The following is a 230686-nucleotide window of genomic DNA, read 5'->3' as shown; positions in this document are numbered from 1 at the left end:
GGCTAAACCCGCGATGATGCGCTGGCATGATGCCTAAACTACGGGAAAGCTGCCTTGCGTCTTGTGAGTGGCAAACTCCTCTTGTAGCCAGATTTGATCTTAACATATCTTATGAAAGGTTTAACGCTAATTTCCATCTTGAGAAGGAGGCAACAAACCATTCATAATCAAACAAATTGACTAGTCTAGATAAAAGTCAAGAGTTTGCTCAAATATGGAGTATGAAGGCGGAAACTGTCTCAATTACCAGAGGATATAGTCAAAAGCACGCCAATACTCAATTTACCACCTATAAGGGACAGGTCAGATGCAAAATTATTTTTGTCTTTTCATCCTTGATCCTTAAACAAAAAATTCTCAACCCTGGACTTTGCCAAGCAAAATAAAGACGTGGACTTATATCAGCTATTCAAAACTCGAACACCGATTATTGGCGTAGTTCATCTGCTACCCCTACCTACCTCACCCCGTTGGGGTGGTAGTCTGAAAGCGGTAATTGACCGTGCTGAACAAGAAGCAACAGCCCTGGCCAGTGGTGGGGTAGACGGCTTAATTGTAGAAAATTTTTTCGACGCACCCTTTCCTAAAAACCAAGTTGATCCAGCAGTTGTCAGTGCGATGACTGTAGTGGTACAGCGAATACAGAATTTAGTAACTTTGCCTGTAGGGTTAAATGTTTTACGGAATGATGGCAAAAGTGCAATGGCGATCGCCACTTGTGTACGGGCGCAGTTTATCCGGGTTAACGTGCTGACAGGAGTAATGGCCACTGACCAGGGATTAATTGAAGGAGAGGCACATCAATTACTCCGCTATCGTCGAGAACTAGGCTCTGATGTGAAAATTTTGGCTGATGTGTTGGTTAAACACGCTCGTCCTTTAAGTTCACCCAATCTCACAGTTGCTGTCAAAGACACAATAGAAAGAGGTTTAGCTGATGGGGTGATTTTATCAGGTTGGGCTACTGGCAGTCCTCCTAACTTAGAAGACTTGGAACTGGCTTGCGGTGCTGCTGCTGGTACACCAGTTTTTATTGGTAGTGGAGCGAATTGGGAAAATATTGGTACGCTGATGCAAGCAGCAGATGGTGTGATTGTTTCCAGTTCTCTCAAACGCCACGGTCAAATTTCTCAGCCTATTGACCCGATTCGTGTCAGTCAATTTGTGGAAGCTGCTCACCGGAATTGGAATTCTAAAGGTGAAAGTAAATCAAGTTCCTCTATAAAGTTACATTCGTAAATGGGTAATAGGGAGATGGGCAGAAGATTCTTTACCTGTTCCCTGTTCCCTGTTCCCTTCTTTCCCAATTACCAATCACCAATTATGATTCGCCGTCGTTCTACTCCTTGGATTCATAAGTGGTCGCGTCCATTGATTGGGGCGATCGCTGGGCTTGGTATCCTCAATACAGGTTATCTCACGTTTGAAAAGTTAACAGGAGGTAATCCTGTTTGCACTACTCCAGAAGGTGTTAAGGGTTGTACTGATGTACTTTCTAGCCCCTGGGGTACAGTTTTTGGTCAGCCTTTAGCTTTGTTTGGTTTGCTGACATACATTAGTATGTTTATATTGGCTGTAGCTCCCTTGGCTTTGAATTCAGTAGAAGGGAACAAAAATCGCAAACAAATAGAAAATCTGACTTGGTGGTTGCTGCTGGTGGGTGCGATCGCTATGTCAGTATTTAGTGGATATTTAATGTATGTCCTAGCATTTCAACTCAAAGCTGTGTGTTTCTATTGCATAGCCTCAGCTTTGTTTGCTTTGAGTATGTTAACTCTCACCATCCTGGGTCGTGACTGGGAAGATATTGGACAAATCTTCTTTACTGCTCTGATTGTCGGTATGGTGACATTAATTACTACATTGGGTGTTTACTCTGGTGTCAATACATCAAATAATATTGCCGAACCCACTGATGGTAAAGCCGTACAGATTTTCTTCGACCCGAAAAAAGCAGAACCAAAACCACAAGTGGGCTGGGAAATTACTACTACTTCTGGAGAATCAGAAATCCAGTTAGCAAAACACTTAACCGCAATCGGTGCAAAAGAATATGTTGCTTGGTGGTGTCCTCACTGTCATGAACAAAAGCTACTCTTTGGCAAAGAAGCTTACAAAGAAATTAACCACATTGAATGTGCTTCTGTCGATAACCCTGGCACACCAACACAAGAGTGTATAGCTGCAAAAATTGAAAGTTACCCTTCTTGGGTTATCAATGGTAAAACATACAGTGGTGTGCAGAATTTAAACGAACTGGCCAAGATAAGTGGTTATACAGGGCCTCAAAACTTCAAGTATTTTAAGTAAAGTGCCTCATTCCACTGCAAACACACCTTAAACTGTCCTCTTTTGACCCTGATTATCAACCCGTCACACCTAACTTACGCTGCAATATGGCTCGGTTAATTACCTTATACTTTTAATTTGGCTTGGGACAAGGGAAAGGGAAAAAGGAGAAAACCCTTTTCCCCTAAACCCAGTCAGCTTTCCCCAAAGCAATTTACTAATTCCTGATGATTAACCGAGCAGTATTAAGAAGCGTGTTTTAGCCAAATAATATAAGGACTCCGACGAGGTTTTTATGCATCAGCAGTTCAGCAATTTTCTTCCTAGACTTGTATTTACAATCCGAAAAATGCTGAGTCAAGGACGTAGAGAATTAATGACTGCTTCGTGGGTTGCGATCTTTGTGTTGCTATTTCGATACATGGGATTATTACAATCTTTGGAGTTAGCAACTTTAGACCAATTTTTTCATTTGCGTCCCTATGAAACACTAGAGGAACGTATTACTATCATCGCCATTGATGAAACTTCTTTGCATGAAGCAGGTTCTTGGCCGATTTCTGATGAAAAAATAGCTCAAGTGTTATCCAAATTAAACAGCTATAAACCCCGTGCAGTTGGCTTAGATATCTACAGAGATTTGGCTGTAGAGCCTGGTCATGACAAACTAATGGCGGCTTTTAAGGCAATGCCAAACTTGATTGGTATCGAACTACTGGCGCATAAAATAGATACTAAAGTTTCACCTGCACCAGAGTTAAAACAGCGCGGACAAGTGGGTTTTAATAATGTGTTATATGACCTTGATGGCAAGGTTCGCCGCAGTTTACTATACTGGCACGAAGATGATGAAGTTTATGAAAGTTTTGCTTTGAAGTTAGCTTTATTATATCTCAATGCTGAGGGAATCACACCCAAAAAATCTGCCAGAAATCCTGAATATTTACAGTTAGGTAAGGCTGTCTTTACTCGGTTTGAGAGTAATAATGGTGCTTATATTGGGGCGGATGCGAGAGGTTATCAAATTTTATCTAATTTTCCCAAACCCCGTGGTCAAAATTCATCTACAAAATCTTATATTTATCATCAGGTGTCTTTGGGAGATATATTAGCTGACAAAGTTCCCGATCATTTAATTCGCGATCGCGTTGTACTTATCGGTTCTACAGCACCTAGCCTCCAGGATTTTCTATTTATTTCCTACTCCAATCCTGTGATGGGCATTAGTGAAGCCAAACCTATCGCTGGAGTTCAACTACAAGCTTATTTTATTAATGAATTAATTTCTGCTGCTCTACAAGGACGACCATTACTGAAAGTATGGTCTGATTTACTAGAAAATTTGTGGATTGTTATTTGGTCTTTTATAGGAGCAGTGATTATATGGCGAATCCAACAACCAATAAAAAGTATCTTCATCTTTTTACTGTTGGGTTTGGCTTTAAACATAAGTGTTTACATTGCTTTTTTAGCAGGATGGTGGATACCGATTATTCCTCCCTGGCTGACTTTTGGTGGTTCAGCTATTACCATGACTTTTTACATCAATTATATACAAAAAGAATTAAAACGTTCTAAAGAATTTTTGCATCAAGTTATCAATGCTATTCCTGATCCTATTTTTGTAAAAAACCAACAACATCAATGGATTGTTTTAAACGAGGCTTATTGTCAATTTAGTGGTTATTCCTATAATTTATTAATGGAAAAATCAGATTATGATCTTTTTCCTCAGCATGAAGCCGATATATTTCTTCAACAAGATAATCTTGTTTTTCAAACTCAGCAACCCCAGGAACATGAAGAAGAATTTACTGACATTCATGGAAAAACTCATCTGATAGCTACTAAGCGATCGCTCCACAAAGATGCTGCGGGTAATTTATTTTTGGTTGGTGTGATTAGAGATATCACTCAACGCAAACAAATCGAGGCAGAACTAAAACAAATTGCTGATGATTTATTTCGTTCTAATTATGAATTGAAAATCCAAGAAAACTATTTGCGGCAATTAGCATATCATGACCCTCTGACCGGTTTATCTAATCGCAAGTTTTTCACAGAACAACTATATGAATGTTTGAAATGGTCACAATCTAATAACGTTATGTTGGCATTATTATTTATAGATTTAGATGGCTTTAAATCAGTAAATGATTCATTAGGGCATGAAATGGGCGATCATCTGCTGGTAATTATTGCTCAACGGCTAAGTAATGCTTTGCGTGTTAGTGATATAATTTCTCGTTTAGGTGGTGATGAATTTACGGTGATTTTACAGAGTATTGCTAATGTACAGATACCTGCAACGGTAGCCGAAAAACTTTTAAGTGTAATAACTGAGCCGATTATTTTGGATGGCCATGTCATTAGGGTTTCTGCAAGCATCGGTATTAGTATTTACCCTATCAATGCCGACAACAGTGAAACCTTGATCAAACAAGCGGATACAGCAATGTACCAGGCCAAACACCTGGGGAAAAATCGCTATGAGTTTTCCTCATAAGCACTTCAGCAAAATAAATTATACATTTTTCCAAACAATAGAAATACCTGCCACGAAGAGGAAAAGGGACAGGCGGGAACAAGCCCCATTCCAGTCATCTTGTTCTGTTACCTTTTATCCATTTTTGCCGTTATGTATATGAAGTTTTATTAATTTTTGCTACAGCTAAGTGGTGCAATTAATCGTTGATAAATAATTTAAATTACAAATCGTGTTGTTTTTTTAAATTTTATCCTTTTTTATAGAAAAGCTTAGTATTTACACCCAAAGAAATTAAGCTTTGGTTAAATATTAAACAATTTCCTAATTTCTTGATCATAACTAATGAATATCCATCTGAAGATTGATGCTGGAAAGGTCATATTAGTAATATTTCTTAATAGGGATAGTTTTTCAATAAGAGACTACTTTTGCTGAGAAAAAAACTAAAATTAGCTGCTTTTTGTTGGGTTAGTAGCTATTTGCTAACACCATGAATGTCACCAGGCTTGGAATTTTAATGAATAACTTCATCAATCTAGAGTTGACAACGAAACAAAACAGGATTTCTATATATGCTAGACAATTTATTGAGGAATATCGAAACTAATGTGAGAATCACAAGTATTGTGATATTATGTATAGTCGCTTCATTTATTTTCATTCCCAAAATGACAGAACTAACAATCACCTTTAATAGTTTAATGGTGAATGGTTTTAGTGATCCTGAAAGCTCCAATTTAACTAAAAATCAGGTAAATAGGGCTGATCAAAATATATATATTCCCCCAAACTATGGTGCGCCTGACAGCCAACATGGTAGCGGGACGCGGTGATGATAAAGTTTCGGATTGTCTGTGTTAGCTTGTAATATTTAGTGAGATTGCCACCAACGATGATGTTGGATAGTTGTGTGGACTTGCCACTCAGGAGCTAGTTGGGGATAATCTAAACGGTAGTGTCCGCCCCGGCTTTCAGTTCTAAAAGCAGCACTTTTGAGAATTAAATAAGCTACATCTAATAGATTGTGGGTTTCTGCCCAAAGTCGCAACAGCTGATCAATATTCGGTAAGTTGAAACTTGCTGATTCTTGAGGACGTAAATGTTGTAAAAATTTACTTAAAGGTAAATTAGCAAAATCCTGTTGCCAAGATTCTACAGTGGCGATCGCATTTTCCAAACTTGATTGTTCTCGACAAATACCAGCACTTTGCCAGACTAAACGGGGTAACTTTTCCCTGATGGCTTCTAGTTGTAATTGTTGATTTTCCCAATCACCAAGGGATAACTCAAAAAAGAAAGGATTTGGGAAAGATGCGGATTCTGTAGTTTGAGCCTTCCTCAGTATTTCATCCTCTAAATTAGCCATCTGCGCCCCAAAGACGATACATTCCAATAGAGAATTACTGGCGAGGCGATTAGCACCATGAACTCCCGTACTGGCAGTTTCTCCCACAGCATATAAACCAGGGATATTGGTACGATTCTGCAAATCTGTAAAAATACCACCCATCCAATAATGAGCAGCAGGGGCGACAGGAATCGGTTCATTGAAGACATCAATACCCCAATGCTGACAAACTTTAATAATGTTAGGAAACCGATGGCGAATTTTATCAGCAGGGATAGGACGCATATCTAACCAGACATGGGCAGTGGCAAGATCAACGGCTGTACGTTGTAAATGACTAAAAATAGCTCTACTGACCACATCTCGCGGTGCAAGTTCCCCATCTGGATGATAGTCAAAAGCAAAGCGCCGTCCTTGGTTATCAACAAGGTGCGCCCCTTCACCACGAACAGCTTCGCTGATCAGAAAGCGTCCTGGTTTTGTCAGGGCTGTAGGATGAAATTGGACAAATTCTAAATCGCGGAGGATAGCCCCAGCCCGCCAAGCTATAGCTACGCCATCACCTGTACTGACAGCCGGATTAGTAGTTTGGGCAAATACTTGACCTCCACCACCTGTGGCTAAAACTACAGCGTCAGCTTTTACCCATGTCACCTTACCTTGATAAAACAGGCTGATTCCTTGACAACGATTGGTTGCTGGTTCTATCCACAAGGATAAAGCCAAAGCTTGCTGAATAACTTGGATATTGGGACGACGCAATACTTGAGCCGCGAGAGTTGTGGTTACTTCTCTACCTGTGGTATCGGCGGCGTGCAGAACACGATGACGGGAATGGGCTGCTTCTAAGGTTAAAGCTAAGGTGTTACCATGACGGTCAAAGGCTACCCCTAAGTTAACTAAGGACTGAATACAATTAGGGGCTTTTTGGGCTAAAAATTCTACTGCTTTGACATCACACAAACCTGCCCCGGCTTTTAATGTATCTTCAATATGCAGCTTGGGTGAATCCTCTGGAGAGACAGCAGCAGCAATACCACCTTGCGCCCAATCACTGGCAGATAAAGTAATAGTTTCTTTAGTAATTAAGCCTACTCGTAAGGATTCTGGTAGACACAGGGCTGTGTATAGTCCAGCAGCGCCAGCGCCGACTATTAAAACATCAAATTGGCTGGGAATATCTAATAAATTCAAAATGATAAAAGGAGTTCAGGAGTCGAGGAGTTCAGGAGTTTAGGAGTCAGGAGTCAGGAGTTTAGGAGTCAGGAGTCAGGAGTTCAGTAGTTCAGTAGTTCAGTAGTTCAGTAGTTCAGTAGTTCAGTAGTTCAGTAGTTCAGTAGTTCAGTAGTTCAGGAAGAATTAATTTTCTCCTCTGCCCCCCTGCTCCCCTGCCCCCCTGCTCCCCTGCCCCCCTGCTCCCCTGCTCCCCTGCTCCCCTGCTCCTCTGCTCCCCTGCTCCCCTGCTCCCCTGCCTCCAATTACCAACTAGGGTTATCTATAGATACCGTTATTAATACGATCATCTCCTTCGTTGAAGTTCGGCTCGTATTCTGTGACGGCGAAGTTACCTAAGTTGGCTTGTAAGGTTTGTTTTTGGCGATCGCTCAATCCTGGTAAATTCAATACATCTTCCACACTCTTGTAAGGAGCATTTTTGATGATCTTTTTAGCTAATGTGGGATAAAGACCTGGATACTGCTGAAAAGCAGCAATGTTGGTATTATTCAAATCAATTTTTTTACCAAATTCAGTTCCTAACTTGGCATCTGCCTTATTTTGGCGTGCAATTGCCAAAACTGGAACTTGACGCAAAGCAATGTTGCTAAAACTTACGGCTTGGGCTGTTTGGGTTGTTCCCAGCCATCCCCAGCAGCCTAGCAACACACTAAACACTGTTAATAAACGTACTAATCCTTTCACGATTTTTCTACCTCTTTCCATCAAACAAAAATCAAAGCTTTCAACTAAACGCTGTCAACTGTGGGCTGAAGTGAGAAGTATGGAGTATTGATTCAACCCCGGTGATAACTTTGGGGGGTGATGGGGTACTTTTTCCTCTGACTTCATGCTTGGGCTGATAGCTGATAGCTGAATCAACACACAGCAGTCATCAGAAACTAATATACAGCTTAGTGAACTACCGAAACTAAGCTGCATTTGAAGTTGCAACTTCTAGTATGATTCGCTATTACCACGTTCGGGATTTTTTGGAAATTTTACTTTGTAAAAATTTATGTCCAATATATAGTATTGAGCTTTTTTTGCAGTTGATGATTAGCAGCTGAGAACTTTAAGCAAGAATGGCAGCTACTAAGAATAAACTGTCTACTAAAATTGTACTCAAAACGGCTCCACCAAAGGCGTACCAATGTTTTTGCTTTTTACCCAACGATACCAGCCCGACGGTCAAGAGTGCTAAGGCTAGAATGATTGCCCAAACTTCTCCCCATGGTGTTTGCACTTGTGCTAAAGCATTTTTTAAGATTTGTGAAGCTCCATCGGCATCTGTTCTCATAATTTGCCGCCAATAGGGCATTAAATCTACTACATAAAAATATATATCTGTTAAAACTGTGCCGAATAAAGAACCCAGATAAAACCAGTTACCGACTTTGCCCCAATTTCGCCACAGACACCAGATAGCAAAGGGTAGTCCCAGAGATTCTATGGGTAAGTGCCATAAGGGTTCCCAACGTAACCAACCCCAATAAATTGCTCCTGTTAACCAACTCCAGCTAAATCCTAAGAGTAAATCTCCCCAGAGATAGGTTTGCGGACGTGACATTAATGTCAAACTCAGCCAAATCCAGAGTCCTGTGATTACTAAACTGAGGGTAGGTAGCGATCGCACTAATGGCGCTTCTATAAATACTGGTACGGTTACTAAAAAAACTGCCGCTACAAATACTAACCAGCTTTGCCTCCAAGTTATTCCACTGGGAAGCGAGGGTGATAACGAAAGGGTAGACTCCAATTCTTTGATACCTCTGTGTTTATTCTCAGTAGTATGTAAATCAGCATCAATAGGCGAGTTGGCAACAGTGTAAGCAGACAATGTATTATTAATCAATGTTTTTAATATTTGTTACTAAACTTTACTTATCTACGATATCACACACCAAAATCCCCCTGGGGGGCATTGTAATTATACTGCAAATTTCGGAAATAAATTCTTCAAATTCTTATCAACTCCTGAATTAATGCTGAAACTCAGACTAAAAAATGGTATTACCTGTGAATCCTGAACTCCTGACTCCTGACTCCTGCCTCCTGCCTTCTGCCTTCTGCCTCCTGCCTCCTAACTCCTGCTATAAAATCTTGCCCGGAAAATCTGATGATCAGAACGGATCAGGTTGGATAATTTGCTAAAATTACGCATCCATTTTGGGAGTCTCGTTGATGGCGACAATCATAGAAATAAGTAGTATAGGTTTACTATCTTGGCCACTTTTGGCTGTGGCAGAAAACACCGAAAAAATTACCCCTGAATGGTTACAGGCGCTGATTTTAGGTATTGTTCAAGGTATTACAGAGTTTTTGCCCATCAGCAGTACAGCACATCTGTTAATTGTCACCAAGATATTTGCTTGGAAAGAATTAGGTTCTAAAGACTTTGTTGATGCCATTCAATTTGGCAGTGTAATTGCTATTTTGTTGTATTTTTGGTCCCTGATTTCTAGTATTCTTAAAGGTGGAATTGCGGCATTAAAGGATAGAGATTGGGAACGTGAAGAATGGAAAATTATTGTAGGTATTACTGTAGGTACAATGCCAGCATTAATTTTTGGCTTTTTATTAAAAGACATTTTACCTGAAAGCGCATTAATTATTGCTATTATGTCAGTAGTAATGGCGTTGTTACTAGGGTTAGCAGAAAAAATTGGCACTCGTAAGCGAGGTTTCAATTCTTTACAAATTCGAGATGGTATATTAGTAGGATTGGGACAAACTCTAGCTTTGATTCCTGGGGTTTCTCGTTCTGGGTCAACTTTGACAACTGCCTTATTTTTAGGATTAGAACGTGACACAGCCGCTAAGTTTTCATTTTTGTTAGGCTTTCCCACTCTGACGATAGCTACCTTGTATAAAAGCCTGAAAATATTCAAACTATTTCAGGAACAACAGTTACCAGATAATATTGTTTTTCTGTTAATTGTTGGTATTATTTCAACTTTTATTTTTTCCTACCTATCAATCGCTTTTTTGATTCGGTACTTACAAACAAAAAATACCTTTGTGTTTGTCTGGTATAGATTGGCCTTTGGCAGTGCCATTTTATTAGCGATCGCAGCTGGTTGGCAAGGATAATTTTAAAGAAGTCAGGAGTCAGGAGTCAGGAGGCAGGAGGCAGGAGGCAGGAGGCAGGAGTTCAGTAGTTCAGTAGTTCAGGAGTTCAGTAGTTCAGGAGTCAGAAGAAAAGAAGAAAAGAAGAACGAAGAACGAATTAATTTTTACCCTGCTCCCCTGCTCCTCCGCTCCCCTGCTCCCTTTCTTCTTCCCTGTCACCTGTCACCTGTCACCTGTCACCTATTCCCTATTCCCTATTTCCTATTTTGAATTCTCCATGATTACTATTAGTCCTGCAAAAATTACCAAGGTGCTACCTGAATCCATCGCTGCTGAAATTGGCTTTGATGTGGGTGATGCAATTGTTGCTATTAATGGGATAAAACCCCGTGATTTAATTGATTACCAGTTTTTATGTGCAGATGAAGTTTTAGAATTAGAAGTTTTAGATGCTGGAGGTAAAACTCATCATATTGAAATTGAAAAAGATTATGATGAGGATTTGGGGCTAGAATTTGAAACAGCTTTATTTGATGGCTTAATTCAGTGTAATAACCGTTGTCCCTTTTGCTTTATTGATCAACAACCACCAGGTAAGCGTTCTAGTTTGTATTTTAAAGACGATGATTACCGTTTGAGTTTTTTATATGGTTCTTATTTAACTCTGACTAATTTATCAGATAAAGAATGGCAACGGATTGAACAAATGCGTTTATCTCCTTTGTATGTTTCTGTTCATGCAACAGAACCAGAAGTGAGAACTAGGCTCTTAAAAAATAACCGGGCTGGAAAAATTTTAGAACAACTCAAATGGTTTCAAAAAAGACGCTTACAAATTCATGCTCAAGTGGTGGTTTGTCCAGGGATAAATGATGGTGAACATTTGGAGCGAACATTACGAGATTTAACATCTTTTCATACGGGAGAAATACCTGCGGTAGCATCAGTGGCAGTTGTTCCAGTTGGTTTAACGCGATTTCGTCCCCAAGAAGATGAACTCATACCTGTAACCCCAGAAAAAGCCAGAGAAGTAATTACTCAGGTGAAATCACTATCTCAAGAATTCCGTCAAAAATACGGTTCTAGTGTGGCTTGGTTAGCTGATGAGTGGTTTTTAATTGCTGGTGAAGAATTACCCAGTGAAGCTGAATATGAGGACTATCCACAAATTGATAATGGTGTTGGTTCTATTCAGTTGTTTATTAAGCAATTTACCTATGCTGCTCAGGAATTATTACCGCCTAAAATTGCTGAACCGAGAAAATTAACTTGGGTGGTAGGTAATGCTGTTGAACAAGCATTTCAACCAATTCTGCAACAGTTAAATGCTGTGGAAGGATTAGAGGTGAATATGCGGGCTTTATGTAGCGATTATTGGGGACAAAATATCAGTGTTACGGGATTATTGACCGGACATGATTTAATATTTCACTTAAAAGGGCAAGATTTAGGTGAGGGGATTTTGTTGCCTAGTGTCATGCTTAAACATGGGGAGTTAATATTTTTAGATGATATGACTGTTGAGGAAGTAGCTCTTCAATTGAATACTAAATTATTACCCGTTGGAGGAGTTGAGGATTTAATCAATAGTTGTAGTCAGTAGTCATCATCTAAGAGAATTTTGGATTCTGGATTGACCCACGGTTAAATATCGAGGCTTGTCCTATCAAGTAATTATCTGCATTAAGTTACCAATTACCAATGACTAAAAATATTAAATTCCCCTTAAAAAAAGTGGGATTATTTTGTTTAAAGTTAAATTTTTTATTTTTTAATTTTTGGGTCATATTACCTGTAAGTGCTGCAACACACACAGGGGAATTAAACATGATCACCAGCCAGGAAGATACCAAGGAATTGATAGATATTAATAATACTAATTCTATCCCACCAGAAAAATTAATTCGACGGGTTAATGGTGGTAAAAAACCCAATCCTGCTAAACCAAAAACCCAAATTCGACGGGTTAATGGTGGTAAAAAACCCAATCCTGCTAAACCAAAAACCCAAATTCGGCGGGTTAGTGGTGGTAAAAAACCCAATCCTGCTAAACCAAAAACCCAAATTCGACGGGTAACTGTTCCGAAAACAACACCTCCTCAAGTAAAACCTGTTACTAAAGTTACGCCTGTAAATTTCCAAGAGGATATTGATCAACTAGAAGCCGGAGTGCGTTTAGATGTTATACCTAATTCTAATCAACCTATTAGTAGTAAAGATGCGATCGCACTGCAACGAGAGTTGGAAAATTTGATTGGGAGAGTAGAAAGCGCCAATTTAGCTGCATCTGTACACAATGGTGGTGTGAACGTCAATAAACCTCAATCATTAAAAGCAGAAACTCCCAAGTTAGGATCTACCACCACCACAAACTTAAGTTTAGAGGAAACTTTAGCCCAAGCCAGGGAAGTTGCCAAAAATATCCCTGTTTTGATTTCCCAAAAAAACTATGCCTTGGTACGTCAACAGTGGTTAAAGTCAAAAACAACCTTATGGCAACAATTTCCTGTAAATCAACGCATAGCTCAACCAGAAATTCGCGCTGTTTGGTTAGATCGGGGGACAATTGTTAAAGCTGGGAATGAAGCGGAACTAGCAAAGATTTTTGATCGCTTGACGCTAGCGGGAATTAATACTGTATTTTTTGAAACTGTCAATGCTAGTTATACTATTTATCCCAGTCAGGTTGCACCCCAACAAAACCCCTTGATTAAAGACTGGGATCCACTAGCATCAGCAGTGAAATTAGCCCATGAACGAGGAATGGAGTTACACGCTTGGGTGTGGACTTTTGCGGCTGGTAATCGCCGTCACAATGAACTTATTGGTATTAGTGCTGATTATCCAGGGCCTGTGCTGGCAGCTAATCCCGATTGGGCAAATTATGATCAGCGTGGGCAAATGATTCCTGTTGGTCAAACTAAGCCTTTTTTAGACCCAGCTAATCCTGAAGTACGTGAATATTTATTAAAGCTATACGCGGAAATTGTGACTCGCTATCGAGTGGATGGTCTGCACTTAGACTATATTCGCTATCCCTTCCAAGACCCTTTTTCTGGTCGAACTTATGGTTATGGTAAAGCTGCCAGGGAAAAGTTTCAGCAACAAACTGGTGTAGATCCAGTAAAAATTTCTCCGACTCAGCGGCAGTTGTGGCAAAAGTGGACAGCATTCCGCACTGAACAAGTTGATAGTTTTGTGGGTGAAGTTGCACAGATGTTGCGAAAAAAGCGGTCTTATTTAATTTTATCGGTGGCTGTGTTTCCGTTAGGGGAATATGAGCGAGTACAAAAAATTCAACAGCATTGGGAAGTTTGGGCTAGACGAGGAGATATAGATTTGGTTGTGCCGATGACTTATGCTTTGGATACTCCCCGTTTCCAACGATTGGCAGAACCTTGGATTCATTCTACTAAGTTAGGTTCTACTTTATTGGTTCCTGGAATTCGTCTGCTTTCTTTACCAAGTCTGGGAGCATTTGATCAGTTACAGCTGCTGAGGGATTTACCTGTTAGTGGTTATGCTTTGTTTGCGGCCGAGAATTTTAATGAGAAGTTAGACGAAATATTGATTAGCACTCAAGGGAAGGTGCAGAATACAAAGCATGATCCTATACCTCAACGTCAGCCTTTTCGGACTGCGGCTTTTCGCTATGCTGCTTTACAAAAAGAATGGCAATTTGTGTGGGAAAAGAGTGTGCGATCGCCTAACTTTGTAACTACAAGTGCTAATTTTAAGAACCAATCCCAAGAATTACAAAATGCTTTAAATCAATTGGCGATTTTACCTTCTGCTAGTAATTTGATTAGTGCTAGAGGAGCTTTGACTCGTTTTCAGTCTCAATTTAAAAGTTGGATGAGCGTAGCAGTACCAGAAAATCCTTATCAAGTTAAAGTGTGGGAAAATCGTTTGATTACCATAGAAAGGTTATTGCGTTATGGTGAGAGAAGAGTGATTAATAAAGCAGCGTTCAATTAGAAAACAGCTTGATTTTAAGGTGATAATGATAGATTTTTTCAGAAAGTCTAATATTTTTGGATTACCTTAGTTTTTAATGTTTGAAAATAGGGTATAATTTGTAGCTTAAATACTTTTGTAAGTCTACCCAATATAAGATTGTTTATTTCAAACAACAGTATGAGAAGCAGTAGGTTTTAATAAATATTTTTTGGTAGTGAATTTTAAATAAATTATGCAAGCATCACCTCACTATCTCGTACTACAAAATTTAGATGCAATTATTGACTGTTCACCGCTGACGGTTGCACCAGAAACGCTAGTATTAGATGCGATCGCTCTGATGGCAGAACGATGTCAGGATGTGTTGGTAAAGTCTGGCTTCCAGGTCATAGGATGCTTGACATCACAAGATATCCTACGACTTGTCGCTTCAGGAATAGAGTTGAGAACCACTAAGATTGCTGAAGTGATGCAAACCTCAGTGATAAAACTGAAGGCAGCAGCAGTTACCGCTTTAAAACCCATAGTATCTTTGTTATCTCAGAATCAGACGCAATTACTAGCTGTTGTAGATGAGCAAGATCAAATGATGGGAGTGATTACCCCTGAAAGCATCTGTCTGGCTTTAGGAGTAGTAGAAATGGTGGAAAATCAACTTCTGCAATCTCAGCAAATGTTGCAATTAATTATGGATACCATTCCCCAGAGTATTTTCTGGAAAAATAGTAATTCTGTCTTTTTGGGTTGTAATCGCAACTTTGCAACAATGGTGGGTTTTGAAAATCCAGAAGATATTGTGGGCAAGACTGATTTTGATTTAGTTGCTGATCAAGAACAAGCAGAATTTTACCGTGCCTATGATGCTGCCGTGATGCAGACTAATCAGCCTGAATATTATCACATTACACCCAAACAGCAAGCAGATGGCAGTCAGATTTGGCTAGAAACTAATAAAGTCCCCTTGCATAGTACAGGAGGGCAAGTGGTTGGTATGTTAGGGACAGTACAAGATGTTACTCAGAGGCAGCAAGCACAAGAGGCTTTAGAAAAAAGCGAGGAATGGTTTCGCTTTCTTGCTGAATCTATTCCCCAGCAAGTATGGATTGCTGATGCGGATGGTAATCTTGAGTATATCAATCAACGCACTATAGATGATTTTAACTCGATAAAAGAGCGCATTTTGGGTGAACAATGGACACAATGGGTACATCCTGATGATTTGCCCAATACGGTTGATACTTGGCATCAATCTTTAGCTACAGGTACAAATTACGAAGTAGAATTTCGCTTGTTGCAACAAGCTTCAGGAACCTATCGTTGGCATTTGGGGCGAGCTTTACCGTTGCGCGATCGCCAAGGTAAAATTGTCAACTGGTTTGGAACTAATACTGACATTCATGATCGCGTAACCGCAGAAATTGCTCTCCGAGAAAGTGAAGAATGTTTCCGTTTATTAGTAGAAGGAGTGAAAGACTACGCTATTTATATGCTAGACCCTGAAGGCAGGGTAATGAGTTGGAATTCTGGTGCAGAATGTATTACTGGATATCAAGCAGCGGAAATTATAGGACATGATTTCGCGTGCTTTTTTCCACCTGAAGATATTGCTAATGCCATACCCAAACAACAACTAGAAGCAGCAACCCTGAATTCTAGGTGTGAATGTGAAAGCATTTTTGTTCGCAAAGATGGCTCCTTGTTTTGGGCTAATTGTATTTTAACGGCATTGCATAATGATACTGGTGAACTGAGAGGTTTTTGTAAAATCACTCGTGATATTACCGAAAAGAAGTTAGCAGAAAAGTCTTTGTTAAGACTGCAAAAAGCCATAGAAAGTACCAGCGATGGTATTAGTATTGCCGATATTTATGGACAGGTAATTTATGTTAATCCCGCTTTTGTAGAAGTATTTAGATATACTGAGATTCAATTAAATACTTATGGTGGTTTGGTGACTACTTTTAGGAATCCCAAAGTATTTGAGACAGTATTGGCTACAGTCCACAGAGGAGAATCTTGGCATGGTGAAGTCACTATGCAAGCTCAGAGTGGGGACTATGTGCAGGTTGATTTGCGGACTGATGCGATTAAAGATACAACTGGTAAGATTGTTTATCTGGTAAGTATCTATACTGATATTACTCAAAGAAGGTTGATTGAAGAAGGTTTAAGGTTGCGCGATCGCGCGATCGCCGCTAGCAGTAATGGCATTATCATTGCTGATATTACCATCCCCGATGGCTCAATTACTTATGTCAATCCTGCCTTTGAGCGCATGACTGGTTATACAGCAACGGAAGTGATGAGACAAAATTTTCGTTTATTCTTGGGTGCTGATATCAATCAACCAGCTTTAGAACAAATGAGAACTGCTATGCAAACCGGACAAGACTGCACAGTTATTTTACGGAACCATCGTAAAGACGGCAGTCTTTTTTGGCATGAGTTAAATATTTCTCCCGTATATGACACAGACGCTTATCTTACCCACTACATTGGCATTCAAACAGATATCACTCAACGTAAGCAGGCAGAAACAGAATTACTTCTCACTCAACAACGGCTACACTACTTACTTGGTGCTAGTCCAGCCGTAATCTATACCAGAGAAGCTACGAGGGATTATGGCACTGTTTTTATCAGTAATAATATCAAAGGTATGGTAGGCTATGAAGCACAGGAATTTGTCAAAGATTCTGGCTTTTGGTTTAGTCACATTCACCCAGAAGATGCACCAGATGTACTAGCAGAACTCTCACAAGTATTTGAAAAAAAACATTACTGTTTAGAATATCGGTTTTTACACGCAGACGGCACTTATCGTTGGGTATCCGATCAAGGTAAGGTAGTGTGGGATGAAGTTGGCAGCCCATTAGAACTTGTTGGTTACTGGGCAGATATTACCAGCCGCAAACAATTAGAGCAAGAACTCAGAACAGCACTAGAGAAAGAAAAAGAACTCAACGAACTTAAATCTCGCTTTATTTCGATGACTTCCCACGAATTTCGTACCCCTTTAAGTACCATTTTGTCTTCTGCTGAGTTGCTAGAACACTACCATCAGCGATGGACAGAAGAAAAATTATTGATACATCTAAGACGAATTCAAACTGCTGTCCATAGGATGACAGAAATGCTAGATGATATCTTAGTAATTGGCAAGGCAGAAGCGGGAAAACTAGAATATAAACCCTTATTTTTTGATTTGGTCGACTACTGCCGTCAATTAGTAGAAGAAGTACGGTTGAATTTAAAAAGTCAACACTTGATCTTCTTTAGCAGTCAATGTAAATCTATATCCTGCTATATGGATGATAAATTACTGGGATATATTCTCAGTAATTTGCTATCAAATGCACTCAAATATTCTCCTGATGGCAGTTTAGTTAGATTTACACTCGCTTGTAAAAATGAACAAGCAGTATTGGAAATTCAAGATCAGGGAATTGGTATTCCTGAAGAAAACCAATCCCACTTATTTGAATCTTTTCATCGTGCTAACAATGTCGGTAATATCTTAGGAACTGGATTAGGATTGGCAATTGTTAAAAAGTGTGTAGATATTCACAAAGGTGAAATTTATTTCACTAGCAAACTAGGAATAGGTACAAAATTCACTGTTAAACTACCAGTAAAGACATATACAACATGAGGTTAATTATGCCCAAAATTTTAGTAATAGAAGATGAAGAATCAGTTCGGGAAAACCTGTTAGATTTGTTGCAAGCAGAAGATTTTGAAACAATCTCCGCAGATAATGGTCAAATTGGATTCGATTTAGCTATTTCCCAATTGCCAGATTTAATTCTCTGTGACATGATGATGCCGCAATTAGACGGATATGGGGTATTAACTGCATTAAGAAAAGAGCCATTAACTGCAACTATTCCCTTTATTTTTCTAACTGCTAAATCTGCAAAATCCGATTTTCGACAAGGTATGGATTTGGGTGCAGATGATTATCTTACCAAGCCATTTACTCGTTCTGAATTATTAAGTGCAATCAAAAACAAATTAGAAAAATTTGCAAATTTAAAAAAATATTTATTAGTCCAGACGACTGTTCATAGATTAACTCCGAGAATGCAATTATTAGAAAAAAGTCTATACCAAGTCATAAAAGAAGATAATTTTAAGGGATTTGAAATTCATTATCAACCGATAATTGACATTAATACTGGTAAAATAACTTCTGCTGAGAGTTTATTGCGTTGGTATAGTGATGAATTAGGTCAAATTGCACCAAGTGAATTTATTCCCTTGGCAGAGTCAAATGGTTTAATTATTCCTATTGATAACTGGGTTTTAAAAAATGTTTGTAAAAGAATTAAAAATTGGTACGACGCAGGAATTAGTGGTTTGACTATTGCTATGAATTTATCAGCAGTCGAATTTAATCAACCTGATTTAATATCTAAAATCCTTGACTTAATAGAGACTAATCAGTTAGACCCAAGTTGTATAGAAATTGAATTAACTGAAAGTAAGATTATGGAAGATGTGCAAAGTGCAATCCATACTATGAATGAATTACGCTTACTGGGAATCAAAATAGCAATTGATGATTTTGGTACTGGGCAATCTTCTTTAAACTATCTCCAAAATTTTCCAGTTAACACCATTAAAATAGATCGTGATTTTATTCACGATGTCGCTAATAATTATGCCAAATCAATTATTACTAAATCCATGATCAAAATGGCTCAAGAACTCAATCTAAGAATTATTGCTGAAGGTGTAGAAACAGAAGCAGAACTGTTATTTTTAAAGCAGAATAAATGTGATGCTATTCAAGGTTATTTATTTAGTCCAGCATTACCAGCAGTCGAATTTGAAAAACTTTTATTTACTAAGAAAACATTATTCATGTAAATGTTATATTAAAAAATAATACCCAGACAATAATTATTTTGAACTCTTGAAGCTTCAAAATCTAAATTCAAAATCTAATATTCTGTAAGGTGAAAAAGTAATTATGACCCAAAAAGAAAATGAGCTTAATACCCAGACAGAAGGATGTTCTTCCCATTCAGGTGAACGTTATTGGGGTTATGTAGAAGTAATAGAAGAAGGAGAAACTTATAGAATTAGTCGTATAGAAATTAAGCCCCGACATGGGATTAAACCGCAAATTCATTATCATCGTCATGAACATTGGGTAGTAGTTTCTGGTGTAGCTAAGGTAATTTGTGGTGAGCAGGAGATATTGCTAAATCGTAATCAGTCAACCTATGTACCAGCTGCAACCTTGCATAAAGTAGAAAATCCAGGTTCTATTCCTCTAGTGATTCTAGAAATTCAAAATGGTGAGTATTTGGGTGAAGATGATATAGAACGTCCTTTGGAATTTAAGTCTGTGCCATGAAAAATCTCCAAATTCCTGATTCTTGGCAACCAGTTCTAGCTGAAGAATTGGCAAAACCATACTTTGCTAAACTCCAAGATTTTTTGATCAAGGAACAACTATCTCATACTATTTATCCAGCTGAGAAAGATGTTTTTTCTGCTTTTGAATTGACACCTTATGAACAAGTTAACGTTTTGTTGCTGGGACAAGATCCCTACCACAATGAAAACCAAGCACATGGATTATGCTTTTCTGTCAAACCAGGGATTAAACCACCACCATCACTGGTAAATATTTTCAAAGAACTAAGAGCAGATTTAGGTTGTGATATTCCCAAGCATGGCTATTTGGTGCAGTGGGCTAAACAGGGTATGTTGATGCTGAATGCGGTTTTGACTGTAAGAGCGCACACACCAAATTCTCATAAAAATCAAGGTTGGGAAACTTTCACGGATGCAGTTATTAATAGGGTTAATGAAAAAAGTGATCCGGTGGTGTTTGTGCTGTGGGGTGGATATGCACAAAAGAAACTGAAATTGATTGATACAACTCGACATCTGGTTATACAATCTGCCCATCCTTCACCTCTTTCTGCACGAAATGGCTTTTTTGCTAGTAAGCCTTTTTCCGCTATTAATTCAGCCTTAACTGCTTGTGGTAAGCCGGAGATTGATTGGCAACTCTAAAGAGGCAGGGGAGCAGAGGAGCAGGGGAGCAGGGGGAGATAGGGGAGCAGGGGAGAAAATTAATTCTTCCTGAACTACTGAACTACTGAACTACTGAACTACTGAACTACTGAACTCCTGAACTCCTGAATTCTTTCTTGTTAAAACCAGCCTTCTTGTTCTAGGGTTTCAATTAATTGCAATCCACGGGGATCTCCTACTCCCAGGAGTGATGCTTTGGCATCTTCTCTCACTCCTAAGTCTTTGTCTTCAGCAAAGGCTTGAATTAAGGCATCTATGGCTGTGGCATAAACTACGTTGGAGGGTAGTTCTTTACACAGTTGACCAATAGACCAGGCGGAATTGCTGCGAACTGCGGCAATGGGGTCTTGAACTAGAGATTCAATTAATGGAGGGATTGCTCCGACTACGGCTTCATAACCTACTCCTGCCATCTGTGCCAGTCCGCTGGCTGCCCAAAGACGAACGGCGGAAATATCGGTTCTGAGGGCATCTGCTAGGGGAATTAAGGAACGGCGATCGCGACAGTTTCCTAAAGCCCAAACTATGCCTTTTCGCACATAGCCGTTAAAGTCAATGTTGAGTTGATTGATCAATGGCTCTACTGCTTCTGGACTAGGATTGCGTCCGATCGCATAGGCTGCACTGACTCGGACTAAAGGACAATCATCAGTTAGTAGACTAATCAGATGGGGAATTGCCTGTTTATATTCGATATCACAGAAAGCACGCGCTGCTAACATCCGTTGCTGGGGCTGAGGATTTTCCAGCAGTTCCAGCATTAATTCAGGATCAGGTTTTACCACTTCTGATTCAGCAGTAAGTGGTTGTATATGGTCTAGGGGGCTGTCTAGCTCCGCTTCGGTATCAAGTAAGCTTAGGTCTTCTTCGTCGTACATAATTATCTATTTACATCCCTGCTAGGGATCAATTCATAACCCCCTATCCAACAAGCAAAACCCTGATAGACATTAATTAAATTATTGTACAGGTTATTGGAGTGATTTTATCATCCACAGAGATTGTGTTTGATAATTAAGTTGATGATAAAGATTTAATGCGGGTGTGTTGGACTCAAATACCTGTAATCCAATTTGGCGATCGCCTCTTTGTTTTGCCCAGTTTTCAATATAGCGCATTAAGGCTGTACCAATTCCCCTACGGCGATATGTTGGGATAACGTAGAGGAGGAAAATGTGAGCATGACGGCTACCAGTGACTTGATCTATGGCGTTACCCACCCATAAACAGGCTATGGGTGTTTGGGACTGGGAAAAAGATATTTCTCCCATGCTCCCATGCTCCCCTGCTCCCCTGCTCCCCTGCTCCCTTGCCTCTTCATATACCCACCATAAAGGGGTATCAAGGGATAAATATTGCTCAACTGTACGAGCTAGGTGGGAAAAATCTTGATGAGGAAATATTTCCTGGTAAGTCCACTGCATGAACTTGACCAGGATTGCTCTATCTATGGTAGAGCCTCTACGAATGTGGTAGCCAGGAAGAGGGAAGTTCAAAATTGGGCTGGGGGGCTGGGGGGCTGGGGGGCTGGGGAGCAGGGGAGCAGAGGGGCTGGGGAGCAGGGGAGAATTTCAGTAATTACGAATTACGAATTACAAATTATGAATTATCAGCCCAATGGGTGCTGGTGCAGCCATGTCGGAGGGTAAAAAGATGCGGGCGCTAACTGCTACTAAGGCAACTATAAATACTAGGACGACGAGTAAGGGGGCGATGTATTGACGAAAAATAGCCATATTTGGATTTTAATTAGCCAAGGAATTTTGGGAAAATCTAGCTAAAAATTTGTGAAGTTTGCTTAATGCATTTTAGCGATTTTGGGGACAGGGAGAACACAAGGTTAACGCTGATCACGATCTAAATCATCCAGGACTCTCTCACAATACCAATTTTCTGGCATTCCGGGATAATTCTGCTTGGCTTGTTCTATTAATCTTTCGGCTGCGGCAACGTCACCGGATAATCTAGCAATCAGCCGATTTTTCAGGTAGTTACCTGTGATTTCTTCGTCTGCTTGGTTAGGTATGTTGCCTTTAAATGGCTGTGATGGTTCTCGTCGTAACTGCCAAAATAAAACGTAGTAGAGTGTGCCGAAAATTAAGACTAGGCTAATTGTTCCCAGGAGGGTGAGGAGGTTAAAGGTAAGATATCCTAGAACTAACTGGGAGAGTACGTAACCCAGTAATAGACCTGTGACAACGAGGACGAATGTACCGACAATAATTACTACTTGGTTCCCCATATATCCTCTTCTTCTTCAAGTCCTGGTCTTGTTGCTGTCATTGGCTTGGTATTCCAAGGGGCAAATAATGGTAATAGGAGTAGTCCGGGTATAGCAGCAACGATACTAATGACAAAAAATAAAGGCCAACCTGTGCTTTTTGCTAAGGAACCTGCTGGCGCAACTAGAATATCACGACTTACGGCCATAAAACTAGAAAGTAAAGCATATTGAGTTGCGGAATAACGCTGATTACACATATTCATTAAAAAGGCAACAAAGGCTGCTGTTCCTAAGCCAGCACAAAAGTTTTCTATGTTAATTGTCAGTAGGAGAACCTGATAGTTTTTACCAACTTGTGCAAGTAAAAGGTAAGCTAAGTTGCTGACTGCTTGCAAGGCACCAAATAACCAAAGCGAGCGATTCAGTCCAATTTTACTCAAAAATGCGCCACCTGCCAGTGTGCCGACGATGGTGGCTATCAATCCCATGCCGCCTTGAATTGCGCCAATGTCGGTTTGGGTGAAGCCTGTTTGTAGTAAAAATGGGGTGGACATATTGTTGACAAAGGAATCGCCGAGTTTATAGAGGACTATAAACAACAGAGTTAGTATGGCTTGAATTACTCCTTGACGTTGAATAAATTCCTGAAAGGGGAGTATGACGGCTGCGCTTAAGGATTCTGGTGGGCTGATTTCTTTGGGTTCTGGTGCAAAGAGGGTGGCAATTATGCCTAGTGCCATGCCGACTGCCATTAATAAGTATACGGAAGACCAGGGGATGATATCGGCGAGAATTAAGGCTAAGGAGCCTGTAAGTAGTAGGGCGATACGATATCCTAAGACGAATACTGCTGCACCTGCGCCCATTTCTAGTTGTTCAAGAATGTCGGTGCGGTAAGCATCAGCGGCGATGTCTTGGGTGGCGCTGAGGAATGCGATCGCCACGGCGTTGATGGCTAACAGTTGTAGGGCTTGTTTGGGCTGTTGCAGTGCCATGCAAGCGATCGCTATTAGTAACCCAATTTGAATTGCGATTAACCAACCCCGTCGTCTTCCCAAAAATGGCAATGTAAACCAGTCTAACAAAGGCGACCAGAGAAATTTTAAGGAGTATGGTACACCTACAAGGCTAAATAAGCCGATGGCTGTTAAATCGACGTTTTCAACTGTCATCCAAGCTTGTAAGGTCTTGCTGGTCAAAAACAAGGGCAACCCAGATGAAAAACCGAGTAGTATCAAGGCTGCCATCTTCCGGCTACCGAAAACTTGCAGTAGAGATTTGATTGGATTCATTTAGTTTAAATTTCCTTCTCACTGAAGAGAGTTGCAGTTATCTTGCCATATTGGCTATGTATTTTCCTGCCTACACGCCAATTAACCTTGCAAAATCAGGATTGTACTTTGTTTGTAGCGATCGCTATTAAATCTTCAATTTTCTTGATATTCTGATCTCCTGCTAGATAGCCAATACCACGATGTAAATGTAAGCGAAATTGCGTAATTAAGGTTTCTCTATCTGTATCTAAGCCGTCGTTGTAGCAGCGTTGTTTCAGGGCTAAAAGCAAGATATCGGACATTTCACCACCAAAGACGCGCCATGTCATTTCAACGTTGCTATCTTGGGGAATAGGTACAGGTGAAGGCGGGGCTATTTCTGCTAGGGAACGACAAAACGCCCACCGACATAATATATTCCATTGGTCAATTTTGGTGCTGCGTTTGAGTTTAAGAAGTTGTTCTTTGGCTGTTTGAGAAAGTTTTATTCTTTCTATTGGTGATTCCATAAATAATTTTTTGATTTAACGTTCGCGTAGCGTGCGTGCAGCGCATACCGCAGAGGCGCAGAGGACACAGAGAGTAAGAGTTTTTGAGGTTGAGATACCCAATTTCTTTAAGAAGTTGGGTATCTGGAATATCTATTTTTCAATTGCATCTTCTGAAGGTGGATGACGATTAATAGCTTTATCAGCAGCACGAATATTGATAATTCTTTCTCTATTTAAATCTAGTGTTGCTATGGTTGCTTTTCCGGTAGGTGTCACACCAATAATTATTAATCCATCTATTGACCAGATAAAATGTTCATTCCACAAACTTTTTCTAGGGTTAAATAATGCAACTTGATTACCAGAATCAGGATCTATTCCTGTTATATGATTGGATTTTCTGCGGTTACAATGAAAACAGGCTAAAGCTAAGTTATCTATAGTATCTTGACCGTTCTTGCTTAACGGAATAATATGATCTACTGTGAATAGTACATACTGCCATTTTTCTGATGCGTGGCAATATTCACATAATTCTAATGCTCGCTGGCGTACTTGTTGCTGAATTGAATTGTTAATTTTTCTACTGACCACTTTTATTTTATTGTAGTATTTTGATTTTGGTCAATGTTTCGGACTATACGATTAAGGAAACTTAGATAATCGTCTATTTCTTCATAGCTATCTAATTCTTGTTCTTCTTCAGTTGTAAGTTGAGAATCTTGTTGTTTTAAGAGTAATATTTCAATACGATTTTGTACGCTACTAGAAGCGCGAAAGATAGGTGTTCCTTCTTGTAGTTCAATTCTGATGGCACCTTCTAGGGGTAGGGTAGCAGGTAAGGTGTGCAGTGTTGGTAACAGTGGTATTGTCATAGTCAAGGTTATAAGGTGCTATTGATGATTTTATATTGACATGAAACAAATTACCAAAAATAACCGGGTTTGATGGTGGTTTCGCGTTTGCTGGAGTCGTATTTGAGCAGATATTCGCGGGCTATGGCTTCGGTTTCTTGGAGGTTTTGATATTCTTTTTTACCGATTTCGGTGTCAGTAGAAAGGAGGATAACTTGATGACTGGCTGAGGGGAAGTATCTTTCTACTAGGTTGTTACGGTGGGAGGAGTCGAGTCTTCCCAGTGGTGTGTCAATGGCCACTGGTAAGCGTTTTCCTGATACTTTGGCTAATCCCCACAAAAATGCGATCGCTAATAGTTGCTTTTCTCCCGCTGAAAGACGATGTTTAGGAACTTGTTTACCATTTAAATCATATAAAGATAAGCCGAAGGTTTTAGCATCAATAGCAATACGATGTACTAAATCTGACTTATGCAATAAATACAGAAAACAGTTTTTTACTTCCTCTTCTAATTTATTCAGTTTTCTCAACGTTAATCTTTCTCTAAACACCTTTAATGTTGCTTGTACTCTTGCAGCAGAATCAATAATATGTTCACTATTTTGATATTTAAGATTTTCTACAGTGTATTCATTTAATTCTTGCTTCAATTTCTTTATTTCCGTATCTAATTCTATCAATTTCTGATTCATTATTTCAGACTGAGATTTAATTTTATTAAACTCGTTTTGTGCCTCTTTGACCGCTTTTTGCAACTTTGTATATTCTTCCGGTGCAGCCGCAGTTTGTACTTGTCTTTCTAAAGTTAGAACTTCTTCTTCATAACTATTTAATTCATCTAATTGTTTTTGGGCTGTCTTTTGGGCAGATTGCAAACGATAAGTTATATTGTCAAGCAAACTTAAACTTTCTTCATCTCCATTTAACCAAGTATTTTCTGTTGAGACATTATTTGTATATAAATTATTGATATCCTCAGCTAAAAAAGATTGAATATTATTAACTTTATTAGTCTCCAAATTTAATTGTTGCAACCAATTAATTAATCTTTCATCTCTAGCAATTAAAACATCTTTAGCTAATTGGATTTGTTGGCTTTTAAGTTCTTTTTCTCCCTGTCGTTGAACTTGAGATAATAAAGGACTAATTAACGCCAAAGGTAAAACATCAGATGCTAACTCACATAAAGATTCACGGATATTATTACCAGCTTTGATTTTATCTTCCTTTTCTCGTTCTAATTGGCTACGTTCAGCAGCAATTTTACCACCTTCATTAACAAATTTATCTAAAGCCTCTTCCTGAATTTCTTCTAGAATATCAACTTCAAGATGGAGATTTTCTAGTGTTTTCTGCTTACTTTCATATTCTTGCTGTTTTTCCTGTAATTTAGTTTCAATTTCTTCTAATTTAGCTAAATCTTTACTATCTGCTAATTCTCGTTTTTTACGATTTACTAGAATTTCTAAATCAACTGCTAATTTATCTGCTAATTCTAAACCCAAAAGTCCATTAATAGCATCAACAACTATCGGTGGTGGTATTTCTTGTTCTGCAAGTTCTTTAACTTGTTCACCATCAAAAAGAAATAAATTAGAAATACCTAAAGGTAAAATATTTTCTATATATTCATCCCATATATTCACCAACGAATCAATCGGCCAAGTTTCATCATCACCTAAAATTCCCAAATGGTCTTTACCATCTTTAGGATTTTTTTCCCAAGTTCTCACAACACGATATCTAATCGGTTTATCATCTTCAATATGTTCAAAAACTAATTCAATTCTGGTTTTTTCTGTAGGGTTAGCCTTACTATTTACACATTGATTTAAAAAATCAGGATAACTGAGATTTCCGCGAGTTGAACATTGGGCGCGTTGTCCGTATAAAGCCAGACGAATAGCATCCATTAGAGTAGTTTTTCCACCACCATTCATTCCTCCAAAAAGGATAATTGGGCGGATGTTATCTTCATCAATTTTCGGGTCAAGATTGATGACCTGTTTTCCAGCATAAGGACCAAAGTTTTGCAGGACTAATTCGAGGAATATCATAATACAATTTTGGATTTTCGATTAATAATCTCGTTCCCTGGCTCTGACAGGGAATGCTTTCAAGAGGCTCTGCCTCTGTTATAATTAGATAAGGTAGAACCTCAAGATTTAAATTCCCAACCAGAGGGTAGGGACGAGGATTCTTTATTCCTTTCTTGCATATTTAAAATTAGCCCAAGTTTGTGGTTTACTCTCTTCCTTTTCAGGTGCATCTCCTAAACTTAATTGCTTGAATTTTTCCCGAATTGTGGCAACATCACCTTCTAATGCTGCTTGTCGTAAATCCCGTTTTAAATGGGCGTTGCTAATAGCTGCTTCTGGAGAACGGGAACTTGTATCAAAGCATTTTTCTAGGCTTTCGTAGATACCGACACGGCGGGTTTTTTTCTTAAATTGCCTTTCTGTATCTAATAGTCTGGCCATCAATTCTAGGTGCATTCCGTCACCGTCACAGATTTCTTCTAATACTCCCCATTCATCACTTCCCAGGATGCTTTGGTCAGCACCAGGACGGGGATCTTTAAATACTTCTCCTGTGACTTCTTCGTATATGCGGGGTAAGCTATCATCAAATTCGTGTTTTTCTTCTAACCATATCCGGCGAATTTCACTCAATTCTGCTTGAGAAATTAGGGTAATATCGCGCATATTTTCTGGCGCATTTTGACGCATTTCTGTTTGCGCTGTTAATAATTTTCTTAGCCAATATTCTCGCCAATATTTTGTATATGGACCCGGTATGGGTTCAACAGATGTTCCACCGTCTACATTACGTTCAAATAATTGCACTTCCCCCCGTAAACGACGAAAATCTCTTTTTTCTCGGTCACGCTCAACATCTAATTCACCACGAAAATCTACTAATGGTTGTAACCATTCTTTCTCTTCATCGTTTTGAATCATCGCTTGCATAGATTTATCACTATTAACCAATGTGCAAACCCAGCAACCAAAACGAGAACTACCACAGCTAGGAGTAGAAGTATCAACAACTAAAGGACATTCATTATCTGCTGTTGCACCTCTATACATAGAAAATAAATCTTTATTGCTATATCCCCAAGGGTTTGAAAATTGCATTAAATATAGCCAAACTTCATCAGTACGCCAATCTTCAATAGGTGTGTAAAGAAGAGAATTTATTAAATTAGGATGAGGACAAAGGCGTTCTCTTACTCGACCTACTTCACGTTTTGTCATAATCAAACCGCGAGTTATGCTTTCAGTTTTGCGAGTTCCTAAGATAACTATTGTTTCACCATTAGCTCTCACAACTTCACGAATAAAAAGATTAGAAGGATCAATTTTTAGTCGTCCGGTACACCAGCGGAATTTATTGCGCGGTGCTGGGTAGCCTTTACCAATTAAACCCGCCCAATATGTTTGTTTAGTTTCAGGTTGCAGTAAATGAGGTTGTATCGGCATTTTTTGATCTTGAGCAGCTAATTCCATTTGTTTTAAGGAATTTTTTACCCAAGCAGAGACATAGGGATTTTCTACCCCTGTATCTGTTGTAATTACATGAATTGGCTTAGTTCTTTTTTCTGGTGGGAGTTCAGAAATCGCATTCCAAATAAGCTGTAACGTAGCGGTGCTGTCTTTCCCACCCGAATAGCCTACTACCCAGGGTATTTGGTCTAAACAATACAATTCTTGAATTTCTGTAGAGAGAACTTGGATATACTCCACTAACTCTGCTACAGTACGATTCGGCTGATTTTTACTTTCTGGTTGTTGTGCTGTAGTCATTTTTTCCTACTTTGTGGATACATGGACATAAAGTTAATGCTTCCCTGCGGGGGAAATGGAATTATCTGGTATATAAATAAACCTAACTATAAGTGCAAATTATTTTTAAAAATTGCCTTACTAGTATCTATTTTTTTGGATAATAAAGCAAGATTCAGTTACTAAGTTTTTAAAAATTAACATGAATGATAGTACAAAAGCACTAAATAATCAACTCGCTAACGAGTATTTAGAACGGGAAAATAACGATAAACAGGTATTAGCTTTACTGCTAGAGAGGTTTTTAGAGAAAAAAGACCAAATTCTTGTTCAAAAGACCGAAATGGGTGGTACTGAAGCTTATATAGGTTCTGTGACATTGGAATGGTTTGCGGGACGGGTACATTTTGCGTCTGGTTTACCCCTGCTGCAAAAAAAGTACAACCCAGAGACAGAGAATATTGAAATTGATGCTGATAGTATTGATGAGATTCAACAACGTCCTATTGATTGGTCGCGTCAAGCACCGTTAGTACAGTATTTAGCAGCGAGAAAAAACCATAAATTTCCCGCTGTGTTGGTGGTAATTAATCAACCTTGGGTAGATAACCCCAAAGCAGCGGAGTGGGATAGTCAAGGACGGGCTAAAAAAGCTACTACTGATTTTCTACCTTTAGATAAAGATGGTAAAGTCGGTTTACTGAATATTTCTGAAGAAAATGTGACAATTTATGCTTTAGATGGTCAGCATAGATTAATGGGTGTACAGGGTTTAATGGAGTTAATTAAATCTGGTAAACTCCAACGTTATAAAAAAGATAAAACTGCTGATGATAGTTTTATTACTCTATCTGATTTGATTGATAAATATCAAGTAGAACCTGCTTATTTACAAAATTTACGACAAGAAAAGATTGGAATTGAATTTATTTGTGCGGTGAATACTGGGGAAACTCATACAGAAGCAAAACGACGGGTAAGGTCAATTTTTGTTCATGTCAATTTAATGGCTGCACCTTTAACTAAAGGTCAGTTAGCACAATTAAATGAAGATGATGGTTTTGCTATTGTAGCGCGAAAAATTGCCGTTACACATCCACTTTTAGAACAAAAACCAAATCGAAATCCTCGTGTTAATTGGAATAGTGCCACAGTAGCTGCTAATTCTACAGTGTTGACGACGCTGCAAGCTTTACAAGATATGTCGGAAAGATATTTGGGGCAAAAGTTCCCCCACTGGAAGCCTTTAGAAAAAGGTTTAATTCCTATGCGTCCAGAAAATGAAGAAATTCAGGAAGGAATTGCAGATTTTAAACTACTTTTTGATAATTTAGCTAATCTTCCCAGTTATAAAGTATTGGAACACGAGGATACAACTGTTTTGCGTCGTTTTAATTTTGAGAAAGACGGAGGTGAGGGAAATATGTTATTTCGTCCGGTTTCTCAAGTTGCTTTAGCGCAAGCTTTGGGAACTTTGGTGTTTAAAAAAGGTTTTGCTTTGACGGATATTTTTAAGAAGTTGGAGAAATTTGACCGTCAAGGTGGTTTTAGCGGTATGGAATATCCTCAATCTTTATGGTATGGGGTTCTCTATGACCCAAATAAGAAGCGGGTACAGGTAGCAGGAAAAGATTTAGCGGTGAAGTTATTAATTTATATGTTGGGAGGAATGACGGAAAAAATGGAAGTTACTGCTTTACGTAAAGCTTTAGCTAATGCGAGGACTATTGAAGAACAAACTATAGGTTTTGATGGTAAGTTGGTAAAACCGCAAGATGTAGGACTGCCAGTTATTTTATAATTATGGCTGGAATATATGGTGACGATGCCATTGCAAAGCTTCAATATCTGGAAAATATTTCTCTACTTTAGGTAATATGAGTATTTCTCCATGAAATTCTGTCATTGTTCTAGCATGGGGAGATACTTCTTCTAATTCTTTACTAACAATTATTTTGTATTTATCATCAACCGCAAACCAACCTCTATCAAAAGCCCAATGATGATTTTTACAAAGTGCTATTCCGTTATGTATTCTGCTGTCATAAAATGCGGCAAATGGCTTGATATGTGCGCCATCAACAATATTTTGAGTAATATTTTTAGTAACTACTAATCCACAAAAAGCGCATTTATAATCATATACAGAAACAACCGCTTTCCTAAAAAAAGCATTTCTAATCAGTGTTTTTTTTAAACTCCATTGAGGGCTATTAACTAAATCATCAGTATCATCTAGCTTTTCTACGTCTGGATACTCTTGAAAAGTTTGATTAATTTGTAAAAATTCCTCAAGTTGATTTTCATTATCAGAGAAAAAAGCCGCTACAAGGGAATCTATTAATTCCTTGCGAGAAGATTCTTCTTGTAAATAGTTAAATAATTCACTGTCTAGATAAGCATATTCAACAGCCTCTTTTAATTTGTTAGTTGTTTTTGGCTGTAAATTATTAAAACCTGTTTTAATTTGCAAATGCCAAAAGCCTTCATTTTGCAAATGAAAAAATGGATAGTGTAAACCGCCTTGATACGATTGCGAGCCAATTACATTCCAATATTTATTAAAAGTTTGAATCAATTCATCTGAAACTAGAATTTGATTATTAGTAATAATTGCTCTCATAATCAAATCAATTACAGTTAAAAGCAATATCGGTTTATATTGAGCATTACCGCGTTTCCGACTATTACTTACTTTTAGCTTAGAAAATTTTTCGCAATAAAAATGAAGATTGTTCATGATCAAATACCTTATAAAAAAATGAATTTTTAATAAAATTTATTTAAATAAATCTCTTCTTCTATTTTGTTATCTTGATAATCTTTCGCATTCATTAAAATTAATAGAAGTTGTAGAGAATAATCAACAATTCCACGCAATTCATTTTGCAATATTTCTAGTCCTCCATTAGCATATTCTTCAAATATTTGAGTACGTTTATCTTCATATTCATCTTCTCTAGAAGCAAGTATTTGTATATCACTTGTTTCAACAATTCCTAATAATTTTATGATTTTTTCATAACCCAATGAAGAAAAATTTTCCTGTGGAATTGGAGAAGGATCTCTTTTTGTGGTGTCTCCTAAAGGAACACTTTTTTTATACTTTACTCCTAATGCCGCCGCAAATATCATTACCTCCACATAAGTCTGGAAAGGTCCGGGTGTGTCTTTAGAAGCTAATAAAGATTTCACCAACTCAGCCTTATCTTGAGCAATTTTGATTCTATTTGCAGCCATAATACCAAGTATTTACACCCTAAAAATTTTAAACCAAAGCTAATTTATTAATACCACAATTTTGCGCTCTTCTCTGCGAGATAAAAAATCAAAAAACATCTTCATAAACCAGAGAAAGAGGAAATCTAAAATCCACACTTGTTAAATGTACTTTATCACCCTCAACAAAAGGATGTAACTCCCATAAACCCTTCTCATTTAAGCGAAAACAATCCAAACCGATTTTATCCGCACTAATCAAAACATATTCTTGCAAAGATTTAATCCGTCTATATTGCTGAAACTTACCCCCCCTGTCATAAGCTTCCGTACTCGGAGAAAGCACTTCAACAATTAAACAAGGATATTGAATAAACTTAATTGCTTGTTTATCCCGTTCATCACAACTTACCATGACATCAGGATAATGAAACATACTATTTTCAGATATACCCACTTTAGCATCTGCCATAAAAGGACGGCATTTACTTCCACGCAAATGATTTTTGAACGCAGAAGCTAAATTTAAAGCAATAGTAGTATGGGGAATAGTTCCCGCAGTCATAGCAAAAACTTCTGATATATTCATATTTAATATCTTGCTGTTCCTCCCACTCTAAATACTCCAGAGGACTCATATAACTTCTATCTGAACTAGCAACCATAACTTTTTAACTCCTGATTTCGCGTTAAAAAAATTAATAATGTTGGGTTTCCTTGCGTCAACCCAACCTATTGAACTTATCCTTCCGTTTTCACTGTCAAAACTTGGGGAGGAGTAGAATCAGGAGGATACAAAAAATCTACTTGAACTTGTCTTTTTTCACCCGGTGCTAAATTCAACCTGACTAAAGCTTCCCCTGGTTGTCCCCGACGCTGTACTAAATGGATATAGCGGGTCTTTTCTCCTCTATTATCATCGGTATAACGCACCCGCACAGTTCCCCGGAAAAATATTTGTTCTACCTGTGGTTTCAAAAATAATAGTCTATCTGTTCCACCTTCATCTTTAACAGGTGTTTGAATTGATACGGATATGGTGCGATTTTGATTGCTAGAATTATATAAAGGTAAGGTCAGATTATATTCTACACCGTAGTTACTATGGGCAAAATAAGCCGTATCATTATAGCGTTTTAACATTTCAGCACTTTGTATTTGTCCTGTGCTGAGTGTAATTAAATGAACCGTTCCTAAAGCATAGGAAAAAGCCTTTCCTGGCTGGGGTAAACTCAAATGAGGTGCGTTTGGATTGTCTGTAATTCTCGCTTCCCATTTTGTCCCTTGGGAGACACCAGCAACGCGACTAAATACTGTTGGTTCTCTGGGAGGGTCTAGAGGAGTGGGGATAGGGTCACGCTTTCCTGCTAAATTGCCTGTATCTAAAAGTTGTAGCCATTGTGTTAGAGTTGGGGGAGTTTGGCTTCTCATAGCTAAGTTTGCCATAAAGATGGGGCGATCGCTATTCAACCGCATCATTACCGTGCGACCATTGGAAAAAGGTGCTTGAACCCCAATTGGTAAATTAGCTAAAATTTGACTTTCCCCTGGTTTTATCACCAATTTATCAGGAAATATCTTTTGCTTAACCCCTCGTAACACATCATTCATAGTCCGACTACCGGGACCAGCATAAACCGTACTTTGGGCATTATCCACCATATCCGGCAGATTAATAAACGGTGCTTCCTGTGAAAGGTAACTAGCAGCTTGTAAAACTTGCAATGTTACCGCTTCTTTTCCTGGATTATAAACAATTATACCTTGATAAACAGTACGATTTTGGGATGTAGTTTCTGCTCTGACAATATGATGAGAAAATACATCAAATCTCCCTTGAAAGGGATAATTTAAATGCGCTTCTTGGCTTTTTTTCCCTACTGGTGAAAAAGTTGAAAGTAAAATTCCATCAGTATCAACAAGTTCAGGACTATTACTATTAAAAGTAGGAATAGAATCAAGTTTTCCTGGTAAAGCGCGTACCTCTTGCGGTTGAACTTCCACACCAGCAATATATTGAGGAGGGACAGCGTAAATATTTAACGCTCGACACATTAAAGCAGCAACTTCACCTCTAGTAGCAGTATCTTGAGGTTTTAACTTTTTGACATCAGGATAATTAACAACAATACTATTAATAGTTCCCGCAGCTATAGAATTTTGAGCATAATTAGGAATTAAATTAGCATCTTCAAAATAACGTTGTAATATCTGCGCTGAATTAGATACAGAACTATAATTTTTCCCACCAGCAACAACACCAATAATTTGCGCTCTCGGAATGGCTAGATTAGGCTGAAAAAGATTACCGGGATAACCAGAAAAAAACCCTTTTTGATAAGCAGTATTAATTGCTTTATATCCCCAATAATTGTTAGGTACATCCTTAAATATTACAGAATCGCGTTTTATGGCTGCATTCGGAAAAGCATTTAACATTAAAACCGCTGCTTCTGCGCGAGTAACAGTTGAATTAGGACGAAAACTACCATCAGGATAACCAGTTAGTAACTTCCTTTCTCCTAATTGTTGAATACAATCTTTACCCCAATAGCTTTGAGTATCAGAAAAAGCCAAAACTGGAGAAGGTAAAAAACATAAACTAACAACCAATAAAGAGTTTCTAAATAACATTATTTTTTTGCGTCCTTTGTGACTTTGCGTAAGATATATCAACTAAAAATTCCCAACAACCAACGATTAACTTCCCCATCATCTTGAGTTAGACTACGTTGAATAGCTTCCTTGACAGTAGCTATATTTAAACCAGGTAAAACGTTTGATTCCTCAATTTTTCTACTTCCACCATCAGATATTTCAAAAGCAATAATATCATTATTATTAGCATCCATCACCCAATATTCCTTTACACCCAATCTTTCATAAAGTAACCGCTTAAACCCTAAATCATCATTTACAGAAGAAGCCGCAATTTCTACAACCAAAGTTGGTGCTGCTAACTCATTAATATTGACAGGAGAATTATTCAAAGGTGGAAAATTCACCTTATCACCAATATAAAAAGCCAAATCAGGTTGACATTCCCCTAGACTTGTTCTCCGAAAACTGGTATTTACCCAGGGGAAACGCATCTAATTTATTTTGACAAAATGTAACTTATGTGAATACAAAAAAAGGGTAACACTAGTAAGTTGGTATCAAGTCAATAAACACATATGAAAAAATTTGATGGTAAATTTCGTTTATAGAAGAATCAATAAAATGGGGTGAAGTGGTATTCTCTTTTTAATTCAAAGAGAAAAAACCCGAAAATGAAGCTATCACCAAAAATCACAATAGTAGATCACTTTAAAGATTTAGAAGATAAAAGAGTTGAACGGACAAAAAAGCATAAATTAATTGATATAGTCACCATTGCGATTTGTGCAGTAATATGTGGAGCAGATAGTTGGGTATTGATGGAGACTTATGGAAAAAAGAAAGAAAAATGGCTAAAACAATTTTTAGAACTACCAAATGGAATTCCCTCCCATGATACATTTGCCAGAGTATTTGCGAGAATAGACCCACAACAATTACAGAATAGTTTTTTGAGTTGGATAAAATCAATAAATAAAATTACCCAGGGAGAAGTAATAGCAATAGACGGTAAAACGTTAAGGCATTCATATGATAAAGGAAAGGATAAAGGTGCTATTCACATGGTGAGTGCATGGGCAACCACTAATCGTCTAGTATTAGGACAATGTAAGGTAGATGAAAAATCAAATGAAATAACAGCAATACCAGAATTAATCAAAGTATTAGATATAGCCGGATGTATAGTAACAATTGATGCAATGGGGTGTCAAAAAGAGATAGTAAAATCAATTGTAGATAAATCAGGTGAATATGTTATTGCACTAAAAAAGAATCAAGGTAATTTATATAAAAACGTAGAAGAAATTTTCAAAGAGGCTATAACCAAAGGGTTTGAGGGATTCAAATGTAGTGATTTTCATACAAAGCAAGACGAACATGGAAGAGAAGAAATACGTCATTATCTGATGTTATCAGACATTCAAGAAAGAATAGATACAGGCAAAAAATGGATAAACCTTCAAAGTGTAGGAATGGTAGAATATATACGAAAAGTCAATGGAAAAACAAAAGTTGAAACCCGTTATTATATTAGTAGTTTGACAGATAATGCGAAATTATTAGGAGAATCAGTGAGAAGCCATTGGGGTATAGAAAACTCATTACATTGGGTCTTGGATGTAGCGTTGAGAGAAGATGATTGTAGAATAAGAAAGGATAATGCACCACAAAATTTTGCCGTTCTACGTCATATAGCAGTAAATGCAGTAAGAAAAGAAAAAAGCCAAAAACTAGGAATTAAAAATAAGCAGATTTGTGCAGGATGGGATAATGAATATTTAGAGAAGATTTTAGAATGTATCTGATAAAAATCAGAATATTTAGATAAACATAAATAATTTATTCTCACCAGATTCTCAAAAGAATCTAGATTTGTGATGTCAAAAATCTAGATATTCAGACAATTAATATATAGAAATGAACAAAATTAACTCATTATTGAAAATAACTAATTACTCTAAATTTATTAAAATCTTAGGATATTAATAAAGGACTTAATCAGCATTTCAATTCCATTATTATGTTTTTCTCTGTCTAGATACACTAATATGACATTTTGTCAATATAATTTAGATGCGTTTCCCCTGGGTATTTACCCAGCCTTTAATTTTAATGTTTTTCAATGTCGCATAAAAATTTACAACATTTGCAACAACATTATTAGTATTTCCATGAATTGAAGCAACTGGTGACATTTCAATCTTCATGTAATTCTGATAGTAATAAAATCTTCCTTGCTGATAATCAGGATGTTCAGCAATTTCCATAAATTCATCCCAATTTACGTTGAACCAGGTATCTGTGACGATATTCGGTAAATTAGCAATAACCATGAAACCTACCTCTCTCTTTCCACTTCAACAATTTCAGTATATTCAAAACCATTTAAACTCTGTCTTACCAAAGAATATCTTTCTCTACCCAACTGAATATCATCTTGCTGACAATTAGGTTTAGAAGAATAATAAACCAACACATATTCTTTACCAATTTTCTCAGCAATTTCCTCCTCAACTTCTACCCTCCATTGGGTTTGAGTCACCAAGACAATTAACTGATTTGCTAATTTAGGAATAGTTTTAGCAATATGACGACGGGAATTAGCATCTAAACTTCCAAAAGGAGAATCCATAACAATGGGAAAAGTGCTACTATCAGGAAGCATCATCATTTTCCGCTTTTCACTCCAGTCTCGCACCTTGTCTATAATACTAGCGATAAAAGATAAGCTGAGAATTTGATTTTCTCCTGTGGAAGCTGCGACTGGTGCTTCTATTCCCGTAGTGTTTTCAACTAAACTCAATTCATACTTTTCGCTAATTTTGGGAATGTAGGGAGTAAAAGACATATCCGAGAAAATTTCCTGTACTCGCTGTTCTAATTGCAGACGAAACTGGTTTTCTTGACGGTTTTTAACTTCCGATAAACGGTCAATTGCATCTTGAGTAGCGTTAATACGTCGCTGTGCTAAAGATTGCTTTTCTTCATTTTGTTTTTGCTTAGATATTTGTTTGATTAAAGCATCAATATCTGTTTTGAGGTGAGAAATTTCCTGTTGATTTGCACCTTGTTCTCGATTTAATTCATCAACCGTGGCTTCAATTACATCTAAACGTTTTTGTAAACTACTAATTTCTTCATGGGGATTTTTTCGCAGTTGTTCTTGAATACTATCTAATTCCAGTTCGACTTGATTTAAATTTTCCCTTAATTGTTGAATTCGTGCTTGTTCTCTATCTGCTTCTTCCCAAAAAGCACGTGCTTGTTTGTCAATTTCGTCAACTTGTGCGCTCATTCTAATTGCGGTTTCTTCCACTGTCGAAGAACCTGCTTTTTTCATTAAGTTTTTGACATGAAAATGGGTATGTGTTCCTTCTTTTAAATCTGCACCACAAATACATCTTCCAGTATTGAGTAAGTCATTGACAAATTCCCGTGAAATTCCTGCTGTTAATTCACCGCGTTGTTTTAAATCTGTGAATATTTCCCGAAATTTAGTGGTTGTTTCTGACAAAAGAACAGTATAACCCCGTGCGGAAATAACTTTTTTCAAAGTTTCCCGCGCTTTTTTCAATTCCTCCCGTAAACTGTCTCTTTGAGATTCTAAGTTTTGCTTTCTTTCCTGTAATTCCTTAACAACACTCAATTCTCGTAATTTATTAGTGACTTCTTTTTTGAATGTCTGTTGACATTCCAAATCTTGATTGATTTCGCTTTGACGCTTATCAATGGTGGCAATTTCCAGTTCTAGCTTTTCTTTCTGAGTCAATAACTGTTTAGTTTCTGCGTCACCAATGTGTTTTAACTCAGTTTCTAAAGATTTTTTAGCATCTTTGAGATGTCTAACAGAAAGTTCAATGACTTCCACACCTAAAAATGTTCTAATTGCTTCTGCAATTTCCGCTTTGTTATCAGAACGAACAATTTCTTCAATGCGTTCACCGTCAAAGAAAAAATATTGATGTAAACTTGCTGGTAAAATCTGAGTAATAATTTCTTCTGGTAATTGATTGGGAATTTTCCATTGACCATCATCTCCAGCTAACCACATGGTTAACTGAGTTTTACCAGCTTCAATAAAATCACTTTGATTTTTATAAACCCGACAACCACGTTTAGCACGGTAGCGGATATTTTCATGTTCCCAACCAACTTCTACTGAACATTCTACAGGATCTCCTGGTTGAGATTCTGCGATCGCTCTTTTATTGACTAACTGTTCTGTGGAAGCAAACGCAGCACTGAATTTTTCGTATAATACCCAGGTAAAAGCATTCAAGAAACTAGTTTTACCTGCTCCGTTACTCCCATAAATCATGGTAGTATTGCGAACGTCTCCACCAGCTAAAGCGATTTCTGGTGTTTTTCCATAAAATGAGCGAAAATTACATAGTTTAATGGAAGTTAGCTTCATTGCACTGCTTCCTTGACAATTATTAAAATATCATCATTAATATGTCCTTTGCTTTTTCTATCTAATCTGCTTTTCTCTAATCTCCATACTTTTTCAATTATTTGTTTTACTTCTGGTGGTGCGCTGTTAATTGGTTCTTGTACATCTTCAATATTTGATTCTGGTATCATCTCAATACGGCAATAGATTTTTATCCTATTTTAACCAGTTCTGATACTATGAATACAACTGTAAATTTACGTCGAATTTTGAAAAAAAATCTTTTTTTTTGGGGTTAAAAGGAGTTGACTTGCGGTGTTAGGTATGATATTTTTATAATGGGAATGCGTGCCTAAGTAAAAAATTTATTTATACTCTATTGTATTTAATATATACCATTTGACAGCTTTTAGCAATACTTTTTCAGAATTTTTTGCCCCGCCAATAAAACATCTACAGTTATCTGTGGTTCAAATATCCAACAACCCATACCTTTTTTGCAAAGCCAATAACTTCATCCTGGCTTCCCCAGAATTATCAGCTAAATCAGCAAATTCCACAAAACGCCGTAATTCCCTTTTTAACAAATTCCTTTCCACCTCAATAGTTTCCCTATCCAAATCTGGAGGTAAAACAATCATATCAAAAATCGTCGCTCTTTCCTTACCAGGATGAGGACGTAAAACTCTGCCACGACGTTGGATAAATTGACGAGGATTGCCCGAACTTGATAAAATTACCGCAGTTTGAATAGCAGGAATATCCACACCTTCATCTAAACAACGAATCGCAACTAAACCTTGTAATTCTCCACTTTCAAATTGACAACGTAACTTTTCTCTTTCTTGTAAAGAAGTGTGTGTAGTATAGGTGCTAATTTTGTAACCCAAATCTACACCCAAAATTTTCGCCACAGCTTTGAGTTGACGCAGAGATGAATGATGTCCAGTTTCTGGAGAACCATCACTACAATAAAATAGAGTATGGGTAGTATCCCTGCGAGTTGCCATTAATTCTCGCAAAGCTGTTAATTTATTTTCTGCTGTACCGATTAGCCTAGCACGTTGCATTAATAGAGATTTAATATCTTCGTTGTCTTCAAAATCTCCAACATCGCCATTTTCCCGTTCTCGATACTGAAGAGAACGCCCAATTTTTTTGGTTAACTTTAAATAAGCAAGACTTTCTGCCTCGGTCAACTCCACGAGAATTGGATAATAGAGATAGTGTACCAAAGCTCCTTGTGCGATCGCATCCTGCAAATTAAACTCAGGTTGTAAAACAACTCCGAAATAATCAAATAAAGATTGTGTACCACCATCATCAAAGTATCTTTCCGGTGTCGCAGATAAAGCCAGTCGCAACCCCACATTTCTGGGTAAACTTTCCTCTAATTTAGGTGCGCCTAAATTATGTGCCTCATCCCCAATAATTAGGGTTTTTGGCGGAAAATATTTCAGTTGCGACTGAAATCCATCACTAATTAAAGTCGAGTTGGTGGTAATTACCGTCACAAAACTTTGAGAATTAGAACGCAGATTATAAATTTGCGTTGAAAGTTGACTCTGCCAATTACGTAAATTCTCAAAAGCTAAAATCGGTTGTAAATTAAATTTCTCACATTCCCTTGCCCATTGGCTGACAAGATGACGGTAAGGACACACCACCAACAAGACCTGTAAACTGATCTGATGATACAACTCGCAAGCGATCGCCAGTGAAGTAATCGTCTTACCACTACCAGTAGCCATTTTTAGCGTTCCCCTACCATTATTAGCAAACCAGCTAGTAATAGCTTGACGTTGATATCCCCGCAATTGCAGAGATACAGGCATTTTTGGACATCCTGGTGATGCTGGCTTAACGTGGTAACTGCCGCTATTCTCCCTCACAAACGGCAACTTGAGAGAGAACAACGGCGATTTCTGCACTGGTTTTCGCGTTATATACATAAGGTGACAGGTGATAGGTGACAGTGAAGAAAATGGTAGTTAACAAGTAACAGTCAAGAATGTGGTAGTTGAGAAGTGACAGTAAAGAGGAATTTTGTATGATCTTTTTCCTCTTATCTCTTCCATCTGTCACCTGTCACCTGTTCACTGTCACCTTAATTATACCCCCCGCCAAACACCCACCAAAGAACCTTGCACCTCTACCTGCATAGCAGGTACTTCTATCGGTTGATACTTAGGATTAGCAGGTTTGAGAGTTACCATATCTTCCTGACGATAAAAACGTTTTAACGTTGTGCCATGTCCCTCCACCCTAGCAGCAACAATAGTGCCATTTTTTAAATGATTGGGTTCAGCTACTGGACGCAAAAACACCACATCACCATCAGCAATTAAATCCTCAATCATGCTATCCCCAGCCACCCGTAAAGCATAGCTATGGGCAGGTAATGATAAATTAGAAAAGTCTAAATGTTCCACCGCATCTGTAAAGGGTTCAATCAAACCACCCGCTGCAATAGTGCCTAAAATCGGCACACCTTGCTTTGTTTGACGTAAAACCCGAATCGTTCGCGCCTTACCTTCATTCCAGTCAATATATCCCTTGTTGCGTAAATGTTCCAAGCGGCTTTGAATTGGTGCCGGCGATTTCAGATTCATCGCTTGCATCATTTGGCGAATTGAGGGAGAATACTGATTAACTCGGATATATTCTGCCAACCATTCGTACAATTCCTGTTGAGCTTCAGTTAGTTTTTCCATAACTTTATTGGGAAGTAATTATAAATGTCCCTAGAGCATTTGTACTACAAAAATCCTTTATTAACAAGATTCAATTAAAGATTAATGGTAATTAGTGATGGGTGATAGGTAATTGGTGATTGGGAAAAATAAAATTGATTACCCATTACCCATTACCCACTACCAATACTATTATTCTGCCCCTAAAATACTAGCCAGTAAAGCCTTTTGAGCGTGTAATCTATTTTCTGCCTGATCCCAAACCTTTGATTGAGAACCTTCGATTACTTCCTCTGTAATTTCTTCACCGCGATGGGCTGGTAGACAGTGTAAAACGATCGCCTGTGGATCGGCAAGACCTAATAATTGTTGAGAAATTTGATAAGGTTGGAAAATTGGTAAACGGTTATCAGCTTCTGCTTCTTGCCCCATACTTGCCCAAACATCAGTATAGAGAATGTGTGCGCCTTCTGCGGCTGCTTTGGGGTCATGGGTGAGAACAACTTCTGTTTTATTATTAGCAATCGCCCTAGCTTTTTCCACAATTTCCGCATCAGGTGCATATCCCGAAGGAAAAGCAACCCGCACATTCATTCCTGCCAAAGCACAACCCAGCATCAGGGAATTAGCTACATTATTGCCATCACCCACATAAGTTAAAGTTAAACCAGCCAAAGTCCCAAAACATTCTTGAATCGTCTGTAAATCAGCCAACACCTGACAGGGATGTTCTAAATCGGTCAAAGCATTAATTACAGGAATTTTGGCATAATTGGCAAAAATTTCTAACTCTTGCTGGGCAAAAGTGCGAATTGCGAGAATATCCAAATAACGATCCAATACCCTAGCCGTATCTTGTACAGGTTCTCCCCTACTTACTTGCGTCACATTAGGATTGAGATCAATAACCTGTCCACCAAGCTGATACATTGCTACCGTAAAACTTACTCGTGTCCGAGTAGATGCCTTGGAGAACAATAAACCCAAAACCTTATTACAATGCAACTTTAACTGTTGTGACTTCAGTTGAGTCGCCATTTCTAGAAGTTCTTGCAGTTCTGTGGAACTAAGATCCGCCAGACCTAATAAATCTCGTCCGATCAATGCTGCCATGCTGATGATTTGTAAATAATAATGTTTTTCTGTATTTTTACTCAGCCGCGTCAACAGGAATACAGACTTAAAACTGTACCAAATATTTTTACCGTGATCTACAGGACTATAGTCACCTTGGGAATGATATTTGATGAGAACTTACGCATGGGGTCTTGGGCATTGGGAAATTTTTTTCTTTAACCCCTAGACAAATTATTTATTTATGCTATGATTATTAATCGTTGAGTGTTTTAAGGCATTCAGCAATACGCCAGCATAGCACAGTGGTAGTGCATCCGACTTGTAATCGGAAGGTCGCGAGTTCAAATCCCGCTGCTGGCTTTGTTTGTGATTCCTGCGTCATCCGAATTTTGGACTGATTCCACGGATAAATCCGGGGTCTTGTACCATTAAGGTTTGCGAATATATCCCCATTTACCAGCCACATTAACCAATGCCAAGCCTTCCGAAAAAGGTTTTGCAAAATCGAAGTTAGGTGGAATTATAAACTCACCAAATAGATTAATATATCCCCATTTACCTGTGATTTTAGCTGGTGCTAATTCTTCTGCAAAAATATCGACTTCCTCAAATTGTGGTTTAATTAAAAAATTGCCGTATTTATCAATATATCCCCATTGATTAGCAACTTTAACTGATGCAAACCCTTGGGCAAACTTTCCAGCATCATCGAATTGAAATGGAATTATAGCTTGACCTAATTTATCAATATATCCCCATTTATTCGATATTTTGATGGCTGCTAATTCCTCAGAAAAGGATTTAGCATCATCAAAGATAAATGTAGGAGAAATAATACTAGGAATAATGAATTTACCTGTTGGTTCAATATATCCCCATTGATTACCCGTTTTCACGGCTGCCATACCTTGGGAAAAGGATAAAGCATCATCAAATTTTAAGTCAGTTATGCGTTTGCCAGTTTTATCAATATAGCCATATTTGTTATTAATGTTGACTATAGCTAATCCTTCTGTAAAAGGTGCAGCACTATCATATTCAACACGACTAATGAGTTTACCTGTTTTATCAATGTAACCCCATTTATAACCAATTTTAACGGCTGCTATATCTTCGGAAAATGGCTCAATCCAATCAAATAAATGCAATGGAATTTGGGGGTTAGTTTCTTGAGTTTGAGATATATTTAAATAGGTATAATTATTGATTCTTCGCTGGGTAAAAGTATTCTTTTTAATTTCTTTAGGGTCAAATTTACCAGGATATTCTGAATAAACACTTGATTGGAGAATATCAGCTAGAGTAATGTTATTATTATTTGGATCTTTTTCTCGCAAACCTTCATAGAAAAACAGGGCTTCTCCTTGAATACCAGCATCACGATTATATTTAACGACTTCGATTAAATCTTGTGGTTTAATCAAATATGTTCCTTTTTTATTCAGCAGTACACCAGGAATCAGTTGAGATGATTGTTGTTGATTAAATTGAGTTGTTTTGATTCTATTGATCTCATTTTTATAATCTTCAATTTTTTCTCTGTATACTTGGGGATGAATTAAATCGACTAACCCCAAATCAACCCAAGTTTGGGAATCTTGCAGATAGTTTTCATAACCCCAAGGATAAATACTGGGAGATAAAGAAATAATTAATTCTGGATTGACTTTAATTATTTTTCGGTAGAAGCTGTTTAAAAAATGGGAAAGAATATCAGCCCGCCACCGCACCCATTGTTTCCATTGCGGATTTTGCCATTGTGGATCTCGCGGTTCTTGAGGACTTCTTCTTTCTGGTGGTTTTGGTGGTAGTTCATTAAACACATCTTGATAGCGTTTAATAGTTTTGTCATCATAACCTCCTTCCATTGGTAAAGCGAGAAAGTTATCGTCTCCTTGAATACCGACAATTCCGTCACCATATTTGTTGATGATTTCTAAGAATAGACTTAATAGAAAGTCTTGCACTTCGCTATCAAGAGAATTTAACCAATAAAAACCATTTATAACCAGGAATTGACGATCAAAACCCAGGGCTGCCCATTCTGGTTTCTTTTCCAGAATTTTCCCCCCTTTTTGTCCATAGGAACTCTTAAAGCCATATTCAAGCCAAGGGATAACGGCAATATCAACTTTTTTGGCTTCTTCTATTACTTCTCTTAAAGGATCTCTGTCTTTAAATTCTTTTAGGTCTTTTATTTCTATGCCAAATTTTTCTTTCATTACTTGGCTAGGATAGTTAGTTGTGCCGTTATTCCAAACAACAGGAAATACAACATTAAATCCAGTTTTGGCGAGTAATTTCATCGCCTCGGCAATATTTTTTCTTTCGTTTAAGACTGTACTATTGGTTGTGGTGATCCAAACGCCGCGAATTTCCATAATTTTAGATTCTATACTTGATTAATTTATCAAGAAAGGCAGAAGGGAATTTTGATTCCTGCCTTCTGCCTTCTTCATGCTGTATTTTCTCTGACTATTGCTAATCCGGCTGAGAAAGAATGTGCTTCATCAAATTTTGGCGGAATGATAAATTTTCCGGTTTTGTCGATATAACCCCATTTGTTATCTTTTTGTACTCGTGCTAATTCTGAGCCAAAAGGATCGGCTGCGTCAAATTGTGGAGGAATTACAAATAATTCTATACCAGGAATATATTGAGAAGAGATGGTAGGAATTTTCAGAACTCGACAAATAAGTGCTGCAATTTCGCCTCTAGTGGCGTTTGTATTGGGTTGTAAGCGTCTGATATCAGGGTAGTTAACAACTATACCTTGTTGCGTTGCGGCTGCGATCGCATTCATAGCATAACTGGGAATTTGCCCAAAGTCAGTATAATATTTTTTTAAAGTAGCGATCGCATCTCCTTTTATCCCATAACCTAACCCTGAAGCTAAAGCCGTTAAAGCTTGGACGCGGGGAATTGATTGACTGGGTTTGAAAGCACGATTGGGATAGCCAGACAGATAATTTGTTTGATATGCTGAAGCGATCGCCTTAGCTGCCCAATGATTAGCCGGTACATCTATGAAATTAATCCCAGGACGAGATGATGATTGTTTTGGTAAAGCTGTGTAAATAATCGCCGCAAATTCCGCACGAGTCACAGATGCATCAGGACGAAAAGTACCATCAGGATAGCCTTTGAGTATATTACGCTCCCCAGCCGCAAGAATAGATGTTTTTGCCCAATGGTTCTGAATATCTGAAAAAATGGACTCGTTTAACATATCAAACTTGATGCTACCTAAACTTGATATTTATAGTTAATAGCAGAAAACTTGAGCTTTTATTGGGAAAAGACGTATATTTCAAACATCAAATCCTAATTATTATGATAGATAACAACAACATTTTATTACGTAATCTTTGGTATTATGCACTACCTAGCCATCTCCTCAAACCAGGTACGATGGTGGCGAAAATTTTCTTAGGAGAACCCATACTGCTGATTAGAAGCAAAGATGGTCAGGTTTCAGCCGTGCGAGATATCTGTCCTCATCGTGCCGTACCCTTAAGTTGTGGCCGATTCGATGGACAAGAAGTAGAATGCTGTTATCATGGTTGGCGCTTTGACCCCAAGGGACGTTGTGTAGAGATTCCATCCTTATTACCAGAGCAAAACACCGATTTAAGTCGCTTTGATGTGCAATCATATCCAATACACGAGACTCAAGGCAACATTTGGATATATATGTCAGATGGGGATAAATCTCAACCCAGTCCTGCGGAAAATGAAGTTCCTGTAGTTTCAGGTTTTATGGAACAACAACCCCATCTAGTAGAAGTGATGCGGTTTCCCTGTTTTATAGATCATGCAGTCACAGGTTTAATGGATCCTGCCCATTCTCCCTATGTGCATCGTGTATGGTGGTGGAGAAGCGGAGAACTCCATGAAGAAGTTAAACAATTTGATCCTTCACCTTACGGGTTTACAGTCCGACGACATCAATTGTCAGATAATATGGAGAATATGAGCCGATTATATTGGTTAGTCGGTGGTGGTATTCCCGAAGTAGAAATTTCTTTTCGTTTACCTGGTGTGAGAATAGAAGAAATTACTTTTGGCAAACATCGAGTTTCTAACTTGACCGCAGTGACACCAATTTCTGACACAGAAACAGAAGTAAATTTTGTGCTTTATGGCATACCTGCTTGGTTAAGAATCTTCAAACCTTTGATTCATATCTTGGCAAGGAAATTTCTGGGACAAGACCGAACAGTAGTAGAAAAACAGCAAATCGGGCTTAAATACAATCCTGTATTGCGATTAATTAAAGATTCAGATATGCAAGCACAATGGTATTATCAATTAAAACGGGAATTTGCCCGCGCCACATCTGAAAAACGAGAATTTATCAATCCTGTTAAGAGTATATTATTGCGATGGCGTGCTTAAAGAGTGCTGGAAAGAATTAAAAAAAATGGAGTTCTTACCGCATACGCACAGCTAATACCCACAAGCAGCAAGAGAACAAAAAACAAAAAGCTGAAGTCTAGCGGCCAAGCTGCGAGAATTGAATATTCACCCAGACAGTTTATTACATCTCTAAATTATGGCTGAACTACCCAAAACCTTAGAAGAAGCGATCGCACAATCTCGTGAAGCGGTAAAATCTGCCTTAGCAGATGGCGTAACTCGGATTCAAGTTGATTTTCTGTTCCCAGAACTCAAATTCATGCCAATAGCAGAACAATTTCTACCCCTGTTTGCTGAATACGAATCCCGTCTCAAAGTCTTTTTTGCTGATGCTGGTGCGGCTGCTTTAGCCCGTCGTGACTGGCAAGATGTACCATTCAAAGTGGAAGATATTGGTACAGGGAGGGCTACTTCTTTACAAACGAAAATTCAACCAGAAGATGAAATATTTCTATTTATCGCCCCCACTTCCGTAGAAGTACCTCAATTAGAAAAACTGTGTGAAATAATAGATACTCGCCCCATCGTGTTGTTAAATCCCCGTTTAGAAGATTCTGGAGTCGTGGGTATTGGTTACGCAGCTAGAGAAACCCGCAGACGTTTCATCAGTACCATAGAATCTTGTTATTATCTGCGTCCCGTCGATGATGAATCTGCCCTTTTTCGCTGCTACCCTGGACAATGGGAAGTATGGCTAGAAAGCAACAACGAATATCAAAAAATTGCTGAATTACCCAAACGACCCTCCGGTGATGAAATCGACCTAATCCTCATCAAAGGACAACCAACAACAACCAGCGAAGGAACACCAGCCAAAAAACCCAGTGTGTTTAAGAGTTTGCAACGATTTATCAAGGCATTGAGTAATTAGGGCTTGATGAATAAAGCTGAAACCTTTTATTAATAAGGGTTTCGCTGATTTTTCAACCAAGAAAGCCCAAGGTTTTGACTTATGGTATCTCAACATTGGTGCATTTTTCTTGGTCGGATTTGCAAAATTTAGCATAACCAGATGGCTGAAACTGTTAAGAGTTCCCTGCCCTCATGGACAACTTTTATGGCTTACGCTTGGCGTTAGCTATCAGCAAACCCAGTTTTTTGGTAAAACTTCACAAATATTAATAAATGTGATTCCTATATAGCAAATCTATCAAAAAAAGACGAGCTTGTTCCAGAGAAATATGTCTAGGTTTTCCTTGGTAGACAATTTGATATTCATTGATATCTGCTCCATCACCATATCCTGAAATTAGCTTGCGATGAAATGCTACTTCTGCAAGTTCTCGAACTTCGTTTCTCAAAGCAGCTTGTGTTTGATTCATAACTTGCTGCCTCCTTATACCATTTGGGATTTTAGAGTAGGAATCGTCTTCTGTGTCCGGCTTGGAGTAGAACTAGAACCATACACTTATATCAAATTTGCTAAATTCGTATATCTTTCCCAGGTATTATATTTATCATGACCAAAACAATGGGATACAAGCCTCGTCCTAGAAGGACGGCTTTTCTTGATTCCTAGTGTACTCCTTCAATATATCTAAAGGCGCACCGCCAACGGATAGAGCAAAATAACTGGGACTCTATAAAGATTCTTTGTGGGGTTTTTTGTATACAGCTTGCCCATAAGGACGACTAGAAACACCTTTTAAAGCGCCTATTATGTCATGTATAATACATCTACAAAGATTAGCTGGTTAGAGTATACAGAGTAAATTATTCTGTTAAAATCTTACTTTTATAAACACAGGACTTACGCAACTGGCATATTAGTAGGGTGCGTCAGATATCAAATATCTGTTTATTTGCAGGATTTATGAAGTCTGACGCACCATAAAATAGATGTTTGGTGTGACACTTGCGTAAGTCCTAAAACAATATTAATACTTAGTTAGAAAATCAAATACTGACATATTAGCTAGCATATAGTATGATGACCTTATCTAAATAACACTGATAACATAACCAATTTATTTTAGTAAAATTCCCAACGAACATAACATGATGGAAATACTCAACGGTATTGTGTACCCATTTAAAATACCATTTTTGGCATCGTCTCAAATTTATTGGTTATATCTGCTTTCAACTATTTTACTGGCGACAATACTATATATACTTGGTCTCGCCAATCGTGACAAAGAGAAAGGTTTTCTAGAATACCTTTTACCTAAAGAAATTTATTTACATCCCTCATCTATTACTCAATACAAATATTTTTTTCTGATTTCCTTATTCGAGATATTTTTCGTAGTGCCAACAACACTATCTTTAGCGAAAGTTGTCGATATAACTTGCCAAAGTTTGATACAAATTACAGGCATTATCACACCTTTTATGATCACTAATCCCCAATTATGGCAGCAGATAGTATTCAGCATTTTTGTGGCATTATTAGCGGATTTTGCTAATTTTTTCTACCATTCTCTAGCTCACAAAATTCCTATTTTGTGGGAATTTCATAAAGTACATCATTCAGCCGAAGCCATTACACCATTTACCGTATATCGCATTCATCCATTTGAGATGTTTTTAGCCACAATAACGATTGTGACAATCACTAATTTCGGAGCAGGCATCTGGATTTATTTGTTTGGAAACGGGATGAAAGAACTCTTAATTTATGGAGTCAGCTTTGAGATTTTTATCTTTTATTTAGCAGGATATAACTTACGTCATTCTCATATTTGGTTAGCTTATCCTCAGTGGATCAGCCATATTTTCATCAGTCCAGCACAACACCAAATTCATCATAGTGTAGACCCCAAACATTATGATAAAAACTTTGGTTATATTTTCGCATTTTGGGACTGGATGTTTGGCTGTTTATACGTGCCAAGCAAATATGAAAAACTGAGCTTTGGTTTATCAGATGGAGAATCAAATTTGTTTAATAGTGTCATCAATATGTTTTTACAGCCGTTGAGAGCAATTGGGCAGCGACTCCGCAAAAAATCAGTTTGATTTATAATTCATATTTAAATCACTATTGATATTTTCCTGTCCGGCTATTCACTCAATCGAGAACAACTATAGAGTATTGAGAGAAATTAAGTAATATTGCGAATGATATAGGACTCCTATTTGATTTTTGATAGCTTGCGTGGCGTAGCCATACAAAACTCGGTACACCTTTATATTCTCAAATCCTCTTGCCTTTTGCCTCTTGCCTTCCCTTCCTTGGTTACGTACTCATATTAAGCAAGGTGCTAAGATGATAGGAATTTGTGCTAAAGCCTTTACAATTACTGCCATCATCATATATGACAGAACAAATTGAATATTCTCAAAACAACTGCATTCATCAGGTGTTTGCAGCGCAGGTAGAAAGAACACCTGACGCGGTAGCAGTAGTATTTGAAAACCAGCAATTGACCTACAGAGAGTTGAATGCAAAAGCTAATCAACTGGCACATCACTTGCAAGGGATGGGGGTAGGTCCAGAGGTATTGGTGGGTCTATGTGTAGAGCGATCTATCGAATTAATTATAGGAATTATTGGTATTCTCAAAGCGGGTGGAGCTTATGTTCCCTTAGACCCTGCTTATCCCCAAGAACGTCTGGCATTTATGTTAGAGGATACTAACTTAAAAGTGCTTTTAACTAAAACAGAGTGGATAGAGATACTACCTGTTATTACCGCTTCAGTGATTCTTCTTGATGCAGACTGGCAGAAAATTGAGCAACAAAGCCAACAAAATCCTGTGTGTGATGCGACACCAGAAAACCTCGCTTACTTAATATATACTTCTGGCTCTACTGGCAAGCCAAAAGGAGTACAAATGCCTCATACCAGTGTTTGTAGTTATATTGAGGCGATCGCTAAAATATTACCAGTTAATAACCACGATATTTATCTCCACACAGCATCTTTCTCATTTACAGCCTCAGTCAGACAATTATTCTTGCCTTTATCCCAAGGTGCTACAAGTATCATTGCCACCCGCGAACAAACTAGAACTCCCCTCAGCCTATTTGAATTAATCCAAACGCAGGGTGTCACTATCTCTGATGGTGTACCTTCTGTGTGGCGTTATGGACTGATGGCTTTAGAAAGTTTAGAGCAAAAATATACAAAAGCAATTAGCGAATCAAAATTAAGATTAATAGTATTTGGTGGCGAATTACTACCCTATCAATTAATTAAAAAGTTACGCAACCTGTTTCAAACACCACCCCGGTTTTTTAATATCTTAGGCCAAACAGAAAGTATTGGAAATGGTTTTTATTCCATTCCAGAAGATTGCAACCTTGAAGAAGGATATGTTCCAGTTGGTAATCCTCTGGCCAAGATTCAGCAAGTTTATGTACTCAACTCCCAACTTGAGCCAGTAAAAATTGATGAGTCTGGTGAACTACATATTGCAGGTTCTACCTTAGCTCGTGGCTATCTAAATCGGACTCAAGCGAATGCTGAAAAATTTATTGATAATCCTTTTGAGCCACAAAAACGACTTTTTAAAACTGGCGATATAGCTCGCTACTCCAGCAACGGTACTTTAGAAATTCTTGGTCGCATCGACTTTCAGGTAAATATCCGAGGGATGCGAGTTGAACTAGAAGAAATCGAATCTGTCTTGAAACTTCATCCCCATGTCCAGGAAGGTATAGTCACCGTTAGAGAAGATATCCCAGGAGACCAGCGCCTAATAGCCTATATTGTAGCCAACAATCAAGCCTTTAATTGGGGAGAAATTCGCAATTTTTTAGAGCAGAAACTACCAGATTATATGATTCCTAATGCCTTTGTGCTGATGGAAAAAATGCCCGTATTACCCAATGGTAAATTAGATCGCAACAGTTTACCTGCACCAAATATATCTACTAATATTCGTAACTTTGTTGCACCTCGTACCCCAAAAGAACAAGTTATAGCTAACATTTGGGCGGAAGTTTTAGGATTAGAAAAAGTAGGCATTTATGATAACTTTTTAGAATTGGGAGGACATTCCCTGCTGGCCAGTTTAATTATATCTAGATTATGCGAAGCCTTATCTGTGGAATTATCGGTCAGCCTTTTATTTGAATCGCTTACTGTAGCCAGTTTAAGCGAAAAGATTGCAACTTTCCAGCATCAAAATCAGCAAACTAACTCCCTACCAGCTTTACAGCCAGTTTCCCGTTCTCTGGAATTACAATTATCTTTAATTCAGCAGCGATTTTGGTTTCTCAACCAAATAGAAGGGGCAAATGCTGCCTACAATATTGCCAGAGCGTTGCGTTTAGTTGGTCGGCTGAATTTAACAGCACTTCAACAAGCTATAGAGTCAATTATTCAACGTCACGAAACCCTGCGTACTTCCTTTCGTATGGTAGATGAAAAACCAGTGCAATCTATTGCTGTAACTCTACCATTTACTTTACCCTTAGTGGACTTACAAGAATTACCAGAAGTTGATCAACTTACTCAATTACAAAGATTAATTACCGCAGAATATACACAACTTTTTGATTTAAGTATAGCACCTTTATTAAGAGTTAAAATCATTCGTCTAGAGTCAGATTCCCACATCCTGCTGTTGACAATGCACCACATTATCTCTGATGCTTGGTCAGTAGGAATTTTCTTGAAAGAATTATCTAGTTTCTATACTGCTTCTCCCTTACCAGATTTGCAAATTCAGTATGTAGATTATGCTTACTGGCAACGTCAGTGGCTACAAAATAATATTATTGCTACTCAGTTAAACTATTGGAAACAACAGTTAGCAGATGCTCCACCTGTAATAGAATTACCAACAGATTACCCACGTTCTGCTATCCAAACATTTCGAGGTAGTATCGAAAGGTTAAAGTTCGGTCATGATCTGACTAACAAACTGAAAACTCTCAGTCAAAAATCAGGTACTTCCCTATTTATGACTCTCCAAGCGGCTTTTGCGACGTTGCTTTATCGCTACACTGGTCAGGAAGATATTGTTATCGGCTCTCCCATTACTAACCGCAACCGTCCAGCCCTTGAGTCATTAATCGGTTTTTTTGTCAACACTCTGGTTTTACGCACCCGCTTAGAGAACAACCCCACATTTAAAGAACTTCTAGCTCAGGTGCGACAGGTTGCTCTTGATGCTTACACTCACCAAGATGTACCTTTTGACCAATTAGTTGAAGTTCTCCAACCCCAACGTCATCTCAGCCATAGTCCACTATTCCAGGTGATGTTTGTATTGCAAAATTCCCCAGTGGAAAAACTGGAATTACCAGATTTGAATGTAACGCAGATCGAATTAGACAGACCAACAGCAGGTGCAACTTTTGATTTAACCCTGTCGATGCAAGAAATAGACTCAGAACTCAGGGGAGCATTTGAATATAATGCTAACTTATTTAATGCTGAAACTATTGCCCGGATGGTAGAGCATTTTCAAACTTTGTTAGAGGCTATTGTTACTAATCCAGAACAACAAATTACTAACTTACCACTCCTAACAGCAGCAGAACAAAATCAGTTACTGGTGGAATGGAATAATACACAAACAGATTACCCACAAAATAAATGTGTTCATGAATTAGTAACAGAACAAGCAGAAAAAACACCTGATGCTGTGGCATTAGTGTTCGAGAATCAGCAATTAACTTACCAGAAATTGAATCTACAAGCTAACCAAATAGCCCATTATTTACAGTCTCTGGGTGTAGAAAAAGAAATGTTAGTGGGTGTTTATTTAGAGCGTTCTTTGGAAATGATAGTGGGATTTTTGGGAATTTTAAAAGCTGGTGGTGCTTATGTTCCCCTGGATCCCAATTATCCGCCAGAACGCCTCAATTATATGGTGGCAGATTCGCAAATGTCAGTTATCTTGACTCATTCTTCATTACTGCCACATTTATTATCAACGCTAGAGCAAGCGCAAACCAAAATTATTTGTTGGGATCAAGATTTAGAAATTATTGCGGCTCAGAGTTTGCATGATCCTATTAATAATGTACAACCTGGAAATTTAGCTTATGTAATCTATACTTCTGGTTCTACAGGGCAACCAAAAGCTGTGCTGATTCAACATTCAGCACTGTTAAATTTAGTGTTTTGGCATTTAAACAATTTTGAAATTAAATCATCAGATCGAACGACACAGTTAGCAGGAACAGCGTTTGATGCTGCTGTCTGGGAATTATGGCCTTATTTAGTAGCCGGAGCAAGTATATATTTAATTAAATCAGAATTTCTGCTTTCACCAAAAACCCTCCAAGAGCAGTTGATATCACAAAATATTACTATTAGTTTTATTCCTACACCCTTAGCAGAAAAATTATGTCTTTTAGCATGGTCTGAAAATACAGCTTTGCGAATTATATTAACTGGTGGCGATAGACTTAATTATTATCCAGCAGATACATTACCATTTAAACTTGTTAATAACTACGGTCCGACAGAAAATACTGTAGTTACAACTTCTGTCCAAATTTTACCTGGAATATTAGCAAGTAAATTCCCGCCTATTGGTCGTCCCATTGCCAACACTCAAGTGTACATTCTTGATCGCTATTTGCAACCTGTTCCTATTGGTATATCTGGAGAACTTTACCTTGGTGGTGCAGGTTTAGCTAGAGGGTATTTGAATCGAAAAGATTTAACATCTGAGCGATTTATTGCTAATCCTTTTGTGGAAGATGGTCGATTGTATAAAACTGGAGATTTAGCACGCTATTTACCAGATGGAAATATTGAATTTCTGGGACGCATTGATCACCAAGTCAAAATTCGTGGTTTTCGGATTGAACTAGGAGAGATTGAAACGTTACTGAGCCAACATTCCCAAGTTCAGCAAGCAGTGGTAATTGTCCGAGAAGATGATCCAGGGAATAAATATTTAACAGCTTATGTTGTTGGCGAAACAGAAACATTGACCAGTAGTAAATTGCGTCAGTTTCTGAAAGAACACCTGCCTGAATATATGATACCAACGGCTTTTGTGATCCTCAAAACCTTACCCCTGACTCCTAATGGTAAAGTTGATCGTCGGGTTTTGCCAAAGCCAGACACAACAAATTCAGAACTAGAAGCCGCTTTTGTTGCACCTCGTACTTGGCTGGAAGAACAATTAGCCGAAATCTGGTGTACAGTGTTACATCGTCAGCAGGTAGGCATCCATGATAACTTCTTTGAATTGGGTGGACACTCTCTGTTGGTAACATCTGTCATTTCTCGCATTCGAGAAAGTTTGGACATAGCAATTCCTCTCCGTTCTCTATTTACAGCACCAACCATAGCTGAACTTGCTCAATTAATAATTCAGAAACCCAGAGGTTTTGATACAACATTAGACACTTTACCACCTCTAATTCCTCAAGTCAGAGACAGATATATACCACTATCTTTTGCACAAGAGTCTATATGGTATTTACAGCAATTAACTCCTGAAAGTTGCGCCTACAACAGCTTTTTTATTTTACGTTTCACTGGCACTCTTTCTGTAAGTGTGTTGGAGTCTGGCTTCAATGAGATTATTCGACGACATGAAATATTACGTACTACCTTTACTGTAGTAGAAGGTCAGCCCGTACAAATTATTACCCCATCCCTGACTATACCGTTGGAGATTATAGACTTACAAAACCTACCTCAGAAAGAGCGAATATCTGAAGCCCAAAAACTTGCTGCGCTGCAATATCAGCACCATTTTGATCTAGCTTCAGACCCTCTGATTAAGACAACCTTGCTGCGATTAGCTCAACAGGAGCATTGGTTGATAATAAATATCCACCATATTATTACGGATGGGTGGTCATTTGGCCTGTTGTTGGAGGAGTTACGAATACTCTATGCAGCTTTTGCCAATGGTTTACCTTCACCTCTACCCGAATTACCTGTTCAGTACGCAGATTTTACCCTCTGGCAACGGCAATACTTTAATGAAAAGGTCATAGAAAGGCAATTGGCTTACTGGCTACAAAAACTAACTAATACTTCTCTAGAATCTGATGAGATATCTAGCAATCAGCTACAGTTGAGTAATAAAAATAGCAGTGCTGCTATTTATTTTGTGGTTCTGCCAGCAAGTCTTGTGACATCAATCGAAGCCGTCTGCCGTTCTCAAAGGGTAAGCATCTTTGTGATTATTCTCACTGCTTTAAATATACTTTTGTTTAAGTACAGTAGTAAGAACGAAATTTTAGTCATCGCAACTATTGGTAATCGGAGTGCGGTGGAAACTGAAAAAATGCTCGGTTGCTTCATCAACGACGTAATTTTGCGATCGCATCTCTCATCTGAGCAAACAGGACTTACTCTTCTTGAACAAGTTCAAGAAACCCTCACAGAAGCAATCAACAATAAAGAAATTGCTTGTCAAACAGTCATTGATACTCTTACCAGCAAACAACCACTAAACATCTCCGCATCCCTGACTATGCTACCTCCACAAGATTTCCAGCACTGGAGCTTAGATGTAAACTTTGTATCAATTACACGCGATCTCAACTTGTGGAATCAGGATATTCCTTTAGAACTTTATGTTTCTTCACCTTCTGTAAAGAATCCCACCATTGAAATTAAAGTCTTGTACAGCACAGAATTATTTACAACTGAAACCATCGAGTTTCTGTTTAGTGATTACCAAGAAATTCTCCAGAAGCTCGTCCAACATCCAAATAGCCAGGTTTCTGAATTTGCAAAGGATCTAAGTCTTTAAGATTGTCCTGATTATCCTGCTAAATGCCATACTTACTGGCGTGTAGCAGGAAAATCTGAAATAAATGCTACATTTAACAACGAGGCTTTGCCACAAATTAACCAATAATCACTGTTGCTATGTTAGAAAATGGCCCACCAGAGTTGAAACAACAGCCCAGGTTTGGATCATCTTTATTTAAGTGGACTGAGTATTTCTCCAGTCAAGAAGGAGAGATAACTCAAAGCATGAGTGTTTTTATCTTGATCTGGTTTGGTCAGGTGTTATCTCTAGTTGGCTCGCGCACAACCAGTTTTGCTCTAAGTATTTGGGTTTACCAGCATACTAACTCAACTACTCAATTCACTCTCCTGATTTTATCGACAACCTTACCGGCGATTATTATTTCTCCCATTGCTGGAGTGTTTGTCGATCGCTGGAGTCGTCGCTGGATCATGATTATTAGTGACTTTGGCGCTGGTCTGTGTACCCTAACTATTGCCTGGTTATTTGTTAGTGGTAATTTAGAAGTCTGGAATCTGTGCCTATTTAGTGCTATTAATTCTGCTTTCAGTGCTTTTCAAGGGCTTGCCTATTCTTCAGCAACTACATTACTCGTACCTAAAGAACAACTTGGTCGTGCTAGTTCGATGACGCAGATTAGGTTGTCTATTGCGGAAATCCTCTCACCTGCGCTGGCAGCTGCACTGCTGGTAACTATCGAAATTCCGGGAGTTGTTATCATTGATTTGATAACTTTGTGCTTTGCTCTGGTGTGTTTGCTAGTGGTTAAATTCCCTGAAGTTCAGACCACAGAAGCTAAAGGAGAGGAGGTTGGGTTCTTATCTTCATTCTGGCAAGAATTGACCTTTGGATGGCATTATTTTGTCGAGCGTCCTGGACTGATTGGCTTAGTCGTTTTTATTGCTATCAGCAACTTTCTCATTGGTAGTGATGAAGCTCTAACCACACCACTAGTACTTTCCTTTACTTCAATACAATCTTTGGGGACAATCTCTTCTATTGCTAGTTCTGGAATGTTAGTCGGCAGTTTCATTATGAGCGTTTGGGGGGGAATAGAACGCCTAATGAATATGATATTTATCTCGATGTTTTTTCTGGGTTTATTGTATGTGTTAGCGGGCTTGCGCCCTACACCGATTCTGTTTACTATCTCTGAGTTCTTTATATTTTTTATCATCCCCATCGTTAATGGTGCAATCCAAGTAATTTATCAAAAGAAAGTTGCTCCAGAAGTACAAGGAAAGGTGTTTGCATTCCGCACTGCGGTTACTCAGGGTTTTCTGCCGCTTTCTTATTTAATTGCCGGACCACTAGCTGACCAATTTTTTGAACCTCTCATGGCTGCTGATGGCTTAGGAGCATCTACTATTGGACAAATTATTGGTGTTGGGCATGGTCGCGGTATTGGTTTGATGTTTATCATCATGGGTATATTTAGCATCTTTTTCACCTTCATTGCTTACTTATATCCCCGTCTGCGTCTGTTGGAAGATGAGTTACCGGATACAATTTCTTAAATTCACGGACTTCCAAACAATCATCCTCCCAAAAATAATTCAACACACATTCGGTATCCTTCATTTTTTGTAGTTTGTTACAAAAATTTATCTTCTCCACTAGAACCTAAATACAACCTAAATAAATACGGTCTTTGCATTTAAACAAGGAATAATGGAATGGGTAACTGGCGAAGGTATTACCGTGGTTGGCATTGTTATTGTTTCGCACAGTAAACAATTAGCTCTAGGAGTACGAGAACTAGCTGCACAGATGGTACAAGGACAAGTTCCCCTGGCTGTGGCAGCTGGTATTGATGATCCGGAAAATCCACTGGGTACAGATGCGATCCAGGTTTATGAAGCGATCGCCTCCGTATTCTCTGAAGATGGTGTTCTCATTTTAATGGATTTGGGTAGTGCTTTAATGAGTGCGGAAATGGCACTTGAGTTTCTACCCCCTGAACAGCGAGATCACGTATATCTTTGTGCAGCACCGTTAGTAGAAGGTGCTATTGCTGCGACTATCGCTGCTGCTACAGGTGGAAGTATCCAGCAAGTTATGGCGGAAGCACAAGGAGCATTAGTAGCAAAAGAGACACAATTAGGTTTAATTAGTAGTCCATTATCAACAGACAGTAACCAACCTCCAAATAATTCCGCAATTCCCACCCACGAAATACGGTTAAAAGTTCGTAACCGCTTAGGTTTACACGCCCGTCCATCAGCCCAGTTTGTCGCCACTGCATCCCGGTTTCAATCCCAAATTCGGGTACAAAATTTAACTAGAAATACAGAAGCTGTCAGGGGTGACAGTATTAACCAAGTTGCTACCTTGGGAGTACGTCAAGGACATGAATTGCTGATTACTGCCACTGGAATTGATGCCCAGGAGGCTCTAAAAGCCTTACAGAAATTGATTATCAACAATTTTGGCGAAGATGATATCATTGTCGGTTTAACACCACCACCTCAAGAATTTACTGCACCGACCCAGGGGGAACTAGCAGGAATTGCTGCTTCTCCAGGAATTGCGATCGCCCCATTAGTTCATCATCAATCTACTGCTGTCGCATTTACAGAATATCACATAGAAAATGTGAATGTGGAGTGGCAAAGATTACAAGCAGCTATTCAAATCGCTAAACAGGAAATTGCCACTTTACTCTCCCATACATCTATTCAAATTGGTGATGCGGAAGCAGCGATTTTTGATGCTCATTTACTATTTTTAGCAGATCCTGTGATGCTAGAAGCCGCACGTCAGCATATTGTGGAAGAACGCCTCAACGCAGAAGTGGCTTGGCAAGCTGTAGTGGATGAAGTCGCAAATTCCTACCGCAAACTAGAGGATTCTTATTTACAAGAACGAGTTGACGATGTGGTTGATGTGGGGCAGAGGGTGTTAAGAATTTTACTGGGTAATGCTCCCACCGACTTGGAACTCACAGAACCATCTATAGTTGTAGCGACAGATTTAAGTCCTTCAGATACCGTTAAACTTGATCCTAGCAAAGTGATGGGTATTTGCATGACCTCTGGAAGTGCAACTTCCCATAGTGCTATTATCGCTCGAACCCTTGGTATTCCTGCGGTTTTGGGTATAGATGCCCAGGTGTTAAACCTGCAAAGTGGTACATTGATGGCGCTTGATGGTGAAAGTGGCAAGGTTTGGGTGGCACCAGCCACTGAGACATTAGATAGACTAGAAGCCAAGCGAGAGACTTGGAAAATTGCCCAAGCAGAAGCACGAAAGCTGGCACATCAACCAGCATTTACTCGTGATGGTTGCCACATTAAAGTATTGGCAAATATTGGTAGTATTACGGATGCACAATTAGCTGTAAATCATGGTGCAGAAGGTGTGGGATTACTTCGCACTGAGTTTTTGTACTTGGACAGAACCAGCGCACCGACAGAAGAGGAACAACTGGAAGTTTATCAAGCAATTACGCAAGTTTTGGACAAGCAACCGTTAATTATTCGCACTTTGGATATAGGTGGAGATAAACAACTTCCTTATTTGAGTTCGTCAGTGACAGAAGCTAATCCGTTTTTAGGTGTGCGCGGGATTCGGTTCTGTTTAGAAAATCCTCAGTTGTTGAAAACTCAGTTACGGGCAATTTTACGGGCTAGTGTAGGGCATAATATCAAAATTATGTGGCCGATGATCGCTACTTTAACAGAATTACGAGCAGCTAAGGAGATTTTTTATGAAGTACAGGAGGAACTAAGAGAAGCTGGTATAGCTTTTGATGAAAATATGAATGTGGGGATGATGATAGAGACACCCGCAGCGGTAGCTATAGCTGATCAGTTAGCCAGAGAAGTGGACTTTTTCAGTATTGGGACAAATGATTTGAGTCAGTATGTGATGGCTGGCGATCGCACAAATCCCAGAGTAGCAACTTTAGCAGATGCCCTGCAACCAGCGGTATTAAGAATGATTCAGCGAACTGTTTCTGTTGCCCATGCTGCTAATATTTGGGTAGGATTATGTGGAGAAGTCGCAGCAGAAACCATAGTTGCACCAATTTTATTAGGTTTGGGATTAGATGAGTTGAGTGTCAATCCTCAAGCGATCGCCCCGCTAAAACAAGCAATATCACAGCTAACAATCACAGAAGCACAAGCTATAGCCAACATAGCATTACAACAAGATTCTGCAACTAGTGTCAGAGAATTAGTTTATCCTATTGGCTAAGATCAATTCACAATTAAGATCCAAAGTTGGGTGAAAAAATAAAACCCAACATCACATATTATACCAATGCATGAATAACTCAACATTCACTATTTTTATCGTCTTTGGATTTATTTGGATTTTCATGGCCACTGCTGCTGTAATTGCTCTTTTAAAAGCTGATGGTCAAGAAATTCGCTTTGGTAAAACGGGTATGATGATTGCTATTTCTATCATTTTACCAATTATTATCACCCTTAGCTATGCAGCATTTAAAGGGACATTTTAATCATGATTGTCAGCATCAGGATATCCAAGATTTGAGGATGTACAGGATGTGGGTTTTGTTAGGTGTTCAAATTTTTTGCTTTAAGACTTGACAAGACGCAAAAAGTAAATTACACTTATGTTATGAGTAGAAATCTGTCCGCGCATATATATAGTAAAATATTCAACCATTAAAAATAATTTTATACTTTACGACGAGTTAAGTGATGGATATTATTGAAAATTGTAGCGTTATAACTTGCTTTTATAAGTTTGTGAACGTAGTAAATTTTTACTTATCTTTTGTTTAAATTGCTACATTATTACGCTAATATACCAATACTTAATTCCAAGCAAGTAATAAATTTAGATAGCAATGCCTTCAAGCTTCGACCTAAGACTCCAACACTTAGAAGATAACATTAGACAAGATCAAGACTTGCTCAAAGATTATGAAGATACTTTGCGATACGAAGATGATCCACGTCGCAAGACTAAGTACAGAAGAGAAATTGAGCAGTTACGGGAATCTACCAATCTTTATCAAAAAGAATATGATGAATTGCGATCGCAGATAACTGGTGAATCAAGTGTACAAATGCTGAATGTAGCTATTGATTTACAACAAATGAATACTAGATTAGATAGATTATATGCTGGACAAAAGGCTATCTATGAAAACATTAATCACTTGCGTCAAGGACTACTAGCTCGTTATGAAGCTGGTGAACAGAAAATCATTGCAACCCTCGCAGAAAAGTTAGATGAATCTCAAATGGTGATGATTTCTACTGTTTTAGATGCAATAAAAACTAACCAAGTCACAGAAGGAGAAATGCAGCTTATTTTACAAGGGATACAGCAAAACATAACTAAAATACAACTACAAGGTACTGCTTTGCCACCTAGTGAATCAGCTTTAGTGGAAGTTATAAATTATCCTGAATTAGATTTTAAGCACAGATTAAAGGTTGCCATACCTCTTATTCCTTTCATTTTGGACTATGAAGGTGAACTAGAACTGGGAACAGGAATAAATTTGAAAGAAGCCTGGGAAGCGTTGATGATGCGATTTAAAGGAGAGTAAATAGTGGATTGGCATTATCAACGAAAAAAAGACTTAGAAGAACATCTTAAAGAGGATTATACTTTACTGAAAGACTTAGAAGATGATTTGCGTCTTGCCGAAGAAAGGAAATCTCAAACAAAATTTAAAAAGCAGATCAAAGAAGTAAAAGATAGAATCTCTGAATATCAAAATGAGCTTGATTCTTTATCAAATGCTGAAAAAAAGCAAGATTTACTTGTTGATGCTATGACTAATATTACATTCAGAGAACTACGTATGGTTACTGACGGAATCTTTACTATGCCTGTAGAATTTGATGAAAGTTATACAGTTGTTCCAGTAGTTGAAAAAATGTTGAAAAACGAACTAACTGGACCCGCTCAGAGGAAATTAACAAGTGGTGTTATCCAAGCAAAAATGGTTGCAAAGTTTGTTGAGGGTCAGGTGAAAACAAATCGCTATTTTCCAGACCAACTAAAAGCTGGGTTTACTCAGGAATATCAAAGACTTCGAGCAGCAGGATTAACGGGAAATGCTCTGTTGGATGCCTTACATGAATTTTCGTGTAATCATAGCACAGATTATGATCTACAAGCGGCTGGTTTAGCAGTGCTGTACTACTTTTTTGAAAAGTGCGAGGTGTTTGAGCGATGATTCTTCCTACAAAACATATCTCTACCAGTCACTCTCTATTGGGAGTAGGTGCTAAAATACTAGAGCATTTGTACCAAGAAAGAACAGTTTCATCACTTTGGAGTGCTGTTCATACTATGCCAGAAGTGGCTACATTTGAACGTTTTGTTTTAACTCTTGATCTCTTATACGCTATGGGAGCAATTGAGATGGAAATGGGATTACTTCGGAGGTGTCACCGATGATTCATGCTGTTAGGTGTAATCAGTCATCATTCAAAACAGTTAACTTTAGACCAGGCTTAAATGTAGTTTTAGCAGACCGTACAGAAGAATCTGGGATCAGAGATTCACGTAATGGACTCGGTAAATCTACTCTGATTGAAATTATTCATTTTTGCCTTGGAGGTAACATTCAAAAAGCTAGAGGACTAGGCTCTAGAACTCTTCTCGGTTGGGCTTTTAGTTTAGAAATGACATTAGCAAATAAAATTATTACTGTTACAAGAAATACTGATGATAAGTCTGAGGTAGTAATTGAGGGTGATACTACTAACTGGCCTATTCAACCTAAAGAAGAAGAAGGTAGAAAAGTTCTCAGTATAGATAACTGGAAAGTTGTTTTGGGCAATTTAACATTTGGATTACCCATTAATGATGAAAATAAAAAATATACTCCTACATTCCGAAATTTAATTTCCTACTTTATCCGTCCTAACAGAGATGCTTTTTCCCAACCATTTGAGTATTTTCGGAAGCAACCTGGGTGGAATACACAAATTCATAATGCTTTTCTACTAGGTCTTAATTGGGAATATTTAAGAGAGCTACAACTTCTAAAAGATAGACAGAAACTAATAACAGATATTAAAAAACTAAAAAAAGATACAGAATCTGGAGTTTCAATTAGTGTTTTTGGTTCTTTGGGAGAATTGAAAGCGTTAAAAGTTGGGGTAGAAGAACAACTACGCGAAAGGAAAGAAACTCTTAGTAATTTTCGAGTAGAACCACAATATAATGAATTAGAAGCAACTGTTAATAGATTAACTTCAGAGATTCATGAAGCAACTAATAAAAAAATTACAGATCAGAAGTTACTAGAGTTTTATCAATCTAGTCTGGATTCCGAAAATCACCCCAGTCCAGAAGATGTTATTAATATATATCAAAATGCTGGTATTGAATTACCAGGTTTAGTAATTAGAAGACTTGAAGAAGTAGAAGAGTTTCATCGTCAGTTAATAGAGAACCGTAGGGAATTTTTAGCAATTGAAATACAACGTCTTAGAAGAGAAATAGCTGCTAAAGAAAGTTATATTAGAGAAAAAACTAATCGGCGTGCCGAATTATTGGAAGTTCTAAGGACACATGGAGCTTTAGAAGAATATACAATGTTACAAGAAATTTATCTTGATCATGTAGCTAATCTCAATGAAATTAATCAACGTATCGCAGAATTAGAACAATTCGAGGAAGAAAAAAGTACCTTAAAAATTGAAAAAGAACAGTTACTACAACGTGCGCGTCGTGACCAAGAAGAACGCAACGAGCAAGCCGAACGTGCTATTAATTTATTCAGAACTAACTCTAGATTTTTGTATAATTCTCCTGGAACATTAGTTATTAATGTAGAAAATAATGGTTTTACATTTAGAGTAGACATTCCAAATGATGGTAGTGAAGGTATAGATAAAATGAAAATATTCTGTTATGACTTAATGCTGGCACAAATTTGGTCAGAACGTGATCCTTCACCCCGCATATTAATTCATGACAGTACAATGTTTGATGGTGTAGATGATAGACAAGTAGCTCTTGCTTTAGAACTAGCTGATAGAGAATCCCAAATATGTGGATTTCAATATATATGTACTTTAAACTCAGATAGAGTTCCACGCTCAGATTTTGCACTTGATTTTAATTTTGATTCTTTTGTCAGATTAAGACTTACAGATGAGGGAGAAGAAGGAAAATTACTAGGTGTTAGCTTTTAAAATAAATGATATTGATTTCCACTTTAAAATTAAGATGTCGAAATACAAAAAACACTTTGCTCCTTAGCGCCTTTGCGCGAAATAAAATAGGGTAAGCGATTTCACCTACCCTATAAACTAAATAATGATGCTACTTTCACCCAAATTCAAAACATTTTTAATTTTTAATTTTTAATTTTTTACGCACCTTCCCGCAACTTATCCAAAACACTGCGATCCTCCAAAGTCGAAGTATCCTCCGATACCTCCTGATCCGCAGCCAGATTCCGCAACAAACGGCGCATAATCTTACCAGAACGGGTTTTTGGTAGTGCATCAGTAAACCTGATTTCACCAGGACGTGCGATCATTTTCTAAACAACCATGAATCTTATACTTGTACTAAATTGCTTTTATGGTCATACCAGCTATTAACCATTACAATAATATTATCTATTTCTTGATCATTCAGTTTTTTTAATTCCTCATTTTCATTAATTTTCAAGCTCACATTATTTCCCTCATTAATAATAGGTTCTAAAATCCATCTATAATATCCTTGGTCATTATCTAGTGTAAAGAAAAATAAGCACACTGGAAATGGTAAATCTCTGAAAACTTGCAAATGATTATATTTGTTATTTTTTAGCTTAAAAATATCATTATGCTGAATTAATTCAGAACTAGAAACCGTTGCTTTCACTTCTACCCCAAAAATTCTTCCAGTGTAATTACCATCTTTTGAGATTGTAACTGAAAAATCTAAAACTCCTTCGCCTTTTTTTTGTTGAGAAACAATTAAATCATCACGACGAGTTAAGTACACAACTGCCAAAGCTTCTGAACGTAAACCAATGTACCAAGGTTGTTCTGTTTGCATTGTTTTATCTCCACTGTTGATCAGAAAATTGCGAAACTAAATTTTTCGGGCTGTATTGACTCCAAAAATTATTTACTTCGTGCCAAAGAATTTCTCTATTCTGTTTATTAATAGGAAAATTAGTAGCTAGACTTGAGAGTGATGTTAAATTTTCTCCATTAGCAGAAACTAAATAACCAATTTCTTGAATTTCATCAATTCCAACTATATAAGTTGGTGCTGGATAGGATGCTATACCAATTACAGATTCTTCTTTTACTTTCACCTTAAGGCGATTCTCTTTTTTTGTATAACCTTGCCTAGTAGTTTTGACTTGTACAAAGAAATAGGGAATATATGAACCTGCACCTACTAACTCCACAATAAAATCAACATACTGCCATTTATCTCCTAAAAACTGCGGCTTAAAAATTGGACTAGTATCAAAGTGAAATTTAGTGATTAAAACTTCAAATATCCTCTCACCTCTTTGTCCTAGTGCATCTTTCATCTATATCCCTATTTTAATTCAAGTTATAATTTTCTTCACACAATATAGGGTAGGCAATTTTGCCCACCCCATACAGATTTTACACAGTTTTGAAAAACTAACTCAAACTATGCACCTTCCCGCAACTTATCCAACACACTGCGATCTTCCAAAGTCGAAGTATCCCCCGATACCTCCTGACCAGCAGCTAAATTCCGCAACAACCGACGCATAATTTTACCAGAACGGGTTTTTGGCAGTGCATCAGTAAACCTGATTTCACCAGGACGTGCGATCGCACCAATTTCACTCACAACGTGCTTCTTCAGTTCCTTACTCAACTCCTCACTGGCTTGATAAGTCCCTTCTAAAGTCACAAAAGCTACAACTTCTTCACCCTTCAACTCATCAGGTTTACCTACCACCGCAGCCTCAGCTACCGCTGGATGAGACACCAACGCAGATTCCACTTCCATCGTTCCTAAGCGGTGTCCAGAGACATTCAACACATCATCCACACGCCCCATCACCCAGAAATAGCCGTCTTCATCCTTCCTTGCACCATCACCAGCAAAGTACGTATATTTACCATCTTTGGGGGGAATATGTTCCCAATAAGTCCGACGGAAACGATCAGGATCACCGTACACAGTCCGCATCATTCCCGGCCAAGGATGACGCACCGCTAAATAACCACCTTCATTTTGTGGAACAGAGTTACCTTCTAAATCCACGATATCTGCAATAATCCCAGGGAAAGGCAGAGTTGCAGAACCAGGTTTAGTGGGAATTGCACCGGGTAAGGGTGTAATCATAATCCCACCAGTTTCAGTTTGCCACCAAGTATCAACAATGGGGCAACGTTCACCACCAATGATTTTGTGATACCACATCCAAGCCTCCGGGTTAATGGGTTCACCCACAGTTCCCAGTAAGCGTAAGGAAGAAAGATTGCGTTTGTTAGGATGGTGTTCACCCATTTTCACAAATGCCCGAATTGCTGTGGGTGCAGTATAAAAAATCGTTACTCCGTATTTTTCAATCACATCCCAGAAACAACCAGGATTAGAACCACGGGGCGCACCTTCATACATTACAGTAGTTGCACCGTTGGAAAGGGGTCCATAAACAATATAGCTGTGTCCTGTAATCCAACCTACATCCGCAGTACACCAATATACATCTGTATCTTGGAGATCAAAAATCCATTTTGTGGTAATATGGCTGTATAGGTTATAACCGCCTGTGGTATGCACTACGCCCTTCGGTTTGCCGGTACTGCCAGAAGTATAAAGGACAAACAGCATATCTTCGCTGTCCATCGGTTCTGCGGGACAATCTGCGGACACACCTTTTTGTAAATCATGCCACCAGTGATCCCTTCCTGGTTCCATCTGGGTTTTTTGACCTGTGCGTTTGACGACTAATACATCTGTGATGCTGGGTACGGCATTATCAGCTAAAGCTTTATCTACCTGTTCTTTTAGGGGTACGATCGCATCTTTACGCCAACCACCATCTGCTGTAATAACTAATTTAGCCTCAGCATCGTTCAAGCGATCGCGCAAAGCTTCAGCACTAAAACCACCAAACACAACGCTATGGGGTGCGCCTATTCTGGCACAGGCTAACATGGCAATAGCAGCTTCGGGAATCATTGGCATATAAATACCAATGCGATCGCCTTTTTTAGCCCCCAACTGTTTCAGCACATTAGCAAACTGGCAAACCTCTCGATGCAATTGAGCATAAGTTAGCGTCCGGGAATCTCCCGGTTCACCTTCCCAAATCAAAGCAGCCTTATTTTTACGCCAAGTAGTCAGATGTCTGTCAAGACAATTGTAAGAAATATTAATCTTACCACCCACAAACCACTTCGCAAAAGGAGGTTGCCAATCCAGCACAGTATCCCATTCGTGAAACCAATCTAACTCCGTTTGGGCTAATTTTGCCCAAAAAGCCTGTGGATCAGCCTTAGCTTCATCATAAATCCTTTGATATTCTTCCAGGCTTTTGATATTAGCCTGTTGTGAAAAATTACTAGCGGGATGAAAAAGTCGGTTTTCCTGTAGGATAGATTCTATAGTTGGTTGAGACATGGTGATCTATGTAAACAATATGGTGACTGAGAACTATTTTTAATATAGTTGTGTCAAATAGTATTTAGATTTTCGTTAAGCTGGATGAAAACCTTGAATTTATTCATCTGACACAAATCACAACTAAACCAGAATGAGCATATTAAAGGAAGCAGGAGTTGAAAGGCAGGAGGCCAATTAGATGGGGATTTAAACCCACCTATAATCGTATACCGCCAAATCACTAGATTATGGTTCTTGACTTAAACCCAAATGGGCGAGTAAAAAAGGCTTTATTCTTAATTCAAAATTTTCCCTTCTTCCTCCTGCCTCCTGCCTCCTGCCTCCTGCCTCGCAAATTAAAGCTCAAGAAAATATTAAGTATGATTGAGGAAATCAAAAACGGTGCATCTTGTACCTTGCTAAACGGTAATATAACAGTGTACTGCTTAGTTAATAGGTATTCTGCACCAACTAACTCGGTAAAAACCTGAGTCGTCAAATATTGAAAGTCTGTCTATTACAAGACTTGGGAGTAATTGCCAATGGCATTTTTTTTAAAATCAAATTTTAACACTAAACCATGAATCGTATACACACCTTAAAAATGTATAAAATTTACACCAAATAGTTAGTTACTGAAAAGTAGGGCGTAGTTTGCAAGCAAAAGAAATTAAGGATAAACTAAAGTTACTCATTGAGCAATCCTCGGCGATAGATCCTCAGTTATCAAAAAGATTAAATGAGATCAATCGGTGGGTCAAATATATTCGGCCTGGTTCCCTGACTGCTAAACCATTTGTCCTTGCTTTTCTTCTTGAGGTGATTACCGACTCTACAATTTGGCTGATAATTCAATCCTTGCCTTCAGAAGCAGCACGACAAGCAAAATTCAACCAAATGACCCCAAATGAGAGGTATTGGTATAGCTATCTATTTCCTAAGTGGATAAACTCAACAGATGCCAAATTTTATATTTGGAAGAAAAAAATGATGGCGGGAGAGTTTAATCAGTTTGATGGTGATATTATTAAATCAATAGCTCAAGATATTGTACGTCGTGAAGGGAACATTTGGCAGCGTTATATTGCCGACCTTTCCATGGCAACAGATTTAATAGTTAGTAATCATCAACAAAAACCACTCTGTATTCAAGTTACCAGTGTCAGTGAAGAGTTCCATGAGCAAAAGTATGAAAAGTGGCAAAATGCACTGCAATTGTGGGAAATAGAGAGAGGATTGTTCTTAAGTTACAATCCCGGTGAGAGTGACTTTATCAACCAATTAGTAAACGTGGCACTCTATAACAGTGACCATCTTGCTGAAGGAAAGTATCTAAATTTTTCCTGATATCAAATTTTTGATATCTAATATCTCAGTCCTAGCCTAAATCGTTACCTGCTTACAACAGCATTTATGCTTAACCAACAAGAAATGAACAGCATTACTCAAGTAGATGAATTTGCTGAAATTTTAGCAGCAGCCCGTAGAATGCAGCAAGACTGGCTAGAATATGGGCTAAATTTTGTTCACCTTTATGTTGAAGATGTAGATGGAGATTGGTTAGAAACCTGGGGAAATGATGAAATATTAGGTAATTCTCTCTTAGATTCTATTAAAGAATTTTTGGTTAGTAATGACGATGTTGCTGTAAAAATTAGGTATCGCTTAGGAGATAGGCCACTCTTTGATTTAGCAATCAATTTAGAAGAATGTCTGAGAATTTCTAAAGAAGATGAAAAATTATCTGCTGTCAGAGATATTTTAGATCGTCATATTCATGCTGGTGAGATCGAATTACTTGATTTAGCCAATAGTTTGCTGGATAAGTTGTTGTAGTATAACAGCAGAATTTAGAAGTCAGAGGTCAGAAAAATTTAAGATGATGATTGGTGCGTTATTGACGCACCCTGAAAATTAGAGATTTTGTAATCAAAAGTCTCTAAGGAACAAGAACACCTCTGAGTTCCTGCACGTGCTGTTGATAAACAAACCAGGTTTGAGTATTACCAGTTTCATCTTGACAGGGAAGTGGTCTTTCAAATGTCACTTCCCAATAATCTCTCAACTTTTCAGTGTTACCTCTAGGAGGTGTCGGTGCAGTTTGAATTACTCTTCTAATAGAAGAAACAAAAAATTTCTCACCTAATTTAGCTGGGCATTTTTCGTCACTAGCAATATCTTTTGATTGCTTGTACCAGTTTTCCCGTGACTTAAAAGTAGTTCCAGAAGCAGCTTTAATCCTTAAAATGCGAACTGTGGGAGTTGTTTGAGAAGACACAGTATCAGCATTCAAAACACCAATTCCACACACTACAGCCAGAGATAAGAGTAATTTCTGACCACCTAATCCAATTTTACCCATTCTCATTTTGATTTTGATTAGTGACTAGTTTTACCTAAGATTTGAATAACTACTATTTTTGCATGAATGACCGTATATTAAATATCTAAATTCTGCATAATTGCATCCTATAGCCATCTAGCACCAAGCCGCAAGGGATATGTACAAAGTAAACCTGTTTGAGTTATGCTGTGTGCGATCGCATCCTTAGTTCCTAAAAGGTGTTTAAAAACCTGGAGACATTGATCACATCTTGTCTTTGTCTAAGAAATTTCACCACAGTTTTGGGAATTACCTGACGCAAAAAGAGAAGGATAAGCGTTGACATCGAGTTTTAGATGTGTTATTATGAAATTGATAAGGAAGAACTATTTTATAATAATCATACGAGATTAAAAAAACAGTTAATTTTTCTGTGCGCCTCTGTGTGAGAAAACATTTTGAGAATTGAGATTTTTCCTAAAAAGAATGTAATATTTGCCATTGAGTAAACATGATAAATAAATATCATCTTTTATTTTGTGTTACTCAAAGCAAACTTCTATGGTAAAAGCCATCTCTATTAGATTTCGCCAAATAATGGCCTACCTGATCAGAAATATCTGGCTAGGATTAATAGGCTTAATATTAGTATTAACACTATTTGCTATTCCCGGACTTGCCCAAAAACCAGCATCCCCACAACCTTTATTAGTAGCAACCAGAGAAATACCACCCTTTGTATTTTCCCATCAAGGTGAGTTATCAGGATTTAGTATTGATCTTTGGCGTAGTATTGCCAATCAGATGAATGTAGAATCTAAATTTGTTGAATATCCAACCGTCGCTGATTTACTCTCTGCTGTCAAAGATGGTAAAGCCAACTTAGGAATATCTGCTATTTCCATTACAGCAAAGCGCCAGGAAAATTTTGATTTTTCCCTACCCATGTTTGCATCAGGACTTCAGATTTTAGTCCGCAAGCAAGCAACAAGCGGTAGTGTCCTCCCCAATCTGTGGCAATTATTGGTTTCTCCCGGTTTGTTACAAATCATTGGTGTAGCCTTAGTGCTGGTTATAGTTGCAGCCCATATAATTTGGTTAACTGAACGCCATCACCCAGATGGGATAATTCCCAAATCATATTTTCCCGGTATTTTCAAAGCTTGTTGGTGGGCAGCTGCTACACTAGGGGCGCAAGTTGACGAAATGCCCAAAGGCGCTATTGGCAGAGTTTTAGCAATAATCTGGATGTTTATCGCTATTATTTTCGTTGCTTACTTTACAGCTAGTGCTACTACCGAGCTAACTGTACAGCAACTTCAAGGCGATATCAAGAGTGTGGACGATCTCCCCGGTAGGATAGTAGCAACCACATCTGGCAGTACAGCAGCAGCATACCTGCGAGAAAATAAAATTACCGTCTCAGAATTTCCCAAAATCGAACAAGCTTATAATGCACTGCTGACTAAAAAAGCAGAGGCCATTGTTTTTGATGCTCCCGTACTTCTATTTTATGCAGCCAATGAAGGCAAAGGTAAAGTAGAAGTGGTTGGTAGTATCTTCCGTGAAGAAAACTACGGTATAGTTCTACCGAACGAAAGCCCTGCCAGAAAAAAAATCAACAGTGCCTTACTCAATTTGCGAGAAAATGGTACTTATCAAGCGTTGTATGATAAGTGGTTTGAGGCCAAAAAACCTTAAAAATTCAAAATTGGGTAATAATAGGTAATTGCTAAGTGTTATCCAGTCCCCAGCCCCTAATCTTGCGCCAGTTGGGCTTTTGCCTGTTGCCAAAGAGCATCTAATTCTGCCAAACTATACTCTGTCAAAGGACGATCAATTACATCTTCCATTTTTTGTAATCGTTGAATAAATCGCTGACTTGTACCTTGCAAACCTGCACTCGGATCAAGATTATGCCATCTAGCAACTTGAATAATTGCAAATAGTAAATCACCTAATTCTGATTCTTGTCTTTGGGGAGTTTCCTGGGCTAAAGCCTGTTGAAATTCCCCTAATTCTTCGTGAAACTTTCCCCAAACTTCATCAACATTGTTCCACTCAAAACCAACACCAGCAGCCTTTTGAGAAATCTTCATTGCCGCACTTAAAGGCGGAAGACTGCGCCGATAACGACTAAGTTTATCACTAAGTTTTTGTGTTGCTGGTGTTTCTCCCTTTTCTGCGGCTTTGATAATTTCCCAATTTTGGCGCACCTCGTCCATATTTTCCACCGTCACATCACCAAAAACATGAGGATGACGACGAATCAACTTTTGAGAAATGCCCTCAACAACTTCTTGCAAAGAAAAATCACCCGCTTCACTAGCAATTTGCGCTTGTAATACTACCTGTAATAATAAATCTCCTAACTCCTCTGCGATCGCCTTTTTATCCCCAGTTTGAATCGCATCAACCACCTCATAAGCCTCCTCAATTATGTATGGAGTAAGACTTTGGGGAGTTTGTGCCAAATCCCAAGGACAACCTTCAGGCGATCGCAATTTTGCCACCACATCAATTAATTCTTGTAAAGCCACCAAAATTTGATTATCTGCCATAAAACCTCCACCTACCTCCGCGAAACTCTGTCTTGAAAAGTTTCCTACGCCAGGAAACCCGGCTTCGAGGAACTTTTCGCTGCGTTTACCTCTGCGTACCTCTGCGTTTTCTCACCGCCTTGACACCCCCCGTCGGTTTACGCTTCTTAATTTTGCCATGGTTCAGCAAACCTTGAATCCCCTGCTTTTGGAAACGTTTATAAGCCGAATTAGTCCAATCACTCAGAGAATGACTCATAGCCCCCAATTCAAACCCCACAAACAGAGCGAAAAATTCCCCATAATATATAGATATAGTCCGCCCCACACTCCTCCAAACATCCCCCCAGTTCAAAGCCACATTACCCAACTTAGCAAAAACCACCAAAATCAAAATCGCCACAACCGCCAAAAAAGTCGTCAGATAAACCACCCGCAGAGTCGTACCAATGATTGGCCCGTGCGATAAAAAAGACCGATGACGCAGACTTTTTTGATAAGGCAGCCAAATCCAACGCAAAAACCCCCAACGCTGAAACTGACGGGAGTAAATATCTAAGTCGGGACCAAACATCAGCCCCCCAAACATAAACCCACCAGCCACCAACAAAGTCACATTGCTGCTACCAGTGGATACCAAAGTCACACCCGCCACCATAGGCAAAGACCAGATAGTAATGCGATCGTGCGTTTGACCAGAAGGCATCTTGGCAAATTTAAAACTAAAAATATTTAAAAATTCAATACTGAGTAAGTATAGCCGACAACCAACCTCCCACCCGAAAAAAAAATTCCCCAAACCCCTTGCAAAATTTTAAAAGACTATGCTATATTAATTAAGTGATGAAAACGGGCGGTTAGCTCAGTTGGTAGAGCGCCTGCCTTACAAGCAGGATGTCATCAGTTCGAGTCTGGTACTGCCCATTTAAAACAGATTTTCTATAATAGCAGTTCACAATTAAATTGTGGGCTGCTAAAAACTTTTTAGGGCAAATTGTAAATTAAAAATTTTTCACAACACTTTTTAGATTTGACAAAGCATAAATGCGCTACTGCGTTGATAATCATCAAAAATTTAATTTGTACATTCTCACTATATAGAGTTTGCTGATAGCTAACGCCAAGCGTAAGCCATAAAAGTTATCTGTGTAGACAGGGAACAGGGAACAGTTTTAGCTATCTGAAATATGGATCAATTTTTCTATCCGTTATCCAAAAATGCAGCTTTTTTCCACCCTTCCCATCAAAAAGTTTGTAAGCCTTATCTGTTCTTGTTTACACCTTTATTCACCAATCCCTATATATAAAGTCCAAAACCTCTTTGCAGTTACTTCCATCCCAGATAAGCAACTCTTATCTAGACTATTTACTATTCTCTGTCAAGTCCTATTGACATTTTGTAACAATATTGTTAAATTAGTTTACATAAGGAAACAAACGAAGGAAAAACATTATGTACACCACCAGCAACGAAGAAGGCATCCTCAACAACTACGCAACCGAACCAAAACTGTTTACGCAGAATATCCTTCACCTGAACAGCAAAATCGCTACCTGTTCCAAGGTGCAGTAGCAGTTTTATTTGTTACATCTATAGTTTTAATCGCGTTGGGTGTTAGCTAAGATTTACAGCATTGTTTAAGTAATTCAAATAAAAAAACAAACACAGGAAAAAAATTATGTACACCACCAGCAACGAAGAAGGCATCCTCAATAACTACGCAACCGAACCAAAACTGTATTACGCAGAATATCCTTCACCTGAACAGCAAAATCGCTACCTGTTCCAAGGTGCAGTAGCAGTTTTATTTGTTACATCTATAGTTTTAATCGCGTTGGGTGTTAGCTAAGATTTACAGCATTGTTTAAGTAATTCAAATAAAAAAACAAACACAGGAAAAAAATTATGTATACCACCAGCAACGAAGAAGGCATCCTCAATAACTACGCAACCGAACCAAAACTGTATTACGCAGAATATCCTTCACCTGAACAGCAAAATCGCTACCTGTTCCAAGGTGCAGTAGCAGTTTTATTTGTCACATCCATAGTTTTAATCGCGTTGGGTGTTAGCTAAGATTTACAGCATTGTTTAAGTAATTCACATAAAAAAACAAACACAGGAAAAAATTATGTATACCACCAGCAACGAAGAAGGCATCCTCAATAACTACGCAACCGAACCAAAACTGTATTACGCAGAATATCCTTCACCAGAACAACAAAATCGCTATCTGTTCCAAGGTGCAGTAGCAGTTTTATTTGTCACATCCATAGTTTTAATCGCGTTGGGTGTTAGCTAAGATTTACAGCATTGTTTAAGTAATTCACATAAAAAAACAAACACAGGAAAAAAATTATGTATACCACCAGCAACGAAGAAGGCATCCTCAACAACTACGCAACCGAACCAAAACTGTACTACGCAGAATATCCTTCACCTGAACAGCAAAATCGCTACCTGTTCCAAAGTGCAGTAGCAGTTTTATTTGTCGCATCTATAGTTTTAATCGCGTTGGGTGTTAGCTAAGATTTACAGCATTGTTTAAGTAATTCAAATAAAAAAACAAACACAGGAAAAAAATTATGTATACCACCAGCAACGAAGAAGGTATCCTCAATAACTACGCAACCGAACCAAAACTGTACTACGCAGAATATCCTTCACCTGAACAACAAAATCGCTACCTGTTCCAAGGTGCAGTAGCAGTTTTATTTGTCACATCTATAGTTTTAATCGCGTTGGGTGTTAGCTAAAATGTTTTAAATTTTTTCAGCTTCGGTATTGGAATCTAATCGTCATTCTTATTTCTCCTAATCAACCCCGGCCAGTTTCACCGGGGTTTTTTATTGCTTAATCACCGTATTTTAAGCTAAAACTAGTAAATATAAACTCCTAAAGATAATTAAAGCCGCTATGCAAAACACAAAAATAAATTTCATATTTAGGAGAAGAAACAGTGAACAGGTAAGGAGTACAGAGATTTTTGTTTTCAATAACTATTTGCAATTAATTTTGCTTGGGTACTTATAAAGGTAGAAAAATGCATTTATTTTATAAGCTTAAATTTACTCCCTCTCAGTTAGTACGTCTGACAGTATTGCTAACATTACTATTATTTATTCCTCAAGTTTGGCTGAATTGGCAAGCATATTATAACTTCAATAATATTACTAAACAGGAATTTTATCTCCAAAAATTAAGTGATAAAATTACCTATTTGGATGAAGTATTAACCATGTCAGCCCGGATGAATGCGGCCACAGGTAATATTATTTGGGAAAAAAGATATCGCCAATTTGAACCTAAACTTGACCTGGCGATTAAAGAAGCGATTAAACTAGCTCCTGAAACATATAAAGATCAGAATGCCCAAAAAATTGATATTGCTAATCAGCAGTTAATTGCGATGGAATATCAATCTTTTGATTTAGTTAATAAAAACCAAAAAGAAGCTGCACAAAAAATATTATCCAGCCGTAAATACGAAACACAAAAAAAGATTTATGCTGATGGAATTGCTAAAAGAAATAAAAATATATCACTTGCACTGGAACAAAAAGTTGCTGAATATCGCCAAGGGATGATTTGGGCTATTTTGGGTTCTATAATAAGTTTAATCATACTTATCCCAATATGGATTTTAGTATTACGTTTATTGCAAGAATATTTAAGAGCTAAAAAAAATGCTCAAGCTGCCTTAGAAGAAACTAATTATCTGCTAGAAATGCAAGTTGCAGCCAGAACGGCAAGATTAAAACAGAAAAATCTTCAATTACAAAAGACACTACAAGAACTTCAGCAGACTCAAGTACAACTGATTCAAACTGAAAAGATGTCTTCACTAGGTCAGTTAGTTGCTGGTGTTGCTCATGAGATTAATAATCCTGTTAATTTTATTTATGGCAACTTGAATCATGTTAGGGAATACACTCAAAATTTATTAACTTTGATTAACCGATACCAACAAGAAACTTATAATTATAATCCAGAGATAAATATCTTGATTGAGGAAATAGAATTAGATTTTCTCATTGATGATCTGCCCAAAATATTATCCTCAATGGCAGTTGGTGCTGAACGTATCCGTGAGATTGTCTTAAGTTTACGGAATTTTTCGCGCCTTGATGAAGCAGAAATGAAGCCTGTTAATATTCATGAAGGGATTGATAGTACGCTGTTAATTTTGCAAGATATTATTAAAGGTCAAGAGGAACAGCAGGAAATTATAATTATTAAAGACTATGGAAATTTACCTCTTGTTGAATGTTATGCAGGAGGATTAAATCAGGTATTTATGAATATTATTGTGAATGCTATTGATGCTTTACGCCAACAGGAAATAGATTCTTGTCAAGATATTAAAAAACACTTCAGTTCAATTATTATTCATACTCAAGTAAAAAATGAAGAGAACGTAATTATCAGCATTCAAGATAATGGAATAGGAATACGAGAAGACGTTAAAAATAAATTGTTTGAACCCTTCTTTACAACTAAACCTGTAGGTAAAGGTACTGGATTAGGATTATCTATTAGTTACCAGATTATAGTAGATAAGCATAAAGGCAAGATAGAGTGTATTTCTGAACCTGAAAAAGGAACAGAATTTTTGATTGAGATTCCTATTAAGCAAATAAACCCAGCAAACACATAGCAGGGGAAGTAACCTTTAGATTGAAGAAAAGTCAAATTTCTATAGGTTTACCGATAACCTGAGCCATTTTCTGATAAAATCAAAAGTCCGACTCCTTTAACATAGATTTCAGTATGAGCAAGGGAACTCTGTTTGACAAAGTTTGGGACTTCCACACCGTTGGGACACTTCCATCAGGACTAACGCAACTATTTATTGGACTCCATCTCATCCATGAAGTTACCAGTCCCCAAGCCTTTGCTATGCTCAAAGAAAGGGGTTTAAAAGTTTTATTTCCACAACGCACAGTAGCGACAGTTGATCATATCGTTCCTACAGAAAACCAAGCCCGTCCCTTTGTGGACAGCATGGCCGAAGAAATGATCCAGGCTTTAGAAAAGAGTTGTCAAGAAAATGACATAACTTTTTACAATATTGGTTCAGGAAATCAAGGTATAGTTCACGTCATTGCCCCGGAATTGGGACTAACTCAACCGGGTATGACCATAGCTTGTGGAGATAGTCATACATCCAGTCATGGTGCCTTTGGGGCGATCGCATTTGGTATTGGTACAAGCCAAGTTAGAGACGTTCTCGCCTCCCAAACCTTAGCATTATCTAAACTCAAAGTCCGCAAAATCGAAGTTAACGGCAAACTAAAACCCGGAGTTTACGCCAAAGACGTAATTTTACACATCATTCGGACATTAGGCGTAAAAGGTGGCGTAGGCTACGCTTATGAATTTGCAGGAACGACTTTTGCACAGATGAACATGGAAGAACGGATGACCGTTTGCAACATGGCCATAGAAGGTGGTGCAAGATGCGGTTACGTCAACCCCGATCAAATTACCTACGACTACCTAAAAAATAGAGACTTCGCCCCTAAAGATGCAGACTGGGACAAAGCCGTTACTTGGTGGGAATCCCTGCGGAGTGATGCCGATGCGGAATATGATGATGTAGTAGTATTTAATGCCGAAGATATTCCCCCCACAGTCACATGGGGAATTACACCAGGTCAAGGAATTGGTGTAGATCAAAAAATTCCCACAGCCGCAGAACTCTTAGAAGAAGACCGCTTCGTAGCCGAAGAAGCATATCGCTACATGGACTTATACCCAGGTCAACCCATTCAAGGAACAAAAATTGACGTTTGCTTCATCGGTAGCTGCACCAACGGACGCATTAGCGACTTAAGAGAAGCAGCTAAAATTGCCCAAGGTCGCAAAGTAGCAGATGGTGTCAAAGCCTTTGTCGTTCCCGGTTCAGAAAGAGTCAAAAAAGAAGCCGAAGCCGAAGGACTAGATAAAATCTTCCAAGCAGCCGGCTTCGAGTGGAGAGAACCAGGGTGTTCCATGTGTTTAGCCATGAACCCCGACAAACTCCAAGGAAGACAAATTAGCGCCTCCTCCTCCAACCGCAACTTCAAAGGAAGACAAGGATCATCCTCCGGTCGTACCCTACTCATGAGTCCCGCAATGGTAGCCACAGCAGCCATTAAAGGCGAAGTCTCCGACGTGCGCGAACTTCTGTAGGTGACAGTGAAGAAAGCAGGGGAGCAGGGGAGCAGGGGAGCAGAGGGGAAGATTAATTCTTCTTTCTTCTTTCTTCTTTCTTCTTCCTCCTGAACTCCTGAACTCCTGATAGCGTTCACGTAGTGTGCCGAAGGCATAGCGTGGCGTTAGCCATACTCCTGAACTCCTGATAGCGAAGCGTGGCGTTAGCCATACTCCTGAACTCCTGAACTCCTGACTCCTGACTCCTGACTCCTGACTCCTATTCCCTATTCCCTATTCCCTAATTATGGTAAGTGAAGTAAAACAAATATCCGGTAACGCCGTTCCCCTCATTGGTAACGACATCGACACAGATCGCATTATTCCCGCCCGCTACCTAAAAGCAGTCACCTTTGACGGCTTAGGAGAAGGCGTATTTATCGACGATAGAAAAGCCTTAAACGGTGAACACCCATTTGACCAAGCCCAATATCAAGGCGCAAAAGTCTTAATAGTTAACCGTAACTTCGGCTGTGGTTCATCAAGAGAACACGCGCCCCAAGCCTTAGCCAAATGGGGAATAAAAGCCGTAATTGGGGAAAGTTTTGCGGAAATCTTCTTTGGTAACTGCGTCGCAATGGGGATACCATGCGTAACGGCACCAAGTGAAACTGTCAAACAGCTGCAAGAATTGGTTACAGCCAATCCTCAAGCATCTATTACCATAGATGTGGAAAATTTGCAAGTAAAAATTGGCGATTTTATCGCCCCAGTCGTCATGGGTGAGGGAACAAGAACAGCTTTTGTTTCTGGAACTTGGGACGCTTGCGGACAGTTGGTAGCGAATGCAGAACAGGTAAAAGCAATAGCAGCGAAATTACCTTACATCGCTTGGGGAAAGTTAGCTGCTTAACTCGATTGCGTCTTCTCTTCGAGATTATCCGCGAACTTGATCTTGTTTGCGAAGTTTCTCAAAGAGAAGGACGATCGCCCAAAACCGTCTACAGGCTTTGGAAATACTTATCTAAAGCCTCATGTACCAATTCAGTCATGGGTCGATCTTGCTTTTCGGCTGTTTCCTTGAGTTGCAGATAAACATCATCTCGCAAACTTACCCGATGGCGTGATTTTCCGCTACTGGTAGGAGTTCCAGGTGTATAGGTGGCTGAAAATTCACGGATAGCATCAAAACCTGTGCGATCGCAAAAATCACCAAAACTCTCTTTACCCTTGCGTGACTTCTTAAAAAAGACAAAAATCGGCTCTAAAAAGCTTTCTATATCATTGTCGTGCAGTTTTTCAATGATAGGTTGCGCTAACCTCGTTTGATCTGGTGAACCACCCAACCACACTTGATAAGATTCCGGCGCACTACCCACAAACCCTAATTCTGCCATATAGGGACGAGCGCAACCATTAGGGCAACCAGTCATCCTGACCACAAAATGGTCTTTTTGTAAACCCAGTTTATCTAATAAAGCCCGAATTCTGGCTAAAATTCCCGGAATTGCCCTTTCTGATTCCGTAATTGCTAAACCACAAGTAGGTAAAGCAGGACAAGCCATAGCATAGCGGGTTAAGGCTGCGATTTGCGTAGGGTCAGCGATCACACCACACTTGTCGAGAATCTCTTGAATGGCTTCTTTATCTTCCGGGAGAATATCGTAAAAAATCAAGTTTTGGTTAGGTGTGAGGCGGATGGGTAAGTTAAATTGTTCAACAATTGACCGCAAAGCAGTTTTCAGTTGAAATGTACCATCATCTTTGACTCGACCATTATCAATGGAAATCCCTAAGAACAGTTTACCGTCGCCTTGTTCATTCCAGCCCAGAAAATCTTGATATTTGAACTTGGGTAATTCTTTAAACGGTTCGACAGCTTTACCAAAGTATTCTTCGACTTTAGCGCGGAATTTATCTACACCCCAATCGTTAATTAAATATTTTAATCTGGCGTGTCTTCGGTCTGTGCGATCGCCATAATCTCTCTGAGTAGCAACAATCGCCTTAACGATATTATAAACATCATCTTTGGTCACATAGCAAATCGGGTCAGCTAGTCGCGCAAAGGTTTCTTCTTTATTGTGGGTTCTTCCTAAACCACCACCTGCAAACACATCGAAACCTTGCAGTTCCCCTTTTTTATTGGTGATCACTACCAAAGTCAAATCTTGGGAATACAAATCAACAGAATTATCACCAGGAACTGTCACGCAAATTTTAAATTTGCGAGGCATATAGTGAGTACCATAAATTGGTTCTACGGAATCATGAATAACAGTACCAGTACCATTTTTTTCCCTAGCGGCTTTCACATCTGGATGTTCTTCCGCACTAATAGCTTTTTCCCCATCTAACCAAATTTCATAATAAGCGCCGGTTTGGGGAGACAGTAAATCAGCGATATTTTGGGCATATTCCCAAGCATACTGATATTCTGGACGATTTTTAAAAGGTACAGCAGGAGCCATGACATTGCGATTGATGTCACCACAAGCACCTAAAGTTGAACCTAGATTTTGGACAATTGTAGCGATCGTACTTTTGAGATTCTTTTTCAAAATTCCGTGAATCTGAAAACCCTGACGAGTCGTAGCTCTTAAAGTATGATTCCCATATTCATCAGCCAACTTATCCAAAGCCAAATAAAGCTGTGGTGGAACTAAACCACCCGGATTTTTTGTCCGCAGCATCATTTGGTAGTCTTTTTCCTGTCCCTTAGCGCGATTATCACGGTTATCCTGTTGATACGAACCGTGAAATTTCAGAATCTGCACCGCATCTTCACTAAAGTGGGTTGTATCCTGAAGAATTTCTGTTGCTACAGGTTCACGTAAAAAATTACTATTTTCTTTGATACCTTCCACTTTGGAAGGCTTACGGTTGGTCAGAGGGGTAGGAGCAGTGTTAACCATTACAGTAGTATGTTTGTCAATAATGCACGAGTTGAAGCCAAATTAGGAATTAAAAAATACCTTATTGGGCTAGTAGAACACCGAAAATCCGGTCGGAATTATGAAGAATAATTTAATCTTAACACGGCAAAACGCTGGCTTTATCAGTGATGTAACACTTAATAAAACCAGCATCAACAGTAAATAGGTGTAATTAAACACAACATTTTTTTGCTTTCTCCTGTTGACATAAAGGATAAACATGGTTTTTGTCAACAGTATTTATAAACTTGAATTGCACCAACTTACTGAGGATATATATTCTATCAGATTAAGTTAGCAATTGGGCTAAATTTCTACCGAAAACGATAACCGATACCACCATTGATGCTGACAGCAGAAGCATCACTATTTTGGTAAGCACCAAGTCCGACTTTAGCATTAGTATAGACGAGGAAGTTTTTAGTAACTTCAGATTCTACTCCAGCACCTACAACTACAGCATCTCTGTTACCAATAGGAGTTGGTTTACCATCTGATTCTACAAAAGAATAACCACCAGTAATAAAGGCATTTGTTCTAGGAGCAATCCCTACGTCTACAGAAACTTCAGGAATAATTGCACTGGTTTCATCACTCCAAAGGACATTACCCCGTGCAGAAAAGGGAGTATTACCCAATTTGACACGACCTGTGATATTTCCACCAAAGGTAGCCGCATCACCACTTTTTCCACCATTGGTAACACCAGCAGCTACACCAGCACCAATATAACTGGCATCTGTGCCTTTTTGTGTTTCAGCAGCAGCTTTACCAACAGAGAGAAAAGCAGGAACAATTACTAAGGAAGATAAGGCAGAAATTGTCACTAAAGATTTGAGAAAGCGGTTCATAATTTTCACCAATTTTTAGAAGTTTTACTGTTAAATTGTAGGTCGAATATGAGCTAAAAATGTTCCAGATGATTTTAAAATTTACTACATTCCCTGTTGCTATTGATGCAATTTATTAAAGATTAAGTACGAGAAGCAAATTTTTGAATCATTTTGAATCAACAATCATAATTACACATCTAGAACCTAGTATTCCAGATTCATAGATTGAGATTTTGGCTATTTTCCTGGAGATTGAATCATGATAACGACTGCAAACGTATTATCGGGTTTAATGGGTTTATGTGTCGGAGATGCATTGGGTGTACCAGTGGAGTTTACCAGCCGTGCTGAACGCCTAAAATACCCAGTTACATCAATGTTGGGTTATGGTACGTGGGATCAGCCACCGGGAACTTGGTCAGATGACAGTTCACTCACTCTATGTTTAGCGGAATGTCTTTGTGAGGGATTTTCGCTGGATGTTATAGCCAAATCTTTCTGGCGTTGGTACAAAGAAGGTTACTGGGCTGCACACGGTGAAGTCTTTGATATTGGTAATACTACATTTCTAGCACTTGTTAATTGGCATCGAGGAGCGTCACCCCTAAAAGCAGGTGGTACAGGTGAAAATAGTAATGGTAATGGTTCTTTGATGCGAATTTTGCCAATGGCTTATTTTTATCAAACCTGGACTTTTCGGGAATTGATAGAACGAGTACATCAAGTCTCTTGCATTACTCACGCCCATCTCCGTTCCCAAATGGCTTGTGGGATTTACATTAGTATTGCTGTACAGTTATTAGCAGGGCTTGAACCCAAAGCAGCTTATTTACAAGGCTTGGACAACATTCAATCCCTTTATTCTGGTGATGAATATCTCTTAGAAAAACCCCATTTTGCAAGAGTTCTCAGCGGGGACATCGCCCGAATACCCATCAAAGAAATTAACTCTGGCGGTTATGTAATTGACACCCTGGAAGCATCTTTATGGTGTTTATTAAATAGCTCATCCTACGCCCAAGCTGTACTTGAAGCTATCAACTTAGGCGGGGATACGGATACTAATGCGGCGGTAACTGGTGGTTTAGCGGGAATTTATTACGGTGTGGAAAATATTCCTACCGAATGGCTTGAGCAAATTGCCCGCAAACAAGAGATTATAGACTTGGCTGGTCGTTTGGCTATCACACTCTCATCAAGGGTGTAGGGGAAGGAGTGCTGCTGTTATTCGTAACTGTTCAGTTATAATTTGCTTGTCTACTATTAAGCAGACTATTCTATCTGCACCTGTTCATCAATCCATTGTTGGTAGGCAGAACTGGAGAGGAGAATGGGTAAAGCAATAATTTCTGGCAGTTGATAGGAGTGCATTTCTCTAATTTTGGCTTCTAAAGTTGAGAATAGCGCCAAATTTGTTTTCATCACCAACTGCCATTCATTCTCCTTGTGAATTTCTCCTTGCCATCTGTAAATAGAGTGGATAGGTGACAGACTGACCGCAGCCGCGAGTTTAGCTTCGACAACAGCTTGAGCGATCGCTTTTGCTTCCTCTTGGGTAGCAGTTGTCACCAATACTACACCATAACCCGTTGGTTGCTGCATTGTTGCTAAACAAGAGACAGGGAGTAAACCTGGCCATCAATTAACAGTCTAGTGATGCCTTTGGCTTGGAGATGGGTACTTGCCTTATGTAGCATTCTACTATCAGGAACTTTAATCACGCGATCGCGCTTAGTAGAAAAGCGTTTAGCAACTCGATGATTATCAAAAACTGGCAGAGTTTTCTGTTGAGTTTCAATAGTAGGAATCAGACCCAAATCCCCAAAATCCTTGAGTGGTCTGGTAATTAATTCCGCAGAACGGTCAATCACCAAATAGCAAGTTTTCGGCAAATGTGCCACCGACAAAGGTAAAACTTGAACAGCTGCTTCCCCTGGTCTACGTCTGGTGACTAAGGGTTTTTGCTCCTCAAAGTCTTCATCCTCAAAGTCCTCATCATCTTCATACAACTCGTCATCTAAATCATCCAAATCATCAGATTCATCCAGCAAATCATCATCGAACAAATCCCCAATAACGCTTACCTCCGGCTCTTCTTCCTCTAGAATAGTTCTAGGGATACTGGGGATTTCTGTCGGTCTATGTCTGACGATTTCTATTTCTTTAACTACTGGTAGTTTCGGTTTTTCCGTCCCTAATATTTCCGTCCCTAATCTTTCCGTCTCTGGTTTTTCCGTCGCTGAGGAGCGCGTTTTCACCCGTCTAATAGCCGGAATCGGTGGTGGAATCGTCTCAGACTTAGGAATTTCTTCTATCGCTGGCTTCTCTGGTTCAACATGAAGCAACTCTAAGCGGGGTTTATCGCTGCTTACAGGTGCTGTCTCTATCTGTGGTTGACTCAACAGAGGTAACTGCTCGTAACTTACCTGCGCTCTGCCTTCAGGGGTTCTAGCAGCACGTTTTAAAGAAACAAGGTATTCGTAATCTTCTTCAGGTAAGGTACTTTTGAGCAGTCGGCTAATTGTTGAGTTACTCACTCCATAGCGTTCTGCCAAAGTCGAAGTAGTTTCGGCAGTCTCTCTATATAACTTGAGAATCTCTTGTTTGTCAGAATCTGTTAATTTTCTCACGGTAGACACCAAAATTTGTTAAGTTCGTTTGCGTCCACTTGTACGTCGCTTGAGGCTTAATGACGCTTCATATTCTAAAGCAGCGCCCATACCAAACAACACTCCACTAAATACCCAGAACACTTCTAGTATGTCTCCACTTTGATAATCTGGAAGATAATTTGTGGCATATTTAAACCACATATCTGCAATGTATAGCGAAAATGCCGCTGCTGCAATCATTCTCCAGGAGAGAGAAACTTTTCCTCCCCAAAAAGCCAGCAACATGATAGTCGCAATAATTAATAGCAGTACATCACTAACTATATAAAACCAATTCAAAACAAAAGCAATTTGTTGATAAATAGGAGCAAGTTCCTCTGCTGGTCCCTTACTTGTTTGAGAAATCCACCAGGCTATAAAACTACCTAACACTCCAATTGCAGCTACAATTAGCCATTGCCATTTTTCTAGATTGATGCGCCGGGAGAATAAAGCTAAAGCCATGCCTGAACCCAGAAACAAATAACTCAGCACAAAAAATACATCGCCTAGAGACACTTCTGGATCTTGCTGTAAAACTACTTCTGTGTAGCCGAAAAATATGCCTCCAACGCAATAAGCAATCATACCCAAGCCGATCAAGAGCCAAACCTTGCGACTACTGACAATTTGAGTGCTGCGCCAGTTTCTTAAGCATAATACACCTGCACCCAAGTAGGCCAATGCTTCAAAAATATTTGTCCCTAGTACGTACCAATCACCACGGATTTCTGTGTTATTTGGCCCAGGGATTTTGGCACTAAACAACAAAAAGTATAACAGTGCTAACACAGACCAGCTAATGCCAAGCAAGATGATGTTTGGAGTGGAGAAAATGGACTTTGAACGGTATGAATTGTCGTAAGATTTACTCATAGATTTCAACTAGGTAAATGCACTTTAGCAATATTTTTGGCGGAATTGATTGTGTTACAGACAACAGTTAACTAGATAGAGCATAGGATTTTTCACCAAAACCAGCGCCAATGGATGGTTTGTGAGCAAATAATATCCATGCTACTGCCAAAGTTTACCTAGTGGAGATTGATTTAACCAACCGATAAACACTAATCGTTCTTCTTCAGGCATATCTTGTAATCGATCCTCTAATTGACGGGCAAAGTTGGTATCACCAAAATATGTTTTTCCTAGTCGATGTAGCTCTTCCAGGAGAATAATCACATGAGTTTCCTGCCAAGTAGGTAGTTTGGGCATTTGAGAAGGCTCAACAGTTAACAAAGCTTTGGCTGACTCTGAAGAAGACGCTTGAGGAAATTGCTTTTGATGTAATATCCCCGTTATCTCTTTTTCAAATAAACCAGCTTGCCGATTGCCTAATAAATCTTCAATGTCTAGATAAACGGCTTGCAGCAGCAGAATACTAGCCAATGTCAAAATTTCCGTGTTGCTATGGCTACCTGTGTCATTTTCAAGCTGTTCCAAGCGGATTTTACCCCAGACGCTAAAACGCTCTGGTTCTTCTAGTAAGACACAGGCTTTACCACGGTTGTCTGTGAGCGATCGCCACAAAGCTTTGGCTTCAACCTCTTGACTGGCTTTGAAAACACTTATCAGGCGAAAGGTTTGCCCCTGATAATGGAGGATCGGCACCTGCTGATCCCGCGTTGGGTGCTGAATTGTTGATATTTCAACATCCTGGCGTTTAAGAATAAACATGGCACTAGCAAATAACTCCTCACAGGGGCTGTTTTGACAGGGGATATGTCATGGACTTGGGCAAGATTGCCAAAAGTATAATTATTTATATTATGGTGGGGTAAAATTAGGCAATTGCCAAATGCTTTACGAACTTATGCAGAAAATGGCATTAAGTTGATCTGAGCAAATTACCCCTTGACATCACAATATATCTGAAATCTGCCATTTGGTTAGTTTTTAGTGTACATCTACTGACTAACTACTAGGAAATTAGTCTTGATATTATGAAATTTTCAATTTTATCTTGCTTGTTACTAGGAAAATGAGATATCATGGTGTATGATGGCTTTTTGAGAAGCCAGAGATTTTAGTCTTGGGCGCGTAGCTCAGTGGATAGAGCAATTGCCTTCTAAGCAATCGGTCGCAGGTTCGAACCCTGCCGCGCTCGTTTTAACTCAAGATATACCTCAAAGCTATTTAAGTAATGATATATGGCTAATGTAGTCTGAATTACAATAGCTTTGCCTGGGGAGTTTGTAACATACCCAGATTACTTACAGAAGTGGAGGTCAGTAAAAACGAAGCTGCTTTTTGGGCGATAACTTCAGAAAGCTTAACCTGATTGATAGTTACTAAACCTTCGTTAACAAATGAATCTCTCACCAAGGCTTTTTCTCCACTATTAAAAGAAGTTTCATAAAACACTTCTTTAATTCCAGCGGAGATAACTAACTTTAAACAAGATAAACAAGGTTCTAAAGTTACATAGATACTAGCACCATCTGTAGAGATACCATATTTTGCGGCTTGTGCGATCGCATTTGCTTCCGCGTGTACAGCCCTTGATGGTAAGGTCTTACTGGCATCGCAACTGGTTAAACCTGGATAGCAATATCCTTGAGTTGTACAATGGGCTGAACCGGATGGTGATCCATTGTAACCTGTGGCTACGACTTGCTTATTTTTGACAATTACAGCACCTACTGGAAAAGCTAGACAAGTTGAGCGAGTTGCGGCTAGTTTAGCCAACATGAGAAAGTATTCATCCCAAGTTGGTCTTTGATGGTATTCGTTAGATGAGTCAATATCCTGCATAGTTTGTTAATTTTAAACTTGATTTTACTGCTTTGGTGACAACAAAAATTTTAGATGCTATTGCTTCCACTTTAATAAAACGTTCTTTAACTGATTTAAACCATCTTCATAGTCATGAAACTTAATTTCAGCAATTACAGTGGGAATACCACGAGGAAATCTTGATATCTGTTTACCTGCTTCATACAAAAGAATGATAGGAATTTGGTTGTTTTCTGCATAAGCTAATTCCATTCCTACGCCGAAAGAAAGCGAGCCAAGGTAAGCAATAACTAAGTCTGATATACTAACCTGATGCTTATCTTTATCGAAAACCTCACGAGGAGTAATATCTGGATTATTCACTGGGTCAGTGTGTAAGTGCGGTACATAAGCTTGAAGACCTACTTCTTCACAAACCAAGCCTATTTTTTCATAAAATCCTTTAGTTTTTATTGGATTTTCTACGTCAGTCAACGCACCAGATACATATACTTTGGACATTTTTATTAGTTACCTTGCATTACAACTTATATTTCTCTCCGTATGGAATGATCTAAAGTTAATTCTTTCGCCAAAATATAAGGTTGAAATAAATATATTTTGTCACAAAAATCAAATCTATTTTTTAGTTGATTTTGGAGTTAATATTGTATTTGTTGGACTTGGATTAGAAGATTGATGGGAATTTAAATAAGTAAGTGCCGCAAATAATGTTCCTAATCCCAAAAGTAATATGTTTACTATCATATTTACTCTATTCCAACGACTGTCTTCAGTTGAACCTAGAAAATCTAGTAATGTCTCTTTGACACCTTTTTTAAGTTTTTTATACTCATCTGATTCGATCATCAGTTGTTTTAGTCTATCTTTCTTATGCATCATCCAACCATTTTCTGGCGCATTAAAGTAGTCGTTTATTTCTTGAGTATTAGATAGTCCACGAATAACATCAAGTCTTCCAGGAGTGTGATCCTGTTTGTGATTTTTTGATGGATTTAAACACTTAGAACTTAATTTTTCAATAGCTAAATGAGCAATTGGATTGTCAACATCTCCGACATAAATTCGTATTGGTTTATTGGAAACATTATGAAGTGCTATACAAAGAACACTTGCCCACTCAGGATTGACCCTTGTTCCAATGTGTCCTAAACCATTTGATACTTGTTTAACAACAGAATAAAGCGGTCCGCGAAATTTATTACTGAGCCAGATTGCTTCACTAGTCCATACTAAAGCTGTATCGTTTTTTGGTATGTCGAAATATTTCCGTTCCTCTCCTTGCGGGTTTTGTTCAGTGCCAATAGTTAAGCGTTTTTCGTCTGTAAGTGAATAAGCACACTCACCAGCAGTTAAACATAAATCGCAATCTTTAACACTACCTGGTTTCAAAGGATGAAAATATATACCTTTACCAAGCTCTTTGATAATATCCTGATAACTCAAAACGGACATGAAATACTCCCTGAGCTTTAGACTGTATTAGAATTTCATACAACCATTCCCAAAATGGTTGCTTGTCAGCGGTTACTGGTCTTGAACATACGGCTTGTCAATTTTAATACAGTTTGCTGCCTTTTGCAATTCCATACCTAAATATGCAGCATGATCTGGACGTATTGCAGGGGAAGCAGCACAAATTTCTCTGGTCAATTTCAAAGCATTTTTACCAGAATAGCAACCTACAATCTCCCCACTACCAGGAGTTGTATGTGTGACAAAAATTTGACCATCTGCAATTTCAATTAAAAAGTTTCCTGCGGGGTCAGCATAATCTAATTTAGAGCAAATAGCAGCATATTGTTCTTGAATCAGTTGTTCTCCATTACTCCAAGTATCATCATATATATGAGCCGACTGACTGAGGGTTATCAATGGTCCCATCTTCAAATCATATTCAGAACGTTTAGCAATTTCATCTCGAATATGTTTTTGCAAAGCCCTTAATCCCATTGCATTAGCAGGCCAAGCGGCAAACATATCATTACTTCTGAGAGTTGCAGTTAGTGATAATTCATTATCAACAACTCTCAACCAAATATGATTTAAACAAGGACTACCACCTTTTTCATGGTCTTTAACATCCCATAAAGTCATTACTGCACTAGCAGCATCAATTTCTCCAATTAATTTCTGAATTACTTGTTCAATTTGATCTCGTCCAAACCAAGAACGCAAACGCTGACCATAGGTATATTTCACACCTTCTCGATTCGGTGAATCATCTAAAATTTGAGAGATATATTCTTCTAAAAAGCTTCTATCAATTGGTAAATAATTCGGTTCAGGGAAATAAAAATCAGTAGGTTCATCGGTGACAACTGCCATCAAATCTATTAATTCTTGCCATTTGCCATCATAGCCAGTTGGTCTAATTGTGCCTGTGGTTTTAATGCGATGAATGATTTTTACCCAAGTTTCGGCTATGGTTTTACCTTCTATGCGATGTCCATAACGTGAACCAGGTAAAACTGTGGGTTCAATGGTAGACATGGGAAATTCCAACGGTAATCCCCAAGGTTCAATAATTTCTTTTTGAGCGTATTGCTTAATTTTATCAACTGCTTCTGTAATTGATTTTGCTTCTTGAACTTCTATTGATTGTCTGAGTTTTTGTAGGGAATGAATATCAATATCAATATCAATATAACCAGGAATGGCAGAAAGAATGATCCAAGATTTACGTCCGGTGTCACTTAAACTTTCTTCAACTCCATTGTGAAAGAAGTCGAGTAAGCATTGAGAAGCACCTGCATTTTTGTCTTCTTTGGTGGCGTTAAGAATTACTAAATAACGAACATGAGGATTGAATAATAAATTACGGATGAGTAAATTTATCCCTCTTGTGGGAGAGTACAACTGACCGATAACGGCGTAATCTGAGGTTTGCAGGTGTTTTGCCAGTGCTTGTTTGACTGTCCACCCTGTAATTACCGCTGTTTGTCCATTTCCACAAATCAACTGGTTAGGCTTATGCTGGGCTGTGTAATAAAATCGGTTTATTTGAACCATCTCTGTTATTAGTGTTAACTATAAATAAAACCCAAACATTATAACACTAAGATGGTATCGAAGAATTACAGATTTTTTTTATCAGCAAAAATTAACTACTAATTACAATTATTAACATAAAAAACCTTGAATATAATGGAAGTTGTGCTACCAAATATAGCAATGCAAATTGAAATATGAGAAAATACATAAATAAAAAGTACGTATTCACAAGCTTTTTAGTTAGTTCATTGCTCATGCATGATTTATGATTACTATAGATTATGAAATCAATTGGATTATTGAGCTTAACCATTTATTATGCTATAGTCCGCATTAATCAAAAGTAAAAATAAATTTATAATATTAATAGTTCAGATGGATTTTTGCTCCATATAATAATATTCTATCGTTTATTATATGAGCTTATGGTTTAGAGTTTGTACGGCTTACGCCAGGCTATCAGGTAGCAAACAAGAGTCCTATGTCTTTTTTTGTAAAATATTCTCTGGATTTAAGAAAATTTTCTGCATAGCAATTATGAAATTTAAAAAAATACATTTGTTATCAGATCAGAAAATTAATAACTTAATTATTATCAATTTATTAGTCGCTGTTGCCTATATTTTAACTGTCAATATTAGTATTAGATTTATATCTTTACCTGGTGGTACTTCATCTGTGTGGTTACCATCTGGAATAACATTGGCTCTAGTTATTTTACAAGGGATACAAGTATTACCAGGAATTATTGTAGGTTCTATACTTGGTATATCCAAAAATTTACTAGACTTGTCACCTGATTTATCAGTTTTTAATTTTATTTTTCTGCATATAATCTGTGCTGCTGCTAATTGTTTACAACCATTAATCACTAATTATATAATTCAAGTATTTGCTGCTCATAAAAATATTTTTAATCATGTACATACGGTTTTGATATTTATATTTGCTGCTATTTTTTCTCCAATTGTGTCAGCAACTATGGGAATTACAGTCCATTTTTTAACTGGACTTATTTCCTGGAATAATTATGGTATCTCTTGGTTAATATGGTGGACGGCAAGTGCATTGGCTCACCTAATATTTACGCCATTTTTTCTATTATTATCAAGTTTTAATCCAGAAAAATTTCAATATCGTAGAAGTGAGAAATTACTTATTTTTACCATCTCTGGATTTATATTTTGGCTGACGTTTATCAATAATTATAATTTAGAATATACATTTCTACCTATTTTAATCTGGTCAGTATTTCGCTTGGGTAATTTTATTTCTAGTTGCTTAGTAAGTTTAGTTGCTATCATTGCCATTGTTGCTACTGGAAACGGTTATGGTAATTTTGTTAAAGATACACCCTATCAATCTCTGGTAATTTTACAATCATTTATGGGAGTCTTTTCTATTACTTCTCTGATTCTTTCTGCTGTAGTTGATGAAAAACGAGTAGCACAATCATCTTTAGAAAAAACTTTAGCGAATCTAGAACTAAAAGTAAGAGAAAGAACAGCAGCATTACGACAAAGTGAAGCTCAACTTGATGGCTTTTTTTCTTCTGCTTCGATTGGAATGAGTATTATTGATCGCCAACTAAAATATGTCAGAATTAATGAAATACTCGCAGAGATTAACGGAAAAACAGTTGTGGAACATTTGGGTAAGAGTATTAAAGAGATTTTGCCCCAGATGGCTCCTAAAATAGAACCTTTGTACAAACAGGTTTTTGCTACAGGAATACCTTTACTCAATCAAGAAATAAGTGGTGAAGTCCCAAGCCTTCCAGGTATTGAAAGAACTTGGTTGATTTCTTATTTCCCCATCTTTGATCTTGATAATGTTCCTTTGACAATTGGTTCTGTAGTGATTGAAATTAGCGATCGCAAACAGCTAGAAATGCAACTCCAACAGCAAGTCCGTTTAGATGGACTAACTCAAATTGCTAATCGTCGTTATTTTGATGAGGTCTTACTCAGAGAATGGGTACGTTGTATTCGGACTCAACAACCACTTTCTCTGATATTTTGTGATGCTGACTACTTTAAAGCTTATAACGATACCTATGGTCATCCAATAGGAGATAGTTGTTTGATTCAAATTGCTGAAACTCTTAGTAAGAATGTGCAGCGTACTAGTGATTTAGTAGCTCGATATGGTGGAGAAGAGTTTGCAATTCTTCTATCTAATACCACTGCTGAAGGTGCAATTCATGTTGCTAATTCGATTCGTAAACAAATCCACGACCTAAATATTCCTCATAAAAAATCGTTGGTATCTGATCATGTAACCTTAAGCATTGGCATTGCTACCTGTATTCCGATGAGCGAAAATAGACCTGAAGAGCTTGTGATTAAAGCTGATCAGGCACTTTATGAAGCCAAACACCAGGGACGCGATCGCATTATCTTCAAAATCTAAATTAACCCTTCAGATGAAAATACCTTACAAATATTAATTTTCTTGATACATTTCTTTACATACGGAAAATTATGGAAATAAAGTCATGCGTGCAAGCGGTTCTATGATAGATGATCAAGGCAAAATGAATAACTTTGCAGTTGAGCCAAAGATATATGTAGACGAACAAGGCGAACTGACAAGTCAGCGCTGGCGCTATCGCACAGGATTCACAACCTATGCAGAACTACTTAACGGTCGGTTAGCAATGATTGGATTTGTATCTTTGATAGCATTAGAAGTATTCACAGGACACGGTGTATTAGGTCTTTTAGCAAGACTGTAAAAATCAGTGAAAATTGCGTTATATAAAATTTCATAAACTAGAGAGACGGGAATTTTTCCGTCTTTAATTTTGGGGAAAAATTAATGCTATGTTATAAGTATTAAGCACAGGGGGAATCTATGGTTTTAACTGCTTCAACAATGTTGTCTCTAGGCACTAAAGCACCAGATTTTCATCTACCAGAAGTTGGAACTGGAGAAACAATTTCACTAGCTAATTTTGCCAATAAAAAAGCACTGTTAGTGATGTTCATTTGTCGCCATTGCCCATTTGTAAAGCATATCCAAACAGAATTAGCACAATTAGGAAAAGATTACTTCAACACTGATTTAGGGATTATAGGTATTAGTGCTAATGATGCTCAAAATTATCCAAATGATGCGCCTGAATCATTGCAAGAAATGTCCACTGAGTTAGGATTTAAGTTTCCTTTGTGCTACGACGAAACCCAAGCAACAGCAAAAGCTTATACAGCAGCTTGCACACCCGATTTTTTTCTATTTGATCAGGAAAGAAAACTGGTTTATCGCGGACAGTTAGATGATAGCCGTCCCAGTAACAACAAACCCGTAACAGGTGCAGATTTGCGAGCAGCGATTGAAGCTGTTTTGGCTGATCAACCAATTACAAATGAACAACAGCCAAGTATTGGTTGCAATATTAAATGGAAACCAGGAAACGAACCTAATTATCAGTAATGAATAGGTTGTAGGGAGCAGTAATGAAAAATAATAACTGATAACTGATAACCGATGTTCAATGATCAATTTCCAAATTGAGGATATAGCGTCCTAGTTGGATTTTTTCTGACCACAATTCATACTCAAGGCGTAAATTTTCTGGTATGGATTTTCCCGTAAGCTCTAAGCTATTAGTAAAATTACGTAAACGAATTGGTTTCTGTGGTTGTAAAGACTCATTGGGCAACCAATAACGACTAATGCCATAAACACCTTTTTCCCAGAAATGTCGGTAACTTACTTGAGTGTTACCTTGCATAGTCATAATTACTCGGTAAGGTGAAATCTCCAACCACAAGATTCTGGGACTGGTGGGAGTGTCAACATTTTTTTTAGTTTGAGGCAAGGGATCTTCTGGACTGAGTGAACTTCCTACTTCACAACTAATTAGAGGTGGTGCAGTTAATAGTAAATGAAATCGATCAGTATCTTTTTGATACAGTGTTGCGGCAGTTTCAACTACAGACCAGACTGGCAAGTCAGTGGAAATAATTGATAAACAAACAGGTTTGCGGTGATGGGTGAGCATGAGAGCAATAAGTGTGAGAAGCCGTTGAATAAAATCAAATGAACACTAAGTGATCTAAAAAGTTAGTTTAAACAACTAAACAGTAAAACCTGCTTAATATTAACCGAATCTCGTAATTTGTTAATCTGGACAAGTCAATATGCTAAAAGGTGAAAATTAAAGTAAACAATAAAAATGATGCTTTTTTTAGAGATAATTAGTCCATAAATCAAGCTTGTGAATATTTTTCACAAGATTCTCAGAATAGAGCCAGAAGTTAAGGAGAGCAAAAATTCATGGTTGAGGCACGAAAAGCGATAGGATACTAGGGAGGAATTAATCCAGTGGCAGCATCAGAAGTCACTGAGAAATTTCAAATCTATTTAAAGGCCAGTGTATCCTAATGTCGGCTGCTGTTATAACTTTAGAAACTCAAGAAAACGCTTCTCAGAACTTAATTATTCAGCGACCCCCCGCTGGTCTGTCTTTACAGGGTCGCATCAGAGTTCCTGGGGATAAATCTATTTCCCATCGGGCTTTGATGTTGGGTGCGATCGCAGAAGGTGAAACTGAGATTCAAGGGCTCCTATTAGGTGAAGACCCCCGCAGCACTGCTCACTGTTTCCGGGCGCTGGGTGCGGAAATTTCGGAATTAAATACGGAATTTGTGCGGGTAAAAGGTATTGGACTGGGCAATTTCCAAGAACCTGTGGATGTATTGAACGCGGGTAACTCTGGTACAACCATCAGATTGATGTTAGGCCTTTTAGCTTCCCATCCAGGACGATTCTTTACGGTTACAGGTGATGATTCGTTGCGATCGCGCCCTATGTCCCGTGTTGTCAAACCTTTACAACAAATGGCAGCTGAAATTTGGGGACGCAAAGGTAACTCTTTAGCACCCTTAGCAATTCAAGGACAAGCACTCAAACCGATTCATTATCATTCTCCCATCGCTTCGGCGCAAGTGAAATCCTGTATTTTACTGGCTGGTTTAAACACCGAAGGTCAAACTACAGTCACCGAACCCGCTTTATCAAGGGATCACAGTGAACGGATGTTAAGGGCTTTTGGGGCAGAATTGAGTATAGACCCAGAAACCAATAGTGTTACCGTGACTGGTAATGCTAAACTCTACGGTCAAAAAGTGATTGTTCCCGGAGATATCAGTTCAGCCGCTTTTTGGTTAGTTGCAGCGTCTATTGTTCCAGGTTCTGATTTGGTGGTGGAAAATGTCGGTGTGAATCCCACCCGCACCGGAGTTTTAGAAGCTTTGTCAATGATGGGAGCAGATATTCAACTGGAAAATCAGCGCGAAGTTACTGGGGAACCAGTCGCAGATTTGCGGGTGCGTTCTAGTCAGTTAAAAAGTTGTACCATTGCTGGGGATATTATACCCAGATTAATTGATGAAATTCCCATTTTGGCAGTAGCTGCGGCTTTTGCCCAAGGTACTACCATTATTCGAGATGCGGCAGAGTTGCGAGTCAAAGAGAGCGATCGCATTACCGTAATGGCGCAACAACTCAATCAAATGGGTGCAAAAGTGACAGAATTACCTGATGGTATGGAAATTACTGGTGGTACGACCTTGGTAGGTGCCAGCGTAGACAGCCATACAGATCATCGCATAGGCATGAGTTTAGCGATCGCTGCTCTGAATGCTAGTGGAACTACCACTATTCACCGTGCAGAAGCAGCAGCTATTTCTTATCCCAATTTTACCAACACTTTAGTAGAAGTTTGTCGTTAAAGGCTCTTATGCAGGGGAAGCAGGGGGGCAGGGGGGCAGGGGAGCAGAGGAGCAGGGGAGAAATTTCTTCTTTATCCTGACTCCTGACTCCTGACTCCTGACTCCTGACTCCTGACTCCTGACTCCTGACTCCTGACTCCTGACTCCTGACTCCTGACTCCTGACTCCTTCTGTATTAGAATCTTCTGTTTCTGGATGCAAAATACTGCCGATATAATTCACAGCTTGGTATTACTTTATCTTTTAACTGTTTAATCAACCCCATACTACTCAGTTTATAAATCATGATCGAATCTAATGATTTTAGTTCTTGAGCATTGATCACACAATCTAACGCCTTTGCTAATTCAGGTTCTTCTTGCAATGTTGCTTGATGACGTTGCAAATGAGAAGAATAAATTCCATTCGATGTAGCTGCTGTATCCAGAAATTGAGCAAGGTTAATTTCCCCACGACTAAGATGATAAATAGCCGTATGTGTTAACGCTGGATGTCCTTCCAGCATCGCCATCAGTTCTCCAGCTTCCTGGTAATCAGTCCATTTGAGTCCATAGCGTTGAGCTAACTGCTGTACTTGCTCTAGATTAAAACTGCTTAACTCTATTGGTAATCCTACATTAAATGGCGATTGTTTTAATTGCAGAGGGACATAAATTTCAGTTGAGTGGACTATAATCAACCGTAACTTTTGCCAAATTCGTTCTCTCTTAGCTTCTTCATACCAAGAACGAAACAAAGGTAAAACATCTTTTGCCACTTGAGGATGTTCAAAAATATAATTGACTTCATCTAACGCTAAAACTAGAGGAGTATCAATTTGCTTTAAGATATGGTTGCGAAAATAAAGAGAACAACTAATTTTGCTGCCGATATCTTCATCCCAATAGTCTTCTAACTTAGATTCCAACTGAAGTTGACGAGTAATATTTGCACACAGCCACCGCAAAAAGCGATTCAAATCGTCCAAAATTACATCATCAATTTGCTCCAAATTTAAGCTAACAGTACGGTAGCCTTGGCGAGTAAAATAATTTAAAGTTCTCAGTAGTAAAGAGGTTTTACCCATTTCTCTAGATGCTTTAATTCGCACTAAAGACCCGGCTTTTTTAATTTCTTCATAAACTTGCATTTCCACCGCAGTTCGTTCAATGTAAAAAGGAGAATCTAGGGGAACTGCACCGCTTGGATAACAGGGAGAATTGAGGTAATTGTCCATATTTTCTTCTCTAGCCCCAAGACGATCAGAGCTAATGAGAGATGAAGATAAAGGTGCTGAGATGTCTTTGAGCCTATTCAACTCCGAATGAGTAGTGACTATCTGGGAATTAGACATTTGCCTTGTTAGATTGTCATTTACCCAATCTAAATTAAAGACTTTCGCATAGATGGGGTTCTTAACTATTAAACTTCCTTGCTGTTGTGCCACAAGTCCCGACAGCCGCAATTCTAGGTACTCAGGGGAATTCTCAGCAGGGATTTTTCCCTCTAGTATAATTTGCTTATATAGCTGCAATAATTGCGTGCTTTTTGGACTATTGCGAAGTAAGCGATCGCGAATCGTCCTTAAATGCTCTGGTTCGTCCTGACTTTCCCAATTCTTGATAATTAGATTCTCTATAATTTGCTCCACCCACTGCGATTCTGCACCCTCTTGAGAAAGAAAAAATTCTGTATTATTATTGCAGGAATTAACGATTAACCAACACAGCTTTTGAGTCAAAAAAGGTTGCCCATTAGTCCAATATATAACTTCTTTTAAAACTGCTTCCGGGTTGCTAATTTTTCCTATCAATCCCTTGACTAAAGGCTGGCTATTTTGTAGATTAAATCCTTGTAATTCAATAGCTCTACCGATATTAAATGGTGTAGAATAGTGCTTATCTTGAATCAAATTTGAAGGCGTAGCTACTCCCAACAAAGCAAATGACAATCGCCTAAAAGCTGGCTTGTGCGCTCGATTTTCATAACAGTGGCGAATCAGGGCAAAAAATTCGTCCGTGGAAAACTTCAAACCCAGCACATTATCAATTTCATCAATAAAGATAATAATATTTTGCTGAATTTGGGTTAATAATACTGTTTCGATAAATTCATTTAAACACTGGATGGGAGAAAGATCATCGCGTTCTTTTAACCAATTGCGTCGATTCACTTGGAGTTTAAAACCGCTTACCAGTTCTTGAATAATTCCCCCATACCACTGGGAAGCCGTAATTTGTTGGCTACCAATGCCGCTTAATTCAATTTCTGCACAAGCAAATCCTTGGGTTTGCAACTTATCCATCGTTCGTACTCGCAAGCTAGACTTCCCCATCTGTCTAGCGTTGAGGACATAGCAATAATCAAGAGCTAATAACCCTTCGTAAAGTTCAGTGTCGGCCTGTCGTACTACATAGGTAGGGGCATCAGGTGGGAGGCTACCACCAGGTTGATAGGTGGGGTTAAGTTTGGTGAACATTAGGATTTTGTGAGACGGTTAAAACCTGCTTCTGTGTTAATTGTCACATGGTTCTAGGTTTTTGAATGCCTGAATTTAACTGAATTAGCTGATTTTTTTAAAATCCTAAATTTAACTGAATTATTGTATTAACCAGCTAGATATCTTTGAAACACATAAGACTTAAGTAAATAGACAAAAATATTTACAGTCATTGTCAGCAAAGCAAATCAGTTCCAACCCTTGTGATTACTGAATCAGAACGCTACGCTTCATATTCGCGAAGCTTGGCGTTAGCCATAGTGTCCTGAAATGATACGCCACCTTCGCAATGATTTTGGGTAAATCAATTGTATCGACTTACGTAAATTCACGGTCAGAAAACATTCCGAATAATTTATGAACAAGTTAACCTCCTTTTTGGCTACCATTCTCAGTTTTGTTATTTGTTTAGGCGGAGTTAGCCCAGCTTTAGCTCAACAACTTCCTCAACCCGCATCTCGTGGGATAACCACTTTTTACATCACTCCAGAACAACAGGCACAAGGAGTGCAGATATATCAGCAGTTAAAATATGATGTAGCTATCCCCAATCCTGACCTAAGTAATATGTTGCCTGAAAATCTAAAAGATTTTCCCGCAGCTTATAAACAAGTCCTCGCAGAAGGTCGCCGGAAAAACGGAACTAATGGCTCTTTTACCGAAGGTTGGTTTGATTTTCAAGCATCAACTCCTGTAACTCCTGGAACTAACACTCTGTTCACTGTTAATGCTCCTCGTGACGGCAGAATCTACAGTGTGGTAGCTGGATTACCTGCTACTCAATGCCCTCTGAAAATTAACAACACTGAAGTTGATTTCTTTGATAATGTCCAAGATGCAGAAGCAAGGGCTGTTGAATTAGATAGCAAAGGATTCCTTGTCTACGTTTCTCCTAACGATGATTTGACAATTAAGGCATTTTCACAACTTTTCTATGATCAGGATACTGGCAAGAAAAAAACTAACTCAGCTTGTTTCTTAGTTTCAGGTGCTACTGAAAAAACTACAACCGATTTCCGACAAATCTTCTATTTACTGCCACCTGCATTACAACAGCCAGGAAAGCAAGCACCGTTGGAATACTTCCCCAGAGTTGGCAGTTTTATCTATCTGGTTAATGCTAGAAAGACTCTGACTGCTCAAGCAGGCAACCCTGTCATAGATAGACAATTTGCAGATACGGCAAGAGATATCTACTCAGTCGATACCAATAATTCCGTCAATGTCAATGGAAATTTAACAAGTTGGCAGATTTGGGCAAAAAATACCTTACCTGTGCAACTAGTTATGTACAGACGGAATGGAACTTCTTGGTCTGTAGTTGGTAAAAGTGATATAAAAACCCCTGTTGTGGGCGCAAATTCATTTACCCTTCCGACTCCAATTCAAGTCAAAGCCGGAGATTTTGTTGGCTTGTACTATCCGCAACAAGGTTCTGTTGCTTACACTCTGAATGGTCCAGATAATCTCGGAACAGGTAACTTCACTGGATCAGTTCTTCAAACAAGAGATGGATCTGGAGTTGATTCTGCTACTAACTTTGCTTTTTCTAGCAATCGCGTTTACTCAGTATTTGTTAAAGGCGTTGCTCAGTAATTGTTAAGGACTTTACATAACGCTGGGATGGATTGAGGGAAGCAGGAGCATAAATTTTATCCAGTTGTTAATTCCTCGATTCAACAATCCTAGCGTTAAGTAAAAGAGTAGCCTTGTATGGCAACCGTAATTACACTGCCTAGAACAAGTGTGAAGTAAAACAATTTTTCATCTAGCAAATTTCAACTAAGGAGGGGTTTAAGCCCCTTCTTCTAACCATCTTGGCGACTGAATATGTCTAGAAAACTGCATATCTTGAGTCAGGATGCGATCGCTTTCTTACAGAAGATCAAAGGTATTAAGTTTAACTATGAAATTCCAACCTGTGTCCCATAGTTGGGTGGCTCTACATCCAAAACCTCAAGGAGTAATTCAATTTGTTGGTGGAGCTTTCTTTGGCACATTTTGGCCAATGTTTTTCTATCGCTCTCTACTTCAGCGTTTATTTGAAGATCGCTATACGATTGTTATTTTACCCTTCAACTTTACTTTTAACCATTATGCTGAGTCTGGCTTTTTAATCAGAGAACAGTATGAAATAATGCCAGAGCTTGTCAGAAGGGCAATATTTGCTAAATATGACTATCAAGTCTATCTCAGTGACCAAAATTTTGGTTGGGTAGGTCATAGTATTGGCTGTAAATATATTGCTCTTTTGGAAGCATTTAGTGCCTTACCTATTATTGGTAAACCTAGTGATCCTAACTTTTCTCATCGGATTGAAGAATTTAGAAAGTTTATCGAGTCTATAGTTAGATCAACAACAACAAAAACTGCTTCTCAATTAAAAATTGATAGCAAGATTGAGAGTATCTTTACAGACCTATTAATTCTCATTAATGATCTAGAAATAAAGCGTAAAGAGGCTCTACGATTAATTAAATACTACATCAAGAAAGAAAGCAATTTCAAAGAATTGAAAGACGACATTGAAATTAGCAGCATCTTTATTAAGAATCAACCCTCGTTACTATTAGCTCCTGTCAATACAGGTCTTGATAGTGCTATCCCCCAACCTTTAGCAAGTATCGTTATTAACTTAGGTTTGAATGTCAAGCCCACCCCAAAAGAAACCTATGCCTTAATAAAATACGGTGATTTATTTAATCTCTTAGGGTTAAATTCATTCCAAACAGATAAACTTGCTTTATCAACTGTTCAATGGTTCGAGAATGATTTTAAAAAACCACCTGAAGGTTTTAAAGAAGATTTAAAAGGTGGACATTTAAGACCTTTGGGTATTCAATTGGGCAATTTTGCCATCAATTTTCCAGACTTCAAGGATAATATTCCACTTATTGAGCCTATACAAAAACGAAATAAAGAGTTTGAATCTCCTGTCAGAGAATTATTCCAACGTTTAGAACAGAAGCAAGCTAATGGTCAAAGAAAGTAAACTACAGGGTTTTTTGATAATTGGGATATCCAACAGATAAGCTATTAAACATTTATGTTGCATATTAAAGCAAGTAGAGGCACAAAGAATAATTCAAGGTTTTTTCCTAAAATTAAAAATATGCAAATTAAATGTCCAGTAGCTTAGTAGAAATAGTTAATGCAGCTTGAAGCACTTTAAACAAGCGAACTGACAAGTCGGTTCGCTTTGGCAAATGAAAATATGAAAGTATATATAATTTTATATAAACAAAAACTTTAATAAACATCTAAAAACTTTGAATTTCTTATTCTAGAGCTTTAATTTTTTGAAGACCTGAATTTAACTAAATTTAATTAAGATTACCTGAGATTTAAAGTCCTAAATCTAACTCAACTATTGATGTGACAAACCAAGCACAATAATCATTAGGACGAACAAAAACAAAAAAGGAATACAACAAATGTGTAATCAAGAAGAAATCATGATTCAACTCAGCGAAGTTAATAATTTTGAACAAGAGCTAGCTAACCAACTAACAGAGTCAGTAATGCAAATGCCAAATTTACAAGAATGCAGCTATTTACTAACCGCTATGAGTCTACAGTCTGATTCAGCTAATATAATTCCTTGTTCGATTGATCCTTTTGAGTTTGATACCTGTACAGGAAGTGGCAAGGGTTTACAGGATGAGTATTGTCAATAGGCAGGTGAATCAGGAGAAAAACTGTGAATTTGGCAAATATCGGTATTTTTTTAGATCATTTTTTAGAGCAATCCAGAAGTGTTGAATGTTTTATCAAGATCAAAGTGAATGTTTAATTATTCAGCAGTAATTCGTGAAGCTATTTATAACCTACCGCTAAGAGTACGCGAGACTTTTATCTTGCATTTTTATCAGGAATTATCCTATCAAGAAATTGCTCAACAGCAAAAGATATCCTATCTAATTGTTTGCGATCGCATTTCAGAAGCAAAGTCAATTTTACGAAACAAATTGAGGAAATATTTCACCGAAGACAGTTTAAAAGTAAACAAAGATGATTCTGATTGTGTTGAGGTAGAACTGTTTGAAAAGCAACCTACAGCGATTTTGATTTTGGCTCAAATTTATGAAGAAGATGATTTAGTTGTTGATCTTAACACTTTTTCATATTAACAAATACTGAACCTAAAAAATTAAACAACTGATTTTAATTTTAGTTCCAAAAAATTTATAACTAAATTTATAACTCCATATTTAATTAGGTTAAAGAGTATTTCTTTATCCTGTTTGAACAAGAATAGCTTTTATTGTATTCATCAATTGTTGAGTGTTTTATGAAGATAGAAGTTATGTTTCATAATCCAGTAGATACTAAATCATTGTTGTGCGATCGCACAGCAAGCACAGAAAATCTAAGTGCATTTTTCTGGCAATTATGGCAACAAAATCAAGATTACCTCTATCGTTGTTGTCTCAAATGGATGAACGGCAACTCTACTGATGCAGAAGAAGCTTTGAGTCGAGCGATGTTCAAAGCTTGGGAAAAATTGCAAAAATACGCAGGAGAAATTACTAATTTTAAAGCTTGGTTAACACGATTAACTCATAATTTATGTGTAGATATTCATCGAGAGCGAAATCGCGGTGCGAAGAGGGTTGAGAATATAGAAATTTACACTGCAAAAGAGGAACAAAACCCAGTTTATCATTTCTATATACCAGAAAGTGCTTTGGAGTCTGACGAAAAAAAGATTGTAATTCGTAATGCAATTTTTAACTTACCAATCAGACTACGCGAGACTTTTATTCTGCATTTTTATCATGAATTATCTTATCAAGATATTGCTGAACAGCAAAATATATCCTACCAGAATGTCTGCAAGCGTGTTTCCCAAGCCAGGGCAATTTTACGAGACGAATTGAGGGGATATTTTATTGAACAAAATTAGAATTAAACCGAAATAACGGTTGGTGGGTTGATGCAACACCGATGGGTATGGCAATTCTATTACAAAGAAGGCAGGAGGCAGAAGGAATACTTGCCTGTTCTCTGCCGCGACCAAAGGGAGCAAGAGTTTAAGACCCCCATCAATTGAAAATTTGGTGGCTCTTGTGAATGAGTGGTCGGAATCCCCTTCTAAACAAAACCTTCTGCCCTCTGCCTCCTGCCTTCTTCAATCCTGACTCCTGACTCCTGACTCCTGAATTCTGCTGTAATTCTGAAATTCATCTAAACCTCCAGGAGACCCCCACCAAAACTGTACTCAGTTTGGTGATGGGAGGAATGGAGGGTTAATTGTGAAACGTCCCTTGAGTAATTTTGTGCGCCAGCAAAAACAATGAGAGAGACAGTTGAGCAATTAACAAATCTGTTATTTTCCATATTCGTAACCGTCCTTTTTGTGAATTGATTTACAGTATTTGTAAGAGATACCTTGAATCAGTCCAGACACTGTTGAGATATTGAAACTACCGCTAGTCCTCACCGCTACTCGTCCGATATATGCCCCAATCTTTGTACCTTTTGTGACAACAGCTTTAACAATGTCTCCGGTTTGAAAACCATTAACAAATTTGAACCTGGGGACATATCTAGAAGGAAAACCGTATTTGTCAGTTCTGCAAGATTGTCTAGTGCCGTGACCGTTAGCTGTAATTAACAATGGTTTAACACCTTTGATATTGAGAATTGGAGTTAATTGACCAACACAAGCTGCATCAATCCAGTGCGTTTTCTCTAGTTTCTGTTGACTTCTATTGAATTTTGTTAGCCCTCCTGAACCAGTTTCTACAGGTAATCCAGTCGCTTTTAAAACTTTTAGTAATGCCAATCGAGTTGTGTTGACGGAGGCCGCATCAGCTAATGGTCTTTTGGCTTGCTTCAGGATTTTTTCTAACCTTGATGGGTCTTTTTTGAGGAAATCTTTGATATCTTTTGTTCCCTTCTTGGTATTACATTTCTCGCAACTTAAAGTGAGATTTGTAATTGAATCACTACCACCTTTGGCTCGTGGATGAATATGCTCTACTTGAAAAGGAACGTCTTTCACTCCACAGTAGGCACATTGTCTATCCCACTTTTCTAGTAAGTATTCTCTGGTTTCGTAACCAGCTAAAGTTCCTTGTTGATATTCCCTACCTTGAAGATCAGGATTAGCCATTAACTGCATATCAAACCGTACTAATTCTTGACTAATCGCCCCAATTGGTGCAAATTGGCGCAACTTTTTCACCCAAGTTTTGATATTCTCAATTCGACTTTGTAAGCTCGGTGCTAACCATCCCTCTGGACGTTTTCTATTCAAGAACCTTGGTTGTCTGTAACGAGTTTTTCTTGCACGTCTAGAACGTCTTAATTGTCTTCTAGAAGTTAAAGCATCTCTAATTGCAAAGCCTCTATGTTTTAATTCAGCAGCAAATACAACCTCGCCAGTTGAATCGTTAACTAATGCCATTCCCGTGAATTTTGCACCAGGATCAATCTTTAATCTCAGCAACGATACTGGGGAGTCAGGACGTGATTCTTTGAGAATAATTGTGAACGGAAACTGTCTAAATATTGCTGCTTTTTTGTTTCTTAATAGTTGTCTGGCTTGTGCCGAATGAATTGGATTTAACGGTATGAAGTTGGTATCTAAAACAAATACTTTGGACATATTGTCCCTCCTTGCGGGTAATGTTAGCTTTGACAAGGTTAGAGGTCGGTAACTATCTTAAAAGCACTGGTTTAACCCTTAAGCCTGTTTAACTTTTAAGTTCTAGAGCAGGGAACTAGCTACGCATTCCCTGGTAGGTCTTTAACTCTTACCTCTAACGTAGTTCGGTCAAGAACTGAGTCTGGTCAACTAGGCTTTTACAAGCCCTCACTTACCCGAAGGGAAGTGATGGGTGGTTGACTTACATTCACCTGATTCCTAATCACATCACCAAAATAACTACGATACAACTGGCAACGTGGCTCTACTTCATTACCTGCTAACTTCACCAAACCCATACTCTGCAACTGATAAGCTGAGATCGTTTCTAATCTTACTGGCTCAGGAGAAGAAATTACTGTTTGAAATGCTGCCATTAATTTTGTTTCTGTTTGCAAACTCAACCAATATTCTCTTAAATGATGGCTAAAAATTCCGGCATCTGTAGCAGCCTCTATTAACAATTTTTCGAGGGAGATATCAGGATAACTTTTGATATGAGAAAAAGCCTGTTCCAACAAATAAGGATGACCACCTACCAATTGCATTAAGGGATCTATTAAGAATTTGTTTTCACCTAATCCATATTGTCGAGCAAATTCCTGTACCTCCTCTCTTGTTAGTTCTGGCAGTTCAATGGGTAATCCCACATTAAAAGGAGATTGATTAATATTTAGGCGTATATAAACATCGGTGGAATGAGCGATCGCTAATCGTAACTTTTTCCAATTTGGACGGCTTCTGGCTTTCTCATACCAAGAACGCAACAAGCCAAAAAAATCTTCATAAACTTCAGGGTATGGGAAAAGCGCATCTACATCATCTAAGTATAGAACCAGCGGATTGTCCTTGGCAGTCAAGAGGTATTCTTCTAAATAAGTTGTGCAACTTACCTTCGCACCCATACCTTCTTCATCCCAATATTCATCTAACTGATTGCTTAACTTGAGTTCTCGGCTAAGATTGATGCAGAACCAACGTAAAAATTTATTGAGATTGGTAAGATGCGTTTTTCGATCCGCCATCTTTAAACTTAAACTAACTGTACGATAGTCCTGTTTGCTCACTTTAGCCAATACCCGTTCCATGAGCGAGGTTTTACCCATTAATTTAGGTGCTTTGACCCGAATCAGTGAACCAGGCTGCAACAGAGTTTCATAGCACAGCAATTCAATAGAAGAACGTTCTACATACAATTCAAGAGCCGAAAAGTTTTGTTTAGCTTGACTTAAATAAGTTGAAGATGGTGATTCTTTGAGGTGGCCACTGTGCTGTTTACTCTTAGCCGTTATTAATTCTGAATTTGGTAATAAATATTCAGATGTAAATTGCCGATCCCAACATTGCTTTTCCCAATGTCGTTTTAAAGCTTCCTTAAAATTACTTTTTCTGACTTTTTCTCCTAAAGCATCTGTTAATAATTTCCAAAGTTTGGGAGCTATATCTTGACTAATATAACTGGTTGCGTACTGATTTTTAGCCGCAATTTGATCATATTCATATCGTTCCCATGCTCCTTTAATTACTATTATTTCAACATCAGTTAAGTTTCTATAAAACTTTGTAAAAACAGCTTGGTTAGCAACTTTAATTGCTTCATCTAAGTTAAAGTTCATAACACTCTGGTATGAAAGCTTTTATTTAGGCATATTCCTGTGATGAACTTGTAGCGCAATAAGATTTGCAAGGAGCTTTGTCCAAGCAAGGGTAAAGTTGTATTGCTCATTTGAAAAGTTTGATTATTTTGATTATTTATATACCTTGACCCTAAGAATATCATGTATGGTGCAAAATATAGCTAATTTTGCTAAGAGATTTAAAAACCTCAATTCTGTCAATCGTCCTAAGGATAGAAATTAATCTTATTAAAATTAAAAAAGCAAAAGCTCAGGAATATGGTTATAGCTTGCGTGAGGATACAAGAATTATACGCCAAGCTTTGCTATTAGGAGTTTCTGCTCCCTATTATCTGTTAATAGACGCTACCATTAATTATGACTATGTCTTTCCTAATACCATTTCATTTTAACGTTGATACATATTGCCAGCACGGTAAATGATATGTTTCAGGGTTTTCGTGAAATGGTATAAAAGATACCAGAATCAAAGCAGATGCCTACATATTTTGTGAAATCCAACTATGATTAAAAACAGCTTCATAAATCCGGTTATGGATTTTTAAATAACCCTGTTCCTTAACTAATAAACCTGATAATATAAATTCTCTTTCATCTGGGCTATCAACAGCTTTCACATTTCCATGATCTAAAACTTGTCGATAGAGTTCTAGCATTGAAGTAGCTTTCTGTTCACCTTTGAGGATGCGATCGCGAATCGTCCTTAAATGCTCTGGTTCGTCTTGACTTTCCCAGTCGTCTATAATACTGGTACGGATCAAATTCTCAATCCAGGCTTTTTCAGTTTTTTCACAAATAGAAGATGAGGAATTGCGAACCATCTGGCAAATCTTTTGAGTTAAAAAAGGCTGGCCGTTAGTCCAGAACAAAACTTCTTTCAGTACCGCTTGTGGGTTGCTAACCTTGTCTGAAAACCCATGTAGTAGAGGTTGAGCCTCGTGTAATTGGAAGCCTTGCAGTTGAATAGCCTGACCAATATTAAAAGGCGTTCGGCGATAATCTGTAATTAAATCACTAGGAGTAGCAACTCCCAATAAAACAAAGCACAATCGCTTATACTCTGGATTAATACCTCGCTGATTATAGCAAGAGCGAACTAAAGCAAAAAAGTCATTAACTGAAAAATTCAACCCTAAAAGACTATCAATTTCATCTAAAAAAATCACTATTTTAGGTGCAGGAGAATCATCCGGTAATCTAACTTCAGTTAACAAAACTTCTTCAAAAAATCTACTCAATCGCTGCACAGGAGAAAGTTCGATATTTTCTTGCCACCAAGCTTTTAAATTAACCTTACCAAACAGGTCAAAACCCTGCCACAACTCCACAGCTAATCCTTTATACCATTGATCTGGAGTAATGTTTTCACTACCAATTCGAGTCATATCAATGGCAGCACAGCAAAAATCTTTTTGTTGTAAATAGTGCATCATCCGCACCATCAAACTTGATTTACCCATTTGTCGGGTATTGAGAATATAACAAAATTCTCCACTTTTTAATGCTTTATAGAGATAACGATCAGCCGAACGCACGACATAAGTAGGAGCATCAATTGGCAAACTACCGCCAACTTGATAATTATAACTTGAGGCTTCTTCATCACTTTTTAACAGGGCATTTTCAAATTCTAATTTAGCTTGAGTTGCTTTGAGAATATCTAGAGTTTGTGATAGTTCTTGAGTACGCTCTTCCACTTTTTGTTCTAAAGTCCCGTAAAGGCGAGAATTTTCAATCGAAATAGCAGCTTGACTAGAAAGAATATTTAAAACTTCAACTCGCTCTGGTGTAAATGCTCCCGTTGTGAGATTATTTTCTAAATATAAAATACCGCTCAATTTGCCTTGATTGAGTAAGGGAGTACAGAGAATTGATTTCGGTAGAGTAGCGATAATATAAGAATCACGGGTGAATTGTCCCTCATTGGTGGCATCATTGAGAACTATATTTTCCTGGGTACGAGCAACATAATTGATGATAGCCGTTGACAGAAAGGGAGTCTGGGAAGATGCATCTAGTGAGTCTACTGGGATGGATTCTAGGATGGTAACATCATCAGAATCTATTGATCCCACCGCCTCAATCACCCAGTGATCATCAGAATGTAGAAGCAAGAAACCTTTTTGAGCGCCAGCATTCTCAATTACAATTTTCATTAACTTTGCCAGCAACTTACCCAGAACAATTTCTCCTGCTAGGACTTGAGATGCTTTAATAACTGTTGTTAAGTCGAGAAATGTTCCATCATTACCACTAGTAGAAATAGTGGGACTGAGGCTTTTAGCCTTCCCTTTAGTTGCAGTTACTATAAAATATTGTGGATATTCATCTTCTAATTGTTTAATTTTGGCTTTAGCTCCCCAAAGTGTGTAACAATGGTGTGCATTTTTCAGATATAGCTGCCCAATTTCTTCCCTACCCAGTTGCAGATAAAATTCTGCTGCTCTTTCATAAGCTAAAGCTTCTTCATGAATAAACTCAGATTTTTTAGCACCTTGGATAGCTTTTTCATATAATTCTTCTGCTTGCCAATTTTTGCCTAACACTTTTGCTTTTTCAGCCGCGACCAAATCATATTTATGCTGACAAGTTGCCGGACAATGGTTAGCCCATATCTTCATACTCTCCTGATTTTTGTCTACTTGCTCCATTAATTCTATTTGCTGGTTAATATCATAAGTATAATATTCAGCTAAGGCCGCAAGAGACAAATAAAGATTATGTTGAGGAGTTGTTAAAAAAGAACTACAAGCTTGTACATATTTTGCAGCATTAATTCCATGTTCAAAAGCTTGACGATATTTTTTAAAATAGTAAAAATAAGCTGTTTTGGCAAAATATACAAAAAATATTAACCAAGCATTATTATTATGTATCCAATTTTGTAAAATTTCTTCTTCTTCTTCTTTTGAACTACCAATAATCAAAACATCTTCATCATTATTGATTGTCAAGAAATTAATGACTAATTTATGAAATATTTCTATACAATAGATTGAATAAAAAATAGTTGTTTTTTTAATAAACTTATAATATTGTTGGTAATCCTTCTCCACCTCTTCTAAATTATATCCACCCAAGAACTTGATCCAGCAATAATCTATAGCTATATAAGAAGCAGACTCGTTTTCTCCTGTATCTATACCTGTATGAAAACTTTGCCGTAATTGGTTCTGTACAAATATATTTCTTAGAGATTCTTTCCAGTGCCAAGTTTGTCCATAATAGACCTGGATAACAAAAGCTTCCAATTTGCGAATGTTAAATTTTTCTAATATATTGAGAGCCAGTTTACCAAATTTATCTCCATTGTTAATATCTCTTTTAATACTACATAAAAGCACTCCATAAATACTATAAGTACAAGCTGCTTGAGGGGAATTCCCATATTTCAAGTAGATATCGATCTGATTTAAGATTACTTCTACTAATAAGGGAAAATTAGTAGTGCTTGAAGCGGTTATAATTTGTTGTAATATTGTTACAACTGCTATTTGCGACTCATCAGTCATCACAGGTAGATTGATTAAATCCTCAATATCTGCAATTTCTTTTTCTTGCAAAAATAATTTTATCAAGTCTAGTTTTTGGGATATTCTTGCTTCTATTTTGCTAGGTTCTGGTAAGATATTAATCCCAAATTCTCCTAATGTTTGCAGAGCAGTATCTATTGCTTGATTTGGTTGAAATGTTGTATAATAGTATAATATTTTTAATTGTTGAACTTTAGATTTATCTAAACTAGATTTTGCTTGTTTTATAACCTGTTCAGCAAATTCTTCAAATTGGATAAATTTAGTATTTAAGCAAAGCAATTCTAATATTTCTATATGAAATTCAAACGTCAATGTGTACTGTTCATTCCAGCTATTAGATGATAGAAGTTTTACTCCTGTTTCTAAATATTTAAGCGCAGGTTCATAAGCCGTGGATGCCTTAGACTTTTTACCCGCTTGAAGATTCAATTTTGCTAATTCATATTTTTCTAATTGTTCAGTAATTAATTCTGCTCCTTCATTCAGTTGATTGACAATATTAAAAATATTTTCATCTAATTCCTCTGCTTGAGAATTTTTCCACAACAGACGGCCTATTTGCAAATGAACAGATTTTTTTTCTTCTTCTAAAATGAGACTATAAGCAGCTTGTTGAACTCGGTCATGTAAAAATTTATAGGGAATGGAGACAGCAGTTTGAGGCATGAAATCCAAGGAACTTTCTGAAGTATTACTTGATATTTCTTCCTGACTCCATAACAGAGGTAGTTTATAGTTATTATTTAAGGGAATGATTAAGCCTTCCTGAAGTGCTGGTTGTAGTTCTTGAGCAGTGACAATCGGGGATTTTCTATTAACAATTGACAGAATTTCTAAGTTAAACTCATTTCCTATACAAGCAGCTAATTTTAAAATATTTTGTGTATTTTTATCTAGTTTTTCAATCTTTCTGACCATTAAATCAACTACATTATCAGTTATTCCTACTCGTTGTATTTGCTCAATATCCCAATGCCAAAAACCTCTGTTATTTTCTCTTTGATTAAGGGGAAATTGAGTGATGGTAAATACTAATAATTTCTCTTGATATAATATTTTTAATAATTGAGTAATAAAGAAAGAATTACCGACAGTTTTTTTAGTTACTAACTCTGCTAAAGATTGTACCTCTTCGCTGGAACAATTTAGGGTATCAGCCATTAATTGTTTAACATCACTAATTCCCAAAGGTTGAAGAATGATTTGATTAACTGTAACTTCAACTTTTCTAATTTGCTCTAATGTTTGTATTAAAGGATGGGTAGGGCTGACTTCATTATCTCGGTATGCTCCTATAATCAATAAATATTGGCTATCAACATTGGTAATTAATTTCTCAATTAAATTCAAAGATGGCAAATCTGCCCATTGTAAGTCATCCAGAAAGATAGCTAAAGGATGTTCTTTTTGACTAAAAATTTGAATAAATCTGGCAAAGAATAAGTTAAACCGATTTTGTGATTCAGTTGCTCCTATTTGCTCAACAGGTGACTGTTTACCGATAATTTTTTCCAAGTCGGGAATTAGATCAATAATTATTTGACCATTATTTCCTAAAGCTTTTAATATTTTCTCTTTCCAAATTTTTAGGGTTATTTCCGGTTCACTCAAAAGTTGACGGATTAAACCTTGGAAAGCTTGGGTGATTGCTGCGTAAGGAATATCTCTCTGTAACTGGTCAAATTTGCCATTAATAAAGTATCCTCGTTGCTGTGTAATGGGTTTATGGATTTCATTGACTAAGGCAGATTTACCAATGCCTGAATAACCGGAAACGAGTATTATTTCAGTATTACCTTGACTAACTCGCTCAAAAGTAGTTAATAGTTGAGTAATTTCTTTCTCTCGACCATAGAGTTTTTGAGGAATATGAAACTTATCAGCAACATCTTGACTCCCTAAAGAAAATGGAGCAATTTTTCCTATAGTCTTTAATTGCTGAAGACAGGTTTCTAAATCTGCTTTAATTCCCCAAGCACTTTGGTACCTTTCTTCTGGGATTTTAGCTAATAATTTTATAACTATATTTGATACTGTTAAAGGAAGAGAGGAAATTACTTCATCAGGTCTTTTGGGATTTTGAGCGAGATGACAATGTACTAGTTCTATTGGGTCATTCGTTTCAAAGGGGAGTTGATAGGTCAACATTTCATATAAGGTTACGCCCAGGGAATAAAAATCACTACGGTAATCTATCCCCCGATTCATTCTACCGCTTTGTTCTGGGGCAATATATGCTAATGTTCCTTCCAATTGATTAATATTACAAATTGTCTGATTGTCTTGAGATAGACGGCTAGAAATTCCAAAGTCAATTATTTTCAGTTGTTTAGTTTCGGGATTATAGACAATATTGGCAGGGTTAATATCTTTGTGAATAATATTAGCATTATGAATATCTCCTAAACTTTCAGTAATTTTAATAGCAATTGTCAGAGATTCTTCTAAGCTAAATTGATGTTTGGACATTAACAATTTTAAAGATTGACCACCAAAATCTTCTAAAAGTATGACTAAACTATTTTTATATCTTTGTAGATTATATGCTTTAATAACTCCCTGAACATTTAGGGAATGAATAATTTCATATTCTTGCTTATATCTGAACAGTTCATCAGCGTTAGGATAGTCATCTTTGAGAATTTTGAGAATAACAGGTTGATGATCTGGTTTGATGGTAGCTTTATAGACTAATGAGTTATCACTTTCATAAATTTTGACTAAAATCTCGTATTCAGTATTAGAACTCATAATTAATTGGCTGATATGTAGATAAAGTTAATAAAATGTAGATTAGCCCTCTTCCATCAGTCTGGGCAATGCAACATCTAAAACATTTATTGGTAAATTATTTATGGCTTTATTAGTAACAATTTATTGAAAATTTTTTGTTAGTAATAAAATGTTAAAACCCTTGCTGTAGTAATATCTTTGGAAGTTAGAGAATGATTTTTTGATTACCAGTTTCACGGAAGAGGGATATGAAGCTTATAGAGTAGTATGTTTTTTAGCTGATTTCATCGCATCCTTCAAAAATGATCACGTTAAGAGTAAAAGATAAATACAGCTTAATTCATGATTCTATTCCATAAAAGCGAACAGAATTATCCCAAAGGATCTTTTTCATAACTTCTGTAGATAGCTGTTCCTCTAATGCCACTGCTTTTTTAACAACATTGGGATCATAATCCAAATGGGGATAGTCAGAACCAAAAATTAAGTTATCTTCACCAATACAAGAAATAACTTGAGAAATATTCGGTTCAGACGGTTCTATTTCAATAAAACACTGGCGACGAAAATATTCAGAAGGTTTCATTTTTACATTATCTTTAACCTCCCAGTACAGTTCTTCATACTCTTGATCTAGCCGCCATAACCAATAGGGTAGCCAGCCACAACCAGACTCTAGAAAAGCTACTCTTAGCTGAGGGTGACGTTCTAATACTTCACCTTCAATTAATGCTAAGAGTGCCATCATTTGTTCCATAGGATGCGAACAGGCGTGCATAGAAAAATGTGTATCAAACCGATCTGCTCCAGTTGTTGGTAAGCGGCTATGAGCTAGGTTTTATAAATATTTCTACTTAACTAATCCCTGTTATTCTAGCAACAACTTAGAGGTATGTAGGGGTATGGAGACAAGAAATATTTGACATCTACTAAAAATTCTCCATTTTCTTTACTATAAAATGGAAGTTCTCCTTCTTCATCGTCAGCATCAGCCCATTTTTTAATCTCATTCAAAGATAGATTTCTTTCGGAAGGTATGGGAGGATAAGGAATAACAGCTTGAAAAGCAATAGAAGATTTTTCTGGACTGAGTTGTAATTCTTTGATCTCACCTTTAAAGGTATTCCATTCTACTTCTAGTCCATATCTATTAACTATTTCTCCTGTGCTTAAAATGGGTTGAGAAATTTGGTGATAGTATGTTTCTTTATCCTGTTTAATTTCACGATATGCTTGTCCTGCCATTAAAAGGCTCAATGCAATTCCCTGCCAAGCTTTACTACTGGGTAAAATCATAAATCTGGCTTTTTCACTAGATTTAGTTTTACTTTGTAGTGGATAATAGATGTCAAGATTTTCTGGTTCAAGATCAGAGGGAGGATAGGCCTGATCCACAAAGAAAATCTCTCTGGCTATGAGATTATTTAACACTTCTGCATCAATTTCATCCCAGTCACCATTTACAAATTTATCCCAATCACCTGTTCTTTTGGCTTCTAAATAAGAGTGCCATGTTTTAGCAATTAGCTGGGATATTTTGCGGCTATGCAGTAAAGTCCGAGTTGACTCATAAAAATTATTAACTTCGCGAATGATCTGTTCTCTTGAAGTAGTGTTTGAGAATAATGCATCCAAAAAACCTGCTGCTAAAACTACTCCAGGTGATGGTAAATAAGAGCCTATATTATTACTATTCTGGTTTTGGTAATAAGGTTGTAGCTTTTCTTGAGTCGTTGCATCAATCAAATAGGTCTGAAATTCTTCTCTAGATTTAGCTACTATTGTCGTTTTGATATATTGTCCTTCTGTTCTCTTTTCAGGGGGAGTCACTAAGAGAATTTGGTAATATGTATCAGTATCGTTCCACTGTTGTGGACGCATTGCATCTTTTCCAGATCCTACCAGCATCGTCTCCATATAGCCGATATCTGAATTTGTGAGTGGCTGTGGAGGATGAGAGGACAATTCTTGTTCATTCATGATAATAATGCATCCTTAATTTAATGTTCAAACCAAACCGTAAAAACGGCTGGGATTATCCCAAAGGATCTTTTGTATTGTTTCTTGAGATAACTGTGTCTCAAGCTCTATAACTGTGTTCACGATGTTCGGTTTATGATCCATGTGAGGGTAATCAGAGCCGAAGATTAAGTTATCAGAACCGATATATTCGATAATTTGAGGTAAATAAGGTTCGGAAGGTTCGATACCCACAAAGCACTGACGACGGAAGTACTCTGATGGCTTTATTTTGACATGATCTTTGACTTCCCAATGTAAATTATCATACTCTTCATCCATGCGCCAGAGCCAATAGGGAAGCCAACCACAACCAGACTCTAGAAAGCCTACCCTTAGCTGAGGGTGACGTTCTAATACTCCTCCTTCAATCAATGCCAACAAGGCCATCATCTGTTCCATGGGGTGGGAACAAGCGTGGAGGGCAAAACGAGTATTAAACCGATCTGCACCTGTGGTTGGTAAGCGGCTATGGGTTCCTTCATGTATTGCTACTGCAATGTCTAACTCTTCGCAGGCTGTCCAAAATGGCTCATAGGTGCGATCGCTCAAAATTCGACCTTTGACCGGATTAGGACGCAAAACCACAGCCTTCCAACCAAAATCAGCTATACGATATAATTCTGATACCATTTGCTCTGGAGCATGAAGATTTATAGCTCCTACCCCTTTTAATCTATCTGGAGCATAGCTACAAAATTCTTCATATAACCAAGTATTGTAAGCATTGGTAAAGGCTCCCACAACTTCAGCGGGCATGGTATCAATGCCAAAGAGCCACAGTCCATAAGTTGGATAAATAAATGCTATATCAACCCCCATTTGCACCATTGCTTGAAGGTGAGATTCTGCATCATAACGATGAAAATAAGCATGGGGATGAGCCTCTATCATCCGTTGATTGCCCATTTCTCGCATTTGTGGGGATATCTTTTCCACAACGTCTTCCCCTTGAATTTTCATGTCCGCTGAGGGCGCAAAATGCTTGAATTCCGGGGCTAGATACTTAGACCATATTTGCGGAGGCTCAATTACATGGGAATCAGCATCAATAATTTTATACCCGTGCAGCATAGTTAAACCTGGTAAATTGCCAACAGTTATCAGTGTAAATTATCTTGTTTAAAACTCGGTTAAAATTTCACTCATATTGATACCTATAAAATCTTGGTTCTACGTGATATTACGCAACTAACGAATTTAAGGTCAAGCCATACTGCTACAGTATCTTTGGCTTTTTACCTCAAGAGTTGAGTTAAAATTAGGATTATTGAACATTTGCTAAATTCAGTTAAATTCAGTTAAATTCAGTTAAATTCAGGTATGGCAGATCCCAAAAATCTTCAAGTCTTGAAGACTAACTTTCTGGTCTTTTCTGATATCTAACCCAAGATCAAATTATCCCTTCTGCCTCCTGCCTCCTGCCTCCTGCCTCCTGCCTTGCCCGAAGGGCAGATAAATTACATCCACATCGGATAGGGGTTCAATTGGTCTTCACTCAGAGACTCTTTCAACCAACCCATTTTGATCGGAATCTCATAAAGCCGTCCTGTCCCTAAGCGTTTCCACATATGACGCATTCCTGGCACAATTACCTTAGCTACTCTCAGTCCAATATCAGGACGAGTCTGATCTAGAACTAGCATTTCCAAACCATTTTGCTCAACGATTTTTTGACAAAGCTGAATATCTTCGAGAAGATCATCACTAGCTAATTGGAGATAATCTGCACAGACTTTCGGGACACTCTGATGATCTGGAAGCAGATAAGGTTGATTTGCTACAGTCGCAGATTTCCACCATTCTATTGCTAGGGGGTCAGCAGATGGGGGATATTGGGTAGTACCATCCGCTTGAGCCGATAAAACGTTAGGTAGAATTTGGTTAACTTCAGTTAAAGCTCGACTAATGGCAATCTGAGGGTCAAAATGGGTTCCATAGCCCAAAATAATATCTTCTATTTCTTGATCTTTTCGGCGACTAATAGCAGCGAAAGTAGGAATATTGAGGTCACTAGTAATATCTAATACCCACAATTCTCTGTTAAGGGCTTGGTAATATTTCTTCAGTTCCTGGAAATAAGGCTGATCAAAACTGTCTAAATCTACTTGAGGTTTTTGTAAATGATTATACCACCACAATGCTACACAATCACGCTCAACTAATTCCATAAATCCTTGGAGAATCGCTTCTTCAAGGGTATTACCCGTAGCGCATCCATTGGAATCAGCCCAACAGTCTGGTTGATGAGATTGGGGATAACCATAATAGCAGTAAGCTGTTGGTAGATACTTGAATTCCTGGTGAGTTAAAGACCAAACAGGTGTCCAGTCAATTTCTCTTTCTATATCAAAGGGTTCAGGGACTTTTTGAAACCAACCATTACTCTTGGTATTCAATTGTTCCCGATTCTGATATTGCTGTTCACTGAAATTCATACAGGTATTGGGATGAATAGCTTTGTCTCCCATTTGTTGGTAACTGCTTTTGTGTCTGATTTCGTCTCCCTGAAATACCCCGGAATACCTTTCAATAGCTTCACAAAAACCACTCACCCTGGATTGAATGTCAGTCCTACCTTTTCCTGCACTCCTACCGCCAAGATTTTGGCGTAAGCTGTCTAAATCGTCAAAGATGCTGAGAAAATGATGCTTGGCTATGTAGGTATGGGTTAACCCATGACTTGGTATTTTTTGCAGTTCTCGAACAACACCTGTAATGGGACTAATATGATGTTGATATTTTCTGAAAGTTTCTTGGGGTGAACAATAACGGTGTCCTCCGTCTGCGGTGAAGTTTTTTTTCCGGTGTCCTAAAACAATTGGTAGGGGTTTGTTATTCAATTCCTTGGTCTTATCTCCACAACTGCGACATTGGGGACGCTGGACGAGGATATGATTTTGGGTTTGCAGAGTAAGGGTATCATAGGTTAATAAAGTCCCTTCTAATTGCTGATTTCCGTTTTGGACAATCCATTTAAAAATTTCTGTAGCTACCATTCCTAATGCTGTTTGCACTGTGGAAGCTAAAAATCCGAGAGGAGGAGAAATAGGGTTGAGAATATTTTTATGCTTTTGAATAAACCTTTCAACGGGTCGATTATCTCGTAAGCGGTGTGCTAGGCATTCCCAACACCCAGTTTGGTTGGGATGAAATATAGGGCCTATCCATATTTTTGTGCCAAGAGGATTGACTAACATCCAGGGAGATTGGGACTTTAAGGCTTGTTGATTAAATTCTGCTAGTTGAGGGTGTAGGTAGTCGTCAGTTAAGACTATTGTGAAATCTGCTGTGAAATCTGCTGTATCAGCTATTTGAATATGCAGGGATTTCAGGATGGTGATCAAGTTGTTGGGAGGAAGAGAACCAATTGCTTTGACGGCAATTTTGGCTGATTGTAGTCGTTGAACAGCTAGTAGGGGAGTGATATTGAGATGATGACAGAAGATGGCTAAGTGGGAGGGTAGTGAGTCATCTTGTTCTACCAAATAGCCTTTTTGTTCCATTTGAAATAAGGCATACTGGGTCTGAATGCTGAGGTTGAGCATTCTTTGGAAAAAGTCACTGGTTTCTTGATTAGGTTTTTGTTCTGCTTGTAGTTCTAGTTGAATGATGTCAAGAAGTTCGTCAACAGTATAATGGTGTTCTTTTAGTAAAGCAGCTATGCGACAAGAAAGGCGATCGCTTAAATAAGCTGTTTCTCTTTCGGATAGAAAAAATACTTGCTCTGGTTCTATAATTTCAACGGAGTAAGCAGGTTTGAAATTCGGTTTATTGAGCATAATTTTTCTTCTTTAATGAACTGATGAAAATAGTAAAAGTTCAGGAGTCAGGAGTCTTTTTATACCAAAAATAAACCCCCTACTAAAATTTAGCAGAGGGAATAACAATAGTTTTAATTAGTTGTAATTACTTAAGATTTTGGTTTCACGGTCGAAGCAACATGAAGTTCTTTCAATTGCTTCACATCCACACCAGAAGGTGCATCTGTTAACAAACAACGCGCTTGTTGTGTTTTTGGAAAAGCAATTACATCACGAATTGATTCTTCCTCTGCTAACAACATCACTAAACGATCTACACCATAAGCAATGCCACCATGGGGAGGTGTACCATATTCAAAAGCTTCTAATAAAAAGCCAAATTTGTTTTGTGCTTCTTCTGGTGATAAACCAATAGCTTCAAACACCTGTTCTTGAACTTCTCGCTTATAAATTCGCAGACTTCCACCACCAACTTCAAACCCATTAAATACTAAATCATAGGCTTGAGCGCGGGCGGTTTTTAAATCATGCAAATCATCAGGATGGGGTGCTGTAAAGGGGTGGTGTAATGCTTCCAAACGTTTTTCATCAGCATTCCATTCAAACATGGGAAATTCTGTAATCCAGAGGAAGTTAATTTTATCTGCTGGAATTAAATTAAATTCTCTAGCTACAAATTGGCGAATTCTATCTAAAGTTTTATTGACAGTACCAGCATCAGCAGCTGCAAATAATAATAAATGACCTGCTTTTGCACCTGTGCGGGTTAAGATTTCTTGCTTTTGTTCTGGTGTCAAATTATCTTTAATTGCGCCAATGGTGTCAATTTCTCCATTTTCCCTGACGCGGATATAAGCTAAACCCTTTGCACCAGCTTCTGCTGCTTCTCTGAAAATGTCTCCACCGGGTTTAATGCGAACATTAGAAATAGCATCATTACCGTTGGGAATGGGAAGAATTTTAACTATACCGCCTTTGGAAATAGCATCGTTAAAAACTTTGAAGCCAGAATCTTTTAAAACATCGGAAACATCAACTAATTCTAAACCATAGCGGGTATCAGGTTTATCACTTCCATATTTATCCATCGCTTCTTTGTAGGTGAGACGAGGAAAAGGATGGGGTAAATCAATTCCTTTAACGGTTTTGAAAATATGACAGACTAACTTTTCATTGAGTTTAATTATTTCTTCTTCAGACATGAAACTCATTTCCATATCTAATTGTGTAAACTCTGGTTGTCTGTCTGCACGTAAGTCTTCATCGCGGAAACATCGTGCAATTTGATAGTATCTATCCATTCCCGATACCATCAATATTTGCTTAAATAGTTGTGGTGACTGCGGTAAAGCAAACCATTCACCTTCGTTAACGCGACTGGGAAGAATATAATCTCGCGCACCTTCTGGGGTGGAACGGGTAAGAACCGGGGTTTCTATTTCGATGAAACCTTCTAAATCTTCCAAGTAGCGACGCATTGCTTTGACGACTTGGTGACGCAGTTGCATATTTTGCGCCATGCGTTCCCTTCGCAGGTCTAAATAACGATATTTTAACCGCAAGTCTTCCCTCACTGTTTCTGTGTCTGCGGTGGAAACCTGAAAAGGTAACTGTTTGCGAACAGCGTTGAGGAGTTCAATTTTATCGGCGTATATTTCTACTTCACCGGTAGGGATGCGGGAATTCAGGGATTCTGCGGGACGCTGGGTTACTCTACCAGTAATTTCTACAACGTATTCATTGCGTATGGCGTTGGCTTGCTCGTAGGAGTCTGGGGTGCGTTGAGGATCGCTGACGATTTGAACAATGCCTGAGCGATCGCGTAAATCTAAGAATATCACGCCCCCATGATCGCGGCGACGGTCTACCCAACCGTATAAGGTAACAGTTTCTCCAATATGCTCTTTTCGGAGTTCGCCGCAATAGTGAGTTCGCATAGTGATTAGTTCGTTTTTTCTGGGCTAGATGGGTAAATAAATGTCAAGGCTTTCCCATTATCTAGCATCAACATTCATTGTAGTTATTTTGGGTCAAGAAAAATCATCTTTTTAGGAGGCAGGAGGCAGAAGGCAGGAGTCAGGAGTCAGGAGTCAGGAGTCAGGAGGCAGGAGGCAGGAGGCAGGAGGCAGGAGGCAGGAGGCAGGAGGCAGGAGTCAGGAGTCAGGAGTCAGGAGTCAGGAGTCAGGATAAAGAAGAAATTTCTCCCCTGCTCCCCCTGCTTCCCCTGCTCCCCCTGCTTCCCCTGCTCCTTCTCTGTCACCTGTCACCTGTCACCTGTCACCTCAAACTGTCACCGCTTCCCGCACTTCTACTGGTTCACCGGTCAGGCTAAAGGGGCGAACTTCGGTAATTTTCACCTTGACTATTTGCCCTTTAAGTTCTTTGATATCACCGTTGAAGAACGTTAAACGATTTCCGCGTGTGCGTCCCATTACTTGGGTTTTATCTTTGGTGTTTTGGTCTTCTACTAGGACTTCTTCGATTCTGCCAAAGTAACGTTGCGATCGCTCTGCTGCTTTGACATTAACTAAATGATTGAGTCTTTGCAAGCGATCGCTCTTGACTTCTTCACTCAATTGATTATCCCACAAGGCCGCAGGTGTTCCCGGACGGGGTGAATAAGCAGCGGTATTCAACAAATCAAAACCAATATCATCCACCAATTTCAGGGTATTCTCAAACTGTGCCTCTGTTTCCCCAGGAAAACCCACAATAGCATCCGCACTAATTGACGCATCTGGCATATAACGACGAATAGTATCAATAATCCGCCGATATTTTTCATGGGTATAGCCCCGTGACATCGCTTTTAAAAGCTCATTATCCCCAGATTGGAAGGGAATATGGAAATGTTCGCACACCTTCGGCAACTCTGCACAGGCCTTGATTAATCTTTCTGTAAAATAACGGGGATGGCTAGTAGCAAACCTGAGCCTTTCAATCCCCGGCACATCATGAACATAATAAAGTAAATCTGTCAATGTGTGCAGGTGACGACCTTCAGGAGTTGAACCCGGTAAATCTCGTCCGTAAGCGTCAATATTTTGACCTAAAAGCGTGACTTCTTTATAACCTTGTTTTCCCAATAGTTCCATTTCCGCCCGGATAGATTCTGGTGTCCGAGATTGTTCCACACCACGCACATTGGGAACTACACAATAAGTACAACGCTCATTACAGCCATAAATCACATTTACCCAAGCCGTTACCTGACTATCCCGACGCGGTTGGGTGATATCTTCTAGAATATGCACTTCCTCAGTCGCTACCACTTGATTACCATCAAAAACCGACTCCAGCAAATCTTTGAGGCGGTTAGCGTGTTGCGGACCCATGACTAAATCTAATTCTGGCACACGCCGCAATAAAGCCTCACCTTCTTGTTGGGCAACACAACCAGCAACAACTAAAGTTAAATCAGGTTGTTCATGTTTGCGTTTTGCTTGTCTACCCAAGTAAGAATAAACTTTCTGCTCGGCATTATCCCGAATTGTACAAGTATTATAGAGAATTACATTGGCATCATTGGGATCTTCTGACCATTCAAAGCCCATTTCTTCTAATATGCCAGCCATGCGCTCTGAATCGGCTTTATTCATTTGGCAACCGAAGGTAGTAATGTGGTAGCGGCGGTTCATGGTCATGGGGAATTACGCTGAATCAGTATCATCTATTTTAAGTCCATTCACCATTCTATCGAAACTTACACCAGGAGTAAGGAGTAAAACTATTTTGCTGTCTAGGTTTCAATTTAGATTCTGTACCTCAGTGACATAGAAAAAGAAAATTGGCACAGATTTGAGATTATTGCTAAAAGCGAATGTAATTCATAAAAGTATGAGCTTGTGCTGACAAACTATGCTTTGCATACCAATTATAAGCATTCTCCGCTACTATCTGTCCATCTGATATATTCATTTGCTGTTGATACCTGTCTCCCAACCAATAATTTTTTCCTGCTACCAAACCATCTACGTCTTGTCCTTCATACCATATACCGATAGGCAACAATTTGTGAGCGCAGTAAGCAGCAAATATTGTTGATTTTGTCAAATATGCCAACGGGTAATTAAAAAAACCGACCAAAGAAGTTGATAATATACTGCTGATTTCTGAAGCGGACTTAATTCCCAAGCAAGTCACGGGAATATTATTAATGGCGGAAATTTCCAAATCTAGAGGCGGACCGATATCGAATATTTCCTCAATTTCCAATTCCTCACAAGTCCGCTGTAATGCTAATTGCGAATCTTGATAAACACGAGAACGGGTTCCAGTACCACCAAATACTACCAAACGCCGAGAACGCTCTGATAACAGGGGGAGAGATTCTGGTTCACCCACAGTAGAAAACACTGGTAAAGTGGGAATATCAGAGTGTTTGCCTTTGCTAAAGTTACTAATAATCTCAGCATATCCTTGTTTGCTAGTAATACAGCGATCGCTCAATCTTACCAAACGCCCTGCTAAATTTCTTTGTAGAGGTGATGTCCAAAATTGACTAGTCCAAATCGCCCCAAAAGCATAAATTTCATGGAACATAGTCACTAAACGGCGGTTATTCCCCCCCTTTCGCCACCTTTCTAAACCAGCCACCAACCAAACCGGACAACCTCTCCTTGCATAACCATAACCAACATAATGCAACAGCACAATTTGGTCTGAATTCTGATCATGAGGCAATAATTCTAACAAATCAGCCTCAGACTGAATACCTACCTGTCTAACAGGAAATCCTGCTATGAAATCTTGTCCAGACCAATTTTTATCTCCAATCAAAAACTCACTAATTACACCAAAGTCTTGACACATTTGTTGAGCTAAATTTAGCCCATAGTCTCCCACTCCATCAATAGCAGGGGGTAAACGAGGTACAATAACAGTCACTTGGTCTAAATTGCTCATTTCAATGTACTTACATTCGATAAATTTGCCAAAATACAGCTAAAATTAAAAATACCAATAAAATCAAACAGTAATTCCGCTCAAATTCAGTGAACAGTAAACAGTCATCAAAAACTATAAACTTGAGCAAATAAAATGGAAGCCCTAGAACTCAAACGCGAAATCGAAACGTTGTCTAGCCGCCTGGGTAAAACCCAGGACTATCTTTGACGTACCTGCACTCAAAGCCAAAATTCACGATTTAGAACAAATATCAGCCCAGCCAGAATTTTGGGACGACCAAACCCAAGCACAACAAACACTGCAAGAACTAAACGATCTTAAATCCCACCTCGAACAATATTATCAGTGGCACACCAACTTAGATGATACCAGAGCAGTCATTGAGCTACTAGAGTTAGAAACCGACGAATCACTCTTACAAGAAGCCGAATCTACCATTATCAAGCTTAATCGTGAACTTGACCAGTGGGAATTACAACAGTTGCTTTCTGGCCCCTACGACTCTCAAGGCGCAGTTTTAACCATTAACGCAGGTGCAGGTGGTACAGATGCACAAGACTGGGCATTTATGCTGATGCGAATGTATACCCGCTGGGCTGAAGACCACGGTTACAAAGTGACATTAGCAGAAGAATCAGAAGGTGACGAAGCCGGAATTAAATCAGCCACCCTAGAAATTACAGGCCGTTATGCCTATGGCTACTTGCGTTCCGAAACTGGTACTCATCGCTTAGTCAGAATTTCCCCCTTCAACGCTAACGGTAAGCGTCAAACCAGTTTTGCTGGGGTCGAAGTAATGCCACAAATAGACAACACCGTCAAATTGGAAATTCCAGAAAAAGATTTAGAAATTACCACAACTCGTTCTGGTGGTAAAGGTGGGCAAAATGTCAACAAAGTAGAAACAGCAGTACGGATAGTTCATCTACCCACTGGACTCGCTGTGCGTTGTACAGAAGAACGTTCTCAGCTACAAAACAAAGAAAAAGCCCTGGCTCGTCTCAAAGCCAAGCTGTTGGTCATAGCCCAAGCACAACGCGCCCAAGAAATTGCTGAAATTCGTGGTGATATAGTGGAAGCTTCCTGGGGTAACCAAATTCGTAACTATGTGTTTCATCCTTACCAGATGGTTAAGGATTTGCGTACTAATACGGAAACAACCGCCATTACCGATATCATGAACGGTGAAATTGATGCTTTCATCCAAGCCTATTTACGGCAAGAAAATCAATTGGTAGACAGTAATTCTGGATAATTGGTAATAAGTAAAAACACATACATCATCAATCCAAGCAAGATACCCGATTTTTGTCAAGCAGTCGGGTATCTAATAGCGCAGCTTTGCGTAAACTATACATGATCGATTTTCACTAAAAATACCTGTTAAAGTTATAAATAGAGATTATTGTGAAAAAATTATGAGCAATTCTCCTTCAACCGAACCTAAGCCCAGCTATGTGAAACTTGCCATGCGAAACATGGTAAGGAAGGGTGGAACATCCCTCAAACATTTTGGACTAACCGCAGTAGGGCTATTAGCTATGCTCGTCGGTCTTGCTTACCTAACTCGCTAACTGAGGAGATTTTGTGCCTCCTAAAGTCGAATTATATGTAGAAAATTCTTTTCAAGAATCTACTCCACCCATAGCAGTAAACATAGAAGCTAGTCAGATTACAGTATCTGAATATACCTGGGAAAACTGGTTTGATAAATGGTTGGAAATCCTCACCCCTGATCTCCCACCTGCACTAAGTTACGAAATAGGGCTGCGTTTGACAAACGATGCTCAAATTCAGGAACTCAATGCCCAATACCGACAACAGGATAAACCCACAGATGTTTTAGCCTTTGCCTCCTTAGAGACAGATTTCCCCCAAAGCGAGGAAATGCTTGCTTCTCAACCTTTATATTTAGGTGATATTGTCGTATCTATAGATACAGCACAGCGTCAAGCTCAACAGCAAGAACATAGTTTAACCACAGAGTTAGCTTGGTTAACTGCTCATGGTTTATTGCATCTAGTCGGCTGGGATCATCCTGATGAAGAAAGTTTGATGCAAATGTTAAAACAACAAGTTATATTGCTTGATGCAGCAGGTATTTTTATTAACTTAACATAATGGGTGTGGCTCAAACTTTTGCTCTTGGTGGCAATTTTGACAATATTTTTGTCACAAATTCTTTAAAATTGCGTCAAAGTTTAATTGCCCCCTTAGAATTGATCAGCAATTTTAGATTTTTTGGTTTTACTTTCTGATCTAAAAAACATCGCCCTTACCCTAACACCCTTTAGCAGCGATACAAATCTAAAATCCAAAATCTAAAATTCCTTGACCAAGATTTCCACTTTATAATATTTGTATTGTCTAGCCTATGTCCCAGCACCTTTCACCACCACCTACACCAAACCGCTTATCAACCCTTGTGTCCAAAGAACGGGAACTTTCCTGGCAGATAGCCTCTAATTTATTTGTTAGTTTTAAGTATGCCTGGGCGGGAATCAGCTATAGCTTTCAAACTCAACGCAATTTTCGTATTCATGTAGCTGTCTGTGCTTTTGCTATTGGTTTAAGTCTGTTTTTACATCTAGAACCAGTAGAAATATCCATAATCGCTATCACTAGTGGTTTAGTTTTGACCTTGGAGTTAGTGAATACAGCCATTGAGTCCCTGGTTGATTTAACAGTTAAGCAAACTTATCATGACTTGGCCAAAGTTGCTAAAGACTGTGCTGCTGGTGCTGTGCTTGTATCTGCTTGGGTATCGTTATTAGTAGCTTCTACACTTTTAGCCCCGCCCCTAATAGCTTTAATCATGACTGCTCTTTAGAAGATGTTGATCAATCAACCCTTGCCCATATTATTTGAAATTGTGGGAAACAAACTTTGTCTATCTTTAATGTAGAGATGCTCAAATTAAAGATGGCAATTTTTAATCTGGGTAAATTGGACAAATAAAAAAATCATTGTCATAGATGGTTCTACTCTCAACCGAACACCAAAAAGGATTCCCAATCCAAAATTAATTGTTCGACAGAGGCTCACGAACATCTAAAATTTAAAATGGTATTAGGTAAAAATTGTGATTATAGTCATTGATAATTACGATAGCTTTACATATAATTTAGTGCAGTATTTGGGAGAACTAGCCGCAGATTTCCCAATGGCTGCTGAGTTGAAAGTTTTTCGTAACGATAAGATTACCGTAGATGAGATTCAGGCATTAAATCCCAATGCAGTGGTAATTTCTCCTGGGCCTGGTCGTCCAGAGGATGCAGGAATTTCTCTAGATTTAATTGCAAAACTAGGATCTAGTTTACCGATTTTGGGTGTTTGTTTAGGACATCAAAGTATTGGTCAGGTATTCGGTGGTAAAATTGTTTCTGCACCAGAATTGATGCATGGTAAAACCTCTCTGGTATCTCACAAGGGAGTTGGGGTTTTTCAAGGATTAGAAAATCCCATTACCGCCACCAGATATCATAGTTTGGTGATTGACCGCGAAACTTGCCCGGAAGTATTAGAAATTACCGCTTGGGTGGAAGATGGAACAATTATGGGAGTACAACACCGGAACTATCCCCATATTCAGGGAGTCCAGTTTCATCCAGAGAGTGTGCTTACTTCTTCGGGTAAGCATTTACTGCGGAATTTTCTAGAACAATTACAGTCGAGAGAGTGATTCATGAAACGACGAGAGTTGATGGGTTATGCTGGAGCAGGTTTGGTGACAGCATTAGTTACTAATTTAAGTTCTAACCTTCCAGTTAATGCCCAGTCCAGTAGTGTATCTGTCCAATGGTTGGGTCACACTTGCTTTCTATTCACTGGTGGTGGTGTGAAAATTCTCGTCAACCCATTTCGGACTGTTGGTTGTACAGCTGGATATCGTCGTCCTAAAGTTACAGCTGATTTGGTATTGATTAGCAGTCAACTATTGGATGAAGGTGCAGTAGAGGATTTACCAGGAAATCCCAAGCTGATTTATGAACCGGGTGTGTATGAATTTAAAGGTATTAAGTTTCAGGGAATCTCCATAGATCATGACCGCAAAGGTGGCAAACAATTCGGTAAAAATACGGCTTGGAAGTGGACTCAAGGAGGGATAAATATTGTACATTTAGGGGGAGCAGCTGCACCTATTTCCATTGAGCAAAAAATCCTCTTAGGTCGTCCTGATGTGGCATTTGTTCCTGTGGGAGGTAGTGCTAAAGCTTACAATGCTCAGGAAGCGAAACAGGCTGTGGAAGTATTAAATCCCAAGTTGGTAATTCCTACCCATTATCGCACCCAGGCGGCTGATGCAGCTAATTGTGAGATTACACCAGTGGATGATTTTATTAATTTGATGCCTGGTGTAAATGTGAAACGGAGTAATGGTGATACGGTAGCTATTAACTCGAAAATGTTATCGGAAAATACGGAAATCCAAATTTTGAGTTATAAGTTTTGAGCAAATCTATCTGTAGCATCAATTAAAGCGGTACGTATTCCTGGTTCGCTCATGGAATGTCCAGCATCAGGAACTACGATAAATTCTGCTTCTGGCCAAGCTTGATGCAATTCCCAAGCAGATACCATTGGACAAACAACATCATAACGTCCTTGCACAATTACAGCAGGAATATGGCGGATAGAGTCAACATTGGCTAATAATTGATTTTCAGTTGCAAAAAACCCACGATTAATAAAATAATGGCATTCAATCCGCGCAAAAGCTGCGGCAAATTCATCATTACCAAACTTTTGAATGAGTGTAGGATCTAATAATAGTTTACTTGTACTTGCTTCCCAAATTGACCAAGCACGCGCCGCTTCTAATTGAATTTGTAAATCTGGATTGATCAAACGTTTGTAATAAGCTGTAATCATATCCCCTCGTTCAGTGATGGGAATAGGTTTAAGATATTCGTCCCAAGCATCAGGAAAAATATAACTAGCACCTTCTTGATAAAACCAGGATAATTCTTTTTGTCTTAACATAAAAATGCCACGCAAAATTAATCCTGTGCAGTGAGAAGGATGGGTTTGACTATAAGCTAATGAGAGGGTACTCCCCCAACTTCCACCAAATACTACCCATTTTTCTATTCCTAAATGCTTTCGTAATTTTTCAATATCATTGACTAAATCCCAAGTAGTATTTTCCCGCAGTTCTGCATGAGGTTTGCTTTGACCACAACCACGTTGATCAAACATGATCAACCGCCATTTTTCGGGATGAAAATATTGTCGATAAAAGGGTGGAGATCCACCACCAGGTCCTCCGTGTAGTAAAAGAATGGGCTTTCCTTGGGGATTCCCTGATTCTTCAAAATGAATTGTGTGCAAGTCAGAAACTTGTAAATAATCTTCTCGGTACGGTGGAATGAGTGGGTATAGTTCTCGCATTGTGGGGATTTTTATCGAAATAATGCTGTTATTATTAATTCATATTGATCAGTAGCAAATCCTGAAAAATTTTGTTTACAAAAAATGTATAGGTATATTTTTATTTTTAAATATTATATATTCATCAGTTAATAATTTTTGGTTTTTTGGCAATTTGGCAGATTTTATATTTGTTGCGTTGCTATCCTAGATGCGCGAATGTCTTTGTGCGATAATTCCGACTTGCAGAATCCCTCGGTTGACAACCGGGGGTCTTTTTTGATTTTACCAAAAAAATGGGTTTGAGGTTCTCCGTCCGGAGATGGCTTTCTAATACAATAGTGCAAACAGGCAGGTCCTTGTCTGTTGGGCGAGATAGTGTAAGACGGTATGAAATTGCAACTGTTGTTTAATCCTGAATCCTGAACATCTTTCCTTGGATGTATGCAATATGACTAACAAAACCTGCTCTTCAGATAGATTGTATAAGTTTGTGATCAAGATAAATTTAGATCAAGACTAGTCCACATTCCAATGTCTTTGATTCTATCCTCCAGTGATTGACCTTCGCTGGAGGTGATTTTTTAAGAAATTGCTACAATAGAACTGGCATATTAGCTATGAAAAAGCGCCAGTAAAAGCGGATTTAAATCTGGCGCAGAAACTCTATCAGTTTTATCAGTGTTATAAACAAAGTGTAAACAACAGAAATCAGAACCAAGCTTTGTAAGCTTAGATAGACTTTTTATCTGTTATGTTATTAGTCCCACTAGGATTTTGTTGCTAGCAAAATCTAATTTTTGCTAACAGTTTTAGTGGAATATTAGTTTCTATTAAGATCATAATCCATTTATAAAATGTTAATAATTAACTTATTAGTTCTTAATAATTGGCTTCATTTTTCTAATTGTTGACGTTGAGGAGTTGCAAAATTGTCTGGAACTGATAGTTGCGAACTAAATTCTTCAATCCATAACTTAAGAGGGTTTGCGATGCGGGGATTTGCTCAATCAGTTGTAATACTTCTTCTTCATCACAACACAATGTTGCTTGATATAATTCAGCAGTCCAATTTGAGGGCATAACGGATAAATTTTCAGGGGTCAAGGTAATAGATTGTTCATTTTGAATATTGCTGCCTCTAGGTTGCTGATGCTCTTCATCAGCATAGATATAGTGCAGTTTTAGATATAGTTCCATTTTCGCAAACAATTCCTCTTGTTGAAAGGGTTTGATCACATAGTCATTACAACCAGCTTTCAGGGCAAGGGCGCGATTATTCCCGTTGGCTTGAGCGGTAAGAGCAATAATAATTGGTATTTCTCCCCCAGGAAGGGAGCGAATTTGTTCTGTTGCTTCATAACCATTTATCCCTGGCATCCGAATGTCCATCCAGATGAGGTGAGGTTGCCACTGTTGCCATTGTTGGATGGCTTCTTCGCCATTTTTTGCTTCTCGTATTTCCAACTTTAGGTGTTCCAAGATTCGCTTCAGTAATTGTCGATTTTCCAAGCGATCATCAACTATCAAAATGCGATAGGAGGGATGATTGGGTGTTAGTCCTATGACTTGTCGGTTGAGGGAGACAGAGGTAACTTCGTCTGCTGCGGCTAACTGTATGGGAATATCTAAATAAAAGATGCTGCCCTGATTGAGCTTGCTGGTGACGCTGAGATGACCATTCATTAATTGCACAAACTGATAACTGATAGAGAGTCCTAAGCCGGTGCCTTCTGTTGTTATTCCCTGTTGGGAGAAGCTACGGGAATGTTGAGATTGCACAAATGCGTCAAAAATGGTGGTGATTTCTTCTGGGGCAATACCAATGCCTGTATCTTCAACTTCAAAATGAAGGGTGAGAGGATTTTTATGATTATTTGCTGCTGCACGTAGTATCACTTGGCCTTGCTTTGTAAATTTGATGGCATTACTGAGGAGATTCATTAGCACTTGACGGAGTTTATTGACATCGGTGGTGATGTATTGAGGAAGATTTGGAGCTATTTGCAAATTAAGTTGTAAGTTTTTGCTATTGGCTCGCTGCTGGAACATCTCTGTTAGGGAGTTTAATAGCGCCATTAAGTCAAAGCTAGTTTCATCCAACACCATGCGTCCGGCTTCAATTTTGGATAGGTCTAAAATTTCGTTGATTAAGCCTAGTAGGTGATTGCTACTGCGATGAATAATTTGTAAGCTGTCTTGTTGTTCTGGTGTTAGCTGAGTGTCACGCTGTAGGATTTGAGTGAATCCAAGGATGATGTTTAGGGGTGTTCGCAGTTCATGGCTCATGTTGGCTAAGAAGATGCTTTTGGCGAGGTTAGCTGCTTCCGAGGCTTCTTTGGCTTGTTGCAGTTCTATTTCTGCTTGTTTGCGATCGCTAATGTCAACGGTGAGTCCAAAGATTTGGGAAATATTGCCTTGTGTATCTAATATGGGCAAATATTTGACAATTATTGTATAAGCTGATTGCCCTGGTAGCTGAATTGTGGCTTCTCCTGTTTGCAGACTTTTGGTGTCGATGGCTTTCTGCAACAGCGGTAAATATTGAGATGTTACTTCTGGAGGAAAAATTTCTTCGTCTCGCTTACCAATGAAGTATTCTAGGGGCAAGCCTGTGCGTTCTAAACCTCTTTCGTTGACGTAGACTAAACGGCGATCGCAATCATAGATACTAAACACATCCATAATATATTGAGCCGCAAACCGAAACCGTTCTTCACTTTGACGCAATGCTTCTTCTGCTTGTTTGCGATCGGTGATATCTAGCGCGGTGCCAAACACTTTGATCACTTTTCCCTGATCATCTAACAAAGCTTCTTTCCTAGACAACACCCAGACAATTGATCCATCTGGACGGATTAACCGATGTTCAATTTCGTAAGCATCACCCGTAGTAATTGCCTGATTCATTACCTCTTGCCAGTTTTGGTGATCTTCTGGATGAATGAGTTGCAAATATTGACTATAGGGTAATTCGAGTAAATTTGGATCTTGTCCATAGATCCGAAATAGCTCCTCTGACCAGGTTAGCTTTTGGGTAATTAGATCAAATTCCCAACTGCCAATGTGTGCTACTTGTTGCGCTCTAGCTAAACTTGTTTCACTATGACGGAGTGTTTCTTCTGTTTGCTTGAGGTTATTGATATCTAGCCGAATCCCGTCCCAAATAATCCTGCCATCATTTAAATAGCGGGGACTGGAACACAGACGTATCCAACGAATTTGTTTTTCTGGTGAACGCTCGCGGATTTGGATATCAAAGATAGACATAGTTTGTGCTGATTCTTCTTGTTGTCGCACAATCTCAGGAATATCTTCTTCCAGGATGAGGTCATAGAGTAATTTGGGGTCTGCGATGATTGCCTCTGGTGTTAATCCATGTTCTCGCTCCACACCTGCGCTGACGTAATGAAAATGATAGCTACCGTTGAGTTCACGAATCACCTGATAAAGGTAGCTGTTAGGGATGTTATCACCAATTGCTCTGATAAAAGCTTCTCTTTCTTGCAGGGCTGCTGCTGTGCGTTTGAGTTCACCAATTTCTTTGCTGATGGAAAGAATGTAGTGTTTACCATCGAGTTCGATCAATTCGCAAGAGACAAGGGATACTTTGATTTCACCAGATTTTGTGCGCCAATGAAATTCTTGATTGTGTACCACTCTTGTTTGTTGCATCTGTTGAGCGATCGCCTCGGCCTCATGAGGATAAACTAAGATATTCGTTGTTACTGCTGTCTTACCTATAAGTTCCTGATATGTATATTCAGTCAGTTGCAGAAAACTGTTGTTGACATCTATCCAGCGTCCATCCTCTATGGTAGTAATAGCAATGGGATCAGGGCTGGTACGAAAGATGGTGGCATATTTAGCTTCTGAATTCCTTAAATTTGTTTGAATATGCTCAAAAGCGTTTTGTAATTGCTGCGCCATCTGCCATAATTCATAGATCGGCAGGTTAGCTGGAATTGGCTCATTTAAATTGCCTTTAGCTATGATAGCTAGGAACTGGCTGAGTCTGAGGATGGGATCAGCAATCCTATTAGCAATGAACAAGCCGAGTGCGATCGCTAATAACACCGCTAAACTAGATATAGTTATAGTGTTTTTGGTACTAACATCAATCTCACTCATCAAGTCAGACTTAGGGATAACTGTAACAATCAACCAATTCAATCCATACTTGTTTCTGTAAGGTTGTACTTGAGAAAAATACGTTTGTTTATTTTCCCTAAATTGCCAAGTTTCCAGTTGATTAATCTGATTAAAATCAGGAAATTTTAATTTTAAGGAATTGCTCGCAGATTGAATCACAGGATTTTGACTTGGGGTTGCCAAAATTCCCCCATTTTTGCCATCGCTAGTTTTAATATCAGGTAATTTATCCACAGAACTGGCAATCAATAAACCATCCTGTTCTATTAAAAATACAAACCCAGAATTACCAATTTTTAACGTTTTTATAAAGGTATGTAACTTGCTTAAAAAAAGATTATTTTCCCTATTTTTGCTATTATTAATGTGTGTAAAAGGATATTTATTAATATAATTGTGCTTAACTGAAAGAGTAGTAGATAGATAATTGTCCAGAGACAAATAAATGCGATCGCTAACTTGTTCCATCAACTGGAGTGTAATTTTCTCCAAAGCATGGTAGCTATTATGTAAAGAAAAACTGTTAGTAAATACTACCGTAATCACAAGTAGCATAATAAAAGGCAAGCTCAAAACTGTGCGGAGAGAAATTGGCAAAAAGCGACGGTAAAACATAAAGATAATTGCAGATTAAAATCATAAAATGAAATAAACAGTAAATATTCAGCACCACTCAACAATCAGCAATAAAATCCTTTTTGTGAAAGTTTTGATTACTAAATTTTGTAATTAATTTACTGCATTAGTTCATAAATACAGTAATTAAACAGCAGAATACACACAGTAAGTATTGCGTCCCTGAGCCTTAGCCTGATAAAGTGCTTGGTCTGCTGAGGCAATCATGTCTTCTTGTAAAGCCCCAATTATAGGAATCATACTAACAATACCAATACTCAATGTTACTTGATCACTAACAGATGACCCTTGATGAGGAATAGCTAGTCTGGCTATTTGGGCTTGAATTTGTTGAGAGATATGAATTGCTCCCTCTAAATCTGTATTAGGTAGTAGAATAGCAAATTCTTCACCACCATAACGGGCTACCAAATCCGCAGGACGTTTGCAACTTTGTAACATTGCCGCTGCTACTTGACGCAAACATTCATCACCTGCTTGATGTCCATAGTAATCATTGTAAGATTTAAAAAAATCTATATCACTAAGTAACAATGCCAAAGGTAATTTTTCCCTTTGCAATCGTAGCCACTCATTAGTCAGCGATTCATCAAAACACCTGCGATTGGCAATTTGTGTTAATCCATCTAGATTAGCTAATCGTAATAACTCCTTATTTGCTTGTTTTAATGCTTCCTCTGTTTGTTTACGACCAATAAATCCACTTAATTCCAAAGCCACTGCATTTACCAACTCCACAAGTTCTGGGTTATGAGGTAAAGGCGATCGCTTAAAAAAGCACATCACGGCAAGCACATTTCCTTCTATATTAATTGGTACTGCAAACGCAGTTTTTAAACCAGCATCCTGCACCAATTCAGCCCGTAAAAAAGCATCTTGCTCCACCAGAGAAGCATCCTGAATCCATTCCGGTTGTTGAGTTTTCCAAACTCGTCCTATTAGTTGAACTCCAAATGCAAAACTGTACTGTAAACTAGCTCGATGAAACCATCTTAACGCTTGATCAAAACAATCATAGTAAGCTTGATATAATTCCAATCTTGTACCATCCGCACTAGTCATCCAAGCCTCACCATATTCCCAATCAATCATCCGACAAACTTCACTCAAAACAACCTCTAGAGCATGATGTAAATTGGGAGCTTGACTAACTAAATTAATCGTTGTTAGTAACAACTTTAGTTTGGACTCAACTTGCTTACGTTCCTCAATTTCCCTCTTTAAATCTTGATTATGTTGATAAAGTTCCTGGCGTTGTTTAACAATAGTTAGTTGATGCTGAACTCTAATTAATACATCCTCTGCTTGAAAAGGCTTAGTAATATAGTCAACACCTCCTACTTTAAATCCCTTCACTTTATCAGCAGCAGAATCCAAAGCACTTAAAAAAATAACAGGAATATCACGAGTTTTATCGCTTTGTTTTAAAATTGAGCAAACTGTGTAACCATCAATATTTGGCATTTTAATATCCAACAAAATTAGATCAGGTGCTTCAGCTTTAACGGTTTCTAAAGCAACTTCTCCACTAATTGCTTTTCTAACTTTATACCTTTCTTTGGTAAGAATTGTAGATAGTGTACGCAAGTTGTCTGGATGATCATCAACCACCAGTAAATTAGCTCTGTACTCTGATACATTTTTCACTAATAAAGTTGAAGTTAAATTATTGTGACTGTAATCGGCTTTATCCAGAATTTTGTAAAACATTTCTTCAGTAGGCTGTAGATGTTTAATAGTTATTACTGTTTTAGTCCAGTTCCACTGGTACAGTATCTAACCTTAGTATTAGATCAATAGCCCCTGAGAAAAGGTGATTAACTTGATATCAAATTGCTAATAAGATCACCATTATTTGTTATGGCAGTTGCATGATAAATAGCTTATTACATAAGCTAAATTATACCCAAACTTTCCACTTCCTTTTGTTGTGAATAATGGTAAAAAATAAAAATACCATGCTTTGTGATGAAAGACATGGTATTTAAATCAAAAATATGACTTAACTATTGAGTTTAGGATTAAAAAACTTGATTCTATTTCAGCGCAGCCCTTAATTGTCTCAGCACTCTACCAGCTTCCAGAAAGTTTTCGTCTTTTGATAGCTGTTTGAGAGTTTCTGGACGACTTTCTCGGACAATCTGGTTATAAGTATTGATGGCAGCATTTAACCGATTGATATCCACATTAGCCGTTTTAATCTCAACATTCTGCACAGGATCTACTTGGGAAATTACAGAATAAGCCTTTAAACCTTTAAGACTTGCTACTAAATTACCTGTTGTAACTTGAGCATTAGGAAGACCAGAATTTGTTGCTATTCGCGAGAAACAAAGACCATATAGAGTCTTTACCAGCTGCTGTACAATATCTGAGGAAACGCCTAAATTTACAAAATTAGTTCTGATTTGAGTCGCTGCATCATCAGCACCATTTTGACCCAAAATGAGGATGATAATAAGATTAGTTTTACCACTGCTATTAATAATCTCAGTTGCCGATTTATTGACTCTATCCTGAATTATTTCCGGAATCTTGAGAGTCCCATCAGGACCAGCACCACGCCGTGGTCCAAAACTATCACCAGAAATACCAGATGAATCTGAAGATGTTCCTTGAACAACAGCCTGTCCAGCATTAGCTCGCTGTAATGAAACCACCAGAGAACTCAATAACATTAACGCCAGACCAAGACTTAAGGTTAATTTTTGCTTACTCATGCTTTTGCCTTAAATTTCTGCAGTGAAAGAACATAGATTTTAGAACTGGAAACTATACCCTGCACTCAGAGTAAAACCCACACCATTATTCAAATTGTCAGTTACATCAGTGAAAATGGTGTTAATGACTAGAGGAGTTCTCTTCAAAGGAACAAAAGAAGCACCCATATTAAGACTGCTTCCAGTCCAGCTAGTGACCAAAGATGCTTCAGGTGCTAATCTTAATCCGACACTACCAAAAAGATTGACAGCATTCTCTCCAGCTTGACGCGCACCTTTAGAAGCAAAGCTACCACTACCAAGACCAACAGAAACAGTCACTGGATTAAATGATTTGGTAAGTACCCCATAGAGGGTTTCTTTAGCTTGGTTAGCTTCTCCCCATTTAATCGGATTAGACCAACCCACTGCAAAAGCTGTACCATCGTCGAAGTATCTATGTAGTTTCAGCCCCACAGTTCCACTATCACCAAAATCACCAAAATTTTCTTTTTGTCCACCAACGCTAATGATATTAACTGCAACTTCTAGACCCGCAGATTTAACCGCGTCTCCTAAACCAAAACCAACAGTCAGAGAACCATCAACATTTCCTTCATCGAGAGGGAAAAATGCTCCACCCCCAATGAAAGCTTGACCCCAACTTGCACCATAAGCAGTTGGTGTACCAGCACTAGAAGCAGGCGCACCAGTCGCTGCTGGTCTACCTAATGGCACAATAGGTTCAATTAAAAGCTCTTGGCGCAATTTATTCGCTTCACCAAAACTATCACCCACAGTTCCTGAAGAGTCACTTTGAGCAATTAGCTGGCGATGTTTCTCTTGAATAATTGCTTCACTTTTTTGAAAAATTACTAGATTGTTTTCTATTTGCGTTTCTGACACTACTTTTTCTGTATCAGGCAAAGAAGATACTTTAGCCGTTAGGCTATAACTCAATTCATTACTTTGATACTCAGTATCCAATCTTTCATTAGCAGATGCGGTTTGCTGGAAAGCAGCTGTAGCCACAAAAAGAAAACTTAGGAGGGTTGCTCCTGTAAACCTCACCCAATTAGGGCTTATAGTATTTGAAAATTTTATATTTATCAAAATCTGCTCTCCTCACAAATAATGATATTAATATAGTAAAAATTACAAAATTTATACCGAGATTTCACGTACAAACACTAAAATCATCCCTTAGATAGATTTATCGAATTTCGTAACTAAATAAATGTAAGATTAGGGGTTTATGCCTTATATGTAGCTCTGTGATTTGTATTTATGTATCCTTTACGGAAGACAAAGTCAAATAAGCAACAAGAAAAAAACACATCTCCACCAGATGTGTACGCAATTTCGTAAGCGCAACGCGTCGGCTACGCCAACAAAAATTAGATAGAAGTCTTATATTTTTGGGGAATGTATAATATAATTCGGTATTTTAGGGTACTTATGTTAACTAACTAAGCAGAATAAATACTATTGTATGTATAATTTTGTAAAAACTGCGAAATAAGCATTTTTTGAGCTATTTGTTAATATAACATTTCCTTGCATAAGTAGATTTTTTAACACTGACTTAGTTAATTGTTATTCAGAAAATCAAACACAGGTATGATCAATAAATTTTTTCTCCACAAAAATTGGATTCTTATTCATCAAAAATTAACACCTTATTTATTTCTATTACCTGCTTTAATCATTCTCAGCTTAACAGTTTTTTGGCCTGCATTACAAGCATTTTACCTCAGCTTTACCAGCTATCAAGATATTGGAGAACCTGCTAAATTAATAGGATTTGATAACTTTTTACGGTTGTGGAAAGATGCTGTTTTTTGGAAAACCCTAGAAAACACAATTCTCTATCTTATAGGAGTTGTACCCATTTTAGTAATTGCTCCTCTAATTTTGGCAATTTTGGTAAATCAAAAACTACAGGGTATGAATTGGTTTAGAACCGCATATTACACTCCTGTAGTGATTTCAATGATAGTAGCAGGAATCGCTTGGAAATGGTTGTATGCAGAGAACGGTCTACTAAATCAATTTCTTAAAACTTTAGGAATATTTCCTGAAGGAATTCCTTGGTTAACCAGTCCTGAAAAAATCTTAGGAATTGTCCCCATTTCACTTGCCAGTGTCATGGCTGTAACTATTTGGAAGGGTTTAGGATATTACATGGTAATTTATTTAGCAGGGTTGCAATCTATTCCTGCTGATATTTATGAAGCGGCAGCAATTGATGGCTCAGATGGTATTCGTAAACATTTAGATATTACCATACCTTTAATGCAGCCTTATTTAGCTTTGGTAGCTGTAATTTCTGCTATTTCTGCTACTAAAGTTTTTGAAGAAGTTTATATTATGACTGGAGGAGGTCCACTCAATAGTTCTAAAACTATTGTTTACTATTTGTATGAGCAAGCATTTATTAATTTAGAATTTAGCTATGCTTGTACAATTGGTTTGGTGTTATTTTTAATAATCTTAGGATTGTCAGTTTTGCGATTAGTTATAAATCAGCAAAGTGATAATAATCTGAGTTAGGAAGTGATGAAATAGCTTTAATTAAAGGACAGGGTAATTACTGTGCAGTATTAACAGATTTAGATAAATCTCATCATGACTGGCAATTTTACTAGCTATAAACCATGAGTGGTAGGGTAATTTCCAATCCCCCGGTTCTCTTTGCCCCTTAAAAGAGCCTCGTTGGTAAGCATAAATTTGTGGTAAGGGTACAAAAAAGGTTACAGAATTTAATGCCAAAGAATATCCATTTTAGGGTGGGGAGCGTCAAGAAAACTTTCTATTAACTCTTATGAGTAGAATTTTCCATATATCTTTAGAGAGATATTTGATATTTTTCGCTGATAAAGAGCTAAAAAAAAGCTCTTGTTATTAGAAAACTCAAGATATCAAGACTTTAGTCGTTGTAACTCCCATTCTTTAGGTATAACATGAGAATATGTTTATCACAAGCTTTTACTAGCGCCTTTAGCGCCAGTTTTTTTTATGGACATTCAATTAATCAACATCGGTTTTGGCAACATCGTATCCGCCAATCGAGTAGTTGCCATTGTCAGTCCAGAATCTGCCCCAATTAAGCGCATTATTACTGATGCTAGGGACAGAGGGCAACTGATTGATGCAACTTATGGTCGTCGGACTAGGGCTGTAATTATAACTGATTCAAGCCATGTAGTTTTATCAGCGATTCAGCCGGAAACGGTAGCAAATCGCTTTGTTATTTCCCGCGATCATCAGACGGCAGATAATTAATTAGATGTGGGTCTCTAAACCCTTCTATTTGTTATGTATCGGCCGTAGGATATGAAATAGACAAGTTTTCTGTCACTAGTGCTACAAATTTCTAATTTCTGAGTGATTGGTTGTGCTGGCAACTAATGCAAGATTGATGGATAGTGTCTACTGATTAATTCACAAGTTGAACGGATAATGCAAGTTTTACCCATATCTAGTGGTGCTACTACCCAAGAAAGCCCGTCTTTGGGCAAGTTGATTGTTTTGACTGGCCCTAGTGGAGTCGGCAAAGGAACTTTGATGCAAAAGCTCCTTCAACGTCATCCAGAACTGTATTATTCAGTATCTGTAACGACTCGTTCTCCTCGGACAGGAGAAGTAAACGGCAAAAACTATTACTTTATCAGCCGCAGCAAGTTTGAACAATTAGTTGCTCAAGGGGAATTCTTGGAATGGGCGGAATTTGCTGGTAACTATTACGGTACACCCCGTGCAGCAGTGATTGACCACATTCAGTCTGGTAAGTTGGTGGTTCTGGAAATTGAACTGGAAGGGGCAAGACAAATTCGTGCGTCCTTTCCTAGCGCCCTCAGTATTTTTATACTACCGCCGTCATTTTCGGAATTGGAAAAACGGATACGTGGACGGGGGCAAGATTCTGATGAAGCGATCGCTCGCCGTCTACACCGCGCTCAAGAGGAAATAAAGGCCGCAGATGAATTTGATATTCAAATCGTGAATGACGATTTTGAGGCTGCTTTAAATGAAATTGAAACAGTCCTATTTGGATAATTAGCAGTTGAATTTGGTAATAGGTAATAGGTAATTGCAGCCACTGACAATTACCAATGACCAATTACCCATTACCACACATTAAATTAACCGATTAAACCTTGGAAAATGGCCAAGTTGCCAGTCAAAAAGTAAGCAACTACAGCACCACCAATACCACCGATCAAGAAAGCACTAGCGAAGTTATTCCAGCTTTCTTTGGAATTAAAAGCATCTACTGGAGGCTTAGATACAGTTACACTGGGAAGTGCTGAAGCAGGATTGCTATTGGAATACAGGGATAGACAGGCTGTAAGAATTACAACCAAGCCAATGCTACCCAACAAACCAGCTAAGTTAGCATTGGGAGCATCGCGCAGCGGACCTAATTTAGCAAAAGGTCCAAACAGTAAGTAACCGTGAGCCATACCTACTTCTAACCCACGTCTGAAGGGAGTTAGACCAGGGCGATAAGCAGGCAAGTTGCCAATAAACCATTTAACCAAGGGAGAAGAATTAACTGGGGTTTCTAGATTCCCATCTTGTGGATCACGTCCAGCAGGTCTTACTGTCTCCCGATTTCTAGGATCACTGGGGAGATTCTTGGATCTATCTACTGCTTGAGCCATATTTTATCTTGCCTCTAAATTCAAAATGTTGGCATTTATCTCAGTTGTCAGTAAACAGTTATCAGTTATCGGATTGTTTACTGTTGACTGTTTACTGATGTAAATCCCGTTTTTACCCTATGGTAGAGGGTGGAAAAGTAAGTCAGGGAAAAAGCGGTTAAATTCGATCAAAATGCCTGCTGTGATTGTCAGCCAGATAGTAGCTGCCACAGGTGCTGTGGAAATAAACTTGATCAAATAGGATGATTGATCGCTTTTGTCAGCCATGAATTTAGTCTCCAAGAACAAGTGAATGAGAGCAGATGAATTAGCGTGGCGAAATGGGAATTTCTGAATCCTTAGCTGTTAATTCACCAGAGAGAAATTCTTTGATTGCTGCTGCTGGCCAAGCAAATCCAGTGCTGATAATGGGTAGTGCTAGACCCAAATCAATTTGGATTTCTTTTTGCTCAGTATCCGATTCCTTTTTGATCGCTTGTAGGTAAGCACGACCAACCCAACCAATCCAACCAGCAATGTAAAGGAAGAGAATGCTGGGGATTAAGAAATCACCAGCGCGGTCAAGACGACCATCAACAATCAAGTGAGGATACCCTTCAGGACCACAGAGTGCCTGAGAATAACGTTCAAACCGCTTTTTACCGGATTCTGGGTCAGCAGTGGTATTGCGGGCATTTTCGGCTAGTGCTTGAAATGCGGGAGAGTCTTTACAAGGTACAAGGTTAGCTCCCAGAGCTTGTGCTTGAGGAGCAAAATTGAACCAAAGACCAATCGCTAAAATCAAAGCAAACAATCGTCGCATGGAGTTGTTTCCTTTTATTACAAAACAAGAAGTTCTTTGTACAAAACGAAGCGGCTTGTACAGTGTTTAATTTGGATAACTAGCAAGTCATCATACTCTTGGCTGGGAATCGAGTAAAGTTTAAGTAAATAAAAGTTAAAGCTTCTCAACCAAAAGTAAGGTTTGGAGGTGGGGAGGTGGGGAGATGGGGGGCAGGGGAGCAGGGGAGCAGGGGAGCAGGGGAGGATGGGAGCAGGGGAGCAGGGGAGGATGGGGGAGATGGGGGAAATATTTTCTTCTTATCCTCCTGCCTCCTGGCTCCTGCCTTCTGCCTCGTGCCTTCTGCCTCGTGCCTCCTGACTCCTGACTCCTGCCTCCTGAACTCCTGAACTCCTGAACTCCTGAACTCCTATTTCCTATGACAACCGTTTTAGCTATCGAAACCAGTTGTGATGAAACTGCTGTGGCAATTGTGAACAATCGTCAAGTGTGTAGCAGTATCATAGCCTCGCAAATTTCTGTCCATCAGCAATATGGGGGGGTAGTCCCGGAGGTAGCATCACGCCAACACTTAGAAACTCTTAATCAACAGATAGCGCAAGCTATGGATGAAAGCTCTATGGGTTGGGAACAAATTGATGCGATCGCCGCCACTTGTGCGCCAGGATTGGTAGGAGCGTTGTTAGTAGGTTTGACATCTGCCAAAACTCTAGCGATGGTACATAAGAAGCCTTTTTTGGGAGTTCATCACCTGGAAGGACATATTTACGCGACTTACTTGACGCAGCCTACTTTAGATCCCCCATTTCTTAGCTTACTCGTTTCAGGTGGACATACAAGCTTGATTTATGTAAAAAATTGTGGTAATTACGAAACTTTAGGAGAAACCCGTGATGATGCGGCTGGAGAAGCTTATGATAAGGTAGCACGGTTATTAAAGCTTGGTTATCCGGGTGGACCAATCATTGACAAATTAGCACAAACAGGCGATCCCCAAGCCTTTGCGCTCCCAGAAGGAAAAATTTCTCTTCCAGGTGGTGGTTATCATCCATATCATGCTAGTTTTAGCGGCTTAAAGACTGCGGTGTTACGGTTAGTGCAGCAATTAGAGAAAGATGGTAAAGAACTGCCAATAGCTGATATTGCAGCCAGTTTTCAGGAAACCATAGCTAAAGCTTTAACCAAAAGAGCGATCGCCTGCGCCCGCGATTATAATCTAGATGCGATCGCCGTAGGTGGTGGCGTAGCAGCCAACAGTGGACTAAGAAAGCACCTACAAGCAGCCGCTGAAGTGCATAACATCAGAGTCCTCTTCCCCCCCTTAAAATATTGTACAGACAACGCCGCTATGATAGGCTGTGCAGCCGCTGATCATCTAGCCCATGGACATACATCACCTCTAACCTTGGGCGTTAACTCTCGGCTATCCCTAACTCAAGTTATGCAATTGTATGAGAGGTAGGAGGTAGAAGAGGCAGGAGTCAGGAGGCAGGAGTCAGGAGAAAGAATTAATCTTTAACCTGCTCCTCTGCTCCTCTGCTCCCCTGCTCCCCTATTCCCTATAACTAATGACCGAATGTGATCAGCAACTGCATCTGGCTGTTCCAACATAGCCAGGTGTCCACAATTAGGAATTTCAATAAAATTATCGCCAACATACTGAAAAAGCTGATGAAAACTAGCTAAATGGCGTACAAACTTAGGTTCCATCACCTTATCATCAGCACCAGCTAAAAAATAAACTGGCTGCTTAATCTGTGAAACCAACTGGGGTAAGCGGTTCACTTCTTCCTCAGTGGTAGAGTCCAAAAGAGTTCCTAGTGCTGCTTCTGGATCAGCAAGTATAAAATCAATTACTCGTTGACGCGCCCAATAACGATCTAAAGGAATTGAAACACTCGCTCTAGTAAAAAGCAAATCAATCAAAGGAAATTGAGACAACCAACGTGGGCGAACTTGTAAAAATTTCTGACCTGCCGAGCGAAACTGCTCAAAAGCTTCTTTGAGATAAATCCCACCACCAGCATTAATACAAATGATTCCCTTAACACAATCAGGTAATTGAGCAGCAGTTGTGATAGCAATAGTACCCCCCAAAGAATGACCAATTAGCCAAACACTTGAAAGATTGAGATGTTGCAGCAGGATGATTAAATCCTGAGAGTAAGCAGAGGGAGAATACGGAGATTCCAGAGGATAGCTGACCACATCATCATCTGTAGTAGCAGTTAAGCTGGAAACAGTTTCTGCTCCATTAAAATCCAATTTTGAATCAGACTGAGATTGACCAAAACCTCGCAAATCATAAGACAAGCACTGCAAATCAGCTGAAAGGCGAGAAATCACGGGTTGCCAGTATACACGGCTATTGAGCCAGCCGTGGATAAAGACTAAAGCATGGGGGCAAGACGTGGGAGCCGTCAACTCGTATGCGTGTGGAACGCCTAAGATTTCTATTGTTGCCATACGTATATCGTACCGCTTGGCAGGAGGCAAAAGGCAGAAGGCAGAAGCCCAGAGATAATACATTATTCTAACCGCCTGATCTCACTTCAAGCCCCTCTGCTGCCCACATCCTTCATTGACCGAGTAACCTCTGCCGCACTCCTTCAGCAATTTTGTGACCCAGATATTCAGGTATCAAGCTTTCATTGGGTCCTAACAAGTAGAGTATGAGTCGTGTACGTCCCCGCCAAACCAACAAATTGGCATTGACCACCAGCAGGTCTTCCTGCCAGATGCCGTACATAACTTTATAAAATAATCCCGGTTGATTATCAGCTTCAATAACTAAGGCTGGAAGATGAAAAACTGGATCAACGTAGAACTCGGTTTGTACTTGTTCTAAACCAGCATTCAGGTTAAATTCTACTGCTAACATCTCTTCTACCTCAAACCGACTGCCCAAGGCTTCACGAATAGCGCGACAAACATTTTCGGCGGTTTTTTCGGTAAGAGCTTTGCTGCCACGGGATACTAGAAGTTTAATAAAAACTAACATTGGTGGTCGAATCTGACCATAAAGACTCAAACCGTGAATAGTTAAACCATAAGCTGCCAGTACACCAAAGATATCGCTGAGGAGAAAAGACTGATTACGGTATGCAAAATGCAATGCGCTTTTAGTCCCCTCCGACTTCATTTCTATAACAGCCCGCCTAGTTTTATATAAGCGGTATGCCAGTCGTAAATTCTGAAGTTGTATCTCGCTGCTAACAAATTGCTCATAAAATTGTGGAAACGCTCTATTAAAGCGTTTTAGGAGTTCCAGTGTCGAAGATTTTAAACCAGAAGTCATCGTTGGAGGTAAGACTTGCTTGCTTTGTTAAAACTAAAGCTAAAAACTGTGTTATTTACTACTTTGCTCTTACTATGGCAACAGTTAGCAGTAAAACTAGCTTTGTATTTGCTTTTGTAACTAAATTTTGTAATTCATTTACGTGCAGGACTCTGTATCTTTCCATTTTGGCAGCTTTTTCATAGGATTTGCCCAATAGTGAGAATAGTAGTAGAAGTTTGATATCATACCAGCTACCGATGGCAATTCTACAGAATTTGTTGTTGTTGCCTATTTAGGTGATTTTGTTGTTGCCTATTTAGGTGATTTCCAGACTAAAAATTACCACACAACATCATTCTGTCGTCGGGTAGAATGGCTGTTCACCCTCTTAAATCGGTAAAATCATGTTGAGAAATCACCTGAAGATGCAGGATTATGATCTGGTCGCCGATTTCTTGCTCTCCATATTGCTAGAGTATGTGTTTTTGAGCCTTTATCGCCCAAAAGTCTGCAAAATTCTCAGTTTGGACAAATTACAATACCTCATAATGTATGATCTTGATTTTAGCTTGAACTGACAGAAGCCTCTCACCTCCCTTCGGGTAGGTGATGAGATGAATGGCGGGTGAGTTGACGACAGTTTCCCGACCAATGCCGACAGGCGAGGGAGGGAAACATGGAGGAAATGGGATACAGCCTGTCGCCCAGATGTAAGTCGCAGTCATAGAGGACGCAAGAAATCTACTACTACGCTTTCTGCTGGACAGGAAGCCTACACTGACCGCTTGCGGCAGTGTAGGTAGTTCACTGGATAAACAAAGCAACCACTTTAAAAAACCCAGCAGCCAAGAGACAGTGCATCTGCAAAAAAAATTTCCGGTGTTTTAGCTGGGGGCTGTCATCAGAATCAAAAAATCTACTCAAATCTACTCATTTATTGAAAAACTCAAGAGTTGAACACTCAAAAAGTGTTATTATTATCAAATGTTTAGGTGATAACCAAGCTGAAAACATCTAATAGTAGGGTGAGTTACACCCGATCTTAAAGCCTGTGGACTGGATAGTGCCGACACTTCCAGAATGAAGCAGGAAGTAAACCTAGCTCAAAGTGGTCACTGATCTTGTCGAAGTGTAGATTTGAGTAGGTTTTATATAACAGTAAAACTAAATGTTAAAGTTAAAAATGATTGGTGTGAGACATTCAGTAGCTGGCTGTTATTATGGCTAATCCTCAAAACGCGAAACCAAAAATTTTAAGTTAAGTGTTTAGGGATAGAGTAAAAATGGTCATTTTATGGATGAATCAACACTCTCAACGAGTAGTAATCAATTCGGTCATGTTACCCGCACCACGTTGGCATGGGTTTTTGGAAAACTTGGTTTAGTAGTTCTGAATCTGTAGCGACAAATAAAACAACCGCATTTGGTGAGCATACAGCGGCCGATAGAGGCAAATCTGGTGCTAGTAGCGATAACATCGTTTTTAGCACTGAGCGAGATATCGACCTGTATGAACTAGAAGAACTATGTGATGCGGTTGGTTGGTCGCGTCGTCCCCTGAGAAAAGTAAAAAAAGCCATTGAACATAGTTTTCTCGTCGCGTCTATGTGGCAAGTGCGAGGAAATCAAAGAAGGTTGATAGGTTTTGCCCGTGCTACCTCAGATCATGCTTTTAATGCCACTATCTGGGATGTGGTAGTTCACCCAGACTTCCAGGGTCAAGGGATGGGTAAGGCATTAATGAAATATGTCCTCAAAAAACTCAGGAATGAGGAGATTAGCAATGTTACTCTTTTTGCTGATCCCCATGTTGTAGATTTTTACCGGACTATGGGTTTCATGCCTGACCCAGAAGGTATTAAAGGGATGTTTTGGTATCCTCAGTAATCCTGAATTTGCGAACAAAACAGGTTGCCACCATAAATTCGCTATCATGCTGAAAATGTGCTATTGTTATTTGGTTTGGCGATAAGCAGTTATCTAGCAGGATCAACTTTGTCAGGCTAAGTCAACAAAAAACTCTTATTGAGGAAGTAATTTAATTTTTTCCATGTAAGGGGTTGGCAATCTGCTTTAAGAATGATATAGTTAGAAAGATGCTTAAGCAAAACATAATTTTCGTTATGTGCTGCTAAACTATCAAAAGCAAAATAGTATTTCCGGGATGTAGCGCAGCTTGGTAGCGCGCCTGCTTTGGGAGCAGGATGCCGCAGGTTCAAATCCTGTCATCCCGATTTTTAATAAAAATAAGTCTTGTAATTTTGCCAAGATCAGAATTATGCGATTTCTATCTATAAACTGGCCATAGAAAAAATGTCAATTTTGGTTGATTTTTGAGAGTGAGATTGCGGGGAGTGTGTTGATCGCACTTGGAACGATTGATTGAGTGATAGCGTCACCCATAATTGAGAAAAAGAATAAAATAGCATTGTTCTGAATCATTAGGAGTCCCGGACATCACTCTCGGCTTGAGAAGAAATATAATAGGTCGATACAACATTTAGTAATGAATAGCAAGGTCAGATTAAAAACAATTAGATAAGTCTATAAGTTATTTATACATAAGTAGCTTGGTAGATAACTAAAACTAGTTGTTGCTGTATGAAACGCCATAAAACGCCATAAAATGCCATCATTTTCTCAGATGTCTAAGTTAATTCAATTATTGATATTGAGGTGAGGAGTAGTTATGAAATCATTGGTTCGCTGGGGCGCAATGTTAGGTTTAATAGGTAGTACGCTGCTAGGAAGTGTTACGTTTCTCGATAGTCCTGTGTTGGCGTTATCAGAACAACAAATAAAAGAAAAATTGGACTCAGTACCTGTTTATTTGATTACTAATGATAAAGGTCTGCCATTGAGTCGTACCTTGCCTGCACAAAATGGGAAACAAAGCGGCTCAGTAACAGGTGTATATATGAGTCGGCAGGAAGCTTTGGCTTTTATCAAAGAATTGCAGAAAGCTAAAACTAAAGACCCAAAACTGGAAGACATGGCAAAAAAACTGCAAGTAACTGCGGTGCCGCTGGGTGTAATTTATCAACAATTGCAACAAACAAAGGATCAAGCTAATCGACTTGTATTCGCTTTTAAACCCGTAGATCAAGAATTAAAAGGGGCTTTAGACTTGCTCCGTGCCAGCGGTCAAAAAGTAGATCAATTTAAGAGTGTACCTGTGTTTGCGGTGAGATTTGCACCAGATAAAGGATATGTCCCCATTCAATTGGGTCAAAATAAACAGCAAATGATTCCTTTATTCATGAGTAAGCAAGATGCACAAGGTTTATTAACCCAGGTGAAGCCTAAATTTCCCAAGGCGGATATTCAAGTTATTGATGTGGATGGGGTGATTAAAACTTTAAAGGATAAAGACGAGCCTTGGTTAAACCAGGTAGTTTTGGTACCTTCCCCAGAGTCAAGAGAATATATTAGGACTCTGCCTAAAAATAATAATGCGCCCAAGCCTAAATCTTTACCTTCAAAGTAGGGTTAAGCATGACAGGGCAACAGCCAGTTAGTGGTTTGGAACTTTGGCATTGGCGAAATCAAGCTATTCAGAGTGCGATCGCTCATGATATATCTCCTGTAGAAGTGGATTGGCTTTTACAGGAAATATCTGAATTAGACCGCTTGAACTTGCGTTTAGAATCTTTCAAAGCATGGGATCAAGTCCAGACCCAGATTTCTTTGGCAGAGTTAGACCAATTGTGGCAAAGGCGCTTACATGACCGCTTACCAGTACAGTATATTGCTGGTGTCACACCTTGGCGTAGGTTTAAACTCGCTGTGTCCAGTGCGGTTTTGATTCCTAGACCAGAAACGGAAATGTTGATTGATTTGGCTGTAGCCGCTGCTGAACGTAGCGGTTTACAATCAGGTCATTGGGCAGATTTGGGGACTGGTAGTGGTGCGATCGCACTCGGTTTAGCTGAGGTATTGACAAATGCAACATTTTATGCAGTTGATGTCAGTTCGGAAGCATTGGCTGTTGCTAAAACCAACGCGGAAAACTTGGGTTTTGGGGAACGGGTGAAATTTTACCAAGGTTCATGGTGGAAACCCTTAGCATCATTGCAAGGTCAGTTTAGCGGAATGGTATCAAATCCGCCTTATATTCCTAGTGATACCGTACTGACTTTACAACCGGAAGTAGTTCAACATGAACCACATCTAGCATTAGATGGTGGTATTGATGGTTTAGATTGTATTCGTGATTTAATTGCAGTTTCTCCTGCTTATTTGCGTCCAGGTGGGGTGTGGTTAATTGAAATGATGGCGGGACAAGCGGATACAGTGCGGGAATTATTGGAAAATAATGGTAATTATTGTAATATTTCCATTCATGCTGATTTAGCAGGAATTGAACGTTTTGCTGTCGCGTATATAAAAAATGTCTGATTCAGACAAAAATATAATTTAATTTATTACATCCTGAAAATCCTAAAATCCTGGAAATCCTGATTCAGACAAAAATATAATTTAATTTATTACATCCTGAAAATCCTTAAATCCTGGACATCCTGATTCAGACAAAAAGATAATTAAGGAATACCAGCTTGTTGAAAAATTTGCTCAGAAGTAATTAGCAATCCTGGAAACAGAGAATCTTCTAAACTATCATTACCCCGTTTTGTTTGCGGACGTGCATCAGGATAAAATATAGTTACAGTTTTCGCTTTAGGATCTATTACCCAAACTCTCATCACACCAGCATCAAGATAATCTGTAGCTTTGGCGCTCATTTCGCCAAAAGATTGATCAGGTGATATTATTTCAATTACTAAATCTGGAGGAATGGGACAAGCTTCATTTTCAATTACATCACTTTGAAAACGAGAATAGGAAACATATAATAAATCTGGTACAGAAACCCAATCTTTACCACGAATTTTTACAATAACTGCCCATTCTACACCAACTTCACCTTTATTTTCTGCCCATTGGGTGAGAATTAAACATAATGCAATAGTCAATCGAGAATGGAATCTTTTTGGTGACATTTTTGGTTTTGCTTCCCCGTTAACTAATTCATAAGTGATATCCTCTTCTGGAAGAGTGAGAAATTCTTGTAGTGTAAGTTGATGTTTAATAGCAATCATAGATAAATTTATAGTTGGTAATTATTAAATTATATCTGAATCAATAAGATTTTGTCAGAATCAGGATGTCCAGGATTTAAGGATTTTCAGGATGTGATTGTCAAATTTTACCTGATTAAATTAAACCAGATTCTAGTCGGTTTCAACCGACTTTAGCTTTGAGATAGGGAATTTATTCCCTGGATTATGGATTATATAAGGATGTCAGAATCAGGATATCCAGGACACCCTTCGGGAAGTCAAAACTCAAAACTCAAAACTCAAAAGTCAAAAATAAGAAATCAATTATTTTTCATTTTTCCTTGAAAGGATTTACAGGATGTTGATTGAATAAGAATGTGGTGATTTTTGAAAATGTGATTTTGTCAGAATCAGGATATCCAGGATTAAAGGATTTACAGGATGTTGATTTAATAGGAATGTGGTAATTCTGACCTTCTTGCACAAAAAGCTAAGATGGTGTAATATTAAAAGAGTGAAATTCACAAAAAAATTTTTAGATCGTTCCGCTTCGCTACACTGGGAAAGAGCAGAGGTAAAAAGAGCAAGAGTATGAAGGGCTACTAAGTCCCCCAGACCGCGCAAACAATACGAAAACCAATATCATAGCTACGGCTGTCGCGGTTGCCGTAGTAGTCGCGATACGCGGAACGGCAGTTTCTAGGATAGTTGATCCAAGAACCACCCCGCAGCACAAAATTTTTGCTTTGACTAATCCAAGCACTGCCGTCTGTAGGCGCATTTATATAATTTTTATGCCAGTCATCTGCACACCATTCCCAGAGATTACCGTGCATATCGTATAAACCAAAAGCATTAGGAGGGAAAGACCCTACTGCTGTAGTTTTTTCTCGATACGTTCCTTTAGGTTCATCTGCAAATGTGGAACTAGCTTGATAATTGGCTAATTTACTGGTAATGGTCTCACCAAAATGAAATGGCGTTGTAGTTCCAGCCCGACAAGCATATTCCCACTCCGTTTCACTGGGTAGTCGATATTGCTTGCCTGTTGCTTTGGATATTCTAGCACAAAATTCCACCGCATCATCCCAAGAAACTTGTTCTACAGGTAAATTATCACCTTTAGAGCTAGATGGATTTGATTTTAAATTATCTTTAATTTTCGGTAACGCCGCTACAACTCGCCATTGCGCCTGAGTTACTTGATATTTACCCATAAAAAACGGGGGAACAGTCACCTTATGCTGTGGTTTTTCATTATCACGACCTTCTCCTTCTGGTGAACCCATCATAAATTTACCACCAGGGATAGCTACCATATCCAAAGTGACACCGTTTCCTAAGTCTTCCACAAAGTATGTTGCTTGTTTCGGTTCTGTTTTAATAATTTTCCCCCGTCGGTTAACTGTCACGACTTGAAAATTAAAAGTCGATAGTTCACCACTAGCTAACATTAATAATGGCTGTAACCCTGCTTTTATTAATGGGTCAATTTCAGCATAACTTTCTAGAACTGAAGCGAATTTCATTAACTCTGTTGAGTTTTTGTTTTTAATTTCTTGAATTTTGTTTGTAATTTCTTGAATAGCATCCTCTGGTTTAATATAAGCTAAAGCAGTCCAGTGAGGTGCTGCACCCAAATCTTCATCAGCACGATAATTAATTTTTAATTGCTGACGAATATACGCCACCATAAAGTCAGACAATTTATATAATTCTTCTGGTTGTAAATAATAAAGTAACTCGTTTCTCACATCTGGGGACATTTTATATAATTGAAACCCCACAGATTCACATAAAAACAATAAAATATCTGATACCGCTATCCAAGGAGAATCAGGATCAAAGTTTTCTCGTAAACAATATAATAATTCTGGTGTTAATGCTAAGGGAAAAGCAGCATGAAGCAGTAACTTCTGATGTGTGGGGTAGCGTTTCAGGAATGATTGTAAATGGGGATGTTTAAAGGTAGTAGTTGGGGAATTGTTCATATTTTTAGTCATATAAATAATATTTTATCGTACATTTCTCGTTCCCATACTCTGTATGGAAATGAATGATTGAAGGCTCTGCCTTCTGATGTAAACTAGAGTCAGAGACTCTATATAGCATTCCCAGTCTGAGACTGGGAACGAGTTGACACCCTACACCTTTCTTACCTCCTCCTTACCGCAGCAACTAAACCAGAATTATCCAACTCATACATTTTCACCAATTGAGAAATACCCTGTGCGGAAGTACCTTTCCAGCGTGTTTCCGGTATGGGGTTCAACCACGCAACCTGACGCACACAACCATTCAAGTCTTGTAAAAAATTCCATGTTAATTCTATTCTCTCATAATTCACACCACCCCGCGCCGCACCACCATCACTAATAATTAAAACCACTGTTCTTTGTTTATGTAATTTCGCTAAAACCTCTGATGTTAGTTGACCTCCTGGACGTTGGGGATGAAAAAATAAATATTCTCCTGGACAATTTCTAAAATAATAAACTTCCGATTTACCTAACTTGCTTCCTTGTAAGTTATCCACCAACTGTTGCGAAAGCAAGAAAAAAGGAATCATGGAATTAGAAGCATCTATTAATAATAACACTTCGGCTCTATTAATGCGTTGTGGTATGATTACAGGTTCTAGTAAAAACCCATCTTCACCAATTTTTTGAACTGTCGCTTCGACATCTATTTCTGTTAATGTTCCTTGTCTTATGGGAAGACGTAAATAACGCCAACTGCGTTGTATTTTGCGTCCTGTAACGGGAAAATCTGTAATTGATAATTGAAATTTAGCATTTTGATTAAATGGTTTTTTTGGTAGAAGTCCACCTTTTAAAGCAATTGGTGTTTGTAAAAAAGAGGGTAAATTAGATTTCTGAGTTTCAGATTTCTGAGTTTCAGATTTCTGAGTTTCAGATTTTGAAGGTTCAGATTTTGGAGGTTCAGATTTTGGAGTTTCAGGGTTTAAATATTCTGCTATTTCTTGATTTTCTGCATCTAATTTAGCAAAATAATCATCAAAGTATTTATTAAAATTCTTAGCTGTTTCTGAATTAGATTTAGACTTTATCCATAGCATTTGACAGAGTGTTTTTAATTGTTCTTGACTGCTTAAACCAAATCCTTTATCTAATGCTGATAATAATAATTCATATTGGTCAGGAGTTAGGAGAAAATCTCCTGTATCTCGCAGGTACAAGAATAAATCAAATAAAGGTGGTTTTTGATTATTCACCGCGATTTACCCCAGGTTGTTTTTTGACTACTTGCTGCGTATAATACTCTTGGTCTTCTTTACTTTTTAGTAAAACTCCTAATAAATGCGGATGTTTTTCAAGATTTTTGATTAAAGCTAATGCTTCTTTTTGAGAAGAACGTTTTAACCAAAGTATGAAATCTAATAATTCACTGGTACTTGGTTTTTTACCATCTTTTCTGCGAGTTCCTTGGTCACGAACTTCAATGAATTTTTCAACTGCTTTTTCAACTATTCCATCTTTATCATTTAAAGGTTTACCCAAATGACCATTAACAATTTCAATTAATTTTTCTGGCTTGGGAAATTCTATATAATAATAAATACATCTTCTTAAAAACGCATCTGGTAATTCTTTTTCATCGTTGCTAGTAATAATGATAATTGGCTTTTGGTTAGCTTCAGCTTCAATAGGTTTACCAATTTCTGTAATATCAAATTGTGATTCTTCCAATACTTCTAACAAATCATTAGGAAAATCAATATCGGCTTTATCAATTTCATCAATTAACACTATGGGACGATATTCTGTTTTTTGAAAAGCCTTACCTAAAGCACCATATTTAATGTATGCTTTATGTTCAGGATCATTAACTCTTTCAGAAATTTTATTCAGTTCAGTTTCATTTAAACCTGTTCTACCAACTAACTGAGCATCCCGCAGTCTTCCCAGAGTATCATAAGTATATAATCCTTCTTTTGCGCGGGTAGTAGATTTAATTGACCAAGAGAAATAAGGGTATTCTTCAATATTTAAACGTTGTTTAAATTCGTAAGCAATGGCTTTTGCTAATAAGGTTTTACCACAACCGGGTTCACCTTGTAATAGCAGGGGACGTTCTAAAGCTATTGATAAATTGACGGCTTGAATTAAGTTATCATCTGGGTAATAAGGATATTCTTTTTTGGTTCTGTCTGGTTGAGGTTGGTATTCTTCCGAACCTGTGTATTTGTGGTCAAAAGGTTGGTTGTTCATAGTGGTAGGGTTTTTTCAAAATGTTGCCATGTCAAAGAAAGATTATCACTTGTGGTAAATTGTCCACAAATTTGATCTAATACATCTTCTGGTGTTTTGTTGTCATCATTATTACATTGAACGAGTAATGCAATAAATTTTTCAAGATTCATATCACTTAAAACAGGATTAAAAAGAGTATTCTTATTTTTTACCCATAGTCCTATTTCTGATTCTTTAAATCTTAATAACTCAGTCAGCTTAACAGGAACATGAACTTTATTTATATCAAAACTATTTAGTAATTCAATTTCTAATTTTTCTGAACACCCTTCTCTATCTATTAAAAACAATATTAAAGGATATTTGGAATAAGATTTGTCAGAGATTGCTTTTTTAGCTAAAGGTTGCCAAAATTGAGATATTAATGTTTGTAAATAATTACCACGAACTTTATATTCATTAACATTATCAAAGCAAAGTATCACAGGTTCTTTTTCCCAGCGTTCATATATGGCTGTAATAACATCTTCAGGGGAACTAGATGTGCTGCAAAATTTACGCTTTAGCGTTTCCCAAACTCCATTAATTTCATTACGATATTGTTTCAGACAAATTGGGAATTTCTCTCCTATACTCCAATAAGGAAGATTAAAAATGAGTCTATTAACTAGCCAGCGTTGTCCGTATTTGTCTTTTCCATGTATCAGAAATGCACCGATGGATTGATTAAAGTTTTCACATAAAAAATCCTTGAATTCTCTTATTTGTGCTTCATAGTTCAAGTCTTTTAAATCTACTTGTAGCTTTGTTAAATCAGATTTGTCAATTTGATGGCTATCTTTGTTGTTGTTTTCTTTACTTTCTTGATAAAATCCTTTTAAAATTTCTAGTAATAATCTACTTTTATTTTTTCCGTAATCTTTATTTTTAAGTTGATCACAGCTTTCAGGATATTTATTGTTGACTTCCTGTATTCTAGTAATATGACTAAACATATTACTTTTAACTGTACTGATTTTTTGTGGAAAATCTTCGGGTAATTCTAGTTTATTCTCTGGAGTAATAGTACCATTACAACCGTTTTTATACATACTTTTAATTAAAACTTGATAATTACTATATCCTGCTAAATATGTATCACAAAAATCATTTAAAAATAACTGCCATTCATTTTCCATTGTTTACAATAAAGTCTAATAATCTAAATTACATTTCGCAAAATACTAAGAATTTTACATTTTAAGGAGGAAGTTGGGATCATCCTGGGAGAAAGTCAGGAGAAAGTTGGAATTAAGAGGGATAAAACATATAGTTAATTTAATTTTTAGTGGATAAAAATAGGAGAAAATTAGGAGAATATAGGGGATTTCAAATTATAAAAGAACTGTCAAACTAAAAACTGTAAATCAAATTCTCGTTTCAGAGGAATCTATGCGTATCAAATTAGAAGTAAATGAATCCTTGGTAAAAATGTATTGTGAAATCCCAACTCAAGATTTGGAAAAATACAGAAAGTGGTTTATCTGGTGTATAACCGTCAGCTTACCTGTGCTGGTATCTTACAGTACAGCCACAAGATTCCTACCTCCTGAGATACTTTCCTTACCTCCTAGTCAGGAAAATAACAAACCAGTAAAATTGCCTTAGTGATGATTTTAGCATCCTGGTGATTAATAATCACAGTTATACAGACAAAACCCGTCTACACGGGTTTCTGTTAAAAATAGATAAGTAGTGTTCTGAGATTTTATGAATGTTTCTTTAGAAGTCTTGCTAAACTCTGCAAAAGCTGGAAAATTAATCAGCTTCCCTACAGATACGGTTCCCGCACTGGCTACCATACCGGAACAAGCAGAATTGATTTATGCTGCTAAACAACGCAGTTTAGATAAACCATTAATCTTAATGGCTGCTAAAGCTGAAGATTTATGGGACTATGTTCAAGGCAGTGAAATTGAATATGAAATTTGGCAAGAAGTAGTTAATAAATATTGGCCTGGTGCTTTGACTTTGGTTTTACCAGCTAGTGATAAAGTTCCTAAAGTCATGAATCCTGCTGACCCTACAACCATTGGAATTAGAGTACCAAATCATGCAGTTGCTCAAACTATTTTGGCACAAACCGGACCGATGGCGACAACTAGTGTCAATTTATCAGGACAACCTGCTTTACAAACTCTTGCAGAAATAGAAACGCACTTTCCTGAAGTTCTGACTTTAACATCTACAGAATATCAAGGTTTAGGTATACCTTCTACAGTTGCTAAATGGATGGGGAATGATTGGCAAATTTTGCGTCAAGGTGTGATTAAAATAATGCCTAATTAAGTAATTTAACTGAGACTTAGACCCCTACAACACTAGCTGATTTAAGCTGATTTTAGAGGTGGGGGATTTAAACCACCAGAATTTGTTAAAAATTAAAAATTAAATCTTAAAAATTAAGTATGATCAAAAAATGACAAGATATCATTGAGTATCAACCATCAAACTTTTTATGACAACTTTAAACGATTGGTCATATTTAGCGGCAGGAATAGCAGTGGGGAGTAGTTTAACTTGGTTTTTGAGAAAATCATCACCAACTTCATCTGATTTAGCTTCAGTATCTTCACAGACGGAGAATTTATTACAAGATAATTTATTACAACAGGTAAAAAATACAGAACTGGCTTACTATCAAGCTAAAGAGATGAGCCAGTTTAAAGCCGGTTTTTTGGCGCGGATTACCCATGAATTGCGATCGCCTCTCAATGGTCTGATTGGATTACACCAGTTAATTTTGAACGATTTGTGCGAAGATCCAGCCGAAGAAAGGGAGTTTGTAGCTCAAGCCTATGAGCGATCGCTCAAATTACTTAAAATGATTGATGAAATTCTTAGTGTCGCTAGAACAGAACAAGGCACAAACAAATTAGAAATTCATCCTATACAGTTAACCCAAGTTTTACAAGAAATTCATCAATTAACTTATATCCTGGCAGCAAATCGTAATTATTCTTTTACCGTATCATTCCCAGAACCAGAAATTTACGTTTTAGCGGACTATCGGTGGCTACGTCAAATACTAATTAATTTAGTAGATACTACCTTTTTACAAATGGAAGAAGGCAGTATTTATCTTTCTGCTAGTACCTCAGCTACAAATAATTGTGTTTATATCTGGCTTGATGTCCCAAGTCATGCTGTAATCTGTAGTGAACCGATAGATTTGATAGAATTTGAAAAAAAATTAAATCAAGAAAATACTGATATGTCATCAGGAATGAAGCTATTACTTAATCAAAAATTACTAGAAGTGATGGAAGGAAAACTAGAAATTATTCCCTCTCCCATCACTAAAGAAGTAACACAGGATTGGACGAGATTACAAATATCTATGCCCCTAGCAATCCCTGAAGCTGAACATCACCAGATGGAAGAGAATCTAGATGAGATTGATTGTATAGCACCATTGTAGTTGTACTATTAGTTTGAAACCCGATCTTTTTGTAAAATGCATGTTGGTAAGTAGTCATCAGGTAAACTCGCTCTACCTGCATTCGTGGATGACTCAAAACGGTTTCTACTAATTTAATTCCTAGTCCATTACCTTGATACTCTGGGTGAATGACTACATCCCAAATTGTGGCGCGATAAATACCATCAGAATTAGCTCTAGCAAAGCCAATTAAACGCTCTCTATCCCAAACAGAAATCACTGGTTCACTATTAGCAATAGCTATGCTTAAATCCTCAATGCTACGTCCTTTTGCCCAGAAAGCGGCGATATTAAATAGGTTCTGAAGTTGGTAAAGATCAATTTCTGCATGGCGATCGCTAAAATGAATTTGAGAATTTTTCATGTATAGACACCCAAGTTTGGTAGTATCTTCGCTTCTGTTATGGCATATTTTGAGGGAAAATACTCCAACTGTACATATATATGCAACTAAACAATTCAAAATTCAAAATAGAGCCTACAGCACACTGCGTGTTAACTTTCACCTAGTGTGTCCTAGACAGGGAGCATCCAAAATGTGCAAAAATAAAGACCAATTGAATACTTATCATTAAGACAGCAGAGGGAAAAAGAATTTTTGGATTTCTGCACAAACCAGTTATATCGCCAGTGATTAGGCGGACATGATATGATTTAGCATAACAAGTACGGTAGAACCAAAGTTTTTTAATTTTTAATGCTTGTGTTGATAACGACTAAAACCAGGTCCATAAGTTGCTAAAAGATTTTGCGGTGAAAGGGCAATTTCTGGATGACCCGTACATACTACAGTTTGATTAAGACAGAGGACGCGATCGCAATGACGATTTACCATATCAATATCATGGGAAACCTGTAAAACAGTCCAGCCTTCTTCTCGTTTTAACTCATTTAGTAAAGCATAAAAATCAGCCGCACCTTGCACATCTACACCAGCAAAAGCTTCATCCAATACCAACAATTTGCGTCGTGTTACCAAACAATAAGCCAATAACACCCGCTTGAGTTGACCACCACTAAGAGTCCCAATAGCCTGATTTCTTAAACGATATATATCTGTTCTGTGTAAAGCTGCTTGAACTGCTACGGTTTTTTCTCTATGATTTTGCCAACACTGGGGAAAAAATATATGTTTATTCTTACCTTTTATCTGTTTTCTGTCACCTGTCACCTGTTCCCTGTCACCTATTCCCAGTCCTACTAACTCAGTCACAGAAATAGGAAAACTACGATCAAAAATAAAATTTTGTGGCATATAGCCCAAAAAATGTCGTAAATTTCCTAACTTGGAAATAGGACGACCAAAAATTTCTATTGTCCCAGAACGTCGAGGAATCAAATCTAATATAGCTTTAACTAAGGTACTTTTACCAGCCCCATTTGGTCCGACTATCGCTGTATCTGTTCCAGGAAATAATTCAAAGGAAACATCCCGTACAGCTAGGAAGTTTCCCTGATAGACAGTTAATCCCTCTACTTTTAATATTGGCAATGTCATTGCTTGCTGGTCTTCAGTCATTCGATTTTGGATTTTGGATTTTGGATTGATGTTACGGATAAATCAGAGTTATTTTACTATCAAGTAAATAACGGTCAAAATTAAACATTACGTTTACGTAGCCTGCTGGAGGCACTATTATAAATTACTTACATCCTGTTGCCAAATTCTTTAAATTATCCTTCATAGCCTGAAAATAATACTGGGGGGTTTTTTCACCATTTTCTAAAGAATTTAGAGGATATACAGTTAACTGCAAATCTTGTGCAAGGCTGGTGAGTAATTTGTTATCTATTCCTGGTTCACTAAATAAGGCTTTAACTTTGTACTTTTTCACTGCATTAATCGCATTCTGCACATCCGCTGGTGAAAGTTGATCTTCAGGAATTTCTACAACTGCCATTTGTTTGAGATTATAGCGTTTGGCCATGTAGGGAAACGCATCATGAAAAGTAATAAATGTACAATTAGGAGTCTTTTGTAAAGTCTGCTGAAATTCATTGTTTAACTTGTCTAATTCCTGAATATAAGCCGCAGCATTAGATTCATAGGTTGTTTTATTTGCTGGATCAGCAGTTATTAAACCATCCCGAATATTGATGACTTGCTGTTTAGCAAAAACTGGATCTAACCAAATATGAGGATTTCCCGCTGCGTGTTCATGTTTGTGGTCATGGTCGTGGTCTTTGTCTTTTGTTTCCTCCACGGGAGAAATATCATTTATCACTTTAATACTTTTACTGGCATCAATTTCTACTAATTTAGAATTTTGGGCATTTTTAACTGTTCCTGTGAGAAATGCCTCTAAACCTAAGCCATTTTTTACCAAAACATTAGCTGTTGCGATCGCTTTTACATTATCTGGTGTTGCCTGATAATCATGTATATCCGTACCTGGCGGCACTAAAATTTCTACATCTGCTACATCTCCAGTTACGGCTTTTGTAAACAAATATACTGGTAAAAATGTTGTCACTACTTTGATTTTACTGGACTTTACCGCTGGTGTGTTTTCCGTAATTATTTCTGTTTTGTTGTTAGATTCATTACAGCCCAAAATGCCCGTTGACAATAATAGCAGCGTCATTAAACCCAGGATATTACTTCTTTTTTTGATGATTGTGAATTTTAAATAATTTCCAAACACTGATTCTTCCCTCCTTAATAATACTTAATTTTTATGTATCAAAGTTTTGATTGACAACAAGCCGTATATTACACATAATATAATAATTATCATTATCACGCAACATTAGCAATAATATCATGCAATTTTGTCAAAATTTTACTGTGTCTGTAATGACAACAAAGTTTTTTCAGTGCATAATAATTTTTTTGATGTTGTTTTCGAGATTTATCAATTCATCACGATTTGTTGACCTACTGGTAAAAAAAACAGCTTATTATTGTTATCATCTTAAGAATATTTTTTGGTAGTTGTACCCTGCTATATGTGTGGTACAAGTGCCAATTGTAAACAGGTGTGAGGAAACGAAACAATGCAAAAATTCTGGGCATATTTATTAGCAAGTCCGGCAATTTGCGGTGCGATGCTTTCTATAGCGACAGGTGCATCAGCCGGGGAAGTACCAACGACAACGGAAACTAGTGAACCAGTTGGGGTTACTAATCTAACACCACAAGTTGATAAAGTTAATCAACAAGAATTGATATCACAAGTAACATCAGTATCTCAGTTATCAGATGTACAACCCACAGATTGGGCGTTCCAAGCTTTGCAATCTTTAGTAGAACGTTACGGTTGTATTGCTGGCTATCCCAACGGTACTTATCGTGGTAATCGTGCCATGACCAGGTATGAATTTGCAGCTGGATTGAATGCTTGTTTAGATCGAGTTAACGAATTAATTGCCACTGCTACAGCTGATCTAGTCACAAAACAAGATTTAGCTACACTGCAAAAACTACGAGAAGAATTTGCTGCTGAACTTGCAACCTTACGAGGTCGTGTAGATGCGTTGGAAGCTAGGGCTGCTGAGTTAGAGGCAAATCAATTTTCTACCACCAGCAAACTGCAAGGGCAAGTAGTCGCCGTCTTTAGTGATGTTTTAGCTGGTAACAATGGTGACAATAAAAATACAACGCTAGGCGCACGGGCGCGGATTGAATTTGTATCCAGCTTTACTGGTCAAGATACGCTGTTTACTAGAATTGAGAGTAATAATATCAACAGCCCTATTAGCAGTCCACAACAGGGTAATTTGTTTTTTGCTGGTAGTAGTGGTACTACCGATGCTTTCTTAGGTACACTGTGGTACAAATTCCCAGTAGGTAAAAAAACACAGGCAATAGCTATTGCTACTGGCGGTGCAGCGGATGACCTAACCAGCACAGTTAATATTTTTGATGGTGATGGTGCATTTGGGGCTTTGTCTACCTTTGGTACACGCAACCCTATCTATAACCAAATTGGTGGTGCAGGTTTAGGAGTGACTCACCAATTTAGCAATAAAGTGGGATTAAGTTTAGGATATTTAGCATCTTCTGCTAATGACCCTGCCTCTAAGAGTGGTTTGTTTGATGGCGCTTATGGTGCTTTGGCACAGTTGACCGTCAAACCAAGCGATCGCATTGCCCTTGGTTTAACCTATATCAATTCCTACAACCAACCAATACTCACAGGTAGCGAAGCGGCAACTTCTGATATTACCAGTGAAGCATTTTCTAGTAATTCTTACGGGCTTCAAGCATCCATAGGCATCAGTGAAAAATTTGTCTTGGGTGGTTGGGCCGGATATACCCGGAGTCAAGTTTTAACAGGAGACACAGGAGATGTAGACATTTGGAACTATGCCGTTACCCTTGGTTTTCCAGACTTGGGCAAAAAAGGTAACTTAGCTGGTATTATCCTGGGCATGGAACCGAAAGTTACGAGTTCTAGCACCTCAGCGGTGTCTGAAGACTTAGACACCTCATATCACATTGAGGCATTTTATCAATATAAAATTAGTGACAATATCACCATTACCCCTGGTGTGATTTGGATAACAGCACCAGACCATAATGATACTAATGATGACGTGGTAATTGGTGCTTTGAGAACCACATTCAGTTTTTAAGAGTAGGTGACAGGTGACAGGTGACAGGTGACAGGGAACAGGGGAGATGGGGGAGATGGGGGAGATGGGGAGCAGAGGGCGCAGGAAGAAAGATTAATTCCTTCTTTCTTTTTTCTTCATCCTGAACTCCTGACTCCTGACTCCTGACTCCTGAACTCCTGAACTCCTGACTCCTGACTCCTGACTCCTGACTCCTGAACTCCTGAACTCCTGACTCCTGAACTCCTGAACTCCTGACTCCTGACTCCTGACTCCTTGAAATTCTTTTAAACTCATCTTGTTAAGTAAAAGACCAGCCCTCCCACAGGCTGGTCTAAATGTAAAAAAACGTTGTTCGTGTTGTCTTCTCAGTAGAGTCAAAACCAAATTGCGCGTTCCCAAAATGCAACGGGCAACTTTTCTTAACAAGATTGTAACAGTCAGTACAGATTTTTCATGTAAAAATCTCAAAAAATATCTACCCTTGGGTAAGTCAATCTTTATATTCTAGGGAAGAGCGTCAGTTGTCACTGTTTACTGACTTTTGCCTATTCCCTCTTGACTGTCACCTGTCACCTGTCACCTGTCACCTATTCCCTGTGGTTTTCCCCAAATGATAGTTTCTTGCTTGTACACGACAAGCCCTGGTTTAGCGCCCTTGGGTTTGTAGACGCGGTTGGGTTGGGTGTAAACTACTGGTACTTGGTCACTTTGACGGGCGCGACTAAAATAGGCAGCAAGGTTAGCTGTAAATTGTAAATCTGCTTCTTCGGCAACTGTACCAGGTTCTAGACGTAGTAGAACATGACTACCAGGGATTTCTTGGGCGTGAAACCACAAGTCATAATCGCCGGCGACACGAAATGTCAGATAGTCATTTTGATTATTGTTGCGACCAATTAAGACTTCAAAGCCGCTGGGAGTGCGATAACGATGAAAATTGGTACTTGCTGTATCGGTTGTACTTCTGCTGCGGTATTCTAAGGCTTCTAAATATTTTTGTCCAATTAGTTCATCACGGATTTCTTCTAAGGCTTGTAAATCTGCTGTTGTTTGATATTTGTCGATTTGGGAAATTGTCGCTTCTACTTGTTCTAAATAGTCAATTTCTGTTTGGACTTCTAATAATAAAGGTTCAACAGCAGCACGGGCGCGTTTGAGTTTTTGGTGCTGTTTATAAAGCTTTTGGGCATTTTGGACGGCGTTTTTATCTGGTTGGAGTGCGATCGCCACTGGTTGGTTTGTCTCAAAATCTGCCAGGATCATTTCTTTCATCCCCGGTTGCCAGTTGTGCAGATGCGCCATCAACAAATCCGCCTTCTGTCGGTATTCATCCGCTTGATCCGACTGCTGTAATTTGTCTTTAAATGTTTTTGCCTTAGTGCCTAACTTAACCAGAATATTTTGTAATTTCTGACTCAACTGATGGCGTAATTGGGAAAATAACTGTTGATTTAACTCATCGGTGTAATATTGATCGAGTAATTGTTGAATGTTTTTAGCTGGTTGTACTCCACCCCAACCCATCACTGTATAGCCATTTTCAGTCCAAGCCGGTGGGAATTTACCAGTTTCTAAAGTTTGTAGCCATTCTTGCCAACACGCAAATAGTCTATCCCAATCATCACCAGTTAAAGCATCTGTGCTTGTATCTGTTGCTATATTCGCAGTCAGCAACATCGTATCTAACAAAGCCGCACTTAAACCACTATAACTTTTCAGTAACTGTCGTTTAATCCCTCCCGGTACTAAACTTACCCGTTCTTGCCAGCGTACTTGAGATTCCCCCAAACTGGGAATAGTTCCCGTCAGTTTTGGTGGTGGTTCATAAGGCTGTCCGGTTTGGATAGGACGGACGCTAGATTGCTGCTGACTAACTTGATGGGCAGCGGTGATAATTTCATTTCTGGCATCGGTGAGAATGGCATTACTGTATTTACCCATTACTTCGACGTACAGGTGATAAAGTGCTTCTTCTCCTGGACGACGGGCAAATTTTAAATCAACCACTCGTTCCCAAGGGGCGATAAAATCAATGGCTACTAAGGCTAACCCACCCAACTGATGAATTAGTTGTTGACTAAAGGTGAATGTATCTGGTGTGCGTGGTGGTGGTTCACCAATACAAATGCGTGTGGCTTGGGGATGCCAGGAAATATCTAGCCAATCCCGCTTTTTCATAGTCCGTAAGGCTATAGCAATAGTATAGCGATCGCGCTGGAAAACCTGTTCTGTGCGTGCAGGTAGCCAGTTAGCCCGTAGTTCACTACAGGCAGCTTTGAGAGTAGTAAAATCAACGGGTTGCAAAACAATTAGTCATCCGATTTTAGATTTTAGATTTTGGATTTTGGATTTCAGCAAAAACCGTCAGAGATTCCGAGTTCCTTCAGAATCATTCTAACGGTCTCAGAATAGTTTTTCCTGTTACTGCCAGGGTGAAGGAATAGCAGTGGTTGACAGCACTTTATCTGCCATTAACCTTAAAGCTGTTTTACCACAGTTCGGGCAGGTAATCTCTAGATACTGTGAAGTTGTGACATCTACCTCACTCAAAAGACCTTGTTTACAATGCCAGCATTCAAAAATCACTCTACTAACTGGTTCATTACAGTCTAATATCTTGATGTGTTGAGAAGCCGTTGGTTCACTGTCCAGTTTTCTGGGCTTGGGGAATTTTTTGATTTCTTGAACTTCCATCGTTTTTCCTGCTTGACTCTCTATAACTTTACCTTTTGTGTCGGGAGTGAACAAAGCTAAACTCATCAGTTTTTTGGACTTGCTCAGAAAAAAGCCTGAAAATACGGGAATATAGATAATTTAGTGAGCATTCAGTTACCAATACTCAGTTAAAACCTTTTGTTAGGCTAAGTTTTAAGGATTTGGGTTAGAAAGAACGCCAGGGAGCATCCACTTTTGGCGAATCGCCTTTTTTAGATGAACCATATAGTAGGGTTTTTGGAGTACGAGAATTATGTTTCTTCCAAAAGTGGATGCTCCCGAACGCCATGACAGAGAAAATTAAATTCCATATGATATTTTACTTAGTAAAGTATTTTTTAGGTAAAATAAGTATAATTACGGTGATGTTTGATATTGGAAATGATGTTATATATAAAATTAGACTAAGTAAATGCTAGTAAAAGAGTTTTTAGATGAAGATATATATAGAAGGCTGTTTGTTTACTTACATATTATACTATTCTTAGTTTCGCCTACGGAATAACTCAAGTAGACTAAAATGTTTGGTTAGCCATCTTTAGGCTACTTCTGTTATTAGTCTGAGAATAAATTCTCATGTGTTGGTTTGGAGTAGTGCAAAATGTAAGTTTGCAAAGTTAACTCTATATTTTAGATACATTTCCTGTTTGTATGGATAGCAGAATCATAATCAAAAAAAGAAGTTCAAATAATCAAGATAATAACTCTAACCCCAAAATGCAAAAACCAATTCAAAAAATCATCTTTGGAAGTCCAGGAACTGGAAAAAGCCATAGAATTAAGCATGAAATTCTTCCTAGTCTAGGTATAAAAACTTTAGAAAATCTTGAAAGCACAGTTTTTCACCCAGAATATACTTATGGTGATTTTGTTGGTAAATTAATTCCAGTAACTAGAGGAGAGAAAGTTCGATACTCATTCTATGGTGGTCATTTTTTGGTAGCTTTATCTAAAGCATATAAAAAAATTTTAAATGTATACGAAAATCCTACCAAAGACAAAAATTTTAAGTCTTTACCAGAGGAAGAGAAAGAAGTATTAATAATACAAGCACGTCAAGAAGCTTGTGAAAAGGCTGAAAATATAGCTTTGGTAATAGATGAAATAAATCGAGGTAATTCATCTGCTATTTTTGGAACAATATTTCAACTTCTAGATAGAGAGGACAATGGTTGGTCATCATACCAAATAAACATATCAGAAATTGAATTACTAAAAATTCTAGAATTAATAGGTGTAAAAGAGCAAACTTTAGCTAACAACCAATCTCAATATAAGTTTCCAGGTGAAGGAGATTGGGTTAATGAATATACAACCTTTCAGAATAGGTTGGATTGTTTAGATATCTCTCTTCAAGATAGATCAATAAAAATTCCTCCTAATCTATCAATTGTTGGAACAATGAATACTTCTGATAATTCTATTTACTTCATGGATAGTGCATTTAAACGTCGTTGGGAATGGGAATTTGTAGATTGGGATGAAAGTACACCTGAACCAGCAAACTATCCTGCTTTTGATGTTGATAATTGGCGAAAGCTAGTCAAGCAGATTAATATTTTCATCAAGAGTCATTATGATTCAGTTCGAGGAATTGAAGATAAACAAATTGGCTATTTTTTTATAAAACCACCAGTCACCTCTAAAGATATCCAAAATAAATTAATGTTCTTTTTATGGGATAGCGTTTTTAACCGGGATAAAAAACCATTAATAGATTTATTAAAAGTCTCAAGATCAGAGTTAGTTACATTTGGAGATTTCACTAAACTTCATAACAAATTTATTGAAAAGATAATGGCTTTTCCTTCTGAAGTATAGAAATATCACAAGCATAAATTATGATTAACTTTTCAGAACTTACGCTAGTTACATCAGAAGAAAGAAACATAGGTGATAATTTTGTTGGTATTCGTAAATCATTATCAAAGAAAGGCTTTGAATTTTGTCTTCCTAATGGTTTTGAAAAAGATAATTTTGATGGTAATTTCAACCAAATAAGAGATTTGTTTTTCAAGCTATATCGTACCTTTAATAAATTTGAAAAAGATAATAAAAATAGTGATAGATTTAAAATAAATCAACCTGAATATCAAAAAGAACAAGATCAAACTACTCTTTCTTCCGGTGGAGTCACCTTTGCTACACAGGATGGAGAACCTTGTGTTCTTTATAGTAAAATTAAAATGATTGAGCGAGTTTTATCTGCTTATAATGATCTTGCAATTCATTCTATTCAAAAAAAGATTAGTCATACTGACAAAATTGATTATTCTCAAATCTATAAATATTTAGATAGAGCTATTTATTTAGATGATGATATAATCCATGTCGAAAAAATGAATTTACCTCGCGCAGTAGTTCGTTACGAAAGCACGGATTTAATTGATTTATACTGCTTTATTCTTGATGAAATTGTCCAGCAGTTAGAGGAAGATGTACCTGATAATGTTAAATCTCGTACACAAGATATTAAATTTTTTGCTGAACGATTTAAGGATAACTATTTAAGTAATAATCAGTCTATTTTTGATAGTGATACTTATGCTGAAACAATTAATATTTTGAAAGAATCACTTGATCAAATAGATCATAATACGTTTTATAAAGATGCTGATTATTGGGAACTTTATGAAGCCATAGAAATTTTTTTATATGGCGAACTAGATTCCAGTAAAAATGATGGAGAATATTGGGGAGTTAAAGGATTTTCTTTAGTTTGGGAAGATATTTGTCATACATACTTTTTTAGCCAATACAAAAATTTTATTTGCTATGCTGATGCGGATATAGTGCTAAAAAATAATCAAAATAATCAAAGAACAAAGGAACAAGAAAATAGAGTAGGTAATTATTCGACCCATGATGGAACTAAAGATTGGGGAGGATGGATTTATGTAACAACTTCTAATATTGAGTATCCGGATAAAAAAGGATATTTTGGATGGAATGAACTATTATGTATTGAATTTGATTACCAACACGCAAGTTTTGTTTATGACTGTCCTCAAAGTTTTGATTCTAAAGAAAGAAATAGAAAAAATGCCTTGCGTAGATTTCCACGTCCTGATATTGTACTAAATTTTTCTTCTGAAGAAATATGGATTATAGATTTTAAAAATGTACCTTATGAGTTTTTTGAAAAAAATGCAAAATTGCCTTTTGATAAAACACAAAAAAAATATAAAATTGATGTAATTAAGGAATTAACTTATGAATTAGCTATTCAACAAACACATGAAGTTTCACAAAACTGGTTTTTGATTCCATGCCATACTGAATTAGATGATTTTTTTATTAATTCTGAATTAGAGATTAAAGGAATAAAAGTAATAAAAGCTAATTTTGATAAATTTCAATCTATATATTTAAATGGAAGTACATGAATTTAGATCATACAGATAATTTTATAATAGTCTCTGATTCATTTGAAATTAAAAGTCATTTGATTCCTCTTATTGCGTTTAAAAGCCAGGAGCAAAAAGAAATTGCAGAAAATTATCTAATTGAAGAAGCAACAGATTTTTTTACAAATATTCTCAAAATTAATTATGATTGTATCCAAATTCCTTATCCACAGTTAATTACTAAACAGGATTTTAAGGCTACAGATATTGAATATTTTTATGAAAATTTATTTTATGATTTAGGTGAAAGAGACTCCAATGGAAAATTAAAGGCTAAAATTAAGTGGGGAATTACATTTGATGAAGAAAATACTCCTATTGAAGTAGGACGTTTTAATAAGCAAGGTAACTTTGTCAATATAGATAATCGTCGTCATCGTCCTCGTCTTTCTTATCGCCCTAAAAATAGAAACTTAATGCTTCATCGTAAATATGGAACTATAGATATTAATGGTATACCTATTTTTTACTATCTTCACTTTACCCTTCAAGAAATTTTAGATGCTATTAAAGGTGAGTTATCAATTTAGCTAATGTTTAATTTATAGGAAAATAAACCCAAATGTTAGCAAATTTTATTGTTTTTCTCCTCCTTCCTTTCTTTGCTGCTTTGCGTGAAACATAAAAAAATATCCCCTTCAAGAAACAGGGGATATCAACAATAAATTACCCGTCCCAAAAATTATCAACTAGCTACTAACACAGGTTCTTTCTCCCTCACAGGTTGCAAAAGTTCGCTATATAGCGCGTCTAACTGAGTAGCTACTCCATCCCAGCTAAACTTACTCATCACCCGTCTATTACCCGATTGACCTAGTTTTGCACGCCATTCGGTATTACCAATAATGCGATCAATGGCATTACTAAACGCTGCTACATCTTGGGGCGGTACTAGTAAGCCAGTGTTTTCATTAACGACCGTAAACTGAAGACCACCAACATCACTAGCAATGACTGGTGTTCCACTAGCCATTGCTTCCACAGCCACCAGTCCAAAGGGTTCATAGTGACTGGGAACTACACAAACATCAGCCGCAGCGTAATAGGTTGGTAAGACTTCTGGACTGAGACGACCAGGAAGGGATGTAAATTCACTCATTCCCAGTTCGTTAACAATTCCCTCGATGCGATCGCGTTCTCTACCATCACTGTTACCTGGTGTACTTCCACCACCAATAATCAGTTTCAAGTCTTTATCACCATAAAACTTAGACTCACGCACAGCACGTACCAAGGTTTCTATCCCTTTGCGTGGGTCAAAACGCCCTACATACAAAACAACTTTGGCTTGTGGATCAATTCCCAGTGCTTCTCTAGCTGCTTGTCTATCCACTGAACCAAAATGGCGAATATCTGTACCACAAGGAATAATATCAATGTTTCCTTGCTGGGAAACCAAAGTTCTCATGTGTTGTTTTTCTTGCGGACTTGTCGCCACAATTCTTTCCGCTGTTTCCAATACTTCTTTTTCCACTGCTAGGCGTTGACTAGCAACCAGAGGAATGTTTTCTATTGTGTTGTATTTGACTATTCCTAAAGAATGATATGTGTGAACCTGTTTACTTCCTTGAATTTGTTTTAGCTGCAAACCGACCCAACTAGATAGCCAGTAGTTAGTATGAATCAACTCGTATTTAATGCTGTTTTGTTTTTGAAATTCCAATAACTGTTCCACAAATTCTGGCAAGTATTTAAAACCGTTATCCCGTGGTACAAATTCAACTGGTCCGGCTGTTAAACGAATAGTTCGACAACGAGAATTATGTTGAACAATATCTTCTTGATCAACACTTACTTTGCGGCTAAACATATCAACTTGCCATCCTAGCCGGGATAGTGCTTCACCCACTTGGCGAACATAAACATTTTGTCCTCCAGCCTCCTCTTTACCTATTTCAATCGCCGGATCACCGTGGACTGAAATCAAGGCTATGCGTTTGTTAGTGGTAGAGTTCATAAGTTGTGTGTTGCTGATTGTCACAAGGTAGTATGCGGTTTCAAGTTGGCGTTACTCACGCTTACCTGAATTATTTAGAAACTTTTATTAAATTTCATGTAAATTCAATTATGTCATAAAAAATATTTGTCTACTACCAAATTAGATCGTTTATCTGAGGATTTATATTTGATTTTATTATGTCTAATTTTTCTATATTAATCTCTAATCATTTTGATAGATAGACTCTATTATTCCATGGATAATTAATCAAATTTATCCACTATAAATAGAGACTTAAAATAGTCATTAAAATTAGTCACCGTGTTTATTTGACGGCAATAAAAATTAATATTTAATGATACTAATTCAGCAATTGAAAGTCTCTATTTAATCAAACGACTAATATTGAACTACTTAAATTAATAAGTAATTAATTGTGACGCTAGTTCCATAATTACAAAAATTCCTTGAGGAAATTACTTTTTTGAGGATTGTATTTACTTATACTATTCTTATAAATTATTTTTTTTTGTTAAATAAGATACTTTTTATTAAAAAATTTACATATATCTCAATATTTAGTAGTTCAAGAGGTGCGGTAATACATAATTCTCCCCACCTTCCCCATCCTCCCCATCCTCCCCACCTTCCTCATCTCCCCATCCTCCCCCATCTCTCCACAAAAAATTGAGCAGTGCTGAAAGCCAGAATCGGCTATTCGCACTGCTCATGTCCTGTTTTATTGGTGGTGATTTGCACAAAGAACAGTCCCGTTACGGGTCTGGTAATTTTAGTCTTTGATTAACAGGGGAATCTGACTTACTCAGATGAATTGAGTAGCTTTAGCAACAGGAGAATGATTAAAAATTAAAAATCACAAATTCTGCTGATTTTTAATTTTTAACTCTCTTTCCCCTCAATTTATGGGGCTTGTTTACTGCTGACAGCTTTTCTGACCACATTTTCTAAGAGATAAATAGTTGTCAAGTTACTGTTTCCAAGCCTATAGGATTTAGTTAGTAGCTTGCGCGGCTAACATCTGCTTCAGCTTTTCTAAATCAGCAGCCCAACGTGGATCGGGACGAATTGCGTCTGAGTCAACTGTGGTAGTTGTTTCACGGTTTCCACCACCACCACCACCACGGCGAGATTTTTTAGCGCCTTTGTCACGACGGTTTTCTTTGTTGATGCTAGGCGCTGGGGCGCTACTAGCTTGACTAGCAGGCTTGGGTGCTTGCTCGTCACCTTCTTCACCTTTTGTCCGAGGTAATGCTTTTTCTAACTTGATGGCTGTGTCTTTGAACAATTGACCATTATACTTTTCAATAATTTGGTCTGCTTGTTCGTCATTGTTCACCGTTAGAAAACCGAAACCGCGACATTTGCCTGTTTTGCGGTCTTTAATTAGTTTAGTGGTGACAGCATCGCCTTCAGCTGCAAACACTGCTTGCAACTCTTGACGATCTATTTCTTCTTTGGGCAAATTACCTATATACAGGCGAACGGACATGAACTATACCTCCAGAGTTGAAATGAACATGACAAGACAAAAACAATCACTTGGCTTTGGCTTTTCAATAGATGCTATTAATTAAAATCGCCGTAAACCAATTTTTTTAATCCAAACTATCAACCTATACAATACAGTTTTTTGTTGGGATCAAGCTTATTGAGGACAAAAGCGCCAATACGCCCGGCTAATACCACCTTAATTCTAAGAATTGTAAATTTAATAGCCCACCGTCCGCCACAGTAAATGATTTTTTCCTAGCTCTTATTCGCAGAGTCAAATACCATCTCTTAACCTTATCACGGTATTTTCTACGTAACTAGTTCAGCACCTACATTTTTGCCGATAGTATTAATGCATCGTAGCATAAAATACAATTTTTGCAAAAAGTTAAAAATTTGAAACAAAAACCAGCCACTGGCTGGTTGATTTGCTGCTGTGTTGGGAGGATCTAATGGGGATAGGTTAGCATTAGCAGCCAAACCAATCATCAGGTTAGAGGGCTGAGTTACTTTGGTTTCTATGGATTTCATGAATAAATGTAACATTTGGAAAAGAAATCTGCAACTTTTGTTTACATTTCATCTAGTCAGGCGAGAATTTTGGTATTAACTGCCAATAGATTGGGCGGTGAGCATAATATATGCTCCCCAAGCTTGGGCGATGACTGCTAAAACAGTAGACCAAATAGGATGAGGGCTGTTAATGGTTTTGCCATTTTGAGTTTCTAGGGTTTGGATATCTATCCAAGGTGTTGCTCCTCGTCGTAACCAACCTGTGACGATAATTTGCCGACCAATTAATTCTTGGGGAGTAACTGAGAGTCCCCACAATGGAAGATGGTGTAGTTTCACTAAACCTGTGCTGGACTGTAGGATGAGGTCTTGGGATAGACAGTTGCTAATTCCACGACGGCCTAATAGTTTACCAACAAACCGGACACTGATGCTATCTACTGGTAAAACAAAGGGGTTGGTTAATAGCTGAGGTAGTTGGTCATCAGCTTGTAAGGACAGAGGTCTAATTTCGGGAAAGAAGGCATTAATCCGCATCACTGTACCTATACTAAAGCCGATCATCAGAAACCCTGTGATGAAAGACCAATCATCATAAATCCATTTGAGGTTGACTAAATGAAATGTATATGCTGTTTGCCATATTAGCCAGAACATACCGGCTAGTACAAAACCCAGGGGTATTCCCAACCAAGGGGCGATTTGTAATAGGAAGGATGGAGGTTTAATGGGGAAGGATTCTGGAATGGTTAGATGTAGTTCTGTTTCTAGATGCCAATGACGGGCTATTTGACTTATGCGTTGGATGCGATCGCCCATTAATGGATGGCTGTTATTAATTGTAAACCATTGCCGATAAGGATTGGAGTTTTCCCACATTAAGAATGATTCCCAGGGCAGATGTCCGGCTATGCTTCCCAAACACAGGCTTTGTTGGTGGCTAACTGGGGCGACCATATTTAAACTTTCCAATTGCCAACTCGTTTGTTCTTGGTTTTTGATATCATCAGCAATGCCAATGGCAATTTTGAGTAAGGCACGAATTAGCCCATTCGGATTACCTGTAATTTCAGCTGCGTGGCGATCGCTAGAGTTCATCCGAAACCGGGAATTTAACAAAGTTGTACCAGCCAACAAACACCAAATTCCATAACTCAGACTACTCAAAGCTGTAGCAGTCCATCGCCAAATTTGCTTTTCGGTCTTGTTTCCCCAAGTTGATGCTTGCTGATATAGCTGATAAACTGGCAAAGTCACCAGCAAAGCCAAAGACATGACCAGAAAATCCCAGCGGCCAATTTGCCCTAAAGCCAAAGCGTAGATAGTGGCTATTTCATCATCACTTAGTGCTTCTAGCAATCCCTGACTAACGACTATACGGGCTGTGCGGGGTAAATTACCATAGGTCAACATGATTGGTGCTGCCATTGGTAAAATCTGGAGTTTGGGAACAGGCCAACGTCTTAGTTGACAAGTACGTTGTGTCACCCGGACTGCTTCACGACTGTGGCTGTATAAGATTTCTTTAGACAGCGGTTGTTGTCCATAAAATTTTGCCAACAGCCAATCTAGCAACCAAGGAGACAATCCCAGTAAAACCAATAATAGGAATAATATTAATGAAGCAGGATTGCTATATAAAAGTGGCAATGGATTTACATTGGGCAGTTTGTCTAAAATTTTGTTGATTACAGCCATTGGTAAATAGATTAATGCCCACAATACCCAAAAAATGGCCATGAATGTTCCCAGCGCCAGCAGCCGGGATGGGATGGAGTTATATTTACGGAGAGGTTGCCATACCTTAGCACGTCTAGCGTGCCGCCAATAAATGTTAACTGGTTTAGTGGCTGTAGTATTGGGGATATCTATATGAGTATTTTTTGCTGGGGTACCTTCTTTTTGTTGTGATGTTGTGGTAGAAACTAAAGAAGTATCTAAGGAATTATCAAAAGCCACAAATCCATTTTCCAGTTTCCTGGTTTTTTTGTGGCGTTTGTGCAGTTTATTCAAGTGTTCAAGAGCGCGTTCTGCCCATTCTTGAACTTGCGGATTACTGTTTTTAATCAGATAATCACACAGGGCGATCGCTTGAGCAACTTCGCCTGTGCGGGCATAAGCCATGACTAAGCCAACCTGAGCCTGCAAACAAGCGTTACTCTGATTTTTGCTGTTGGCAATAGGCGCAAGTTGAGTAATTGCGGCGTAGTAATTTCCCTGCTTGAGGGCAGCTAAACCAGCCTCCAAAGACGGTTGTTGATATGAAGGCATAGAAGTTGTGGTACTCCAATTTCTGCTAGGTAATACACGCGATCTAATTCAAAAGTGAAAATTGAAAACTCAAAATTCAACAATATAGATGCGAGTCCCTGAATTTATTTATTCAGGAGGAGGAGGCAGGAGTCAGGAGGAGGAGACAGAAGGAAGCAGTAATTACGAATTACAAATTATTCCGTATCTAGTTTTTGACTGGAAAATACGGGAGCGATCGCGCTTAATTTTAACTCTGGATGGTCTCCCTCCAACTGTTGACAATTCCATTCATTACGGAATAGCAATACAGGTCTGCCCATACTGTCTTTAACAGTAGTCGTATTGAATAAACGTCCTACCTGATTCAAAGCTTCCCAACCGCCTTCAACCCATCTAGCAACACTGTAGGGCAATAAATCTAATATGGTTTCCACACCATACTCATTTTGTAGACGGAACTGCACCACCTCAAATTGCAACTGACCAACCGCTGCTAAAATTGGATCGCGCTTGGCTTCATCATTTGAGTACATAATTTGTACAGCACCCTCTTCTCGTAATTCAGAAACACCTTTTTGAAATTGCTTGAATTTCGAGGGGTTGGGATTTCTGAGCGTGGCAAAAAGCTCTGGTGAGAAGTAAGGAATTCCCTCATATTCCAGTTTTTGACCTGTATAAATTGTGTCGCCAATCGCAAAAACGCCGGGATTATTCAAACCGATCACGTCACCAGGATAAGCCACATCAATTGATTCTCTCTCTTGGGCAAAGAGTTTTTGTGGTCGAGACAGACGGACAACCTTACCTGTGCGGGCATGATTAACTGTCATATCCTTTTCAAACTTACCTGTGCAGACCCGGACAAAAGCTACTCTATCTCTATGTTTCGGGTCCATGTTGGCTTGGAGTTTGAAGACAAATCCTGAAAATTCCGGGTAGGTAGGAGGAATTTCGCCGACGCTGCTATGATGTGTACCTGGTTTGAGGGCATAGTCAAGGAAGTATTTGAGGAATAATTCCACCCCAAAGTTAGTCATGGCGCTACCAAAAAACACAGGTGTCATTTTTCCTTGATGCACTAATTCTAAATCGAGTTCCCCTCCTGCTCCTTCTAATAGCTCTAACTCATCTTTGAGTTGATGATAAAGGTCTTGTTCTAGTAGTTCTTCAATTCTGCTATCACCTAAATTGATGATGGTATCGCGGGCTTCTCGGCTACCGTGGGCGCTACGTTCAAATAAATGAATTTGCTGCTGGTGGCGATCAAATACACCTTTAAAGCGATCGCCCATCCCTATCGGCCAATTCACTGCGTAAGTTTGTAACCCCAATTCTTGCTCAATCTCATCCAACAGATCCAGCGGTTCTCTCCCCGGACGGTCGAGTTTATTCACAAATGTGAAAATAGGAATACCCCTCAGCTTACACACTTCAAACAGTTTCCGGGTTTGGGGTTCTAACCCTTTAGCCGCATCAATCAGCATCACCGCGTTATCAGCTGCGGCTAGAGTGCGATAGGTATCTTCACTAAAATCTTGGTGTCCAGGGGTATCAAGTAAATTAATTTGACAATTACGATATACAAATTGCAACACCGTGGAAGTAATAGAAATACCCCGTTGTTGTTCCATTGCCATCCAGTCAGAAGTTACCTTGCGCTGGTCTCTTCGCGCCTTGACTGCTCCAGCTTCATGGATAGCACCTCCGTATAATAATAATTTTTCTGTTAACGTAGTTTTACCAGCATCAGGGTGAGAAATAATCGCAAAATTGCGACGCAGTTCCACCGCTTGACCCAGTTCTTCCACAAGTTCAGTAGCCATAATCAGTAATTTGTTTTTAACCTTATTTAATTAAATGTAATCTTTTTCAGGGCTAGGAAACACATTTGTTATTCTATTCATTCTTCTGTCGGATTCCTCAATCTTAATTCAGAAATTTATGACTGAGGTAGTTGACAAATTTCTGAATTTCCATTATGATTTTATTATAGTGGGAATCTATGCGCGCATATAGGGTCTTTTTTGAGATTTTTCAGATTGTCAGAATCAGGATGTCCAGGATTTAAGGATTTACAGGATAAAATCAATTTTAACGCCATACCTGCACCTGCATCACATCAAAATGATAGTCATAAGTCCATACTGATATCTTCATTTATTCAGATAAAATAGCAGTGACAGCATCACACAGAGTAATTTTCTGATCTGGAAAACGAGCAGCTTTTTCTACTGCTGCTATATATTGCTCTTGGAAAGGGTTGATAAAATACACTGAAGTGCTATAGCTATTCCAGCAATTAAAACATCCATTTGACCTATTGGAGTTCCTTTTTGTTCTAAGTCAGCGCGAATTTTAGCAGCAGCAAAAGCAGCATCTCTATTAAAAGAACCTAAATTAACTTGGTTCAAAAGTTGTTGAAGTTTTTGGGTGCGTTTTGCAGGTGAATTTGATTTAGCAATTCCTACTTGTAATTCAAAGAGAACTATTGTAGGAATCATAATTTCTTGATTTGGTATTTTAGCGAGATTTGCAGCAACTTGTCCTTGACCTTTAAAATAGTAAATTAGAGTATTGGTATCTAAAACATACATTTTAGAAACTCTCCCGTAAAATATCTGCTCCCGCACTGCTGCGAATTTCTTCTAAACTAGGAAAATTATCTTTCCAAGTTCCCGCAAGTGAATAAACCAATTCTTCCCAAGAAAGATTTGAAGAATCATTGATAGTTTGGTTAGTATTTAGGTGTTTATTACGGATAAATTCTGCAAAGTTGAGAATTTCTTCTGCTTGTGCTGGGGATAGAGTTTGCACAATTGTGTAAATTTGTTCAGCAATGGTCATAATTAATCAGGATTGTCAGGATGTGGATTTTTGTGTTTAGTACATGATTTAATTTGTATTGTACTATAGATTTTTATTTGTCAGAATCAGGATAGCCAGGATTATAGGATTTACAGGATGTAATTTGATGATTCTTTGTATGATTTGAGGATTTTTCTGACATATTTGTTACTCTTCAAATCTTAATTTTTTACGTTCTTTTAGTCTTTCTTCACTATTCATTTGTAGCAGCTTAACTGTTGTTCTTCCTTCTGGAGTTAAACCAATTATCACCACTTCTGAAAACATAAAATGAGATTTTCATTCCTGTTTACGTGGGTTAAATAAAAAGCTAAAATTTCCTGTTTCTGGATCAAATGAACCTAAGTCACTACCTTTATATCGGTTACAACGCCAACAAGTTAGTGCTAAGTTATCAGCATTGGTTTCAACACCATGTTTTTCTGCAATGATATGGTCAATTTCATGGGAAAAAAATGCCACTTTTGCAGGTAGCAAACAATATTCACATTGATGTTTTGCGCGTTCTTCTACTAATCTGCGAAGTGCTGCGGGAATATAGGATATACTCACAGGTTATTGCTCAAATAAGCTAAATTACCAGTTTTAATCATGATAATTAAGTGTTCAATACGTTTTGGACGCTGAAGCCAAATCTTCCTTCACTGTATTCTACCCACAATTGGTCAATTGTGCGGAGGTCTTGGCATGGGAAATTTAAGAGTTCATTACTTGTAAACCAGTCACCTGACTTTTTACCCACAGCTTTAATCATGACTTCGTAAGTTTCTTTATCTGCTTGCTTCCAGTTCCGTGCTGCTAGTAAGTCACGCAGTTTGGTGTAGTCCATTCCTACTTCTGATTTTAATTGTATTTCTTGCTCGTTTTCAATATTAACTAAACCCAAATTTTCCCGAAACTTCAATACTGTCGGAGTCCTGTTTTCCGGTTCTAACTCCATACCTTGCAAAATAGCATCATTCACCCTCTGACTAAGACTTTGATTATAAAATTTTGGTTTTGCTAAAAGGTCAAATTGTTTACGTTTGTATGCGGGTACTGGAGTAGATTTTGAGTCTTGTTTCAGTCCATCAGCAGTGAGAAGATAATATAAAGTTGCAGCCAAAGCGTAAACATCGGTATGGGGTCCAAAATTTCCTTTATCCCAATATTGTTCAATAGGTGCATAACCTTCTGTTAATGAGATAGTCATGCTTTTATTAGCCATACTGCGAGTTGAACCAAAATCAATTAAAACTGCTTCTTGTTTATTTTCTCGTAACAGAATATTTTGGGGTTTAATATCGCGGTGTAAATGTCCTTTTTCATGAATATATTCTAAAGCTTTACCAATTTGATCTATATATAATAGGGCTTCAGCTTCTGATAATTGTCCCTTATTCTGAACATATTTAAATAAATTTTCCCCATCAATATATTCCGTCACCACGCCAAAAAGTTGACCTTCTTGGATGACTTCATAAACTTTGAGAATGTGCGTATGATCAAAACCTTTAATTGTCAAGGCTTCGTTAATAAACTTAACCTGTTGTTCTGCAAAGTCTTCCCGTAGTTGCATGGTTGAGTTCAGGGTTTTGATAGCGTATAATTTACCCGTCTTAGGTTCTAAAGCTTTGTAGGTAATACCAAAACCACCGCTACCCAAAGGTTTACCCTGAATAATAAATCTATCGTTGTTGATTGGTTGCCCTGGTTGCCAAATAATCATACCTTTTATAGTAGATATTGCTGAGATTAATTTAATATATTGTCAGAATTATATCATGTCTAAATCAGGATACTCAGGATTAAAGGATGAACAGGATTTTGGATAAATAATTTAGCTTGATCCTAAAAATCGTTAAATCCTGATATCGCTTTCGCTACGCTATCAGACGTTAGTATAAAATTAAAGTATGAAAAAGATTTATGGAGCGCAGAATGTACGACAGCGATAAACGTAAACTGTTATCAGCTTTATCTCATGGAGCGATTTTTTTCAGTACCACTATTGTATCTGTTGGTTTACCGATCGCTTTATTATTGATCTCGGATGATCCAGTGGTTAAAGACAACGCCAAAGAATCTATCAATTTCCATTTGAACGTCTGGTTTTATGGTGCGATTCTGGGAACTTTATTTTTTCTAACTGGTTGGTTAGTGTTACCATTGGTGGTATTATTACCATTAGCAGGACTAGGTTATCTGCTACACTGGGGACTAACAATTTGGGCGATCGCTAAAGTTTTTGCTAATCCTGATACACCCGTTCGTTATCCCTTTATTTTCAGAATTGTTTAGTCCCAAGAGAGTAATAATTGAGGCTAATCTAACTCTGATTACAACATCCATTTCTGATTAATCAGCAGGAAATTTTAAGATTGTTTTTTCGATTTTCCTATAGGAAAATGTCAACCAAGTTGTAAAATACAAAATTGCCCCACAGCTTCATCAACGGTAGGGCAAAAGACAGTTAAGCACTGTTTGTAGTTTGTCGGACGGGAGCAGGTGAAAACCTTGCTTTTGTGACGCTTTCTTGTGTGTCCATTGCTCTTTTCTTGATAAAAATTTATGTTTCCTACACATCGCCCCCGTCGCTTACGTACCCATCCCCAACTACGCCGCATGGTACGTGAAACCGTTCTCACAACCAATGATTTGATTTACCCATTGTTTGCTGTTCCAGGTGAAAGAATTGCTAATGAAGTAAAATCTATGCCTGGTGTTTATCAACTTTCGGTAGATAAAATTGTTGAAGAAGCAAAAGAAGTTTATGATTTAGGAATTCCCGCAATTATCTTATTTGGAATTCCTGAAGATAAAGATGTAGATGCTACAGGTGCATGGCATGATTGTGGTATTGTTCAAAAAGCAGCAACCGCAGTAAAAGAAGCTGTTCCTGATTTAATTATTCTGGCTGATACTTGTTTGTGTGAATATACAAGTCATGGACATTGCGGTTATTTAACAACTGGTGATTTAACAGGTAGAGTGTTAAATGATCCAACTTTAGAATTATTAAAGAAAACCGCAGTTTCCCAAGCTAAAGCAGGTGCGGATATTATTGCACCTTCGGGAATGATGGATGGTTTTGTCCAAGCAATTCGTGAAGGTTTGGATGAAGCGGGATTTGAAGATATCCCCATCATGTCCTATGCTGCTAAATATGCTTCCGCCTATTATGGACCATTCCGGGATGCAGCAGACTCGACTCCCCAGTTTGGAGATAGACGCACTTACCAAATGGACCCAGGTAACTCCCGTGAAGCTATCAAAGAAATTGAGTTGGATATTGCCGAAGGCGCTGATATGCTGATGGTGAAGCCGGCTTTGGCATATATGGACATTATTTGGCAGGTGAAGCAAGCGAGTAATTTACCTGTGGCTGCTTATAATGTGTCTGGTGAGTATGCAATGGTGAAAGCTGCGGCTTTAAATGGTTGGATAGATGAACAGCGCGTGGTGATGGAAACTTTGACTGGTTTTAAACGGGCTGGTGCTGATTTGATTTTAACTTACCACGCTAAAGATGCGGCTCGGTGGTTGTAAATTAAGATGTGATCTCACGCAAAGACGCAAAGACGCAGAGAGTGTTTTTGTGTTTGGGCGTGAGATTGTTTTATTTTGGATGTAGTACAGGAGAATAATTATGTCTCAGCAATATTCAATTGAACAAATTCCTGTCAACTTCAACAAAATTATTCAGGAAATTGAAAAAGGTGAAAAAATCGAAATTACTCAGCAAGGTAAACAAATTGCTGTGATTATTTCCACCGCAGAATATGAAAAATTTTTAAATAAAATACCAAGTTTTGGAGAATCTATAGAACTATTTCGCCAGGAATATAATGTAGAGTTGGCGGATATTAATCCCGATGAAATTTTTGCAGGGGTGCGGGATAAATCACCTGGACGAGAGGTAATATTTTAATTATAATATGCGCTTCCTTTTAGATACTAATATACTCTCAGAACCGTTACGCTCCCGCCCCAATCCAGTTGTGATTAGGATGTTACAGCAATATTCTAGTGATATCACTACGGCTACTGTTGTCTTACACGAAATTTTATTTGGCTGTTATCGCTTACCAGTTGAATCAAATAAGCGCCAGATAATCGAGGTTTATTTACACAGAGAAATAAAACAAAAAATTCCTATCCTTTCTTATGATATGGCAGCGGCTGAGTGGTTTGCTAAGGAACGAGCAAGACTAACAAGAATCGGTAAAACTCCAGCTTATGCAGATGGACAAATCGCGGCAATTGCTCAGGTAAATAATTTAACTTTGGTAACAAATAATGTGGCAGATTACTCCAATTTTCAAAACTTAAAAATTGAGAACTGGTTAGAACTGTAGACTATAATTCAGTGTTAGCACACACTACGGATTTGATTTTGACTTACCACGCTAAAGTTGCGGCTCGGTGGTTGTAAATTAAGATATGATCTCAGGCAGAGGCGCAAAGACGCAGAGAGTGTTTTGGTGTTTGGGCGTGAGATTTTTAGTATTTTGTGTGTAGTTGTAGCTAGTGACAAAAAATATACAAATCAGTTAGAATAAAATTTGACAGCAGCTAATGAAATAGAGATGACTGACAAATCCTCAAAAATTCAAATTAAGGAAACTCCGAAAATTTGTGCAATTGATTTAGATCCAGAAATTATTGAAGCTTTACGAGATAGAGGTTTGCAATGTTTCTCTGGTACATTAGGTTCTCAGGTTAAAGTACCAAATTTTAATATAGGTGATCAACATCCATGCTTGCTAAACTTTGATTTTCCACCTAATCTTCACGAATACGATATTGTAATTGTGGATTTACAAGCACAAGATCCAATAGAATATAAAGCATCTGAGCATACGCACTTGTCAACCAAAGGAAGTGAGCAAGATATTATATTAAGTAAATACCCTGAAAAAATTTTCGACCCACGACCATTCTCTGCAAGTATTCTTGGTAAAAAATTACAGGAACTGTTTAAAAAAGAGGCATTAATTATTGTATTCTCTGCTGTAAATGAAGTGATTGAATATCATGTTGGTTCACTAACACCCTATGGTTATCGAGAGCATAAGACTGAGAGTTATTTTCTATATCAGTTTATTCAATCTGTGACGAGAGTACGAAACAAGATAGGTTACAATATAGTTCCATCATCAAATGTAACAAGAGAAGAATTTAAAAATATTCTATATAAATATAGTAAATATTTTAGCTACTCAGCTATATTTGAATACCCTACAATATGGGATCAGGATGAAAACATATCTATCAATAGAAAGGGATTTATTCCTTTATTATTAAATACAGATGATGAAATTGCAGGGTTTATAGATGCTATATATGCTCCAGCATTAGTTTTTGTTTTTCCTCAAATAATCAATAAAAAAAGAGAATTTTTAATTGAACTAATTAATGAAACATTACCTGGTATATTCCCTAAACTTTTTCCTTACAATGACCAGTTCTCCTGGCTGAAATCAGATAAATATTTACTTCCTAATCAAGAAAATCTTCTAGCGAAGAAACAAAAAATAGAGGATGAACATAAAAAGCTTTTAGCACAAATAGAAGATGATATTAAACAGAATCAATTTAAATATCAGTTTTTACATAATCTACTATCTGAAACAGGAGATTCACTGGTTAAATCCGTTGAGCAATTTTTAACCTGGCTTGGTTTTACGAATATTATTAATATGGATGAAACTAATCCAGAGATTAAAGAGGAAGATATTCAAATTCCTTTAGATAATGGTTTGTTAGTCATTGAAATTAAAGGTATTGGAGGAACTTCCAAAGATCGTGAATGTTCACAGGTAAATAAAATCAAAAATAGAAGAGAAAAAGAGCGTCGTAATTTCGATGTTTTTGCTTTATATTTAGTAAATCATCAACGATACTTACCACCCCATGAAAGACAAAATCCTCCATTTACTAAACATCAGATTGATGATGCTAAATATGATGAAAGAGGGTTACTGACTACCTATGAACTTTTTCAGTTGTACTTTAACATTGAGAAGGGTTTTATAACAAAACAAGATGCTAGAGATGCTTTATTGCAATATGGACTCGTCCAGTTCAAACCCTCAAATACTAAGTTTATTGGAACTCCTTTAGAAATTCATTACCAAGGAAAAGTTGTAATATTGCAACTTGACCATATTCCTTTATCTAAGCGGGCAAAAATTGTTGTTTGCAATGATGGGGTTTATTCAACAGCAGAAATAATAGAAATTCATGATAATGGTAAAATAGTTGAATCAGCTTCTCATGGTGAAATTAGTCTGAAACTCAGCCGAAGCGTACTCAAGACATCTGATTTGTATCTAATTCATTAATCACTTTAGCGATTTCTGATATTCATATTCACCATGAGGATATCGCTCAATAGAATAATATTCCAAATAACTAGCAGTTAGTGATCGCATTTTCCACCACACCTAACCACCTGTAAACTTGGCTGTATCTATAATTTAGGCGTGAGATTATTGGTCTACAGGAACAGCGATAAAACGGAGAGTTTCCTGAAAAACGTTTTTGAGAGTCTGTACAGAATCATAGGACATTGCAAACTTGAGCATGGTAACAAGTCGCTCCCAAGCATACAATGTCCCCTTGTCAGGAGATTGACGGAATTTTTGAGTATAGAATTCTTGCCAGAAGTTAGGTGCTTTATAGGTTTTGAGCTTTCGCCACCTTTTACGCCAAGTAATAATATCTTTGTTTGTTGGTGGTTCTGTTTCTAAAATGGGCGGTAAGTCGGCGTAACTAACAAATCTCACTAAATGTTGGGAAATTACCAAAATTACATTCGGCCAACACCGGATATCTTTGATTTCTGTCACGGGAATTTTTAAGAGTAACGCTACTGCTTCTTCAGTGACAAAGCGAAATAAAGGGTTGACAGAGTTGGATTTCGATTGTTCAATAGTGATCATAGTGATAGATTTCTATCTTTTGGGTAGATGAACCTGGTTTTCGGGTGAAAGATACCAAGCGATAGGAACTAATATTTAAATTGCCGATCGCACTTTTGTTTGGTAGACTAGGGGCGATCGCTTTTTATTGCTATAATCATTAAAGACTAATATTAGGCTTCTGTCAAGTATGGGTTTAGTAAAGTTGCGAATTAGAGAATTTGCGGCTGAAAATGGTTGGACATTAAAAGAAGTGTCTGATCGATCTGGTGTAGGTTACAGTGCGCTCAAGGTTTATGCTCGTTCTCCTGGGTTAGCAACTGTTGATGTGACATCCTTACACAAGTTAGCGCGAACCTTTAACGTGCTGATAGAAGACTTGTATGAGATAGTGCAGGAATAATAAACTATGGGCTTGGTGAGGTTGCGGGTCAAAGAATTTGCGGCTGAGAAGGGCTGGACGCTAAAAGAGGTTTCAGAGCGTTCAGGAATTGCATATACCACGCTCAAAAACTATGCGAAGTCTCCTGGGTTAGCGACTGTGGACGTAACTTCTCTGCAAAAGCTGGCACGGACGTTTGAAGTTTTGATTGAAGATTTATATGATGTGGTAGAAGAGTAGGGCGATTCAATTCAAGATTCAAGATCAGGAATGCTAACTGTCACCTATCACCTGTTATTAATAAGAGTGCGATCGCTGACGGTATTAGGGACAATGGCAAGATAAAATTTGAGAACAATAAATTGTAATAAAGGTCTAAATGGCAGAAACACTATTTTTCAACGCCCTGCGGGAAGCCATTGATGAAGAAATGGCGCGTGACTCTAGCGTATTTGTTCTTGGTGAAGACGTAGGACATTACGGCGGTTCTTATAAAGTTACCAAAGACCTATGTAAAAAGTATGGTGATCTGCGAGTATTAGATACACCCATTGCCGAAAATAGCTTTACTGGTATAGCAGTAGGAGCAGCAATGACTGGTCTTAGACCTATCATTGAAGGCATGAACATGGGCTTTTTGCTTCTAGCCTTCAACCAAATTTCTAACAACGCGGGTATGTTGCGCTACACTTCCGGCGGTAACTTTAAAATCCCGATGGTGATTCGTGGCCCAGGGGGTGTGGGAAAACAGTTAGGTGCAGAACATTCCCAACGTTTAGAAGCTTATTTCCAAGCCGTTCCAGGGTTAAAAATCGTAGCTTGTTCCACACCTTACAACGCTAAAGGGTTACTAAAAGCTGCTATCCGTGATGATAACCCAGTGTTATTTTTTGAACACGTTTTACTCTACAACTTAAAAGAAAATCTTCCAGAAGAAGAGTATGTGTTACCGCTGGATAAAGCAGAAGTAGTCCGTCGTGGTAAAGACGTGACAATTATTACCTATTCTCGGATGCGTTATCACGTCCTGCAAGCGGTGAAAACTTTAGAAAAACAAGGATACGATCCAGAAGTTATTGACTTGATATCTCTCAAGCCTCTAGATTTTGATACTATTGGTGCATCCGTGCGTAAGACCCACCGAGTGGTGATTGTGGAAGAGTGTATGCGAACTGGTGGTATTGGTGCAGAATTAACAGCCTCCATTAATGACAGGTTGTTTGATGAATTAGACGCGCCTGTACTGCGGCTTTCTTCCCAAGATATCCCCACACCTTACAACGGTAATCTGGAACGATTGACCATTGTCCAACCAGAGCAAATTATCGAAGCTGTACAGAAAATGGTGGCTTTGCGAGTATAGGTGATGGGTGATAGGTGACAGGTGACAGGTGACAGTGAAGAAAGCAGGGGAGCAGGGGAGCAGGGGAGCAGGGGAGCAGGGGAAGCAGGGGAAGCAGGAGGATAAAGATTAATTCTTTCTTCTGACTCCTGAACTCCTGATAGCGCAGCGTGGCGTAAGCCATACTCCTGAACTCCTGAACTCCTGACTCCTGACTCCTGACTCCTGACTCCTGACTCCTGAACTCCTGAACTCCTGAACTCCTGAACTCCTGAACTCCTGCCAAATCTTCTACTCAAACCTGACAAAAAGAACGTTATTATAACCTTTGTCAGTTGTGAGTGATGGTATGCAAAGACAGCGATCGCTATTAGCGTTAATTATAGTTTTGGTAATCGCCTCTATTACGGCGATTGCAACAATTCCTGTACCGTTAGGACTGGACTTGCGGGGAGGCTCACAGCTTACAATTCAGGTGAAACCAAGCGAGGAAATTAAGCAAATCACCGAACGCGAATTGGAAGCCGTGAAAAAAGTCGTCGAAGGTCGTATTAACGGTCTAGGCGTTTCTGAGCCAGTAATTCAAACTGTGGGTAATGATAAAATTTTAGTGCAGTTGCCTGGAGTCAATGATCCAGAACAGGCAGAACGGATACTAGGTGGTACAGCCCAGTTAGAATTTCGGACTCAAAAACCAAATACAGACACTCAAATATTTGCGCTACAAGTATCACGCAGAGAACTAAAAGCCAAACAGGAAGAGTTAAGAAAGAGTAACGATCAAGAAGCGATCGCTAAAAATCAAGCAGAGTTGCAGAACAATAACCAAGCGATCGCCGAATTATTTGAAAGCACCAACCCACCACTCACTGGTAAATACCTCAAAGATGCCCAAGGAGAACCCACCCAAGGTACTAACTGGAATGTGGCGCTACGCTTCGATACCAAAGGTGGTGAACTATTCGCTGACTTGACTAAAAAGTTAGCAGGAACAGGTCGCACCATCGGTATTTTTCTAGACAACGAATTAATTAGTTCTCCCACCGTAGGAGTAGAATTTGCCGCAACCGGAATCACAGGCGGTTCTGCCGTGATTACAGGAAATTTTGAAGCAGAAGAAGCCAACAACTTAGGTGTACAATTACGAGGTGGCGCGTTACCCGTACCTGTAGAAATCGCCGAAAGAAGAACAGTGGGCGCAACCTTGGGTAAAGACAGTATTCAAAGCAGCATTTACGCGGGAATCGGTGGACTAGCTTTAGTATTAGTCTTTATGGTGGTGTACTATAGACTACCAGGACTTATTGCTGATGTATCACTAGTGATCTACTCCCTCTTAACCTGGGCTACATTTTGCTTATTGGGTGTCACCCTCACCTTGCCAGGAATCGCTGGTTTTATTCTCAGTATTGGGATGGCTGTCGATGCCAACGTACTAATTTTTGAACGCACAAGGGAAGAATTACGGGCAGGTAAATCATTATATCGTTCTGTAGAATCTGGTTTTTACCGAGCATTTTCCAGTATTTTAGATAGTAATGTTACTACCTGGATAGCTTGTGCCGCCCTATTTTGGTTAGGTTCTGGGTTAGTTAAAGGCTTTGCCCTCACCTTAGCTTTAGGAGTTGGTGTCAGTATGTTCACCGCCATCACCTGTAGTCGCACCTTGATGTTTTTAGCTGTTTCCATTCCCTCTTGGCGGAAAACAGAACTCTACTGTCCTAAAGTGTCAGCATCAAATAAGGCTGAGGTGGCTCAATGACATTACAGATTAACAAAGCGCGGAGTATTTGGTGGACTATTTCATCTGCCATCATTCTCAGTGGCATTATCTCAATGGTGATTTCTTGGCAAAATCCCAACATTAAAGCACCATTACGTCCTAGTTTAGATTTTATCGGTGGGACACGCTTACAACTAGTGCGGGATTGTAGCCAGCCTGGTAACTGTGACAAACCAATAGATATTAACGCCGTTCGGGAAGTTGCCAAAGACCAGGGACTGGGAGATAGTAGCATTCAATTAGTCTCCGAAAATGGCCAAGAAAATGGCATCACCATCCGTACAAAAAACTTAGACACCGAACAACGCACCAATTTACAAAACGCCTTAAGCGAAAAAATCGGTGCTTTTGACCCACAGAAAAACCAAATTGACTCTGTTGGTCCAACTTTAGGAAGAGAACTTTTTCGGTCTGGTGTTTTAGCTCTAGTAGTTTCCTTTATAGGTATTACTATTTATATGAGCTTCCGTTTCCAGCTAGACTATGCAATTTTTGCCATCGTTGCCTTATTTCACGATATTTTGGTGACTGTGGGGGCATTCTCAATTTTAGGTCTAGTTGCAGGTATAGAAGTAGATAGTCTATTTATTGTTGCCTTGTTAACCATCACTGGTTTCTCAGTTAACGACACAGTGGTAATTTATGACCGCATCAGGGAAACTCTCAAAATTAATCCTGACAGACCTATTGCTGACATTGTTGATGATGCTGTCAACCAAACTTTATCCAGGTCAATCAACACTACTTTAACAACTTTGCTGACTTTAACCGCTATTTTTCTATTTGGCGGCGAAACTTTGAGAAATTTTTCTCTAGCTTTAATTATTGGCTTTGTAATGGGGGCTTATTCCAGCATTTTCATTGCCAGTACACTGCTAACATTGTGGCGAGAACGTACAGGTAAATATACAATTGAAAACATTGATAACTCTGTTAGTTCCCAGGATAGTTAATAGAAAAAACAGCAATAGCAATTTTCAGGTAAATTAACCACACTTTAATGAAAATTTCGCGCCAAGAAAGAAATTGATTAATTTAGGGTGTGGTCTAAATACATGAAAACTGCTTTCAGCAAAATTCTAGAGTCATAATTGCAAATCCAAAATCCAAATTCTAAAATTGTTATTGCCCTATGGCTGAACAAGAAGAACCACCAATTAATGGCTCGATCATTGATAAATCTGATGCTTCATTTCTTGAGCAAGTACAGAGATTACACCAGTTGACAGTATATGGCAGGTGGTTATTTGTCGGTTGTTTGTGGCTGATTATTTCACCTGCTTGTTTGTGGGATTTACGTGCAGAAATGGCTTTGTGGCAACAATATTTTACCTGGTCGGCTGTGCGTTATGGACTCTTTTTTCACCCTCTGTCTACTGTTGGACTAGCCTTTTGTATTGGGATGACTGTTTCGGTTTTAGTTTGGCAAAGTCGCAATATTCTGATAGGATTACCGCAACCAGAAAAGCAACGTTTAGAAAAACAAGTTTGTCGAATACGCCAACAGGGTCCTACTCATCCTCTATGGAAATGGGTCTGTCAGTAATTGGAGACAAGAGAATTTTAGATTTTGGATTTGGGATTGAACAATAGTCTATAGGAAGGGGTTTTTGCAAATTTGAATTTTGTACCTCTTTCCGAAGAACTATGTCTAGGAAGGAGAATCCCAAATTATATCATGTCCGGTTGAACTCCTCGCGGCAGTCCCTACCCTCAATATTCTGTTATGAACAGCAACACTACCCACATCAATGGGTAGAATTCTGTATGAAGCTGGTTTATGGGTAATTAGTTTTAGAAATTATGAAAAAACCGAAAGTTATTTTTTTAGATGCGGTAGGTACACTTTTTGGTGTCAAAGGTAGTGTAGGCACAGTTTATAGTCAAATAGCCCAGGAATTTGGCGTTGTGGTTGCGCCCGAAATCCTCAATAAACACTTTTTTAAAAGCTTTAAAGCTGCACCACCATCCATATTTCTCGATACAGATATTCAAGATATTCCCCAGCGTGAATTTGACTGGTGGCGAAGTATAGCCCTCAAAACCTTTGAAGGTGCAGGTGTTCTTCAGGAATTTTCTGATTTTTCCGCTTTTTTTGGCGAACTTTATATTCACTTTGGTACTGCTGAACCTTGGTTTGTCTATCCAGATGTTTCACTAGCTTTGGTAAACTGGCGACGGTTAGGAGTTGAATTAGGTGTACTATCTAATTTTGATTCTCGTTTATACTCAGTATTACAAAGTTTGGGACTCAGAGACTATTTCAAATCCATTACTATTTCTACCCAAGTCCGTACAGCTAAACCAGATCCGCAAATTTTTAACATTGCTTTGCAAAGTCATCACTGTTCACCAGAGGACGCATGGCACATTGGAGATAGCATCACAGATGACTATCATGGCGCTATAAAGGCGGGTATGAGGGGTATTTGGATTAACCGACAGCAAAATTACTAAATTATTTTATTCCTAGTATCAAAATATAATTTATCTCCTTGTCTTCTCCGTAGTAACAACGGTAAGGAGATAATTCAATTTGTCATATATACAACTGCAACACTCTGTAAAAAGGATGTGAATTTTTCTTACCAATTTTATATCTGACCCTATTTGGAAGTTTAAAATGCTACGCTAGGCTTTAAATAAATCGGTATGATATTCCGTATAAACAAATGAAGAAAAGTTTATTACAAATTTGGCAGCAGTTCCAACAATCTTATTCAGTAGAAGCCAGGCTGGATATAACAGTAGAATCAGGTACAGCAGTTTTAGAAGCAACAAAAATAATTCAAGAACAAAATGCTAGTTTAGAAGTCTTAAAACCTGTAGTACAAAATTCATCTTCCTTATTAGATGTCCTGTGTTTACCTTTAGAACAAATAATTGGTAAAGAATTATCATTTGTGTCTTTGGGTGTGAATTTTTTGCATTTTTACGCTGATATGACTCAAAAATGTCCTACTTTAGAAGAATGTGTATTGATTGTTAGTCAAGCAGCTTATTTACAAAGCCTTAGAGACATTTTATCTTTATATCCTGCCCTCAATTGGGATTCTAATTTAGATTATATTGCAGAAGTCAGAGAAAAACTCCAAAATATCAATACTCTTGAATTAGATGTTGAAACAGCAACAAAAACAATTTCTTGCTTTCACACATCAGAATTAGCAGCAGCATTCAATCAAATATTATCATCCCGATTAATCGCTCCAAATGTCACTAAATATTTAGCCAACCTGTTGACAAAACGAATAGCTTATAATACTCAACGTTATATAATAGAATCTTGTGTAAATTTCCCTGAAAATATCCAAATTTTGATGGGCAAATCTAGCATAGAATGGCAAAAAGAGCAGCAGATAATTCAAAATATTGATAAATACTTAAAAATACATATTTCAACACAGTCTTTAGAAAAATTATTTAATCAAAACTACTCTTTAAAAGATATTTATATTCCTCTCAAAGCTAAATCTATAGGTCAAAATGTCAATGTATTGGATTTAGAAACATGGACTAAGGGGGTTCTTCTCAATCAACAAAAATTAGCACAAGTGATGTTTGTTCAAGGTGAACCAGGAAGCGGAAAAAGTGCTTTTTGTAAAATGTTTTCTGAATGGGTACGGCAACATTTACATCCGTTGTGGACTCCTATTTTAATTTCTTTAAAAAATGTTGACTTTATTGCATCTTCTTTAGAGGAGACTTTGCAGAGAGAACTAAAATTCATTTTTAAGGAAAATAATGATTATTCTTTAACCAACAAAAATACGCATTTTCTGTTTATTTTGGATGGTTTAGACGAATTACGTTGTGATGTGGAAACATTTATTCAACAGATTTTCGCTTTTCAGCAAAAATGTCAACATCCATCGGAAATGGGTCATCGCATTTTAATTACTGGTAGAACAAGCACTTTTCAAGATCACCATAATTTAGAACGGGTAGAAATCCTCAATATGGATAGTAAACTCCAAGAAAAATGGTTAAATAAATGGAATTCGTTGCCAGATCATCAAGAGCGAAATACAGATTTACAGCAATTTTTATTTAATAAAAAGTGTCCATCAGAGATTAATAAATTAGCTCAAATTCCTCTTTTTCTCCATTTATTGGCATTAATGAATCGAGATCAAACTTTGGTAATTGATAAGTTAGAACAAGCTAATAAAAGAACTGCCAAGGTTGTAATTTTTCAAGAATTTATCAATTGGTTAATTACAAAGCAAAAACCAGTTTTAGAAGATAGTGATGTCAATATTCAAGAACATCCCAATTACCCATTAGATGGAAAAAATATTCTGCGAGAAGCCGCTGTTTGTATGATGCAATCTGGGGGTGCATTTTGCTCTATGCCCATGATCAAATCCCGGTTACAAGAATATGAAACAGATATAAAAACTACTTTAGGGGAGTTATACATTTTTGCTGCTACAAAGCAGGAAGAACAAGTAACAGCTGCTCATCAAACTTTTACTGACTTTTTGTTTGCGGAACAACTTACTAAATATCTATATGATTGGTCAAAATTTAATACTGAAGACCAAATTAACACGATGAATTGGCAAATTTATGATTTGCTAGGATTTGGTAAGATTACATTAGAAATTGTAGAATCTGTAATCGGTTTATTAACACAAATTCCAGATTTATACTGGATCAATCTCTTTAAAGTTTTAGAGAATTTTTATACCAACTGGCGTGAAGGACAATTCATTGATACATCAGCAGAAACTTTAGCACAAATCAAGCTGAAGAATCTACAAAATTATAGACAATATGAGAATAGTAAAAAATTAGGTCAGCGTCAGGTTGATATTTATGCAGGGTTGAATGTGATGATTTTGCTGTTGGAAATACAGCGATATGCTCAAGAACATGATGTCCTGAAAGAATATATTATTTTCTATCCTTCTGGTCAACCTCAAGGAGATAGTTTAAGGTCGGATTTGCTGCAAGTTATTAACTACTGTAATTGTTTGCAGGGAGAAAGTTTCAAAAGTATAGTTGGGCAATTTCTCAGTGCTACTCACCTGCGAGCTACTTACCTGTTCCAAGCAGACTTGAGTTACACAGATTTGAGTCAAGCAGACCTTAGCCGTGCAGACCTCAGCCGCAGCTACCTAGTGCGAACTAACCTTAGTGGTGCGTACTTGATTGCTGCTAAACTCATCCAAGCAGACCTGACAGGTGCTAACCTCAGCGGTGCTAACCTGATTCGTACTGACCTGAGAGGAGCAGACCTGAGTAATGCTAACCTCCAAGATGCTGATCTGAGTCGAGTAGACCTCAGTGGTGCTAACTTGAGAGGTGCTAACCTTAGCGGTGCATATCTGATGGATGCAAACTTCAGCGATGAATTGTTTGGTGATATGCGTTGGGATAAAAGTACAAGCTGGGAAGATGTAGAGGGGCTAGAAACGGCTAAGAATGTGCCAGCAGCCCTAAAAAAACTTTTAGGACTGAAATGAACCTGAAAATAGCTGTAAATAGTTTCCTATAATCAACAGGAATATTAAGATAAGACGCTAGGGATAGCTGAGATAAGTATTTTCCAGAAAAGCGTAATTTACGCAATTCTGACTAGCCTCCACCAATCTGGAAGTAACGATATATTTGAGAATCTATCCCGTCATCCACTGTTTGTTATTGAATCTATGAAGTCTTATTTAGCCGCCGCTATTCAAATGACCAGTGTGCCTGATCTACAGAAAAACTTGACACAGGCAGAAGAATTAATTGATCTGGCCGTGCGTCAGGGTGCAGAGTTGGTGGGTTTGCCAGAAAATTTCTCCTTTATGGGAGAGGAAAAAGATAAACTTGCTCAAGCGGATGCGATCGCTCAAGAAACAGAAACATTTCTGAAAAAAATGGCGCAACGCTTTCAAGTTACCATCCTGGGCGGCGGTTTTCCTGTCCCTGTCGATAGCACAGGCAAAGTTTACAATACCGCATTACTCATTGCTCCCAACGGTCAAGAACTCGCTCGCTACCACAAAGCACACCTATTTGATGTCAATGTTCCTGATGGCAATACTTATCAAGAATCTAGCACCGTCATGGCTGGTAAAGAATTACCTCCAGTCCATTTCTCGGAACAATTAGGTAATATCGGACTTTCTATTTGTTATGATGTCAGGTTTCCAGAACTATATCGTCATTTAGCAGATAAGGGGACAGATGTTGTTTTTGTTCCTGCGGCTTTTACAGCTTTTACAGGTAAAGACCATTGGCAAGTATTACTACAAGCTAGGGCAATAGAAAATACTTATTACGTAATTGCACCAGCCCAAACGGGTACTAACTATGCCCGTCGTCAAACCCACGGTCACGCAATGATTATTGACCCTTGGGGTGTGATTTTAGCTGATGCGGGGGATAAACCAGGAGTGGCGATCGCCGAAATTAAACCCACCAGATTAGAACAAGTACGCCGACAAATGCCATCTTTACAGCATCGAGTCTTTTAGAACTCAGATCCTCGATTTCTTAAAGAAGTCGGGGATCTATAAATCACAATCATCATTGCAAATACACATCTTGTAAATCCTGATATGGTTTGCGCTACGCTATTAGACTTTTAAAATTCTTCTTGACTAACCAGCGTCACTATAAACTCAGGACTAATCACGTCTACTGGAAGAAAAGGAGAGTCAGTTGGAAAATCTTGAGCAGGTAGTTTAGTTTCACTACTAGCAGCGCGAACAGCTTTTAAATAACAATCAGAAAATATTTCTAAATAATAAGGTTTGAGACTGGGGCTATCCTCTAATAAAGATTCAATTTGATAGAATTGTTCCCAAATTGTATTTATCCAACTAGAAGAACGTTTTTCGGGTTGAAATTGATATTTGAGCAAGTGCATGAGTAAAACTATAAGTCTGTTTTTCAACTCCCGTCGTTTCTCTTTCCCCATGTCTTCTATTTCTGCAATCAAATGCTCAAAATCAAGTTGTTCTATTTCTCGTTCTCGCAATAATTTAGCTGTAGTTTCTAACCACAAACAATAATCTTGATCATAAAGAGAACTACTCAAGGATGTAGATTGTAAATTGCTAGTCATAACAGATAGCCTGATTTATCCCATTTCCTGAATATATCAAAAATAGCCATATAGCTGTAGCCAGGATAATTAGGACATGATTAATCCTTGAAACGTAGATATAACAAGGCTTTTCCTCCTGCCTTATGCCTCCTGCCCTCTGCCTCCTGCTATAAAAAACCGGGAAACATAAATGCCCCCGGTTTATTTATCTAGAGGTATAGCCTAGCTATACCCTAATTATTGCTAACAGAAATTAAACTTTAGCAGCGGCTCTCATTACCAATTCGCCTTTAGCATACTTAGCAGCAAAATCTTCCAAAGAAATTTGTTTGATCTTGCTTGCATTACCAGCAGTACCAAATTCTTGATAGCGATCGGCACAAACCTTCTGCATATACTTGATGGAAGGCTTGAGGAAGTGACGGGGGTCAAATTCCTTGGGATTAGCTGCCAATGCTTCACGAACAGCCGCAGTGATAGCTAAACGGTTATCGGTGTCGATATTTACCTTACGAACACCACTCTTGATACCTTTTTGAATTTCTTCTACAGGTACACCGTAGGTTTCAGGAATAGCACCACCATATTGGTTAATCAGTGCAATCAAATCTTCAGGTACAGAAGAAGAACCGTGCATTACCAAGTGGGTGTTGGGTAGACGACGGTGAATTTCTTCAATGCGGCTGATAGCCAAAATTTCACCAGTAGGCTTACGGGTAAATTTGTAAGCACCGTGGCTAGTACCGATAGCAACAGCCAAAGCATCTACTTGAGTTGCTTCTACAAAGCTAACAGCTTCATCAGGGTCAGTTAAAAGTTGAGAGTGGTCAAGAGTACCTTCAAAACCGTGACCATCTTCAGCTTCACCAGCGCCGGTTTCTAGGGAACCTAAACAGCCTAATTCACCTTCAACGCTGACACCCAAAGAGTGAGCTACGTTGACAACTTCGCTGGTAACTTTAACGTTATACTCAAAGCTTGCAGGGGTCTTAGCGTCAGCTTCTAAAGAACCATCCATCATCACGCTGGTGAAGTTGTTCTTGATTGCTGAATAGCAGGTAGAAGGAGCATTACCATGATCCTGGTGCATGACAATGGGGATCTGAGGATAGGTTTCTACCGCTGCCAAAATCAGGTGGCGCAGGAAGTTTTCTCCTGCATAATTACGTGCGCCGCGAGAAGCTTGTAAAATTACAGGGCTGTCTGTTTCAGCCGCTGCCTTCATGATTGCTTGAATCTGCTCTAAGTTGTTTACGTTAAAAGCGGGGATGCCGTAACCGTTTTCAGCAGCGTGATCCAAAAGCAACCGCATTGGTACAAGCGCCATATATAATCCTCCTAATTTGGGTATCAGCTAGTCAGTTTAATAGAAGCGTAATCTTTATCTTAATGTAATTGTTACGCTAATCTTAAGAGTTTTTTCATCTTATAGGAAATTATATCTAGTGGCGGGTGTTTATATTGAAAAAGTTTAACGCTGTACTATTTTGACAGTAATCTATGCTTTGCAGGTACTTTTGTACTGTTAGTTACTGTCAAGGGAGTTGATTTAGTAGCTTGGGATACCTTAAAGATGCTGAAGGCTGGTGCGTTGGGGGACAATAAAGTTACAGCAGCGTGCGATCGCAATGTTGAGTTGATGGGAGCAGGTGAGGTTGACATTCTCACTACACTTCTAAGGCGGTGAAAATGTCAATAGTCTCTTAGTCAATTTTCAAGTTAAACGGTAAACGAGCATAAATTCCTTGAGGATCGTTCATTTTGTTTAAAACAGAAATTTCCTGTTGTAATTTTTCAAATTCTGCTAAAAGTGGGTTATTTGGTTTGAGTTGAGTTTTTTCAATTCCTAATTTTCCTTGGGCTTCTTGTAGTTTTTTGCCAAAGAAACGTTCTTCTAAGCTAGTAACTCTCGGATATTCTGCTACTTCCCAATCGTTGCCTAATTTGGCTTGTTTAGCAGCATATTCAACGGCGACATTCAACCCACCAATTTCATCAACTAAACCGATTTCTTTAGCTGCTGCACCTGACCAAACTCGACCTTGGGCAATTTCGGCTACTTTTTGTTGTGGTAGTTTCCGTCCTTGGGCAACTTTATTGATAAACATATTGTAAATACGGTTAACGCTGCGTTGATAAAGTTGTAATTCTTTGGGTGATTTTGGACGGGAAACTGTTTGATTATCTGCATATTGGGCGGTTTTAACTGTATCCCAAGTAATGCCATTATTATTGCCTAATTTTTGACCGTTGAATAATACGCCAAATACGCCGATAGAACCTGTAATTGTGTTTGGTTCGGCAAAAATGCGATTGGAATCACTGGCGATCCAATAACCACCGGAAGCAGCTACATCACCCATAGAAACGATGACTGGTTTGGTTTGTCGAGTTAGTTTTATTTCTCGCTGAATGATTTCGGAAGCTGTGGCGCTACCACCTGGGCTGTTAATTCTCAAAACCACAGATTTAACATCTTGATCTTGACGAATTTTGTTGAATATTTTGGCAAAGCGATCGCCTCCTATTTCTCCGTCTTCTCCTTTACCGTCTACTATTTCTCCTTCTGCATAGACGACGGCAATTTTATTTTCTGAGTTGCGTTCTACACCCATTGATTTTCCGGGAACTTCGGCATAATTGGTAAGATTAATTTGCCGGAAGCTTTTATCATTTTGATCACTAGCAGTTAATTTTTTCAGGTCAGCGACTACTTGATCTTGGTAAGCTACTTGATCTACTAAACCATTGGTTTTAGCGGTGTCAGCTTCTAAAATAGCTTGACTATCTGCGATCGCCTGCAACTTTTGTGGCTGAATTTTCCGGCTTGCACCTACGGTTGTCCTCCACTCTCCCCACACATCATCTAACAATTTTTGGGTTTGTTGCCGATTTTCGGGACTCAATTTATCAAGTATAAACGGTTCTACCGCTCCCTTAAATTTTCCTACTCGCACTACTTGAACACCAACACCATATTTCTGCAATGCTCCTGCTAAAAACATCGGTTGTGAACTCAAACCGTTGATTTCCATCATTCCTACGGGATTGAGTACGATATTATTAGCTACTGAACTCAGATAATATTCTTTTTCATTCCAGTCTGTGCTGTAGGCGATAATCTTTTTACCAGATGCACGGAATTTATCTAAAGCTTGACGAATTTCTTTCAGGGAAGCATAACCCAGTCCACTTGCTGCACCTGATTTAGTAGCATCTATATAAATACCAACAATGCGCGGATCGCGTTGTGCTTTTTCTAGAGTTTCTATAACTTTGCGGAGTGTAATTTGATCTTCATTTACTCCAGATAGGGTTTTTTGCAAAAAGTCGCTGGAACTGGGTTGACTGTCGGTGATTTTCATTGACAAGTCAAAAACCAGCATAGATTTATTTTTGACTTGTGGCCCTGTATCTTTAGAAGTAGCAGCAATCACAATCAGGAAAAATAAGCCCAGAGTGCCGATACCAGAGAAAATAGTCAGTCCTAGTAGGCTACCAATTAAACTAGCAAAAGTTTGTTTAAGAAAGTTAGTCATTAGTTATTAGTCATTAGTCATTAGTTATTAGTCATTAGTCATTAGTAAGAAAAACCAATGACTAAGAAAAAATAACCTGTTTACTTTATTGTATACTTTGCAAGCTGTTAGAGTGCTGTAACTGATACAAAGTTCTGTTGCCAGTACAGAATAATACGGTGGTAATTTCGGCAATTAATACCTCTGTCAACTCTTGCAGTGCGGATGCTGATACATCTGCGGCTTGTAGGAAGGGCATTGCTAAACCAGCGATATCTGCACCGAGTGCGATCGCTTTGGCTACATCTAATCCATGACGTAACCCACCAGAAGCAATTAAAGGTATTTCCGAAAACTGAGCGCGAATACTAGTAATACATTCTGCTGTCGGTATACCCCAATCTGCAAAGGTCTTACCTAAGCGTCGCTGTAAAGGAGTTTCTGCCCGTTCGCTTTCCACCAATGCCCAAGATGTACCCCCAGCACCAGCTACATCAATGGCCTGTATTCCCACAGATATAAGTTGTGCTGCCATTGTCGCAGAAATGCCGTTACCCACTTCTTTGGCAATTACAGGTACTGGTAATTTATTGCATAAGTTAGCTATTTTGTCAAATAATCCCCGGAAATTAGTATCACCTCTGGGTTGAATGAATTCTTGCAGGGGGTTAATGTGTAAAATCAACGCATCAGCTTCTAAAATATCAATAATTCGCAGACATTCATCAACCCCACATTGATAATTAAGTTGCACTGCACCCAAGTTAGCAAATAAAAGCACATCAGGAGCATACTTGCGAATAGCGAAGGTATCAGCAACTTGGGGTTTTTCCAATGCCACACGCTGAGAACCCACTCCCATAGCTAGTTTATATTGTTGGGCGACTTCTGCCAAACGACGGTTAATGATTCCTGCGCGTTCTGTTCCCCCGGTCATGGAGGAAATTAACAAAGGTGCGTTGAGGTGTTTTCCTAAAAAATTCGTGCTGATATCAATATCATGGCGATCGCATTCCGGTAAACAACAATGGGTAAAACGATAGCGTTCTAGTCCAGTGCTGACTTGCCGACATTGTACATCTTCCTCTAGACAAATGCGAATGTGATCGGCTTTGCGATTTTGAGTTTGTGCTGGGGTGCTGGTAGGAGGGTTCACAGATCATGACTCCAAGCTGTTATCTTCATTATTGTTACAGCCACGGCAAAATTTTCACCACTCAAATAACATTGTTCAACAAGCAATGATTTAGTCCGTCATGCACTTGATGATTAGTTCAGGGAACAGGGAACAGATAATACACCCACAGAACTATTTACTCACATACTCTACAAGATGAAGCGATTGCCTACAGCACTGCGCTCCGCGTAATTGCACTACTGAGTCATTCAGTTAAAATTTCATCATATTTTTAACAAAAGATCAAGTAATATTGCTCTATAATTACTATACAAAATTTGATGAAATCACAAATAGACTTTTAAATACTTTCAGGGTGTACATAAAAATGAATGAACTAACACTACAGAGCTACCAGGATAGCTTTAATCCTTTCTCTGAACTAAAAAACACAGGTTTTTTTGATAATAAGTGTGTTAATCCCCTGGAAGCAACTGCTCAAGTTCATCTTCCTCTGTCATTATTACCCACAATTGAAGCAGTACAACACAGAGATAATTTTGTACCGGAATCGCTATCATGGGATAATATTTTTGGCTGGAAACCTTCTATCACTGACATTCTCCAACAAGACATCTACCCAAAGCTTCAGCAATTTGCACAGTTACCTGATTTTCAATCACAGATGCGATCGATTTTTGGAGATAATCTTGATGCTGGGAAATTACAAGAAATTATTTCTGGGTGGTTGGTAGGTAATTTTCAGATTTTGCCACAAATAGAAGTTTTAGAGGTAAAGGCATTTCCCACAGAGACATTAGGCGCTTTTGCCGGAGAAACCAATAAAATCTATCTTTCAGAAAGATTACTTAATATCAGAAATTCTGAACTAATTAAAGATACAATTATAGAAGAAGTTGGACATTTTTTCGACCAACAAATAAACTTTGCCGATACTCCCGGTGATGAGGGACAATTGTTTGCAGCAGTCGTTACAGGTAAGCAACTTAACGCTGATCAGATTGCAGAGATTAGAACTGAAGATGATACAACCATAATTTTTGCAAATGGTAAATATTTAACAGTTGAGCAAGCAACCCTATCTACAGTGACTATTGCTGCTAGTGATGCTACTGCTGCTGAAACTATCACCGGACAAACTGCAAACCCTGGTAGATTTACACTAACTCGCACAGGAGATTTAAGTTCTTCTCCAACCGTTAATTACACAGTTGCGGGTACGGCAACTAATGGTACAGATTTCAATCAATTAAATGGTGTTGTTACCTTTGGGGTTGGTTCATCTACAGCCATAATTGATGTGAATGTAATTAATGATGCTATTTTGGAAGCGCAAGAAACAGTCGTAGTTACATTGACCAGTAATGCAAATTATCTACTAGGAACAAAAACAACTGCTACTGTTAACTTAATTGATAACGATAAACCGACAATTACTATTAATGCTACTGATGCAAGTGCAGGAGAAACTTTAGCTGGACAAACTGCAAATCCTGGTAAATTTACTCTGACTCGCACAGGGGATTTAAGTTCATCTCCCACGGTTAATTATACCCTTGGTGGCACGGCAATTAATGGTACAGATTATCATGTATTAGGCACAAATGTGACTTTTGCTGCTGGTTCAGCTACGGCAATAATTGATGTCAATATCAAAGATGATGCTGTATATGAGGGGAATGAGACAGTTATCCTCAACTTAGCTAGTAGTGCAAATTATACTTTAGGAACTACAAAAACTGCCACTGTTAACTTAATTGATAATGATAAACCGACAATTACCATCAGTGCGACCGATGCCAGTGCAGGAGAAACGGTAACTGGACAAACTGCAAATCCTGGTAAATTTACTCTGACTCGCACAGGAAGTACAACTTCATCTCTGACGGTTAATTATACAGTTGCAGGTACAGCAACGAATGGGACAGATTATCAAACATTAACTAAGAGTGTGACATTTGCTGCTGGTTCAGCTACAGCAATAATTAATCTGACTCCCATAGATGATGCTGTCTATGAAGGGAATGAAACAGCAATAGTAACATTAGCAAGCAATACAAATTACGTTTTAGGAACTACAAAAACTGCTACTGTTAACTTAATTGATAACGATAAACCGACAATTACTATCAGTGCGACTGATGCCAGTGCAGGAGAAACATTAACTGGACAAACTGCAAATCCTGGTAAATTTACTCTGACTCGCACAGGAAATATAACTGCATCTTTGACAGTTAATTATACAGTTGCGGGTACGGCAACGAATGGGACAGATTACAACACATTAACTGCTACAGCTACATTTGCTGCGGGTTCAGCTACAGCAATAATTGATGTCAATGTCAAAGATGATGCTGTCTATGAAGGAAATGAGACAGCAATAGTAACATTAGCAAGCAATACAAATTACGTTTTAGGAACTACAAAAACTGCTACTGTTAACTTAGTTGATAACGATAAACCGACAATTACTATCAGTGCGACCGATGCCAGTGCAGGAGAAACATTAACTGGACAAACTGCAAATCCTGGTAAATTTACTCTGACTCGCACAGGAAGTACAACTTCATCTTTGACGGTTAATTATACAGTTACAGGTATAGCAACGAATGGGACAGATTACAACACATTAACTGGTACAGCTACATTTACTGCGGGTTCAGCTACAGCAATAATTGATGTCAATGTCAAAGATGATGATGTTTATGAAGGAAATGAGACAGCAATAGTAACATTAGCAAGCAATACAAATTACGTTTTAGGAACTGCGAAAACTGCTACTGTTAACTTAGTTGATAACGATAAACCGACAATTACTATTAGTGCGACTGATGCCAGTGCAGGAGAAACATTAACTGAACAAACTGCAAATCCTGGTCAGTTTACTATTAGTCGGAGTGGAATTACAACCCAAGCCTTGACAGTTAATTATACACTTGCAGGTACAGCAACTCAGGGGACAGATTACAACACATTGACTGGTACAGTCACCTTTGCAGCGGGTGCATCGACAGCGGTTATTAATGTCACACCTGTTGATGACACAATCTCAGAACCAAACGAAACAGTCATCCTCAACCTAACTACAGGCAATCTTTACAATCTGGGAACAGCAAAAACTGCTACTGTGAATCTTGCAGATAATGATATTCCTGTAATTAACGTCAGCGCGACAGATGCAAGTGCAGGGGAAACACTAATTGGACAAACCGCAAACCCAGGACAATTTACTCTTACGCGTATTGGTAATCTCACTTCAGCTTTGACAGTAAATTATGCTGTAACAGGGACAGCAACAAAGGGAACAGATTATAACAACCTCACAGGAACAGCGAGTTTTGCGGCAGGTGCAGCCACAGCTGTAGTTAAGGTAACTCCCATAGATGACAAGATTCTGGAAGGAAGTGAAACCGTTATTTTCACCATCACATCTGGTACCAATTATAAATTAGGTACAGATATAGCTGCTACGCTAACTATTGATAATACAGATCCAAGCGGACTTGCTGACTTTCTCTGGGATACAGGATCAACAGTAGCCCAAATCGGCATCAACCTCAAAAATAGAGGCTTTGACTTACCAACTATTGCTAATAGCGTTAAATGGGGAGTTACCAACAGCGATGGAACTAATCTTAATTATACTGATGTAGCGATCGCTCTCTGGAATAGTGGTCATAGTATTGACGCAAGAAAACTAGCTGACTTGCTTTGGGATGAAGGAGGTAGTCAGCAAGAAATTGGTCAAGCGATGAAATATCTAGGGTTGAGCTTAGAAACGATCGCTGATAGCGTTAAACGAGGCGTTACCACCAGTGATGGAACTGGGCTTAATGATATTGATGTAGCGATCGCTTTATGGAATAGTGGCTATAGTGGTGCGGATGGACTTGATTCAAGAAAACTCGCAAATTTGCTTTGGGATGTGGGTGCAAATCCCATAGAAATTGGGCAAGCAATGAAATATCTAGGTTTGAGCTTAGAAAACATTGCTGATGCTGTTAAATGGGGAATTACAAAGGCTGATGGCACTAATCTTGATTACCACCAAGTAGCTGAAGCTTTGTGGAATAGTGGCTATAGTGGTGCTGATGGTTTTGATTCCAGGAAACTTGCTGATTTACTTTGGGATAATAGTGCTAGTCAACAAAAAATCGGTCAAGCTTTCAATTATCTTGGTTTAAGTTTAGAAAATATAGTTGATGCTGTTACATGGGGAATTACACAGAGTGATGGCACTAATCTAAATTACGTTGATGCAGCTTTAGCCGTCTGGAATAGCGGTTATGGACTTGATACAAGAAAACTAGCAGATTTGCTTTGGGATGAAGGAGCAAGTCAACAACAGATTGGTCAGATATTTAAGTATTTTAATTGGGATTTAGAAACTATTGCTGATGCCATAGATGATGGAGTTACCAACACTGATGGAACTAGTCTTAACTACACTGATGTAGCTATTGCCTTATGGAATAGTGGTTATGGTGGTGCTGATGGTCTTAATTCAAACACACTTGCAGACTTACTCTGGGATGAAGGAGCTAGTCAACAAGAGATCGGTCAAGCAATGAAGTACCTTGGCTTAAGCTTAGAAACTATTGCTGATGCCATAGATGATGGAGTTACCAACACTGATGGAACTAGTCTTAACTACACTGATGTAGCTATTGCCTTATGGAATAGTGGTTATGGTGGCGCTGATGGTCTTAATTCAAACAAGCTTGCGGACTTACTCTGGGATGAAGGAGCTAGTCAACAAGAGATCGGTCAAGCGATGAAGTACCTTGGCTTAAGCTTAGAAACTATTGCTAGTGCCATAGATGATGGAGTTACCAACACTGATGGAACTAGTCTTAACTATATTGATGTAGCTCTAGCTTTATGGAATAGTGGATACATTCTGGATACAAGAATACTTGCCGGTCTCCTTTGGAATGAAGGAGCTAGTCAGGGAAATATTGGTCAGGCCATCAGGTATCTAGGCTACGATTTGGCCACCATTGCCGATGCTATGGATGATGGTCCTATTGATTTTAACTATATAGATGTAGCTCTAGCTTTATGGAATAGTGGATACAGTCTAGATACAAGAATACTGGCCAGACTTCTCTGGAATGAAGGCGCTACTCAAGGAGATATAGGTAAAGCAATTAAGTATCTTGGTTACGGTTTGACAACCATCGCTGATGCCATTGATGATAGTGGAATGGGCTTTAACTACATAGATGTAGCTCTAGCTCTCTGGAATAGTGGGTACAGTCTGGACACAAGAATACTTGCCGGACTTCTCTGGAATGAAGGCGCTACTCAAGGAGATATTGGTCAAGCCATCAAGTATCTGGGCTACGATTTGGCCACCATTGCCGATGCCATGGATGATGGTCCTATTAACTTTAACTACATAGATGTAGCTCTAGCTCTCTGGAATAGTGGTCATAGTATTGATACCAGAATACTTGCCGGTCTCCTTTGGAATGAAGGAGCTACTCAAGGAGATATTGGTAAAGCCATCAAGTATCTGGGCTACGATTTGGCCACCATTGCGGATGCCATGGATGATGGTCCTATTAACTTTAACTACATAGATGTAGCTCTAGCTCTCTGGAATAGTGGCTATGGCATTAATGGAGGAACAGTTGCAGCTCTTCTTTGGAATGAAGGAGCTAGTCAACGAGACATTGGTCAAGCACTCAGGGTTCTTCAATTTAGTAAAGGAGAGATCGGTTATGCAGTAAAAAATGCACCCGGTATTGGTTTTAACTCTAGCGATGTTGCCAGAGCCGTTTGGGAAAGTGGTTATAGTACAAATTATCAAGAAATTGCTGATATAGTCAGTTCTTTGTATAGAGGTTATAATGACGTATATTCGGCACTCAGAGAAGTTGGAGCAGATGTTTTCACAGCTAATTACTACGCTGCAAGAGCATCATTAATAAACATTATCAACCAAGGCAAAAGCTTTGTTGAAGAAGTAGTTGACGATGCGGAAGATATTGTTTCCGATATTAAGGATTCTATCCCTGATAATGAAATTATTGATATTGTCCTGTTACCATACACTCTTCCTAATTCAATCATTCTCAATACTGTCGAGGCTATCAAACAAGGAGATGTCGAAGTAATCGTTGATGGCTTGAAAAAGATTCCTGTTCTGGGTACTGCTGTTGGTGTGATAGAGGGTGTCATTAATGCAGCAACAGGAAATGAAAAAGAGGTATTGATATCAGCAATAGATTCAGCATTAGCCTTTTATGGGGCATCAAACGTGATTACTCCCAACATGGTTGAGTTTGCGGTTGATATATTCTGGGAACTTAAAGACTCAGATTATCAAGGGGCTATTTCCGCAACTCTGGAAAATCTGGGAATGCAAAAAACGGTTTCTGATTTGTTTGTGGCTGTATCTTGGTCGGCAGTAGTTGATCCCAACTGGGAAAATGTACTAAATGCAGCTTTGACTAAAGTTGGTTTTAATAATGCCACTTCCTTTGTCAATATGGCATGGGATATCATCGACCAAAACTACAAAGAAGCCCTTAAAACTGGACTAGAAATAGTAGGATTTACCAAGCTTGGGATTGATCAAGCAAAAGCCGATGCTTTTCTGAATCTGGCAGTGGCTATTCGAGATGGAAATCCTAATCAAGCGGCGGATATTCTCATTGCTCTCTCTGGCAATAATCAACTGGTTATTCAGAGCAGTTGGATCAAGGATTTGAAAGATGCAAACCTAGCTAATGATCGTCAAGCTGTTCAATTGGGACTTTCCTATTTAGGTTTTCAGGATGTCACGCAATGGGTAAATACCATTTGGGCTGTTAAAGATGGAAAATATCTCGATGCCCTATCTGCTGTTCTGGCTCTAGGGAAGTTTGCAGAAGGTCAGGATTGGGTAAAAATTATTGATAATCTGCAAAAAGAAAACTATGTAGATGCTTTATCTACTGCGTTTAAGTTAGCTAATTTCCAAGATGGTCAATCCTTAGCTGATGCAGTCCTGGCAGTCAAAAAAGGAGATTACATAACAGCATTTTATGAAAGCCTCAATTTAATTGAAGGGGGGCGTGACTTGGCTGATGCTTTCAAATACCTGATTGAATTCGATCTTCAGGAGTTTGTTACCTCAATGATTGCTGCTACTCCTCTTCTACTAAAATTCTTTGTTTAAGTTAAGAGAGCGATTTGCTCATGTTGGGTAGGTTGATAAAACGGCGATTATTATCTACTCAACGTGAGGAGCGATCGCTTTTGGTGGGGAGTGAGAGCGATCGCTGGTTGGAACTGATTTCTTACTTGCCTAAAAACCGACTAGCTAATTTAATAGCATCAGCAATATCAACATCTCCATTTCCATCAGCGTCAAGGAATTTATTCAGCATCGGATTTCCACCAGATTGCAAGAAACTCAGAACTAAAGGTACTAAAGTAGGTAATAATTGTTGAATTATTCCCGCATCTAAGCCAGTACGTTGTGCTGCTTTCTCTGCTACTTGTTGTTGCACATCTGGGGAAAATAGGGAACTAACAGCTTGAGAATCGGGAGAATTACCTGCAAATTGATTTACCAGGTTTTCTACCGCTTCTGTTCCCTCGCTGGCTTGCTTTTCTTGCAAAGATGAATGTACTTGTTTACCAACTACTGACAAAATTGATTGAATAGTGGAATTATCTGTACCAGTGCTATTACTTATCTGCTGGATTGTTGTGGCAATACTTAACAGTTGACCTAAACCACCTTGTTGATTAGAGTTACCAACAGCACCAAGAATTTGATCAAAAAGTCCCATTAAGCTTATTCTCCATTTTTTTTAATTTTAGTAGATAGACGAACTTTTCTCATTACTCATGCACAAGATCTAATTTTAAAATTAGCATTAAGACTGATTAATTGGTAGATAAATCGCAAATTCTGTACCTTGATCCAACCGAGAATGACAACTAATTTTACCTTTGTGTTTTTCTACTACAATTTGATGAGTAATTGCTAAACCTAAACCTGTACCCATACCCCTTGGTTTAGTGGTGAAAAAACTTTCAAATATTTTGTTCTGATTTTCTGTAGTAATTCCCGGTCCATTATCTTCTATTCGCACTACAACCCAATCATTACTTGCACATTCTGTAATAATAGTGATTTCTGGTAAAAATTCTGGCTGTCTCTGAGATTTTTCTTCCAAGGCATCAATGGCATTACTGAGCAAATTCATAAATACTTGATAGAGTAAACCCATGTAACCGGGAATTTTAGGAATTTCTTCATAGTTGCGAATAATTTTAATATTATTTTTGAGACGATTATTTAAAATTAATAATGTACTGTCAATACAAGGATGTAAATCTACTAAATAGTTTTGACCTTCATCTAGCCGCGAGAAGTTTTTTAAACTGCGGACTATTTCGCGTGTGCGTTCAGTTCCTAATGTCATGGAATTAAGTATTTTGGGTAGATCAGTTTCCAAAAATTCTAAATCAATTTCTTTAGCTACAACTTGGACTTCATCTGGTGGATTAGGAATAGATTGTTGATATGTTTTTAGTAGTGTTAATAAATCATCAACATAAGTTTGGGCATGGGCTAGATTACCTGAAATAAAGTTAACAGGATTATTAATTTCATGGGCTACACCAGCTAACATTCGCCCTAAGCTTGACATTTTTTCACTTTGAATTAGTTTGATTTGGGATTCATTCTCTTGCAGTTCTAAAAGGTGTTTTACTTGTTGAATTAGCTGGTTTAAAGCATCAGCTAAAGTACCAATTTCATCTTTTGTGGTGACAGGTGCTTGTAATTCAAAATTACCTTCTTTGGTAACTCTTAGGGCTATATTAGTGACCGCATTAATGGGACGGGCAATAATTCTACTAGTGTATATAGCTAAAAGTGTGGCAATGGCTACTGAAAGTAGCATACTAGCAATTATGATCTGTGCTTGCAGTGCTGCTGCCTGATTTTGGTCTATGTCAGCCTGTTTTTGTTGTGCATTAACTATTGTGGTGAAATCAGTTAATTCATGGGAAAATTTAAAGAAGTTCCGTGCGGTTGGAGTTTGGTAAAAATTCCAACTTAACTGCTGCGATTTTGCTAATGCTTCTGGTTGAGAACCAAGTTGAGAAATTTGCTGGTTCAAATCCCTGAGTTTTTGAATATATTCACTGATGACACGGTTGTTTTTCCGGAGTAAAGCCCGCAAATGATACTGTGATTCAAGGAGGCTAAATTCTTTTAGCTTAGAAAACAAAGTTTCAAATTCTTGGAGATGTTCCTGAAACTCCAAATTTGCGGGACGGAGATTTGGCTGCTGAGTTATAATTGGTGTTAGTTCTTGCTGATGAACTTGAATTTCTAAGAGCAATCCTTGTAAACTAATCAGCAAAGCTTTTTCCTGATCTGCCAAGAACATCTTGTCTCTAGCACCTTGGAAGTAGCGATCGCCTATCAACAAACCACCCATTGTTCCCAAAACCGCAATTCCCAGTGACAAAGCATATCCAGTGACAATTTTTTGTCTAATACTGAGTCTGTTAAAGAATTTCCGCAGCCTTTTAGATAAACTTGATTCAGATTTAGACTTCATTGTAGAATTTGCCGTTGAACTTTTCTTTTTGTGACGTTTTGAGGAAAAATGAAGAATTCAGCAGCCAGTCATCATCAGTTATAACAGGGAACAGGGAACAGGGAACAGGGAATGGAGTTGAAAGACTTCGGTTCTCATGTAACTGACAACTGCTATGTTCAGTTATTCAGTGTTGAACTTTTCACTGTTTACTAAGTTGGGGGAACATTAAATACGCACACTGATCTTAGTTTAGCAAAATCAGGTTTTTTTTTGCCCCTTTTCCCTGGAATATTGAGATCATAAAATTTAAGAGGGATGGGTATTACGGCGATTCGGATCAAAAACTGTTCAATTTAGGTGGTGTACGTAGTTGATGAGAAATATTAAGATCAGAAGCATCTAAAAACAAGGGTGTAGGGCATTGTGCATTGGGTAGAGGAAAATTTTTGCTTCTTGCCTCTTACAGCAGATTGCAGATCAATGAGGTACAGAATCTAAATTGAAATCGAGACAGCAAGGGGGTTTTACTCCTGACTCCTGCCTCCTGCCTCCTGCCTCCTGCCTCCTGCCTCCTGCCTCCTGACTCCTAGCTTTTACTACTGACCACGAAAAATTATAATTTTTGCTATTCATGCCTCTGTCCCGCATAGTTACAATCATTGTCGGTCTGATTATCATTCTGGGGTTAGCCCTGTGGCTGATTGATTCGCTGTCTCGGCTTTACTGGCAATTATCTTATTCTCCCCTCTTAGGTAATCTGCTACTGTTACTGCTGATTCTACTTTTGGGAGGATTACTGGCGGCTTTTGTCTATTATGTGTTGGTTCTGAGGTCTGGTGAGGAAAAATCGCGCCGGAATCGCAGACGAGTTACTCCTGCACAAATTCCTGCGGCTAAATCTGATGCGGCTTCTTCTACTCTCCAAGCTGTGCGTCAACAGGTAGCGCAAATTCAAGATGAAGTGACTCGTCAAGCTTTACTCAGTCGCACTAAGGAAATTGAAGCCAATTTAGCACGGGGTGAAATTCAAGTAGTCGTGTTTGGGACGGGGAGTGCGGGAAAAACTTCCTTGGTGAATGCGATTATGGGGCGGATAGTGGGTGAGGTGAATGCACCAATGGGTACAACTCAGGTGGGTGAAACCTATTGTTTGCGTTTGAAGGGATTGGAGAGAAAAATTTTAATTACGGATACACCAGGGATTTTAGAAGCGGGGGTAGCAGGAACGGAACGGGAACAACTGGCTAGGGCTTTGGCGACGGAAGCTGATTTGTTGTTATTTGTGGTAGATAATGATTTACGCCGTTCTGAATATGAACCGTTGAAGGGTTTGGCGGAAATTGGTAAGCGATCGCTCTTGGTTCTCAACAAAACTGATCTATATACAGAGGACGATCAAGAAGCTATTTTATCTAAATTGCGTCAACGGGTACGGGAATTTATCGCTAGTAATGATGTAGTGGCGATCGCCGCAAATCCCCAACCTGCACAATTAGAAACCGGTGAAACTTTCCAAGCAGAAGCAGATATTGTCCCCCTGTTGCGACGCATGGCTTCTGTATTACGCGCTGAAGGTGAAGATTTAGTTGCTGATAATATTCTCTTACAATCACTACGTTTAGGCGAAGAAGCCCGCAAATTAATTGACTCCCAGCGTCGTCGTCAAGCTGATAAAATTGTTGACCGCTATCAATGGATTGGGGCTGGTGTGGTATCTGTAACCCCTTTACCAGTTGTAGACTTACTAGCCACAGCCGCAGTTAACGCCCAAATGGTGGTAGAGATTGGTAGAGTTTACGGTTGTGATTTGAATATGGAACGGGGGCGAGAATTAGCCCTATCTTTAGGAAAAACTATTGCTGGCTTAGGCATAGTTAAGGGTGCAATTGAATTACTCTCCACTGCTTTGCAACTGAATATTGGGACTTTTATTATTGGTCGTGCTATTCAAGGCGTGACAGCCGCTTATTTAACCCGCATTGCGGGAAAAAGCTTTATTGAATATTTTCGTCATGACCAAGATTGGGGTGACGGAGGAATGACAGAAGTTGTACAGCAGCAATTTCAGATCAATCGCCGAGACGAGTTTATCAAAGTATTTATCCAAGAAGCGATCGCTAAAGTAGTCAAGCCGTTAACAGACAGTGAATAGGCTGTTGTCAGGGTGTCGGGTGTAGCGCAAGAATAACCTAAGCACGTCGGCGGAAAAAACAGACTCTTCCCTGTTGCCTTCTGCCTCTTGCTTTTTGTATGTCTGTTGTTCTCACTATGTTAAGAAATATTTCATCAATAACATCCCAAAGATATGACTAGGGATATAAACCGTCTTGATTTTAAAGCTTTAAACTCCTAATCGAATAAATAAGAAAGGAGCAGCAAAATTCCCAAATCGGTTGATAACGAGATGTATCTAATTAAGCCAGCATATCAGTATCTTTGCTCTGATCTGATACCGCTTTTCTATCTATAGGCAGAACCCAGCTAAACCCCTCTCCAACTTACTATGCTACCTCAGACCCCTACTACCTCAGACCCCTACTACCTCAGACCCCTCATTTAGAACATCGTAATTTTAATTACATAGACATTAGTATATGTATTGAAAAAATAAATATAAAAATTTCAGGAATAGGCGTGAATTAAGTGTATTTAATCTCACCAGCCTCCTAATCTCCCCTAGAAATCCCAAAAGCGACAAAAGCTTATGAATAGGGCATTGTAGGCTATTTTTTCATGAAAATATCTATTCGCAAGCAGGAATTTGTGGAACTCAATCTAATTTAAAGTTACAAACAATTATTTCTCAGTATTCCGGAAACAGCCCGGAAATTCAGAAAAGGTAGGTAACAACTTATGTAGCAATTCCTCAGTAAGGAACTTATGAGCAAGCAAACAGTTAATCAATTATTGCAAGGACGCTATCACATCGTTCAAAGCCTTGGTGCAGGAGTATTTGGACAAACATACATTGTTGAAGATGTAGACTATCCAGAAAGACCCAGATATGTTGTTAAACAGCTAAAAGTCAACAACTATCAGTCTAATTCCTACTTTGACTACCTCAGACTGCGTTTTCTTACAGAAACTGAAACTCTCAAGCTGTTAGGACAGCATGATCAAATTCCTCAACTCATCACCTGTTTTGAGGAAAATGATCGGTTTTATTTGGTGCAAGAATATATTTCTGGGCAACCCTTATCTGTCGAATTAAAACAGAATCAACAGCAGGGACGTAAATGGACAACAACCGCAGCTATGGCATTTCTAGAAGATGCTTTAGGCATTCTTGAATTTGTTCATTCTCAAGGATTCATTCACTGTGATATCAAACCAGAAAACTTAATCCGACGCTCCTCTGATGGAAAATTAGTGCTAATTGATTTTGGTTCAATTCAGCCAATTGATTTTAGCATTGATACAGAATTATTGATTTCTCAGATTCCTGTGAGTTCATTAGGTTACATCCCACCAGAACAATTTCTTGGTCAAACACAACCTAATAGTGATATTTATGCTTTGGGAATGATTGCTCTCCAAGGTTTAACAGGTTTAACACCTCTGCAACTAAAAATTAATCCTGCTAATAATGACCTGCCTTGGTGTTGTGAAAATACTGAAATTGATGATTATCTAACCGTTTTTATCAGCCAAATGATTCGCTATAATTATCAAGAACGTTTTCAGTCTGCCAGTGAAGCTATTTGGGTATTTCAACACATCAAATGGAAACACCAGACAGAAGCAATTATGTCCCCAAAGTCTTCAACAGTTGCGGAACTAAAACATAAAGTTGTTACAGTTCCAAATCACAATACCACGGTTAAATCAGACCCATTATTAGCAGGAATGCGATGGGGAATCATGATTAATTCTTTAGTAGTTGGCTTAGGAGTATATTCTTTAGCTAGTCAATCTCAACGCCATCCAGAAACAGTAACCTTATCTCAAGCAATATCAGAGTATCAATCCGGGAATTTAGAAAAAGCAATTAATTTAGCTAAATCAATTCCTCCCTATAGCAATGTATATCCAGAAGCTCAAGATTCAATTGCTGAATGGCAAAAGCAATGGCACGCTGACACAGAAAACTATTTAGTCGCGGAACAAGCCTTAAATGAAGGTAAATTATCAGAAGCAATGCGTGCTGTTCCGCAAATCCCTTACACTTTATATTGGCGTTCTAAAAGAGAAAAAATACTCGAACAAACACAAGCTAACTTGGAAGCAAAAACAAATGATTTATTAAGTCAAGCTTATGCAAAAGCCGAGGTTAAAGATTTTTCGGCTGCTTTAGAATATCTGCGTCAAATTCCTCCAGAAACCGCTGCGGGTGCTATGGTGCAACAAAAATTAGTTGAATACAATCAAAAACGACAAATGAGAGCAGGATATTTCTTGCATAAAGCCTACCAAAAAGCATTAGTTAATGACTTTTCTGGAGCAATAAAATTGCTTGACAAAATTCCCCAAGATACAAATATTTATCCTCAAGCTCAAATCAAATTGCAAGAGTATAAAGAAAAACTCCTACTTAGGGAAAAAATTCAAAAAATTGTCAACCAGAAAAAAATGTCTGTTATCAGTCAACCCACTCTGTTTAGTCAGATAGATTCAGATGCCAAAATTGCATATTTTTCTACACCAGACTATCCACGAGAAGTGAATATTAGCACGTAGTTAATATCAACTAGAAATCATTTATTTACAAATATTCAATAATATTTAATAATTTGTATTAGGCATTCCCACTGTTGGTACAATGATGGGGCGATTTTTTGACTGTGGTAATTGATTTTCTGCCTGCTTGAGTGCTTCTATTGCTTGTTGGTAATCAGGTTTATATTTAATAGCTTGTTGATAAGATGCTATAGCTTCTGGATATTTTCGTAAATTTAATAAAGTGTTACCTCTACTATACCAGCTTTCATAATGATTCTTCTGATACCGTACTGCCTTATTATACGATAATAAAGCATCTTCATATTTTTGTAAATTATATTGTGAATTACCTAAATTATACCAGACTAGATAATCATTATTTTTCAAAGAAATGGCTTGATTATAAGCTTCTATCGCTTCTGCATAACGTTGACTTTGATGTAATGACCATCCTAAACTATACCATGCTTGATAGTTATTAGGATTATATTTTATGACTTGCTTAAAAGAATCCATCGCTTCTGCATATCGTCGTAAAGTAATCAAGATATTACCCCTAGAAAACCAAGATTGATAATGATTTGGTCGATACTGTACAACTTGACTGTATGCTTTTAAAGCATCTTCATAGCGGTTTAACTTGACTAGAGAATTACCCACATTATACAAAGCTGCTGTATAGTCTGGTTTTAACTCTATGGCTTTTGCATAAGCTGTAATAGCATCATCATATTGTTGGATATTTTGTAAAGATAAGCCTTTTTTATACCAAAATTCATAATTATCTGGTTGTAATTCAATTGCTTGTTCATAGGACTTAATGGCATTATCATATTGGTTTAAATTTCTGAAAGCATCACCTTTAGCATTCCACAAAGCTGGATCATTATTTTTAAATTTTAATCCTTGATCAAAAGAAGCAATTGCTTCTGAATATCGCTGTAAACTTGCTAAAGCAAAACCTCTACCAGTCCAAGCTTCTAAATAATCCGGCTGGAGTTGAATTGCTTTATCATAAGCTATGAGTGATTCTTGATATTTTTTTAATTTAAATAATGCTTTACCTTGCCCATACCAGCCTTGAAAATGATTTGGTTTGATCTTCACTACTTTTTGATATACTACTAGCGCATCTTCATATCTTTGTAATTGTAAAAGTGTGTCCCCTTGTTTATATAATTCCGTAGCATTATTAGTATTAATTTGGTTGAATATGTATATTGATGCCGTTCCCCCTATCCCCAGTAGAAATATTCCTAATGCTAATTTAATCAATAAACTTTTTTTAGATTTCTGAGGTTTGATACTATTAATTTGAACAGCAGGGCTGAAGACTATTGTACCAGAGGGAGGTTTAATTAACTCTTGTAGGGCATTTAAAGCTAGAGTTGCAGAAGCATAACGTTGACGAAAATCATAACAAACCATTTTATCTAAAAATTCTGCAAATTCTGGTGTGACTGTGGTATGACTACGCCAAATAATTTCATTAGTATCTGCATCTTTTGCTAATTGGTGAGGTGATAATCCTGTGATGGCTTGAATGCCAATAATTCCCAAAGCATAAATATCACTACTTAATTTGGGTGTACCTTGTGCTTGTTCTCCCGGAATATAACCAGGTGTACCAATAGCGACGGTAGATTGAGTTTGACCTGTGGGAGTAATTAATTGTGTGGTGATTTCTTTAACTGCCCCGAAATCAATTAAAATCAATTTACCATCCGCCTCTCGTCTCAATATATTGTGTGGATTCACATCACGGTGAATTACTTTTTGTTGATGCACAAAATCTAATATTTCTAAAATTTCTTGTAATAGCGAAATTACTTCATTTTCAGTTAAAGTTTTTCCTGGTGATAATTCTTGACTTAGGTCATGACTGGGAATAAATTCTTGGACAAGATAAAATTCTGCGTTTTCCTCAAAGTATGCTAAAAGTTGGGGAATGCGGTCATGAGTTCCTAATTTGTATAAAACTTGCGCTTCAGTATCAAATAGCCGTCTAGCTATTTCTAAAGTGGCTGTATTACTAGACTGAGGCTTGAGTTTCTTGACAACACACTGCGGTGAACCAGGTAAATGAGTATCATAAGCGACGTAGGTTTCGCCAAATCCCCCTCCTCCCAAATGGCTGATAATTTGGTATCTTCCAACAAGTGTGTTTCCTAGCATCTCGGTTGTTGAGTTAAAGTGCAGTATTACATCATTACAATCTTGCCACAGGGATTCGGGGACTGGGGAGATGAGGAGGAACAACCAGCAATTACGAGTTACCAATTATCATGATTCCTATTAGTGATAACATTCAGAGTTGGAAAAAGCCAATTATTACTTATTGGTTGATTGGCATTAATGTTGCTATATTTTGCTGGGAACTTAAACTTGACACTTCTGGTCAATTAGGTGATTTTGTCAATAGTTGGGGGATTATTCCAGAACAAACCAATGCAGCAATAACAAATGCAGTTTTTTACAATTCAGCAGCTTGGATAGTTGTATTTTGGCGATTACTTTCTTTACCTGTATCGCTATTTGTACATAGTAGTTTTAGTCAAATCATAGGCAATTTGCTATTTTTATGGGTATTTGGTAAGACTGTAGAAAGATTTCTGGGACAACAAAGATATTTATTGCTGTATTTAGTTGCTGGTGTTTTTTCGGGAATGATTCATATTTTTATGGCATCAACATTAACAGTTCCAGTTATTGGGGCTAATGGTGCGATCGCATCTATTTTAGGTGCGTATATTATGAAGTTTCCTAAAGCCAAAATATATTCTGTGTTGCCTTTGATGGTTGTCTTTATTCCTGTAGAAATTCCGGCTTTTTTATATTTATTTTGGTGGTTTATTCAGCAGTTATTTTATGGGATTGGTAGTTTAAATATTCCTGGTGGTGTGAATAATCTTAGTTATTGGGGACAATTTGCCGGATTAGTGACAGGCGCGGCTTTTATGCAAATGGTAAAAAGGTAACTCTAAATTCTAAATTCTAAATTTTGCTGTAATATAAAAGTATTAATAATTCCCACACTAAAGTCATGTCAGAAATTATCCTTGCATAACCTAGTGTGAAACTGCCGCCAACTCAGGCAGAACTTCCTTATGATGATGGTATCCCGATGGAAACTCAACGGCATAAATTCCAAATGGATATGCTGATTGATACCCTATGTCCTTGGTTAGAAGCAAGGTCTGATGGCTATGTCAGTGGCAATATGTTTGTTTATTTTAGTTTGGCACAGTTGAAAAATCAAGACTTTAGAGGGCCAGATTTTTTTGCTGTTTTAGGAGTTCCTAAAAAAGAACGTTTGTCTTGGGTGGTTTGGGAAGAAGGAAAACCCCCAGATGTGGTGATTGAATTACTTTCTGAAAGTACCGCATCCCAAGATAAAAATGAGAAAAAACTAATCTATCAAAATTTGTTGCGTGTTCCTGAATATTTTTGGTTTGATCCTTTTCATCCTGAAGACTTAGCAGGATTTTCTCTCAATCGTGGTGTTTATCAACCAATCACACCTAATGCTGAGAATCAATTAGTAAGTCAATCATTAGGTTTAGCTTTGGTGCGGTGGACTGGTAGTTATAGAGGTGTTGAAACTACTTGATTGCGTTGGATGACGTTAGATGGTGAATTATTACCTACAGGTCAAGAAATAGCTAATATTGAACGCGAAAAAGCTGACGCAGAACGTTAAAAAGCTGAACAAGAAAAACAACGTGCTGAACAAGCAGAATTTCAATTAAGGCAAGTTGCTATAAATTTATTAGCAAGTGGAATGTCTTTAGAACAGGTGGTAAATTTAACTGGTTTGGAAAAATCTGAGGTAGAAAAACTGATTTAAGCTTATACAGCAGTTTATGATGTTATGAGGTACACACCTAGTGGGCTTTCTGTCCCGCACCACATTATCCCGTAGGGGTGAAGCATTCGCATGATAAAAATATGGAACGAATAGATAACCTATATTGGCGAATGCTTCACCCTTCCCCATGAATATGACAACGAAATATATCTATTAAATTCATGCCCTATAATCCCGACATCCATCACCGTCGCTCTATCCGATTAAAAGGATACGACTATTCTCAACAGGGAGCATATTTCGTCACCATTTGCACCTATCAACGTAATTGTTTATTTGGTGAAATTGTAGATGGTGAAATGAAATTAAATACCAATGGTGAGATAGCAAAAGGATGTTGGTTATCTCTTCATCAGCATTTTCAAAATGTAGAGTTAGATGAATTTGTGATTATGCCCAATCATTTACATGGAATTATTCTCATAGTTAATAATCCTGATGCGGAGGGCGAAGCATTGGCAAATCAATATTCTCAACAAAAAACAAATTTATCGAGCCAATGCTTCGCCCCTACAGGTGAAAAAATTAAAATTAATGGCACAAAACGACAATCTTTGGCGGCAATAATTCAAAATTATAAATCTGTTTCTACACGGCAAGTTAATCGCATCAATAAAGCTAAAGGAAATGTTATTTGGCAACGTAATTATTATGAACATATTATCCGCAATGAGGAAGCATTAAATAATATTCGTCAGTACATAGTTACCAATCCGATAAATTGGGCAGAAGATGAGGAAAATCCTACAAATGTTAATTAGCGATCGCCTTCATTGCCTTCATTGTGGAATTTTTAGTCAAAAAAACCTCCCAGTTGGGAGGTCAGAATGTAGCTTAGACAACTTGATAAACCTAAATCAACACCACAGCGATCGCACCTCCTAAAGCCGCAGAAATCCCGGAAACAAATGCTGTTGCAAACAACCACCAAGAGGCATTAGCAGCAGCTTTACGTGTTTCCTCTGCTTGACGCTGTGCTTGATGTTTCACCTGTTCTAGCCGATTTTGCGCTTCGTTCTGTAGCTGTTCAGCCCGTTGTAAAACAGTATTTCGGGCGCGTTCAATTTGGTCAATAATGCGGTTAGCATCATCCTCAGAGATATCCTCACGAGAACTTACAATAGCTACTAAGGTATCACGATTGAAAGATGATAGGCGATCGCGCAAGGCATCAAACCCGGCTTGGGGATCATCAAACAATTGGCGGATATCATGTTTAATCCCATCATAATTAAGTTCTGGGCGTTCTAGAGAATTAAGATAATTACGAATACTGGCAAAAATACCCTCAATTGCATCTTGAATACGTCGTTGAATACCCCGCACCTGTTCTACAAATTGGTCACGCACAGAGATCATATTATCAGCTATTATTCCAGCTTCTTCATCAGTCATATCTTCCCGAATTTTCAACAACGCAATAATTGTGTTTCTATCGAAATGCGAGAGGCGATCGCTTAAACTTTCCATACCCACTCGTGGATCATGCAGCAACAATTGTACATCCCGCTTAATGCCTTCGGGATTCAATTCTGCTTTACCAGTTAATCGTAAATACTCCTGCAAATAAGTTTGAAAAGTTTGCATTCTTTGTTGGGTTCTAGTTGCTAACCGACGAGGCGCACGGACAATATTTTTAATTGATGTCTGCGTAGCATCTATTACTTGATTAACTTGTTCCTCACTTAAATCTTGACGTTGACTCAACAACTTGACCAAAGTATCCCGGTCAATATGCGATAAACGGCGACGCAATGCCACAACACCCTCTCTCGGATGTGCAAACAACCTGTTTAAATCTTGCTGAATACCTTCAGGATTTAATTCTTCCTGACCAGTGTTTCGCAGATAATCCGCAATAGTAGAGATGACAGAATCATATTGTTCTTTTGCTTTTTGTGGTGTGTGGAGAATACCACGCCATATTTCTTCCACCACCTCAATAATTTGATTAACTTGTGCTTCAGTTAAATCTTGACGTTGACTCAACAATTGCACCAAAGTATCTCGGTCAAAGCGAGACAAACGCGCCTGAATAGCCATAATTCCCGTTTGGGGGTCTTCTAACAGTCGTTTCAGATCGGCGCGGATCGCATCAGGATTTAATTCTTGCTTACCCGTGTTACGCAGATATGATTCAACATTCAGCCACAGAGTTTCCACTTGATGTTGTGCCTGTTTAGCCATGCTGAGAGATTCTAACAACACGCGATCGCGCTGCATTTCTAATTCATCTAAAATCGGATCTAATTCCCACTCCTGAATATCATTGCGTGCTAACAGAATTTCTCCCATTTGTTCCCGTTCAACTTGTGCTAATCGCCGGGATAAAGATTGATAATCTGCCTCTGTATCCGCCAACAAAGGTTTAAAATGTTCCTCAATTCCTGCTGGTGTCAAGTCAGTTTTAGGAGTCACAAGTAAATAACTTTCAACTCTTCTTTGCAAATCTTGGACAATCTCTCTTTCTTCCTGGGCAATTACTGTTACTAATACTTCATCTTTTACTGCTACCAATTGATCAGCAATTTGCTGAATTTGTGTTTTAGTTAACAGTCCCTTAGATTGCAAAATATTCACAAAATCCTGGCGAGATATTTTTTCTAATTCGCTGCGTATTACACCAGGATCAGCAGCAGGATCATAGATCACATCTCGAAATTCTTGAACAATATTATTCAAACTTAATTGCCAAGGATGGGCGTTGAGCAAGTAATTTTCAACATCAGCATGAATTGGATTATAAGGCTGTGGTGTAATTTGTTTTGTGACTTTTTTTCTAGCAGTAGCGAGGGAATCCCAAATTTTTTCTACATCCAAATCCGATAAATCTGCCCTACCTAAAACTACCCCAGTCAGTGCCGATATTGCCTGTTGTATCATACCAGGCTTTTGTTCTGTTTCTTTGGAGGAATGAATTTCTGTAATTAACTGGTCAAGTTTAGCATTGAGTTCATCTGTTTTAGTTTGTCCTGGTGGCAGGGATTTGAGATAATCAACCAACTCACCCAAGCGATCGTTTGTGGGTACTTGCTGACTGATTACTTGTTGCCAAACACCATATAAAGAATCAGCGATCCGGTTAACTTCTCGTTTAGATAAATCTGTGCGACTGCTGACTAAATCAGTAAACCGCTGACGGTCAATATTACGCAGGTCTGGACTACTGGCATAGGCTTTAAATTGCGGTTCACTCAGTAACCTTTCAAATTCAGAACGAATCCGCGATATATCAATTTCTGGAGGACGTAGCTTTTCTATGTACTCTTCTATGTTTTGGTGAATACTTGCCGGTGCCAATGCACTCCCTAACTCCCGCCGCACAGCCGATGCTGCCGCTTCCGCCGTTGCCACCACTTGCTGATTTACAGCCTTAGCACCCAAAGCAGCCGTAGCCGTTCCCATAATCGCCTGAAAACTGGAAGTGGCCGTATTCACGACCGAACCAATCAAAGATCCTACCGTAGTCGTGCTGACCCACATCAGTAATAAAAAGTATGCACCCCAAATTACTAAGCCCAAAATAGCGCCTAATCTGGGATCTAAAATTAATAGACTCAATTTTACAGCCAAGAAACAAGCTATGAATAAAGCAACTGTTACCGTAACTAAAGTCCAAATTCCCAACCTCGTCCCAATTTTGCGAATCGTACCCCCGAAACTTTCAACTTCCTGCGACTCTGACGGATGCCCCAAATAAGAAATCCCAGCCGCAATTGAGAGATTTGTTAACACTAATTGGAAGGCAAAAGCGAGAATCACCCCAGAAATTAAAGCCACAAAAAAGCGCGGACCAGAAGTAAGAACCGATGCCTGTGCTGGTGTGACGTTGGTGGTGTTTATAGGTATTTGTGCCATCCACCATAAAAAATATGTGTACATTTCCTGCATGATTTGTATTTCCTGCTTCTAAATTTATCTTTAATTTAAATTAAAATTAGCTTTCATTAAGGATTTAGTTGTATCTATGGCAATATTCAAGTCCCCCATCCAGAATCCAGTAACTGAGACGTTTTTAGCATCTCTCCCAGGTTGGATACCTTTATATAACGCTAGATAGAACTTGAATATATTTTGATTGTTAATTAGTGTTAAAATCTAGAAATTTTTCAGCAAAATCTTGTTATTTAGTAAATCATAGATTTTGAATTTTCTCCGACCTAAATCATGAATTAATTATCTCAATTTACACCTATCTAAAATTAAGTTTTTTGTCACCCTCGCCAGGTGGATTTTTTCTTGTCAAAAAATTCCCAATAATCTTCCACAAGAGTGCCTCTAGTTTGTACCTATAGGCATAAAGCTGCTTTGTGTACAGAAGGTAAATTTAAGTTAAGCACTAAATTGTTTAGAACAAAAGATTCAACATCTCAAACTTGCTTAACTTTGGAGACAAAACATGGAAACTCGTACTTCAACCGATATACCACCAGTTGCTAAAGCCTATAATGGAGTAGATCGTAACGCCTTTATCTTTGGCTGGAATCCCCAAGCTGAATTATGGAATGGACGCTTGGCAATGATTGGATTTTTAGCCTACTTGCTGTGGGATTTAGCAGGCTATAGCGTTCTCCGTGATGTGCTGCACATTATGCGATATTAGATCAAACACGGAAGTCAGAATGCAATTACAGCAGAATTTATAACTCTGGAATTCTGTTGTAATTATCTCTATTTAACGTAAGTTGCTAGTTATTCAATCAAAACTAAAGAAGGGAGATTTTGAGAATAAATTAGTCTCATAATTCCTAACTAGCAACTTCGGTTATCTACTGAAACTTTTCAATGGCAATTTTCACACTCATAGAAAAAACCGAATCAAAACATATAAAGCCGCAGTCACAAGTTGTAATATAGTAATGGGAATTCCATAATGGAGAAAAGTTTTAAAAGTAATGCGTTTCCCATGCTGTTCAGCAATACCAGCAGCAACAATATTAGAAGATGCTCCCACTAACGTACCATTTCCTCCCAAAGTTGCGCCAAACATCATTGCATAAAATAGAGGTAAAACTTCTGGAGGAAACTGCCCTTGAAAATCTGGTGCTAAAACTTCTGCTGGTGCTAATCCCACATTGACAATATATTGTTTTAACAAAGGAACCATAGCAACAACTAACGGAATATTGGGAACAACACTGGATAATATCCCCACCACAAATAACAACAATATAGAACCCAGCAGAATATTTTTACCTAAAATAACTCCTAAAACGCCTGATAAACCTTTAATAACTCCTGTTTTATCTAATCCGCCAATTAATACAAAAATACTCATAAAGAATATTAATGTACTCCAATCTACATCTTTCAAAATATTATTAACTGAATCAATCCTACTTTGATGCGCTAGTAATAAAGCTAAAGTTGCACCTAATAAAGCTACAGCCGCAGGGGAAATAGGAACTGGTAAAGATTCGCCAATGACGAAAAATATCAACACAAAAGTTACTATAAATCCACCCATTATTAAAACTCGTGGATGATTAATTTTTGGGTGAGGTAATTCTGCGAGATTATCTAGGTTTGTATTCCAAATCCTTTTAAATAAAATTGGTAGTGTTACTACTACAGCAGTAACAGCAATTACTCCCCCTAAACTCAATTTTCCTAAATAATCTATAAAGCTAATATTTACAGCATCACCAACAATAAAGGTGGCAGGGTCTCCTACTAAAGTTAATAATCCCGCACTATTAGCAACAAAAACCATCAAAATTAATAAAGGTACAAAATTAACTCCTATTTCTTGTGCCATTGGTGGAATTAACGGTGCTAATAACATTACCGTAGTTGCGTTAGGTAAAACAGCACAAATCGGTGTAACTAATGCCACAATGCCTAAGAGTAATCTTTTGCCACTACCTTGAGCCAGAATGACTATTTGTGTAGCTATATAACTAAAGATATTAGTAGGTTCAAATGCCCTAACTAAAACCATGACCCCAAAAAATAAACCCAAAGTCCCATGACTTTTGCCAATGTAACCAACAGCTTCTGGTAAAGTCATAATATTAGTAAAAACTAATATTAATGCCCCTAGTAAAGCAGCAACAGTTAGATGAATCCATTCCGTCATAATGACAACAATGACGGTTATAAATGTGATGATACTTAGGACAGCTTGCCAATTTTCCATACTATCCTCCCTGATAATGGTATTGATTGCATAGTAGCAAAAAAGTCACCTAGACTATAGGCGACTTAAAAAGCAATACGGTTCACTTTGCGAATCTGAAACTTGTCAGTTGCTTTGAAGAATGGTCAAATCTTATGTGATTAATCAAGACAACTGGGAATACCCAACACAGCACAAGGAAAATTAGGGTCTAAAGTATCAATCAAAGGATGATTGATAGATTGACAACCTAAAAATAGAACATCAGCAGCTTCTAATTCCACAACTTTTTTCAATTCAGTACCTAAGTTACCAAACCGCAGATGAGATTTAAAATAACTTTGCCATTCTTGAGCTAAATTTTTGGCTTGCCAAAGAATTTTATCTGCTTGATCTGGTATTGATGAAGTTATTAACTGTGGTTTTGATGGAGTTAATACCAGTGTTTTTGATTGGGTTACTTCACAAGCTGGATACTCTACAGCAAGCTGCTTTTGGGGCATACTTCTGTGATTAGAATAACTACTTGGTTGTTCTTCTAATACATATACAGCCTGGACATTAACTTGAATGTTTGTAGCTAAATGGGTTTGATGGGCAATACAAAAAGCAATATCTAAGGCTGTATGACTATTCGGTGAAGCATCATAGCCAACAATTAAATTGATAGATTTTGCTTGTGAATCTTTTTCACTAACGCATTTTTGAGGATCAGGTATTAATATCATCTGCTCCATTAGGTCATAGCGACCTATGGCACTTTGTAATCTTGCTAACAATGGCTTAATTCTCACAGCTTTAACTTCTCTCCCTTGAAACAAATCATCAATGAGAAGCAGGGATGACAATTTTAGATTTTAGATTTTAGATTCATATTTGATCCAAAATCATTAACTAAAATCGCAAATTTATCAAGGAAACCCCAACAAGAACTGATATTACAGCCAAGGTTTTGGAGGTTCCTTCCATTGCCGACGGAGTTAGCTGACGGGCTAAGACTGGAAGGTGTCTCTCAATTAAGATTAGCCCCAAACATTGGTTCCTCCGCTTCAAATCCAGCTTTCATGAATGTGAATTAGGCTACCCACAGAGTTTTGCGGAATTCATAATTCCCAAGTAAAAATGTTCAGAATATGAAATTTTTACTTTTTGAATTGTAGCTTATATTTCCACAATTGTATACTCATCAAATAATAATTTATTTGTCAGTATTCAGAATACAGAATTCAGAACAATAATGGCTTTTAGCACCTACTGTGATGATTGTGAGAAAATCCCGCTCCTTTCCTGATTTAACCAGCATTCTGACTTCTGACTCCTGAATTCTTACATTTATTTCACTCTTCTGAAGTAAAGTAGCGGTCAAGAAAATTCAAAGCGTGGTTACGGAGTTCAAAATACTCTTTAGAATTGCGGATCATACTCCGATCCCGTGGACGCTTAAACGGAACTTCGAGAATTTCTCCGATAGTAGCGGCTGGTCCATTGGTCATTAAGACAATGCGATCTGACATATAAATTGCTTCGTCAACATCATGAGTAATCATCATTACTGCTTGACGATGATTTTCCCAGATATCTAATACCTGACGCTGCAATTTTCCACGAGTTAAGGCATCCAAAGCTCCAAATGGTTCATCCATTAATAACATTTTAGGACGAATTGCTAAAGCTCTAGCAATACCTACTCTTTGTTTCATACCTCCAGAAATTTCATCGGGATACTTATCGGCAGCCGCTGTTAAGTTTACCATTGCCAAATGTTCGTTTACAATGCTAATTTTTTCAGATCGATTTGCATTTTTTAGCACTTCATCTACAGCTAAACGGATATTTTCTCTTACAGTTAACCAAGGTAACAAAGAATAATTTTGAAATACCATCATTCTATCTGCACCTGGTTTGCGGATTTCTTTACCATCTAAACGGACTGAGCCAGATGTGGCTTTTTCAAAACCACCGATAATTTTTAACAGTGTTGATTTACCACAACCAGAGTGACCAATTACAGAAATATACTCATCTTCACCAATTGTCAGATTAACGCCATCTAAGATCACAGAGTTGCCTTTATCTAGTGTGGGATAAGACTTGACTAAATTTTCAATTTCTAGAAATCCATGAAGGGGCATAACTTGTTGATAAGTATTTTGTGATAAGGCTGTATATTCCATGATCAAATCCTCCTGAATTTGTCGCCGTATTGTTTGAATATTTAAGACATGAAGAAGCGAGTAGGAGCGTTAGCCCTGATCGCAAAACTATTTAGATAACCGACAGGATCGCTAGGATCAAAGCCTTTTTTATCTATGAATACTTCTGGTGGTTCAATTTTATAATCTTCCTTGGGGCATTGAATTCCCATTTCCGCAGCTATATCTCGATATAAATCTGTTCTCCAACCTTGTTCGGCTACTTTATTAGCGTTTTTGGGAATTTCTTTGATTTGTCCCCAACGGGCAGCTTGAGTCATTAACCAAAGACTTCGAGAACGCCATAAAAATGTTGAATGTTCTCCTATTTCGTGGGGAATATTGTCAGGAATATCATAAAAAATGGTTGTGTCGTCAGCGTTAATAGTACGGTCTTGACCATCAAAACCACCATAGTTATAATTGCCAATAATTCCCGGTGCCGTAAACTTAGTAATAGGAACACCTGGTTTTTTGGGTTTTGCACCAGTGAAAGAACGTTCTGTCAGTAATTCGGCTACTTCTTGGCGATTTTCGGGTTTACTGCAATATTGACAAGCTTCTATCATTGCTTTCACCAAAGAACGGTAAGTTTTGGGATAATTGACGATAAAAGATTCCATTACTCCTAGTAGTCTGTCTGGGTGTCCTTGCCAAACTTCTTTACCTTGAGCGAATGTAAAACCGATACCTTCGTTACCTTGAATTGCTCTGGTGTTCCAAGGTTCGGCTACCATGTAAGCTTGCATAGCGCCAATTCTCATGTTTGTCACCATTTGCGGTGGGGAAACGATGATGACCCGAAATTCCTTCAGGGGATCTACACCAGCAGCCGCAGATATATAGCGAACAAAGTATTCGTAAATAGCCGAACTCAAAACTACTGCCCAAATTTTCTTTTCTGGGGGTTGTTTGTCAAAATAGCCACGGAAGTCTCTGCCAAAGGCTTCTAAAGCACCGTCACCATATTTTTGTTGATATTCGTACCAAGGACGGATGCCAAAGTCCCACATCTCTTTGTTCATGGTCATGGCGTTACCGTGACGGTGTATGGTCATGGCTGCACATAGGGGGGCATGACGTGCGCCTTCTGCACCTATGCGGGCGTTGGTGACAGCACCGGAGACGACGGGTGCAGCATCAAGACGACCAAAAATCAGACCGTCGCGGGAGTTTCCCCAACTAGCTTCGCGGTTGAGTTTAACGTTTAAGCCATATTTGCGGAAAAATCCTTTTTTCCAGGCGATCGCAAATGGCGCACAATCATTAACAGGTACATAACCAACTGTAATATCGGGTTTTTCTAAATCTTGGGGTCTAACTACCTGTTCTACAGCTAAGGCTGCTTCTGTCAGTCCTTTAGCAGACCTATCTCCAGAAATAGCACAAGATGACAACGCTAAACCCGCAGTCGTTGCACCTATTCCCTTAATAAAATCTCTTCTCGTCCAATGATTTTCACTCATAATTGTATACAATTTCGGATTTTAGATTTTTCGTGCTGCTGATTAATGGGATAATTTTTATCTTCAGCAAAGGTGCAAACAGAAATAGTTTTCTAGCTTGAATTTAACGATTTCATCCTGCAATTATGCAACGCCCGATTTGGGATTTTAGATATTGCCAAAATTGTTGGATAAGCTTTGTAGCCTTCCATCTATCACAATCATTAATAAGTTGACACTCAAATGCAAACTTGCATTGCATCTTGCAGTTTTATTTTTCAATGTGGGACAGACATCTTGCCTGCCATAGCTGTAAATAATTTTTTCTACTTCAAACTTCCTGGACGATGAGTAACTAACTCTTGAAGCTTACCCACAGCATAATCTAAAATTAAGCCAGTTAAGCCAATTACAAACACAGCCAAAAATACAGAACTGAGATTTAAACGACTCCATTCATCCCAAACAAAAAACCCAATTCCAACACCACCCGTCAACATTTCTACAGCCACAATTACCAACCAAGCAATGCCTAAACTAATTCGCAACCCTGTAAAAATATAGGGCAAACTGGCAGGCCAAATAATTTTGATCATCTGCCGCCAACGTGGCATTTCCAACACTCGTGCCACATCTAAATAATCTTTGGAAACACTAGCAACTCCCAAGGCTGTATTAATAATAGTTGGCCAAAGGGAAGTAATAAAAATAACGAAAATAGCTGAAGGATCAGCCAAATTGAAGATAGCTAAAGAAATCGGCAACCAAGCTAAGGGTGAGACTGGTTTAAATATCTGAATAATGGGATTAAAAGCCAACATTGCTGGTCTAGACATCCCAATTAAAAAGCCCAAGGGAATTGCTACTAATGCACCCAAGCTAAAACCTAATATTACCCGGCGTAAACTGGCTAATAATAACCAACCAATTCCTAAATTACCAGGACCTCGTTCATAAAAGGGATTTAAGATGTAGTCAAGATTGGCTATTAAAGCTTCTGGTGGTGTAGGCATTAATTCATGATTAGCAAGTGCTACTATCCACCACAGTAAAATTATTCCCGAAAACCCCACAACAGGCAATAAAAACTCATTCCGAAAAATGACAGGTTTTGCTTTTTTCCAAGCAAATTGTCCAGCAACTGCAAAGATTGCAGCTAAATTTAGTTGCAAAATCATATTGTAACCTCAACAGAGTTCAGCACAGATACACTGAAACTGAGCAGTACCAGCCTTGGACACTGATGAGATCAAAACATTATCAAAATGCTGTCTCTTCAGTCTCCTCTCAATGCCTACGAAGTTAGCTGACGGACTAGGGTTGAGAGATACCCCTTTTTGCTCGATTTTGGCTTATTTTCTAACATTTAGTTAA

At 38.2% G+C, this 230686-nt stretch carries 183 protein-coding genes, 4 tRNA genes, 4 pseudogenes and 2 riboswitches (1 of these 193 running past the window's edge); of the genes and pseudogenes, 90 read left to right on the top strand and 101 right to left on the bottom strand.

Annotation, left to right across the window (positions count from 1 at the left end; all coding sequences use genetic code 11):
- Window positions 1-390 precede the first annotated feature (390 nt).
- From btpA to ACLLO5_RS22445, 4 genes are all read left to right on the top strand, one after another.
- Window positions 391-1239 (top strand): photosystem I biogenesis protein BtpA, encoded by an 849-nt coding sequence (gene btpA, locus ACLLO5_RS22460; RefSeq protein WP_413172717.1) that lies wholly within the window; start codon window positions 391-393, stop codon window positions 1237-1239.
- A gap of 84 nt (window positions 1240-1323) precedes the next feature.
- On the top strand, window positions 1324-2310 hold the full coding sequence (locus tag ACLLO5_RS22455) for a vitamin K epoxide reductase family protein (RefSeq protein ID WP_413176160.1): 987 nt from the start codon (window positions 1324-1326) through the stop codon (window positions 2308-2310).
- A 274-nt stretch (window positions 2311-2584) separates the two neighbouring features.
- Window positions 2585-4795 carry a CHASE2 domain-containing protein gene (locus tag ACLLO5_RS22450; protein ID WP_413172715.1) on the top strand — a complete coding sequence of 737 codons (2211 nt, stop codon included), beginning with the start codon at window positions 2585-2587 and terminating at the stop codon, window positions 4793-4795.
- Window positions 4796-5349: 554 nt separating this feature from the next.
- A complete protein-coding gene (locus ACLLO5_RS22445; protein WP_413172713.1) occupies window positions 5350-5610 on the top strand; it encodes a hypothetical protein in 261 nt (86 codons plus the stop codon).
- Window positions 5611-5648: 38 nt separating this feature from the next.
- On the opposite strand, the gene nadB is transcribed toward ACLLO5_RS22445, so the two are convergent.
- The 3 genes from nadB to ACLLO5_RS22430 form a co-directional block, all read right to left on the bottom strand.
- Window positions 5649-7319, bottom strand: a complete 1671-nt coding sequence (gene nadB, locus ACLLO5_RS22440; RefSeq protein ID WP_413172712.1) for an L-aspartate oxidase — start codon at window positions 7317-7319, stop codon at window positions 5649-5651.
- Between the two features lie 297 nt (window positions 7320-7616).
- On the bottom strand, window positions 7617-8045 hold the full coding sequence (gene psbU, locus ACLLO5_RS22435; protein WP_413172711.1) for a photosystem II complex extrinsic protein PsbU: 429 nt from the start codon (window positions 8043-8045) through the stop codon (window positions 7617-7619).
- 370 nt (window positions 8046-8415) lie between these two features.
- A complete protein-coding gene (locus tag ACLLO5_RS22430) occupies window positions 8416-9195 on the bottom strand; it encodes a DUF3120 domain-containing protein (protein WP_413172710.1) in 780 nt (259 codons plus the stop codon).
- A gap of 329 nt (window positions 9196-9524) precedes the next feature.
- Between ACLLO5_RS22430 and ACLLO5_RS22425 the strand changes: the two genes are divergently transcribed.
- The 7 genes from ACLLO5_RS22425 to ung all read left to right on the top strand — a co-directional run bounded on the left by ACLLO5_RS22425 (window position 9525) and on the right by ung (window position 20405).
- Complete coding sequence (locus ACLLO5_RS22425; protein WP_413172708.1) at window positions 9525-10433, top strand: undecaprenyl-diphosphate phosphatase; 909 nt, start codon at window positions 9525-9527, stop codon at window positions 10431-10433.
- A gap of 256 nt (window positions 10434-10689) precedes the next feature.
- Window positions 10690-12015: a TIGR03279 family radical SAM protein gene (locus ACLLO5_RS22420; RefSeq protein WP_413172707.1), complete on the top strand. Its 1326-nt coding sequence runs from the start codon at window positions 10690-10692 to the stop codon at window positions 12013-12015.
- Window positions 12016-12239: 224 nt separating this feature from the next.
- A complete protein-coding gene (locus tag ACLLO5_RS22415) occupies window positions 12240-14390 on the top strand; it encodes a family 10 glycosylhydrolase (protein WP_413172706.1) in 2151 nt (716 codons plus the stop codon).
- A gap of 214 nt (window positions 14391-14604) precedes the next feature.
- Window positions 14605-18024 carry a PAS domain S-box protein gene (locus ACLLO5_RS22410; RefSeq protein WP_413172705.1) on the top strand — a complete coding sequence of 1140 codons (3420 nt, stop codon included), beginning with the start codon at window positions 14605-14607 and terminating at the stop codon, window positions 18022-18024.
- Between the two features lie 8 nt (window positions 18025-18032).
- Window positions 18033-19244, top strand: a complete 1212-nt coding sequence (locus ACLLO5_RS22405) for an EAL domain-containing protein (protein ID WP_413172704.1) — start codon at window positions 18033-18035, stop codon at window positions 19242-19244.
- 103 nt (window positions 19245-19347) lie between these two features.
- Window positions 19348-19737, top strand: coding sequence for a phosphomannose isomerase type II C-terminal cupin domain (locus ACLLO5_RS22400; RefSeq protein ID WP_413172703.1), 390 nt, complete (start codon window positions 19348-19350; stop codon window positions 19735-19737).
- Entirely contained in the window at window positions 19734-20405 is a 672-nt protein-coding gene (gene ung, locus ACLLO5_RS22395; protein WP_413172702.1) for a uracil-DNA glycosylase, read from the top strand. Before ACLLO5_RS22400 ends, ung begins: the two co-directional genes overlap by 4 nt.
- Before the next feature lie 140 nt (window positions 20406-20545).
- On the opposite strand, the gene ACLLO5_RS22390 is transcribed toward ung, so the two are convergent.
- From ACLLO5_RS22390 to dndC, 10 genes are all read right to left on the bottom strand, one after another.
- Window positions 20546-21304 (bottom strand): HEAT repeat domain-containing protein, encoded by a 759-nt coding sequence (locus ACLLO5_RS22390; RefSeq protein WP_413172701.1) that lies wholly within the window; start codon window positions 21302-21304, stop codon window positions 20546-20548.
- 93 nt (window positions 21305-21397) lie between these two features.
- Window positions 21398-21850, bottom strand: coding sequence for a GNAT family N-acetyltransferase (locus ACLLO5_RS22385; protein WP_413172700.1), 453 nt, complete (start codon window positions 21848-21850; stop codon window positions 21398-21400).
- 168 nt (window positions 21851-22018) lie between these two features.
- Complete coding sequence (locus ACLLO5_RS22380; RefSeq protein ID WP_413172699.1) at window positions 22019-22162, bottom strand: hypothetical protein; 144 nt, start codon at window positions 22160-22162, stop codon at window positions 22019-22021.
- Window positions 22163-22266: 104 nt separating this feature from the next.
- Complete coding sequence (locus tag ACLLO5_RS22375) at window positions 22267-22668, bottom strand: ABC transporter permease (RefSeq protein WP_413172698.1); 402 nt, start codon at window positions 22666-22668, stop codon at window positions 22267-22269.
- A complete protein-coding gene (locus tag ACLLO5_RS22370; RefSeq protein WP_413172697.1) occupies window positions 22653-23942 on the bottom strand; it encodes an AmpG family muropeptide MFS transporter in 1290 nt (429 codons plus the stop codon). Before ACLLO5_RS22370 ends, ACLLO5_RS22375 begins: the two co-directional genes overlap by 16 nt.
- Before the next feature lie 95 nt (window positions 23943-24037).
- Window positions 24038-24433, bottom strand: coding sequence for a DNA sulfur modification protein DndE (gene dndE, locus ACLLO5_RS22365; protein ID WP_413172696.1), 396 nt, complete (start codon window positions 24431-24433; stop codon window positions 24038-24040).
- Window positions 24434-24565: 132 nt separating this feature from the next.
- Window positions 24566-25009, bottom strand: a complete 444-nt coding sequence (locus ACLLO5_RS22360; protein WP_413172695.1) for an HNH endonuclease — start codon at window positions 25007-25009, stop codon at window positions 24566-24568.
- A gap of 2 nt (window positions 25010-25011) precedes the next feature.
- A complete protein-coding gene (locus tag ACLLO5_RS22355) occupies window positions 25012-25290 on the bottom strand; it encodes a hypothetical protein (protein ID WP_413172693.1) in 279 nt (92 codons plus the stop codon).
- 50 nt (window positions 25291-25340) lie between these two features.
- Complete coding sequence (gene dndD / locus ACLLO5_RS22350; RefSeq protein WP_413172692.1) at window positions 25341-27329, bottom strand: DNA sulfur modification protein DndD; 1989 nt, start codon at window positions 27327-27329, stop codon at window positions 25341-25343.
- 144 nt (window positions 27330-27473) lie between these two features.
- Window positions 27474-29078 carry a DNA phosphorothioation system sulfurtransferase DndC gene (gene dndC, locus ACLLO5_RS22345; protein ID WP_413172691.1) on the bottom strand — a complete coding sequence of 535 codons (1605 nt, stop codon included), beginning with the start codon at window positions 29076-29078 and terminating at the stop codon, window positions 27474-27476.
- 181 nt (window positions 29079-29259) lie between these two features.
- Between dndC and ACLLO5_RS22340 the strand changes: the two genes are divergently transcribed.
- Complete coding sequence (locus tag ACLLO5_RS22340) at window positions 29260-30858, top strand: DGQHR domain-containing protein (protein WP_413172690.1); 1599 nt, start codon at window positions 29260-29262, stop codon at window positions 30856-30858.
- Here the strand turns inward: ACLLO5_RS22340 and ACLLO5_RS22335 are convergent, their stop codons facing one another.
- From ACLLO5_RS22335 to ACLLO5_RS22315, 5 genes and pseudogenes are all read right to left on the bottom strand, one after another.
- Window positions 30859-31797, bottom strand: a complete 939-nt coding sequence (locus ACLLO5_RS22335; protein WP_413172689.1) for an HNH endonuclease — start codon at window positions 31795-31797, stop codon at window positions 30859-30861.
- 29 nt (window positions 31798-31826) lie between these two features.
- Window positions 31827-32297 carry a DNA phosphorothioation-associated protein 4 gene (locus ACLLO5_RS22330; RefSeq protein WP_413172688.1) on the bottom strand — a complete coding sequence of 157 codons (471 nt, stop codon included), beginning with the start codon at window positions 32295-32297 and terminating at the stop codon, window positions 31827-31829.
- A gap of 88 nt (window positions 32298-32385) precedes the next feature.
- A pseudogene (locus tag ACLLO5_RS22325) lies at window positions 32386-32941 on the bottom strand (Uma2 family endonuclease).
- A 76-nt stretch (window positions 32942-33017) separates the two neighbouring features.
- Complete coding sequence (locus ACLLO5_RS22320; protein WP_413172687.1) at window positions 33018-34910, bottom strand: DUF3370 family protein; 1893 nt, start codon at window positions 34908-34910, stop codon at window positions 33018-33020.
- Between the two features lie 38 nt (window positions 34911-34948).
- The gene (locus ACLLO5_RS22315; RefSeq protein WP_413172685.1) at window positions 34949-35368 is read right to left on the bottom strand and encodes a Uma2 family endonuclease; all 420 of its coding nucleotides are present in this window, start codon (window positions 35366-35368) and stop codon (window positions 34949-34951) included.
- A 180-nt stretch (window positions 35369-35548) separates the two neighbouring features.
- On the opposite strand from ACLLO5_RS22315, the gene ACLLO5_RS22310 reads away from it, so the two are divergent.
- Window positions 35549-36682, top strand: coding sequence for an ISAs1 family transposase (locus ACLLO5_RS22310; RefSeq protein WP_413172683.1), 1134 nt, complete (start codon window positions 35549-35551; stop codon window positions 36680-36682).
- 264 nt (window positions 36683-36946) lie between these two features.
- On the opposite strand, the gene ACLLO5_RS22305 is transcribed toward ACLLO5_RS22310, so the two are convergent.
- The 6 genes from ACLLO5_RS22305 to argF form a co-directional block, all read right to left on the bottom strand.
- Complete coding sequence (locus ACLLO5_RS22305) at window positions 36947-37210, bottom strand: hypothetical protein (RefSeq protein ID WP_413172682.1); 264 nt, start codon at window positions 37208-37210, stop codon at window positions 36947-36949.
- A 5-nt stretch (window positions 37211-37215) separates the two neighbouring features.
- Window positions 37216-39291: an AAA family ATPase gene (locus tag ACLLO5_RS22300; RefSeq protein ID WP_413172681.1), complete on the bottom strand. Its 2076-nt coding sequence runs from the start codon at window positions 39289-39291 to the stop codon at window positions 37216-37218.
- On the bottom strand, window positions 39288-39461 hold the full coding sequence (locus ACLLO5_RS22295) for a hypothetical protein (RefSeq protein WP_413172680.1): 174 nt from the start codon (window positions 39459-39461) through the stop codon (window positions 39288-39290). Before ACLLO5_RS22295 ends, ACLLO5_RS22300 begins: the two co-directional genes overlap by 4 nt.
- A 279-nt stretch (window positions 39462-39740) precedes the next feature.
- Window positions 39741-41222: a DNA phosphorothioation system restriction enzyme gene (locus tag ACLLO5_RS22290; RefSeq protein WP_413172678.1), complete on the bottom strand. Its 1482-nt coding sequence runs from the start codon at window positions 41220-41222 to the stop codon at window positions 39741-39743.
- A 159-nt stretch (window positions 41223-41381) separates the two neighbouring features.
- Entirely contained in the window at window positions 41382-41984 is a 603-nt protein-coding gene (gene lexA, locus ACLLO5_RS22285) for a transcriptional repressor LexA (protein ID WP_413172677.1), read from the bottom strand.
- Between the two features lie 171 nt (window positions 41985-42155).
- Complete coding sequence (gene argF, locus ACLLO5_RS22280) at window positions 42156-43076, bottom strand: ornithine carbamoyltransferase (protein WP_413172675.1); 921 nt, start codon at window positions 43074-43076, stop codon at window positions 42156-42158.
- A 252-nt stretch (window positions 43077-43328) separates the two neighbouring features.
- Here argF and ACLLO5_RS22275 point away from each other — a divergent pair.
- A tRNA-Thr gene (locus ACLLO5_RS22275) sits at window positions 43329-43400 on the top strand.
- A 68-nt stretch (window positions 43401-43468) separates the two neighbouring features.
- On the opposite strand, the gene ACLLO5_RS22270 is transcribed toward ACLLO5_RS22275, so the two are convergent.
- Both ACLLO5_RS22270 and ACLLO5_RS22265 read right to left on the bottom strand, forming a co-directional pair.
- On the bottom strand, window positions 43469-45421 hold the full coding sequence (locus ACLLO5_RS22270) for a WG repeat-containing protein (RefSeq protein WP_413172674.1): 1953 nt from the start codon (window positions 45419-45421) through the stop codon (window positions 43469-43471).
- Window positions 45422-45495: 74 nt separating this feature from the next.
- On the bottom strand, window positions 45496-46269 hold the full coding sequence (locus tag ACLLO5_RS22265) for an S-layer homology domain-containing protein (RefSeq protein WP_413172673.1): 774 nt from the start codon (window positions 46267-46269) through the stop codon (window positions 45496-45498).
- Between the two features lie 104 nt (window positions 46270-46373).
- Between ACLLO5_RS22265 and ACLLO5_RS22260 the strand changes: the two genes are divergently transcribed.
- Both ACLLO5_RS22260 and ACLLO5_RS22255 read left to right on the top strand, forming a co-directional pair.
- Window positions 46374-47438, top strand: coding sequence for a Rieske 2Fe-2S domain-containing protein (locus ACLLO5_RS22260; RefSeq protein WP_413172672.1), 1065 nt, complete (start codon window positions 46374-46376; stop codon window positions 47436-47438).
- Window positions 47439-47595: 157 nt separating this feature from the next.
- Window positions 47596-48330, top strand: a complete 735-nt coding sequence (locus tag ACLLO5_RS22255) for a DUF1995 family protein (RefSeq protein ID WP_413172671.1) — start codon at window positions 47596-47598, stop codon at window positions 48328-48330.
- Window positions 48331-48577: 247 nt separating this feature from the next.
- Here the strand turns inward: ACLLO5_RS22255 and ACLLO5_RS22250 are convergent, their stop codons facing one another.
- On the bottom strand, window positions 48578-48781 hold the full coding sequence (locus tag ACLLO5_RS22250) for a hypothetical protein (RefSeq protein ID WP_413172669.1): 204 nt from the start codon (window positions 48779-48781) through the stop codon (window positions 48578-48580).
- 168 nt (window positions 48782-48949) lie between these two features.
- Window positions 48950-49120, bottom strand: a pseudogene (locus tag ACLLO5_RS22245) (transposase); the annotation flags it as partial.
- Window positions 49121-49709: 589 nt separating this feature from the next.
- On the opposite strand from ACLLO5_RS22245, the gene ACLLO5_RS22240 reads away from it, so the two are divergent.
- From ACLLO5_RS22240 to ACLLO5_RS22200, 9 genes are all read left to right on the top strand, one after another.
- Window positions 49710-50420: a sterol desaturase family protein gene (locus tag ACLLO5_RS22240; protein ID WP_413172668.1), complete on the top strand. Its 711-nt coding sequence runs from the start codon at window positions 49710-49712 to the stop codon at window positions 50418-50420.
- A 311-nt stretch (window positions 50421-50731) separates the two neighbouring features.
- Window positions 50732-57088, top strand: coding sequence for an amino acid adenylation domain-containing protein (locus ACLLO5_RS22235; protein ID WP_413176159.1), 6357 nt, complete (start codon window positions 50732-50734; stop codon window positions 57086-57088).
- 119 nt (window positions 57089-57207) lie between these two features.
- Window positions 57208-58608, top strand: coding sequence for an MFS transporter (locus ACLLO5_RS22230; RefSeq protein ID WP_413172666.1), 1401 nt, complete (start codon window positions 57208-57210; stop codon window positions 58606-58608).
- Window positions 58609-58762: 154 nt separating this feature from the next.
- Window positions 58763-61291: a phosphoenolpyruvate--protein phosphotransferase gene (gene ptsP / locus ACLLO5_RS22225; RefSeq protein ID WP_413172664.1), complete on the top strand. Its 2529-nt coding sequence runs from the start codon at window positions 58763-58765 to the stop codon at window positions 61289-61291.
- A 70-nt stretch (window positions 61292-61361) separates the two neighbouring features.
- Window positions 61362-61559 carry a hypothetical protein gene (locus ACLLO5_RS22220; RefSeq protein ID WP_413172663.1) on the top strand — a complete coding sequence of 66 codons (198 nt, stop codon included), beginning with the start codon at window positions 61362-61364 and terminating at the stop codon, window positions 61557-61559.
- Between the two features lie 354 nt (window positions 61560-61913).
- On the top strand, window positions 61914-62624 hold the full coding sequence (locus ACLLO5_RS22215; RefSeq protein WP_413172661.1) for a hypothetical protein: 711 nt from the start codon (window positions 61914-61916) through the stop codon (window positions 62622-62624).
- A gap of 3 nt (window positions 62625-62627) precedes the next feature.
- Window positions 62628-63260 (top strand): hypothetical protein, encoded by a 633-nt coding sequence (locus ACLLO5_RS22210; RefSeq protein WP_413172659.1) that lies wholly within the window; start codon window positions 62628-62630, stop codon window positions 63258-63260.
- On the top strand, window positions 63257-63484 hold the full coding sequence (locus ACLLO5_RS22205) for an ABC-three component system middle component 6 (RefSeq protein WP_413172658.1): 228 nt from the start codon (window positions 63257-63259) through the stop codon (window positions 63482-63484). The genes ACLLO5_RS22210 and ACLLO5_RS22205 overlap by 4 nt, the downstream gene beginning before the upstream one ends.
- Window positions 63481-65232, top strand: coding sequence for an ABC-three component system protein (locus ACLLO5_RS22200; RefSeq protein ID WP_413172657.1), 1752 nt, complete (start codon window positions 63481-63483; stop codon window positions 65230-65232). The genes ACLLO5_RS22205 and ACLLO5_RS22200 overlap by 4 nt, the downstream gene beginning before the upstream one ends.
- Window positions 65233-65411: 179 nt before the next feature.
- On the opposite strand, the gene ACLLO5_RS22195 is transcribed toward ACLLO5_RS22200, so the two are convergent.
- From ACLLO5_RS22195 to acs, 4 genes are all read right to left on the bottom strand, one after another.
- Window positions 65412-65582: a hypothetical protein gene (locus ACLLO5_RS22195; RefSeq protein ID WP_413176215.1), complete on the bottom strand. Its 171-nt coding sequence runs from the start codon at window positions 65580-65582 to the stop codon at window positions 65412-65414.
- A 20-nt stretch (window positions 65583-65602) separates the two neighbouring features.
- Entirely contained in the window at window positions 65603-66091 is a 489-nt protein-coding gene (locus ACLLO5_RS22190) for a DUF4365 domain-containing protein (protein ID WP_413172655.1), read from the bottom strand.
- A 4-nt stretch (window positions 66092-66095) separates the two neighbouring features.
- On the bottom strand, window positions 66096-66581 hold the full coding sequence (locus ACLLO5_RS22185; RefSeq protein WP_413172654.1) for a DUF4365 domain-containing protein: 486 nt from the start codon (window positions 66579-66581) through the stop codon (window positions 66096-66098).
- A gap of 107 nt (window positions 66582-66688) precedes the next feature.
- Window positions 66689-68659, bottom strand: a complete 1971-nt coding sequence (acs, locus tag ACLLO5_RS22180; RefSeq protein ID WP_413172653.1) for an acetate--CoA ligase — start codon at window positions 68657-68659, stop codon at window positions 66689-66691.
- Between the two features lie 636 nt (window positions 68660-69295).
- Between acs and ACLLO5_RS22175 the strand changes: the two genes are divergently transcribed.
- Window positions 69296-69988 (top strand): hypothetical protein, encoded by a 693-nt coding sequence (locus ACLLO5_RS22175; RefSeq protein ID WP_413172652.1) that lies wholly within the window; start codon window positions 69296-69298, stop codon window positions 69986-69988.
- Window positions 69989-70054: 66 nt separating this feature from the next.
- Window positions 70055-70477 carry a hypothetical protein gene (locus ACLLO5_RS22170; RefSeq protein ID WP_413172651.1) on the top strand — a complete coding sequence of 141 codons (423 nt, stop codon included), beginning with the start codon at window positions 70055-70057 and terminating at the stop codon, window positions 70475-70477.
- Window positions 70478-70580: 103 nt separating this feature from the next.
- On the opposite strand, the gene ACLLO5_RS22165 is transcribed toward ACLLO5_RS22170, so the two are convergent.
- Window positions 70581-71003 carry a hypothetical protein gene (locus ACLLO5_RS22165; protein ID WP_413172650.1) on the bottom strand — a complete coding sequence of 141 codons (423 nt, stop codon included), beginning with the start codon at window positions 71001-71003 and terminating at the stop codon, window positions 70581-70583.
- A gap of 522 nt (window positions 71004-71525) precedes the next feature.
- Between ACLLO5_RS22165 and ACLLO5_RS22160 the strand changes: the two genes are divergently transcribed.
- Window positions 71526-72665, top strand: a complete 1140-nt coding sequence (locus ACLLO5_RS22160) for a transporter substrate-binding domain-containing protein (RefSeq protein ID WP_413172649.1) — start codon at window positions 71526-71528, stop codon at window positions 72663-72665.
- A gap of 56 nt (window positions 72666-72721) precedes the next feature.
- Here the strand turns inward: ACLLO5_RS22160 and mazG are convergent, their stop codons facing one another.
- Window positions 72722-73525, bottom strand: a complete 804-nt coding sequence (gene mazG / locus ACLLO5_RS22155) for a nucleoside triphosphate pyrophosphohydrolase (protein ID WP_413172648.1) — start codon at window positions 73523-73525, stop codon at window positions 72722-72724.
- Between the two features lie 85 nt (window positions 73526-73610).
- A complete protein-coding gene (locus ACLLO5_RS22150) occupies window positions 73611-74210 on the bottom strand; it encodes a metal-binding protein (protein ID WP_413172647.1) in 600 nt (199 codons plus the stop codon).
- A 145-nt stretch (window positions 74211-74355) separates the two neighbouring features.
- Between ACLLO5_RS22150 and ACLLO5_RS22145 the strand changes: the two genes are divergently transcribed.
- From ACLLO5_RS22145 to leuD, 10 genes and pseudogenes are all read left to right on the top strand, one after another.
- Window positions 74356-74428 (top strand) — tRNA-Val (locus tag ACLLO5_RS22145).
- A 529-nt stretch (window positions 74429-74957) separates the two neighbouring features.
- Window positions 74958-75127: pseudogene (gene psb34 / locus ACLLO5_RS22140) on the top strand (photosystem II assembly protein Psb34).
- 56 nt (window positions 75128-75183) lie between these two features.
- On the top strand, window positions 75184-75354 hold the full coding sequence (gene psb34, locus ACLLO5_RS22135; protein ID WP_413172645.1) for a photosystem II assembly protein Psb34: 171 nt from the start codon (window positions 75184-75186) through the stop codon (window positions 75352-75354).
- A gap of 56 nt (window positions 75355-75410) precedes the next feature.
- Window positions 75411-75581, top strand: coding sequence for a photosystem II assembly protein Psb34 (gene psb34 / locus ACLLO5_RS22130; protein WP_413172645.1), 171 nt, complete (start codon window positions 75411-75413; stop codon window positions 75579-75581).
- A gap of 55 nt (window positions 75582-75636) precedes the next feature.
- Complete coding sequence (gene psb34, locus ACLLO5_RS22125) at window positions 75637-75807, top strand: photosystem II assembly protein Psb34 (RefSeq protein WP_413172645.1); 171 nt, start codon at window positions 75637-75639, stop codon at window positions 75805-75807.
- Window positions 75808-75863: 56 nt separating this feature from the next.
- On the top strand, window positions 75864-76034 hold the full coding sequence (psb34, locus tag ACLLO5_RS22120) for a photosystem II assembly protein Psb34 (protein ID WP_413172646.1): 171 nt from the start codon (window positions 75864-75866) through the stop codon (window positions 76032-76034).
- Between the two features lie 56 nt (window positions 76035-76090).
- A complete protein-coding gene (gene psb34 / locus ACLLO5_RS22115) occupies window positions 76091-76261 on the top strand; it encodes a photosystem II assembly protein Psb34 (protein ID WP_413172645.1) in 171 nt (56 codons plus the stop codon).
- Between the two features lie 287 nt (window positions 76262-76548).
- On the top strand, window positions 76549-78162 hold the full coding sequence (locus tag ACLLO5_RS22110; RefSeq protein WP_413172644.1) for a sensor histidine kinase: 1614 nt from the start codon (window positions 76549-76551) through the stop codon (window positions 78160-78162).
- Between the two features lie 113 nt (window positions 78163-78275).
- Entirely contained in the window at window positions 78276-79679 is a 1404-nt protein-coding gene (leuC, locus tag ACLLO5_RS22105) for a 3-isopropylmalate dehydratase large subunit (protein ID WP_413172643.1), read from the top strand.
- Window positions 79680-79947: 268 nt separating this feature from the next.
- Window positions 79948-80553: a 3-isopropylmalate dehydratase small subunit gene (gene leuD / locus ACLLO5_RS22100; RefSeq protein ID WP_413172642.1), complete on the top strand. Its 606-nt coding sequence runs from the start codon at window positions 79948-79950 to the stop codon at window positions 80551-80553.
- A gap of 88 nt (window positions 80554-80641) precedes the next feature.
- On the opposite strand, the gene sir is transcribed toward leuD, so the two are convergent.
- Window positions 80642-82555 (bottom strand): sulfite reductase, ferredoxin dependent, encoded by a 1914-nt coding sequence (gene sir, locus ACLLO5_RS22095; RefSeq protein WP_413172641.1) that lies wholly within the window; start codon window positions 82553-82555, stop codon window positions 80642-80644.
- A 335-nt stretch (window positions 82556-82890) separates the two neighbouring features.
- Window positions 82891-83427, bottom strand: a complete 537-nt coding sequence (locus ACLLO5_RS22090; protein WP_413172640.1) for an autotransporter outer membrane beta-barrel domain-containing protein — start codon at window positions 83425-83427, stop codon at window positions 82891-82893.
- 241 nt (window positions 83428-83668) lie between these two features.
- Here ACLLO5_RS22090 and ACLLO5_RS22085 point away from each other — a divergent pair, with 241 nt between their 5' ends.
- Window positions 83669-84616 carry an ADP-ribosylglycohydrolase family protein gene (locus ACLLO5_RS22085; RefSeq protein WP_413172639.1) on the top strand — a complete coding sequence of 316 codons (948 nt, stop codon included), beginning with the start codon at window positions 83669-83671 and terminating at the stop codon, window positions 84614-84616.
- Between the two features lie 65 nt (window positions 84617-84681).
- Here the strand turns inward: ACLLO5_RS22085 and cutA are convergent, their stop codons facing one another.
- The 4 genes from cutA to ACLLO5_RS22065 all read right to left on the bottom strand — a co-directional run bounded on the left by cutA (window position 84682) and on the right by ACLLO5_RS22065 (window position 87737).
- Window positions 84682-85011: a divalent-cation tolerance protein CutA gene (gene cutA / locus ACLLO5_RS22080; RefSeq protein WP_413172638.1), complete on the bottom strand. Its 330-nt coding sequence runs from the start codon at window positions 85009-85011 to the stop codon at window positions 84682-84684.
- A 5-nt stretch (window positions 85012-85016) separates the two neighbouring features.
- On the bottom strand, window positions 85017-86039 hold the full coding sequence (locus ACLLO5_RS22075) for a transposase (protein ID WP_413172637.1): 1023 nt from the start codon (window positions 86037-86039) through the stop codon (window positions 85017-85019).
- 18 nt (window positions 86040-86057) lie between these two features.
- Complete coding sequence (locus ACLLO5_RS22070; RefSeq protein ID WP_413172636.1) at window positions 86058-86936, bottom strand: hypothetical protein; 879 nt, start codon at window positions 86934-86936, stop codon at window positions 86058-86060.
- A gap of 141 nt (window positions 86937-87077) precedes the next feature.
- Window positions 87078-87737, bottom strand: a complete 660-nt coding sequence (locus ACLLO5_RS22065; protein WP_413172635.1) for an Npun_F0813 family protein — start codon at window positions 87735-87737, stop codon at window positions 87078-87080.
- A 357-nt stretch (window positions 87738-88094) separates the two neighbouring features.
- On the opposite strand from ACLLO5_RS22065, the gene ACLLO5_RS22060 reads away from it, so the two are divergent.
- Window positions 88095-88167: transfer RNA gene (locus tag ACLLO5_RS22060), tRNA-Arg, on the top strand.
- A 62-nt stretch (window positions 88168-88229) separates the two neighbouring features.
- On the opposite strand, the gene ACLLO5_RS22055 is transcribed toward ACLLO5_RS22060, so the two are convergent.
- From ACLLO5_RS22055 to ACLLO5_RS22040, 4 genes are all read right to left on the bottom strand, one after another.
- Complete coding sequence (locus ACLLO5_RS22055) at window positions 88230-88814, bottom strand: deoxycytidylate deaminase (RefSeq protein ID WP_413172634.1); 585 nt, start codon at window positions 88812-88814, stop codon at window positions 88230-88232.
- A 57-nt stretch (window positions 88815-88871) separates the two neighbouring features.
- Complete coding sequence (locus ACLLO5_RS22050) at window positions 88872-89297, bottom strand: XRE family transcriptional regulator (RefSeq protein WP_413172633.1); 426 nt, start codon at window positions 89295-89297, stop codon at window positions 88872-88874.
- Window positions 89298-89414: 117 nt separating this feature from the next.
- Entirely contained in the window at window positions 89415-90251 is an 837-nt protein-coding gene (locus ACLLO5_RS22045) for a hypothetical protein (RefSeq protein ID WP_413172632.1), read from the bottom strand.
- A gap of 72 nt (window positions 90252-90323) precedes the next feature.
- Window positions 90324-91808 (bottom strand): thymidylate synthase, encoded by a 1485-nt coding sequence (locus ACLLO5_RS22040; RefSeq protein ID WP_413172630.1) that lies wholly within the window; start codon window positions 91806-91808, stop codon window positions 90324-90326.
- Between the two features lie 519 nt (window positions 91809-92327).
- Here ACLLO5_RS22040 and ACLLO5_RS22035 point away from each other — a divergent pair.
- From ACLLO5_RS22035 to ACLLO5_RS22025, 3 genes are all read left to right on the top strand, one after another.
- Window positions 92328-94202, top strand: a complete 1875-nt coding sequence (locus tag ACLLO5_RS22035) for a diguanylate cyclase domain-containing protein (protein ID WP_413172629.1) — start codon at window positions 92328-92330, stop codon at window positions 94200-94202.
- Window positions 94203-94287: 85 nt separating this feature from the next.
- Window positions 94288-94527: a chlorophyll a/b-binding protein gene (locus tag ACLLO5_RS22030; RefSeq protein WP_413172628.1), complete on the top strand. Its 240-nt coding sequence runs from the start codon at window positions 94288-94290 to the stop codon at window positions 94525-94527.
- Between the two features lie 119 nt (window positions 94528-94646).
- Entirely contained in the window at window positions 94647-95225 is a 579-nt protein-coding gene (locus ACLLO5_RS22025) for a thioredoxin family protein (protein ID WP_413172627.1), read from the top strand.
- A 58-nt stretch (window positions 95226-95283) separates the two neighbouring features.
- Here ACLLO5_RS22025 and ACLLO5_RS22020 read toward each other — a convergent pair whose 3' ends face one another.
- Complete coding sequence (locus tag ACLLO5_RS22020; RefSeq protein WP_413172626.1) at window positions 95284-95796, bottom strand: hypothetical protein; 513 nt, start codon at window positions 95794-95796, stop codon at window positions 95284-95286.
- A 382-nt stretch (window positions 95797-96178) separates the two neighbouring features.
- Between ACLLO5_RS22020 and aroA the strand changes: the two genes are divergently transcribed.
- On the top strand, window positions 96179-97528 hold the full coding sequence (gene aroA, locus ACLLO5_RS22015; RefSeq protein ID WP_413172625.1) for a 3-phosphoshikimate 1-carboxyvinyltransferase: 1350 nt from the start codon (window positions 96179-96181) through the stop codon (window positions 97526-97528).
- A gap of 175 nt (window positions 97529-97703) precedes the next feature.
- Here the strand turns inward: aroA and ACLLO5_RS22010 are convergent, their stop codons facing one another.
- Window positions 97704-99986: an AAA-like domain-containing protein gene (locus ACLLO5_RS22010; protein WP_413172624.1), complete on the bottom strand. Its 2283-nt coding sequence runs from the start codon at window positions 99984-99986 to the stop codon at window positions 97704-97706.
- A gap of 378 nt (window positions 99987-100364) precedes the next feature.
- On the opposite strand from ACLLO5_RS22010, the gene ACLLO5_RS22005 reads away from it, so the two are divergent.
- The 5 genes from ACLLO5_RS22005 (at window position 100365) to ACLLO5_RS21985 (ending at window position 104913) form a co-directional block, all read left to right on the top strand.
- Entirely contained in the window at window positions 100365-101603 is a 1239-nt protein-coding gene (locus ACLLO5_RS22005) for a hypothetical protein (protein WP_413172623.1), read from the top strand.
- A gap of 310 nt (window positions 101604-101913) precedes the next feature.
- Entirely contained in the window at window positions 101914-102999 is a 1086-nt protein-coding gene (locus tag ACLLO5_RS22000) for a DUF1350 family protein (RefSeq protein WP_413172622.1), read from the top strand.
- A 442-nt stretch (window positions 103000-103441) separates the two neighbouring features.
- Window positions 103442-103684, top strand: a complete 243-nt coding sequence (locus tag ACLLO5_RS21995) for a hypothetical protein (RefSeq protein ID WP_413172621.1) — start codon at window positions 103442-103444, stop codon at window positions 103682-103684.
- 108 nt (window positions 103685-103792) lie between these two features.
- On the top strand, window positions 103793-104137 hold the full coding sequence (locus tag ACLLO5_RS21990) for a sigma factor-like helix-turn-helix DNA-binding protein (RefSeq protein ID WP_413172620.1): 345 nt from the start codon (window positions 103793-103795) through the stop codon (window positions 104135-104137).
- Between the two features lie 161 nt (window positions 104138-104298).
- Window positions 104299-104913, top strand: a complete 615-nt coding sequence (locus tag ACLLO5_RS21985; protein ID WP_413172619.1) for an RNA polymerase sigma factor — start codon at window positions 104299-104301, stop codon at window positions 104911-104913.
- A gap of 423 nt (window positions 104914-105336) precedes the next feature.
- Here the strand turns inward: ACLLO5_RS21985 and iscB are convergent, their stop codons facing one another.
- From iscB to ACLLO5_RS21935, 10 genes and pseudogenes are all read right to left on the bottom strand, one after another.
- Complete coding sequence (gene iscB, locus ACLLO5_RS21980) at window positions 105337-106620, bottom strand: RNA-guided endonuclease IscB (protein ID WP_413172618.1); 1284 nt, start codon at window positions 106618-106620, stop codon at window positions 105337-105339.
- A 197-nt stretch (window positions 106621-106817) separates the two neighbouring features.
- Window positions 106818-108275, bottom strand: a complete 1458-nt coding sequence (locus ACLLO5_RS21975) for an AAA-like domain-containing protein (RefSeq protein ID WP_413172617.1) — start codon at window positions 108273-108275, stop codon at window positions 106818-106820.
- A 500-nt stretch (window positions 108276-108775) separates the two neighbouring features.
- Window positions 108776-114583, bottom strand: coding sequence for an AAA family ATPase (locus ACLLO5_RS21970; protein ID WP_413172616.1), 5808 nt, complete (start codon window positions 114581-114583; stop codon window positions 108776-108778).
- A 322-nt stretch (window positions 114584-114905) separates the two neighbouring features.
- A pseudogene (locus ACLLO5_RS21965) lies at window positions 114906-115352 on the bottom strand (amidohydrolase family protein); the annotation flags it as partial.
- Window positions 115353-115438: 86 nt separating this feature from the next.
- On the bottom strand, window positions 115439-116545 hold the full coding sequence (locus tag ACLLO5_RS21960) for a hypothetical protein (RefSeq protein ID WP_413172615.1): 1107 nt from the start codon (window positions 116543-116545) through the stop codon (window positions 115439-115441).
- A gap of 27 nt (window positions 116546-116572) precedes the next feature.
- Window positions 116573-117658 carry an amidohydrolase family protein gene (locus ACLLO5_RS21955; protein WP_413172614.1) on the bottom strand — a complete coding sequence of 362 codons (1086 nt, stop codon included), beginning with the start codon at window positions 117656-117658 and terminating at the stop codon, window positions 116573-116575.
- Window positions 117659-118044: 386 nt separating this feature from the next.
- Window positions 118045-120366 (bottom strand): TOMM precursor leader peptide-binding protein, encoded by a 2322-nt coding sequence (locus tag ACLLO5_RS21950; RefSeq protein ID WP_413172613.1) that lies wholly within the window; start codon window positions 120364-120366, stop codon window positions 118045-118047.
- Between the two features lie 131 nt (window positions 120367-120497).
- Complete coding sequence (gene aspS, locus ACLLO5_RS21945; protein ID WP_413172612.1) at window positions 120498-122285, bottom strand: aspartate--tRNA ligase; 1788 nt, start codon at window positions 122283-122285, stop codon at window positions 120498-120500.
- A 345-nt stretch (window positions 122286-122630) separates the two neighbouring features.
- The gene (gene miaB, locus ACLLO5_RS21940) at window positions 122631-123992 is read right to left on the bottom strand and encodes a tRNA (N6-isopentenyl adenosine(37)-C2)-methylthiotransferase MiaB (protein WP_413172611.1); all 1362 of its coding nucleotides are present in this window, start codon (window positions 123990-123992) and stop codon (window positions 122631-122633) included.
- A gap of 166 nt (window positions 123993-124158) precedes the next feature.
- Window positions 124159-125253: a glycosyltransferase family 1 protein gene (locus ACLLO5_RS21935; protein ID WP_413172610.1), complete on the bottom strand. Its 1095-nt coding sequence runs from the start codon at window positions 125251-125253 to the stop codon at window positions 124159-124161.
- 135 nt (window positions 125254-125388) lie between these two features.
- Here ACLLO5_RS21935 and prfB point away from each other — a divergent pair.
- The 6 genes from prfB (at window position 125389) to ACLLO5_RS21905 (ending at window position 129709) form a co-directional block, all read left to right on the top strand.
- Window positions 125389-126511, top strand: a protein-coding gene (prfB, locus tag ACLLO5_RS21930; protein ID WP_413172609.1) for a peptide chain release factor 2 whose coding sequence is annotated in 2 segments (ribosomal slippage) — window positions 125389-125460 and window positions 125462-126511 — 1122 coding nt in all. Because the reading frame shifts where the segments join, the coding sequence is not laid out codon by codon here.
- 163 nt (window positions 126512-126674) lie between these two features.
- A complete protein-coding gene (locus tag ACLLO5_RS21925) occupies window positions 126675-126830 on the top strand; it encodes a DUF3285 domain-containing protein (RefSeq protein ID WP_013193124.1) in 156 nt (51 codons plus the stop codon).
- A gap of 13 nt (window positions 126831-126843) precedes the next feature.
- Complete coding sequence (ybeY, locus tag ACLLO5_RS21920; protein WP_413172608.1) at window positions 126844-127377, top strand: rRNA maturation RNase YbeY; 534 nt, start codon at window positions 126844-126846, stop codon at window positions 127375-127377.
- Between the two features lie 253 nt (window positions 127378-127630).
- Window positions 127631-128086 carry a diacylglycerol kinase family protein gene (locus ACLLO5_RS21915; protein ID WP_413172607.1) on the top strand — a complete coding sequence of 152 codons (456 nt, stop codon included), beginning with the start codon at window positions 127631-127633 and terminating at the stop codon, window positions 128084-128086.
- Between the two features lie 252 nt (window positions 128087-128338).
- On the top strand, window positions 128339-128938 hold the full coding sequence (locus tag ACLLO5_RS21910; RefSeq protein ID WP_413172606.1) for an anthranilate synthase component II: 600 nt from the start codon (window positions 128339-128341) through the stop codon (window positions 128936-128938).
- A gap of 3 nt (window positions 128939-128941) precedes the next feature.
- Complete coding sequence (locus ACLLO5_RS21905; protein ID WP_413172605.1) at window positions 128942-129709, top strand: MBL fold metallo-hydrolase; 768 nt, start codon at window positions 128942-128944, stop codon at window positions 129707-129709.
- Here the strand turns inward: ACLLO5_RS21905 and pip are convergent.
- From pip to ACLLO5_RS21880, 5 genes are all read right to left on the bottom strand, one after another.
- Window positions 129697-130647: a prolyl aminopeptidase gene (pip, locus tag ACLLO5_RS21900; RefSeq protein WP_413172604.1), complete on the bottom strand. Its 951-nt coding sequence runs from the start codon at window positions 130645-130647 to the stop codon at window positions 129697-129699. The two genes, ACLLO5_RS21905 and pip, sit on opposite strands and share 13 nt — an antisense overlap.
- 882 nt (window positions 130648-131529) lie before the next feature.
- Window positions 131530-135393: a PAS domain S-box protein gene (locus ACLLO5_RS21895; protein WP_413172602.1), complete on the bottom strand. Its 3864-nt coding sequence runs from the start codon at window positions 135391-135393 to the stop codon at window positions 131530-131532.
- Between the two features lie 147 nt (window positions 135394-135540).
- Entirely contained in the window at window positions 135541-137124 is a 1584-nt protein-coding gene (locus ACLLO5_RS21890) for a diguanylate cyclase domain-containing protein (RefSeq protein WP_413172601.1), read from the bottom strand.
- A gap of 326 nt (window positions 137125-137450) precedes the next feature.
- Complete coding sequence (locus tag ACLLO5_RS21885; protein ID WP_413172600.1) at window positions 137451-138134, bottom strand: hypothetical protein; 684 nt, start codon at window positions 138132-138134, stop codon at window positions 137451-137453.
- Between the two features lie 39 nt (window positions 138135-138173).
- Window positions 138174-139145, bottom strand: coding sequence for a hypothetical protein (locus ACLLO5_RS21880; protein ID WP_413172599.1), 972 nt, complete (start codon window positions 139143-139145; stop codon window positions 138174-138176).
- Window positions 139146-139733: 588 nt separating this feature from the next.
- Between ACLLO5_RS21880 and ACLLO5_RS21875 the strand changes: the two genes are divergently transcribed.
- The 3 genes from ACLLO5_RS21875 (at window position 139734) to gmk (ending at window position 142172) form a co-directional block, all read left to right on the top strand.
- Window positions 139734-140666, top strand: coding sequence for a carbohydrate ABC transporter permease (locus ACLLO5_RS21875; protein ID WP_413172598.1), 933 nt, complete (start codon window positions 139734-139736; stop codon window positions 140664-140666).
- Window positions 140667-141131: 465 nt separating this feature from the next.
- Complete coding sequence (gene remA / locus ACLLO5_RS21870; protein ID WP_347610269.1) at window positions 141132-141398, top strand: extracellular matrix/biofilm regulator RemA; 267 nt, start codon at window positions 141132-141134, stop codon at window positions 141396-141398.
- Between the two features lie 174 nt (window positions 141399-141572).
- A complete protein-coding gene (gmk, locus tag ACLLO5_RS21865; RefSeq protein ID WP_413176158.1) occupies window positions 141573-142172 on the top strand; it encodes a guanylate kinase in 600 nt (199 codons plus the stop codon).
- Between the two features lie 86 nt (window positions 142173-142258).
- Here gmk and ACLLO5_RS21860 read toward each other — a convergent pair whose 3' ends face one another.
- From ACLLO5_RS21860 to ACLLO5_RS21850, 3 genes are all read right to left on the bottom strand, one after another.
- A complete protein-coding gene (locus tag ACLLO5_RS21860; protein WP_413172597.1) occupies window positions 142259-142780 on the bottom strand; it encodes a photosystem I reaction center protein subunit XI in 522 nt (173 codons plus the stop codon).
- A 117-nt stretch (window positions 142781-142897) separates the two neighbouring features.
- Window positions 142898-143047, bottom strand: coding sequence for a photosystem I reaction center subunit IX (gene psaJ / locus ACLLO5_RS21855; protein WP_006276004.1), 150 nt, complete (start codon window positions 143045-143047; stop codon window positions 142898-142900).
- Window positions 143048-143087: 40 nt separating this feature from the next.
- Window positions 143088-143582, bottom strand: coding sequence for a Photosystem I reaction center subunit III (locus ACLLO5_RS21850; RefSeq protein WP_413172596.1), 495 nt, complete (start codon window positions 143580-143582; stop codon window positions 143088-143090).
- A 397-nt stretch (window positions 143583-143979) separates the two neighbouring features.
- Between ACLLO5_RS21850 and tsaD the strand changes: the two genes are divergently transcribed.
- Window positions 143980-145023 carry a tRNA (adenosine(37)-N6)-threonylcarbamoyltransferase complex transferase subunit TsaD gene (gene tsaD, locus ACLLO5_RS21845; RefSeq protein WP_413172595.1) on the top strand — a complete coding sequence of 348 codons (1044 nt, stop codon included), beginning with the start codon at window positions 143980-143982 and terminating at the stop codon, window positions 145021-145023.
- A gap of 53 nt (window positions 145024-145076) precedes the next feature.
- Here the strand turns inward: tsaD and ACLLO5_RS21840 are convergent, their stop codons facing one another.
- Both ACLLO5_RS21840 and ACLLO5_RS21835 read right to left on the bottom strand, forming a co-directional pair.
- Window positions 145077-146027 carry an alpha/beta fold hydrolase gene (locus ACLLO5_RS21840; RefSeq protein ID WP_413172594.1) on the bottom strand — a complete coding sequence of 317 codons (951 nt, stop codon included), beginning with the start codon at window positions 146025-146027 and terminating at the stop codon, window positions 145077-145079.
- Window positions 146028-146139: 112 nt separating this feature from the next.
- Window positions 146140-146859, bottom strand: coding sequence for a hypothetical protein (locus tag ACLLO5_RS21835; RefSeq protein ID WP_413172593.1), 720 nt, complete (start codon window positions 146857-146859; stop codon window positions 146140-146142).
- Between the two features lie 1341 nt (window positions 146860-148200).
- Here ACLLO5_RS21835 and ACLLO5_RS21830 point away from each other — a divergent pair.
- The 4 genes from ACLLO5_RS21830 (at window position 148201) to prmC (ending at window position 151239) form a co-directional block, all read left to right on the top strand.
- A complete protein-coding gene (locus ACLLO5_RS21830; protein ID WP_413172592.1) occupies window positions 148201-148728 on the top strand; it encodes a GNAT family N-acetyltransferase in 528 nt (175 codons plus the stop codon).
- Between the two features lie 273 nt (window positions 148729-149001).
- A tRNA-Pro gene (locus ACLLO5_RS21825) sits at window positions 149002-149075 on the top strand.
- Between the two features lie 455 nt (window positions 149076-149530).
- Complete coding sequence (locus tag ACLLO5_RS21820; RefSeq protein ID WP_413172591.1) at window positions 149531-150328, top strand: Tic22 family protein; 798 nt, start codon at window positions 149531-149533, stop codon at window positions 150326-150328.
- Between the two features lie 8 nt (window positions 150329-150336).
- Window positions 150337-151239: a peptide chain release factor N(5)-glutamine methyltransferase gene (gene prmC, locus ACLLO5_RS21815; RefSeq protein WP_413172589.1), complete on the top strand. Its 903-nt coding sequence runs from the start codon at window positions 150337-150339 to the stop codon at window positions 151237-151239.
- Window positions 151240-151382: 143 nt separating this feature from the next.
- Here prmC and ACLLO5_RS21810 read toward each other — a convergent pair whose 3' ends face one another.
- From ACLLO5_RS21810 to ACLLO5_RS21790, 5 genes are all read right to left on the bottom strand, one after another.
- Window positions 151383-151940: a Uma2 family endonuclease gene (locus ACLLO5_RS21810; protein WP_413172588.1), complete on the bottom strand. Its 558-nt coding sequence runs from the start codon at window positions 151938-151940 to the stop codon at window positions 151383-151385.
- A gap of 563 nt (window positions 151941-152503) precedes the next feature.
- The gene (locus ACLLO5_RS21805; protein WP_413172587.1) at window positions 152504-153904 is read right to left on the bottom strand and encodes a formylglycine-generating enzyme family protein; all 1401 of its coding nucleotides are present in this window, start codon (window positions 153902-153904) and stop codon (window positions 152504-152506) included.
- 152 nt (window positions 153905-154056) lie between these two features.
- A complete protein-coding gene (locus ACLLO5_RS21800) occupies window positions 154057-155136 on the bottom strand; it encodes a hypothetical protein (RefSeq protein ID WP_413172586.1) in 1080 nt (359 codons plus the stop codon).
- Window positions 155129-156133 carry an AAA family ATPase gene (locus tag ACLLO5_RS21795; RefSeq protein ID WP_413172585.1) on the bottom strand — a complete coding sequence of 335 codons (1005 nt, stop codon included), beginning with the start codon at window positions 156131-156133 and terminating at the stop codon, window positions 155129-155131. Before ACLLO5_RS21795 ends, ACLLO5_RS21800 begins: the two co-directional genes overlap by 8 nt.
- Window positions 156130-157293, bottom strand: coding sequence for a hypothetical protein (locus ACLLO5_RS21790; RefSeq protein ID WP_413172583.1), 1164 nt, complete (start codon window positions 157291-157293; stop codon window positions 156130-156132). Before ACLLO5_RS21790 ends, ACLLO5_RS21795 begins: the two co-directional genes overlap by 4 nt.
- Window positions 157294-157864: 571 nt before the next feature.
- Between ACLLO5_RS21790 and ACLLO5_RS21785 the strand changes: the two genes are divergently transcribed.
- Both ACLLO5_RS21785 and ACLLO5_RS21780 read left to right on the top strand, forming a co-directional pair.
- Window positions 157865-158443 carry an L-threonylcarbamoyladenylate synthase gene (locus ACLLO5_RS21785; protein ID WP_413172582.1) on the top strand — a complete coding sequence of 193 codons (579 nt, stop codon included), beginning with the start codon at window positions 157865-157867 and terminating at the stop codon, window positions 158441-158443.
- Between the two features lie 169 nt (window positions 158444-158612).
- Complete coding sequence (locus ACLLO5_RS21780; protein WP_413172581.1) at window positions 158613-159575, top strand: sensor histidine kinase; 963 nt, start codon at window positions 158613-158615, stop codon at window positions 159573-159575.
- Here ACLLO5_RS21780 and ACLLO5_RS21775 read toward each other — a convergent pair.
- The 3 genes from ACLLO5_RS21775 to ACLLO5_RS21765 form a co-directional block, all read right to left on the bottom strand.
- Window positions 159493-159960, bottom strand: coding sequence for a GNAT family N-acetyltransferase (locus tag ACLLO5_RS21775; RefSeq protein ID WP_413172580.1), 468 nt, complete (start codon window positions 159958-159960; stop codon window positions 159493-159495). The two genes, ACLLO5_RS21780 and ACLLO5_RS21775, sit on opposite strands and share 83 nt — an antisense overlap.
- A gap of 330 nt (window positions 159961-160290) precedes the next feature.
- Entirely contained in the window at window positions 160291-161094 is an 804-nt protein-coding gene (locus ACLLO5_RS21770) for a metal ABC transporter ATP-binding protein (protein ID WP_413176157.1), read from the bottom strand.
- A 145-nt stretch (window positions 161095-161239) separates the two neighbouring features.
- Window positions 161240-162181 carry a metal ABC transporter solute-binding protein, Zn/Mn family gene (locus ACLLO5_RS21765; protein ID WP_413172579.1) on the bottom strand — a complete coding sequence of 314 codons (942 nt, stop codon included), beginning with the start codon at window positions 162179-162181 and terminating at the stop codon, window positions 161240-161242.
- Window positions 162182-162593: 412 nt separating this feature from the next.
- On the opposite strand from ACLLO5_RS21765, the gene ACLLO5_RS21760 reads away from it, so the two are divergent.
- Window positions 162594-164174, top strand: coding sequence for an iron uptake porin (locus ACLLO5_RS21760; RefSeq protein ID WP_413172578.1), 1581 nt, complete (start codon window positions 162594-162596; stop codon window positions 164172-164174).
- Between the two features lie 558 nt (window positions 164175-164732).
- On the opposite strand, the gene ACLLO5_RS21755 is transcribed toward ACLLO5_RS21760, so the two are convergent.
- Together ACLLO5_RS21755 and ACLLO5_RS21750 are read right to left on the bottom strand one after the other, a co-directional pair.
- A complete protein-coding gene (locus ACLLO5_RS21755; RefSeq protein ID WP_413172577.1) occupies window positions 164733-166460 on the bottom strand; it encodes an NFACT family protein in 1728 nt (575 codons plus the stop codon).
- Window positions 166461-166577: 117 nt separating this feature from the next.
- Window positions 166578-166850, bottom strand: coding sequence for a hypothetical protein (locus ACLLO5_RS21750; RefSeq protein WP_413176156.1), 273 nt, complete (start codon window positions 166848-166850; stop codon window positions 166578-166580).
- A 672-nt stretch (window positions 166851-167522) separates the two neighbouring features.
- On the opposite strand from ACLLO5_RS21750, the gene ACLLO5_RS21745 reads away from it, so the two are divergent.
- The 3 genes from ACLLO5_RS21745 to ACLLO5_RS21735 are packed head-to-tail and all read left to right on the top strand — an operon-like array spanning window position 167523 to window position 170808.
- Complete coding sequence (locus ACLLO5_RS21745; protein ID WP_413172576.1) at window positions 167523-168692, top strand: restriction endonuclease; 1170 nt, start codon at window positions 167523-167525, stop codon at window positions 168690-168692.
- Window positions 168693-168712: 20 nt separating this feature from the next.
- The gene (locus ACLLO5_RS21740; RefSeq protein WP_413172575.1) at window positions 168713-170257 is read left to right on the top strand and encodes an LlaJI family restriction endonuclease; all 1545 of its coding nucleotides are present in this window, start codon (window positions 168713-168715) and stop codon (window positions 170255-170257) included.
- The gene (locus tag ACLLO5_RS21735; RefSeq protein WP_413172574.1) at window positions 170254-170808 is read left to right on the top strand and encodes a hypothetical protein; all 555 of its coding nucleotides are present in this window, start codon (window positions 170254-170256) and stop codon (window positions 170806-170808) included. The genes ACLLO5_RS21740 and ACLLO5_RS21735 overlap by 4 nt, the downstream gene beginning before the upstream one ends.
- 155 nt (window positions 170809-170963) lie before the next feature.
- Here the strand turns inward: ACLLO5_RS21735 and ACLLO5_RS21730 are convergent, their stop codons facing one another.
- The 9 genes from ACLLO5_RS21730 to ACLLO5_RS21690 form a co-directional block, all read right to left on the bottom strand.
- Entirely contained in the window at window positions 170964-172235 is a 1272-nt protein-coding gene (locus ACLLO5_RS21730; protein WP_413172573.1) for a glycosyltransferase family 4 protein, read from the bottom strand.
- A gap of 994 nt (window positions 172236-173229) precedes the next feature.
- Window positions 173230-173727 carry an RNA recognition motif domain-containing protein gene (locus ACLLO5_RS21725; protein ID WP_413172571.1) on the bottom strand — a complete coding sequence of 166 codons (498 nt, stop codon included), beginning with the start codon at window positions 173725-173727 and terminating at the stop codon, window positions 173230-173232.
- A gap of 311 nt (window positions 173728-174038) precedes the next feature.
- Complete coding sequence (locus tag ACLLO5_RS21720) at window positions 174039-174275, bottom strand: hypothetical protein (RefSeq protein ID WP_413172570.1); 237 nt, start codon at window positions 174273-174275, stop codon at window positions 174039-174041.
- 60 nt (window positions 174276-174335) lie between these two features.
- A complete protein-coding gene (locus ACLLO5_RS21715) occupies window positions 174336-176513 on the bottom strand; it encodes a M48 family metalloprotease (protein ID WP_413172569.1) in 2178 nt (725 codons plus the stop codon).
- A 176-nt stretch (window positions 176514-176689) separates the two neighbouring features.
- On the bottom strand, window positions 176690-178318 hold the full coding sequence (gene prfC / locus ACLLO5_RS21710; protein WP_413172568.1) for a peptide chain release factor 3: 1629 nt from the start codon (window positions 178316-178318) through the stop codon (window positions 176690-176692).
- Window positions 178319-178732: 414 nt separating this feature from the next.
- The gene (locus tag ACLLO5_RS21705; protein WP_413172567.1) at window positions 178733-179089 is read right to left on the bottom strand and encodes a PIN domain-containing protein; all 357 of its coding nucleotides are present in this window, start codon (window positions 179087-179089) and stop codon (window positions 178733-178735) included.
- 1 nt (window position 179090) lies between these two features.
- Window positions 179091-179339, bottom strand: coding sequence for a DUF2281 domain-containing protein (locus ACLLO5_RS21700; RefSeq protein ID WP_413172566.1), 249 nt, complete (start codon window positions 179337-179339; stop codon window positions 179091-179093).
- A gap of 300 nt (window positions 179340-179639) precedes the next feature.
- Window positions 179640-179912, bottom strand: a complete 273-nt coding sequence (locus ACLLO5_RS21695) for an HNH endonuclease (protein WP_413172565.1) — start codon at window positions 179910-179912, stop codon at window positions 179640-179642.
- 46 nt (window positions 179913-179958) lie between these two features.
- On the bottom strand, window positions 179959-181068 hold the full coding sequence (locus ACLLO5_RS21690) for a protein kinase domain-containing protein (RefSeq protein ID WP_413172564.1): 1110 nt from the start codon (window positions 181066-181068) through the stop codon (window positions 179959-179961).
- A gap of 212 nt (window positions 181069-181280) precedes the next feature.
- Between ACLLO5_RS21690 and ACLLO5_RS21685 the strand changes: the two genes are divergently transcribed.
- The 5 genes from ACLLO5_RS21685 to ACLLO5_RS21665 all read left to right on the top strand — a co-directional run bounded on the left by ACLLO5_RS21685 (window position 181281) and on the right by ACLLO5_RS21665 (window position 185686).
- Window positions 181281-181640 (top strand): DUF4870 domain-containing protein, encoded by a 360-nt coding sequence (locus tag ACLLO5_RS21685; RefSeq protein WP_413176155.1) that lies wholly within the window; start codon window positions 181281-181283, stop codon window positions 181638-181640.
- A 270-nt stretch (window positions 181641-181910) separates the two neighbouring features.
- Window positions 181911-182888 carry a porphobilinogen synthase gene (gene hemB / locus ACLLO5_RS21680; RefSeq protein WP_413172563.1) on the top strand — a complete coding sequence of 326 codons (978 nt, stop codon included), beginning with the start codon at window positions 181911-181913 and terminating at the stop codon, window positions 182886-182888.
- Window positions 182889-182988: 100 nt separating this feature from the next.
- Complete coding sequence (locus ACLLO5_RS21675; protein ID WP_413172562.1) at window positions 182989-183270, top strand: type II toxin-antitoxin system Phd/YefM family antitoxin; 282 nt, start codon at window positions 182989-182991, stop codon at window positions 183268-183270.
- Window positions 183271-183277: 7 nt separating this feature from the next.
- Window positions 183278-183697 (top strand): type II toxin-antitoxin system VapC family toxin, encoded by a 420-nt coding sequence (locus ACLLO5_RS21670; RefSeq protein ID WP_413172561.1) that lies wholly within the window; start codon window positions 183278-183280, stop codon window positions 183695-183697.
- A 207-nt stretch (window positions 183698-183904) separates the two neighbouring features.
- A complete protein-coding gene (locus tag ACLLO5_RS21665) occupies window positions 183905-185686 on the top strand; it encodes a hypothetical protein (protein ID WP_413172560.1) in 1782 nt (593 codons plus the stop codon).
- A gap of 147 nt (window positions 185687-185833) precedes the next feature.
- On the opposite strand, the gene ACLLO5_RS21660 is transcribed toward ACLLO5_RS21665, so the two are convergent.
- The gene (locus tag ACLLO5_RS21660) at window positions 185834-186286 is read right to left on the bottom strand and encodes a hypothetical protein (protein WP_413172559.1); all 453 of its coding nucleotides are present in this window, start codon (window positions 186284-186286) and stop codon (window positions 185834-185836) included.
- A 169-nt stretch (window positions 186287-186455) separates the two neighbouring features.
- Here ACLLO5_RS21660 and ACLLO5_RS21655 point away from each other — a divergent pair, with 169 nt between their 5' ends.
- The 9 genes from ACLLO5_RS21655 (at window position 186456) to ACLLO5_RS21615 (ending at window position 196242) form a co-directional block, all read left to right on the top strand.
- A complete protein-coding gene (locus tag ACLLO5_RS21655; protein ID WP_413172558.1) occupies window positions 186456-186668 on the top strand; it encodes a helix-turn-helix domain-containing protein in 213 nt (70 codons plus the stop codon).
- Between the two features lie 6 nt (window positions 186669-186674).
- Window positions 186675-186887, top strand: a complete 213-nt coding sequence (locus ACLLO5_RS21650) for a helix-turn-helix domain-containing protein (protein WP_071189565.1) — start codon at window positions 186675-186677, stop codon at window positions 186885-186887.
- 139 nt (window positions 186888-187026) lie between these two features.
- Entirely contained in the window at window positions 187027-188010 is a 984-nt protein-coding gene (locus ACLLO5_RS21645) for an alpha-ketoacid dehydrogenase subunit beta (RefSeq protein WP_413172557.1), read from the top strand.
- A 328-nt stretch (window positions 188011-188338) separates the two neighbouring features.
- The gene (gene secD, locus ACLLO5_RS21640; protein ID WP_413176154.1) at window positions 188339-189751 is read left to right on the top strand and encodes a protein translocase subunit SecD; all 1413 of its coding nucleotides are present in this window, start codon (window positions 188339-188341) and stop codon (window positions 189749-189751) included.
- Complete coding sequence (gene secF, locus ACLLO5_RS21635; RefSeq protein WP_413172556.1) at window positions 189748-190725, top strand: protein translocase subunit SecF; 978 nt, start codon at window positions 189748-189750, stop codon at window positions 190723-190725. Before secD ends, secF begins: the two co-directional genes overlap by 4 nt.
- A 179-nt stretch (window positions 190726-190904) precedes the next feature.
- Window positions 190905-191318: a hypothetical protein gene (locus tag ACLLO5_RS21630; protein WP_413172555.1), complete on the top strand. Its 414-nt coding sequence runs from the start codon at window positions 190905-190907 to the stop codon at window positions 191316-191318.
- Window positions 191319-191575: 257 nt separating this feature from the next.
- The gene (locus ACLLO5_RS21625; RefSeq protein WP_413172554.1) at window positions 191576-192229 is read left to right on the top strand and encodes an HAD-IA family hydrolase; all 654 of its coding nucleotides are present in this window, start codon (window positions 191576-191578) and stop codon (window positions 192227-192229) included.
- Between the two features lie 215 nt (window positions 192230-192444).
- Complete coding sequence (locus ACLLO5_RS21620) at window positions 192445-195243, top strand: NACHT domain-containing protein (protein ID WP_413172553.1); 2799 nt, start codon at window positions 192445-192447, stop codon at window positions 195241-195243.
- A gap of 186 nt (window positions 195244-195429) precedes the next feature.
- Complete coding sequence (locus ACLLO5_RS21615) at window positions 195430-196242, top strand: carbon-nitrogen hydrolase family protein (RefSeq protein WP_413172552.1); 813 nt, start codon at window positions 195430-195432, stop codon at window positions 196240-196242.
- Window positions 196243-196352: 110 nt separating this feature from the next.
- Here the strand turns inward: ACLLO5_RS21615 and ACLLO5_RS21610 are convergent, their stop codons facing one another.
- The 5 genes from ACLLO5_RS21610 to fni form a co-directional block, all read right to left on the bottom strand.
- Complete coding sequence (locus ACLLO5_RS21610; protein WP_413172551.1) at window positions 196353-196835, bottom strand: DUF29 domain-containing protein; 483 nt, start codon at window positions 196833-196835, stop codon at window positions 196353-196355.
- A 235-nt stretch (window positions 196836-197070) separates the two neighbouring features.
- Window positions 197071-198144 carry a class II fructose-bisphosphate aldolase gene (gene fba / locus ACLLO5_RS21605; RefSeq protein WP_413172550.1) on the bottom strand — a complete coding sequence of 358 codons (1074 nt, stop codon included), beginning with the start codon at window positions 198142-198144 and terminating at the stop codon, window positions 197071-197073.
- Between the two features lie 155 nt (window positions 198145-198299).
- Window positions 198300-198479, bottom strand: a complete 180-nt coding sequence (locus tag ACLLO5_RS21600; protein WP_413172549.1) for a hypothetical protein — start codon at window positions 198477-198479, stop codon at window positions 198300-198302.
- A gap of 41 nt (window positions 198480-198520) precedes the next feature.
- Window positions 198521-200356 (bottom strand): signal peptide peptidase SppA, encoded by a 1836-nt coding sequence (gene sppA, locus ACLLO5_RS21595; RefSeq protein WP_413172548.1) that lies wholly within the window; start codon window positions 200354-200356, stop codon window positions 198521-198523.
- Between the two features lie 85 nt (window positions 200357-200441).
- Window positions 200442-201491, bottom strand: a complete 1050-nt coding sequence (gene fni / locus ACLLO5_RS21590; RefSeq protein WP_413172547.1) for a type 2 isopentenyl-diphosphate Delta-isomerase — start codon at window positions 201489-201491, stop codon at window positions 200442-200444.
- A gap of 349 nt (window positions 201492-201840) precedes the next feature.
- Between fni and ACLLO5_RS21585 the strand changes: the two genes are divergently transcribed.
- Complete coding sequence (locus ACLLO5_RS21585) at window positions 201841-208641, top strand: beta strand repeat-containing protein (RefSeq protein WP_413172546.1); 6801 nt, start codon at window positions 201841-201843, stop codon at window positions 208639-208641.
- Between the two features lie 121 nt (window positions 208642-208762).
- Here ACLLO5_RS21585 and ACLLO5_RS21580 read toward each other — a convergent pair whose 3' ends face one another.
- Together ACLLO5_RS21580 and ACLLO5_RS21575 are read right to left on the bottom strand one after the other, a co-directional pair.
- A complete protein-coding gene (locus ACLLO5_RS21580) occupies window positions 208763-209260 on the bottom strand; it encodes a DUF937 domain-containing protein (RefSeq protein WP_413172545.1) in 498 nt (165 codons plus the stop codon).
- Between the two features lie 87 nt (window positions 209261-209347).
- Window positions 209348-211048 carry a sensor histidine kinase gene (locus ACLLO5_RS21575; protein WP_413172544.1) on the bottom strand — a complete coding sequence of 567 codons (1701 nt, stop codon included), beginning with the start codon at window positions 211046-211048 and terminating at the stop codon, window positions 209348-209350.
- A gap of 613 nt (window positions 211049-211661) precedes the next feature.
- Between ACLLO5_RS21575 and ACLLO5_RS21570 the strand changes: the two genes are divergently transcribed.
- Window positions 211662-213182 (top strand): YcjF family protein, encoded by a 1521-nt coding sequence (locus tag ACLLO5_RS21570; protein WP_413172542.1) that lies wholly within the window; start codon window positions 211662-211664, stop codon window positions 213180-213182.
- Window positions 213183-213910: 728 nt separating this feature from the next.
- On the top strand, window positions 213911-215707 hold the full coding sequence (locus tag ACLLO5_RS21565; RefSeq protein WP_413172541.1) for a protein kinase domain-containing protein: 1797 nt from the start codon (window positions 213911-213913) through the stop codon (window positions 215705-215707).
- A gap of 45 nt (window positions 215708-215752) precedes the next feature.
- Here the strand turns inward: ACLLO5_RS21565 and ACLLO5_RS21560 are convergent, their stop codons facing one another.
- Window positions 215753-217864: a tetratricopeptide repeat protein gene (locus tag ACLLO5_RS21560; RefSeq protein ID WP_413172540.1), complete on the bottom strand. Its 2112-nt coding sequence runs from the start codon at window positions 217862-217864 to the stop codon at window positions 215753-215755.
- 110 nt (window positions 217865-217974) lie between these two features.
- Here ACLLO5_RS21560 and ACLLO5_RS21555 point away from each other — a divergent pair, with 110 nt between their 5' ends.
- The 3 genes from ACLLO5_RS21555 to ACLLO5_RS21545 all read left to right on the top strand — a co-directional run bounded on the left by ACLLO5_RS21555 (window position 217975) and on the right by ACLLO5_RS21545 (window position 220318).
- Complete coding sequence (locus tag ACLLO5_RS21555) at window positions 217975-218667, top strand: rhomboid family intramembrane serine protease (protein WP_413172539.1); 693 nt, start codon at window positions 217975-217977, stop codon at window positions 218665-218667.
- A gap of 95 nt (window positions 218668-218762) precedes the next feature.
- The gene (locus ACLLO5_RS21550; RefSeq protein ID WP_413172538.1) at window positions 218763-219299 is read left to right on the top strand and encodes a Uma2 family endonuclease; all 537 of its coding nucleotides are present in this window, start codon (window positions 218763-218765) and stop codon (window positions 219297-219299) included.
- Between the two features lie 419 nt (window positions 219300-219718).
- A complete protein-coding gene (locus ACLLO5_RS21545) occupies window positions 219719-220318 on the top strand; it encodes a transposase (RefSeq protein ID WP_413172537.1) in 600 nt (199 codons plus the stop codon).
- Window positions 220319-220409: 91 nt separating this feature from the next.
- On the opposite strand, the gene ACLLO5_RS21540 is transcribed toward ACLLO5_RS21545, so the two are convergent.
- Window positions 220410-223448, bottom strand: coding sequence for an MFS transporter (locus tag ACLLO5_RS21540; protein WP_413172536.1), 3039 nt, complete (start codon window positions 223446-223448; stop codon window positions 220410-220412).
- A 508-nt stretch (window positions 223449-223956) separates the two neighbouring features.
- On the opposite strand from ACLLO5_RS21540, the gene ACLLO5_RS21535 reads away from it, so the two are divergent.
- The gene (locus ACLLO5_RS21535; protein WP_413172535.1) at window positions 223957-224160 is read left to right on the top strand and encodes a chlorophyll a/b-binding protein; all 204 of its coding nucleotides are present in this window, start codon (window positions 223957-223959) and stop codon (window positions 224158-224160) included.
- 198 nt (window positions 224161-224358) lie between these two features.
- Here ACLLO5_RS21535 and ACLLO5_RS21530 read toward each other — a convergent pair whose 3' ends face one another.
- The 5 genes from ACLLO5_RS21530 to ntrB form a co-directional block, all read right to left on the bottom strand.
- Window positions 224359-225696, bottom strand: coding sequence for an SLC13 family permease (locus ACLLO5_RS21530; protein ID WP_413172534.1), 1338 nt, complete (start codon window positions 225694-225696; stop codon window positions 224359-224361).
- Between the two features lie 140 nt (window positions 225697-225836).
- The gene (locus ACLLO5_RS21525) at window positions 225837-226523 is read right to left on the bottom strand and encodes a universal stress protein (RefSeq protein WP_413172533.1); all 687 of its coding nucleotides are present in this window, start codon (window positions 226521-226523) and stop codon (window positions 225837-225839) included.
- A gap of 108 nt (window positions 226524-226631) precedes the next feature.
- Window positions 226632-226767: riboswitch (cyclic di-AMP (ydaO/yuaA leader) on the bottom strand.
- Window positions 226768-227012: 245 nt separating this feature from the next.
- Window positions 227013-227849 carry an ABC transporter ATP-binding protein gene (locus ACLLO5_RS21520; RefSeq protein ID WP_413172532.1) on the bottom strand — a complete coding sequence of 279 codons (837 nt, stop codon included), beginning with the start codon at window positions 227847-227849 and terminating at the stop codon, window positions 227013-227015.
- 41 nt (window positions 227850-227890) lie between these two features.
- A complete protein-coding gene (locus ACLLO5_RS21515; RefSeq protein WP_413172531.1) occupies window positions 227891-229333 on the bottom strand; it encodes an ABC transporter substrate-binding protein in 1443 nt (480 codons plus the stop codon).
- A 305-nt stretch (window positions 229334-229638) separates the two neighbouring features.
- Window positions 229639-230490, bottom strand: coding sequence for a nitrate ABC transporter permease (gene ntrB / locus ACLLO5_RS21510; RefSeq protein ID WP_413172530.1), 852 nt, complete (start codon window positions 230488-230490; stop codon window positions 229639-229641).
- Between the two features lie 98 nt (window positions 230491-230588).
- Window positions 230589-230686, bottom strand: a riboswitch (cyclic di-AMP (ydaO/yuaA leader) (it continues 99 nt past the right edge of the window).

The sequence above is a fragment of the Anabaena azotica SJ-1 genome (genome assembly GCF_047275885.1).
GTDB lineage: Bacteria > Cyanobacteriota > Cyanobacteriia > Cyanobacteriales > Nostocaceae > Trichormus_B > Trichormus_B azotica_A.
The sequence above is the reverse complement of the archived record's forward strand: the minus strand, read 5'-3'. Positions and strand labels throughout refer to the sequence as shown.

Bases quoted from the DNA above. Each gene is read 5' to 3' on its own strand.
- ACLLO5_RS22455 (WP_413176160.1), top strand. From the start codon at position 1,324: ATGATTCGCCGTCGTTCTACTCCTTGGATTCATAAGTGGTCGCGTCCA.
- ACLLO5_RS22450 (WP_413172715.1), top strand. From the start codon at position 2,585: ATGCATCAGCAGTTCAGCAATTTTCTTCCTAGACTTGTATTTACAATC.
- ACLLO5_RS22445 (WP_413172713.1), top strand. From the start codon at position 5,350: ATGCTAGACAATTTATTGAGGAATATCGAAACTAATGTGAGAATCACA.
- ACLLO5_RS22425 (WP_413172708.1), top strand. From the start codon at position 9,525: ATGGCGACAATCATAGAAATAAGTAGTATAGGTTTACTATCTTGGCCA.
- ACLLO5_RS22420 (WP_413172707.1), top strand. From the start codon at position 10,690: ATGATTACTATTAGTCCTGCAAAAATTACCAAGGTGCTACCTGAATCC.
- ACLLO5_RS22415 (WP_413172706.1), top strand. From the start codon at position 12,240: ATGATCACCAGCCAGGAAGATACCAAGGAATTGATAGATATTAATAAT.
- ACLLO5_RS22410 (WP_413172705.1), top strand. From the start codon at position 14,605: ATGCAAGCATCACCTCACTATCTCGTACTACAAAATTTAGATGCAATT.
- ACLLO5_RS22405 (WP_413172704.1), top strand. From the start codon at position 18,033: ATGCCCAAAATTTTAGTAATAGAAGATGAAGAATCAGTTCGGGAAAAC.
- ACLLO5_RS22400 (WP_413172703.1), top strand. From the start codon at position 19,348: ATGACCCAAAAAGAAAATGAGCTTAATACCCAGACAGAAGGATGTTCT.
- ung (WP_413172702.1), top strand. From the start codon at position 19,734: ATGAAAAATCTCCAAATTCCTGATTCTTGGCAACCAGTTCTAGCTGAA.
- ACLLO5_RS22390 (WP_413172701.1), bottom strand. From the start codon at position 21,304: ATGTACGACGAAGAAGACCTAAGCTTACTTGATACCGAAGCGGAGCTA.
- ACLLO5_RS22385 (WP_413172700.1), bottom strand. From the start codon at position 21,850: ATGCAGTGGACTTACCAGGAAATATTTCCTCATCAAGATTTTTCCCAC.
- ACLLO5_RS22380 (WP_413172699.1), bottom strand. From the start codon at position 22,162: ATGGCTATTTTTCGTCAATACATCGCCCCCTTACTCGTCGTCCTAGTA.
- ACLLO5_RS22375 (WP_413172698.1), bottom strand. From the start codon at position 22,668: ATGGGGAACCAAGTAGTAATTATTGTCGGTACATTCGTCCTCGTTGTC.
- ACLLO5_RS22370 (WP_413172697.1), bottom strand. From the start codon at position 23,942: ATGAATCCAATCAAATCTCTACTGCAAGTTTTCGGTAGCCGGAAGATG.
- dndE (WP_413172696.1), bottom strand. From the start codon at position 24,433: ATGGAATCACCAATAGAAAGAATAAAACTTTCTCAAACAGCCAAAGAA.
- ACLLO5_RS22355 (WP_413172693.1), bottom strand. From the start codon at position 25,290: ATGACAATACCACTGTTACCAACACTGCACACCTTACCTGCTACCCTA.
- dndD (WP_413172692.1), bottom strand. From the start codon at position 27,329: ATGATATTCCTCGAATTAGTCCTGCAAAACTTTGGTCCTTATGCTGGA.
- dndC (WP_413172691.1), bottom strand. From the start codon at position 29,078: ATGACTACAGCACAACAACCAGAAAGTAAAAATCAGCCGAATCGTACT.
- ACLLO5_RS22340 (WP_413172690.1), top strand. From the start codon at position 29,260: ATGAATGATAGTACAAAAGCACTAAATAATCAACTCGCTAACGAGTAT.
- ACLLO5_RS22335 (WP_413172689.1), bottom strand. From the start codon at position 31,797: ATGAACAATCTTCATTTTTATTGCGAAAAATTTTCTAAGCTAAAAGTA.
- ACLLO5_RS22330 (WP_413172688.1), bottom strand. From the start codon at position 32,297: ATGGCTGCAAATAGAATCAAAATTGCTCAAGATAAGGCTGAGTTGGTG.
- ACLLO5_RS22320 (WP_413172687.1), bottom strand. From the start codon at position 34,910: ATGTTATTTAGAAACTCTTTATTGGTTGTTAGTTTATGTTTTTTACCT.
- ACLLO5_RS22315 (WP_413172685.1), bottom strand. From the start codon at position 35,368: ATGCGTTTCCCCTGGGTAAATACCAGTTTTCGGAGAACAAGTCTAGGG.
- ACLLO5_RS22310 (WP_413172683.1), top strand. From the start codon at position 35,549: ATGAAGCTATCACCAAAAATCACAATAGTAGATCACTTTAAAGATTTA.
- ACLLO5_RS22305 (WP_413172682.1), bottom strand. From the start codon at position 37,210: ATGGTTATTGCTAATTTACCGAATATCGTCACAGATACCTGGTTCAAC.
- ACLLO5_RS22300 (WP_413172681.1), bottom strand. From the start codon at position 39,291: ATGAAGCTAACTTCCATTAAACTATGTAATTTTCGCTCATTTTATGGA.
- ACLLO5_RS22295 (WP_413172680.1), bottom strand. From the start codon at position 39,461: ATGATACCAGAATCAAATATTGAAGATGTACAAGAACCAATTAACAGC.
- ACLLO5_RS22290 (WP_413172678.1), bottom strand. From the start codon at position 41,222: ATGTATATAACGCGAAAACCAGTGCAGAAATCGCCGTTGTTCTCTCTC.
- lexA (WP_413172677.1), bottom strand. From the start codon at position 41,984: ATGGAAAAACTAACTGAAGCTCAACAGGAATTGTACGAATGGTTGGCA.
- argF (WP_413172675.1), bottom strand. From the start codon at position 43,076: ATGGCAGCATTGATCGGACGAGATTTATTAGGTCTGGCGGATCTTAGT.
- ACLLO5_RS22270 (WP_413172674.1), bottom strand. From the start codon at position 45,421: ATGGAAATTCGCGGCGTTTGGATCACCACAACCAATAGTACAGTCTTA.
- ACLLO5_RS22265 (WP_413172673.1), bottom strand. From the start codon at position 46,269: ATGTTAAACGAGTCCATTTTTTCAGATATTCAGAACCATTGGGCAAAA.
- ACLLO5_RS22260 (WP_413172672.1), top strand. From the start codon at position 46,374: ATGATAGATAACAACAACATTTTATTACGTAATCTTTGGTATTATGCA.
- ACLLO5_RS22255 (WP_413172671.1), top strand. From the start codon at position 47,596: ATGGCTGAACTACCCAAAACCTTAGAAGAAGCGATCGCACAATCTCGT.
- ACLLO5_RS22250 (WP_413172669.1), bottom strand. From the start codon at position 48,781: ATGAATCAAACACAAGCTGCTTTGAGAAACGAAGTTCGAGAACTTGCA.
- ACLLO5_RS22230 (WP_413172666.1), top strand. From the start codon at position 57,208: ATGTTAGAAAATGGCCCACCAGAGTTGAAACAACAGCCCAGGTTTGGA.
- ptsP (WP_413172664.1), top strand. From the start codon at position 58,763: ATGGAATGGGTAACTGGCGAAGGTATTACCGTGGTTGGCATTGTTATT.
- ACLLO5_RS22220 (WP_413172663.1), top strand. From the start codon at position 61,362: ATGAATAACTCAACATTCACTATTTTTATCGTCTTTGGATTTATTTGG.
- ACLLO5_RS22215 (WP_413172661.1), top strand. From the start codon at position 61,914: ATGCCTTCAAGCTTCGACCTAAGACTCCAACACTTAGAAGATAACATT.
- ACLLO5_RS22205 (WP_413172658.1), top strand. From the start codon at position 63,257: ATGATTCTTCCTACAAAACATATCTCTACCAGTCACTCTCTATTGGGA.
- ACLLO5_RS22200 (WP_413172657.1), top strand. From the start codon at position 63,481: ATGATTCATGCTGTTAGGTGTAATCAGTCATCATTCAAAACAGTTAAC.
- ACLLO5_RS22195 (WP_413176215.1), bottom strand. From the start codon at position 65,582: ATGATCGCACGTCCTGGTGAAATCAGGTTTACTGATGCACTACCAAAA.
- ACLLO5_RS22190 (WP_413172655.1), bottom strand. From the start codon at position 66,091: ATGCAAACAGAACAACCTTGGTACATTGGTTTACGTTCAGAAGCTTTG.
- ACLLO5_RS22185 (WP_413172654.1), bottom strand. From the start codon at position 66,581: ATGAAAGATGCACTAGGACAAAGAGGTGAGAGGATATTTGAAGTTTTA.
- acs (WP_413172653.1), bottom strand. From the start codon at position 68,659: ATGTCTCAACCAACTATAGAATCTATCCTACAGGAAAACCGACTTTTT.
- ACLLO5_RS22170 (WP_413172651.1), top strand. From the start codon at position 70,055: ATGCTTAACCAACAAGAAATGAACAGCATTACTCAAGTAGATGAATTT.
- ACLLO5_RS22165 (WP_413172650.1), bottom strand. From the start codon at position 71,003: ATGGGTAAAATTGGATTAGGTGGTCAGAAATTACTCTTATCTCTGGCT.
- ACLLO5_RS22160 (WP_413172649.1), top strand. From the start codon at position 71,526: ATGGTAAAAGCCATCTCTATTAGATTTCGCCAAATAATGGCCTACCTG.
- mazG (WP_413172648.1), bottom strand. From the start codon at position 73,525: ATGGCAGATAATCAAATTTTGGTGGCTTTACAAGAATTAATTGATGTG.
- ACLLO5_RS22150 (WP_413172647.1), bottom strand. From the start codon at position 74,210: ATGCCTTCTGGTCAAACGCACGATCGCATTACTATCTGGTCTTTGCCT.
- psb34 (WP_413172645.1), top strand. From the start codon at position 75,184: ATGTACACCACCAGCAACGAAGAAGGCATCCTCAATAACTACGCAACC.
- psb34 (WP_413172645.1), top strand. From the start codon at position 75,411: ATGTATACCACCAGCAACGAAGAAGGCATCCTCAATAACTACGCAACC.
- psb34 (WP_413172645.1), top strand. From the start codon at position 75,637: ATGTATACCACCAGCAACGAAGAAGGCATCCTCAATAACTACGCAACC.
- psb34 (WP_413172646.1), top strand. From the start codon at position 75,864: ATGTATACCACCAGCAACGAAGAAGGCATCCTCAACAACTACGCAACC.
- psb34 (WP_413172645.1), top strand. From the start codon at position 76,091: ATGTATACCACCAGCAACGAAGAAGGTATCCTCAATAACTACGCAACC.
- ACLLO5_RS22110 (WP_413172644.1), top strand. From the start codon at position 76,549: ATGCATTTATTTTATAAGCTTAAATTTACTCCCTCTCAGTTAGTACGT.
- leuC (WP_413172643.1), top strand. From the start codon at position 78,276: ATGAGCAAGGGAACTCTGTTTGACAAAGTTTGGGACTTCCACACCGTT.
- leuD (WP_413172642.1), top strand. From the start codon at position 79,948: ATGGTAAGTGAAGTAAAACAAATATCCGGTAACGCCGTTCCCCTCATT.
- sir (WP_413172641.1), bottom strand. From the start codon at position 82,555: ATGGTTAACACTGCTCCTACCCCTCTGACCAACCGTAAGCCTTCCAAA.
- ACLLO5_RS22090 (WP_413172640.1), bottom strand. From the start codon at position 83,427: ATGAACCGCTTTCTCAAATCTTTAGTGACAATTTCTGCCTTATCTTCC.
- ACLLO5_RS22085 (WP_413172639.1), top strand. From the start codon at position 83,669: ATGATAACGACTGCAAACGTATTATCGGGTTTAATGGGTTTATGTGTC.
- cutA (WP_413172638.1), bottom strand. From the start codon at position 85,011: ATGCAGCAACCAACGGGTTATGGTGTAGTATTGGTGACAACTGCTACC.
- ACLLO5_RS22070 (WP_413172636.1), bottom strand. From the start codon at position 86,936: ATGAGTAAATCTTACGACAATTCATACCGTTCAAAGTCCATTTTCTCC.
- ACLLO5_RS22065 (WP_413172635.1), bottom strand. From the start codon at position 87,737: ATGTTTATTCTTAAACGCCAGGATGTTGAAATATCAACAATTCAGCAC.
- ACLLO5_RS22055 (WP_413172634.1), bottom strand. From the start codon at position 88,814: ATGCAGGATATTGACTCATCTAACGAATACCATCAAAGACCAACTTGG.
- ACLLO5_RS22050 (WP_413172633.1), bottom strand. From the start codon at position 89,297: ATGTCCAAAGTATATGTATCTGGTGCGTTGACTGACGTAGAAAATCCA.
- ACLLO5_RS22045 (WP_413172632.1), bottom strand. From the start codon at position 90,251: ATGTCCGTTTTGAGTTATCAGGATATTATCAAAGAGCTTGGTAAAGGT.
- ACLLO5_RS22040 (WP_413172630.1), bottom strand. From the start codon at position 91,808: ATGGTTCAAATAAACCGATTTTATTACACAGCCCAGCATAAGCCTAAC.
- ACLLO5_RS22035 (WP_413172629.1), top strand. From the start codon at position 92,328: ATGAAATTTAAAAAAATACATTTGTTATCAGATCAGAAAATTAATAAC.
- ACLLO5_RS22030 (WP_413172628.1), top strand. From the start codon at position 94,288: ATGCGTGCAAGCGGTTCTATGATAGATGATCAAGGCAAAATGAATAAC.
- ACLLO5_RS22025 (WP_413172627.1), top strand. From the start codon at position 94,647: ATGGTTTTAACTGCTTCAACAATGTTGTCTCTAGGCACTAAAGCACCA.
- ACLLO5_RS22020 (WP_413172626.1), bottom strand. From the start codon at position 95,796: ATGCTCACCCATCACCGCAAACCTGTTTGTTTATCAATTATTTCCACT.
- aroA (WP_413172625.1), top strand. From the start codon at position 96,179: ATGTCGGCTGCTGTTATAACTTTAGAAACTCAAGAAAACGCTTCTCAG.
- ACLLO5_RS22010 (WP_413172624.1), bottom strand. From the start codon at position 99,986: ATGTTCACCAAACTTAACCCCACCTATCAACCTGGTGGTAGCCTCCCA.
- ACLLO5_RS22005 (WP_413172623.1), top strand. From the start codon at position 100,365: ATGAACAAGTTAACCTCCTTTTTGGCTACCATTCTCAGTTTTGTTATT.
- ACLLO5_RS22000 (WP_413172622.1), top strand. From the start codon at position 101,914: ATGAAATTCCAACCTGTGTCCCATAGTTGGGTGGCTCTACATCCAAAA.
- ACLLO5_RS21995 (WP_413172621.1), top strand. From the start codon at position 103,442: ATGTGTAATCAAGAAGAAATCATGATTCAACTCAGCGAAGTTAATAAT.
- ACLLO5_RS21990 (WP_413172620.1), top strand. From the start codon at position 103,793: ATGTTTAATTATTCAGCAGTAATTCGTGAAGCTATTTATAACCTACCG.
- ACLLO5_RS21985 (WP_413172619.1), top strand. From the start codon at position 104,299: ATGAAGATAGAAGTTATGTTTCATAATCCAGTAGATACTAAATCATTG.
- iscB (WP_413172618.1), bottom strand. From the start codon at position 106,620: ATGTCCAAAGTATTTGTTTTAGATACCAACTTCATACCGTTAAATCCA.
- ACLLO5_RS21975 (WP_413172617.1), bottom strand. From the start codon at position 108,275: ATGAACTTTAACTTAGATGAAGCAATTAAAGTTGCTAACCAAGCTGTT.
- ACLLO5_RS21970 (WP_413172616.1), bottom strand. From the start codon at position 114,583: ATGAGTTCTAATACTGAATACGAGATTTTAGTCAAAATTTATGAAAGT.
- ACLLO5_RS21960 (WP_413172615.1), bottom strand. From the start codon at position 116,545: ATGAATGAACAAGAATTGTCCTCTCATCCTCCACAGCCACTCACAAAT.
- ACLLO5_RS21955 (WP_413172614.1), bottom strand. From the start codon at position 117,658: ATGCTGCACGGGTATAAAATTATTGATGCTGATTCCCATGTAATTGAG.
- ACLLO5_RS21950 (WP_413172613.1), bottom strand. From the start codon at position 120,366: ATGCTCAATAAACCGAATTTCAAACCTGCTTACTCCGTTGAAATTATA.
- aspS (WP_413172612.1), bottom strand. From the start codon at position 122,285: ATGCGAACTCACTATTGCGGCGAACTCCGAAAAGAGCATATTGGAGAA.
- miaB (WP_413172611.1), bottom strand. From the start codon at position 123,992: ATGACCATGAACCGCCGCTACCACATTACTACCTTCGGTTGCCAAATG.
- ACLLO5_RS21935 (WP_413172610.1), bottom strand. From the start codon at position 125,253: ATGAGCAATTTAGACCAAGTGACTGTTATTGTACCTCGTTTACCCCCT.
- ACLLO5_RS21925 (WP_013193124.1), top strand. From the start codon at position 126,675: ATGAGCAATTCTCCTTCAACCGAACCTAAGCCCAGCTATGTGAAACTT.
- ACLLO5_RS21915 (WP_413172607.1), top strand. From the start codon at position 127,631: ATGTCCCAGCACCTTTCACCACCACCTACACCAAACCGCTTATCAACC.
- ACLLO5_RS21905 (WP_413172605.1), top strand. From the start codon at position 128,942: ATGAAACGACGAGAGTTGATGGGTTATGCTGGAGCAGGTTTGGTGACA.
- pip (WP_413172604.1), bottom strand. From the start codon at position 130,647: ATGCGAGAACTATACCCACTCATTCCACCGTACCGAGAAGATTATTTA.
- ACLLO5_RS21895 (WP_413172602.1), bottom strand. From the start codon at position 135,393: ATGTTTTACCGTCGCTTTTTGCCAATTTCTCTCCGCACAGTTTTGAGC.
- ACLLO5_RS21890 (WP_413172601.1), bottom strand. From the start codon at position 137,124: ATGTTTTACAAAATTCTGGATAAAGCCGATTACAGTCACAATAATTTA.
- ACLLO5_RS21885 (WP_413172600.1), bottom strand. From the start codon at position 138,134: ATGAGTAAGCAAAAATTAACCTTAAGTCTTGGTCTGGCGTTAATGTTA.
- ACLLO5_RS21875 (WP_413172598.1), top strand. From the start codon at position 139,734: ATGATCAATAAATTTTTTCTCCACAAAAATTGGATTCTTATTCATCAA.
- remA (WP_347610269.1), top strand. From the start codon at position 141,132: ATGGACATTCAATTAATCAACATCGGTTTTGGCAACATCGTATCCGCC.
- ACLLO5_RS21860 (WP_413172597.1), bottom strand. From the start codon at position 142,780: ATGGCTCAAGCAGTAGATAGATCCAAGAATCTCCCCAGTGATCCTAGA.
- psaJ (WP_006276004.1), bottom strand. From the start codon at position 143,047: ATGGCTGACAAAAGCGATCAATCATCCTATTTGATCAAGTTTATTTCC.
- ACLLO5_RS21850 (WP_413172596.1), bottom strand. From the start codon at position 143,582: ATGCGACGATTGTTTGCTTTGATTTTAGCGATTGGTCTTTGGTTCAAT.
- tsaD (WP_413172595.1), top strand. From the start codon at position 143,980: ATGACAACCGTTTTAGCTATCGAAACCAGTTGTGATGAAACTGCTGTG.
- ACLLO5_RS21840 (WP_413172594.1), bottom strand. From the start codon at position 146,027: ATGGCAACAATAGAAATCTTAGGCGTTCCACACGCATACGAGTTGACG.
- ACLLO5_RS21835 (WP_413172593.1), bottom strand. From the start codon at position 146,859: ATGACTTCTGGTTTAAAATCTTCGACACTGGAACTCCTAAAACGCTTT.
- ACLLO5_RS21830 (WP_413172592.1), top strand. From the start codon at position 148,201: ATGGGTTTTTGGAAAACTTGGTTTAGTAGTTCTGAATCTGTAGCGACA.
- ACLLO5_RS21820 (WP_413172591.1), top strand. From the start codon at position 149,531: ATGAAATCATTGGTTCGCTGGGGCGCAATGTTAGGTTTAATAGGTAGT.
- prmC (WP_413172589.1), top strand. From the start codon at position 150,337: ATGACAGGGCAACAGCCAGTTAGTGGTTTGGAACTTTGGCATTGGCGA.
- ACLLO5_RS21810 (WP_413172588.1), bottom strand. From the start codon at position 151,940: ATGATTGCTATTAAACATCAACTTACACTACAAGAATTTCTCACTCTT.
- ACLLO5_RS21805 (WP_413172587.1), bottom strand. From the start codon at position 153,904: ATGACTAAAAATATGAACAATTCCCCAACTACTACCTTTAAACATCCC.
- ACLLO5_RS21795 (WP_413172585.1), bottom strand. From the start codon at position 156,133: ATGAACAACCAACCTTTTGACCACAAATACACAGGTTCGGAAGAATAC.
- ACLLO5_RS21790 (WP_413172583.1), bottom strand. From the start codon at position 157,293: ATGGAAAATGAATGGCAGTTATTTTTAAATGATTTTTGTGATACATAT.
- ACLLO5_RS21785 (WP_413172582.1), top strand. From the start codon at position 157,865: ATGAATGTTTCTTTAGAAGTCTTGCTAAACTCTGCAAAAGCTGGAAAA.
- ACLLO5_RS21780 (WP_413172581.1), top strand. From the start codon at position 158,613: ATGACAACTTTAAACGATTGGTCATATTTAGCGGCAGGAATAGCAGTG.
- ACLLO5_RS21775 (WP_413172580.1), bottom strand. From the start codon at position 159,960: ATGAAAAATTCTCAAATTCATTTTAGCGATCGCCATGCAGAAATTGAT.
- ACLLO5_RS21770 (WP_413176157.1), bottom strand. From the start codon at position 161,094: ATGACATTGCCAATATTAAAAGTAGAGGGATTAACTGTCTATCAGGGA.
- ACLLO5_RS21765 (WP_413172579.1), bottom strand. From the start codon at position 162,181: ATGACGCTGCTATTATTGTCAACGGGCATTTTGGGCTGTAATGAATCT.
- ACLLO5_RS21760 (WP_413172578.1), top strand. From the start codon at position 162,594: ATGCAAAAATTCTGGGCATATTTATTAGCAAGTCCGGCAATTTGCGGT.
- ACLLO5_RS21750 (WP_413176156.1), bottom strand. From the start codon at position 166,850: ATGGAAGTTCAAGAAATCAAAAAATTCCCCAAGCCCAGAAAACTGGAC.
- ACLLO5_RS21745 (WP_413172576.1), top strand. From the start codon at position 167,523: ATGGATAGCAGAATCATAATCAAAAAAAGAAGTTCAAATAATCAAGAT.
- ACLLO5_RS21740 (WP_413172575.1), top strand. From the start codon at position 168,713: ATGATTAACTTTTCAGAACTTACGCTAGTTACATCAGAAGAAAGAAAC.
- ACLLO5_RS21735 (WP_413172574.1), top strand. From the start codon at position 170,254: ATGAATTTAGATCATACAGATAATTTTATAATAGTCTCTGATTCATTT.
- ACLLO5_RS21730 (WP_413172573.1), bottom strand. From the start codon at position 172,235: ATGAACTCTACCACTAACAAACGCATAGCCTTGATTTCAGTCCACGGT.
- ACLLO5_RS21725 (WP_413172571.1), bottom strand. From the start codon at position 173,727: ATGTCCGTTCGCCTGTATATAGGTAATTTGCCCAAAGAAGAAATAGAT.
- ACLLO5_RS21720 (WP_413172570.1), bottom strand. From the start codon at position 174,275: ATGTTACATTTATTCATGAAATCCATAGAAACCAAAGTAACTCAGCCC.
- ACLLO5_RS21715 (WP_413172569.1), bottom strand. From the start codon at position 176,513: ATGCCTTCATATCAACAACCGTCTTTGGAGGCTGGTTTAGCTGCCCTC.
- prfC (WP_413172568.1), bottom strand. From the start codon at position 178,318: ATGGCTACTGAACTTGTGGAAGAACTGGGTCAAGCGGTGGAACTGCGT.
- ACLLO5_RS21705 (WP_413172567.1), bottom strand. From the start codon at position 179,089: ATGTATGTTTTAGATACCAATACTCTAATTTACTATTTTAAAGGTCAA.
- ACLLO5_RS21700 (WP_413172566.1), bottom strand. From the start codon at position 179,339: ATGACCATTGCTGAACAAATTTACACAATTGTGCAAACTCTATCCCCA.
- ACLLO5_RS21690 (WP_413172564.1), bottom strand. From the start codon at position 181,068: ATGATTATTTGGCAACCAGGGCAACCAATCAACAACGATAGATTTATT.
- ACLLO5_RS21685 (WP_413176155.1), top strand. From the start codon at position 181,281: ATGTACGACAGCGATAAACGTAAACTGTTATCAGCTTTATCTCATGGA.
- hemB (WP_413172563.1), top strand. From the start codon at position 181,911: ATGTTTCCTACACATCGCCCCCGTCGCTTACGTACCCATCCCCAACTA.
- ACLLO5_RS21675 (WP_413172562.1), top strand. From the start codon at position 182,989: ATGTCTCAGCAATATTCAATTGAACAAATTCCTGTCAACTTCAACAAA.
- ACLLO5_RS21670 (WP_413172561.1), top strand. From the start codon at position 183,278: ATGCGCTTCCTTTTAGATACTAATATACTCTCAGAACCGTTACGCTCC.
- ACLLO5_RS21660 (WP_413172559.1), bottom strand. From the start codon at position 186,286: ATGATCACTATTGAACAATCGAAATCCAACTCTGTCAACCCTTTATTT.
- ACLLO5_RS21655 (WP_413172558.1), top strand. From the start codon at position 186,456: ATGGGTTTAGTAAAGTTGCGAATTAGAGAATTTGCGGCTGAAAATGGT.
- ACLLO5_RS21650 (WP_071189565.1), top strand. From the start codon at position 186,675: ATGGGCTTGGTGAGGTTGCGGGTCAAAGAATTTGCGGCTGAGAAGGGC.
- ACLLO5_RS21645 (WP_413172557.1), top strand. From the start codon at position 187,027: ATGGCAGAAACACTATTTTTCAACGCCCTGCGGGAAGCCATTGATGAA.
- secD (WP_413176154.1), top strand. From the start codon at position 188,339: ATGCAAAGACAGCGATCGCTATTAGCGTTAATTATAGTTTTGGTAATC.
- secF (WP_413172556.1), top strand. From the start codon at position 189,748: ATGACATTACAGATTAACAAAGCGCGGAGTATTTGGTGGACTATTTCA.
- ACLLO5_RS21630 (WP_413172555.1), top strand. From the start codon at position 190,905: ATGGCTGAACAAGAAGAACCACCAATTAATGGCTCGATCATTGATAAA.
- ACLLO5_RS21625 (WP_413172554.1), top strand. From the start codon at position 191,576: ATGAAAAAACCGAAAGTTATTTTTTTAGATGCGGTAGGTACACTTTTT.
- ACLLO5_RS21620 (WP_413172553.1), top strand. From the start codon at position 192,445: ATGAAGAAAAGTTTATTACAAATTTGGCAGCAGTTCCAACAATCTTAT.
- ACLLO5_RS21615 (WP_413172552.1), top strand. From the start codon at position 195,430: ATGAAGTCTTATTTAGCCGCCGCTATTCAAATGACCAGTGTGCCTGAT.
- ACLLO5_RS21610 (WP_413172551.1), bottom strand. From the start codon at position 196,835: ATGACTAGCAATTTACAATCTACATCCTTGAGTAGTTCTCTTTATGAT.
- fba (WP_413172550.1), bottom strand. From the start codon at position 198,144: ATGGCGCTTGTACCAATGCGGTTGCTTTTGGATCACGCTGCTGAAAAC.
- ACLLO5_RS21600 (WP_413172549.1), bottom strand. From the start codon at position 198,479: ATGTCAACCTCACCTGCTCCCATCAACTCAACATTGCGATCGCACGCT.
- sppA (WP_413172548.1), bottom strand. From the start codon at position 200,356: ATGACTAACTTTCTTAAACAAACTTTTGCTAGTTTAATTGGTAGCCTA.
- ACLLO5_RS21585 (WP_413172546.1), top strand. From the start codon at position 201,841: ATGAATGAACTAACACTACAGAGCTACCAGGATAGCTTTAATCCTTTC.
- ACLLO5_RS21580 (WP_413172545.1), bottom strand. From the start codon at position 209,260: ATGGGACTTTTTGATCAAATTCTTGGTGCTGTTGGTAACTCTAATCAA.
- ACLLO5_RS21575 (WP_413172544.1), bottom strand. From the start codon at position 211,048: ATGAAGTCTAAATCTGAATCAAGTTTATCTAAAAGGCTGCGGAAATTC.
- ACLLO5_RS21570 (WP_413172542.1), top strand. From the start codon at position 211,662: ATGCCTCTGTCCCGCATAGTTACAATCATTGTCGGTCTGATTATCATT.
- ACLLO5_RS21565 (WP_413172541.1), top strand. From the start codon at position 213,911: ATGAGCAAGCAAACAGTTAATCAATTATTGCAAGGACGCTATCACATC.
- ACLLO5_RS21560 (WP_413172540.1), bottom strand. From the start codon at position 217,864: ATGCTAGGAAACACACTTGTTGGAAGATACCAAATTATCAGCCATTTG.
- ACLLO5_RS21555 (WP_413172539.1), top strand. From the start codon at position 217,975: ATGATTCCTATTAGTGATAACATTCAGAGTTGGAAAAAGCCAATTATT.
- ACLLO5_RS21545 (WP_413172537.1), top strand. From the start codon at position 219,719: ATGCCCTATAATCCCGACATCCATCACCGTCGCTCTATCCGATTAAAA.
- ACLLO5_RS21540 (WP_413172536.1), bottom strand. From the start codon at position 223,448: ATGCAGGAAATGTACACATATTTTTTATGGTGGATGGCACAAATACCT.
- ACLLO5_RS21535 (WP_413172535.1), top strand. From the start codon at position 223,957: ATGGAAACTCGTACTTCAACCGATATACCACCAGTTGCTAAAGCCTAT.
- ACLLO5_RS21530 (WP_413172534.1), bottom strand. From the start codon at position 225,696: ATGGAAAATTGGCAAGCTGTCCTAAGTATCATCACATTTATAACCGTC.
- ACLLO5_RS21520 (WP_413172532.1), bottom strand. From the start codon at position 227,849: ATGGAATATACAGCCTTATCACAAAATACTTATCAACAAGTTATGCCC.
- ACLLO5_RS21515 (WP_413172531.1), bottom strand. From the start codon at position 229,333: ATGAGTGAAAATCATTGGACGAGAAGAGATTTTATTAAGGGAATAGGT.
- ntrB (WP_413172530.1), bottom strand. From the start codon at position 230,490: ATGATTTTGCAACTAAATTTAGCTGCAATCTTTGCAGTTGCTGGACAA.